The organism is Oricola indica (assembly GCF_965227485.1).
Classification (GTDB): domain Bacteria; phylum Pseudomonadota; class Alphaproteobacteria; order Rhizobiales; family Rhizobiaceae; genus Oricola; species Oricola indica.
Map to the genome: position 1 here is coordinate 3,055,454 of NZ_OZ245747.1, position 221,906 is coordinate 3,277,359.

The following is a 221,906-nucleotide window of genomic DNA, read 5'->3' on the forward strand; positions in this document are numbered from 1 at the left end:
CGCCCGACGACGACAGGATACGGAAATCCGCATATCCGCGATTGAAGTAGAAGCGGCGAAGCTGCTCTTCATCCGCGGCCAGACGCTGGTCGTCGTAGATGTCGGAGCGGGTCAGCCAGGAAAGCGGATTGCTTTTCTTGGTCGAAATCACGCCCTGCAGACGACGGTCGCTGAACGCGTTGTTGCCGATGATATTGATCTGCGTGATCTTCGTGCGGCCGCCCTCGTCGATCTGGAAGACGACATTGACGCGGTTGTCGCCGAGATCGACGACTTCCGGATATACGCTCACATCGTTACGGCCGATTGCGCCATAGGCGCCACGAATCGCTTCCACGTCCGCGTCGAGTGTCGCCTGATCGAAGGTCCCGCGCGGCGCAAGCCTGACGACGCCGCGCAGACGATCGTCCTTCTGCTTGCGGTTGCCGCGGAAGACCACCTGATTGACGATGGAGAGTTCAGAGACGACGACGACCAGTGTGCCGCCGGAGACCGAAACATCCACATCGGAAAACAGTCCGGTTGCGAAGAGCTTCTTCACGGCGTCATCGATATCGGCCGCAGAGTAGTTCGCGCCGGCCCGGAAGCCGATAAGGTCCGCTACGGTGCCGTTTGCGACGCGCTGATTTCCGCGAACGGAGATCGCGCGGGCTACAGCCGCTTCGGCAGCAGAGACCGAACCAAGTGTGAGTGCAATTCCGCCGCCAACTGCGGGCGTCAGCGCCAGAGCAATCGCCGAAACGGCGCTTAACATCCGTGGTGCTGTCTTCATTGGGTTCTTTCCCCTCTTCCCGCGTCCGTCCCCAGATCGGGTAGCACAAACATAAATCATTGAATTCACCGTATTACAGGCTTTGATTTCACACGCAAGGGTTTGCGTTAAAATGCGTTTACGAACCTGACCTGCGTGGCAAAATCGTCACGCGAGATCTTCTGCGATGGTAAACAATTCGCATAAAATCCGAACTAGCTTCCTCCCAACAGCGACGAAACATCATTCCAGGTCGCAAACACCATCAGTCCCAGTATCAAACCGAAACCGATTCGGTAACCGTACTCCTGCGTCCGTTCTGGCACTGGACGTCCCCGCAGCGCCTCGAAAAAGTAGAATACGAGATGTCCGCCGTCCAGAACAGGCACCGGCAATAAATTCAACAATCCGATCGAAATGGAAAGGATTGCCGCCAGATTGAACAGAGCGACGAATCCGAGCGTCGCGACCTGTCCGGACATCTGTGCGACACGAATTGGCCCGCCGATCTGGTCCGGCTTTTCGCGTCCGGAGAATATGCCCGCGATATAGCCACCCGTGCGCTGGATCACGAAGGCGGTCTCCTTGACCGCCATGACGAACGATTCGCCGACGCCATAGCGCTCGACACGGTGTCCGCCGGTCTGCCGATCGTTGAGGACACCGATGATGCCCTGCTCCATCTTGTTACCGAACCGGTCCTCGATCTCGAGGCGTTCCGGCGTGACTTCGAAGGTCAGCAACTCGCCGTCGCGCTCCATGACCATTTCGATGGGTTCGCCCCAGCGCACAGCGACATAGCGCTGGACATCGGAGAATTGCTTCACCGCAATACCGTCCACGCTGACGAATCTGTCGCCCGGCATGATGCCGACCTGTTCGGCAACGCTGTCGGGCCGAACTTCCGAAACCACCGGGTCCGCGACGCCGCGGCCATAGACGGAGAATATCGTGGTAAAGATGACGACCGCGAAGACGAAGTTTGCGAAAGGTCCGGCAAACACGGTCGCGGCGCGGCGGCCGACCGACTTGTTCTGGAATGCCTGCGCTTCTTCTTCCGGCGTCAGCGAGTCGTCATGCCCTTCCGGGACGGATGCCGCATTCATGTCGCCGACGAATTTCACGTAGCCGCCAAGCGGTATCCAGGAAAGGCGCCACCGCGTTCCGCGCCGGTCGTTGAATCCGACCAGTTCCGGACCGAAACCGACCGAGAAGACCTTGGCTCCGATGCCGCACCAGAGGCCAACGAGATAATGGCCCAGTTCGTGGACGAAAACGACGATCAGAAGAACGAAGAGAAACGGAACGAGAGTTCCGAGGATGAAGCCGTTTGTCGAAAACAAGCCCGTCACAAATTCCAGCATCACCAAACCCTGTCCAAACCCTGCATCGATTACACATTCAAATCCGGCGGGAGCATGGCGCGAATGCGCGGTCAGCCACCGAAAAACGCCGATGACGGACGCTCGAAGCCCCCGCCGGCGAGAGACATCGCCCACAGGACGATTGCCGCGAAGACGAGACCATCGACACGATCCATGAAACCGCCATGACCGGGGATATTCCGGCTGGAGTCCTTCACGCTGGCGCGCCGCTTGATCCATGATTCGAAGAAATCACCGATCTGCGACACCACGGACAGGACGACCGCGAGGATCACGGCCAGCCCCGGAGACCCGACCCCGGCAACCGCAAGCACCACGATGCCCGCGAAAATCGCTGAGATCACGCCGCCAATTCCGCCCGACCACGTCTTCTTGGGGGAGACGACGGGCAAGATTTTCGGGCCACCAATCGCGCGCCCGGCAAAATACGCGCCGATATCGGTTGCCCAGACAACCGCATAAAGGAAAAGGATCGCGATGAGGCCCGAAGCGGCATCGCCCGATTCGCGCAGCATGATCAGGGCGACGAGCGTCAGGCCGGAGTAGAGAAAGCCGGCAACGGACCATTTTTCTCCTGAGAAGCCCATTGCGGCCAGCACGAATGCCGCCGTCGCGACCGCCCATGCGAGTGCCATCCCGCTATTTGGAAGAAACAGCGCCCCGACGAACAGCAATCCCAGCAGAACGACGCCAAGCAATCGAATGCGGTCGTCGCAGCCCGGGCATGCCATATCGAGCCATTCGGCCCAAACGATCACGGCGATCATTGTGGCGACGGCCGCAAAAAGCCAGCCGCCTGCCAAGGTCGCCGTCAAAACGACAGCGGCGAGGACAAGGGCGGAGACGATCCGCGCCTTCAGTTCGCTCATAGCGCGACGTCCTTCGCGCCGTGCACTCCGCCATAACGGCGGGTCCGCGACGAATACTCGTCGATCGCCTGCACCAGCCAGGACTTGTCGAAATCGGGCCACATGCAGGGCAGGAAGACGAATTCCGAATAGGCGGCCTGCCAGAGCATGAAATTCGACAGCCGCATTTCGCCGCTCGTGCGGATGAGGAGATCCGGGTCGGGCTGCGCGCCGGTATCGAGCGCGGCTCCGATATCGGCTTCGCTGATCGAAGCGGGATCGAGCCCCTGCTCGACGACCTGCGCAGCCAGTTTCACGAAGGCACGGCGGATCTCGTCGCGTCCGCCATAATTGAAAGCGATGTTCAGATTGAGTTTCGAATTGTCCCGGGAGCGGATTTCCGCGGTCTCGACCAGGCCAAGGATATCGGCGGAAAGGCCCTGGCGATCTCCGATGACGCGGATGCGTACGCCGTTGGCGCACAATTCGGCGAGGTCGCGGGTGATGAAAAGCTTCATCAACCCGAGCAGGTCGCGAACTTCCTGCGCCGGCCGCGCCCAGTTCTCGGAGGAAAAAGCATAGAGCGTGACGTGTTGAATGCCGAGCTCGGCGGCGGCGCGTACCGTTTTGCGAACCGCATCCACGCCGGCCTTGTGCCCGAAGCCGCGTGGCATGCCACGCGCGGCCGCCCACCGTCCATTACCATCCATGATGATACCGACATGGCTGGGTACGGGGCAGTTCCGGTCTTCGTTGTCACCGGTCAAGGCGATGGGTTTCACTCCACTTCATTAGCCGCAAGAACGGCTCATACATGCATGATTTCTTTTTCTTTATCCGCCAGAAGCGTGTCGATTTCCGCAATCGTCTGGTCGGTCTGCTTCTGGACCTCGTCGGACTTCTGACGGTTCTCGTCCTGGCTGATCTCGCCGTCTTTTTCCAGACGCTTCAACGTTTCCATGCCGTCGCGGCGTACATGCCGGGCGGCGATGCGTGCGTTCTCGGCATATTGATGGGCAATCTTCACCAGTTCGCGCCGACGTTCCTCGTTCAATTCGGGAAGCGGCACGCGCACCGTGGTGCCATCCGTCATCGGATTGAGACCGAGCGTCGACTCGCGGATCGCCTTTTCAACGGCGCTGACCATCGATTTGTCCCACACGGAAACGGACAGCATGCGCGGTTCCGGCACGGTCACGTTCGCCACCTGGTTGATCGGCATCTGGGATCCGTAGGCCTCGATCGTGATCGGATCGAGGAGCGACGCGGAAGCTCGTCCGGTCCGCAATCCTCCCAAATCGCCCTTGAATGCCGTTATGGCGCCTTCCATGCGGCGTTTCAGATCGGCGAAATCGAAGTTCTGGCTCATTTTTCTTGTCCTTTTCCTGCCCTAAGACGCCTGTTTCTCGTTGACCAGCGTCGAGCGGCCCCCTCCCCGCAATATCTGCGAGAAACCGCCGCCTTCATGAATCGAGAACACGACAATGGGAATGTGATTTTCGCGGGTCAAGGCGATCGCGGCGACGTCCATGACGGACAGTCCGCGGGCGAGCACCTCGTCATGCGTGATCGTTGCGAATCGTTCGGCATCGGGAACCTTCTTGGGATCCGCGGAGTAAATTCCGTCGACCTGGGTACCCTTGAACAGGGCATCGGCGCCGATCTCGGCGGCGCGCAACGCCGCGGCCGAGTCCGTCGTGAAATAGGGATTTCCCGTACCGCCCGCAAAGATCACCACACGCCCCTGCTCGATGTAGTTCATCGCTTTTCGCTGCGAGAATCCCTCGCATAATTGCGGCATTGCGATGGCGGACAGCACGACGGCGTCGACGTTCTTCTTGACCAGCGACGTGCGCAGCGCCAGCGAATTGATGACGGTCGCCAGCATGCCCATGTGGTCGCCGGTCACCCGGTCGCCGCCCCTGGAGGCAACGGCCACGCCGCGGAAGATGTTGCCGCCGCCGATGACCACCGCGACCTGCACGCCCATATCGACCGCATCCTTGATGTCGCCGGCAATTCTGTCGGCGACCTCGACGTCGATTCCGAAACCCTGATTGCCCATCAGGGCCTCGCCCGAGACCTTGAGAAGTACGCGTTTGAAAATGGGAGAAGCAGACATGAAACTACTTTGAAGGAACCGCTTGAATGGTGACCTCCCGATACATGAAGGGCACCGCGTTGTCACGCAGTGCCCTTTTCGCTTTTGCGCTATCCAGAGGATTGCGCAAGCATGTCGGATCAGCCCTTGGCAGCAGCCGCCACTTCGGCGGCAAAATCCGATTCTTCCTTCTCGACGCCTTCACCCAGCGCGAAGCGGACGTAGCCGGTCACCTTGGCAGGCGCACCGATTTCCTTTTCGGCCTCGGCGAGCGCCTTTTCGACCGTCAGGTCGGGATTGATCACGAAGGCCTGCTTCATGAGGCAGACTTCCTCGTAGAACTTGCGCAGCCGGCCCTCGACCATCTTCTCGATGATGTTGTCCGGCTTGCCGGAGGCGCGCGCCTGATCGGCGAAAATCGCACGCTCGCGATCGACCGCAGCCTGATCGAGATCGGCGACGTCGAGCGCCATCGGGTTTGTCGCGGCCACATGCATGGCGATCTGGCGGGCGATGGCGCGCGCAGCGTCCTTGTCGCCATCGGTTTCCACCGCGACGAGCACACCGAGCTTGCCGAGTCCGTCGGAAACGGCGTTGTGAACATAGGTCGCCACGGTGCCGTCGAGACGGGCCGAACGACGCAGGTTCATGTTTTCGCCGATCGTCGCGATCGCGTCCTTGATGGTGTCGGCATTCGACTTGGAACCGCCCGGATAATCGGCGGCTGCGACCGCATCGACGGAACCGTCGGTGCCGAGAGCGGACGATGCGACATTGCGGACGAGATCCTGGAAGGCCTCGTTGCGGGCAACGAAGTCTGTTTCCGAGTTGACCTCGACAACGACCGCGCCGTTGTCGTCGGAAGCGACGCCGACCAGGCCTTCAGCCGCGGTGCGGCCGGACTTCTTGTCCGCCTTGGCGATGCCCTTCTTGCGCAGCCAGTCAACGGCGGCATCAATGTCGCCATTGGCTTCGGTCAGGGCTGTCTTGCAGTCCATCATGCCCGCGCCGGTCATGTCGCGGAGTTGTTTTACGAGAGATGCTGAGATGCTCATCGGTTCGCCTCTTTGTGTCGAACGATATCGGGCGACGCCCGAAATGAGGCGCATGCCGGATTTATCCAGCCATGCGCCGATTCATGTAACGGTTTGATGACCGCGCCCGTGAAACCGGGCGCGGCGCCAGCCATCAGGCCTGAGCTTCGGTCTGCTCGGCCGGTGCGGCCTGCGGTTCCGCAGCTTCGGTGGCTTCCGCCGGTGCTTCGACGATGGCTTGCTCGACCGGAGCTTCGGCAGAAGCACCAACGTCGACGCCGGACGCGCCCTGCTGGCGCGCAATGCCGTCGATTGCCGCGCGGGCGATCAGGTCGCAGTAAAGCGCAATCGCGCGGGCCGCGTCGTCATTGCCCGGGATAGGGTAGTCGATCGGGTCGGGATCGCAGTTCGAATCGACGATCGCGACGACCGGGATACCGAGACGCTTGGCTTCCTGGATCGCGATCGCTTCCTTGTTGGTGTCGATCACGAACATCAGATCCGGCGTGCCGCCCATGTCCTTGATGCCGCCGAGCGCGCGATCCAGTTTGTCGCGTTCACGCTCGAGGTTCAGGCGCTCCTTCTTGGTGAAGCCCTGTGCGTCGGACGACAGGATTTCCTCGACCTTGCGCAGGCGCTGGATCGAGTTCGAGATCGTCTTCCAGTTGGTCATCATGCCGCCGAGCCAGCGGGCATTGACGTAATACTGCGCGCTGCGGCTTGCCGCGTCGGCAACGATTTCCGAAGCCTGGCGCTTGGTGCCGACGAAAAGCACGCGGCCGCCACCGGCAACGGTGTCGGAGACAACCTTCAAAGCCTGGTGCAGGAGCGGCACCGACTGCGACAGATCGAGAATGTGAATATTGTTACGGGCACCGAAGATGTATCGGGCCATTTTCGGGTTCCAGCGGTGAGTCTGGTGACCGAAGTGAACACCAGCTTCAAGCAGCTGGCGCATGCTGTAATCAGGCAACGCCATCGTTTTTCCTTTCCGGTTTAACCTCCACGAAGCGTAAAAGCGGTTTCCCGCCACCGGTGGTCAGGCCGGATTTCTCCCGGCACAAACCGAACTTCGTGTGTGGAATGCGCCGCGCGATAGCCTATTGGCGCGGCAATTGCAAGCGCGGCGCCTCAGAGCGCCGCACAGATCGGCCGATCAGGCGGGGCTCAATCGCACTCCTGGCGCGGGAGCATTTCCAGCCTGTTGAGCTTCCCGGAGAGCGCGAAGTCCCCGTAATCCATGACAAGATCGCGCGTTACGCCATTTTCATAGAGCTTGAAGGCGATCTGGTATTCGGGAAGCGACTCACCCGAATGATCTTCCGACGATGCGTCGAAATAGGAAATCGACACATTTCGGTAGGGATCGTCCTTGAGCGCTTCGGCAGCTTCGGCGTCACCTTCCTGCTCCGTCTTCTCCTGGCCGATAATGACCGTTGTGGTCATCACGCGGTCGGCGTCTTCGGAGCCGTCGAAAATATCCGCTTCGTAGATCGTCTCGCCCTTTTGCGCCCGGTCGATCAGATCGAGGATGTGCTGGCTCGGAAACATCGCAGGCCCGAGGACGATTTCCTCGTTTTGCGGCTTTCTCAGCGTCACGATGATACTGCCGTCCTCATGGATGGCGGTGCCGGACAATTCCCGGTCGAGTTTCTCGTTGACGAACGACTTGGTCAGGAAGCGAAACATCTCGCCCTTGCCGTCCTCGTAAGTGGAGGTCTGCTGGTCAGTCAGGCGATTGCCGCTTGCCGACCGGATTCGCGTAACGAACCGGAAATTCGACGTGTAACCATCGCATGCCGATCCCTGGAACTCGTAGACGATCCTGCCATTCATCCCGCTGATGCCGGACCGGTCCGACGCGTCCATCAGGGCGACGTCATAGACGGCGCGATGCGGTGCCAGAGACTGCGCCGATGCGGGCGTCGAAGCGGCTGAAACCAAGGGGAGAAGAAGTGTTGCGAGCGCAACGGATCTGGCATTACCAAACGGCATCATGAAGTCCTGTCATTTTCGACGACTATAGGTTTTCTCGTGGCGGAAGCGAGGCAAAAATTGCAAGACATCGTAAACGCCGCACCGAGTCGAAAAGGGAGACCAGAATGCCGGAGACTATCGCCGACCGACTGACCGCACTGGGAATTTCGCTGCCGGAAGCCGCCGCACCCGCTGCAAACTACCTGCCCGCTGTGACCGCCGGAAACATTCTCTACACCTCCGGCCAGCTTCCTCTTCGCGACGGCGCATTGATCGCGACGGGCCTGCTCGGCCGCGACCTCGACGTCGAGGCGGGCCAGGAAGCCGCCAGGGCCTGTGCGATCAACATTCTGGCCCAGGCGAAGTCGCTTCTCGGAGACCTCGAGCGGATCGAGCATATCGTGAAGATTTCCGTATTCGTCGCCTCCACCCCGGATTTCACCCAGCAGCATCTGGTCGCCAACGGTGCATCGGACTTGCTCGTCGAGATACTTGGCGATGCCGGACGCCACGCCCGCTCCGCGGTCGGCATGGCCTCCCTGCCGCTCAATGCCCCGGTGGAGATCGAGGCGATCATCCGGTATTCGGATGCTTCTGCATGAGTTCGACGGAGTTCCTGACGCGCCGCCCCATCGCGCATCGCGGACTGCATGACGAACGCGCCAGACGGATGGAAAACTCGCCGTCGGCTTTCGAGGCGGCCTGCCTGCGCGACTTCGCCATCGAACTCGACGTGCAATTATCCGCCGACAACATGGCCATCGTTTTCCATGACGAGACGCTGGATCGATTGACCGATCAGACCGGACCGCTTGCCGGAAGGACGGCGGCGGAACTCGGCAGGGTCAAACTGGGCGATACGAGCGACCTCATCCCGACGCTGGCCGAGACATTTGCGCTGATCGATGGCCGTGTTCCGGTCGTGGTCGAGATGAAGGATAACGGGCCGCGCAACATTGCTCTCGCCGGCGCGGTCGCCGCGGATCTGGCAGGTTATGCCGGCCCGGCCGCGGTCATGTCGTTTGCTCACGATCTCCTCTCGGCCTTCCGGGATACCGACTCAGCGGTGCCGCTCGGCTTGACTGCGGAAGGGATCGGTACGCCTGCCTTTGTGGAGCACGAGAAGGCTCTCGCCCAGAGCATCTCCTTCGTGTCCTATCACGTGAAAGCGCTACCGAATCCGTTCGTGGCGCGCGTGCGTGAAGAGCTTGGCCTTCCCGTGATCACATGGACGGTCAGGACGCCGGAGGACGTCGCGGCCACGCGCGACTATGCCGACCAGATGACGTTCGAAGGTTTTGACCCGGATATCTAGCGCCTCTCTTGTTTGCAGTGCGGTATGCGATAAATCTTGGGTATGACCCAATCCAGCGACGCCCCCGGAACCGATCACGAAGACGATTCCTTTGTCATTCGTGTTCGCGACCGTTTTGCCGAGATCAGCGAAGCCGACTGGTCGCGTCTATCCGGCACGGCTCCCGGCGAAGGGGTGGCACCGTATAATCCCTTCATTTCGCACGCCTTTCTCGGCGCATTGGAGGACTCGGGAAGCGCGACGGCGCAGACCGGCTGGCTCGGCCAGCATCTGGCGCTGGAAGATGCGGACGGGACCCTTATCGCCGCCCTGCCCTGTTATCTGAAGTCTCACAGCCAGGGCGAGTATGTGTTCGACCACGCCTGGGCCGACGCCTATCGCCGTGCCGGCGGCGAGTACTATCCGAAGCTCCAGAGTTCCGTTCCCTTCACGCCCGCGACCGGGCCGCGTTTGCTCGTCTCGGACGCGATCGATGCATCCTCAGCGCGGCAGGCCCTCGCGCAAGGATTGATGGCGCTGACCAACAGGCTCGGCGTCTCCTCCGCGCACGTCACCTTCGCCACGCAAACGGACATTCAGGCGCTCGAAACCGCGGGTTATCTTCATCGCACGGACCAGCAGTTCCATTTTCACAATGCCGGATATGGCGATTTCGACGCCTTCCTGGAAACGCTCTCGTCGCGCAAGCGCAAGAACATCCGCAAGGAACGCGCGACCGCGTTGGAGAATGGAATCACGGTCGAATGGCTGACGGGAGGCGATATCACCGAGAGCGCCATGGATGCGTTCTTCGCGTTTTATTCGGATACCGGCAGCCGCAAGTGGGGACGGCCCTATCTCAACCGAACCTTCTATTCGCTGATCGCCGAACGCATGCCCGACGACATCCTGCTCGTCATGGCGAAGCGAAACGGGCGCTACGTGGCCGGGGCGATCAATTTTATCGGCGGCAATACGCTGTTCGGCCGCCACTGGGGGTGCATCGAGCACCACGCCTGCCTGCATTTCGAGATCTGCTACTATCAGGCCATCGAATACGCCATCGCGAACAAGCTGGAATTCGTCGAGGCGGGCGCGCAGGGCGAACACAAGCTCGCGCGCGGCTACATGCCGGTGATAACGCATTCGGCGCATTACCTGCCGCATGAGGGCTTTCGCAACGCGGTCGCCGACTACCTGGAACACGAACGCGAGGATGTCGCGCAGTTCTCGCGCGTGCTGTCGGAACACAGCCCTTTCAAAAAAGAGAACTGAGACCGCCCGACTGCATTGAAGGCGGACACTCTCCGGTCTAGGAAAACCGCATCGAAGGGGAAACGCCATGACTGCCGAGTACGATCCGGACAACATCTTCGCCAAGATCCTGCGCGGGGAAATCCCGAGCCACAAGGTCTACGAGGACGATCACTGCATTGCGATCATGGATGTCATGCCGGAATCAGACGGCCATGCGCTGGTGATTCCAAAGGCGCCGTCGCGCAACCTGATCGACGCCGATCCCGACGAACTGGCCAAGGTCATCGCCGTGGTCCAGAAGGTCGCAAAAGCCGTCATCCCGGCCTTCAACGCCGATGGCGCGGTGATCCGGCAATTCAACGAAGCGGCCAGCGGGCAGACCGTGTTCCACCTGCATTTCCATGTCATTCCGTGCGTCGAAGGCGTCAGGCTTCGCAAGCATGTCGACAAGATGGAAGATCAGGACATCCTCGCCGCCAATGCGAAGAAACTGATCGGCGCGCTGGAAGCGCTCTAGAGCATTTCAGGTTGCAGCAGAATCAAGAAGCGCTGCCTCTCGACTTCGTCTCGAACGCGCATCTTGATGCAGATGTTTCGATCTAAACCTGAATTGCACTAGAAGCCGAGCAGCATACCCGTAACGAGGATCGCGAGCCCGACGCCTATCCCCACCGCCATCTTCTGGCCGGCAAGCAGAAACGCGGCAAAACCGACGATTGCGGCACCGAGGCGAAGCGGCAAGGCGGTATCGGCCAACGCACCCGACGGAAAGATCACGAGGCGGGCGATAACGGCGGCGACCAGCGCGGTCGCGATCGACCGCACCAGCATGAACGCCGCCGAGGTCTCGTCGAGCTTCCGACCGAGAAGCACGCCGGCATAGCGCCAGATGTTTGTCGCGAGCCATCCCGCGATCAGGATGAAGAGATAGGGCCACCACCAGGCGTCGATCGCGGTGAAACTCATGTCGCGCTCCCCTGCGTGTCGCCGGGAAATTTCCGGTCATACAGGAATGCGGCCACGCCGCCGAACAGTCCGGCGAGCAGCAGATCGAATTCCGGCGCGACGAGATGGAACAGCGGCCCGAGAACCAGGCCTGCAATCATGGCGATCTTGACGAGGCGATGCCGCGCGGTCGCCCAGAGCGAGGTCAGGAAATAGATCGGCGTCAGGAAGAACAGCGCGCCGAGGACCGTGACGGGAATGCCGGTCGCGAACACATAGACCAGGACGACGATTGCGATGTTCAGCGATGTCAGCGTGACGGCAAACCCGGCGAAATAGGTGGTGCGGAATTGCCTCGGCGCACGATGGATCCGCTCCGACGCCATCACCCATGACGTCACCGCGATGAAATGCGACAGAAAGAGCAGCGTTATGGTGCGGGTCTTTTCGGAGCGGATTTCCGCGATCAGCGTCGTGACCATCGGCATCAGCCGGACAGACGACAATGCGACGGATACGAACACCGCAGCGAGTGTCGTTCCGCCCGTGATACCCGCGATAAGCACCACCTGCGCCGGCAACGCCCAGATCGTCGCCGTCATGAAAGCCGCATGGGCGAGTTCGATACCGCTCTCGCGCGCGAAGCCGGCAAAGCCGACAAAGGCGCTCATCAGGATGAAGGCCGGCAGCGAGATTATGTTGCGCATTCCGCGTGCGTACCAGAGCAAATGGGTGCCCTGGCTTGCCGCAGGCTCGGGGGGCTTCTGCATGATGCCGCGCTAGCACGCCGATGGCGGGTTGGCGAGATAGTACGGACGAAAAAACGGGCGGATCGCTCCGCCCGTCATGGCTCTTTCGCTACCGGTAGCGTGTCCCTATTTGCGCGGCACTTTCGGCACGGATGGTTTCGACTTCGGCGCGGCGTCCGCTCCGCTGTCTTCGGTCGGCGCCTTCGCGGCCTTGGCCGTTGCCGCCTTTTTCGCGGCCGGCTTGCGGGTCTGCTTCTTCGGCTTCGGCCGCGGTTCGTCCGCGATCGACTCGAGCTTCAGCTTGGCCTCGCCCATCTCGTCCTTTTCGACCGTCACCTTCACGGTGCCGCCCTTCTTCAGCTTGCCGAACAGGACTTCCTCCGCCAGGGGCTTCTTGATGTGCTCCTGGATGACGCGGCCGAGCGGGCGTGCGCCCATTTTCTCGTCATAGCCGCGTTCGGCGAGCCAGCCGATCGCTTCCTTCGAGAGGTCGAAGATGACGCCGCGGTCGGAAAGCTGGGCTTCCAGCTGCATGACGAATTTCTCAACCACGCGATGGATGACCGGCACCGGAAGCGGCCCGAAGGGCACGATCGCGTCCATCCGGTTGCGGAACTCCGGCGAGAACAGGCGGTTGATCGCCTCGACGTCGTCGCCCTCGCGCTTCACACTGCCGAAGCCGATGGCGTTCTTCGCCATCTCCGACGCGCCCGCATTGGTCGTCATGATGATGATCGTGTTGCGGAAATCGACCTGCTTGCCGTTGTTGTCGGTCAGCTTCCCGTGATCCATCACCTGCAACAGGATGTTGAACAGGTCCGGATGCGCCTTTTCGATCTCGTCGAGCAGCAACACGCAATGCGGATGCTGGTCCACGCCGTCGGTCAGCAGGCCGCCCTGGTCGAAACCGACATAGCCGGGCGGCGCGCCGATGAGACGCGAGACCGTGTGGCGCTCCATGTATTCCGACATGTCGAAACGCAGCAGTTCGACGCCGAGCGACATCGCCAGTTGCCGGGCGACCTCGGTCTTGCCGACGCCGGTCGGGCCGGAGAACAGGTAGGAGCCGATCGGCTTCTCCGGTTCGCGCAGGCCCGCGCGCGCCAGTTTGATGGCGGACGCCAGCGATTCGATGGCCAGATCCTGGCCGTAAACGACCCGCTTGAGTTCCTTTTCGAGGTTGGAGAGAACTTCCTCGTCGTCCTTCGAAACGGTCTTCGGCGGAATGCGCGCCATGGTCGCGATCGTCGCCTCGATCTCCTTCACGCCGATGGACTTGCGGCGCTTGTTCTCCGGAAGAAGCATCTGGCTCGCACCGGTTTCATCGACGACGTCGATGGCCTTGTCCGGCAGCTTGCGGTCGTTGATGTAGCGTGCCGACAGTTCCACGGCCGATTTGATCGCATCGTCCGTGTACTTGATTTTGTGGAAGTCCTCGAAATAGGGCTTCAGCCCCTTCATGATCTCGATGGCATCCTCAAGCGACGGCTCGTTGACGTCGATCTTCTGGAACCGGCGAACCAGCGCGCGGTCCTTTTCGAAGAACTGGCGGTATTCCTTGTAGGTGGTCGAACCGATGCATCGGATCGCGCCGGAGGAAAGCGCCGGTTTCAACAGGTTGGACGCGTCCATCGCGCCGCCCGACGTTGCGCCCGCGCCGATGACCGTATGGATCTCGTCGATGAACAGGACCGCATGCGGCGTCTCTTCCAGTTCCTTGACGACCTGCTTCAGCCGCTCCTCGAAATCCCCGCGATAGCGCGTGCCGGCGAGCAGCGCGCCCATGTCGAGCGAGAAGATCGTCGATTCCGCCAATACTTCCGGCACGTCGCCATCGACGATGCGCTTGGCGAGACCTTCCGCGATCGCCGTCTTTCCGACGCCGGGGTCGCCGACATAGAGCGGGTTGTTCTTGGACCGGCGGCACAGGATCTGGATCGTGCGGTTGACCTCGGCGGTCCGGCCGATCAGCGGATCGATCTTGCCGTTCTGCGCCTTTTCGTTGAGGTTCACGCAATAGGCGCTCAATGCGTCTTGCTGCTTCTTCTTGCCATCCTCGCCTTCGGTCGCCGCGCCATCCGTACTGGCCTGGTCCTCGGCGCCATCCGGAGGCCGGGTCACCGACGCGCCCGGACGCTTTGCGATGCCGTGCGCGATATAGTTGACCGCATCGTAGCGGGTCATGTCCTGCTCCTGCAGGAAATAGGCGGCATGGCTTTCGCGCTCGGCGAAAATCGCGACGAGCACGTTGGCCCCGGTTACCTCTTCGCGACCCGACGACTGGACATGGATCACGGCGCGCTGGATGACGCGCTGGAAACCCGCCGTCGGCTTGGCGTCCTCGTCATATCCGGTGACGAGGTTTTCCAGTTCGTGGTCGACATAGTCGAGGACGGTCTTGCGCAGCGCTTCGGTATCGACCGAACATGCATCCATCACGGACTTGGCGTCCTGATCGTCGATCAGCGCAAGCAGAAGATGTTCGAGCGTCGCGTATTCATGCTCGCGCTCATTGGCGTAGGTCAGCGCCTGGTGAAGCGACTTTTCGAGGCTGGCGGTGAATGTCGGCATTACTTCTTCTCCATCACGCATTGCAACGGATGCTGGTTCTGCCGGGCAAAATCCATCACCTGCGTCACTTTGGTTTCGGCCACCTCGTATGTGTACACCCCACACTCACCAACACCGTGATTGTGGACATGCAACATGATCCGCGTGGCTTGTTCGCGGTTTTTCTGGAAGAACCTCTCCAGCACGTGAACGACGAATTCCATCGGCGTGTAATCGTCGTTCAGCAGGAGTACGCGGTATAAACTCGGTTTCTTGACCTTCGGCTTGGTGCGCGTGATGACGGCGGTTCCCCGCCCGACGCCCTCGCCGTCCTTGCCCTTGTCGGCCTGCATTCTCTGCGGCGTATTTCTCATTCTAGCCCTGCGGTTTCACAGCTCCGGGACCGGCTGCCCGGACTCGATACTTAGGGATTCATGTGACGATTTTAAGCCCCCTCCGGAGCCGCGCAAGCCGACAAATAGCAACACACAAAACAAACAGGCCCACGTGATCGCTCACGCGGGCCCTGCATTCGCCATTTTGGCGAAGTGAATGCATCGCTTACTTGGAAGCCGAAGCCATCGCCGTTTCGAACGGCTTGTAAGCTTCCTTGGCGAGATCGGCGTAGAGGTCGCCCATCTTGGTCGCCTCGGCGACGAAGGACTCATAGGACGACTTCATGTAGTCGGTCTGCACTTCCATCGCCTTTTCGAGCGACTTGGCGCCGGCCAGTTTCTCGAACACGGCAACGCCGTCCTCGTAGGACTTCTTGGAGTAGTCGGCGGCTTCGGTTGCGATGGCCTGCATGCCCTTGGTCATGGCAGCGTAGCCCTTCAGGGAGTTGTCCATCATTTCCTTGCCAACCTTGCTGGCGTCTTCAAACGAATTCATCATGGCGAACCTCAATTGGATTGCGATTGGATTTCGGATCAGTTTCGGGCCTCATCCGGGCTTGCCAACAAGATAGTGTGCACTGCACAATTTTTCAACGGGCAAGTTTGCAGCGCACAAATTTTATTTTGGGACATTTGAAAAAAACTCGACGGACGGCAGTAACTTTCTAGTCACCATAAACGACTTGGTAACGCTGTTCCGGCTACGGTTGCATGAGTTCCGGCTCGTTAGCAGGGCCGCCCCATGTAGCGTAACCACGGGTGTCTCAAGTGTTTTTCAGTAAGTCGCTGTCCCTCCAGAACATGGCGCAAGCGATATCTGCGCTGTTCGTGGCCACTTTCCTCGTCGTGGCGTTCGGCGCCAATGCGCAGGCGAACCCCAAATACGCCTCCTTCGTCATCGACGCGAACACCGGCAAGACACTTCATTCGCGTTACGCCGATTCGCCGCGCTATCCGGCATCCCTGACGAAGATGATGACGCTCTACATGGTTTTCGAAGCCATGGAACAGGGCAAGATCAACAAGAACACGCGCGTCACCTTTTCGCGTCACGCCGCCTCGATGCAGCCGACGAAGCTCGGCGTTCCGGCAGGCAAAAGCGTCTCCGTGGAAGATGTGATCCTCTCCCTGGTGACGAAGTCCGCCAACGATGCCGCCGCCGCCATTGCCGAGCATCTTGGTGGAACCGAAAGCCATTTCGCGGAAATGATGACGGCCAAGGCGCGCGCGCTCGGGATGTCCAAGACGACGTTCCGCAACGCATCGGGTCTTCCCAATTCCCGCCAGGTCACGACGGCGCGCGACATGGCGACGCTCGGCATCGCGTTGCAGGAGCACTTCCCCCGGCAGTTCAAATATTTCTCCGTCCAGAGCTTCAAGTTCGGCCGCACCACCATGCGCAACCATAACCGGCTCCTTGGCCGCGTCAGCGGTGTCGACGGCATCAAGACCGGCTACACCCGCGCTTCCGGCTTCAATCTCGTTACCTCGGTGCACAAGAACGGGCGCAGCATCGTCGCCGTGGTGATGGGCGGACGGACCGGCGCGTCGCGCAATGCGCATATGCAGGAATTGCTGGCAGCCAATGTGAACAAGGGCTCCAAGCGCAAGCGCGGCATGCTCGTCGCCCGCAGCGGCGGCACGAATTTCGGAAATGCGGCCGTCACCGTCGCACAGCTCGACGCCGACGATATTCCGCTTCCCGTGAACCCGCTTCGCCCAAGCGATATCGGCACTCCTGTCGCCGCATCCACGGTGACCGCCTATGCCGCCGAGCCCGCCGCGCCGCGCCCTGCTCCGGCCGCCGCGCCGCTCGACACGATCAAGACCGCAACCACGGCGCCGCGCAGCGGCTGGGTGATCCAGATTGCTTCACTTCCCAGCCAGGGCGAAGCCGTCGATTACCTGCGGACTGCACAGGAACGTGCCGGTTCGGTTCTCGAAGGCCTCTCGCCTTTCGTGGAGGAATTCGAGAAGAGCGGCATTCTGTATCACCGCGCCCGCTTCTCCGGCTTCAGCTCGAAGTCGGCTGCCTGGTCCGCATGCAGCGCTCTCAAGAAGTACAAGTATTCCTGCCTCGCCTTCGACAATTCGTAAGGCGCGGCCGGGCCGTCTGAAACCGTTTGAATGTGTATCGAGTATCGAAGGGTTCAATCAGTATGATCACGCAAAAGAACGTCGCGCGCTTCGTTAACCCGCTGCGCCAGAAAAGCATTGCCTCCGAGGTCGGGGTGAACGCGCTGCATCAGGCTTCGATGCGCCTTTCGGACCTCAACAGCGGACGCGCCCGGTTCAAGGCCAAGGATCTTGTAGGCCTCCTCATGTGTCATGGGGCCCGAGCCATGCGGGCTTCCATGCCCCGCACCAACATCCGGATCAGCGTCGTCACGCCAGCCCGGCATTCGGCGGTCAAGATACGCCTCCAGTAATTCGGCGCTTTCGCGGTCGTCCCTGAGGTCGGCCGCGAGATCCATCAGGTCCGCGTCGCTCATCTCGTAGAGCCTGCGGCCCTCGAAACGGCCAACGAGAACCAGTCCGTCCATATCGCCGCTGTCGTGGTCCAGCTCCATTTCGAGCCAGGCCGATCGTACCGTCGATTTTTGTCCCCCGGTCCTCTGCTGACCGATGCGGCGCCGCTGCCGGCCGTACCAGGCGACAGCCATCATCACCAAAGGCGCACCGACGCTGATGCGCCCTGCGACACTCAGGATGCCCCCGAGTATGGCCAGCGCCGCCGGCCCGGCGAGGTGCAGGGTACGCGCCACCTGAGCCGGCGATGCCGATGCGAAGAAGTACAGGCCGAGGATCGTGAAGGCGGCAATGCCGACCAAAAGAATCAGTATGGTCATCTCTTGCCTCCATCGCTCGACATCTGTGCGAGCAACAACCTGTCCTCCCGCGACCCTCGACTTTCGAGCGCCTTGAGACCGCCGGTCGCATAGACCGCGATTGCCGACAGGAGTTTCGACAGAACGGATGCGGCGGAGCGGTCGAATCGGAACCAGCCGCCGCGCGTCACCCGGGCGATTTCCCGAAAGGCGTATTCCGCGGACGGATCATGACCTTCCTGAAAGATGAACACCGGAATGCCATGCAGGCCGAGTTCGCCGGCAGCCTGAACGAGGTCATCGACATTTTCTTCCATCGCATCGCCAATATAGACGAGCGCGTTGATCCGGTTGCGGGATTGTTCCTTCGCCGTATGCTTCAGTACTTTCAGGATCTGCGTGTGCCCGCCGCGGCATTCGATCCGCGACATCATCGAGGCGAGCGTCTTGCCGTCCTCGGCCCATTTCGAGGCGCGGCACTCGCCGAGCCCGCGGAAATAGACAAGCTGCATCAGAAGGCTACCGACATCCGAAACGCTCTCGAACATCTCCGCCTGGATCGAGCAGGCGAGATCCCATGTCGGCTGACGGCTCATCGTTGCGTCGAGCGCAAGGACGATCCGTCCGTTTCCCGTTGCGGATGTTCCGGCGGTCTTCGCCGCCTTGAGGAATGCGGCGATGTCGCCTCGCGATGATTTCGCTTCGGCGATTTTACTGCTTCGCGTTTTCGATACCGACTTGGCCATGGGCGAAATGTGGCACTTTCCCGTCGGGTTGCAAGGCAAATGAGATACGTGCGCGATCAGATCAGGCCGAGATCGGCGAGTTCGTTGCGCATGTCCGCCGGCAAGGTTTCCATGCCTTCGTCGTCGCCGTTGATATCGGCCGGCACGTCCTCTGCCTTGTAGTAACGCCATCCCTGGAACGGTCGCTTGGGTTGGGGGCGGGTCAGCACGACCTCGGGATCGAGGACGATCCGGCACCGCGATATCCCCTCGCCATCGACGAAAGGCCGGATATCGGTGATGCGCTGGCGGCACTGAACGCGCCCCTTGATCACCCAGTACAGCGACCCCTCGCCGATGATTTCGTCGCCGCGCTTGGGCACCATGCGAGTTGTATGGATGCTTTCGGCCGGCTCGCCCGCCGCGCGTTTTTCGGCGAGGCGAAAATCGATCCAGGCGCGCAGATCGTCAACGCTGTCTGCTCCGACACAAAGCTTGATCAGGTTCAGGGCCATGGCGCATGGTTTATTGCGCGCGCGCCGCCGGTCAAGCTTGGCAGTGATACGTCCACAGGCCAGCAGCCCGCCGGGAGCAAGTCGTTCAGCACTCCACCACGTTGACGGCGAGGCCGCCCTGGCTCGTTTCCTTGTATTTCTCGTTCATGTCGAGGCCGGTCTGCCGCATGGTCTCGACACAGGCATCGAGCGGGACGAAATGCGTGCCATCGCCCTTCAGGGCCAGCGACGCCGCCGTGACGGCTTTCACCGCGGCAAGGGCATTGCGCTCGATGCACGGCACCTGGACGAGCCCCGCAACCGGATCGCAAGTCATCCCAAGATGATGTTCGAGCGCGATCTCGGCAGCGTTTTCCACTTGTTCTGGCGTACCGCCGAGGACTTCGGCGAGCCCCGCCGCCGCCATCGCGGCCGCACTGCCAACCTCACCCTGGCACCCGACCTCCGCTCCGGAGATCGATGCGTTGTGCTTGATCAGCCCGCCTATCGCGGCCGAGGTGAGCAGGAAATTGCGGACGTCATCCGGGCTGGTCAGTTCATGGAACTTGACCATGTACTTCAGAACCGCCGGCACCACGCCCGCCGCACCGTTGGTCGGCGCGGTGACGACGCGGCCGCCGGACGCATTCTCCTCGTTCACCGCCATGGCGAAAGCGCCGAGCCAGTCATTGGCGAGCATCGGATTCGGCCGGTTGGACAGCCAGTCGGCCTCGAGTTTCTCGTGAATCTGGCGCGCGCGCCGCTTGACCTTCAAGCCTCCGGGCAGGATGCCCTCGCCGCGCAAACCGCGCTCGATACAGCCGTCCATCGCGCCCCAGACGGCATCGAGCTCTGCGTCGAGCTCGGCGCGGCTGCGCCCGGTTTCCTCGTTGGCGCGTTTCATCGCCGAAATGGACAATCCGCTCTTCTTCGCCATCTTCAGCATCTCGTCGGCAGACGCGAAGGGATAGGGCACGTCGCCTTTGCGCGGCTTGCCGGCTTCCGCCTTGACGCGCGCGAGTTCGTCTTCGCTGACGATGAAGCCGCCGCCGATCGAGTAGTAGACCCGGCGCAGCAGCATGGTGCCGTCGGCGTCACGGGCGGAAAACGCCATGCCGTTGGCGTGCCCCGGCAGTGGTTCCTTCCTGTCGAAGACGAGATCCTCGTTCGGATCGAAGCGGTAAGTCGGATGCCCCGGCGGCGACACCGACTTCCCGGCCTTCACCATCTCCAGGATGTCGTCCATCGCATCGGGGTCGATCGCGTCTGGCTGATAGCCTGCAAGACCGAGGATCACCGCGCGGTCGGTGGCATGGCCGACACCGGTAAAGGCGAGCGAGCCATGCAGCGACACCGAAAGCCCGGCGACTTCCGCGCCAGCCGGCCGCGGCCATTCGCCAAGCCGTATCTCGTCGAGAAAACGCACGGCGGCCGACATCGGCCCCATCGTGTGCGAGGAGGAAGGCCCGATACCGATTTTGTAGAGTTCGAAGACCGAAAGGAACATCTGCGATTCTGCTGTTGACGGCAGGAAGCTAGCAGACTGTGACGGCGGCGCGAACCGGGTTCCGACGCGCCTTGGCCGCGTTACGACACAGCCAAGGCGCTTTTTCGAATCCGTGTTCGGATCAAGCCGGTTGCCGCGGGAAGGAAGCGGCTACCTCGGCGACATCATTCATCCCGATCAGGTACACGATGACCATGAAGCAGGCGAAACCAGCAACTGCCCAGGCCGTGGTGCCCCAGCAGGACTTCTGGACGTTTTCATCCATCACTGTTGTCCCCATTTTTGTTCGGCGCGGCGTGCCCGCGCTCTCTCTTGGAGGCGGCCGTCTACACCCGTCCCACCGTCTTCGCAATCGCAAAAAACCAAGGATCAGCCATGCGTCATCCGGAAGGCGAAAGGGGCGATCTCGAATTCCGTCGAGATTTCAATTCGCTGATCGAGCGTGCTAACGCGCTTCCACTTTCGTCTGATATCCTCCCGAAAGCGGGTGATTTCGCCCGGACCGTGTGGGATTCAACGCGGGAAGAAATCGCTGATTCGCCCCGTTGCCGCGTAGACCGCGAGGCCGATCCACTCGCGGATGGCGAGGTTAGTTTCGACAAGCGCCTCGGTCGGGTCGTCACGGCCGACCGCAAAACTTTCCGTGCCGGCCGTCTTGTAGTCGACCGGCCATGGCACCGGTTCGATACCCTGCACGCGGAATGCGCCGACGGAGCGCGGCATGTGAAATGCGCTCGTGACCAACAGCCAGTCGCCCTCACCATATCGCTCCATGACGGCTTTCGACAGCACCGCGTTCTCGTGGGTGTTGAGGGACTTGTCCTCGAGGACAACGCGCTCCGCCGCGATACCGAACGAAGCAAAAAATCGTGACGCGATCGATGCGTCGCCTTCCGTCTGGCCGATCAACGATGCCTCACCGCCAGAAACGATCACCGGTTTATCCGGGTAGAGCCGCGCGAGACGCAGGGCCTCGACCATCCGGTCTCCGGAAGCGCCGAGTTCGAACCCGCCGCGGATGCGCGTCACGTAACCGTCGAAAGCGCCGCCGAGAACCACGATTCCCGCGATCTCGTCCGAAGCGGGCGGAGTATCCGGCCGTGCAAACCGGTTCTCCAGTGGCTGCAGGAGCAAACGTCCGGCATTGGTTTGCGTCGCGACAAGGGCGAAGCAGAGGCCGAGAAAGGCGAGCCACGCGGCGATGCGGATCCGCTTGAACAAAAGAAGGAGGAGAATGCCCGCGAAGATCAGACAGATCAGTCCGACCGGCTGGATCAGGAGCCACAGGGTCTTCGACAGGTAATAGAACATAGTCACATCTTCGATTGGCCGAGCCGGTCTCCGCCATACACGCCTTTCGTGCACCATGCACCGCTTTGCAGCGCGGATTTCTCATGCGATATCTGGTGGCATGACGAACGGTATTGCCCCGATCCGAAAATGACCGATACAGGCACCCGCCCTTCCCGTCGGATCGAATGGATCGACCTCGCGCGCGGCGTCGCGCTCGTTGCGATGGCGATCTACCACTTCAGCTGGGATCTCGAATTTTTCGGCTATCTAGACCCCGGCACGGCTGGCACCGGGCCGCTCAAGTGGTTCGCGCGCAGCATCGCCTCGAGCTTCCTGATCCTTGTCGGCGTGAGTCTCGTCCTCGCGCATGGCAAGGGCATTCGCTGGCGGGGATACGGCAAGAGGCTGGCGATGGTGGCCGCCGCGGCGCTTGCGATTACCGTCGCGACGAGGATCGCGACACCCGGCGCCTATGTTTTCTTCGGCATCCTGCACCAGATCGCGGTCGCGAGCGTTCTGGGCCTGCTGTTCCTGCGCTTGCCGGCAATCGCACTCTTTCTGATCGCCGCTGCATGGATATCCGTTCCGTTCTGGGGGAAGACCGAGTTGTTCTCGCATCCCCTGCTTCTCTGGATCGGTCTTTCGCCTTTCCCGCCGCGATCGAACGACTTCGTGCCGGTCTTTCCGTGGTTTGGCGCCGTGTTGACGGGCATGGCGATCGGGCGCCTGCTGATCGGCACGGGAGCGACAACATATCTTGCCGACCATCCCCCGCATGAAAACATCGTCACGAGAGCCCTTCGGTTCATCGGCAGGCACAGCCTCGTCACCTATCTCGTCCACCAGCCGGTGCTGATCGCCTGCGTCTATCTGTTTTCCCTCGTCAGCCCGCCTGCGGAGGTCGAACCCGAGGCGGCATTCATCCGCTCCTGCACGCAGACCTGTGTCGAACAGTATTCCGAACAGACCTGCCGGGCGTTTTGCGAATGCGCGGTCGCCGGCCTGAAGGAAGAAGGCTTGTTCGAACGCGTGTTTACGGGTGAAATCAACCAGACGACGGACCCGCGTGTCGCCGACGTCTCGGACCGTTGCTCGCTGGAGGCAAACACCGATGGCAACTGACAACAAAGCCTTTTACGAACGGCCGAACACGATTCCCTGGCCGCCGATCATCTATGCGATTGCCCTGGTGGCCGGGTGGCTGTTCGGGCGGGCGCTTCCCCTGCCCTGGTTCGGAGGCAATGCGGGCGAGATGCTGTTTGCGGGCGGCGTATTCATGATACTGGCCGCATTGGCGATCGACTTCGCGGCTATGCGCACGATGTATCGCGCGCGCACCACGATCCTGCCCAATCGCAAGTCGGATCACCTGATGACGAAGGGAATCTTCGCGGTGACGCGCAATCCGATCTATGTAGCCAACACGATGCTGGTGATCGGCGCGGGCCTCATATCAGGCATTGGCTGGTATTTTCCGCTGGCCTTTGTCGCGGCTTACGCGACCCAGAAACTGGCGATCGAGCGCGAGGAAAAACACCTGGAGAGCCATTTCGGCAAGGCGTACCGGGATTACAAAAAACGCGTCAAACGCTGGTTTTGACGGTCGTCAGGACGCGACCCGCAATTCGGCAAGGCGCCCGAGACAGGCCTCTTCGACCTGTTCGAGTTCGGCCAGCGTGTCCTCGATATCCTTGCGCTTCTGGCGCAGTTCCTCACGCTTTTCGGCCGCCTTGTTGATGATCGTGCGCAACTGGCCGACTTCGCCCGGCGGTGCCTTGTACATCTGGATGATCTCGCGGATCTCGGCGATGGAGAATCCGAGCCGCTTGCCGCGCAGGATCTGCTTGACGAGCAGACGGTCGGCCGGCCTGAACAGCCTCGTCCGTCCGCGGCGCACCGGGTGGATCAGCCCCTCGTCCTCGTAGAAGCGAAGGGTCCGTGTCGAAATGCCGAACTCGCGAGTAAGTTCGGTTATGGTGTAATAGTCCCTCATCCACCGAATCCTTCGGGATCAATGACTTAGCCAGCGCCATCATTGATGCGCCCTTACGTAAAAGTCAAATATCTGCCCGTTCCGCGAGGCACTGCCCGGGCGCTCAAATCCCGAACCACCAGGCGGCCAGCCCCAAAAAGGCAAAGAAACCAACGATGTCCGTCACCGTCGTCACGAACACGCTCGACGCGATCGCCGGGTCCGCACCGAACCGGTTCAACAGCAGTGGAATGAGAATGCCGGCCAGCGCCGCGCAGACCATGTTGACCACCATCGCCACCGCAATCACCCCGCCGAGCGACAGGCTCGAGAACCATACCGCCGAGACCAACCCGATCAGGGCTGCGAAGACCACGCCATTGATGAAACCGACGGTCAGCTCGCGCCGGATGATGCGAGACGCGTTGTAAATGTCGATGTCGCGCGTCGCGAGCGCGCGCACGGCAACAGTCATGGTCTGCGTTCCGGCATTGCCACCCATTGAGGCGACGATCGGCATCAGGACGGCGAGCGCCACCATTTCCGAAATCGTCGCGTCGAAAAGGCCGATCACCGCCGAAGCGAGGACGGCGGTGCCGAGATTGATCAACAGCCACAGAAAGCGCGACTTCGTCGTCTCGATCACGGTGTCGGACAGTTCCTCGTCACCGACACCGCCGAGGCGTTTCAAATCCTCTTCGGCTTCTTCCTGGATCACGTCGACGACGTCGTCGATCGTCAGGATACCGACGAGACGCTCGTTCTCGTCAACGACGGCCGCGGAGAGAAGGTCGTATTGCTCGAAGATCTGCGCCGCTTCCTCCTGGTCCATCTCGGCCGGGATCGCGTGACGCGTCTCATGCATGATCTCCTCGACCTTGTTCGGTCGCGGCGTGCGCAGGATCCGGTCCAGATCGATCGCTCCGACGAGATGAAAGGTCGGATCGATGACGAATATCTGCGCGAAGGAATGCGGAAGGTCTTCGCTGTCGCGCAGATAGTCGATTGTCTGCCCGACGGACCAGTACGGCGGCACCGCGACGAACTCCGTCTGCATGCGCCGGCCTGCGCTGTCTTCCGGATAATCGAGCGAGCGACGAAGCCTTATGCGCTCCGTGAACGGCAGCTGGGCGAGGATTTCGGCCTGATCCTCCTCCTCCAGATCCTCCAGGATGTAGACCGCATCATCGGAATCAAGGGTTTGCAGAGCGACGGCGATCTGCTCGTTGGGCAGCGCGTCGATGACATCGAGGCGCACCGCCTCGTCGACCTCGGTAAGTGCGGAGAAATCGAAGCGATCACCGAGCAGGGTCGCGAAGCGGCGACGGGAATCGCTTTCCAGCGTCTCGATCAGGTCACCGAGTTCGGATTCGTGCAGCCCGGAAACGTCGTCGGCGAGCGCCTCGACATCGGATGCCTGCACATGCGCATCGATGCGATCGAGGAAATCCGCGCGGATCGAGCCGTCTTCGCTGTAGATGTCAGCGGAGTAGGACTCGCCGGCCTGCTCGTTCTGTGACGTGTGGGTCTCGGTCACCGATGTGCTCCATCGTGCGGGTGCGCATGACCACAACTAAACGGCTGTTATGAAAATACAATTGCCGCAGGGGCAAACGGAAGGAATTTTCCGGCGATTGCCGGACGGCGGCAGGGTGTCAGAGTTTTTCCGGCACGTTGTCGATGCCGCATGTGCCGCCAGGCCCGCAGCGCGCGACCCGCTTCAAGGTCAGCCAGCCCCCGGCCAACAGGCCGTGGCGGGCGATCGCTTCGTATCCGTATTCGGAACAGGTCGGCATGTGGCGGCAATTGTTGCCGATGAAGCCGGACAGCGTCAGCTGGTAAAGCCTGATCAGCGACGTCCCGAGGACGCGGCCCGGCGTCTTGCGCCACGGGCCTTGCCAGTTGCGGCTCCGGCGCTTTCGCGGCGCGACGTGATCTGTTTCGTGGGCGCACATGATGTCAGGCCGCGCTCGCCCGTTTCTGTTCGATCTGGTCGAGGGCGTCCACGACAGCATCGAAGACCAGCAGTGTTGATGCGTGGCGAGCCTTGTAGTCCTTCACCGGCATCAGATATTGCAGGTCTGTGAACCGTCCGGTCGGGGCGGGCCCATCCTGCTTGAGCATGGCGATCATCTGCTCGCGAGCGTCCCGCAATTCCTTCGCGCTCGCACCGATGATGCAACGCGCCATGATCGAGGATGACGCCTGTCCGAGCGCGCAGGCTTTCACCTCCTGCCCATAATCCGACACGACGTCGCCATCCATCTTGAGATCGATCGTCACCGTGGACCCGCACAGCTTCGAGTGCGCCTTTGCCGATGCATCCGGATCGGTCAGCCGCTCGGTGTGTCCGATATTCCCGGCATAATCCAGTATCTTGGCGTTGTAGATATCGTCGATCACGATCCGCTCCGGGGTTTTTCTCCGCGGTGGCGCCATGACCGCCGCGGGGGCTGTTTTCGCGCCTCATGAAGCATATATATTTTACAAGGCCGCGTGAACAAGGCATACGCCGCGTGCCGTTGACCAAGCGACGGCAAATCCGAATGATCGGAAGTCAGTGGTCCGTTCAACTCGTTCCGGCGTAATTAGACCGGAGCTACGGGAGACACATTTCATGGATGCGATCGTGAACGCCGTTCCGAAAGGCACCGAAGAAGAACAGCGGGACGAAACCCGCCGGCGCCCGACGCAGGAGGAAGCCGAAGCGGCGGTCCGCACGCTGCTGCTCTGGACCGGCGACGATCCCGATCGCGAGGGCCTGCGCGAAACACCTCGCCGGGTCGTCAATGCCTATCGCGAGATGTTCGCAGGCTACAAGATGGACCCGAATGAGGTTCTCGGCCGGACGTTCGAGGAGGTCGCGGGTTACGACGACATGGTCCTCGTCAAGGACATTTCGTTCCACTCGCATTGCGAGCATCACATGGTTCCGATCATCGGCAAGGCGCATGTCGCCTACCTGCCCGACGGTCGGGTTCTCGGCCTTTCTAAGATCGCCCGCGTCGTGGAAATCTTCGCGCAAAGATTGCAGACCCAGGAAGCCATGACGGCCCAGATCGCATCCGCGATCAACGATGCGCTGGCACCACGCGGCCTGGCGATCATGATCGAGGCGGAGCATATGTGCATGGCCATGCGCGGCATCCGCAAGCAGGGTTCGACGACCCTCACGACAACGTTTACTGGCACCTTCCGCGACGATCCGCAGGAGCAGGTCCGGTTCATTTCGATGGTTCGCGGCGGCGATCGCGCTTGATCGCGGGGTCATCGCAACGTAGAGGCGTTGCATGACCCAGGATCGAGACAACATCTTTGCGCCGCCCGGCTCCAAGGCCGAGCTTGAATCGGGCGAACGCCTTTCTCCCCGCTTTTCCTCCGACGGTTTGATCACGGCCGTCACGGTGGATGCCGCCGACGGCACCGTGCTGATGGTCGCGCATATGAATGCCGAGGCGTTGCAACTGACGCTCGAAACGGGAATCGCCCATTATTGGTCGCGCTCGCGCCAATCCATCTGGAAGAAGGGCGAGACATCCGGCAACATGCAGACCGTCAGGCAAATCCGGATCGATTGCGATCAGGATTGCGTGTTGCTGAAGGTCGAGACCGCCGGCGATGGCGCGAATTGCCACACCGGCCGGAAAAGCTGCTTCTATCGGACCGTCGAGATGTCGGACGGTGGCAAACCACGGCTTGTCCTGGATGAATCGGACGCGCCCCGATTCGACCCCGGGACTGTCTATGGCAGCAAATAGATACCCCTTTATTCTTCACCGATTTGACACCAATTCGCCGCACAATCCCGGCATCGTTGCTCGAAATATCGAAGTCACGTCATGCAGCTAGCGAACTTTTCCAGGCGCAAGAACGGTGAGGACACCCCAGTCCCGGAAGCTGATCCGCCGAAACCCGAGCGGAAGCAGCACGGTATCGCGCTTGCGCTGGGCGGTGGAGCCGCCCGCGGCTGGGCGCATATCGGCGTTCTTCATGCCCTGGACGAGGTCGGCATCAAGATCGACATGATCGCCGGCACGTCGATCGGCGCGCTGGTCGGCGGCTGCTATCTCGCCGGAAAACTCGACGAACTCGAAAAATTCGCGCGTTCGCTCTCGCGCCGCCGCATGCTTGGCCTTCTCGACATCCAGTTCGCCGGCAGTGGATTGTTCGGCGGAATGCGCCTCAACCGCGAAATGGAGTCGCATATGCGCGACATCCAGATCGAGGATCTGCCGAAGCCTTTCGTCGCGGTCGCAACCGAAATCGCTACCGGCCACGAGATATGGCTGACCCATGGCGACCTGATCGTCGCGATGCGCGCTTCCTATTCCCTGCCCGGCATTTTCGAGCCGGTCGAATGCAACGGGAAGGTCCTTGTCGACGGCGCGCTGGTCAATCCGGTGCCGGTCTCGGTCTGCCGCGCGCATGAGCAGCCGCGCGTGGTGGCGGTCAATCTGAACTATGACATCTTCGGCAGGTCCGGCGTCGTCAAACACGGCGTTCCGCGCGCCGAGATGAATGTGCGCGCGACGGAGGATACACCGAGGACATCGCACAAGAAATTACCCGCTCAAACTGTCCGGCTTGGAATATCGGGCGTGATGGTGGAATCCTACAACATCATCCAGGACCGGATATCGCGAGCCCGTCTTGCCGGAGACCCTCCGGACTACGCGCTGCATCCTAGGCTTTCGGAGATTGGAATGGCCGACTTCCATCGTGCCTCGGAAGCCATCGACCAAGGCTACGAGGCAACGATATCGCGGCTGCACGACCTGAGGCGGCTGGCCGAAATGGCCTGATCAGGCCGAGGCGATATAGGAACGGATATCGTCGGCCTCGCGCTGGATATCCTCGATCCGGCGCTTGACGATGTCGCCGATGGATATCACGCCGATCAGCTTGCCGGAACGTTCAACGGGCATGTGCCTGAAGCGGCCTTCCGTCATCAGTTCCATCAATTCGGGGACCGTCGAATCCTCGGTGCATGTCTGCACGCTCGCGGTCATCAGTTCGCTCACCGGCTGTTCCAGCGCGGAAACGCCGTTGCTGCGAATGGCGCGTACGATATCGCGCTCCGAAAGAATGCCCAGGATCGCCATCTCCTCCGATGCGACTACCAGCGCGCCCACATTGTACTTGGCAAGCGCATTGACCGCATCCATGCCGGTGGACGCCAGCGGCAGCGTGAAGACCTCGGACCCTTTTTCGGCAAGTATGTTCCTGACCATCATCGCGAACACTCCTTCTCATCCCGCAAACAGAATGCGATGACGTTGCGGTTTTTGCAAGGAAGAGTCCCGTCGGGTCAGCTTCGCCGGTCGAAGAGCGGAACGAGCAGGAATCCGGCCACAAGCCCGCCGATATGCGCTTGCCAGGCGATTCCGGCGCCATCCTGCGCGCCGAACGGATCGACGCCGACGAATATGTTCACGACGACCCAGATCAGCAGGAACGGCAGAACGCCGGGGGTGCGGAGTGTCTGTCGGATGGTCAGCAACGGGCCATCGGATCCGCGGCGCGGCTCGCGCCTGTTGGCCCGCAAACCGAACCGTGCGGCGGCGCCCATGAAACCGGACACCGCGCCCGAAGCGCCGATGACCGGAATGGCCTCGTTGAAATAGATCACGAGATGCGTCGCCGCAGCAGCCGCGGCGGTCACCACCCAGAACAGTATGCTGCGCCGCCAGCCGATCCTGTAGGCCAGCGGCGATCCGAAAATCGAAAGCCAGACAACGTTGACGCCCAGATGCACCCAGTCGCCGTGCAGGAACGCATAGGTCACGGGCGAAATCAGCGTCGGCAGATCGAAAGTCAGGACTTCAGGCGAATAGCGCAGCGGGAAAAACGCCGTCTTCACCAGAAGCCAGGTGTTCTCGTCATCCGACAACACCATCGTGCGTATGAAATGCACCGCGATGCAGACGGCCGCCAACAGCACGATAGAGCCGTGCAGGTTGAATGCCGGCACCGATCCCCCGGTCCGGTCCGTCGCTTTCGCGCTGCTGGTTTCGTTTGGGGTGGCGTCGGTCTGGGCCGGATCGTTCATGAGCTGCTTTCGCGTTCGTCAGCCCTGATATCGCGTAAAAAGAAAGCCATTCAAGCCCTTGGCTTGAATGGCCCGGTGGAGTCCCCTACCCCAATCCGAAAAGTGTGTGCTGTGGAACCGGCGGCTCCGATACGATCATGTTCGCAAAACGCGCACGCCGCCGCAATCGAAAGACTTCATTAACCCTAACAGCGACCCCGAATCCCGGTTGGTCCGGAAATTGCGCCTTTCCCACCGGGACAATGGATGCGGGCTCGCCTGTGCCACAATGGCACATCGGCGGCCTTCGAATACGGGGACGGTCGGCAATGCGACACAGGGATACGATCGAACTGTACAATTATTGGAACGAAGTGCGGGACGGTCAGCCTGCCCCGCACCGTTCCGCGATCGCGCCGGCCGGCCTCGGAAGGCTCCTGCCTTCCGTGATGCTGCTGCAGACGGATGAGAGCGGCGTTCCGGTTTTCCGGCTCGCCGGTTCGCGTCTCTGCACGTTGCGATGCGCGGAACTGAAGGACACGCCCTTCGCACAGCTCTTCGCGCCGGACGATGCAAAGCAGATCGAAAAGGGCCTGAATACGGTCCTGCGGAACGGGTCTCTTGTCGTGTTCGATGTGCAGGCGCTGCGTTCGGCGGGCGCCGGCGTGGCGATGGAGATCGCGCTTCTTCCGATCGACCATGAACGGACTCGCATTCTCGGCATCGCGAGTCTCTTCACCCAGCCCGAATGGCTCGGCATCGTCCCGGCGCGATTCGAGTTGCGCGGAGTCCGCTACATGGATCCCCTCGCCGGCCTTTCGCTGCTGCGAAATCGCCCCGCTGTTCCGGTTCCGCGCCGCCGCGTCAGCGACGTCAAGGAGTCCGCGCACAATCTTCAAGTCATTGCCGGTAAAGGTGAAATCGGGCCAAGGCGAGCGCTTCGGGCGTTTCGTGTGGTCGATGGTGGAAAGAAGTAATGGCGCGGGGGGAAACAGTTTAACGCAAGCGCTCAAATCCGCGCTCCAATAACCTGCCGTTAACCAGAAGAACCGTATTCTCTGGTCGTCCTCGCTATCGAACTGGACCAATCGAAGAATGCTCGGCGCACAGCAACCCGCATCCGACCAAGACCGCCGCCAATACCAACGCGTAAAGGTGATGCTGCATGGCCGTTTGATGCTGTCCGACCGGACGGAGCATCGTTGCCAGGTCGTGGACATGTCTCCCGGCAGCGCTTTCTTCGCGACCGACGCGACCGCAAAGACCGGCGAGCGCGTCATTGCCTATATCGATCATATCGGACGGCTCGAGGGAACTGTTGCGCGCGTTCGCGACGACGGTTTCGCACTGGAACTCAATACGACGCCGCGCAAGAAAGCCAAGCTCGCCGCACAGCTGACATGGCTTGCCAACAAGCACGAACTGGACCTCCCGGAGGATCGCCGTCACGAGCGTATCCTGCCACGCAATCCGTCCGGTATTCTCTCCCTCGAAGACGGCCGGCAGTATCGCTGCCGCATTATCGATCTTTCCGTTTCGGGCGCCGCCGTTGAAATCAATGTCCGCCCGGCGCTTGGTACGCAGGTCACGCTCGGCAACATGCGTGGCCAGGTCGTGCGCCATTTCGAGGACGGTATCGCCATAGAGTTCGCCGTCATCCAGCGCCGCGAAACCCTCCAGCAGTATCTCAGCTAAATTCCGTCTCCTTCGATTTTCGACATGACGCACCCGTTTCCGGCTGCGTTTCAGCGGCAGGCGCCAAGATCGGTCGCTATCGGGAAAATTGAATTTAATTTGAGATAAATGCCGCTCAAGTTTAAATCTCCTTTATTCGGTTTTCTATTCAATTATAGCATTTCCTTTCATCAAATCGCCCCGTTGTTCTTGGCGATAACTAAAATAGTTCCTGCCATTGTGCCTTCCATTGGGGAGACGATGGTATGCACAAATTCTGGAACAGCGGGGTTGGACTGGGTGGCGCGGTCACTTCCCTCGTTATCATCACCGGCATATCGGTAGCGACTGCTGCACCGATGAAGACCGGCCGCATCACGAGCCAACCAATCGGCCATTACGAGTTCTGCCTACAGGTACCGGGCGAATGTCGGGCGACCGGCAACGTGGCGCCGGATCGGCTTACGAAGGCCGCCTGGTCAACGATGATCAAGATCAATTCGCGTATCAACACGACGATCGCTCCGCGCACCGACTACGAGATGTGGGGCAAGGAAGAGATTTGGTCCTATCCGGTCAAGTATGGCGACTGCGAGGATTACGTCCTGCTCAAGCGGCATGAACTGATCCGCGCCGGCTTTCACCCGTCGAACCTGCTGATCACGGTAGTGCTTCAGCCAAACGGAGACGGCCACGCGGTGCTGACCGTTCGCACGGATCGCGGCGATTTCATCCTCGACAATCTGGTTACGAAGGTCCTCGACTGGCGTGACACGCGATACCAGTACCTGAAACGCCAATCCACGGCGAACGCGGGCAAGTGGGTCGATATCATCGATACGCGCCGCAACGTCGCGCAGAACTTCTAGTCAGGAACGAATTCAGAGGTCCCCGGTCGGGTCCCCAAACCATCCCATCCCCAACGACCGGGTCAGGAGCCGGCCATCCTTGATGGTCGGCTCTTTTTTATATGTCTTCAGAAGCCTGCCGGCTCAGACCGGACGCGAATCGCCTGGCGTTTTCGACATAGTGATCCGCGGAGTCACGCAGCCGCGCCACGGCATCATCGTCGAGGGTGCGAACGGCCCGGGCGGGCGAACCGATAATCAGACTGTTGTCCGGAAACTCCTTGCCCTCGGTAACCAGTGCGCCTGCGCCGACGAGGCTGTTCTTGCCGATCCGCGCGCCGTTGAGCACGATCGCGCCAATACCGATCAGGCTGTTTTCACCGATCGTGCAACCGTGCAGCATCGCGCGATGGCCAATCGTGCACCCTTCCCCGATATCGAGCGGGAAGCCCATGTCGGTATGCATGACGGTGTGCTCCTGGACATTGGACCGCGCACCGACCGTAATCCGCTCATTGTCGCCGCGCAGGACACATCCGAACCAGACGCTTGAATCCTCGCCCAGTGTGACCTTGCCGATGACCGCCGCGTCTTCGGCGATAAATGCCGCGCCGTTTCCCTGTTGATCGGGAACCGTACCGTCGAGATCGTAAGTTGCCATCACGTGTCCTGTCGTACCGTTTCGAAACATCCTGGAGGCGCCACCCGGGCGCCAGACGCATCGGATTACAAGAACACTCGCGCGCTTTCCACCGCCACGACGCCCAGCGCGCCGGTCCACAGCAGGATCAGACACGTCAGAAAAGTGATATTCAGCGTTGTGTGCAGCGTGCTCGGACGTTCCGCAGATCCGAGCGCACGCACCAGCAGGACAGGCCCGGCGCCGCAAAACACGGCAAACGAGGTCGCCATTCCGTTACGTGCCAGCGTGTCCCTGTCGAAACCGGGCATGAAGCCGCCAAAGCCCCGCGCGAGATAAAAGAACGCCAGCGACACTGCCGCCCCCGTGACGAACACCATGAACGCAACCATCGACACCACCCCGGTTTACCAGATGTTTACCATAACGATGTCGAGTGATGCATGATCGATGCCAGAAAAGTTGTGCCAATTCGGGCCACACGGGAAGTGCGATGTCAGCGATAACGGTAAGCGACGATGAACAATACGATATCCGCAAGGGCCTGCCGGTCCTCGCCTTTCGCCTGTTTGTCGCCTTCGGCATTCTGGCGCTTCTTTCCGTCGCCATCCTGATCGCGGGCAAGCTTTACGGCCGGTCCCTCGTTCATGCCGGCCACACGCTCTCGACCCAGCGTTTCGAGGTCGTCATCGGCAACGACGCGATCTCGGTTCCCGCCAATATGATTCGCATCCGGGACCAGCGCCGAGCCGGGCTGGCAAAACGACTCGATCTTTACATTCACTGGCCGACGATGTCGGGCTTCAATGACGGGCTTGCCAGGGCGTTCAACGACATCGATCCGGAAACCAACTCGATCGTGTTCGTTTCGCTGACCCCGCGCATAACAAGCACGGACATGGCCGGCCGGTTCGATACGGTCTACCGGAATGTCATGGACGGGCCGGTGACGGATTTGGGCAACGGCCTGAAACGCGCATTGCTGGCGCGCGAGCACGGCTATATCGAAGAGTTTATCGTCTTTTCCGAAGCCGACCCGGAAACGGGCCGCCGATTCGTCGCGCGTTGCCAGAAGGCGGACGCGACCGCGCAAACGATCGTCGCGCCCTGCGATACCGATATCCAGATTGGTGAAACGCTCAATGCGGAATTGCGTTTTCCGATGCGGCTGCTCGACGACTGGAGCAGGATGAATGCCGCGCTTCCGGAATTCCTGGCTGGCCTGCTGAAGGCCGCCCGCAGCTAGAAATCAGTCTTCAAGATCGAAATCGAGAATCGACATGGAGAGGTCGTAGGAAACCTCGCCCTCGTCTTCGATACGCGTCACGATCCCGAGAAACTCGTCCCCCACATAAAGCTCCGCAGAATCGGCGATGCGCGGACGCGGCTTCACTGCAAGCTGTTCGTTTCCGAGGGTCTTGCGGAAAAAACGCGTGAGTTTCGTAAGTTCTTCGGATGTCACGTGTGAGCTCCTGGCTGGTTGTCGCGCTGCGAGGCGCTGGCGGCAACGCAAAACACGAATTGGGGTGCAGGCGCAAGTCTCGCGCCCGCTCATTCACCGACCATAGTTGCGATGCGCGATCGTTAGTCTGACTCGAGGAGCTGATCCATCGCGCGGGACGGTTCGCTGCAACCCGCATCGCCGACGACCCGCGCCGGAACGCCGGCAACGGTCTTGCATGGCGGGACATCCTTCAAGACGACCGACCCAGCGGCAACCTTGCTGTTGTTGCCAACCTTGATATTGCCGAGGATCTTCGATCCCGCGCCGATCAGGACGCCGTCGCCGATCTTGGGATGCCTGTCGCTGCCCTCCTTGCCGGTGCCGCCCAGCGTCACCGAGTGGAGAATCGAGACATTGTCCCCGATGGCTGCCGTTTCGCCGACGACAAGCCCTGTCGCGTGGTCGAGGAAGATCCCCTTCCCGACCCGCGCAACCGGATTGATGTCGGTCTGGAAAACCGCCGAGGAGCGGCTTTGAAGGTAGAGCGCGAAATCGAGGCGGCCCTGCTTGTAGAGCCAATGCGCCAGCCGGTGCGTCTGGAGTGCGTGGAAGCCCTTGAAATAAAGCAGCGGCTCCAGGAAACGCGTGCATGCCGGATCGCGGTCATAGACAGCCTGCATGTCGACGCGAAGAACCTCGCTCCAGGACGGGTCGTACGCCAGCATGTCGCGGAAGGACTGGCGCAGGAGATCGGCGCTGATGTCGGCATGATCCAGCCGCTCGGAGATACGGTGAATCACCGCTTCCTCCAGGGATGGCTGGTTGAGCACCGTCGACAGCATGAACGCGCCAAGCGCCCGGTCGTTGGCGATGGCGGCCTCGGCGTCCTGGCGCACGGCGAACCAAATCGGATCGACAGCCTGAAGCTGCGCCGGAGAGGTCGATTTTCTTTGCTGCGGCATGAGGGCCTCCGTCAGCTTTCCTTTGAGGGTGGAAGATAGCGTATCGGCTACGTGAGTTAAACGAATTCGGTTCAACTCTTCGTCAATGAAACTGAAGCGCGGTTAATGGGCACCGAAAAAGTCCAGGGTCGCCTGCTTGTAGACGCGGTCTCCGACAGCCAGCATATGATCGCGTCCCGGAATATCGACAACCGTCGCATCAGGCAGCAAATCGGCGAGTTCGCTCGCGGAGCCCGCAATATCATCCTTCGTTCCGACCGCGATCAGCGCCGGCGTGGTGATCTCGCGGACCTGTTCCGGCGTCAGTTTCTTTCGTGAACTCTCGATACAGGCCGCGAGCGCGATACGGTCGCTTCCGGTCTGGTCTGCAAAGGTGCGGAAGGCGCGCCCGCGTTCCTGGGTCACCTCGTCTATCGACGGCGCGAGCAAGGCTTCGGCGATGCCCTCCCATCCACCAACCCCGTGGACCATGCCAATTCCGAGGCCGCCGAATACGACCGAACGGACCCTTTCAGGCGCGGCAAGCGACATGAACGCACCGATGCGCGCGCCCATGGAATATCCCATCACATGAGCCTTGCCGATTTCGAGGTGATCGAGAAGCGCGATGGCGTCCGCCGCCATCTTTTCCGGGACATAGGCCTCTGTCTCATGCGGCTTGTCGCTTTCGCCGTGGCCACGATTGTCGATCGCAATGACCCTGTAACCGGCCCCGCCGAGCGTTTTCACCCAGCCCGGACCGATCCAGTTCACGGTCTTGTTCGACGCGAATCCATGGATAAGGAGCACAGGATCGCCGGACGGTTCGCCTTCATCGAAATAAGCGAAGTCCAATTGGTCATGGCGAAAGCGAGGCATGTCAGTTTCCGGTTTTCAGTTGAAATGGCGGGTATTTTGCAGAGGGACTGGCTACCAATTCCATCTTCGAGACGCTAGTGTGCACTGCGACAACGGCAATACAGATAGTCACGGATTACAGGACTTACCATGGCAGGTCACGCAACGCCCCATTTCCAGAACGACGCCGGACACGCCAAGATCGAAATCGGCGTCAAGGAGTTCATGTGCGTCGGCGCCAAGCCGCCTTTCGACCATCCGCATGTCTTTCTCGACATGGGCGATGAAAGCGAGAAGGTTTGCCCCTATTGCTCGACGCTTTATATCCACAACCCGTCGCTCGGCGCCGAGGAGACAGTTCCTGCCGGTTGCGCCTACGAGACACGAGACGCCGCCTGATCATTATCACCCGGCAGAAGCCAGCTTTCCCAATTGACTGAAGAAAGCCATATCCTGATCGCCGGGGCCGGCATTGCCGGCCTCACGGCTGCGTTGACCCTTGCGCGGCATGGACTCGAAGTAACAATCGCCGAGGCGTTCGACCGGCCTTCGGAAGTGGGTGCCGGCCTCCAGGTCGCGCCGAATGCCACCCGCATTCTCCGAACTCTCGGCGTTCTTGATGCCCTTGAGGCAAAGGCGATCGCTCCGGCTTCGATTCGTCTCGGCGATGCATCGAGCGGGCGGGTCCTGCTGGACATGCCAATCACTAAGTCGTGGTTGGCGCGTATGGGGGCGCCCTATCTCACCGCGCATCGCGCGCTACTGCATGGTGTGCTTTACGACGCGGCCCGAGCGCATCCGTCGGTGACCCTGTTGACCGGCCATTCCGTCAAGGATGTGCGCGAAGGCGGAGAACGTGTCACGACCACGTTTTCGACGGCTGACGGCGAGACCGTCATCGAATCGCGGATCCTGATCGGCGCCGACGGCATCTGGTCGAAGGTTCGTGACAGCCTGATTGGTGCGGGCCGTCCCAAGCCGACCGGGCGCATCGCCTGGCGTGCGATTGGCCCTGGCAGATCCGGCAAGGCCCAGGTCACGGCATGGATGGCGCCAGACAGCCATATCGTCACCTATCCGGTGCGCAACGAAGACACACTCAACTTCGTCGCCATCACCAAAGGCCGTTCGGAACCGGGCCAATGGGCGCAGGAAGCCGACCAGGAGAGTTTTGACCGGCTCATGAAGAGCGCGCGCGAAATCGAAGGCTTCGACGCGATCGAAAAAGCCAAGTGGACGGTCTGGCCTCTCAATTCGGTCGATCCGGATCGGGTCTGGCATGGCGGACGCGTGCTGCTCATCGGCGATGCGGCGCATGGCCTCGAGCCCTTCGCGGCGCAGGGCGCTGCGATGGCGATCGAGGACGGTTACACCGCGGGCCGCTGCATCGCGCAGGACGCCAACAATCCGCGCGCGGCGTTGCCGCGCTACACGGCCCTGAGGCGTGAGCGCGTGCGCGAGGTCGCAAAGCGTACCGCGTTCAACCGCTGGGTCTATCACCAGAGCGGTCCCGGTCGCCTCGCCCGGAATCTGTATTTTTCCATGCGGCCGGCGGCATCCTTCATCACCGATCTCGAATGGCTGTACGGCTACCGCATTCCGGAATGAAAAAGGCCGGCTTGACGCCGGCCTCTTCACAGAACATCCAAAATCCGCCTAGTGCAGGATCTGGCTGAGGAACAGCTTGGTCCGCTCGTGCTGCGGGTTGTCGAAGAACTCGTCCGGGCTGTTCTGCTCGACGATCTGGCCCTGATCCATGAAGATCACGCGGTTGGCGACCTGGCGCGCGAAGCCCATTTCGTGCGTAACGCAGAGCATGGTCATGCCTTCCTCGGCGAGGCCGACCATCGTGTCGAGCACTTCCTTGATCATCTCCGGGTCGAGCGCGGACGTCGGCTCGTCGAACAGCATGATGCGCGGGTTCATGCAGAGCGAACGGGCGATGGCCACGCGCTGCTGCTGACCGCCGGAAAGCTGGCCGGGATACTTGTTCGCCTGTTCGGGAATTTTGACGCGCTCGAGGAAGTGCATGGCGCGCTCATCGGCTTCCTTCTTCGGCATCTTGCGCACCCAGATCGGCGCCAGGGTGCAGTTTTCCAGAATCGTCAGATGCGGGAACAGGTTGAAGTGCTGGAACACCATGCCGACCTCGCGGCGCACCTCGTCGATCTTCTTGAGATCGTTGGTCAGTTCGTTGCCATCGACGATAATCTGGCCCTTCTGGTGCTCTTCCAGCCGGTTGATGCAGCGGATCATCGTCGACTTGCCGGAGCCCGACGGGCCGGCGATGACGATGCGTTCGCCACGCATGACCTTGAGGTTGATATCGCGCAGGACGTGGAAATCACCGTACCACTTGTGCATATCGATGATCTCGACCGCAACATCGGTTTCCGAGACCGTCATCTTGGAGCGGTCGGCTGCCCGGATTTCCTCTGCAGTTGCGTTTTCGGCTGTCATGGCGTGAGTTCCTTACCGTTTGTGGCCCGTGTCGAGCTTTCGTTCCATGAACATGGAGTATCGGGACATGCTGAAACAGAAGATCCAGTACATGATCGCCGCGAAGGCGTACCCCGTCATCGCCTGGACCGGCGAGGCCCATGTCGGGTCGGAGTAGGATGACTGGATCTGTCCGAGGAAGTCGAAGAGGCCGATGATCAGAACGAGCGTCGTGTCCTTGAACAGGCCGATGAAAGTGTTGACGATCCCCGGAATGACGAGCTTGAGCGCCTGCGGCAGGATGATCATGCGCATCATCTGGCCCCAGTTCAGGCCCAGCGCCATCGCGCCCTCATATTGCCCCTTGGGCAATGCCTGCAGGCCGCCACGCACGACCTCCGCCATATAGGCCGAGGAGAACAGCGCCACGCCGATCAAGGCACGCAGCAGCTTGTCGAAGCTGACGCCCTCGGGAAGGAACAGCGGCAGCATGACCGAGGACATGAACAGAACCGTGATCAGCGGCACGCCGCGCCAGAACTCGATGAAGACGATGGAAAAGAAGCGCACGATCGGAAGCGCGGAACGCCGCCCGAGCGCCAGCGCGATGCCGACCGGCAACGAGGCGGCGATACCGGTCACCGCGATGACCAGCGTCACAAGCAAGCCGCCCCACATTTCCGTCTCGACATGCATGAGGCCGAAGTCGAAGCCCAGGATGAAGAGCAGCACGAACAGCCCGATGAACAGCGCCGCGACATTTTTCAGGCCGGGCAGCGGGTCCGAATCCGAGAGCTTGGCGAACGCATAGGTCACGACAAGTGCGAGAACCGCGAGAACGGCAAGCGGGATATAGAGCCCGTCGACAGCGATATCGCCACCGGTCAGAAGGATAAGGGCCGCAATCGGAAACACGATCGAAAGGAAGATGATGTTTTCGCGCTTGTAAGGCACCGAAGGGATCAGCAGGCCGGCGAGTCCGCCGAAGAAGAGAACGCCGACGATGTTGACGCGCCATTGCTCGACATTGGGATAGCGCCCGTAAATGAACTGGTTGGCATAATCGCCGACATAGGCCCAGCAGGCGCCGAACCATCCATTTGGCTGGATGCCGCCCTGCGCCTCGGTGGCGCAGACGGCGCGGTCTGTCCCGGTCCAGACCGCACTTCCAATCAGGAAGCTCAGGATTGGCGGGACGATAACCCAGAGAAGGTACAGGCAGAAAAGCGTCAGGATCGTGTAGGGTATCGACGAAAAGAGGCTTTCGCGAAACCATGCGACCACGCCTCTGGAGCTCCCGGGCGCTTCCTGCTCCGGAAGCATTTCCCGGCGTACATAGGCGATGTCGGCGGCGGAGTGAATTTCGGCCATCGTCTTATCTCTCCACCAGCGCGACGCGATTGTTGTACCAGTTCATGAAGAGCGAGGTCACAAGCGAGATGGTCAGATAGGTGAGCATCGTCAGCGAGATGATCTCGACCGCCTGGCCGGTCTGATTCAGGGCGGTTCCGGCAAAGACGGATGTCAGTTCCGGATAGGCAATCGCCACCGCCAGGGACGAGTTCTTCGTCAGGTTCAGATACTGGCTTGTCAGCGGCGGGATGATGATGCGCAACGCCTGGGGAATGATGACCAGCCGCAGCGTTGGTCCGTTCCGAAGGCCAAGAGCACTGGCCGCCTCGGTTTGCCCGCGGTTGACCGCCAGGATTCCGGCGCGGACGATCTCCGCGATGAAGGACGCCGTGTAGGTCGAAAGCGCGACCAGCATGGCGATGTACTCCGGAATGATCGTCATGCCGCCGCTCGGACGGAAACCGCCCATTTCCGGAATGTCCCAGGTCAACGGCGCGCCAAGCGCGAGGAATGTCGCGAGGGGCAGCAGGACGATTACGCCAAGCCCAAAGAGGAAAGACGGGAATATCTGACCCGTTGCCATTTGCCGCTTATGCGCCCAGCGACCCACGGCCCATGCAATGACGCAGGCTGCGATGAATGCGTAGACGATGAAGATCCCGCCCTCGCCCCAAACCGGCTTCGGTGCGAAATAGCCGCGATTGTTAAGCAAGCCCAGCGGCCCGAAATCGAAACCCTGGCGCGGTTGCGGCAAGAGCCGCAGGACGCCGAAATACCAGATGAAGATCTGCAGCAACAGCGGGATGTTGCGGAGGGTCTCCACATAGACAGTCGCAAGCCGACTGACGAGCCAGTTCTTGGACAGACGCGCCACGCCGACGATGAAGCCGATGATCGTGGCGAAGATGATGCCGACAAAGGCGACTGCGAGGGTATTCAGCAGCCCGACGATGTAGACGCGACCGTAGGTCGAGGATGCCTGGCTGTACTCGATCAGCGACTGGCTGATCGCGAAGCCCGCATTCGTACCCAGGAAACCCCAACCCGATGCGATGCCCGCGGCACGCAGGTTGGCGTTCATGTTCGCCCATCCGGTATAGGCCAGATAGGCAACCAGAATTGCCAGTATGATCTGGAAGACCCAGCCCCTGATTTCCGGATTGTTGAGAAGAGCGACCTTCGGCGCGCTCTCGCCGGAGCCATTCCCTGTTGCGTCGGTAACAGCCATTTCGCTTATTCACCCGCTATGGTGACGGACATGTCATGGCAGCCAACGAGAAGTCGGTCCGCTTTCCGCGCCATCTGAAATGGCATGTCCCCACCGTAAAGAAAATCACCCGGCCGCTTGGCGGCCGGGTGAGGCTGATTTCGTTTAGCGGATCGGCGGGCCGTACATCAGGCCACCCTTGGTCCAGAGCGCGTTCACGCCACGCGCAATGCCAAGCGGCGTATCGGGGCCGACGTTACGGTCAAAGATTTCGCCGTAATTGCCGACAGCCTTGATCACCTTGGCCGCCCAGTCATTGTCGAGGCCGATGGCAGCACCGAACTCGCCCTCGGAACCGAGGAGGCGCTTCACCGACGGATTGTCGCCAGCCATCATCTCGTCGACATTGTCCATGGTGATGCCGAGTTCCTCGGCGTTCACGGTCGCGATGTGGACCCACTTGACGATGTTGAACCACTGGTCGTCACCCTGACGAACCACCGGACCAAGCGGCTCCTTGGAGATGATTTCCGGCAGGACCTTGTGCTCGCCCGGATCGGTGAGCTTGAGGCGCTGCGCGTAAAGGCCCGACGCATCCGTCGTGTAGACGTCGCAACGGCCCGCGTCGTAAGCGGCCACGACCTCATCGGCCTTTTCAAAGGCAACGAGTTCGTAGTCCATGTTGTTGGCACGGAAGTAGTCCGCGACGTTCAGCTCGGTCGTCGTGCCGGTGTTGGTGCAGATCGACGCGCCGGACAGTTCCAGAGCGGAGTTGATCTCCATCGAAGTCCGGATCATGAAGCCCTGGCCGTCATAGTAGTTGACGCCAGCGAAGTTCAGGCCGAGCTGCGTGTCGCGGCTCATGGTCCAGGTGGTGTTGCGGGAAAGAACGTCGATTTCACCGGACTGCAGCGCGGTGAAACGCTCCTTGGCCGAAAGCGGGGTGAACTTCACGGCATCGCCGTCGCCAAAGATCGCTGCGGCAATACCGCGACAAAGGTCAACGTCGAGGCCACTCCAGTTGCCGTCCGCATCGGGATTGGAGAATCCGGGCAGGCCCTGGCTCACGCCGCACTGCACGAATCCTTTCGCCTTCACGTCGTCCAGCGTCGCCGCAGATGCAGCAGCACCCGTAACTACAAGGGCCGCCGCGCCAAGCGCACTGGTCAGCATCAGTTTTTTCATTGAGTTCAACCTCTCGTTGCTCACGTTACATAAGTTGGGCACGAGCACCGGTTTTCGCCGAGATGAATATAACCCCAGCGTGGCGACGATTTCACAAGAAACCGTCACCGATGCCTCCCTCCACACGGCAAGACAAAGGCAATTTTCCAGCACCGTCAAGGAAAAATAAAGATTTTGTGTCGCCGCGTTAGCTGGAACCACAGCGCTTTGGAGCGCGCTGAAAAGCGTCAGGCTTTCAATACGGGGAACAGGCTGTCGTCGCCGAATTGGAAAACGGCGCGTCTGCGTGCCAGCCATCGCGCCAAGACGAGCGTCAGTATTGCGGCAAAGGAAAAGCCGGCAATGACATCGGATGGATAATGAGCGCCGGCCGGTATGCGCGCGCATGCGAGCAGGAACAGCAGCCCGAACGCCGGCCACCGCGCGCGCGGATGCCAAAGCATCAAGATCATCGCAAGCGATCCCGCCGTCGCCGCATGGCCGGACGGAAACCCTTGGTAAACATGGTCGAACTCGAACGGCGCGAGTGCGTAGACACCCACTTCGTCAGCGATCCTCGGACGAGCGCGCCCGACGAATTGCTTGATGACATTCACGAGGATACCGGGTCCTGCCACGGAAACGAGGATAAATGCCGCCTGGCCATAGGCGGTCATGAGCGAGCGCCGTGTCGCGTGGCGGATATCACGCCAGTTCAGCATGCCGATGATCGCGACCACGATGACAGCGGAGACAATATAGACGCCGGATTTCGCGACATCGGTGATCCCGCGCAGGAATGCGAGAACGAAATTGTGCGGCGGGCCAGCAAACGGGACGAAATAGGGATCGAAGATGGCAGCGACGACCATGGCATAGATGGCCGCGAACGCGATCCAGGTCAGGCGCGGTGTCCAGACAGGAGGCATGTCCCGCGAAACCGGGCGCGAAAGCCGGGCACGCACGCGACGGCTCGTCGCCACGCCGCGGCCGAACACGGAAAGCAACGACCGCGCGGTTTCCCTTGCGGCAGTATTGTTTTTCGATTTCGGCGCTTGCTGCAAACCCATGGATGAATTTTCTGGATGATCTTCAGTCGCGAGTAACGCCTTCCTTGTTTTCGCGCAAGAAATGCGTATCGCATCAGGCCAAACAAATACGGAGAACAGTCAGAATGAGCGACGGGAACAGCAAGAGCCAGGGGATCAACACAAAGCTTGCGCATGCGGGCTACGCGCCGCGCGACTTCCACGGCTTCGTCAATCCTCCGGTCGTCCACGCTTCGACCGTCCTCTTTCCCGACGCGCAGACCATGCGGACACGCAACCTGCGCTACACCTATGGCACACGCGGCACGCCGACTTCGGAAGCGCTCTGCATCGCGATCGACAGCCTGGAAGGCAGCGCCGGCACGATCGCCGTTCCGTCGGGCCTGGCCGCCGTCACGGTTCCGCTGCTCGCCTTCCTGTCTGCGGGCGATCACATTCTGCTCGTCGATACGATCTATTTCCCGACGCGCCGTTTCGCCGACACGATGTTGAAGCGGCTCGGTGTCGAGGTTGAATATTACGAGCCGGAAATCGGCGCCGACATCGCGAAGCTCGTCAAGCCGAACACACGCGTCATCTTCACCGAATCGCCGGGATCGAACACCTATGAAATTCAGGACATCCCGGCGATTACCGCTGTCGCGCGTGAACACGGCATTATCACCATGCTCGACAACACCTGGGCGACGCCGCTCTTCTTCAAGCCGCTCGATCACGGGGTCGATATCTCGATCCATGCGGCCACGAAATATCCCGGCGGCCACTCGGATATCCTGCTCGGCACGGTGTCGGCGAACGAGAAATGCTGGGAGCAGCTATACAATACCTATCTCACACTTGGCACATGCGCCGGTCCGGACGACGTCTATCAGGGGCTGAGAGGCCTGCGCACCATGGGCCTGCGACTGAAACACCACGAGGCTTCGGCGCTGGAGATCGCGCGCTGGCTGGAAGGGCGTCCGGGCGTGGTGAAGGTTCTTCATCCTGGCCTCGAGAGCCATCCGGGTCATGCGATCTTCAAGCGCAATTTCAGCGGTTCGAGCGGCACGTTCTCCTTCGTTCTGGAAGGCGGCGAGGCGCAAGCCGATGCATTCCTTGATGCGCTGCGCATCTTCGGGCTCGGCTACTCCTGGGGCGGTTATGACAGCCTTGCTGTCAATGCCAGCCTCGCGGACAGAACGGTCGCGTCGCGCGATTACGGCGGCGCGATCATGCGTTTGCATATCGGCGTTGAAGATGTCGCCGATTTGATGAGCGACATCGAGGGAGCGTTGGCGGCGGCATTGGCCGCCTGACGCCGGTCGACCCGGCTCCCGTCTTCACGATCATGATCCATTCATGACTGCCGGGATCAACGAATATCCAAAGCAATTTCGGGGCTCGCGGTTTCGGCTGCGGATGCAACCTCGGGCGCGCGCATGCGTTTCTTGAACAGAAACAACAAAAGGAGTCCGTCATGAGCACGCAGGATTACGCCATCGCAGAACAGGACAACGGCTGGATCTACGTCATCGAAGGCCGTTCCTCGGCCGTTTTCGCTTCGCGTGAAGAAGCCGAAGAGGCCGCTCAGTCCGCCGTGAAGAACAGGGCGGAACGCGACGATGAACTCGAGCAAGGGCTGGAGGAAACGTTTCCGGCCAGCGATCCGGTCTCGGTCACCCACCCAAACAGCAATTGACGGAAACCGGGTCACGTTTTGCAGCGGAGCGCCAGGTTAATTGACCGTTACGGCGCCCGATAAACTCTGCGGGAAGGTGTTAAGCCTCCCGCAGCTTCCCTAAGGTTAGTTGGTATCGATTCGACTCATCCGAAAGGGAACCTGATGCCAGCCGCCAAAACCAAGAAGACCGTCGCGCTTTTCGCCACAACCGCCCTCGCATTTTCCGCGGTTGGCGGCGTGCATTTCGACAAGGGCGGCGTCGATTTCGTCGCGAAGGCCGAGGCCAAGAGCAGCAATGCGGGCGGCAACGGAAATGGTGGCGGAAATAGCGGCAGCAACGGCAACTCCGGCGGTAACAGCGGCAAGAGCAGCAATGCTGGCGGAAACGGCAAAAGCGCGTCCGCGTCGGGTAAGACCAAGGGCAACGCAGCGTCATCGAACGGCAGCGGTTCCGGGAACGGAAAGGGCCTCGGCAATCTTTTCAGCAACATCTTCGGAAAGAACAAGGTCGACACCAACAAAACCGCTGCCATTCCGTCCAACTCCGGCAAGAAATCGGTTGCGGCAACGAAAAAGAAGGCCGTCGTCGCAAAGGCGAAGAAGCCCCAGACCCGGAAGATCACCAATCTTGCAGAACTTCCCGTCCCGGCGGCTCGCCCGAACCTCGCCAAGGAGAAGAATTTCAACGCGAAGCTCGCCGGCCTCAACTCGCTGAAGCGCAATTATCACGCATATCTGAACGCCGCCGATCCGCGCATGACGGGCATCCGGACCTATGTCCTTGCCTATGTGGATTACGAGAACGCGGTCGACGATCTCGCATTGGCCGAACAGCGCCTGACGGCCGCCGAAACAGCCTTGGCCACGCTGCTGACCGACACCTTCTCGTCCATCACGCCCTATGAAACAACGGCCGGCACGGCGTTCACCTATGACGGTATCAGCCTTGACGGCCTGGCGACCCGGCGCAGCGAACTCCAGACGGTGCTGGACGGGCTTTCGGACCCGGCGAGCCAGGAAACGCTTGATCTCCAGGCGGAGATCGCCGCGATCGATTCGCTGATCGGAAGCGCGGACGCCACGGTCGCGCCGAGCGCCGAGGTTGTCGAACTGGAAGCCGCTCTCGGCGACGTCACGACCCTGAATACGCAGATCGCGGGTCTCGAAGGCCAGATCACGGATGAGGAGCTGATCGCCGCCCTCCTCGCCGCCGCCAACGACAACCGTGTCGCCGAATATGGCGAAGACGCCTATGTCGACGAGGAACTTCTCGCCTGGGCCAAGACGCTACTGGGTGTCGATGTCATCGGCGAGGACGGCACCGTCGAGGAGGATGTGATCGGCAAGATCGACGAGATACGCGATTATCTCGCCGCGCAGGCGCAAGCCGTGGATCCGGCAACCGACGAACCGATCATCGTCCCCGACGAAAGCTGATTTCCCCAAGGGCGGTGTTCAGCGCCGCCCTGCCCTCTTTAAACAGATATGAACTGGCGACCCCGGCAGGATTCGAACCTGCGACCATCGGCTTAGAAGGCCGGTGCTCTATCCAGCTGAGCTACGGGGCCGTTGTTGCGCTGATGATTTGCCACCATGCACATCGCCGTCAAGCGCGCGGCCAGCCGATGCAAATCGGTTATGTCGAGAGCTTCAACGGACGGATGCGGGACAGTTCCTGAATGAAAGCCTGTTCTTCGGCATCGATCTTGCGCGCAGCGCCATCGCTGAATGGAGAGAGGGTTTCAACACCGCGAGGCCACGCTCCTCCCTCGGTTACCAGACTCCGGCCGAGGCCCTAATCGCCGCTGGATGAAAATTCAGTGGCAGGTCAAATGAATACAAAGAGCATTTTCATGTATTCTTAATGTACAGAAAGTTCACACCTAGCGCGTCCTTATAGATTGCGCTGTAGCCGAGATGAGTAAGGTGGTCGTGCGTTTCCCGCACGCGCCGTGCTGCAAGACGATTGGGTTTGAGGAGTTCGTCATATTCAACACAGATTTGCAGCGGCAGTGCGTCTTTCTCTGACAATGAGTTCAGCACCTCGACCTCTGCTCCCTCAATATCGAGCTTTAAAAGTGACACTTCATCAATGTCAAATTCATCGAATAAGTCATTGTAAGAAAGGGCCTTAACTTCAATAAATTCGCCCTTCTGGCTGTATTCATTCTGAAAGTCTAAAGCAGAGTGGGAAACGTGGTCTGGGTTCTTGGGCAGAAATAACTTCAAATTGCATCGCTCCGACCAAAGCGCCCTTTCCAGCAAGAGCAACTTACTTGGGTCCGCTTTGGAGAAATCCTTGATGCCGTAAAGCTCCAATGAACCAAGCGTGCCTTGTCGCGCAGATTCGGTTATTAGCGCTATTATTTCTTTGACATGTTTAACCGCGCGCGGTGTTGGATCAACAATGATGACCTTGGCCCCGTACTTCGCAGAAAAAAGGACATCGAAAGATATATCTTCACCAGCCCCGCAGCTTACTATCGTTCCTCCTGTAAGATTTGGCTCGTCTGAAAATGTCCATCCGCCATACTCTGTTCCAAGCGTAAGGAGCGATTTAGAAGTACCCTCGACAGGAATTCTCGGGCGCTTTCCAGAAGTCTCATTGATAAAGTTGCGCACGCTGTGCTTGATAAACCTGAGGGCACGGAAAATTGCGGTAGACCGAAAATTACTCATTTCCCGACCCTATACATAAAATATGGCGACCCCGGCAGGATTCGAACCTGCGACCATCGGCTTAGAAGGCCGGTGCTCTATCCAGCTGAGCTACGGGGCCGTTGTTGCGCTGATCATTTGCCACCATGCGCATCGCCGTCAAGCGCGTGGCGAATCAATGCGTCCAAGGGGCCTTGCGGTCGAATTTGAAATTGTCAGAATAGGCCATGACCCGCCGTTTCGTCTGATTGGGCTCGTCCAGGCGATAGGCAATTCCATGCTTTTCGGCATAGGCGACCGCGTCATCGCGGCTCGAAAATTTCAGCCTTATCTGGGCCAGCGGATCGGCCGACGACGTGTAGCCCATCAGGGGATCGATGGTGCGCGCGGTTTCGCGGTCGAATTCGAGGATCCAAAGTCCGGTCTTGGCCTTGCCTGACTGCATGGCCGTTTTCGACGGGCTGTAAATACGGGCTGACACGGGCACCCTCCTTGTCACCTGACCTCACCATCCGAAACCGCTGGTCGGAGCGGCAGGATTCGAACCTGCGACCCTCTGGTCCCAAACCAGATGCGCTACCAGGCTGCGCTACGCTCCGACACACCGCGTTTCGGCGGAAGCCGTCGCATACAACGGCCAACCGACGACGGCAACCATTACTGTCGTTCACCAGCCGAAATTGTCGGATGCACGAACAGATCTCCCGGTTTCAGGCCGTACCGCGCGCTCAACCCGGCATTGATTTCAAGAACGTAGCGCACTGCTTCCTTCGACGGAACGCCCTCGACGGAAAACGGCGTCGTGTCCGCCGCGATCGAACTCAATTCGCCGTCCGGCAGGATAAACAGCATGTCCAGAGGACGCGGCGTGTTCTGCATCCAAAAGGCCACGGGGCGTGTCTTTTCGAAGACAAACAGCATGGCGCGGTCATCGGGGAAAACATCGCGGAACATCAGTCCGCGCGACCGTTCCGTCGGGCTGTCGGCCACCTCGATATCGAAAGTGGCAATCACCTTGCCGTCGCGCTCCACCGTCAGCGGAGTTTCGTCGACAGGCAGCAGCATCGGCGAACCGGTCGCCGCACCCTGCGCGCGAACAATTGCCGCCGGCGCTGCAACAAGCATTGCGCCCAGCATCAGGGCGCGAAGAATGAAGTGAAATCGTTTCATGATACCCGGTCCGTTCAACCGGCGCTATTCATCAATGCGGAGATGGCAATTGTGTGCCGAGATCAGGATAAATCTCCGCCGCCATGAGCCCCTTGTCGCCATTGCCGAACCGGACGATGACCACCTGTCCGGCGCGCAATTCTGTAAGACCGAAGCGGCGCAGGGTTTCCATGTGGACGAAGATGTCCTCGGTGCCCTCGCCGCGCGTGACGAAGCCAAACCCCTTGGTGCGGTTGAACCACTTCACGATCACGCGCTCGAGCCCGCTCGTCGGCGTCACGTGCACATGGGTCTTCTGTTCGGACTCGCCCGGATGCACGGCGGTGGAATTGTCCATCGACACGACATGGAAGGCCTGCAGGCCCCGGTCGCCGACGCGCGCCTCGCAGACGATGCGCGCACCTTCGAGAGCAGTCTGATACCCGTCGCGGCGCAGGCAGGTCACATGCAGCATAACATCTCCCAGACCTTCCTGATCCGGGACGATGAAGCCGAAACCCTTGGCGACGTCGAACCACTTGATGGCGCCGGAAATCTCGAAAACGTCCGGGCTTTCGGATTGTGCGGCGACACGTCCGAGGCTAGCTGCCGATGATCCTTTTTCCCCCATGAGTAGCGCTTTTGTCCCGATAACCGACACTGATTCTCTTTTTGGAGGATAGCATCGGCAGGTCCGATCACCACAAGGCAGAAACTTGGTTTTTCACACATCGTTACGTTTTTTCGGTTCCGTCCGCGCGAACCGGGCACTTCCTCCCCTTGCGCCGAGCGATACGGACACTACAAAACCGGACGGAAAACGGAGACAAACACAATGCGCTATCTGCACACCATGGTTCGCGTGCGCGACATCGACGATTCGCTGGACTTCTATTGCAACAAGCTCGGCCTTGTCGAAGTGCGCCGCATCGAAAACGAGGGCGGACGGTTCACGCTGATCTTTCTCGCCGCGCCCGACGACAGGCAGGCTGCAGAAACCTCGGGGGCCCCGATGGTGGAGTTGACCTACAATTGGGACCCGGAAGACTACGAGGGCGGGCGCAATTTCGGCCACCTCGCCTATGCCGTCGACAACATTTACGAGACTTGCGAGAAACTCGCCAAGGGCGGCGTCACCATCAATCGTCCGCCGCGCGATGGCCACATGGCCTTCGTCCGCTCGCCCGACGGCATCTCGATCGAGCTGCTGCAGAAGGGCGATGCGCTGGAGAAGGCAGAGCCCTGGGCATCGATGGAAAACACCGGATCCTGGTAGGTTTCGACCGGATTTTCGCGACAAATCACGTTTTGGCCCGATTTGCCGTCTAGCGGCAGATGGCGGGCTAAGGCGTGCATTTGTAGAATCATGCAGTATTCGGGTAACCTTCCATTTACCGCGATGGTGGCTTACAAGCTACATCGCACGCGTTTTGGGGACACAAGGCGGGACATTGACCGGCAACACAGCTTACAGCCTTACCGGCAGGCGCCTTCGTTGGCTGGCCATTCTGGTTGCGGCCACGATCCTCAGCGGGTGCATGGCATCGGCGCTCGACCCGTCGGCGATCAGCACATCCCAGGCCGGCCAGGGATTCTCCTTCACCGACGAAGCGGCATTTTCGGGCATGGATGCCGAGGGTGCACTGGCGGCTACCCCGCCGGCAGCACTTGGCGATGAAGAGGCCGCGCCGGTTGCGGCTTATGCCGGTGACGAGCCGCTGACGACGGGATCGACGACCGCGGTTCCCGCGACGGCAAGCAACGAATTTCCCGCCGCGCCCGGCGGAAGCGACGACAATCTGGATGCCGCGACGGCGCGGATTTATTCCGCTGCCGGACCGCAGATCGACACGACACCACGGCCACCGGTATCCGGCATAGCCAAGCGCACCGGCGCCCTCCTCTCGCTATTTTCCAATCGCAACGGCAGCGCCCGCAAAGCGGTCGTGCCGCCTGCGCCGGTTTCACAGAACGGCGCCACCGCGGAACTCTGGAGCGCTCCGGACAAGAAAGCCCGCCCGCTCATTGCGAGCGCCAGCGCCGGAGCATTGCCCGGCGTCGACCGTGACCGCGCGCTCGGCCTCAACAATTCTGCGAGCGCATCCGCCGACAAGAACGACAAGCCAATTCGCGTCGCATCGGCCGCCGGCCTGGCGCGTCTCGCTCCGAATGGCTTGCGTGTCCAGCACGACAAGGTGGATATCAGTTGCCTGAAGCCTGCCCTCGTCAGAGTGCTCAAGCAGGTCGAAGGCCATTACGGCCGCAGCGTCGTGGTCACTTCGGGCTTCCGCTCACCGTCACGCAACAAGAAAGCCAGCGGCGCATCGAACTCGTTGCACATGTACTGCTCGGCCGCCGATATCCAGATCGAAGGCGTGAGCAAGACCGAGTTGGCGTCCTATCTTCGCGACATGCCGGGGCGCGGCGGCGTGGGCACCTATTGCCACACGCAATCCGTTCATATCGATATCGGCCCGAAGCGCGACTGGAACTGGCGCTGCGGTCGCCGCAAGTAACCGCAACTCCCTGATTTCCTAAATTTTTCCACACGTCCTCGCTTGGCATGCGGCGCGGGAAAACCGCCATGAGACGCGCAAAATCAGACCTTCATCCGCTTGTGGCAAAAAATCATGAAAAGGCGCGGCAATCGGGCTTGCGGACCGCGAAGAATGTTTCTATAGACCCGTGACCTGATCCGCGCCCATCGTCTAGCGGTCTAGGACGCCGCCCTTTCACGGCGGAAACACGGGTTCGAGTCCCGTTGGGCGTGCCAGTTTTCTCAACAGATTTCTGAATTGGCTTTTTCGCTGTCCGGTCTTTATCCGGCACCGAATAAAGCGCCCCTATTTTTTTGATTCGGATATTTGTCAGCCGCAGCTCGACTCCGGGTTTCCCGGCCAAGGGCACACAACCCGGCCCCGAATCCGCCCTTGAATCCCGAAAAGTCAGTCCCCGAATTCGGGAGTGACAGTTTGCAAAGACCACATCGGCAAAGCATCGCCGAACCGCGAAGCTCACATGGACATTCATGTCGTGAAGAATGAGTGCTCTCAGCGCTTGGCGACGATGCGACGCTGGGCCTGCCAATCAGACAGCAGTGGATTCTGGCCGAGCCACTTGGCGGTCTTTGCCGCCATTCGCCGTTAAGGCTTCCGCGCATGGAGCGAGTGGCGGCTCACGCCAAGCCGCATCGAAACCTCCGCGACTGAATAGCGGCGCTCAGTTGTCTGCGCCACTGCATCGCGGCTCAAGCCGTCACCGAAATTGCCGGGCCCCATCACGGCCTCCTTGCCTCAAAACAAGGGAAGAAGGCGTTTACTTCGACTTAAGCCCCATCAGCGCCGCAATCAGATTACGCAAGGTCTCCGATGTCCCCGCAGCGATCGTAGCACTGCGCGCGTCGCGATAATGGCGCTCCATGGCGTATTCGCGGCTCAGCCCGTAGGCGCCCATCAGTTGCACCCCTTCGGCCGCCACTTTCACATAGGTTTCAGAGGCAAAAAGCTTGGCCTCCGATATCTCGCGCAACGCGTTCGCCCCGGAGCCCGACAACCAGATCGCCCGCAACGTCAACATCCTGGCGGCATCGACCTGCGTTTGCATATCCGCGATACGGTGGGCGATCGCCTGGAATGTGCCGATCGGTCGGCCGAACTGCACCCGTTCTTTCACATAGGCGGTGACGAGATCGACCACGCCTTGCGCTCCGCCGCAACTCGATGCCGCCGAAACCGCGCGTTCGTATTGCAGGCCCGACATCAGGCATTGCCAGCCATGCCCCTCGCCGCCGATCAGATTTTCGGCAGGCACCAGCGCGTCGGTGAAGAAGACCTCGTAGGTACCGCTGCACCGGCGCCCGAGCATGTCGAGCTTGCGCAGCCTGACGCCCGGCGCCTTGCTGTCGATCAGGAAAAGCGAAACTCCCTCCCGGTGCGAAACCGTTCGGTCGGTTTTCAGATAGACGCTGAGCATAGCGTCCTTCAGGCCTGCTCCGGTGACCCAGAGCTTCTGTCCGTTAATGCGGTAGTGGTCGCCCTCGCGAACGGCGTGGGTGGTCATAGCCGTCGCGTCCGATCCCGCGCCGGGCTCGGAAATGCCGATCAGCATCTTCTGCTCCCCGCTCAGAATCTTCGGCAACCAGTGTTGTTTCTGCGCCTCGGTTCCGTTGCGCAGGATGTTCAGGCCACAGAAGATCGCGCTCGAGTACGGCATGCAGAGATCGCTGCTGTGCTTCGAGATTTCCTCGACGAGCAGAGCCACGTCGGAGGCATCGCCGCCAAGCCCGCCATACTCTTCGGGAAAGGGCAACTGGATCAGACCCGCTTCGGCCCATTTACTGTAGAGGTCCTCGGGATAGCTGCGTTCCGCATCCCAATGTCCGATTTCCTCGGCGGACGCATGGCGCTGCATGATCGTGGCCACCGTCTCGACGAGCATCTTCTGTTCGTCGGAAATCGCAAAATCCATTGTATTCTTTCCCTATTCCACGCGAACAAGCGCATCGAGAGCGCGCGTTCCCTCGCCCGCGCCATAGACCAGGAGCGGGTTGATCTCGACTTCGGCCACCCGCGGATATCGCGCGACGAAGTCTCCCAATCCGCAGACGGTTTGCGCGACCGCTTCCAGGTCGCATACGGCACTGCCGCGATAGCCTTGCAGAAGCTGTGCGCCCTTCAACCGGCCTAGCGCTTCAATCACTTGCGCCTTCGTGCTGGTGGCCGGCAACAACTTCAGATCCTTGAATAGTTCCGTGTAAACGCCGCCCAGACCGACGAGAACGACCGGGCCCCATTGCGCGTCGTTACGCGCTCCAACGATGAGTTCCACGCCTTTTTTCGCCATTTTCTCGACGAGAACGCCCTCGACCGGAGCATCGGGTGCGTTGCGCGCCAGATTGTCCATCATGCGTTGCCAGCCAGCGCGCAGCGCCGCCTCGTCGGCAAGTCCGAGAACCACCCCGCCGACATCGCTCTTGTGCGGCAGATGCGCGGAATGCACCTTGATGACGACGGGATAGCCGAGCGCCTCCGCGGCGAGGACAGCCTCGTCGGCGGTCTGCGCTATGCGGAACTCGGGAACGGAAAGGCCGGCGCCACGCAGCAATTCCTTCGACTCCGCCTCGGACAACATGCCCTGCCTGACGCCAAAATCCGGCGCGGGCGACGGCAGTGCGCGCTCATCGCGCTGCGGCTCTGCAGCCAACAGCACCGAAATGGCGCGCACTGCCCGCTCGGGAGAACGGTAGAACGGAATGCCGAGCGTCCTGAGTTCGGCGATGTAATCGCTGCCGATATCGGCATCGTCGCCGACCATCGAAAAGATAATTGGCTTCGATCGCTCGTGGCGGCGCAGGATATCGATGAGCGGGGGCATCTTGCGCTCCGCCATCGCCCGGCTCGTCAGGCTGATCGCAAGCATTGCCACGCCGACCCGCTCGTCGGCGCCGATGGCGTCGAGCGACTGGCGGTAGATGTCGGGATTGGTCATCGCCTGCGCGGTCAGGTCCAGCGGATTGACCGGCTGTATGAAGCCCGGAGCCATGGCGGCCAACCGCTCGGCGACCCCCCCTTCGGGGGACGGCAAGGGAACGCCCTGCTCCTCGCAATAGTCCAGTAGATGCGCACTGAGCGCACCGGACTCGCCGATCACGCTCAGGCCCGCCCCGGACGGAAAACCGAAGCGCTGAACGAACTCGGCGACGTCGATAAGCTGTTCAAGCGTGTCGACGACGGTCACGCCCTTGCCGCGCGCCATCGCGCGCATGACCTCGTTGTCGCCTGCCATCGCGCCGGTATGGGTTTTCGCGGCTTCGCGGGCCGCGACAGACTTGCCCGGGTGAAGAAGAATGATCGGCTTGCCGATTTCGCGCGCCCGGCCGGCGAGTTCGAGAAAACGCCGCGCGTCGCGCAACTGTTCGCCGATCATCGCAATCACGCGGGTGCTTGCGTCATCGAGCAGGAATTCGAGGAAGTCCTCGATCCCGTTGGCGGCCTCGTTTCCGGTCGAAATCGCATAGCTGACGGCCAGGTTGCGGCCGTGAAAGGCGCCGCGCACGACCACGGCCATCGCCCCGCTCTGCGAGACGATACTAATACCAGGCGCCGTAACCGGAATGAGGTCGGTCGCGCTGAAGGTGAGCGGAATGCCATCGACGAAATTCATCATGCCGAGGCAGTTCGGCCCCTCGACCGCCATGTTCGCATCGCGGGCGATACTGCGGATCTCGTCCTGTGCGGCGCGCCCTTCCTCGCCCAGTTCCGCGAAGCCCGCGGAAAAAACGATGACGCCGCCGACCTTGCGCGCCGCGCAATCACGCACAGCCTGCAGCACGGCGGCAGCCGGAATCGCGAGCACGACGCAATCGACGTTCTCGGGCAGCTCGGCCAATGACGGTACCGCCTTCCGTCCTTCGATTTCGGATGCCTTCGGATGAACGACGTGGACCGCACCAGCAAACTTTGCGCGTGCCAGATTGTCGAGAACGCTGTTCGCCAACGCCTTCCGGGTCGCCGACGCGCCAACGACCGCAACGGATCGCGGCCTGAGCAGCCGCTCGATTGGGGCTCGTCTATCCATGAGCTTTCTCCCTGAATCCGACCTCTGAGGGCAAATCACCCGACCGCCAAGCCCCGCTAAACCTGCGGGGCCCGGCCACCCGGATCACGAACGCGAATACGCGCCCAGGCCGGGTTTGTAGGTCTTGTCATCGAGGAACTGCTTGATGCCCTCGGTGCGGCCCTTCTCCGGATCCATAAAGGTCGTCTGGTCGCCCTTGGCCATCAGATATTCGCCCGCTTCCTCCCACGACATCTCCTGGATGTAGCGATAGGACAGCTTGGTGTTGCGCAGCACCAGCGGATTCTTGCCCAAAAGCACCTTGGCCAACTCTCTGGTCCGCTCCGTCAGCTGGTCGGCCGGAACGGCTTCGTTCACAAGCCCGAGTTCCGCAGCCTTGGCGCCTTTGAATGTCTCGCCGGTCATCATGTAGTAGAGCGCCTGACGGTCGTTCACCAGCGTCTGCACCGCTTTCGGCACCACGCCACCCGGGATGATGCCCCAGTTGACCTCGGAGAGACCGAAAACCGCGTCTTCGGACGCGATGGCGAGATCGCAGCAGATCAGCGGCGTGAACGCTCCGCCGAAACACCACCCATTGACCATGGCGATGGTCGGCTTTCCGTACATCATCAGCCGCCGCCACTGCCAGTCGCGGTTCACGCGGTAGGCCCGCTTGCGATGAAGATCCGACATGCCGTCGGTTTCACGGAAGAACCCCTTCAAATCCATGCCAGCGGAGAAAGCTTCGCCCTCGCCGGTCAGGACAAAGACGCCGCAGCGCTCGTCCAGCTCCAGCGCGTCCATGACCTCGTTCATCTCATAGCCGAGTTCCAGGCTCATCGCGTTGCGCTTTTCGGGTCGGTTCAGCCGGACCCACGCGATACCATCCTCGAATTCCACCGTGACGTTCTTGCCGCCCGGAACACCTTCCGCAGTCTTTGCCATGCGTCTCTCCCTATGGGTGATATAATCAGATTTGCTGCTATTTACTCAGTTTAGCTGATAATATGCATAATGCCGCGCCACCCTGCGTGTCAAGCGCGGCTGTGAAATTCGAATGAACGCACGGAATGCGGCGTTTCTTATTGGAATTGAACGATTATTTCCAATGGAACGGCTTCCCTATCCATCCCAATGTGCGATGGGATCAATCTCCATTCCATCTATTTTTACGATGCGCTCCGCCTCCTAATCTCTCGCAACCGTGCGAGCCGATGGTTTGCCTACACATGCAAGGAGACAGGACAGACATGAAAATTGCGCGATTTGACGGAGGCAGGATCGGAATTGTCACCGAGGCCGGGATTACCGACGTGACCGACTTGGCCGGCGTAGAGTCCGGAGAATGGCCGCCAGTTGGACCGCTTCGCATGATTGCGGAATTCGATCGCCTGCGCGGCCCCCTCGAGGCGGCGGTCGCGAGCCGCCCGGCCAAGTCACTGGACGAGGTCAGGCTGGAGACACCGGTCCCCTGGCCCAACAAGCTGATCGCCTATCCGGTCAATTATCACGATCACGCCCGAGAGATGACCTCAACCGGGCTCGCCAATATCCAGGGTTTCTTCCTGAAGGCAAATTCCTCGATCATCGGTCCGGCCGATGCCATCGAAACGCCCAACATCGATGGGCGCGAATTCCACCATGAATGCGAGATCGGTCTGGTCATCGGCAAGGAATGCCGAGGTATTCCGGTCGAGGAAGCGATGGATCACGTCTTCGGCTTCGCCTGCCTGATGGACATCACCGTTCGCGGCAAGGAGGAGCGCGTAATGCGCAAGTCCTACGACACGTTCACGCCGATCGGCCCGTGGATTGTGACCCGCGACGAGATCGCCGATCCGTCCGACATCGAGATGCGGCTGTGGGTGAACGACGAATTGCGCCAGCACGCCAACAGCCGCGACCTGATCGTCGACATGCCAAACATGGTGGCGATCGCCGCTTCCGCCATGACGCTGTATCCCGGCGACATCATCGCCACCGGTACGCCCGCAGGCGTCGGGCCGATCAATCCCGGCGACACGGTGACCATCGATGTGGCCGGTGTCGGTCGGATGTCGCTGCCCGTGATTGCAGGCAGGTACGGCGCGAACGTGGTTTTCGACAAGCCTTACGAATTCAAGCGCGGCGCCTGAGCTCAAACAATACGGAGAGACACGATGAACACGACCGAGAAAATCAACGCCGCCAAGGGACTGGATGACCTCTACCCGGTCTTCGATGAGGCACGATACACCGCCGGCTGGCACAAGAAGCGCCGCTCGCTGTGGAAAGAGCCTGCAACGGAGTTCACGCCACGGCACTGGTCCTATGCCGAAGCCTATGCGGCACTGGAGAAGGCCAGCCAGTGGATCGACACCGAGCTTGCCGAACGCCGCAACCTGCTGATGTTCAATCCGGTGGGCGACAACGACTACGACACGGTTCGCACCCTGGTCAGCGCCTACCAGATGATCAAGCCGAACGAACATGCCCGCGCGCACCGTCATACGCCGAATGCGCTCCGGCTGGTGCTGGATGCCGGCCCCGGCCTCTTTACGGTCGTCAACGGCGTCAAAATTCCGATGATCCCCGGCGACGTGCTGCTGACGCCCGGCGGCTGCTGGCACAGCCATTACAACGAAGGCGCCGATACCGCCTGCTGGATCGACTTCCTCGACGTGCCGCTGGTGCACCGGCTTGAGCCGATGTTCTACGATGAGCATCCCGACGTTTATCAAACGGTCGCAGAAGAGCCCGTGGCCCACCCCTACTGGTTCAAGCGCGCAGATATCGACGCTGCCCTGGACAAGGCGGCCCCGGATGAGAACGGCGTGTGCCGCCAACTGCTCGCTTCGGCCGAACACATGCTGACCATGGATCTGACCTGCATCCGCATGCCGGCGGGCGCACGGATCGGGCCGCAGCGCGACACCGCCAGCCGGATCTTCGCGGTCACCAAGGGGGCCGGCACTTTCAGCAGCGGCGACCAGAGCTTCGCTTTCAAGCGTGGCGACGTCTTCGCGGCGCCCGGCTGGGCACGCCACGAGATTACGGCCGCCGAAGAATGCGACCTTTTCGAAGTCAACGACCGGCCGGCGCTCGACAAGCTCGGCTTCTACATCCGCGAAGCCTGGGAGGGCTGAATGAACAGCAAGACGAAAGTCATCATCGCCGGCGGCGGAATCGGCGGCGCGGCTGCCGCTCTTTCGCTTCTCAATCGGGGATTCGACGTCGAGGTCTATGAACAGGCGCCCGAGCTCGGAGAGGTTGGAGCCGGCGTGCAAATCAGCCCCAACGGCAATCGCGCGCTCGACCATCTCGGCGTCTTCAACGATCTGGCCCGGTTGTCGTCGGATGCCGACGACAAGGTAATCCGGCTGTGGGATGCCGGCACGACCTGGGAAATGTTCGACCTCGGCACCGAGGCGCTACACCGGTATGGCTACCCCTATCTAACCGTCTACCGGCCCGACCTGCTGCAGGTTCTGATCGATGCGGTGCGCCGCAAGAAACCAGACGCGATCCACCTCGACAAAAAATGTGTCGGATTCACCCAGGATGCGGAATCTGTAACGCTGAACTTCGCTGACGGGAGCAGCGCCAGCGGCGACATCCTGATCGGCGCCGACGGCGTTCATTCCGTCATTCGCAACGGCCTTTTCGGCAGCGAGCCGGCGAAATTCTCGGGCATGCTGGCCTGGCGCGGCGTTATCCCGCTCGACCGGTTGCCAGAAGAAATGAGCCGGCCGCGCGCCACTGTCTGGGTCGGCCCGAACGGCCATGTGGTGCACTATCCCCTTCGCGGCGGCAAGCTGATGAACGTCGTCGCCACCGCAGAGCGCGATGACTGGCAGGTCGAATCCTGGACTACGGAAGGATCGAAAGAAGAATTCCGCAACGACTTCGCCGGATGGCATCCGGATGTTCAAAAGCTGATCGAGGCGGCGCCTTCCCAATTCAAATGGGCCTTGATGGTCAGGCCGCCGCTCCAGACCTGGGCCGAAGGCCGCGTGGCCCTGTTGGGCGACGCCTGTCATCCGACCCTGCCGCTGCTCGCCCAGGGCGCAGTCATGGCGGTGGAGGATTCGGTGATCCTCGGCCGGTGCCTGGAAAAATACGCCGATGATCCCGTGAAGGCATTGAGCCAGTACGAGAAGACCCGGAGTCCGATCGCCAACCGCAAGGTACAAGGCGCAAACGACAACATCCGGCGTTTCCACAATGCCGCATTCAAGACAGGCGAAACGGCGAAGCAATTCATCGACAGCGAATGGAGCCGTGAAGCGATCATCGCGCGCTACGACTGGATATTTCGCGACGACGTCACCACGACGGAAATCTGATTCTGCCGGCGGGTACGAGGGATCAGGAGGGTTTCGAAACCAGAAACCTTCCCTTCCAGTATCCGCCGTCCATCAGCGCATGCAGCTGTTCAAGCACAAGATTCCTTACCACCCTCACCGCCCGGTTGGCATCGTGATGCCTTGCCTCTCCAAGCGCCAGCGTCCAGGTCAGCCGCGGCGTGGTTTCGAACACTTCGAGCGTCCCGTCCGCCAGTTCCTCATACACTCCGGCATAGCTGAAAAGCGTGCACCCCAGCCCGGCCGCGACCATCGCCTTCGTGGCACGGATGCCGTCCACCTCGAACGCCAGATCGAGCTTCAGCCGCCGCTCGATCGCCTTGCGCTCGATCAGGCTGCGAATGCTGTGACTCTTGGTCGGCAGGATGAGCGGGATTTTCGGCAGGTCAGAAAACCTTACTGGCGAACCTTCCTTCAGAATAGGAAACGCCTCGCGCATTCTTTGGGAAGCGATGAGGTAGATCGGTTCCCGTACAAGCGGCGTGACGCGAATGTCGGAGCGCTCTTCCGGCTCGTAGAGCAAGGCGATATCGACCTCGCCCGATACCACCCATTTGTGGATCGCTCCGCTGAATCCCTCCCACATGCGCAACCTTACCTGCGGGTAGCGTTCGCTCAACGCCTTGGCGATCAGCGGAGCGAGGACCTGAGCGGTCGTCGGCGGCAATGCCAGCGTCACCTCGCCGCGAGGTTCGTCAGAGTGCTCGAACATCTCCGTTCTGACCGCATCAATCTCGGCAAAGATGCGCGACGAACGTTCCTGCAGCAGCACCCCGTGCTCGGTCAGCCGCACGCCGCGTCCGTCGCGACGAACCAGTTCCGTGCCGAGATCGGATTCCAGCCGCGCCACGCGGCGGCTCAATGCCGATTGCGCGACCCTGTGTTCGGTCGAAGCTCGGGAAAACCCGCCCGCTTCGGCCACCCAGACAAATGCTCTGAGGTCTTCGATGTTCATGGTCGGCGCCCGTTTCCCGGTCGTTGATCGGATTTGCAGACAAAGGAAAGAAGGAAGAGTTTCATGTCAAATGACTACCCGGCACCCGGCCTGTTCATTGCCGGCGAATGGATTCGTTCCGGTCGGCCAGAAGCGCTCCCGGTTCTCAATCCGGCGACCGAGGAGCAGATCGGGTTGCTGCCCGTCGCGACGACCGACGATCTTTCGCGCGCCGTTGCCTCGACCCGACGCGGTTTTGAGGCGTGGTCGCGCGTTTCGGGCTTCGACAGGGGGCAAGTCCTGAGAAAAGCGGCCGCGCTGATGCGCGAGCGCGCGGAATCGATCGCGCGCGCCATGACGCTGGAGCATGGCAAGCCGCTGACGGAAGCCCGGCAGGAAGCCAATGCCGCAGCCGACATCATCGAATGGTTCGCCGAGGAAGCCCGCCGCACCTATGGACGACAAATTCCCGCGCGTCTCCCCGGCGTTATGCAGGTCGTGTTCAAGCAGCCGATCGGCCCGGTCGCGGCTTTCTCGCCATGGAACTTCCCGATCAACCAGGCGACCCGCAAGATCGCCGCGGCTGTCGCCGCCGGCTGTTCGATCATACTGAAGGGACCGGAAGAAACACCGGCAAGCTGCTGCGGGCTTGTCGCCGCCTTCATCGACGCCGGATTGCCGCCGGATGTCGTCAACCTCGTGTTCGGCCACCCCGCCGAGATCTCGGAATACCTGATCGCCCACCCGGTAATCCGCAAGATTTCGTTCACCGGCTCCACCGCCGTGGGGCGCCGGTTGTCGGAAATCGCAGGCCGCCACCTGAAACGCACGACAATGGAACTCGGCGGCCACGCCCCGGTGCTTATCTTCGCCGATGCCGATCTCGAACGCGCCGTGCAGGTTCTCGTCGCGGCGAAGTACCGCAATGCGGGGCAGATCTGCATTTCCCCGACCCGCTTCCTCGTTGCGGCAGAGGTGATGGAGGAATTCACCGCACGCTTCGTCGCAGGGGTGAAGGCGCTGAAGGTCGGGGACGGGCTGGACGAGGGAACGCAAGTCGGACCGCTTGCCCATGACCGCCGCGTAACGGCGCTCGAAGCGCTGATTGCGGATGCTGCGCAGAAGGGTGCGCGTGTCGAGTGCGGCGGCAACCGGCTCGGCAATCGCGGTTTTTTCTTCGCGCCGACCGTCCTGAGCGGCGTAACGCCCGCCATGCGGATCATGAACGAGGAGCCTTTCGGTCCGGTCGCTCTGCTCGCGTCCTTCAACACGGAGGAAGAGGCGCTGGCGGAGGCGAACCGTCTGGATGTCGGCCTCGGCGCCTATGCCTTCACGCGATCGTCGCGCAACGCCTCGCGGGCGATCAACGGCATCGAGAGCGGCATGGTATCGGTCAACCACCAGGGCCTCGTCTTTCCCGAACTGCCATTCGGTGGGATTGGCGATTCCGGGGACGGCAAGGAAGGCGGCACCGAGGCGATGGAGCCCTACCTGATCACGCGGTTCTCTACGCATCTGACGGAATGACCCGAATCCGCGCGCCGGACCTCAAGGTCCCGGCCGCTCCATCAAGGACTTCGCCACGCGGCGGAAGGCTTCCAAGTCTTCCGCCGGAGCGTCCCGGAACAGCTGTCGCTCATAGGCGTCGATGAGCGTGTCGCAACGCGCCAGCCGCTCCCGCCCTTTCTCGCTGAGGACCGCGACCAGCGCCTTCTTGTTCTCCCAGCCCGCGGCGCGCTCTATCAGACCCGCCGCTTCCAGGTCGCGCACGGTCTTGTGCATCGATTGCGGCTTGACCCGGTAGCGGCGCGCGAGCTGCGCCGACGACAGCCCGTCACTGCCTCTGATGAGGCTGAGGACCGTGTACTGGACCGAGGTGATCTCCTCCTTCGCCAACTCGGCATCCATCTGTTCGCGGACCAGATAGTAGAGACGGGCGATCAGATACACCGTGCGCGATTTTTCCGTCATGTTTTCCCGATATCCTGCCATTCGATCTGCTCTAGCATTCGCCATCCGGCGCAAGCCGGCCCGCATCGCCAGCCTTCCCTCGCCAATCTAATCCTAAGATAGATAATTTCGCAAAAACTATGCCGTTTTGCGATAGGCACTATCTCCGGCGCATCTGTTTTTCCGGAGAGAACGTTAAGGTAACAGTTTCATGTCGATCGGGAGGGCGCCAGGGTTTTCATACCCGCGAGAGGTTTGCGCCGCCGGGTCTCCGACCTTTAGCAAGATTACAGAACCCAGGGAGGAATATGAGAATGTCCATTTCAAAACTGCGCGCCATCGCGCTCGGAGCTGTCGCCGCGCTGGCGGCAACGGTGGCGTTCGCCGAGGACTATCCGTCGCACCCGATCACTCTCGTCGTGCCGTTCCAGGCCGGCGGACCGACGGATGCGGCAGGGCGCCTGATCGGCGATGCGATCTCGAGCCGGATCGGCCAGCCGGTCGTGGTGCAGAACGTCGCCGGGGCGGGCTCGACCATCGGCGCGGCGCGCGTCGCAGAGGCGGAGCCGGACGGCTACACGCTGCTTATGGCGACCTCCACCGCGATGGTCGTCGCGCCGCATATCTACAACAATCTCGGCTTCGACGGATATCGCTCCTTCGACCCGATTGGTCTCGTCACCCAGGCGCCATTCGTCCTGCTGGTGAGTTCCGACTCCGACTACGAGACGCTTGGCGATCTGATGGACTATGGCCGGGCCAATCCGGACGCGTTGAACTATGCCACGCCCGGCGTCGGCACCGTCCAGCATCTGGCCATGGAAATGCTCATTGCCAAGGCCGACGTGAAAGCGGTGCACATCCCCTTCAAGGGCACCTCCGCCGCACGTACCGCCTTTCTTGGCGGAGAAGTCGACTACATGATCGAGACACCGAACGCCGCTGTGCCGCTGATCGACTCCGGAAAGGCGCGCGCGCTGGCCGTGCTCAGCGCCGACCGGGTCGACAGCCTGGGAGACTTGCCGACGGCCAAGGAACAGGGTCTCGATGTCGAGGCACGGTCATGGTTCGCGGTCATGGCGCCGAAGGGCACGCCCGAAGACCGGATCGATACGCTGCGCGGTCTGCTCGACGAGGCTCTTGCCGATGACGAAGTCGATGCAAAGATGAAAGCTTCCGGTTTCGTGCCGTCGCCGACGCCGACTGCCGAATTCGAATCGATGCTCGAAACCGAGTACAACAACTTCAAAACAGTTGTGGAATCGGCCGGCATCACGCTGCAATAACGTCATAGCGCCCACCGCGTGGACAAACGGGGCCATGGTCAGACCATAGCCCCGTCTTCTATCCGCTTCGCATGCCGACACCGCCGCGTTGCAGATCCGCGGTGGAGGGATGGTAATTGAAAGGCGTCGGGATGAAACGCATACTTGAAACAGACGTGCTCGGCGGAATAGTCCTGATCGCGGTCGCCGTCCTTGCAGCCATTGCTCTTCAGGATCTTCCGATCGGGACGGCAAGGCGGATGGGGCCCGCTTTCTTTCCACTGGCGATGTGCGTCATCGTCGGACTTTTCGGCATCGGTCAACTCGCCATGGCGCTGACCCGCCGGGGCAACGCGGTCTCGTTCTCTGCGCGCAAGGCCGGAACGATCCTCGCCGGACTCGCCGTCTTTGCCTTGTTGATCGGCAGGCTCGGCCTCGTCCCGGCCATGGTGGCCCTGGTTCTGACCGTTTCCTTCGCAGACAAGACGACCAAACCATCGCAGATGCTGCTGTTGTCAATGGCGCTCAGTGCGGTCTCAATCGCGCTCTTTCGGTACGGCCTCGGTCTGCAGCTTTCTCTTTTCAAATGGGACCTGTGATGGACCTGCTGCAAAATTTTGCACTCGGCCTCAGCGTTGCGCTGGACCCGGTCAATCTCCTGTACTGTCTGATCGGCGTATTCGCCGGCATGTTCGTCGGCGTGATTCCGGGTATCGGTCCGATGACCGCAATCTCGGTGCTGTTTCCCCTCACCTTCTACCTGCCGCCAACGACTGCGATGATCATGCTGGCGGGGATTTGGTACGGCACGACCTATGGCGGCAGTGTCGCCTCTATCCTTCTGAACATACCGGGCACGGCCTCCAACGCCGTCACCTGCCTCGACGGCCATCCGATGGCGAAATCCGGCAGGGCTAGCGTGGCGCTGCTGTTCACCGCCGTATCGTCCTTTGTCGGCGGGACGCTGGGCACGTTGCTGTTGATGTTCTTCGCGCCCTTCATCGCCGATGTGGCGCTCAGTTTTGGCTCAGCAGAGTATTTCGCGCTGATGCTTCTCGGGATCGTCGCCGCCTCGACGATTTCGGAAGGTTCGGCCAGCAAGGGACTGGCCGCAGTGGCGCTCGGCATCCTCATCGGCTGCGTCGGGCTCGATATCTACACGGGCGCGCCAAGGCTTACCTTCGGCCGGCTCGAACTCGCCGAGGGTGTCGGCCTGATCCCCTTCGCCATGGGCGTGTTCGGCGTCGCCGAAGTCATCGCCAGCATCGGCAATGTCCGCGAAGCGCGCCTTAACAGCAGTACGGTGGGCTTCCGACACATGAAACCGACACGGGACGAGATGCGGCGCTCCTGGAAGCCGATGCTCCGCGGCTCCGGTATCGGCGCGTTTTTCGGCACCTTGCCGGGGACCGGTCCGATCGTGGCCGCCTTCATGGCCTACGCGATCGAAAAGCGTGTCTCCAAGACGCCAGAGCGGTTCGGCAAGGGAGCCGTCGAAGGACTGGCCGCTCCGGAGGCCTCGAACAACTCAGCCGATATGACTGCATTCATTCCGACCCTTGCCCTGGGCATTCCGGGCAGCCCGACCATGGCGCTGATGCTGGGCGCGCTGATCATCCACGGCATCACGCCCGGCCCCAGCCTGATGACGGACGAGCCCGAAGTCGTTTGGGCGCTCGTGCTGAGTTTCTGGGTCGGCAATCTGATCCTGCTGGTGATGAACATTCCGTTGATTGGGCTTTGGGTGCGCATGCTGACCATCCCGTACCGCTGGCTTTTTCCGACCATTCTGGCATTCATCTGCCTGGGAACCTATGCGGTGAACACAAGCAGCTTCGACGTCTGGCTCGTGCTCGTTTTCGGGCTTATCGGCTACGGAATGCGCCAGCTGGGATTCCCCATTGCGCCGATGCTGCTCGGTTTCGTGCTGGGCCCGATGATGGAAGAACAGTTCAGACGCGCCATGCTGCTTTCGCGTGGCGACCTCATGGTCTTCGCAGAGCGCCCGATCAGCGCCACCGTGCTGGCGATAACGGCGGCAATCCTCGCCTGGAGTGTCTGGAGCGCCCTGAAACGTTCGAAGCCGCTGGCAGATGAGCAACCTGAGTAGTGGCGCGCTCATTCGGATAAATCTCGCGACCTCGAAACAGCCGAACATTCTTGCCGCCGCGGCCAGCCCCTCGGCGTGCAAACGCAGACAACCGTACCTTTGGACAAGACTGAAGAGTGATTGCAAAGTCCGGCTTGACCGGGGAGTCTGCGCCTATTCGGGCAGTTCGTCCGCCCATTCGAGCACGTAGTCGAGCAAAGCGGCATGGGTGTCGACGATCACCTCCGCACCGGCATGGAGCAGCGTTTCCGCTGCCCTGTCGCGCATTGCCTCGAAATGCGAGCCACCGGTGAACCCCGCGACCCGCATTCCGGCTGCCAATGCACCGCGCGTGCCGTGTGGCGCGTCTTCGACCACAAGGCAATCCGACGCCGCAACACCGATCTGCTCGGCCGTGTAAATGAAAATATCGGGCGCGGGCTTGCCGCGCGCCACCAGTTCAGCGCTGAAAGCGCGACCGTCGAAGCGTTCCGTCAGTCCCGTGCATTCCAGCCCGACATTGAGCCTTTCGACCGCACCACCCGTCGCGATCGCGTAGGGTATGCCCGCCTCGTCCAGTCCCGAGAGCGTGTCGGCCGCGCCGGGAACGAGTTGCAGTTCCTTGCGGTACCGGCCGTATAATCGCTCGTGCCAATCGGCCCGGAAGCTGTCGGGACAAGGTCGTCCCGTCCGCTCCGTTATGAACGCCATATGGTCGGCGACGGAACTGCCGAGAAACCGCGCCCTTGTCTCGGCAAGGTCGATCTCGACGCCGTAGGCGCGGATGCAGTTCCGCAATTCCTCGAGCGCGATATTCTCGCTGTCGATCAGAACGCCATCGAAATCGAAGATAACGAGGCGCTTCCTGGTGTCGGTCATCATGCTACCGTCGCCTGCTGACGCTCGGACTTGGCTCATTCGGCCGGTTCCTATTCGCCGTAAGGCAGCCAGATATTCTTGACCTGCGTGGCCCGGCGCAAATACTCGCGCCCCTGCCCGATCTTCGCATCGCGCCAGTCGCGCGCGATGCCCTTGTCGGTCCAGGTCGCCTTCAGGTTTCCGATCGACGCCTTTTCGACCATTTCGCTTCCGTCCGCCGTACCGCAATACCATACCGCATCGACGCCATCATGCTTGGCGAGCGTGCCGGCAAGGGCGTCTCGTTCGCCGGTGACGATGTTGAACACGCCGCCCGGCACGTCCGACGTGTCGATCACTTGGTAGAGATTGGTCGCGAGCAGCGGATGGCGCTGCGACGGCACCACAACAACGCGGTTGCCCATCGCGAGAGCCGGCAGGGTCAGGGACACGAGCGACAGCAACGGCATCTCGTCCGGACAGGCGATCCCCATCACGCCCCAGGGTTCGTTCATCGCGATCGTCACATGCCGCGACTGCGTTGCGTGAACCGCCCCGTCATATTTGTCGGCATAGGCCGCGTACCAGAAGATGCGCCGAATGGACCGTTCCGTCTCGTCGGCCGCCGCCTTGGCGGAGACGCCTGTCGAGAGGCTCAGAAGGTTCGAGAATTCGGCTCTCCGCGCATCCAGGTTCTCGCCGAGATAGTAGAGGATCTGCGCCCGGTTGTGGCCCGTGGCCGCACCCCAGCCCGCTGCCTTGGAGGCGGCTTCGACGGCGTTTCGGATATCCTTGCGATTGCCGAGCCCGGCCTGACCGATCACGGCGCCGTTCTTTCCGGTCACGGCATAGGAATATCCGCTGTCGGGACGCGCCTGCTTGCCGCCCACATAGAGTTTTGGCGTCCGGTCGATCCCGTCGATGGCGACCACCTGTGCGTCCGCCTCAGTATGGCCCGACGGCTCGAACGGCTCGTCGACGCGTTTCTTTCCGCCCGCTTCCCAGTCGGCCTTGAGATATTCGTAGAGCCCTTCCCGGCCGCCCTCGCGGCCGAAGCCGCTTTCGCGATAACCGCCGAATCCGGCAGCCGCGTCGAAAACGTTCGTCTCGTTGATCCAGACGATGCCCGCCTTGATCCGCGAGGCGACGTCAACGGCGAGATTGATGTTCTCCGTCCAGACAGACGCCGCGAGGCCGTACCGCGTATTGTTGGCGATCTCGACCGCCTCGTCCGGAGTCCGGAACGTCATCGTCACGGCCACCGGGCCGAAAATTTCCTCCTGGCTGACAGTCGAGGCCGGTTCGCTGCCGGTGAAGAAACCGGGCCGGCAGAAGCTGCCCTTTTCCGGGATAGCGCCCTCATATTGCCAGAGCGTCGCGCCCTCGGTCTCGCCGGTCTCCACCAGCGCACGAATCCGGTCGCTCTGCTCGTGCGAGACGACCGCGCCGACATCCATCGTCTTGTCCAGCGGATCGCCAACGCGCAACGTGTTCATGCGCGTCTTGAGCTTGTCGAAGAAGAGTTCGGCAACGCCCTCCTGAACCAGGACGCGGGAGCCCGCGCAGCAGACTTCGCCCTGGTTGAACCAGATCGCATCCACCACACCCTCGACCGCGGCGTCCAGATCGGAGTCCGCGAACACGATGAACGGCGACTTGCCGCCCAGTTCAAGCGAGAGCTTCTTGCCGCTGCCCGCCGTCTGCTCCCGGATGATGCGCCCGACATCGGTGGATCCGGTGAAGGCGATCTTCGCGATTCCGGGATGCTTGCAGATCGCGGATCCCGTCGCGCCATCGCCCTGCACGATGTTCACGACGCCGTCCGGCAAGCCGATCTCGCGGCAGATTTCCGCGAATGCGATTGCGGTCAGCGGGGTCTGCTCCGCCGGTTTCAGAACGACCGTGTTCCCGGCGGCCAGCGCCGGCGCGATCTTCCATGCGAGCATGAGGAGCGGGAAGTTCCACGGGATGATCTGCCCGCACACGCCGACCGGCTCGTATCCCTCGTAATCGGTCTCCAGCAATTCGGCCCAACCGGCATGGTGATAGAAGTGCCGCGCGACCAGCGGGATGTCGATATCGCGCGTCTCGCGGATGGTCTTGCCGTTGTCCATCGTTTCCAGCACGGCGAGGAATCGGCTGTGCTTCTGGATATGGCGCGCGATAGCGTAGAGATAGCGGGCGCGGGCATGGCCGCCGAGGCCGGACCACGCGGGAAACGCCGCCGTCGCGGCCTTGACCGCCGCATCGACATCGGATGCGCTTCCAAGCGCAACGCGGGCCAGTTGCTCGTCCGAAGCGGGATTGGTCACCGCGAAGGTCGCATCCTTCTTCGCGGTGGTGAACTTGCCGCCGATAAAGTGGCCAAAACCCGTTTTCGGCATTGCCGCCAGCCACTTGGCCGCCTCGTCGCGGGACTCGGGTGCGGGACCGTAATCCATGGATTTCAAAATGTCCTTGATCTGCTGAGTCATGTTCTAACCTCAGGCCATCGCGTGGCGGTTCAGGCTCGAATAGCGGCCTGTCAGATAATGTTCGAGCTGGCGTTCGATATCGGCGAGAAGAGAGCTCGCGCCGATCCTGAACAGGTCCGGCTGCATCCAGCGGACGCCGAGTTCCTCCTTCATCAGGATCAGCCAAAGCATGGCGTCCTTCGCGGTCTTGAGCCCGCCGGCGGGCTTGAAGCCGACCGTCTGGCCGGACAGCCGGCCATAGTCGCGCAAGGCCCGAAGCATAATGAGGCTGACGGGCAGCGTGGCGTTCACGCTTTCCTTTCCGGTCGAGGTCTTGATGAAGTCCGCGCCGGCCTGCATCGCGATCATCGAGGCCTTGTAAACGTTGCGCAGCGTCTGAAGATCGCCAGTGGCGAGAATGGCCTTGAGATGCGCCCGGCCGCAGGCTTCCCGCATGGCGGAAACCTCGTCATACATCGCCTGCCAGTCGCCGGTCAGAATGTGTTCGCGCGTAATGACGATGTCGATCTCGTCGGCGCCATGTTCGACCGCATAGCGGATCTCCGCGAGTTTCTGGGGCAATGGCGTCAGGCCTGCGGGGAAACCCGTCGCGACGGATGCGACCGGAACGCCCGATCCGCGCAGCGCCTTGACCGCATGGCCGACCATGGTCGGATAGACGCAGACAGCACCCGTCGTGATCCGCTCGTCTTCGAGACCGAGTCCCTTGACGATATCGGCGCGCAGCGGATTGCGCGCCTTGGCGCACAACCTCGCTACCCGTCCGGCCGTGTCGTCGCCGGCCAGCGTCGTCAGGTCGATGCAGGTAATCGCCCTGACCAGCCAGGCGGCCTGGAATTCCTTCTTCACCGTGCGCCGCCCGCCGAGCGACGCCGCACGGCGGTTCGCTGCCGAGGTATTCACGGCGATGGATTCGAACCATTCGGGCGTCAGAGGCGTGCCGGCGTTCATATGCGCGTTGGACTTGGCCAATGCGGCCGCGGAACTGAGGTCTGTCATGATCGACCCTTTCGGATATCGAGGAACCGGTTGAGCAGGATGGCGGCGATGATGATGATCCCGGTGACCGTCATCTGATAGAACGACCCCAGTCCGAGCAGATTGAAGATGTTGCGCAGGACCTGCAGCAGCATCACCGCAAAAAGTGTCCCGACGACGCTGCCGCGTCCGCCGAAAAGGCTCGTTCCGCCAAGAACGACGGCGGCGATCGCATCCAGTTCGAGGCCTTGCGCCGCTGTCGGCTGGCCAATTCTCAGACGCGAGGTGAGAAGTATGCCCGCAAGCGCGGACATCAGCCCCGAAATGCCGAAAACGGCGATGATGATCCGGCGTGTGGGCAGGCCCGCAAGCCGCGCCGCTTCCGGGTTGCCGCCCGTCGCGTAAACATACTCGCCTAGAACGGTGTATCGCAGGACCAGCGTGGCGACGACGCAGAGCAGGATGAAGATCAGGCCCATCGAGGACATGTTGAAACCGGGGAACAGCGGGATCATCGTCGAACTGATCGCGGCAAATCCGGACGGCAGGCCGCTGACGGGAACGCCGTCGGTCAGAAGGTAGGTCAGGCCTCGAAACGACACGAGACCGGCGAGCGTGACGATGAAGCTCGGGACCGCCGCAAGCGCGGTAATCGCCCCCATCGACATGCCGAAGGACGCGCCGACGACGAGGGTCACGAGGACCGACAGGGTCGGATCGACGCCTGCCGCAAGGAGCACGGCGACGAGCATGCCGCAAAACGCGACCACGCTGCCGACGGACAGGTCGATATTGCCGGTCAGGATCACGAACGTCATGCCGACAGCAACAACACCCACGACGGCGGCCTGCTGAAACAGGTTGGAAATGTTCGTGAACGTCAGGAAGTTGTCGGACAGGAGCGATGCGATCACGACGACGAACAGGAATATGACGACGAAGTTGTATTGAATGATCGTGTCGACGATCCGCGCCCCGAGCGAAGGCCCCTGGTGCTTCCCCGTATCGCTGGTTGTGTCAGTCATGATGCTCTCCCAAAATCTGGGCCTTCAGAATTGTGTCCTGGTCCGTAACGGCAGGATCGAAATGACGGATGTTTCGGCCTTCGTGGAAGACCCAGATCCGGTCGCAATGCGCATACAGTTCATCGAGTTCGCTGCTGGCGACGATCACGGCGGCGCCGTCTTCGGCCAGCTTGGAGACGAGGTCGTACAGATCGGCCTTGGCGCCTACATCGAGCCCGCGGCTCGGTTCGTCGAGCAACAGCAGCCGCGAGCCGCGTATCACCCATTTCGCCAGGACGATCTTCTGCTGATTACCGCCGGAAAGCTGCATGGTCTTCTGTTCCGGATGGCCGTATTTCGTCGAGAGCTGCGCGAGCACCGGCACAGTCTGCCGCTTGCGTTCCGCGTGGCGCGCGGCCCACGTCCCTTTCAGCATTGGCAGCGTTGCATTCGTATAAATCGGGGCGTCGAGAATGAGGCCCTCGGTCTTCCGGTTCTCGGGAACGAGACCGACACCGCGTGAAATCGCCTGCGCCGGATTGCGCGGGTGAAAACTTTCGCCGTCAAATTCCACCTGGCCGGTGAATCCGCGCACGCCATAGAGCGAGCGCAGGAAACTGGTGCGCCCGGAGCCATTCAGCCCCGTCAGCCCGGAAATCTCGCCCCAACGGACCTCGTAGCCCGATATGTCGAGCCCCTCGTCTCCCTTCAGATGATCGACCTTCAGCGCCACGCGATCCGACAGAGGCGGTCTTTCATGCCGCTCCAGCAGCGAGCGGTTGCTGCCAACCACCGCTTCGACAAGAGTTTGGTCGTCCGTGCCCTCGACATCGAATGTGTCGATCGTCGCGCCGCCGCGCAGGACCGTCACCCGGTCGCCGATCTCGCGAAGTTCGCCCAGCCTGTGGCTCACATAGATGATCGCGACGCCCTGTGCCGTCAGTTCCCGGATCACTTCGAACACGCGTTCCAGTTCGGCTTCGTTCAACGCCGCCGACGGCTCGTCCATGATGATGACCTTGGCCTGCTTGGTCAGCGAACGGGCAATGGCCGTCAATTGCTGGTTGGCGACCGAGAGCGTTTCCACCCGCCTGTCGGGCGAAAATCCCGCGCCGACACGCCGCAGCGCATCGATCGCTCCCGCACGACGCTTCGCCTTGTCCAGCACACCGAGCCGGGACGGCGCCTGGCCCAGATAGAGGTTCTGTTCGACTGTCAATTGCGGAACCAGATCGAGTTCCTGGTAGATCATCGAGATCCCGTGCTCGGACGCTTCCGAGGGAGATCCGATCTGGACAGTGTTGCCGTCGATCGCGATCGTGCCGCTCGTCGGGCGAACGGCGCCGGCGATAATCTTGAGAAGCGTGGACTTTCCGGCCCCGTTCGCACCGAGAATGCAGTGGACCTCACCGCGCCGCACGTTCAGATCCGCCTTTTCGAGCGCGATCACGTTGGGCGGGAACGTCTTCGCCACACCGCTGACATTCATCACGTCGGTCATGTTTTGTCGCCCTCCGGCGCATTGTCGATCGCGTGGCGGGCCGTCGCCTCGTCGGTAATCAGGACCGATACGTATCCGGCCTTCAGGGCCGCCAACGCGATATCGTGCTTTTCCTCGCCCGAGACGATGCCGACAGCGCGTTCGGTCTGCCGCAACGTTTCCAGCGGCAACCCGACCGTGCGGTCATCGAGCGCCTGGTCCACCGTGTTGCCATCGGCGTCGATAAATCGCCCGAGGACGTCGCCGACCGCGCCGCGTTCCTGCAACCTGTCGATATCGTCCTCGGTCAGATAGCCGGAGCTCAGAAGGACCGACCGGTGCGAAATTCCGCCCATGCCGAAACAGATGATCCCGGCTTTCTCCGCGAGGCTGAGCACACGTTCGACCATGGGATCGGCCTCGAGGGCTTCACGCGTGCTCTTCTTCCCGACGATCGCCGGAACGGGCAGCAACGTCGCGCTTCCACCGGCAGTCTGCGCGAAAGTCTCCGCCACGGCGCTGGTGCGGGTGGAGGTCAAACGAAGCGCGGTCGAGCCGTTGACGAGAATGACATGCAGGCCCGGATTCCACTTTTCCGGCAGACAGCGCGCAACGGCTGACATGGTTCGTCCCCAGGACAAGCCCATCAGGTCCGGTTTCGGATTTATCGACGCGATATATGTCGCGGCCGCTTGCGCGACGGATTCCATGAGAAGCGCCGCATCGGCGATCTCGCCCATCGGCACCACGATGGCGTCGCGCAGATTGTAGATTTCCTGGAGTTTCACTTCCAGCGCCGCACGCCTGTTCGTGCGCGGCGTGATTTCGATGCGTACGATCCCGCCCTGCTTGGCTTCGGACAGGAGGCGCCCCACCTGCCACCGGGTCAGGCCCAGTTCACGCGCGATATCCTGCTGCGTGCGGTCCAGATCGTAATACATCTTGGCGACCTGAACCATCAGGTGTTCGCGCTGTTCGTCCGAAGGCAACCGGACAGACGGGGTGCGTGCGGTATCGCTCATGGCATCGCCTCCGCCTGCTGCCGCTTCGCAAGCGTGTGCAACAGCGGCCTCAGGGCCTCCGTCGCATCCTGATAGAGCGACAGCGTGTCCTGATACCAGCGGCTGCGCTCCTCGACCGGTTGCATCTCCTTGGTCGCGACACCGATCCCTGCCGAGGCTGCTGCGAGATCGGGCCACATGCCAAGCGCTGTCGCCGAACAAACAGCCGCGCCGACCAGCGATAAGTTCTCTTCGGTCGCCACCGCGACCGGCCTTCCAATCGCGTCAACCGTCGCCTGAAGCCAGGCCGCGTTGCGGCAAATCCCGCCCGCCATGACGAAGCGCTCAATCTCGACACCGCGCTGGCCAAGCACCGAGAGGACATTCGCCGTTCCGAGCGCAATCGAGTCGACTGCCGCCGCATAGATGTCGGCACGCGAATGACCGAGGGACAGGCCCATGATCGCACCGCGCAGGTCCGGGTCCCTGTAGGGCGTCCGGTTTCCCATCCAGTAGTCGAGCGCCAGCAGACCGTTCGCCCGCGCAGGCCGCGCCACGACTTCGCCGATCAGTGCCTGATGCTGGCTGGCATCCATCCCGAAGATATCGTTGCTAAGCCATGACAGGATCGAGCCGGACGACACCTGCCCCGCTTCCACCAGCCAGTCGCCGTCGGTCAGGGCATTCGGATACGGCCCCCAGAAACCGCTCACATCGCCCGCACCGGCCAACTGGGTCAGATGCACGGTAGATGTCCCGCCGATGACCAGAACCCCGCCGGGGCGAACGGTATTCGCGCTCAAAATGCCGATATGTGCGTCAATGCCGCCCTGTGCGACGACGGGCGTGTTCTCGATCCCCATCTCGGCAAGCAGCGGGCCCGCCGCCTCCCCGATCACACCGCCGACCGAAACGATCCGTTGTGGCAGCTTGTCGGCGAGGTCTCCGATTCCCAGTTCTTCGTAGATTTCCGGAACGAAAACCTCGTTCAGTGAATCGTAGTTCCATTTGCACGCCGCGTTCATGCGCGACCCGACCCACTGACCGGTCAGATGGAAATTGATGAAATCCAGCGCCTCGCAGATCACGTCCGATTGGGCGTAGATGTCGGGCTGGCGGCGCGCCGTCCACATCGCCTTGGGAACGAGCCATTCGACCGCGTCCTCGCCGCCGCAATAGGCCATGACCGGGTGATCGACCTTGGCGGTGGCGGCTGCTTCTTCCGATGCGCGGCAATCCATCCAGAGGATCGCGGGCCGGACGGGATTACCGTCACGCGTGCAAAAGGCAACTGTCGAGGCGGTTGTCGCGACGCAGATCGCGTCGATGCGCTTCGCTCCGGCAGCGGAAACCGCCTGACGTCCGGCGGCCACCATGGATGTCAGCCATTGCCGGCTATCCTGTTCGGCCCAGCCGGTATGGGGGAAGACCGTGTCGTAATTCGCCTCGGCGGTCGACACCATGGCGCGTGTGTCGGTGCAGTATACGCCGGCACGAACGCCGCCGGTGCCGAAGTCGAAGCTCAATAATTTGGCCATTGAGGCACCTCCCCTGCACTGGCGTTGTTCTTATTGTCGTCGCGGTCGCCGGGTTGCAAGCATGTGCGCCCGTCAGGGGCGGAACATGATCTTGCTGTAATGCAGAGACTTGTCCGTCTTCAACCGCTCGAAGAAACCGGGCAGATCCTCCAGCGGCAATTCATGGCTGATCATGAATTCCCATTCGAGCGCGCCGGATGCGAGCTTGTCGAGCGTAACGGACCATTGCGGTCCGGGGAACGGCGCGCCAAAGGAATTCCAGGCGCCATGCAGCGAAACTTCCTGACGCAGGAAATGCTGGAATGTCGCGTTCTTGAGCTCGACTTCGCCGACCGGGATGCCGATGAACACGGCATGGCCGCCCGGCGCCGCGAGCCGGATCGCCGGGTTGATCGAACTGGGATGGCCGGCCGCCTCGACGATCAGGTTGCACAGCGGCAACTCGGACAGATCGTCGCTGCCGAGCGCGGTATGCGTTGCGCCGGCCTGGCGCGCCATCTCGAGTTTCTCCGGCGAGACATCGATCGCGACAACTTCGCTCGCGCCCATGAGCTTCAGCCACTGTATGGCAAAAAGGCCGATTGGCCCGCATCCGACCACGCCGCCGATATCGCCCGCCGTCACGCCACCGCCTTTCCAGATCGCATGCAACGCGATGGAAGCAGGATCCGTCATGGCGATGGCGCGGGGATCGAGGTCTTGGGAGGCCTTGATCAGGTTCGATACGGGTACGCTGACATATTCGGCGTAGGCGCCATCGCGGCGCGAACCGAAATAGTCGTAGTTCCTGCAACGGGAAAACTGGCCGCGCTGGCACTGGTCGCATTCGTAGCAGGGAAGCATCGGCGGGATCGCGACGAGTTCGTCCTTTTCGAAGCCCGACACATCGGGCGAGAGCGAAACGATGCGACCGCAAAATTCATGCCCGCATATCAGCGGCATCTTGTGAGCGCCCTTGATCAGCATGCGCGGGAAATCGGATCCGCAGACGCCGACGGCCTCGACTTTGACAATCACATGACCGTTCTTGGGCTCGGGATCGGGCACGTTCTCGAGACGGATGTCTCCGGGCGCATAGAGGACAGCAGCACGCATCGCGGGCACACTCCTTGAATTTCGCGGGGTTTCCGCCGCGCAGTCATGCACGCTGGGCGGTTGGGTCGAGGGCGGAACGACTTCGCTCCGCCCTCCCGGTATGGATTACTCGAAATTGATTTCCGGCCGGTATTCGGCAAAGAGGCCGTCACGGGGGAAGTCTTCGACATTGTCCTTGGTCACGGCCTTGGAACCCGCATCGACGAATTCCGGCACGTCCGATCCGGCGATCGCTTCACGCGCCACCTGGATCGTCACATCACCGAGATACTGCGGATCGTTCAGCGCGGTTGCCACGTAGTTGCCACCGGTCGCCATCACTTCCAGAGCTTCGGACAGACCGTCCACGCCGGCGACGAGAACGTCGTCACGGCCGCTTTCCTGGAGAACCTGCAGAGCACCAAGGGCCATGTCGTCATTGTGTGCGTAGACGACCTGGACATCGGGGTTGGCCTGCAGCAGATCCTGCATGGCGACAACGGCGTTCGCGCGGATGTATTCGGCGTAAGGGCCGGCAACGATCTCGTGGCCCGAACCTTCCATGGCAGCATGGAAGCCATCGCGACGGTCCATCATGACCGCGCCACCGGCATCGCCCTGGATTTCGATGATCTTGGCGCCTTCGATGCCGTCTGCGGCAAGGCGTGCCTTGACCGCTTCGCCGACCATCGATCCCATAGCGACGTTGTCACGACCAATATGCGCGACGACGATGCCTTCGCGAACGCTGCGGTCGACGGTGATGACCGGAATGCCGGCTGCATCGGCTGCTTCCAGCGACGGAACCACGGCGTCCGGATTGACCGGGTTGATGATGATTGCATCCACGCCCTGCGTGATCAGGTCCTGGATATCGTTGTTCTGTTTGCTCACGTCACCGTTGGCATCGAGGAAGATGAGCGTATCGCCACCTGCCTCTGCAGCCGCTTCGGCGCCGTTCTTCAACTGCACATAGAACGGGGACTGAAGCGTAACCTGGCTGAAGCCGATTTTCAGGCCATCGGCCATTGCGGACGTCATGCCGGCACCGGCGACGAGCATCGCAGCCGATGCTGCGGTTGCGAACAGTTTCATTGCATTGCGACGAGTCTTCATAAAGATCCTCCCTGGGAGATACGGTCTCCGGTTTCTTCGACTTGCCTCCGACAAATCAACAAATGAGCAATTTTTGCACATCTGCTGATTGATGGAAGCAAGACGAAATCCCCTTGTCAATACAGGTTGGCCGCATTCCGGGAGGCCTAATTCGTAGTTTCATTTAATCGCTATTTTTCATATATTTAATGGCGTTCTTTCAACGCGAACTTTATCGTCGAAAAAATCGAGGCGAAAATTTCCGAGAAAAATTCCCGGACAGGACTGCCGCGCAAATGTGCACTCTCGGGTGAATAATGCGCCGATGAATGAGCGGCAGCACGCCGCCGATTCTCAGGCTAAGCACTCGTGAGAAGGCTTCTCAGCCCGACCGCGCAGACAGCATCCAGTTGATCATGTCGCGCCAGTCGGTCATGCGGATCGGCGTGCCATGGCCGCCGGTTTCGAACCGCACCATGCGCACGGGATAGCCCTGCGTGCCGCGCAACGTGCGGTAGAAGGCTTCGACGCCCTGTACGGGAATGACGGAATCCGAACCGCCATGCGCGATGAAGACCGGCACGCGGTTGCGATAAGCGGCCGAGCCGATAAAGGCGTCGCTGCCAAAGGAACCGAGCAGCGCAATGCCCGCCAGGCGCATCGCGACCTGATCGACATGCGCAAGAGAGTGGCAGACCGCACCGCCCGCCGAACCGCAGGCCAGGACAATCCGTGCGCCCGGCACCTGCCGGAACACCGCTTCCAGCAACAGCCGGATGCGCGCGGCCGCCTTGTCGCCGAGATCACCACCATCCGGGGTGATGTAGATCCCGCTGTTGCGCACCATCAGGTTCTTGATGCGGTTGAAATTTCCACCGAAGGAGAAGTCGTTGACGCCCTGGCTGCGGTCCCCGCCGCGCCCGTGGACATAGACTGTCACGAGGCGCGTGTTGACGGGATTGCCGACGACGAAGAACCTGATCTCGCCGGCCGCCGTCTGCAGTGCCTGCTCGGATTGGTACTTCTTCGGCGCCAGATCCACGTAGCGCCGGTTGACGCGTCGTTCGGGCACCTGGTCGCGCTTGTTGATATCGCGCAATTCGCGGTAGTCGACCGTGATATACGCCCCGCCGTCACGGCTCTCCAATATGCCCGGATAGGCGAAAAGGCGATCCTTGAAGGGCTTCAACTCGAACGCCCCGGCGGGAGCCGCAGCCAATGCGGCGTAGGCAACGAGGCCGAGAGCGACCGACACGAGACGCGCCGTCGGTTTCCTCACGCCAGGTAGAATCATCGTCCGCCTCCATTTCATGGCGCGAACCCTAGAACCGTTCCGCAAAGCGTTTCAATTGCCGGATGCGGCAGTCCGCGCACGCGCCCTCGCCATGTCCTCCGGCGTGTCGAGGTCGAGCGCGCCGTCCGGCCCGGTTTCCACCGACACCATCGTTTCGTTTCCGTCCGCGAGCAGACTACGCACGCCCCGGTCGCCCTTCAGCGCATCGATCGTGTCCGCCATGCGCGCCGGGAGCCAGACGGGATGCGCTGGCCGGCCTTCATGCACTGCCTGCACCACTTTCTCCGCATTGTCCGCAGCCGCGCCAAGCACGGCGTCGATCGCCTCGACGGGCAGAAAAGGCATATCGCCAAGCAGGACAAGGACGCCCGACGCCCCCTCACCCATGGCGCATCTGAACCCCTCCCGGATCGAGCCGGACAGGCCTTCCGCAAAGTCGGCATTGTGGACGAAGCGGCAGTCGAGGCCGGCAAGCGCGTCGCGGACCCTTTCCGCCTCGTGTCCCGTCACGACATAAAGCGGTCGCGGCGCGGTCGCCAACGCCCGTTCGGCACTGCGCCGGATGACCGGCACACCCGGCTCGATCTCCTCCAGCAGCTTGTTGCGTGTGCCCATGCGTCGCGACAGCCCGGCGGCGAGCAGAACGGAAGCGGCGTTTTCGGGACGTCTTCGTTCCACCGTCATTTGTCAGACGCGGGCGCCTGGCGTTCGCGCGGATGCGGCCGGATCGGGATTTCCGTCAGCAGACCGCCAACGCCCATCGCGACGATATCGTCGCCCTTCACCGCGATACCGGCGCACAGCCGCCGCATTACCCAGTCAAACCCGTTTTCCTTGGGGCTGCGCGCGCAGCCCGGCGCGCCGATCACCGGCTTTCCGCCAATCTCGCCCAATACGAGCAGGTTGCCGGGGTCGACCGGCATGCCAACATGCAGGATCGTGCCGCCCGCCTGCTCGATCGCCTTTGGCACCACGTCGCGCGGGTCGGTCACGGCGGACGCGCCGAACACGAGCACGATATCGTTTCCCGCGATCTGCGCTGCGATTTCCTCGGCAAGCGGCCCGACGGCGTGGTCGGTGCGGCTTTCATCCGTCATCACGGCGTGCATGCTTTCCAGGCGCGCATTCGTTATCCGCCACGTCTTGTCCAGCATGGAAGACTTCGTTCCCTTCACACGCGTCTGGATCATCGCGACCTTCAAACCCCGGCGAAACGGATGGACACGGATCGTGTCAGGCGCCGTCACCTCGGCTGCGGCCTTCTCGACCAGAGCGCCATCGACGGCGAAAGGAATGATCTTCACGGTCGCGATCATCTGGCCCTCGCTGACCGGCGAATGGTTCGGCAAGGTGGCCAGCGTGATCGCGGGATCGATGGCATTCAGCGCATCGATGCGCCCGGGCGCGACAACGAGGACACCATCCGCCGCCGCGTGAAAGTTCACCCGTCCGGTCCCGACATCCTCGCGTCGGAACCCCTCCAGCGCGAAGACATCCGCGATATGTCCGGCCGCGGCGTCCTCCGTCATGTCGCCGGCTTCGGGGATCGCCACGGTGATTTCGGCGATGCCGGCTTCACCGATCGCCACAAGGCTTTCCGGCGTCAGGACATGCCCTTTGCGCAGTTTCCTGCGCGGCGCGATCTGGATGGAATGGGCGAGCGTCGCGCCAACCAGATCGTCGGCGTCGTCGAGCGGGCGGGTTCCGAACCACATGGCTCAGGCGGCCGCCTTGCCTGACACGATTTCGCGCTTGCGGAACGCCTCGATCACCTGGGCGAGCACCGCCACCGCGATCTCCGCCGGGCTGGACGCTCCGATATCGAGCCCGATCGGGGCCGCAATGGTGTCGATCGCCGTCTGCGGCACGCCTTCCGCCAGCAGGCGTTCGACCCGCTTGCCATGCGTCTTGCGGCTGCCGAGCGCACCGACATAGAAGCATTTCGCCTCCAGCGCGGCCTTTAGCGGATAGTCGTCGATCTTGGGATCGTGCGTGACGGCGCACAGCGCGCAATAGGGATCGAGCGGGCGCAGCTTCAGCACATCCTCCGGCCAATCGGCGTCGAGGCGCACGCCCTCGAACCGCTCCGGCGTGGCGAAGGCGGTGCGCGGATCGATGATCTCCATGTCGTAGCCGGCAAGCGCCGCCATCGGAGCCATCGCCTGGCTGATATGGACCGCGCCGATCACAACCAGGCGAGGTGGCGGCAAGTGGACATTGATGAAGAAATCGCGCCCATCGACCGTCACGACGCCGGACTTGCCGGTCTGAAACGTCCTCGCGAGTGCATCGCCAAGCTCCCCGGCGACGGGATCGCCTTCCTTGACGACACGATCCCGGCCATCGCCAAGATCCGTCACCAGGGCGATCGCTTCGCGCACGGCGCGGGCGGCATTCAGTTTCTTCAGCGAAAGCGGATCCATGGCGGTCTACCCGATACGCTCGATATAAACGCGAATGCGCCCGCCGCAGGACAGGCCAACACGCCAGGCCGTCTCGTCGGCAACACCGAATTCGAGCATTTTCGGCTCGCCCGTCTCGATCACATCGAGCGCATCGGCGATAACCGCGCCCTCGACGCAGCCGCCCGACACAGAACCCTCGAAATTCGAGTCCGCGTCGATCACCAAATGACTGCCGACCGGGCGCGGCGCGGATCCCCATGTCTCGACCACCGTGGCGACGGCGACAGGGCGCCCCTCGCCCATCCACGCTTCCGCCACTTTCAGCGGATCGTCATGAAACTGTTCGCTCATTTGCTGTCCTCCCGCCCCGTCATGCCGCGCGGTCCAGTTCGCGCAGCCATTGCATGGGCGATTTCATGCGTGGATTGGACGACGTTCCCGCGCCGAGCGCAAGACACAGATCCGAGATCGAGTTCAGCGAATGGACCGGACGGAACTCGTCGACATGGGGCAGCATGGCCCGCACGCCTTTCGCCTTGGCCTGGAACCCCTCGAAACGCAGCAGCGGGTTCAGCCAGATCAGCCGACGGCAGGACTTCTGAAGCCGTTCGGTCTCGTGCCGCAGTCCCTCGGTGTCGTCGCGCTCCAGACCGTCCGTGATCAGCAATACGATCGCGCCCTGCGACAGCACGCGGCGCGACCATTGGCGGTTGAAGGTGGCGAGCGTCACGCCGATACGCGTGCCGCCCGACCAGTCATCCACCGCCCGGGCGCTGTCCTCGATCGCCATGTCGATATCGCGATGGCGCATCTGGCGGGTCACATTGGTCAGCCGCGTCCCGAACAGGAATGTATGCACATGGCGGCGATGTTCCGTGAGAGCATGGAGAAAATGCAGGAACACGCGGGAATACTGGCTCATCGAGCCGGAGATGTCGGCAAGGACGACCAGCGGCGGGTGCACCAGGCGCTGTTCGCGGAATTGCGGGATGACGAGATCGCCCCCGGTTCGCATCGCCTGGCGCATGGTTCGGCGCGGATCGACACGCGTCTTGCGGGTCGATGGCTTGAACCGGCGCGTGCGCACCTCGTCATGCGGCAGCCGCAATTCGGAAATCGCCTTTTTCGCTGCGGCCAGTTCGGCGGCGGACATCTGCGCGAAATCCTTGTCGCGCAGAACCTCACGGCCCGAAAACGTCATTCGGGCATCCACCTCGATCTCCGGCGGCCGTTCCTCGGGCTCGCGCTTCTTGTGGCCCTCGAACATCGCATCGGCCACGCGGGATTCGCCCGCCCGCTTCTTTTCGGCTTCGCGCGTTTCCGGCGCCTTGGGCGAGAACATCTGCAGCATCTTCTCGATCAGTTCGCGCGAGCGCCAGAACAGCCTGAACGCCTCGTCGAAGACGACGCTGTCCTCATGGCGCGTGACGAGAACCGCATGAAGCGTCCAGTAGAAGTCGTTGCGCGAACCGATTCCCGCCGCCAACACCGCCTCGATGGCGTCGGTCACCGCAGCCGGTCCGACCTTCATGCCAGCCTTGCGCAGCGTCCGCGCGAAATAGACGATGTTATCGGCCAGCCGGCCCTCTTCGGCCTGCGTGGGTTTGTCCGGACCGGAGGAAACTTTCGCCATCGTCACGCCGCGTCGAGATCGGCCTTGACGTCATCGAGGATGCGCTTGCCTTCGGAGCCCTGCAGCCGGGCGATATCGTCCTGGTATTTCAGGAGAACGCCGATCGTGTCGGAAATCGTCGCCGGGTCGAGGGCGACACGGTCCAGTTCCGTGAGCGCGGTCGCCCAGTCGATCGTCTCCGCGACGCCCGGCGCCTTGAACAATTCCATCTCGCGCAGCTTCTGGACATAGCCAACCACCTCTTCCGAAAGGCGGCGATTGGCCTGCGGCGCCTTGCGGGCGACGATTTCCAGTTCGCCCTCGGCGGTCGGGTAATCGACCCAGTGATAGAGGCAGCGACGCTTCAACGCGTCGTGGATTTCGCGCGTCCGGTTGGTCGTGATGATGACGGCGGGCCGCTCGGCGGCCTTGATCGTCCCGTATTCCGGTATCGTGACCTGGAAATCCGACAGAACCTCCAGAAGGAAGGCCTCGAAGGCTTCATCGGTACGGTCGAGTTCGTCGATCAGGAAGACCGGCGGCCGGCCGGGTTCGCCGGACAGGGCTTCCAGCACCGGACGGCGGATCAGGTAGTCGTCCGAAAAAATGTCCTTGTGGAGCGTCTCGCGCTTCGTCTCGCCGGACGCCTCGGCTATCCGGATGTCGATCATCTGCGCGGCGTAGTTCCATTCATACACCGCCGAGGAAATATCGAGCCCCTCATAGCACTGCAGCCGGATCAACGGCCGGTCGAGCGCCTTCGACAACACCTTGGCGATTTCCGTCTTGCCGACGCCGGCCTCGCCTTCCAGGAACAATGGGCGGCCCATCTTCAGGCTGAGATACAGCACGGTGGCCAGCGAGCGGTCCGCGACATAGTCCTCGCCATTGAGCAAGGACAGGGTTTCGTCGATCGAGGCGGGCAGTGCAATCGTCATGTCGTGGTCATTCGCTCCGAGGCAACCGGTTCCGCGGAACATAGAGACGGTGGCGTCCGTCGCCAAGGGCTGATCGGTCACGACCCGAAAGCGCCACCTTTGGCCTTGCCCTGAGGCGGCGCGGCGTGCATCAAAGTGACATGTCCAGACGCAGCCGCAATTCGACACTGAATGCTCCCCGCTTCGGCCGTTTTGGCCTTCGCGCGGCGGTTGGTGTTGCCGCCATGGTGGTGCTGTCCGCGCCCGTCGTCGCACAGGAAGGCGGCGCAATCGGCGTTTCCGCGCCGATCAGCGGCTTCTACGCCGTCGTGGGCAAGGAAATCGAGAAAGGCGCGCGGGCGGCTGTGAACCGGTTTCCGGATGCGCGTATCGAACTCCATGACGACGAATGCGAGCCGGAAGGCGGCGTGAAAACCGCCGACGAGATGATCGAATCGCGCGTGCGGATCGCCATCGGCTATCCCTGCATCGAAGCCTTCGATGCCGCCATGCCGAAACTCGCGGATGCCAATATTCCGCTGCTGCTGATCGGCGTGCAGTCCGAGGCGATTACCGTGGACCGGCGCAAGGGCAACTGGCCGGTCCTGCGCCTTGCGCCAAAGGCGTCCGACGAAGCCGACGCCATTGCCGATTATCTCAAGGAAGCGTGGCGCGGCATCAATTTCGCGATCATCGACGACGGCACGCTATACGGCCGCCAGATCGCCGAAGAGGTTCGCTTCCGGCTCGAGGAAGACAATCTGAAGCCTGTCTTTACCGACACCTACCGGCCACAACTGGAAAATCAGGTGGCGCTGGTTCGGCGGCTGCAAAAATCCGGCGCGACGCATGTCTTCGTTGGCGGCGACGCCTTCGACGCGGCCATCATCGGCGCGGATGCCGAAGCCGTCGGCGTTTCGCTGACACTTGCCGGAGGAAGCGCCTTCGTCGCCTCGCCGGACGATGCCGCGCTGGCCGACGGAACCATCCTCGGCGCACTGCCGGCCTGGTCGGGAGCGGAAGAGCTTCCCAAGGCGCTTGCCGACGCCACGGAAGGCGCGACCGTCATCGGCAACAGCTACCTCGTCCCGACCTATGCCGCGATGCAGATCGCGATGGCCGCTCTCGAAGGACTCGATGCCGACGAACCGATCTTCTTCGGCGACTTCCTCGGCCGCACCTTCGAGACGGTGCTGGGCCCCATCCGCTTCGACGGCGACGGCAATGTTTCGCGCAATCTGTTCCGGATCTTCGTGATCGAGGACGGCCGTCCCGTCGCGGTTTCCGGCGATTCCAGCACGGGCTCCATTCAGTGACCGACTGGACGCGCGGCAAACGGAACCTGATTACCGATGTGGCGGGAATTGCCGTCGGGAATGCCGACGATCCGAACCTGAAATCCGGCGTCACGGCCATTCTGTGCGAAAAACCATCGACCGCCGCCGTGCAGATCCTGGGCGGCGCGCCCGGTACGAGGGAAACAGACCTTCTCGAGCCGCACCAAACGGTCGAGACCGTCGATGCGCTCGTGCTTTCCGGCGGTTCGGCCTTCGGACTGGACGCGGCGTCCGGCGTTCAAGCGGCGCTCGTCGAGGCGGGACGCGGATTCGCCGCCGGTCCCCACCGTATCCCCATCGTGCCGGCGGCCATCCTGTTCGATCTCGCAAATGGCGGCAACAAGGACTGGGGACGCTATCCGCCCTATCGCGAATTGGGATACGACGCATTGAAAGCCGCCGATACCGAATTTGCGCTCGGCACTGCGGGCGCCGGCGCTGGCGCGCGCACGGCCGACCTGAAAGGCGGCCTCGGATCGGCGTCCGCGGTGCTGACGGGTTCCGGCGCCACGGTGGGCGCGCTTGCGGCGGCCAATCCGGTCGGTACCACCACGATCGGCGGGACACGGCATTTCTGGGCCGCGCCCTTCGAGATTGGCGACGAGTTCGGCGGTCTGGGCTTGCCGGTGCCGCTACCGGAAGGCGCCACGGAAATCCGCCTCAAGCACAGGGCCGTCAATCCCCGGGCCAACACGACCATCGCCGTCATCGCGACCGACGCGGTGCTGACCAAGGCCGAGTGCAAGCGTCTGGCGATTTCCGCCCATGACGGTTTCGCGCGCGCCATCTGGCCCTGCCACACGCCGATGGATGGCGATCTTGTCTTCGCCGTCGCGACGGGGCACAAATCGCTTCGCCCCGGGGGCGATGATTTCATCGACCTGTGCGCGGCTGCGGCCGCAACGATGTCACGGGCCATAGCGCGCGGTGTTCATGCCGCGACAGCAAGCGAAGGCGATGTCCTTCCGGTCTGGTCGGATCGTTCCTGAGCCCCGGCCTTTACCTTGTCCGCAACCTGATGTCGTCCCCGCTGGACAGCTCCGCCGCGTGGTCCCAGAATAGGAGCAAGGCAATCAAACGGGATGACAGGAGGGCGCAAATGAAGATTTGCAGTGTTCTCGGCAGTTCGGCACTCGTCATCGCGGCTGCCGTATCACGGGTTTGTGCCGGCGACGCATCGACGCTCGATATTCTCGGTTTCAGCGCCGACGGCGCGATTTTCGCATTCGAGGAATACGGACACCAGGACGGCTCCGGCTTTCCCTACGCCAACCGCTTCTACATCGACACGGCGAGCGACAGCTTCGTTTCGCCCTCACCGATCCGCGTTCGTCTGGACGACGAGACCGTCAGCGTCGATGCGGCGCGCCAGCAAGCGATGACGGCGGGACAGGGAATCGTCACCGACGCAGAACTCGCCGGCAATACGGGATACCTGGCGGGCTTCAATGCGATTACCGAGCTTTCCGCCGATCCGCACCGCATGGCGGTCAATCCGCGCCCTGTTTTCCCGGCGATCGATTCGCCGCTCGAATTCAGGATAGAGGAACTGAGCTTCGCGGCGTCCGGCACCTGTGCCGGGCTCAACGACACCACCACCGGGTTCCGCCTGCTCTCCATCGATGCCTCGCCCGGTGGTACGACAGAAATCCTTCACGAAGACAGTTCGGTGCCTTCCAGCCGTGGCTGCCCGATCGGCTACCGGATCGGCGGCGTCCAGACATTCATGCAAAACGGCCAGTCGGCGCTCGCGGTCATGATCAGCGTGATCAGCTACGGTTTCGAAGGACCGGACCACCGGTGGATGGCCGTGACAAGGCGTCCGGCAAACTGACGCCATGGAAACATCTGTCGCCCTTGCGCGCCCTGCGGTGGCGCAATCGAGCATGCTTACGCGCTTGTTGAAGGTCGCGGCCACTGCGTTGGTATGGGCCGTCCTGATGGGCCTTTCGGCGCTTGTCGGCCTGCTCTTTGAGCGCGGTCGCATTCTCGATCCGCAGGTCGTCGAGATCGCTGCCCTCTACGGCGCGGGCGGCCTCATCGGCTATCTCTTCGCGCACTTTCCCATCATGTGGCTTGTCCGGCGCAGTTCGTATCCCTGGAACCTGTTGATCGCAGCCTGTGTGCTGACCCTCTTCACGCTGGGTGCGACCGCTGGCGTGCTGGCGCTCGAATACCGGACCTATTACGCGCAGTGGCACGGCTATCCGCTGTCGATCGTCTGGTTCTACCAGCAATTCTACACCGCGCTTGGCTCGACATATCAGTTCGCGGTCCTCGGCACGCGGCTCTACTGGCCGCTCGGCCCTGTCTCCCTGGTCGCGATGAGTTGGTGGTTAACCCGAAGGGCGAGTTGAGCGCGGCGCGGCGGTCTGGTAACTGGCAGCGCATATTCTCTCATTGTCCGCAAAGGCGCCCCTCATGATTCCCCGCTACTCCCGGCCGGAAATGGTCGCGATCTGGTCGCAGGAGACCAAGTTCCGTATCTGGTTCGAAATAGAGGCGCATGCCTGCGACGCACTCGCGAAGCTGGGCGTGATCCCGGAAAGCGCGGCGAAGACCATCTGGGACAAGGGCGGGGCGGCAACCTTCGACATCGACCGTATCGACGAGATCGAGCGCGAAACCAAGCACGACGTGATCGCCTTCCTGACGCATCTGGCCGAGATCGTCGGGCCGGACGCCCGTTTCGTCCACCAGGGCATGACCTCGTCGGATGTGCTCGACACCTGCTTCAACGTGCAGCTGATGCGGGCGACGGACCTCCTCCTCGCCGACATGGACGCCCTGCTCGCCGCGCTGAAGAAGCGCGCCTTCGAGCACAAGGACACGATTACGATCGGCCGCAGCCACGGCATCCATGCCGAGCCGACCACATTCGGCGTCAAGCTCTCGCAGGCCTATGCGGAATTCTCGCGTTGCCGCGAGCGGCTCGTCCATGCGCGCGCGGAAATCGCAACCTGCGCCATTTCCGGCGCTGTCGGCACCTTCGCCAATCTCGATCCCCAGGTGGAGGAGCATGTCGCCGAGGCGATGGGACTGACCGCCGAACCCGTCTCGACGCAGGTCATCCCGCGTGACCGCCACGCGATGTTCTTCGCGACGCTCGGCGTCATCGCGTCATCGATCGAGCGCCTCTCGGTCGAGATCCGTCATCTGCAGCGCACCGAGGTGCTGGAGGCCGAGGAATATTTCTCGCCGGGCCAGAAAGGCTCGTCGGCCATGCCGCACAAGCGCAACCCCGTGCTGACCGAAAACCTCACCGGCCTCGCCCGCATGGTGCGCGCCTACGCCAATCCGGCGATGGAAAACGTGGCGCTGTGGCATGAGCGCGATATCTCGCATTCTTCGGTCGAACGCATGATCGGCCCGGACGCGACGGTGACGCTCGATTTCGCGCTGGCGCGCCTGACCGGTGTCATCGACAAGCTTGTCGTCTATCCCGACAACATGCTGGCGAACCTCAACAAATTCCGTGGCCTCGTGCATTCGCAACGCATGCTCCTCGCCCTCACCCAGGCCGGCGTGAGCCGCGAGGACGCCTATCGTCTGGTGCAGCGCAATGCCATGAAGGTCTGGGAGCAGGACAAGGATTTCCTGGAGGAGCTCCTCGCCGACGCCGATGTGCGCGCTGCCCTGCCCGAGGAAACGATCCGCGAGAAATTCGATCTCGGCTATCACACCAAGCATGTCGATACGATCTTCAGGCGGGTCTTCGGAACCGCCTGATCGACTGACTTGGCGCGCGCCGGCGCGTTCCGGCCCGGACAGATCAGATGCCCGTTGCGCATATCCTGCTCGCCATTCTGGCAAGCGCCATGTACGGCTTCGCTTTCGTCGCGATCAAGCTGGCGGTCACCGACCTGCCGCCATTGCTGGTGACGGGCTACCGTTATCTCTTCGCCGCAATCCCGCTGATCTTCTTCGTTCCGGTTCCCAAGGTGCCGCTCCGGCTTCTGGTCGCTTACGGCGTGACGCAAGGCGCGGTGATGTTCGGGCTGCTGTTTTCGGCGATCCGGCTGGGCATGCCGCCGGGCCTCGCCTCGCTGGTGGTGCAGATGCAGGTCTTCTTCACCGTGCTGTTTGCCGTCATCGTCTTTTCCGAACGGCCGCGCAGGCATGAAATCACCGGCGCGGCGGTCGCGGTCTCTGGCATCCTGCTGATCGGTTTCGCGAATGCCGAAATCACGCCGCCGGTGCCTTTCCTGATGGTCATCGCCTCGGCCGCGGCATGGGGCCTGGCGAACATCATCGCAAAAGCGGCAAAGCCAACCGCAATGCTGGGCTTCGTGGGCTGGTCGAGCCTCGCCGCACCGATTCCCCTGTTCGCGCTGTCCATGGTCTTCGAAGGCACGATGTTCGGTCTGCCCGATCATGTTCCTTCCGTCACATCGGTGCTGTCGATCGCCTTTCTCGCCTACCCGACCACCGTGTTCGCCTTCGCCGCATGGATCCATCTGCTGCGCAGCCATCCAGCTGCCACCGTGACCCCGTTCGCGCTGCTTATCCCGGTGTTCGGAATGGTCTCCACGGCGATCGTGTTCGGCGAGGCGCTGACGCCCCTGACGGCCGCGGGATCGGCACTGGTCTTCATCGGTCTCGCGGTCAACGTATTCGGGTCGCGCCTGCGGTTTTTCCGCTGACTCGCTTGAAAATGCGCCGAATTCTCCCGGATTGTGACCGGGCGTAATCTCGTTTGATCCGGACTGAAAATCTCTAACGATCTGTATTTTCTTTCATTTTCCGGCCAGACCCGAATGGAACGCGATTCCTTTCGAACCGAAACGCCATGTGAACCAATCGGCTCGGAAATCACCATTTTCGACCGCCAGATTTCTCGCATCCGCAATCGGATGAAAGGAGACCTCAAATGGTGGACTATCGCGACGACTTCGACACACGATCCGGCATGTATCCCTATCAGGAGACCGGAAAAGCCAGTTCGACCGGCCCGATGATCGCCCTGGGCGTCATCGCACTCATGATCGTCGGCATTTTCTTCATGTCTGGGGGAACCGGGAACATCGACACCGAAGTGACTGCCCCCGCCGTCACGGCCCCGGCGATCTCGGATACAGTGCCGGCGGCTCAGTAGCGCCCTGCCAAGAAAACTCTTCATGCGCCGGATTGACAAATGGCGGCGGAATGCCGACCTCCGACGCATGAAGATCAAGGACGCAGAAATCCTCATCATCCCCGGCTACACCAATTCCGGGCCCGATCATTGGCAAAGCCGGTGGCAAAGCGGCATGCCGTCCGCGCGCCGCGTCGAACAGGCCGAGTGGTCGAAACCGGTACGCGAGGACTGGATCGCGCGTGTGCGCGAGGAAATCGATCGTGCGGAAAGGCCGGTCGTTCTCGTGGCGCATTCGCTGGGAGTCGCGGCGGCCGTGCACGCGATCCGGGACGGAGCCGAGAATGTTCGCGGCGGGTTCTTTGTCGCGCCGCCCGACGTCGCCAATCCGGATGTCCGGCCGAAACACCTGATGACCTTTGGCCCCTATCCGCGCGACCCGCTTCCCTTCCCCTCTTTCGTGGTGGCGAGCCGAAACGACCCGTTCTCCAGTTACGAGGAGGCCGACGATATCGCCGATGCGTGGGGCTCGTTCCTTGTCGATGCGGGCGAATCCGGCCACATCAACGCCGAATCGGGCCACGGGCCCTGGCCTGAAGGTCTGATGGTCTTCTCGGAATTCATGAAACGGCTTTAGCGCCGCCGATTTATGCTTCGGCGGCCGCCAGGATCGCTTTCTGCCCGGCATCGAGCATCACCGTATCCAGGCCAAGCGCGATGAAACGATAGCCGAGTTCGACGTAACTTGGCGCGGCAGACGGTGACGCTGCGAAAATCGCCGCATGCTTTCCAGCGTCGCGGGCGATGCGCGCGACATTCGCCACTGCTTCCTGCATGTCTTCCGACGCCGGGTTCACCGCCGCGCCATTCGACCATGCGATCGAGAAATCCGAAGGCCCGACAAAAAGGCCATCAATCCCGTCCAGCGCGGCGATATCGGCGGCGATCGCATAGGCCTCGCGGGTCTCGATCATCGCGAAGGCCAGCGTCTTCGTGTTGGCTGTCGAGAGATAGTCGTTTCCGCCGGCCAACCCGCGCAACTTGAGCGCGCGCGTCGGCCCCCAGGACCGCCCGCCGACGGGTGGATACTTCATCGCATCGCGAAACGCCTTGGCGTCCTCGATGGAATTGATCATCGGTGCGATCACCGCATCCGCGCCCATGTCGAGCGCGCGCGACGCCATGCCGAAATCACCCTGCGCGATACGCACAACCGCCGGTTTTCCGCCGGTAATGACCGGAGACAGCCCCTTCATCACGCTTTCGACGTGGTGCGCGCCATGCTGCATGTCCAGCGTGACGGCGCCGAACGGGCCCTGCGCGAACACTTCGATGAGGCCGAGATCGGGAAGCGACGACCAGACGGTAAATACCGTCTCGCCGGCGGTCAGCCGGTCCGCGAGGGAATAGTCATGGGTCATGTCGGGCGCCGGATCAGTCGCTCTGGACCTGCTTGACCGCCTCGGCGAGCAGTTCTTCCATCGTGCGGCGGATCTGGTGGTCCGACTGATCGACGCTTGCGGCATCGAAATCACCGCGAATCTTGCGGAAGACGTCCTCGTCGCCGGCCTCTTCGAGGTCCGCGATGATCACTTCCTTCGCATAGGCTTCCGCCTCGGCTCCGCTCTTGCCGAGTTTTTCGGCCGCCCAGAGGCCGAGCAGCTTGTTGCGACGCGCCATTGCCTTGAACCGCAGTTCCTGGTCATGGGCGAACTTGTTCTCGTAAGCGTCCTCACGGTCTTTCATCGACATGGCGATCGTCTCCATTGAAAGGTCTTTACGGCGCGATTCCCGTGCCGGTCAGATGGGTGTTGGCACGTCTAAATCAAATGGCCGGCAAAATATCAACTCGATTGCGTCCGCCCATTGGTCGCATGAGGAAAATGACTGGATAGGCGAAGGCTACGTTTGTGCTGACGCGACGTTTGGAGTAAACGGCGCAAATGACATCGCGGTTCGGCCGCGGCAGCCAATTTTCAATGCAGAGCACGGATTTCATGAAACAACGCCGCCGCATCTACGAAGGCAAGGCCAAGATCCTCTACGAAGGCCCCGAGCCCGGCACCCTGGTTCAGTTTTTCAAGGACGACGCGACCGCCTTCAACAAGAAGAAGCACGACGTCATCGAGGGCAAGGGTGTCCTCAACAACCGGATCTCCGAGCATATCTTCACCAATCTGAACCGGATCGGCATTCCGACGCATTTCATCAAGCGCCTGAACATGCGCGAGCAGCTGATCCGCGAAGTCGAGATCATCCCGCTCGAGGTCGTCGTCCGCAACATCGCGGCCGGCTCCATCTCCAAGCGCCTGGGGATCGAGGAAGGCACGGTGCTGCCGCGCTCGGTCATCGAATTCTATTACAAGGCCGACGCTCTCGACGATCCGATGGTCACCGAGGAACACGTCACCGCCTTCGGCTGGGCGAGCCCGCAGGAAATCGACGACATCATGGCGCTGGCCATCCGCGTCAACGATTTCCTGACCGGCCTCTTCCTCGGCATCGGCATCCAGCTCGTCGATTTCAAGATCGAGTGCGGACGGCTCTATGAGGGCGACATGATGCGCATTGTCGTCGCCGACGAGATTTCCCCCGATTCCTGCCGGCTGTGGGACGTCAAGACCAACGAGAAGCTGGACAAGGACCGCTTCCGCCGCGACATCGGCGGGCTTGTCGAGGCCTATCAGGAAGTTGCCCGCCGGCTGGGCATCATGAACGAGACAGAACAGTCGCGCCCCAAGGGCCCAGTTCTGGTGAAATAAGCGACCCGGAAGAAAAAATGATCAAGGCACGCGTCACGGTTACATTGAAGAGCGGCGTCCTCGACCCGCAGGGAAAGGCCATCGAAGGCGCCCTGCACGCACTGGACTTCTCCGAGGTCGCCAAGGTCCGCCAGGGCAAGGTGTTCGACGTCGAACTCGAGACCTCCGACCGCGCAAAGGCCGAAGCCGACCTGAAGGCGATGTGCGAGAAGCTCCTCGCCAACACCGTGATCGAGGACTACGCGGTGGAGATCGTCTGACGATGAAAACCGCCGTCCTCCTCCTGCCCGGTCTCAATCGCGACCGCGACATGATCGCGGCGATCACGAAGATTTCCGGTACGCCGCCGGTTACGGTCTGGCAGACGGATACGGACATTCCCGATGTCGATCTGATCGTCGTTCCGGGCGGCTTTTCCTATGGCGATTACCTGCGCTGCGGCGCGATCGCGGCGCGCATGCCCGTCATGAGCGCTCTCAGGCGCAAGGCCGAGGCCGGCGTGAAGGTTCTCGGCGTCTGCAACGGATTCCAGATTCTGCTGGAGGCGGGCCTGCTGCCGGGCGCGCTGATGCGCAACGCCTCGCTGAAATTCGTCTGCCGTGAAGTGAAGCTCGAAGTAACGAATGCCGAGACCGCCTTCACGTCCGCCTATGCACAGGGCCAGGTCATCCGCTGCCCCGTCGCCCATCATGACGGCAACTATTTCGCCGACGCGGAAACGCTGAAGCGGCTGAACGGCAACGGCCAGATCGTCTTCCGCTATGCCGAAGGCACCAATCCGAACGGCTCCATCGAGGATATCGCGGGCATCGTCAACGAGGCCGGCAATGTGCTCGGCATGATGCCGCATCCCGAAAACCTGATCGAGGCCGCCCATGGCGGCTCCGACGGGCGCGGCCTGTTCGAAAGTGCGCTGGGGATTACCGGGAAGGCTGCCGCCTGATGCCCGGACGCGGCCGGGCCCATGTCGCGCTGGCCGCCAGCTTGGTACTCGCCGGCTGCACCGGCGAACGCGCGGGCGGCGTTCTGAATATCGAGATCACTGCCGACAAGTCGGTCGAGGCGCTTTCCGTGATCAACGAGAATGCGCAGAAATGCTGGTTCCGGTCAGGCGACCGGGCATTCCGCGGTCTCGCGGTCATTCCGGAACTCGACACGAGGATCGGCAACCCGCGACTGCTTGTGGTGGAGAGAGGCAAGTCGACTGGGCTGCCGAAACTCGTGATCGAGGCAAGCGGCGATCCGGTGAAGATCACCACTTTTGGCCCGCTGGCGTCCCAGCCGATTTCGGCGCGGATCAATGACGATGTCATCGCCTGGTCTGGCGGACGAAGCGCCTGCTGACCGCGGGCGCCCGTATTTCTGTTATTTGCGGTACCACCAGGACGGCCTGTCCGCTTCCCACTGAGCCTGGCTGCGCGTGATGCCGATGTCGCGCAACTGATCATCGGTGAGATCGCGCAGGTGTCGGCGAGTGTGCTGTTTCGTGTAACGCGCGCGCATGATCGCTACGAGAACCTTGAACCATTCCTGCAGAGGCACCGCGCCAATGCCGGCATATGTCCTGTAGCCGATGCGTACAGGGCCATTGTGCGGCACGATTGTATCAATTGATACCATTGTACTGACCCTTTCAGTGGGAGGTTGAAACTTTCGTTGGGGTACATTGACTCGAATTGTCTCTCAACCTATAAATTGTCACCATGACAACTTGGCTTCCAGATCTCAAAAGCGGCGACGGTCCGCTCTATGTCCGGCTCGCGGGGCGTATTGAAGACGCAATCGAGACCGGCGATCTTCCCTCCGGCGCGAAGCTGCCGCCGCAACGCAACCTCGCCTTCGACCTCGGCGTCACGGTCGGCACGGTCAGCCGCGCCTATTCCATGGTGCGCGAGCGCGGCCTCGTCTCCGGCGAAGTCGGGCGCGGCACCTATGTGCTCGAACGCCCCGACGATGAAATCCGCCCAGCCACGACAGTGCGGCATGTGCCCGCCGCGCCGACTGGCGACAGGCTCCAACTTCCGGACGCAGCAATCGCGATGACATCGACCGCGGCCGCGGATGTCGGCCAGGGCGGCCTTATCGGCGAGATCATCGGCAAGACGAGTGTCGAGAGCGGCTATGCCGGCATTGATTACATCCGGTCGATACCGCGCTCCTGGCAGGAAGCCGGCAGCCTCTGGCTCGGCCATGGCGGTTGGTCGCCCGATCCCCTGCTCGTCATTCCGACACTGGGCGTGCATGCCGGCATCATGGCCGCGATCGCCGCCATCTCGACCATCGGCGACAGGATCGCCTTCGAGGAATTGTGCTACCCCGCAACCCCGCGCGCCGTCTCCATGTCCGGCCGGCGCGTCGCGCGGCTCAAATCGACGCCCGACGGTATCGACCCGGAAGATTTCGAACATGTCTGCGCGCAACAGCACCCCAAGGCGATTGTGCTGGTAGCAACGCTGAACAATCCGACGCTCGGAACCGTTTCCGAGGAAAATCGCGTGCGCATCGTCGAGATCGCGCGCAGGTACAATGTCTGGATCATCGAGGACAACATCTATGGCGGCATGAAGGACGACGCGCCGACGCCGCTGGCTTCGATGGCGCCGGAGCGGACATTCCACCTCAACGGTCTTTCCAAATCCGTTTCGGCGGGGCTGCGCTCCGGCTGGATCTCGTGCCCGCCCGGCACGCTGACCCGGGTCGTCAATGCGCATCGCCTGCTGACGGGCGGCGCACCCTTCCTGCTCAAGGAGACGGCGGCGCGTCTGGTGCTGTCCGGCGAGGCGGCGAAAATCCGCTCGCGCGTGCGCCAGATCATCGCGCGCCGAACCCGCATGGCGGACGACTTGCTCTCCAACGCCAATCCCGATGTCGAAGTCCGCAGCGATCCGGACTGCCCGTTCATCTGGCTCACCCTGCCCGATCCATGGCTGCCGGGCACGTTCGGCAAGGCGGCGCGGGAAGTGGGTGTCGTGGTCGATGGCGCGGATGAATACAAGATCGGTGCGATCAACTATCCCTGCCCGAATATCCGCATCTCGCTGACCGGCCCGCTCAGCGACGCCAAGATGGAACGCGGGATAACCGCCCTCGCCGACCTTCTGTCCTCGCCGTCGCTGAACTTCGACTCGCTCGAATAGCGGCTCGCATCCCGCAATCCACATCTGTCCGCATCCAAAGCGGCGCGACCGCTTGTCCTGCGTGCGGGCGGAGTGATAGCACGTGCCTCAGGCCCGAACCTCGCGAGACGATCGCCCACATGACCATTCGCAACTCTGTTCCCATCACGCCCGAACTCGTTGAAGCCCACGGCATCACGCCCGACGAATACGACCGTATCGTCGAACTCACGGGACGCGAACCGACCTTTACCGAACTCGGCATCTGGTCGGCCATGTGGAACGAGCACTGTTCCTACAAATCCTCCAAGAAATGGCTGAAGACTCTGCCGACCACGGGGCCGCAGGTCATCCAGGGACCGGGCGAAAATGCCGGCGTTGTAGATATCGGTGACGGAGATTGCGTGGTCTTCAAGATGGAGAGCCACAACCACCCCTCCTATATCGAACCCTACCAGGGCGCGGCCACGGGCGTCGGCGGCATTCTGCGCGACGTGTTCACCATGGGCGCAAGGCCCGTCGCGGCGATGAACGCGCTGCGCTTCGGCGAACCGGATCACCCGAAGACGCGCCATCTCGTTTCCGGCGTCGTTTCCGGCGTTGGCGGGTACGGCAATTCCTTCGGCGTCCCGACCGTCGGCGGCGAAGTGGAATTCGATGCCCGCTACAACGGCAACATCCTCGTCAACGCCTTTGCAGCCGGCATCGCCAAGACAGACGCCATCTTCCTGTCCGAAGCAAAGGGCGTTGGCCTGCCTGTGGTCTATCTCGGCGCGAAGACCGGGCGCGACGGCGTCGGCGGCGCGACGATGGCATCCGCGGAATTCGGCGACGATATCGACCAGAAGCGCCCGACCGTGCAGGTCGGAGACCCGTTCACCGAGAAGTGCCTGCTCGAAGCCTGCCTCGAACTGATGGCCTCCGGCGCCGTCATCGCGATCCAGGACATGGGCGCGGCGGGGCTGACCTGCTCGGCCGTCGAAATGGGCGCGAAGGGCAATCTCGGCATCCAGCTCGACCTCGACAAGGTGCCGGTGCGCGAGGAGCGCATGTCGGCCTACGAGATGATGCTCTCCGAGAGCCAGGAGCGCATGCTGATGGTGCTGCGCCCCGAAAAGGAAGACGACGCCAAGGCGATCTTCCACAAATGGGGCCTCGACTTCGCGATTGTCGGCGAAACGACCGACGATCTGCGCTTCCGGATTCTCCATGAAGGCGAGGAAGTCGCCAACCTGCCGATCAAGGAACTCGGCGACGAGGCTCCTGAATACGACCGGCCGTGGATGAGCCCGGGCCTCTACCAGGAAATCGAGGCGTCGCAATTCGCCGAGCCCGAGGATTATGGCGCGGCGCTGAAGCAGATACTCGGTTCTTCCAACATGTCGTCGCGCCGCTGGGTGTGGGAGCAATACGACACGCTGATCCAGGGAAATTCGCTGCAATTGCCGGGCGGCGACGCCGGCGTCGTCCGCGTCGACGGGCACGAGACCAAGGCGCTTGCATTCTCTTCCGACGTCACGCCGCGCTATTGCGAGGCGGATGCCTATGAAGGCGGCAAGCAGGCCGTCGCCGAATGCTGGCGCAACATCACCGCCACCGGCGCAGAGCCGCTAGCCGCGACCGACAACCTCAATTTTGGCAACCCGGAACGCCCGGAGATCATGGGCCAGTTGGTGCGCGCGATCGAGGGGATCGGCGAAGCCTGTACGGCGCTCGGCTTCCCGATCGTCTCGGGCAATGTCTCGCTCTACAACGAGACCAATGGCGAGGCGATCCTGCCGACGCCGACCATCGCCGGTGTCGGCCTGCTGCCCGATTATTCGGTCATGGCGCGTATCTCCACGATGCAATCCGGCGACACCGTGTTCCTTCTCGGCGGCGACGGCACGCATCTCGGCCAGTCGGTCTTCAACCGTCTCGTCAACGACCGCAATGACGGCCCGCCGCCGCCGGTCGATCTCTATTGCGAAAAACGCAACGGCGACTTCGTGCGCTCTGCCATCCGCAACGGCCAGGTCACGGCCTGCCACGACATTTCGGACGGCGGCATGATCGTCGCGCTTGCGGAAATGTGCATGGCGTCCGGCAAGGGTGTGACGGTCGATGCCGGCGACGCCGGTCCGGCTCATGCGCTGTTGTTCGGCGAGGACCAAGGCCGCTATCTCGTGACCGTGAGCGCCGAACTCGCCCGTTTCTTCGCGCTCAACGCGGAAGGCGCGGGTGTTCCGTTCCGCGAGCTGGGCACGGTCGGCGGCGACATCCTCGCATTGACGGCGCCGGTGCCGGTCTCCATATCTGTCAATGAACTGTCCGCCATCCATGAATCGTGGTTCCCCGATTTCATGGATGCATCACACCGCGCCGAAGCCGCGGAATAGGAGACCGCACTGATGCCTATGAACGCCTCGGACATCGAGAAAATGATCAAGGCCGGAATTCCGGACGCCACAGTGACGATCCGCGATCTCGCGGGCGATGGCGATCACTATGCGGCCGAAGTCGTGTCCGAGAGTTTTCGCGGCAAGTCGCGCGTGCAGCAGCACCAGATGGTCTATCAGGCGCTCGAGGGAAACATGGGCGGTGTTCTCCATGCGCTTGCGCTGCAGACGAGTGCGCCTGAATAGGCTCGGCTGAAGCCGCTGGTTGCCGCAGCGCCGCCCGCCCGCATCGGTAAAGATGCATCCGGGTTGTGAAATAAAGCGCAGCCGCAATATATAGAACAAACCGAAAATCGACCGGATCTCGCATCCGGTGAGACAAAGGATGAGATTATGAGCGGAATCAACGACTTCATCGACCAGGAAGTCAAATCCAACGACGTCGTCCTTTTCATGAAGGGCACGCCGGGCTTCCCGCAATGCGGTTTTTCCGGACAGGTAGTCCAGATCCTCGATTACCTCGGCGTCGACTACAAGGGCATCAACGTGCTCGCGGACGACGATATTCGCCAGGGAATCAAGGATTATTCCAACTGGCCGACCATCCCGCAGCTTTACGTGAAGGGCGAATTCGTCGGCGGTTGCGACATCATCCGCGAAATGTTCCAGGCCGGTGAATTGCAGGGTCACTTCCAGGAAAAAGGCGTCGCCTCCAAGGGTGCGGCCTGACCGGAACCGGTGGGCATGGCGACATGCCTCCCATGCCGCTCCCGGAAGGGGTCGCCCATTCATTTGCGAAACAGGAAAAATCATGTGAGCGGCTCGGATCGCCGTTCACGGCAGCGCTTTGCGGGCTGATCGCGGCCAGAGGCGTACCGCGCGGCCCGGTTCATGACCGGCTCGCCGGCTGGAGCGGCAATCTCGACCATATCGGTGACGCGTTGCCGCTGCGCCTGACCGGGGCACTGCATTCTCTCGTGCTGGAAGGACGTGACCCTGAATTGGCCGCCGTCTACCCACCCGCCGAGTCGGCGAAGGATGCGCTTGCCGAAGCAGTGTTCGGCGCTGTGACACGACACGGCGAATTTTTCGCACGGTTTCTCGACAGCCCGCCGCAAACCAACGAGACCGCCCGTTCGGCCGCCCTGCTACCCGCCTTTCTTTGGCTCACGACGCGTTGCGGGCTGCCGCTCGCGGTCTCGGAGATCGGGTCGAGCGCCGGCCTGAACCAGAACTGGCACCGCTACCGCTACGACTACGGAAGCTGGACATGGGGCGATGAGCATTCGCCGGTCATGTTGCCTTGCGAATGGCGTGGCAAAAAGCCTCCTGCCCCGGTATCGGTTACTGTCGCGGAAAGTGCCGGCTGCGATATCGCACCGATCCCGATCGACCGAGAAGAGCATCGCCTTCGGCTGCGCTCCTATGTCTGGGCAGACCAGCCCGCCCGTCTCGACCGGCTGAACGGCGCGCTTCGAATCGCCAAGGATTTCCCGCCAAAGGTCGAAACAGCGGACGCCGGGCACTTCCTCGCAGGACGGTTGGATACGCCACGGACGGGACATCTCCACGTGATCTTCCACACCATCATGTGGCAGTACATGCCGGCGCCCGAACAGGCCGCGGTGGCGGCGCTCATCGAAGATGCCGGCACACGCGCAACAGCTTCCGCGCCGCTCGCATGGCTTCGCTTCGAGCCCGACGGGAAACCGGACGGCGCCGCACTTTCCGTGACGCTGTGGAACGGCGAGACCGCAGACGGCGAGACATTGCCCCTCGGCCGGGGCGACTATCACGGGCGCTGGATCGACTGGGCGCCTGCCGGCTGACGCTCTGTCCGCTGTCGCTTATTCGGAAACGATCCATCTCGGGAAATAATCGCGCCCGGCGATGGACAGGCGGATGCCATTGGCCTTATTCCACGGGCGAAGGAGCACGACGATGACCTGGACCGTCTACCTATCCGGTGAAATCCACACAGACTGGCGCGCGCAGATCGAAAAGGGCGTGAAGGATGCGGGTCTGCCCGTAACCCTGACCGGCCCGGTCACGCACCACGAGGCATCCGACGACTGCGGCGTCGCCATTCTGGGCGCCGAGCCGAACAAGTTCTGGCACGATCACAAGGGCGCCCAGGTCAACGCGATTCGCACGCGCACGCTGATCGGGAAAGCCGATGTCGTCGTCGTGCGGTTCGGCGAGAAGTACAAGCAGTGGAACGCGGCATTCGACGCTGGCTATGCGAGTGCGTTGGGCAAGCCGCTTATCGTCATGCATAAGGACGAACACGCCCATGCGCTCAAGGAAGTCGACGCCGCCGCGCTCGCGGTGACGAAGATCCCCGAACAGGTCGTCGAGATTCTCCGCTACGTCCTGAACGGCGAACTCGCCGGCTACACCGAACAGGCCGCTGCGGCGGAATAGGCACGACCCCATGCAGGAAAAATCCACCGGGCCCGTTACGGAGCAACTCGCGGACATGCGCGTGCCGCGAGTCGAATTCATCGCCATCGTCGCGGGACTGATGGCGCTCAACGCGTTGGCGATCGACATTCTGCTCCCGGCTTTTCCGAATATCGCCTCGGCCTATTCCATCGACGGCAACAGCGTTCAGTATCTGCTGCTGTCTTACGTGCTGGGTTTCGGCTCGGCGCAGTTGTTCTTCGGCCCGATCTCCGACCGATTTGGGCGGCGTATCCCGCTGTTCATCGGGCTCGCGATCTATATTGCCTGCGCGATTGCCGGGTCATTCGCGCCGACATTCGAACTCGTCCTCGTCTTTCGCTTCGTCCAGGGGCTCGGCGCGGCGGCAACGCGGGTGATCGCGCTAGCCATGGTGCGCGACACGCATTCCGGCCGGACCATGGCTTCCACCATGTCGCTTGTGATGATGGTGTTCATGGTCGTCCCGATCATCGCGCCGTTTGTCGGCCAGGGAATCATCATGATCGGCCCCTGGCAGCACATCTTCTGGTTCATGGCGCTGCTCGCAGTGGCCATGACGGTGTGGACCGCAATGCGCATGCCGGAGACGCTCAATCCGGAAAACCGCAGGGAACTCGCGGTCGGCCCGGTTCTCAGGGGCTTCCAACTCGTCGTCTCCAACCGGATTTCGCTATTCTACACGGTGGGAACGGCCTTCTTCTTCGGGTCGCTGTTCGCATTCCTGAATCTCGCGCAGCCGATTCTCGGGGAAGTCTACGGCCTTCACGCCTATTTCCCGCTGGCGATGGCGGTCGGCGCGACATTCATGTCGGCCGCATCCTTCCTCAATGCGCGGATCGTCCAACGGATCGGCATGCGCCGGCTGTCGCATGGCGCGCTCATCGCCCACCTCGTCCTGTCCACCATCGCATCCCTCTGGTTTTTCACCCACGATGTGCCGCTCTGGCTTTTCATGACCGTCCTGATCGTGATCATGCCGCTGTTCGGCCTCATCGGCGCGAATTTCAATTCCATCGCCATGGAACCGCTTGGGAAAGTCGCGGGAACGGCCTCATCGGTGCTCGGGTTCACGCAGACGGTCGGCGGAGGCCTCGCCGGCGCGGCGATCGGTCAGGCATTCGACGGGACGGCCCTGCCCCTGATCGCGGGCAGCGCCCTGATGTCGTTCATTACGCTCTTGCTGGTGCTCGTCGCGGAAAAGGGAAAGCTTTTCAGCAATCCGGGCGACGCGCCCTCTCACTGATCGTTCGACTGGCCACCGCCGTTGGTCGTCGACAGGGATGCGAAATCGAACAGCGAGCGATCCAGCAGATGGCTCGGACGGACAGTCGTCATGGCCCGGATCATCGTGTCCTTGCGGCCGGGCATGCGCTTCTCGATGTCGGCCAGCATCGCCTTCATGGCGTTGCGCTGGAGGCCGTCCTGCGATCCGCACAGATCGCACGGAATGATCGGGAATCGCATGCCGGCGGCGAATTTCTCGAGGTCCGCTTCGGCGCAGTAGGACAGCGGACGCATCACCATCACGTCGCCTTCATCGTTGAGCAGCTTCGGCGGCATGGCCGCGAGCCGGCCGCCATGGAACAGGTTCATGAAGAAGGTTTCGAGGATATCTTCCCGATGATGCCCCAGGACCAGCGCCGAGCACCCCTCCTCGCGCGCGACCCGGTAGAGATGGCCGCGGCGCAGACGGGAGCATAGCGAGCAATAGGTCCGGTTTTCCGGGATCTTGTCCGTGACGACCGAATAGGTGTCCTGATACTCGATGCGATGTTCGATCCCGTATTTCGTCAGCCAGTCGGGCAGGATGTGTTTCGGGAAACTCGGCTGGCCCTGATCGAGATTGCAGGCCAGCAGGTCGACCGGCAGAAGCCCGCGCCATTTCAGGTCGAGCAGCAGCGCGAGAAGTCCGAAGGAATCCTTGCCGCCAGAGAGACCGACGAGCCAGCGGTCGCCCGGCTTCACCATCGCGAAATCGTCCATCGCCTGGCGCATGTTGCGCAGCAGGCGTTTTCGGAGTTTGCGGAATTCGACAGACCCCGGCGTATCCGCAAAGAGCGGATGCACCGGCGCGGACGGATCGTCGGAGGTCGGTTGCATCGGCGCTGCGACCGGTGTCTGCAGGTTCATTTCATGTGCTCCCGGGAAGCCTTCGAAGTGTCTGGATTCGTGCGCATGGCGCTATCGCCGTCAACCCTCGGGCGGCCGAATAAAGAGGGTGACGGTGTAATCGCTTTTCCGTGACGCCCCCTTGGGCGGCGGAACGGTCAGAACCCGCTTGATCTCATCCCTGTCCTCGAAATCCGGCCTGTCCGCACAGCTCTCACTCAGGCACAGGATCATGTATCCGTGCTCGGCGATATCGTCTCGCGTGATCCAGTCACCCCGCACGAGTGCGTTTTCGTTGAACGCCATGGGCGTGAATCGCGAATAGAACGTTGCGCCGAAGGCGAGAATCCGGTCGCCATTCGTATACATCAGCGGCGCGCCGGTGATGTCGAACCAGACGTCGTCCGCTTCGTGAATGATATCCGCCACCGGCAAGTCCGAATTCGCCCGTCCCTGCGAGAGCACTATACCGCGAATGAAAGGCGACAGCGCCAGCAGGCACGCAATGAACCCGATGATGAACACCGGCGCCGTCCTCGGATGCCGATCGACAAGCGGCGCGGGCAACTGCAATACGATGAGGATCGGCGCGAAAATGAAGAACGGGACCGACCAGTTGCTGGTGAGCGGCGCCCAGACAATGAGCCCGAGCAGCATGGTAAGCGGAATTGGCAGCAACCCGACCGAAAGCAGTGCGCGCCCGCGTGCGGTTTCGGTCAGCGCCATGAACTGGTGCATGGCGAACAGCGGTTGTCCATCGCGCCAACGCCGGTGAAGCGCGGCCACGCCGAAACCCGGAAGGGCGTACAGCACCTGCGCAAAAAAGAACTCGACCTGGCTCCCAAGGATATTCGACGCGGTACGCGCGCCCTGCTTGGCGACGGCGAATTCGAATGAGGTGAAATCGTTTCTATACAGCCAGACAAGATGCGGCATGAGCACGACGGCGAAGACAGCAGCCGCAGCGACTGGCAAGGCACTCCGCCACAGGCGACGCGCGGAGGGATCGGCAAGCGAATGCACAAGGATCGCGAGCAGCAAGACCGCCGAAAGATACTTCGAAAGCATGGCGAGGGCTGTCCAGAGCCCCAACTGCAATGCGTCGGCGATCCGTCCTTTTTCGAGGATCCGCAGATAGGCAAGAAATGACAGCGCCCAGAACGGCAACATCGCCGAATTGGCGTTGTAAGTCAGGGACATGAAGCCAAGGAGAGGAAGCGCGAGCGCCACTGCCAGGGCGACGACAATCTGTCGCGAATTCAGGAACCGCTTGGCGATGTGCAGCATCACGAGATAGCTGACGGCGATATTCGCCGCGGCGAGGAAGCGATACGCAAGATCGGTGCGCGGGAATATCTTGAACCATGCGGCCGTGATCCAGCCGAAGAGTGGCGGATGGTTTACGTTTCCGAGTTGCCAGCGAATGCCCCATGCGTGGTTCTCGACCATGTCCGCGAACTGGTCGAGATTGTATTGCGACCACTGGCCGTAAGCAGTCCAGAACAGGAAAATCGCGAACAGAAGCGCGTAAGCCAGCAGCGGGACGCGCGCATGGGACGGCTTCAATTCTGATGTCATTTCCCCACCCTTCCGATTCCACGTATCAGACACGCGCTATCGATCAAATGAAACGCGCAGTCGCGCATCTGGCGAAGCTGCCCCACCCAAAGCAAAAACGGGACAGCGAATGCCGTCCCGTTCGAATGATGTCCGCGATGGCCGTCGGGCTTATCGCGAGTAGAACTCGACCACGAGGTTCGGTTCCATCTGCACCGGATACGGCACGTCGCCGAGCGCGGGAACGCGCGCGAAGGTCGCGACCATCTTGTTGTGGTCGGCGTCGATATAGTCCGGCACGTCGCGTTCGGCGAGCTGGGTCGCTTCGAGAACGAGTGCCATCTGCTTCGACTTCTCGCGGATTTCGATCACGTCACCCACGCGGCAGCGGAAGGACGGGATGTTCGTGCGCGTGCCGTTGACCAAGACATGGCCGTGATTGACGAACTGGCGCGCGGCGAAGATCGTCGGAACGAATTTCGCACGGTAGACGATGGCGTCGAGGCGGCTTTCCAGCAGGCCGATCAGAAGCTCCGGCGTATCGCCCTTGCGACGCGATGCTTCCTCATAGACCTTGCGGAACTGCTTCTCGGAGATGTCGCCGTAGTAGCCCTTGAGCTTCTGCTTGGCGCGCAGCTGAACGCCGAAATCGGACAGCTTGCCCTTGCGGCGCTGGCCGTGCTGGCCGGGGCCGTATTCACGGCGGTTGACCGGGGACTTCGGACGGCCCCAGATGTTTTCGCCCATGCGGCGGTCGATTTTGTACTTGGACGATTCGCGCTTGCTCATCGCATTTCCTTTCAAACGGTTGTGTCCGGAACCAACGTCCCGGACCGAAGGAAACGCACCCTCCTCTGCCGGCCTTTTTCGCCGACTGACAGGACAGCCCACGCACGCATTGCGATACTGTCCACGGGATACGTCAAATAAAATGCAGGGCCGAAAGCCCTGCACTGCCGGGTCTTTATAAAGCAATCGGCGGATAGTCAAGCATTGCGGTTTTTTCGGACCCAGGCGCTGTCGACAGACCTTGCCCGCGCATGCAAATTTCCGGCGACGAATCCCGCCAAGAGGAACATCGCATGGTCGGCAGCTACGATCCCTACGAGCCCCTGAACACACCGATCGCGATCGGCCCCGACATATGGATCGTGAACGGGCCGGTTTTGCAATGGGGATACGGCATTCCGGTCAAATGGCCCTTCCCCACCCGCATGACGATCATCCTCCTGCCCGATGGCGGATTGTGGCTGCATTCACCGACGCACCCCGACGAAAGCCTGCTGGCCGCGGTCGAGGCCCTGGGGCCGGTCAGGCATCTCGTCTCGCCCAACCTGATCCATCACGTATCGATCGGCGCCTGGGCGGAGCGGTTTCCGGACGCGAAGGTCTGGGCCTCTCCAAACGTGCGCAAACGCTCGGAGGTGGCCTTCACCGACGATCTCTCCGATTTGCCGCCGGACGACTGGGCCCCGGTGATCGATCAGCGCATCGCGCGCGGCAGCAAAATTCTCGAAGAAGTCGTCTTCTTCCACAAGGCGTCCCGGGTGCTGATCCTGACCGACCTGATCGAAAACTTCGAGGACGAGCGCCTGCACGGATGGCTCGCACGGTTCATGTACAAGTTGATCGGCGTGATGGCGCCGAACGGGCGCGCGCCGCGCGATATGCGCGCCACCTTCGCCGGGCATCATGACAGACTGCGCCCGGTCATCGAGTGGATGATCGACTGTCATCCGGACAAGGTTGTCATCGCGCACGGCAAGTGGTTCGAGCAGGACGGCGAGGCGGAGATCCGCCGCGCCTTTTCGTGGGTGCACGGCATCGGCTGATGCCGCGCGACCGTCACTTTCCCTCCAGTGCCGCTTCGATGATTGCCGTCACCGCTTCGCTTCCCATCAGCAGGTCACCGCGATCCGGATTGATCGAACATCCCGCTTCGATCAGCAATTCGACCGTGCGCTCGTAATCGCCGGCCGCCGCTTCCGGACAGTTTGTCGAGCCGTGGATCGCCGTGCCAAGTGCGTTCGCTCCATGGACGTTGCGATGTTCCAGATCCTGCGGAAATTGCAGCAGGAAAGCGACATGATCCGCCAACCCGAACCATGCGGCCCCGTGAAGCGCCGTGATGCTCTCTTGCTGGTCGCGATAGTCTGGATCGAAGCCGGCAGCCACCAGCGCCTTCAGACGTTCGAGACCGCCGGCCATGCGCGCGACTTCGATATGAAGCGCCTGTTCCTCCGGATGCAGCGACGCGATCAGCTCGCCCGATCGGGGCATGAAAGCATCCGCCGCCCCCGCATCCCCATCGACAGCCGCTGCCAGGAACCGCTCGTTCTCGGCAAGCGGCGACGCCGCTCCCCTCGCCTCAAGTGCCTGTGCGGCGTCCCGGTTGCCGTAAATCCGGGCGAGCGCATAGGCGGTATGACCAAGATATAGCGCGGACGGGTCGGCGCCGGCATCCAGCAGGAGATCGACGAAACGGCCATCCCTGCCACGCCTGATGGCGTGATGGAGCGAATTGCCCCGTTCGCTTCGATGCGCGACCATCCACTGGGTCGGGCATTCGTTCGGGTCCGCGCCATAGTCGAGCATCATCCGCGCGCCTTCCAGATTGTCGAAATCGAGCATGCGAAAAAAGGCGTTTGTGCCGTTCAGCGTCGCGCCATGCTCCATCATGAGGCGAATACCGTCGAGATGGCCGAGTTCGCACGCATGATAGAAGGACTCGTTATCGTCCGGGTTCGCTCCCCGCTCCAGCAGATGTCGCGCCAGCTTCACATGTCCGGAATGGCCGAGCGCTCCATAGAGCGCGGAGAGCTTGAATCCCTCGGGTTCGCGCGGATCGGCCGGCATGGTGTCGTCGATGTCCGCGCCGCTTTCGATCAGAAGATCGGCGACGGCGATCGCGTCATCAGCGCTTTCCGGCCACATCCGCCAGTAACGCGAAAATGTCAGGAACAGGATAGGCGAACGGCTTCCGAACCGTCGCGTCGCCGCATCGGGGTCTCTTTCGAGTATGGCCGCCACGGCCTGCCGGTCATAGAGCGCCGCCTTCAGGCCGAGATGCCCGCCGGTAAGCGACGGATCGCTTTCGAGCAACCGTTCGGCCTGCGGTTTCCAGCCCTCGAAAAGCGCCTGCGCCAGCCGCCGCTGGCGGCCTTCCCGGTTGAGCGCCCGGGTCTCGATGTCGAATTTCAGCGCCGGCCAGCTTCCATATCCCGCCTCGCGGGCGATTGCGTGGAGGCAGTCCGCATGACGCGCCGTCTCGGGCGCGCGCCCGGTCGCCGCGGCGATGCGCGCCAGCGCCTGCCCATCGCCGTTGCGTACTGCGCGCTTCAGGGCCTTGGCCGCCTTGCGGTAGCTCGCCAGGCGCGCGGGTTCATTGGATATTTCGGATGATCGTGTCATCGGTCTTTCCCTCGCATCTCCCGTGGTCCACTGATCGGGAAAAGGAAAGCCGAATGGCTGTCAGTCATGTCAGGCGGGCGGCAATGAAGCCTCTCCGTGGACCGGGCGGCGCCCCGCGGCACCACCAGCAAGACTAAGCGAAGGCACGCAAAAATCAAGCTGCGGCGGCTCTAGGCTATCGTGAGGCCGAAGCCCTGCATCAGCCGGCCAAGTTCCGGCGTGGAGTTGCCGGAGGTGAACACCGCCAGATCGGGGCCTTCCGGCCGTCCGGGTTGCGTGTCCATCGTATCGGCAAGCGACTGGGCGCGCCGCGCGATCGCCTCGGATGTATCGATCCAGTCGACCGGCCAGGGCGCCATCTTTCTGAACCGGTTCACCAGGAACGGATAATGGGTGCATGCGAGCACCACGATGTCGGTGCGCCGGCCATCCTCTTCGCGGAAACAGGGTGCAATTTCGCGCCTTACCGCCTCTTCGTCCACCATCTCGCCACGCACATAGGTTTCCGCCATCGCGGCGAGATTGTCGCTTCCAACCAATCGGACATGGCATTTCTGCGCATATTGGCGAATCAGTTCACGCGTATATTGCCGCTTGACCGTACCCGGCGTCGCCAGAACCGAAACCATGCCGGAGCGCGTACGCTCGGCGGCAGGCTTGATCGCCGGCACGGTGCCGACAAAGGTTTCACCGGGAAAGACCGCGCGCAGATGGTCGATGGCGAGCGTAGAGGCGGTGTTGCAGGCAATCACCGAGAGCGCGGGAGAATAATCGTCGAGCAGCCGCGCGAACAGCGCCGTCATATGCTCGCGCAAGGCGTCCTCCTCCCACGCACCATAGGGAAAGGCGGCGTCGTCGGCGACATAGATATACCGCCAATCCGGCATCAGCACGCGCGCCTCGCGAAGAACCGACAATCCGCCGATGCCGCTGTCGAAGAACAGGGCCGTGCGCTGCCGCTGGTCAGTCATCGGAGCGCTCCGGCGCGGGCTTGCGCTTTGAGCGCTTTCCGCCGGTCGAGGCGCGACGCGGATCGTCGCCGGGAGAGCCCGAGCCGCGCGGCGCGGAGGGCGAGAACCTGTCGAGGCTGGAGATGATACCCCTCAGCAGCCGGATTTCCTCGGATGAAAAGCCGGCCCGCGTCAGCACCGCGCGGTAGTTCTCCACCTGCACGGGTTTGCGCTCCGGCGGCCTGAAATAGCCGCGGCTCTCCAGCGCCTGCTCCATCTGGTCGAACAGGCCGAAGAGTTCCTGCTTGGGCGCGATGGCGAATTCCGGTCCGGCGAAAGGAAGGTCTTCGGCGTCCTTCATGCCGGATTTCATCCATTCATAGCTCATCAGCAGCACCGCCTGCGCCAGGTTGAGCGAGGCGAAGGCAGGATTGACGGGAAACGTGACGATATCGTCGGCAAGCCCGACTTCCGCGTTGTCGAGGCCAAAGCGTTCGCGTCCGAACAGGATTGCCGTCCGGGTGCCGACGCCGAAATGCGCGCGCAGGTTTTCCGCCGCCTGCATCGGACCGAGCACGGTCTTGAAGCCTTCGCGCTGGCGCGCGGTCGTCGCAACGACATAGGAACAGTCGGTCAGCGCATCGGCCACGCTGTCGAACAGGCGCGCGCCTTCAAGCACGTGGATCGCGCCGCTCGCCGCTGCTTCGGCCTTCGGATTGGGCCAGCCGTCGCGCGGGCTGACGATGCGCAATTCCGCAAGGCCGAAATTGGCCATCGCGCGCGCGACCATGCCGATATTCTCGCCGAGCTGCGGCTCGACCAGCACGATCGCCGGTCCCTCCGCGATCATCCCGCGTTTTCTGTCCGTTCCCGCCATGATGTCCGTTCGCTGATCCGGAAAACACGCACCTGCCACAACCGGCCCGACATGGAAATATCCCCGGTGCAGAAACTGCGCGTCGGTTGCTTGTCCAGTGCGTCGTTTTCGACGATGGCACCGTTTGCACGCGACAAACGGCTTTGCTATAGCCACGCCACTCTCCACAGCCGCGTTTGCGGCGCACAATCAACCGAGGAAACCCATGGCAAAGATCAAGGTCGACAATCCGGTCGTTGAGCTCGACGGCGACGAGATGACCCGCATCATCTGGCAGTTCATCAAGGACAAGCTGATCCACCCCTATCTCGATATCGACCTCAAATATTACGATCTTGGCATCGAGAAGCGCGACGAGACCGACGACCAGATCACTGTCGATGCGGCCAACGCCATCAAGGAGTACGGCGTCGGCGTGAAATGCGCGACGATCACGCCGGACGAGGCGCGCGTCGAGGAATTCGGCCTGAAGCGCATGTATCGCTCGCCCAACGGCACGATCCGCAACATCCTTGGTGGTGTGATCTTCCGCGAGCCGATCATCTGCAAGAACGTCCCGCGGCTCGTGCCGGGCTGGACGCAGCCGATCATCGTGGGCCGCCATGCTTTCGGCGACCAGTACCGCGCCACCGACTTCCATTTCCCAGGCAAGGGCAAGCTGACGATGAAATTCGTCGGCGAAGACGGCACCGAAATCGAACGCGAGGTCTTCGACGCGCCGTCCGCCGGCGTCGCCATGGGCATGTACAACCTCGACGACTCCATCACCGATTTCGCGCGTGCCTCCCTCAATTACGGCCTGCAACGCAAGGTGCCGGTCTATCTGTCGACCAAGAACACAATCCTCAAGGTCTATGACGGGCGCTTCAAGGACATCTTCCAGCAGATCTACGAGTCCGAGTTCAAGGCCAAGTTCGAGGAAGCCAAGATCTGGTACGAACACCGCCTGATCGACGACATGGTGGCAGCGGCCCTGAAATGGTCCGGCGGCTATGTTTGGGCCTGCAAGAACTACGATGGCGACGTCCAGTCCGACACGGTCGCTCAGGGCTTCGGTTCGCTCGGCCTGATGACTTCGGTCCTGATGACGCCGGACGGCAAGACCGTCGAGGCCGAAGCCGCTCACGGCACGGTCACGCGCCACTTCCGCCAGCACGAGGCCGGCCAGGAAACCTCGACGAACTCGATCGCCTCGATCTTCGCCTGGACGCGCGGTCTCGCCCACCGCGCCAAGCTCGACGACAATGCCGAGCTGGCACGGTTCGCCACGACGCTCGAAAAGGTCTGCGTCGATACGGTCGAATCCGGCCACATGACCAAGGATCTCGCCCTGCTCATCGGTCCGGATCAGCCCTGGCTCTCCACGACCGGGTTCCTCGACAAGATCGACGAGAACCTGCAGAAGGCCATGGCCTGACCTTTGAAACCTGACGCCGGAGGGGCGGTTTGAACCAAACGATCCGCACCCTCTGGCGAAACAACAGGCTTCTGGTGATCGCCTTCGCGATCGCCCTCTCCCTGACGATCCTCTTCGGCGTCCGAACGACTGCGTTCTTCATCTACTGGTCCGCCCATCAGGACGTGCCGGTGGCCGGATGGATGCCGGCCGGTTATGTCGCGAAATCCTACCGCGTCGAGATCGAAACCGTGCGCGAGGCTCTCGGCCTCGATCCGCAGGACCGCGACCGCCGGCCGATCGCGCGGATCGCCGCCGATCGCGGCGTGCCGGTCGACGAGCTGATCGGCCGCGTCAACGCGGCGCTGCGCGAGGCCCGCGCCGACGAGGCGACAGACGGGCAATGACCGAGACGATCCTTTCGGTCTTTTCCGTCTACGGGGCTCCGGCCCTGTTCGCGATCGTCGCCGCGGGCCAGTTCGGGATACCCCTGCCGACATCCATCCTGCTGCTGACGGCCGGCGCCCTGCAGGCGGATGGCGACCTGTCCTTCTGGCAGCTTTTCGCATGGGGGCTGGCCGGCGCGGTCGTCGGCGACCATGTCGGTTACCTGATCGGGCGTTTCGCGGCCTCCGCCATACGAGACCGCATCGGCCGTTGGCCGGCGGCGCAGAAGCAATTGCTCAAGGCGGAAGCCTTCACGCGCAAATGGGGCGACGGCTCGATCTTCCTGAGCCGCTGGCTGTTCAGCCCGCTCGGGCCCTATGTCAACTTGACGAGCGGCCTGTCCTCGCACCCCGTGCACCGGTTCTCAATGGCCGATATCGCCGGAGAAATCGTTTGGATCGGCGGCTATCTTTCGCTCGGCGCGGTCTTTGCCCAGTCGATCGCCGAGCTGGCGGACATCGTCGCCAACGCGGCATGGATGATCGGCGCGGGTGTCATCACGCTGATCCTCGGCTGGCAGTTGCTGGTTCGGCTACGCAGGATAAAAGCGAAAACCGAATAGACGCTTCTACCCGGCGAGCGCTTCGCGAACCGCATCGACCGCAGCCTTGGCGTTCGCGCCATCCGGTCCGCCGGCCTGCGCCATGTCCGGGCGGCCGCCGCCGCCCTTCCCGCCAAGCGCCACAGACGCGACCCTGACGAGATCGACGGCGTTGAACTTGTCCGTCAGGTCGCCCGTGACGGCAACCACGACGCTGCCCTTGCCGTCCTCCGAGGACGCCGCGAACACGACGACACCGCTGCCGAGCGACTGTTTGGCCTCGTCGGCCATCGGCTTCAGGTCCTTCGGCGAAACGCCTTTGACGACACGGCCGACAAATTTCGTTCCGGCGACCTCTTCGGGGCCTTCACCGGCTCCGCCCGCCGGACCGGCAAGCGCCAGCGCCTTTTTGGCTTCGGTCAGTTCGCGCTCAAGCTTGCGGCGTTCCTCGACCAGCGCTTCGATGCGCGGCAGGATATCGTCCGGATTGGTCTTGAGCACCGCCGCGACCGCACGCACGCGCTCGTCCTGTTCGGCCAGATAATCGCGCGCCGCATCGCCCGTCAGCGCCTCGATACGGCGCACGCCCGATGCCACGGCGGTTTCGGCGATGACATGGGTCAGGCCGATCTCGCCGGTGTTGCGGACATGGGTGCCGCCGCACAGTTCGATGGAGTAGGTCTTGCCCTTCTTCTCCCCGCGCTCCGCGGTGCCCATCGAGACGACGCGGACCTCGTCGGCATATTTCTCGCCGAACAGCGCCATGGCGCCCGTCTCGCGCGCATCTTCCAGCGCCATCAGCCGCGTGCGCACCGGCGCATTCTGAAGGATGATCTCGTTGGCGATATCGGCAACCTCCTCCAGTTCGTCCGCCGTCATCGGCTTGGGATGGGAGAAGTCGAAGCGCAGGCGGTCGGCCGCCACAAGCGAGCCCTTCTGCGCCACATGGGTGCCGAGCACCTCGCGCAGCGCCTCATGAATGAGGTGCGTGGCCGAGTGGTTGGACCGCAGACGCGTGCGCCGATCGTGATCGATTTCCAGCTCGACCTCGTCTCCAGGTTTCAGCGTGCCTTCCGTCACCGTTCCGAAATGCACGAAAAGACCGTCGGCCTTCTTCTGCGTTTCCGTCACAGTCACTGTCACGCCGTCGGTCCGGATCGTGCCGCGGTCACCCTGCTGGCCGCCGGATTCGCCGTAGAACGGGGTCTGGTTGACGATGATCGCGACCTCGTCGCCGGTATTCGCCTCGGCGAGTTCCTCACCGTCGCGCACCAGCGCATAGACGACGCCTTCCGCCTTCTCCGCCTCGTAGCCGAGGAATTCCGTCGCGCCATATTTCTCGCGCAGCGAAAACCATACGGATTCCGTCGCCTGGTCACCGGAGCCGTGCCAGTTGGCGCGCGCCTCGGCGCGCTGCCTTTCCATGGCGGCGTTGAACGTCTCCATGTCGACCGAGACGCCGCGCTGACGCAGAGCATCCTGTGTCAGGTCGAGCGGGAACCCATAAGTATCGTAGAGCTTGAAAGCGGTCTCGCCGTCGAGCGCGTCGCCTTCGGCCAATCCGGCGCTGGCTTCGTTGAGCAGGGACAGGCCACGATCGAGCGTGCGACGGAAGCGGGTTTCCTCTAGCAGGAGCGTTTCCTCGACGAGCGGTTGCGCACGCACCAGTTCCGGATAAGCCTGGCCCATCTCATGGACCAGCGCCGGCACCAACCGGTGCATCAGCGGCTCCTTGACGCCCAGCAGTTCGGCGTGGCGCATGGCGCGGCGCATGATGCGGCGCAGCACATAGCCGCGTCCCTCATTGGAGGGCAACACGCCGTCCGCGATCAGGAAGCTGGATGCGCGCAGATGGTCGGCGATCACGCGGTGGCTCGCGCGGTTTGCACCTTCTGCCGCCGTTTTTGTCAGTTCCTCCGACGTCGCGATCAGATGGCGGAACAGATCGATATCGTAATTGTCGTGTTCGCCCTGCAGCACCGCAGCGATGCGCTCGAGACCCATGCCGGTGTCGATGGACGGACGCGGCAGGTCGACGCGCTCATCGACGGTCATCTGCTCGTATTGCATGAAGACGAGGTTCCAGATCTCGATGAACCGGTCGCCATCCTCATCCGGGCTTCCGGGCGGGCCGCCCGGGATGCCCTCGCCGTGATCGTAGAAGATCTCCGAGCACGGCCCGCACGGACCTGTGTCGCCCATGGCCCAGAAATTGTCATGGGTCGGAATGCGGATGATCTTTTCGTCCGGCAGGCCGGCGATCTTCTTCCAGAGCGAGAACGCGTCGTCATCCGTGTGGTAGACCGTGACGAGCAGCTTGTCGGCGGGAATGCCGTATTCCTTGGTGATCAGGTTCCAGGCAAGCTCGATCGCGCGTTCCTTGAAATAGTCACCGAAAGAGAAATTGCCCAGCATCTCGAAGAAGGTGTGGTGACGCGCGGTGTAGCCGACATTGTCGAGGTCGTTGTGCTTGCCGCCGGCGCGCACGCATTTCTGCGACGTTACGGCGCGCGAATAGGGCCGCTTTTCCAGACCGGTGAAGACGTTCTTGAACTGCACCATCCCGGCATTGACGAACATCAGCGTCGGGTCGTTGTGCGGAACCAGCGGGCTCGACGCGACGACCTCATGTTCGTTCTGCGCGAAATAGTCGAGAAATGTCTTTCGAATGTCGTTGACGCTGCTCATGAAATCCTGCCTGCAAGGAGCGCGGGAAAGCTCCGGAAAGGCCATTGCCTTACTCAATCGGACCCGGCTCTGTCCAGCATATCGGTCAGGCGGCCGGATCAATCAAGCGAAAGGCCCGGAGCGCCAGAAGCACACCGGGCCTTGCCCATGTCTTTCGGTCGCGGGCCGGAGCTATCCCGGCCGCCGCGTTACCCTTCGGCGACGGTGTCGTCCTCCCCGGGACCGCCTTCGAGAAACTTCTCGGCGATCAGGCCGGCATTCTGACGCAACGCGAGTTCGATCTCGTCGGCGATCATCGGGTTCTCACGCAGGAACTGCTTGGAGTTCTCGCGCCCCTGCCCGAGCCGCTGGCTGTCATAGGAGAACCATGCGCCCGACTTCTCGACGATACCCGCCTTCACGCCGAGATCGATCAGTTCGCCGGTCTTCGAAACGCCCTCGCCATACATGATGTCGAATTCGACCTGCTTGAAGGGCGGCGCCATCTTGTTCTTCACGACCTTGACGCGGGTCTGGTTACCGACCACCTCGTCGCGATCCTTGACCGCGCCGATCCGGCGGATGTCGAGGCGGACCGAGGCATAGAATTTGAGCGCATTGCCGCCGGTCGTCGTCTCAGGCGAGCCGAACATCACGCCGATCTTCATGCGGATCTGGTTGATGAAGATCACCATCGTGTTGGAGCGCGAGATCGACGCGGTGAGCTTGCGCAGCGCCTGGCTCATCAGCCTTGCCTGAAGGCCCGGCAGCGAATCGCCCATCTCGCCCTCGATCTCGGCGCGCGGCGTCAGTGCCGCGACCGAGTCGATCACCAGCACGTCACAGGCGCCGGAGCGCACCAGCGTGTCGGCGATCTCGAGCGCCTGCTCGCCGGTGTCCGGCTGCGAGATCAACAGATCTTCCAGCGCGACGCCAAGCTTGCGCGCATAGACCGGGTCGAGTGCGTGCTCGGCATCGACGAAGGCGCAGATGCCGCCACTCTTCTGCGCTTCGGCGACGACCTGAAGCGCCAGCGTCGTCTTGCCCGAGCTTTCCGGACCGTAGATCTCGATGATGCGTCCCTTGGGAAGCCCGCCGATCCCCAGCGCGATATCGAGGCCGAGCGAGCCGGTCGAAACCGTTTCGATCTCGACGACCTGTTCATTGGCGCCCAGCCGCATGATGGACCCCTTGCCGAAGGTCCTCTCGATCTGCGAGAGCGCCGCATCCAATGCTTTCGACTTGTCCACCTGTTTGTCCTCAACCAGACGCAAACTGTTCTGAGCCATGTTTCTCACCCTTGGGTTATCGCCGCAACCGCGCAGACTGTAAAATCTCAAGTTTGTTTGTACGTGATTTGTTCCGTTTTTGCAAATCGTATATCTTATTGATATAATTAGATAAACGGATTTTGTTTTGTTTACGTTCCCCCTGCACCCGTTCCAGATGCCGGTCGTAGACGCGTCCAATGCGGGCGGCGTGCGATTGACGCTGACCTGATTCTTCATTCATTGACCAGTGTTTTCGGAGACGGACGAGCTGTGAACGGCGAAGACGATCGCAAAGGATGGGCGCTTCTCGGCGTCGGCGGCGCGCATATGGACCGAATCGGCCATGTGAGCGGCGTCTTTCATGCCGGCGCGTCCAATCCCGGCCGCCTCGTCACCTCGGTCGGCGGCGGGGCGCTGAACGCGCTTCGCAACGCCGTGCTGCGCGGCACGGGGCCGGCAGCACTGATCTCGGCGCGCGGCGGCGACCACGATGGTGCGATTCTCGCCGAGACGATCGAAAACGCCGGGATCGCCGACCTGTCGGCCGTCTTCCTCGATCGCCGCACCGCGAGCTACACCGCGATCCTTTCCGGCGACGGCGAGCAGATCGCCGGACTGGCCGACATGGCGATCTATGAAACCGCCCTTCCCCGGCAATTGCGCCGCAAGGCATTGCGCGAAGCACTCTCGAACGCATGTGCAAACCTCGTCGATGCCAATCTTCCCGAAACCGCGCTGCGGGCGGTGGCGGAGCGCGCGGCCGGTCCGATTTTCGCAATCGCGATCTCGCCCGCAAAAGCCCCCCGGCTCACCGCGATTGCGTCACGCATCCACACGGTCTTCATGAACAGGCGCGAGGCAAAGGCCCTCACCGGCCGCGATGACGCGAGGCAGTGTCTCGACGGTCTCGCAGCGCTCGGTTTTTCCCGCGCGGTGATCACCGACGGGTCGCACGCGGTGCTCGTGCTGGATGGCGAAGCCTGCCAGGCTGTCATTCCGCCCTCCGCCGCGAAGGTCGCCGACGTGACCGGCGCTGGAGATGCATTGGCCGGCGCCACGCTGGCGGCGCTTTCGAAAGACAACAATACCGGCCTTGCGGATGCCGTCCGGTCCGGCGTGGCCGCGGCGCAACTGACCCTTCGCGTCGAAGGTCCGATCGCACCGACTCTCACGGGCGCGGAATTCGACGCCATCCGCGCGGCCACCACTGTCCGCGAACTCGAAACACTGGAAAAGGAAGCAAACGCGTGATCCCCATCATCCCGTCGCAAGAGGTCGCACAGGCGCTCGAAACCGGGCAGCCGGTCGTCGCGCTGGAATCGACCATCATCACGCATGGCATGCCCTATCCGGACAATCTCGCCATGGCCCGTTCGGTCGAAACGCTGATCCGCGACAACGGCGCGGTCCCGGCGACGATCGCGGTGATCGGCGGCGTGCTCCATGTCGGGCTCACCGAAGAGCAGGCCGAGGCGCTCGCCCGGGCGAAGGATCCGCTGAAACTATCGCGCGCCGACCTCGCCTTCGCCATGGCGCGCGGGCTGACCGGCGGAACCACCGTCGCCGCCACGATGATGGCCGCGCACACGGCGGGCATCGCGGTCTTCGCCACCGGCGGCATTGGCGGCGTCCACCGCGGCGCGGAGACGAGTTTCGACATCTCTGCCGATCTCGACGAACTGGCGCGCACGCCGGTCACGGTCGTCTGCGCGGGCGCGAAAGCCATTCTCGATTTGCCGAAAACGCTCGAGGTGCTGGAAACGCGCGGCGTGCCCGTCATCGCCTATGGCCAGGACGCATTTCCGGCCTTCTGGTCCCGCGATTCCGGCCTCACCGCCACGCTTCGGCTCGACGATGCGGGAGCGATCGCCGATTTCATGGCCATGCGCGCGCGGCTTTCGGGTTTCGGCCATGGCGGCGTGCTCGTCGCCAATCCGGTTCCCGAATCCGACGAGATCACGCTGCCGGAGATGGCGACATTCATCGAGCGCGCCATTTCCGAGGCGGCGGATGCGGGCATCGGCGGCAAGGCAGTCACGCCCTGGCTTCTCGCGCGCATCCTCGAAATCACCGAGGGACGCAGCCTGAAGACCAATATCGCGCTGGTTGAAAACAATGCGCGCCTTGCCGCGAAAATCGCGGTCGCGCATGGGCAGAAGTCCGGAAAAACGTGACCTGTCACACCTTGTGACCGATCGCACACACGTATTTTGCGGGATCGCCTACCTTCTTCCCAACGCCGCAACACAGCGGCACCGCAAAGGGAAGAAGATCATGAAAACCATCTCGGTCAAGAACACCGTCGCCTCTGTCGCAACCGCCGCAACGCTTCTGGTCAGCGGCATCGTGCCGGTCACCAACGCCAACGCCCAGCCGCCGAAGAACCTCGTGTTCAACCCGCAGGGCCCGGGCATCTGCGCAACGAAACCGTGGCTCTGCAAGCCGGGCAATTTCAAGGCTCCCCCGGCGAAGCCGAACCCGCCGGCTCCCGGTCCCAAGGGCATGAACGCCGGAACGGCCGCTGCCATCGGCATCGTGGGCGGCCTCATCGCCGGTGCGGCGCTCGCCAACGCCAACAAGAAGAACCAGGCGACCGGAAGCGCCAACGCGCACTACAACTGGTGCTTCGCGAAGTACAAGACCTACCGGATGGAGGACAACTCCTTCATGTCCAACTCCGGCTACCGCAAGCCCTGCATCTCGCCTTACTACTAAGGCAATCCGCTCCGGGGAGACGACGGTCAATGCCCCGCCCGACGTCTCCCGTTCCCGCCCCGGAAGCCTCACAGGCTTCCGGGGTTCGGCTTGACTCGCGGGGCAAACATGCAACCATATGCCGGCCTCCGTTTCGCAACTTCCTTCCGGACACTGCTATGGTTTCCCTGAAGTCGTTTTCGCTGTTTGAGACACTCACCGACGAGCAGGACCAGCGCTTCTCCGCGATGGTGCGTTCGGGTGACTACGGCGCCAACGAGCTGGTGCTCGATTTCGACGATTCCAGCCATAGCGTTTTCCTCATCCAGGCGGGCCGCGTCAGGGTCATCCTGCGGATCGCCACCGGGCGCGAGGTCATCCTCGGCGAATTCGCCGATGGAGAGTTTTTCGGAGAACTGGCCGCGATCGACGGCACTACGCGTTCGGCCAACGTCACCGCGTTGACGCGCACCCGCGTGATCACCGTGCCGCAATCGGTTTTCCTGGCGATCCTGCGCGATTCGCCGGACGTCGCCCTGCAATTGATGCGCTCGATGTCGATCTTGATCCGGTCGCTCAACACACGCCTTGCCGAACATGCTTTCCTGCCGGCCAAGTATCGGCTTTATTCCGAACTGATAAGGCTGTCCCGGCCGCGCAAGGGGCACGACGGACAGCGGATCGTCTCGCCGCCGCCAATCCAGCTCGAACTGGCCGAGCGAATCGGCTGCCGGCGCGAAGTCGTCAGCCGCGAGATCGCGAAGATGGAGCGCGAGAATATCGTCGAGCGTTCGCGCGGCGGCCTGATCCTGGCCGACATGAACGAACTTAATCGCCGCCTTTCCGAAGGATGGAACGCCGGCAGCGACTGACCGTCACCCCACGGCAACCAGAATGGCCCCGCCGGCGATGAGCGCGACACCGCTCCAGCCCGTCAGGGAGAGCCGTTCGCCCAGGAACAGGGCTCCGATGATCGCGACGAAGACGACGCTGAGCTTGTCGACGGGCGCGACCTGTCCCGCCTGCCCCAGTTGCAGCGCCCGGAAATAACACAGCCAAGACGCGCCTGTCGCGAGCCCGGACAGGACGAGAAACGTGACCGTCTTCGCCGACAGCGTGGACAGGCTCTGATACTCCCCGGTGAACCACAGCAAAGGCGCAAGCGCGGCCACCACGACCAGCGTACGAAACAGGGTCGCGAAGTTGGAGTTGACGCCGCTGATGCCGACCTTGGCGAAAATAGCGGTCAGTGCCGCAAAGGCAGCCGCGAGAAGCGCCCAGAATTGCCATGAATTCGCGAAATCCCGCATCGCCCGCATCCTCGATCGTTGGCTGACATCCCATCAAAGACCCAACGCAACCGTGAAACAAGGCAGAACGCAAAAACGGCGCGGCAGAGAGTGCCGCGCCGTTTTGATGGAGTTGGGAGTATCTTGCGATCACACGCCGCCGGCGGCGGTGGTGCGCAGTTCCGCTTTCGCGGTCAGCGGGCCGACATCGCGCAGGCGCGCCTCGGCGAGAAGGCCACCTGCGGCGTCCACGCGCCAGTCGATGACGACCTTGCGGTCGGATCCCAGTTCCGGGACCTCGATGCACTCCGCGACGGCCATCGGATATTTGTCGACGAAGCGCACACGCAGGTCCCTGTCTGCTTCGCAGCTTTCGACGGAGGCATAGTGAACCGGCTGGTCGGCCTGGCGGCAGACCATCATCGAGTGGTCGCAACCAAGTATCAGCATTACAGCAACGATCGGTTCCATTGTTTTGCTCCTTGTCAGGATTTGAAACGAACCTACCCGCAGGTCGGTTCCATCGCTGTGCGTTGCGTCACAGGCGATTCATCCCTGATTTCCAAAGAATTTTCCGGGATCGCCACCCAGCGAAAACCACGAAACCGTTTCGTTTCGGCACTTGAGAACCTTCAGAGTTTCGCTATAATGTTACCATGGTAACACATGAGAAAATTGAACGGACACAGACCGGTGTCCGCATCGCGTCGCCGCTTCTGAAAGTCCTGAAGGGTCTCGCGGAATACAAGGAAATGAGCCTCGGAGACCTACTGGAAGGGATCGTGCTGCATGCCTTCGAGGGCAAGCAGCCTTTCTCGGAGGAGACGCTGGCCGCGATCGAAAAGCTGCGGGATGTCTATGACTGCCGGATGACCGCAGCCGATGCGCACAAACTGTCGGAGGAAGACCGGTGAGAAAGGCTTTCAGCCATGAATTCGTCGTCGAACGCGCGGTCGGCGACGCCTTCCCCCTGTTCACCCCCAAGGGTGAAGAAGAATGGGTTCCGGGCTGGAAGCCGGATTATTTCGCACCGGACAGCGGCGAGACCCGGAAAGACATGCTATTTGCAACCGGCAAGGGCGATGAGCGGACATGGTGGACCTGCCTCGAATGGGAGCCGGAAAGCCATCACGTGCGCTATTTTCGGCTGACGCCCGGCAATCGGGCGGCCTTCGTCGAGGTGCGCTGCCGAGCGCGCGGCCCCGGTTCGACCGACGTGATCGTCAGCTACGACATGCAGGCGCTGGGACCGGCGGGCGAGCGCTATATCGACCAGATGGACGACGCGGCCTTCGCCGGGATGATCGGCGAATGGCCGGACCTGATCGAGAAATCGGACCCGGCGACCGCCTGATCCTACTCGACATCCTCGACTTCGATATCGCCGCCATGAACCCGGTGCGCGAGCGCTGCTTCCATGAACTCGTCGAGGTCGCCGTCGAGCACGTCCGAGGGCGCCGTCGATTCCACGCCGGTGCGCAGATCCTTCACGAGTTGGTAGGGCTGGAGGACGTATGAGCGAATCTGGTGGCCCCAGCCGATCTCGGTCTTGGTGGCCTCGGTCGCATTGGCCTCGGCCTCGCGCCGCTTCAGCTCTTCCTCGTACAGGCGCGCGCGCAGCATGTCCCAGGCCCTCGCCCGGTTCTTGTGCTGCGAGCGTTCGGCCTGACACTGCACGACGATGCCGCTCGGAATGTGCGTGATACGCACGGCCGAGTCGGTCGTGTTGACGTGCTGGCCGCCTGCGCCCGAGGCACGATAGGTGTCGATACGGCAATCGCTTTCGGCGACTTCGATATCGATCGAGTCGTCGATCACGGGATAGACCCATGCCGAGGCGAAGGAGGTGTGACGGCGTGCGTTGGAATCGTAGGGCGAGATGCGGACCAGCCGGTGGACGCCCGATTCCGTCTTCATCCAGCCATAGGCGTTGTGGCCTTTGACCTGGATGGTCGCCGACTTGATGCCCGCTTCCTCGCCAGCCTGAACTTCGACGACCTCGACCTTGAAGCCGCGGCGCTCGGCCCAGCGCGTGTACATGCGCAACAGCATCGACGCCCAGTCCTGACTCTCCGTACCGCCGGCACCGGAATGGATTTCCATGAAGGTGTCGTTCGAATCGGCCTCGCCGGACAGCAGCGCCTCGACCGATCGCTTGTCGATCGCGCCCTGCAGGTCACGGATTGCCTGTTCGGCTTCCCCGATGGTCTCCTGGTCGTCTTCCTCCTCGCCCATGGCGATGAGTTCGACACTGTCTTCAAGTATCTGGTCGAAATCGCGAATGGCGCTGATCATGTCCTCGAGGCGCTGGCGCTCCTGCATGAGCTTTTGCGCTTCGGCGGCGTCGTTCCAAAGGTCGGGATCCTCGGCGCGTGCGTTCAGATATTCCAGGCGTTTGACGGACTCGTCCCAGTCAAAGATGCCTCCTCAGCAGGCTTATGGCCTGCTTGATGTCGTCGACGAGCGTCGCGGTTTCGGCGCGCATGTCCTGTTCCCCGGATTCGTGAAAATGTCGTTCAGGCGCCGGGTTTTAGGCACCCGGCGCCGCCATGTAAAGGGCGTGGCTAGAAGAGACCGCCCTGCCCGCTCTGGATCGCTTCCTGGGCGCGCGGCGAAATCTTGCGCTGCTCCTCGATCTGGACCGCGACCGTCTCGATGCCGATGACCTGATAGGAGTCGGCCGGTCCGGTGCCGGGCTTGAAGGCTTCGAGGATCGTGTCGGGACCGCCCTGCGCGCGCATGCCGGTCTTGCGGTCGATTTCAACGATATTCATGCCCTCGGGCAGGCGGAAATCGGCGATCGGCACGTCCTTCAGCGCGGCGGTCAGATATTCCTTGACCACCGGTGCGGCCAAGCCGCCACCCGTCGAGCCGCGTCCCATCGGTTCCGGCTGGTCGAAACCGATATAGACTCCGGTCACGAGGTTCGGCGTGAAGCCGATGAACCAGGCGTCCTTTTCCTCGTTTGTCGTTCCCGTCTTGCCGGCGAGCGGGCGCCCGAGTTCGCGCATCAGCGTGGCCGTACCGCGCTGGACGACGCCTTCCATCATCGAAGTGATCTGGTAGGCGGTCATCGGGTCGAGAACCTGGTCGCGGTTGTCGATCAGCTGCGGCTCTTCCTGGCCGCTCCAGCGCTCGGCATTGCAGCCGACGCATTCGCGCTGGTCGTGCTTGTAGATGGTGCGCCCGTAGCGGTCCTGCACGCGGTCGATGAAGGACGGCTCGATCGAGCGGCCGCCATTGGCGATGACCGAATAGGCAGATACCATGCGCAGCACGGTCGTTTCGCCGGAGCCCAGCGCCATGGCAAGAAGCGGCGGCATGTCGTCATAGATGCCGAATCGCTCGGCATATTCCGCGACGAGCTGCATGCCCATGTCCTTGGCGAGACGGACCGTCATCAGGTTTCGCGAGCGCTCGATGCCAAGGCGCAGCGTGGACGGGCCGGCAAAGCCGCCGCCATAGTTCTTCGGCTGCCAGACCTCGCCACCGGAGACGAGTTGGATCGGCGCGTCCAGCACCACGGATGCAGGCGTGTAGCCATTGTCCAGCGCAGCGGCGTAAACGAAGGGCTTGAACGAGGAACCGGGCTGGCGATAGGCCTGCGTGGCGCGGTTGAACTGCGACTGAGAATAGGAAAACCCGCCGATCATCGCCAGCACGCGGCCGGTATTCGGGTCCATGGACACCAGAGCGCCCGAAACCTCGGGGACCTGCTGCAGTTCGTAGCCGTCTTCCTTGTTCTCGATATAGATGACATCGCCAACGGAGAGCACGCCACTGATGCTCTTGACCTTGGACGTGCGGCCGTCGGCACGCCGGGTCTTCGCCCATTCGATGCCCGCGGCGGCGAGCTTCACCGTCTCGCGGTTCGAAGACATGTCGCCGGAAATTTCGCGTTCGGGACGCAATCCCACCTCGGCTCCGTCATCACCGACCGAAAGGACAACGCCGAGCTTCCATTCCGGCACGTCGCTGAGCCGGTCGACCTCGGCGAGCGGAACGCCCCAATCGCCCGAAACATCGATCGTGGTGACCGGACCGCGATAGCCACGTCCGCGATCATACTTGATCAATCCGTGCTGAAGCGCGGTGCGCGCCATTTTCTGAAGCTTCGGATCGAGCGTGGTCCGCACCGACAACCCGCCTTCGTAAAGAGCGTCCTGTCCGTAGCGGTCGATGACCTGACGGCGCACTTCCTCGGTGAAATACTCGGCGGCGAAGACATAATCGCCCGAACGGCGGAAATTCACGCCGAGTGGCTGCTTCTTGGCCGCTTCGGCTTCCTCGCTGGCGACGTAGCCGTTCTCCGTCATCCGGTCGATGATCCAGTTGCGGCGCTCGGTGGCCGCTTCGGTATCGTCGAAGGGATGGTAGTTGGACGGCGCCTTGGGCAGCGCGGCCAGATAGGCGGCTTCCTGAAGGTTCAGCTCGTTCACCGACTTGCCGAAATAGGTCAGCGCCGCGCCGGCGATACCGTAGGCGCCGGACCCGAAGAAGATCTCGTTGAGATAGAGTTCGAGGATGCGATCCTTGGAGTAAGCCTGCTCGATACGGAACGAGAGCACCGCCTCGCGGATCTTGCGGTCCACGGTGCGGTCATTCGTCAGCAGGAAGTTCTTGGCGACCTGCTGGGTGATCGTCGAAGCGCCGACGAGCCGGCGTCCGTTGCGCAGGTTTTCCAGGTTGGTCACGACCGCACGCGCCAGCGCCAGCATGTCCACGCCGTGGTGATGGTAAAAGTTCTTGTCCTCGGCCGACAGGAACGCCGCCTTGACGCGGTCGGGCACGGCCTGGATCGGAATATAGAGCCGGCGCTGGCGGGCGAACTCGCCCATCAGCTGGCCGTCACTGGAATGGACGCGGGTCGTCACCGGGGGCTCGTAACTGGCGAGCACCTCGTAATCCGGCAGGTCCTTGGTCAGGTCGCCGACATAGACGACGATCGCGGCGGCCACCAGCAGGAACCCAATTGTTCCGATTCCGAAGAAATATCCAAGCAGACGAAGCATTTGTTCTCTTTCAGTCGCATTCCACGCGCGCTGGAGCCGCGATCAGGAGCGTATCGCGCAAACTACTAGAGTCGCGCAACGCTTGAAACATGCCTTTCATCCCAAATTGGACCGCACCATGACATTGATGCAAAAAACCGTGCCCAATTGGCAACGGTCCGGGGCAATCGAGGTCATCTGTCGGCCGCCACGTTCGTCTCGATGTCGCGCGACGAGAGGCTGGCGAATTTCGAGATGGCGTTGGCGAGCCTGTCGGCAAGCCCGTTTTGCCATTCCGTCTGGTTGAGCAGGGCCTCGTCGTCCTTGTTGGACAGGTAGCCGAGTTCGATGAGCACCGACGGCACGTCCGGAGCCTTGAGAACGCGGAATCCGGCGTAGCGGTGCGGGTTCTTGATTAGCCGCGCGAAGCCCTTCATGTCCGAAATCGCAAGACGGGCGAATTGCACGGAAAATCCGAGCGTCTCGCGCCGGGCCAGATCGACGAGAATGTCTGAGACGGCGGTGTCCTCGCTCGGCAGTTCCACGCCGGCGACCGAATCGGCCAGGTTTTCGTTGGCGGCGACGCTTGCCGCCACCTGGTCGGACGCCTTTTCCGAAATCGTGTAGATGGTTGCGCCGCGCACCCCGTGCTGGCGCAGCGAATCCGCGTGTATGGAGATGAACAGGTCGGCCTGATGCTGCCGCGCGAAGCCGGTCCGGTCGGCCAGCGCGACAAAGACATCCGAATCGCGGGTCATGAACACCTGCGCGCCCTTGAAACGCGAAAGCCGGTCGCGCAGCGTCCGCGAGAAGGCGAGCGTGACATCCTTCTCCTGCGTGCCGCGCACCCCTATTGCGCCGTTGTCGATGCCGCCGTGACCCGGATCGATGACGATCGTGAACGGCTTGTCATCGGTATGCACCGCGCCGATGCGATCCTGCTTCTGGGCCGTGTTGACCACCGCGCTGGTGGTGATCGAGCGATCGAGGGCACGGGCGAATTCGTCCTCTCCGGCCACTTCGAGATCGATCACCAAATTATGGCGTCCGGTTTGCTGGTCCTCGCGCGAACGGAGGGCCGCCACGCTGAAAGGCCTGCTCGTGCGGAATATCAGCCGCGAGTGGTTCCCGCCCATGTCGCCATAGCGCATGCCCGACACGAGGCCCGATTTGTTGACCGACTTTTCGTCGAATCCGTAGCCGATCTTGTTGAAATCGAGGACCAGGCGCCATGGCCGGTCGAGAAGCTGGTGGGATACGTCGACGGGTTTGTCGAACTCGATGACGATGCGCGTCACCGCATCGTCGCCCACGATGCGCATGTCGAGCGCGACCGGCGCCCTGTTGGAGGCGGAGGCCTGGGCGGCGCACAGCATGACCGCCGCAAGGATGAGAACCCCTGCCCGACCGATCAAGGCTCGCGGAAATTTCCGGTCAATCACGCCAAACACCCCGTTTGCGCGGCGGCACCGCATTCTCCAGGCTACATCGCCACACCGGTCTGGATATGCCATCATGGTTAACCGGATCTTTACCCGGCACGCAGAAGTCAAGCATTGTCAGGCCCCAGCATCTTGGCATGCGGAATTAAAACGCTTGCAGCCGGTTTAGCAAAATTCTAAATTGCAAGTGCAGTGGAGCGTCAATCCGCACCCTGTCAGTTTCGAAGGTTTCGCCTGCCAGTTCGGTTGTAGACTGGCGGCATTTTCCAACGGGCCCTCAAAAAGCGGGCCCGGCTCTCGAGAAGAGCAAATCAACCGGCTTCCTTTCGGGAGCCCCAATGCAGTCGTTTTTGTTGGCCCTTTTCATGGCGTTTATTTCGACCAAGGCAGACGTTGAGACACGGCAGACACGAGAAAAACCCTTTCTCGCCGTGGCGTCGCGCGTGCCGGCAAAACATACAATGAGCAGCACAATCCCGCCGGCAAGACGTCCGGCGGCGCGCCACCGGTCGCAACCTCCGGGCGATTGCGCGGCTGCCGGAACAAGAATCAATGTCAAACAAAATGCTGATCGATGCCTCCCATCGGGAGGAAACCCGAGTTGTTGTAGTCAAAGGTAACCGCCTAGAAGACTTCGATTTCGAATCCGAACACAAGAAACAGATCCGCGGCAATATCTACCTTGCCAAGGTCACGCGGGTCGAACCGTCTCTCCAGGCGGCGTTCGTGGACTATGGCGGCAATCGCCACGGCTTTCTCGCCTTCAGCGAAATTCATCCCGACTACTACCAGATCCCGCTTGCCGATCGTCAGGCGCTCCTCGCCGAGGAAGCGATGCTTGCCGAGCAGGAAGACGACGAGCAGGAAGCCAGCGACAATCGCCGCTCCCGCCGCCGTCGCGGCGGACGCAAGACCAAAAACGGCAAGCGCGAGACGTCCGGCCGCAACAGGCGCGGACCGTCGGTCCCGGACGCCGAACCCGTCGCGATGGATGCGATCCTGGCCGACTGGGAAGCCCGTCAGGCCGCCGAAGCCGAGGACGCCGACAGCGACGACACCGAAGCCGGCGATTCCGGCAATGAGGACAACGGCCCGGATACCATCGCCGCGCGCGCCGAAGACGACGGAAACGTGATTTCCGAAGCGCCGGAAACGGATGCGTCGGACGACTCCGATGATGACGACAACGACGACGATTCCTCCGATGACGACGGCGACGATGACGACAACCGCCGTTCGCGCGGACGCCGCCGTCGCGGCCGGTCGAGCGGACGTGGACGCCGCGGCAACAACAGCGACCGCGACGATTCGGACGATGACGACGACGACAGCGAAGATGACGAGATCGACACTGTCGGCAGCGACGATGCGATGGAAGAGGCCCGCCCGCGCCAGCGCGCGCTGCGCCGCCAGTACAAGATCCAGGAGGTCATCAAGCGCCGCCAGATCATCCTCGTGCAGGTCGTCAAGGAAGAGCGCGGCAACAAGGGCGCTGCGCTGACCACTTACATGTCGCTGGCCGGCCGCTATTCGGTGCTGATGCCGAACACGGCGCGCGGTGGTGGCATTTCGCGCAAGATCACCAATGCGTCCGACCGCAAGCGGTTGAAGGACGTCGTCAAGGAACTGCAGGTTCCGCAGGGCATGGGCGTGATCCTGCGCACTGCTGGCGCGAACCGCACCAAGCCGGAGATCAAGCGCGACTACGAATATCTGATGCGCATGTGGGACAGCGTGCGCGAACTGACGCTCGCCTCGACCGCGCCGACGCTGGTCTATGAGGAAGGCAGCCTGATCAAGCGCTCCATCCGCGACCTCTACAACAAGGACATCAGCGAGATCCTTGTCGCCGGCGAGGAAGGTTATCGCGAGGCCAAGGACTTCATGCGCATGCTGATGCCGAGCCACGCCAAGATGGTTCAGCCGTGGCGCGAGTCGCAGCCGATCTTTGCCAAGACGGGCATCGAGGCGCAGCTCGACGGGCTGATCCAGCCAAGCGTCCGTTTGAAATCCGGCGGCTACATCATCATCAACCAGACCGAGGCGCTCGTCGCCATCGACGTCAACTCCGGCAAGTCGACGCGCGAGCATTCCATCGAAGATACCGCGCTGCAGACCAATCTGGAGGCGGCCGAAGAGGTCGCACGTCAGTTGCGTCTGCGCGACCTTGCCGGCCTGATCGTGATCGACTTCATCGACATGGAGGAGAACCGGAACAACCGGGCGGTCGAGAAAAAACTGAAGGATTGCCTGAAGAACGACCGCGCCCGCATCCAGGTCGGCCGTATCTCGCATTTCGGCCTCATGGAGATGAGCCGGCAGCGCATGCGCGCCAGCGTGCTCGAAAGCACCATGCAGCCCTGCCCGCATTGCGGCGGCGCCGGTCATATCCGCTCGCAGCAGTCGGTGGCGCTGCATGTCATCCGGTCGCTGGAAGACTATCTGATGCGCAACGGCAAGCACCACATCACGGTGCGCACCGATGCCGACACGGCTCTCTACATCCTCAACCACAAGCGCGACACGCTGACCGAGATGGAAGGCCGCTTCGGTCTGCATATCGAGATCGTCACCGATCCGTTCATCGGCACCGAGATCTTCGCCTTCGACAAGGGCGAGATTTCCGACCTGCCGCGCGTCCAGCCGATCAGGCCCGATTACGGCGATGAAGACGAGGACGACGATATCCCGGTCATCGAGGAAGAGACCGAGGACAATGCGGAAACCAACGACGGCGTAGACGGCGGCGAGGACGAGGATGACGGCCGCAACCGCAAACGGCGTCGTCGGCGTCGTCGCGGCGGCAAGAACCGGGATGGCAACGATACGTCGGATTCCGAGGCACAGTCGGACAATTCCGGCGACGACAGCGATGACGGCGACGATAACGGCGAATCCCGAAACGCTCGCGGCAACAAGAAGCGCAGACGGTCGCGCGGACGTCGCGGTGGCCGGGACCGGCGGAACTTCCGCCTGCCCGACGCCGAACCGGTCGGACCGCTGGCCGAGATGATCGCGGCGGAAGCCGCGGAGCAGGAAGCCGAGAACCGCCGCAAGGCGGAGGAAGCCGCAAAGGCAGCCGAGGAACAGGCCGCGGCGGAACAGGCGAAGGCGGCCGAGGCCGTCGAGACTGCGGAAGCCGAAACCCCTCAGGCGGAACCGGTCGCGACCGAAGCTGCAAACGAGAACACGGATACGGCCGACGAGCCCGCCGTGGCGGACTCTGCTGTTGCCAACGACAACGCAGAGACCGAGACGGAGGAGCAGGACGAGAGCGAGAAACCGGCGCGCCGGCGCGCGACCGCGGAAACGCTCGATCTGAACGCGGAGCCCGTCGTGACATCCGAGGGAAGCGCGGCGGAAGAAAAGCCCAAGCGCACCGGTTGGTGGTCCCGCAAGGGCTTCTTCTAAGACGATTTGAAAGGCGGGCTTGTCCCGCCTTTCTTCTTTCCGGGGACTATCGCCCATGACCGTCTGGATCGTTCTCTTGCGCGGGATCAATGTCGGCGGCAAGCACATCGTCCCTATGAAAAGATTGCGCGAACTGCTTGAAGAATCGGGCTTTTCAGGCGCTCAGACCTATATTCAAAGCGGCAATTGCGTGTTCGGCTCGGATGAGACCGACGCCGGCAACGTGGCGCAGGCGGTCGCTGGTGCCATCGAAGGCGAATTCGGTTTCAGGCCGTCGGTTTTCGCCCTCACCCTCGAGCATCTCGAAGCGGCGATCGATGCCAATCCCTTTCCCGCCAATGCGGGCAAGACGCTCCACCTGATATTTCTGGACAGCACGCCGGCGGACGCCGATCTCGACGAATTGCGCGCGATCGCACCCGACAACGAGGCGGCGGAGATCAGGGGCAACATTCTCTACGTCTACACGCCGGACGGCTTCGGCCGCTCGGTGATCGCGCAGAAGCTCGACCGCTTTATCAAAGTGGACAAGACGGCGCGTAACCTGAACACCGTCCACAAGCTCGCCGAGATGGCGCGAGCGGTGAATTAGCTCGTCAGCCACCCGTCCATGCGGTCGAGCGCGCGGGCGATGGTCTCCGTCGATCCCGCATAGGAAAACCGCATGAATCGCGGGCCGTTTACCGGGTCGAAATCGAGGCCGGGTGCGGCGGCGACATGGATTTCCTCGAGCATCCGCTTCGCGAAATCCATGGAATCATTGGTGTGTGCGCTGACATCGCACCAGGCGTAGAACGCGCCATCCGGCGGCGCGGCGAATGATATGCCCATCGCCGGCAACCGTTCCATCAGCAATGCACGGTTCGCGCGGTAGCCGTCCTTGATCGCCTCCAGTTCGTCCGTGCAGCCGAATGCGGCCGGCGCGGCGAGCTGCGACAGGTCCGGCGCGGAGATATAGAGGCTCTGCGCAAGCCGCTCGACCGGACGGACGAGATCTTCCGGCAGCACCATCCAGCCGATGCGCCAGCCGGTCATGCAGTAGTATTTGGAAAAGGAATTGATGACGATCGCGTCGTCGGTATGCGACAGCGCAGTGCGGTCGTCGCCGGTGTAGCGCAGGCCGTGATAGATCTCATCGGAGATGAAAGCGATGTTCTCGTCGCGGCAGAAGTCCATCAGGGCGGCGAGATGGTGGCGGTCGGTCACGGCCCCCGTGGGGTTGGCTGGGCTGGCGATCAGAAGCGTGTCGATGCGCTTCTCGCGATGCGCGGCCTGCAGCGCATCGACGCTCAGCATGTGATCCTCGGCGATGTCGGTCTCGATCTCGACGGCCTCGAGCGACAACGCCTTGATGATGTTGCGATAGGCCGGATAACCGGGCGCGGTGATCGCGACCCGGCCTCCCGGATCGGTGACCGCCAGGAACGCGAGCGAGAATCCGGCCGACGACCCCGTCGTTACCGCGATCCGCCCGACCGGCACCTCCACGCCATAGCGTTCGGCATAATGCGCGGCGATGGCACGACGGGTCTCCATGCGGCCCAGCCCGTCGGTGTAACCGAGCTTGGCCTCGCGCAGCGCCTTTTCGGCAGCTTCGAGAACGCCTTTCGGCGCGGAATGGGAGGGCTGGCCCACGGCCAGCGACAAAATGTCGTGCCCGACATCCGCCAGTGCGTTGGCATCGCGCAAAACATCCATGGCGTAGAACGGCTCGACCGCTCCCCGCGCCGACAAGATCGTCATTCCAACACGCTCCCGGGTCACGGCCCGCCATCACGATACGGTGTGCGGGCCTTGTTTTCGCTATGATTGGCGGGCAAATCGCGCTAGCCCACCTGACCGTGAGCGCTCTAAAAGCACAGACGACGGAGTTTTGCCAATTGGCGCGCAAACTGGCGATGTGGATAGCGACGGCGACGCTTGTGATTGCCGCGGTTCTGCCGGCTTCGGCGCAATCGCGCACGCCGATCGTCCGTGACGCGGAAATCGAGAAATTGCTGGTCGATTATGCGCGCCCGCTGCTCAAGGCGGCCGGTCTGCGCTCCGACCGCACGGATGTCGTGCTCGTCAACTCCCCCTCCTTCAACGCGTTCGTTTCCGGCACCAAGATCTTCGTCAACACCGGCACCATCGCGCTCGCGGAGACGCCGAACGAGGTGATCGGCGTTCTCGCGCACGAAATCGCGCATCTGGCGGGCGGCCACCAGGACCGGCTGCGCCAGCAGCTCGACCGCGCGCAGACGATCGCCACGGTGACAACCATTCTCGGCGTGTCAGCGGCGGTCGCGGCGGGACGCAGCGGAAACAGCGCCGGCGTCGGCGCAGGCAGCGGCATCATGATGGGCGGACAGGAAGCGGCGCGGCGCGGGCTCCTGACCTATCAGCGCAGCGAGGAACTCACGGCGGACCGCGCGGCGGTCGACTATCTGAACAAGACCCGGCAGTCGGCGAAGGGCATGCTGACCACGTTCGCGCGGCTCGACCGCGGCATCTCCCTGATCAACGATCGTATCAACCCCTACAAGATCAGCCACCCCCTGCCCCGCGAGCGTATAACGGCGCTGGAAACCGCCGCGCGCAAGAGCCCCTATTTCGACAAGACCGATCCGGCGAGCCTCGTCGAACGCCATGAAATGGCGCGTGCGAAGATACTTGCCTATTCCAACGGCCCTTCGGCGGCGGAAGGCTTTGCGCGCAAGACGAAGAGCAGCAAGGCGGCGCAGTATGCGCGCACGATCACGAAGTTCCTGCACGGCTCCCCGCGCGCCGCGCTGCCGATGATCGACAAGCTGATCGCGCGCGACCCGTCGAACCCTTATCTGTATGAGATAAAAGGCGAAATCCATCTCAAGGCGGGCAATGCGCGCGGTGCGGCGGACGCCTTCGACAAAGCCGCGCGGCTCGAAAAGGGAGGCTCCAGCCTGATCCAGAGCGCGCTCGGCCACGCACTGGTGTTGCAGGGCGACCCGCAAAGCCTGCGTCGCGCGGTCGGCGAACTCGAAGTCGCGCTCTCGCTCGATCCGGTCAACGCCGAGGGATATCGCTTTCTTGCCATGGCCTATGGCCGGCTCGGCGATGTCGGCAGCGCCGATCTCGCGACAGCCGAACAGAATTTTCATTCCGGCCGCTATAAGGAAGCCAAGGTCTTCGCGGCGCGCGCCAAGCGCCGCTTTCCGCCGAACACGCCGCAATGGCTGCGCGCCGACGACATACAACGCTTTGAAATTCCGAGAAATCGCCGCTAAGCCGGCGCGAACTGCCTGAGAGGATACATCATGCCCGCCCTGGATTGGAAACTTGTACTTCCCGTAGCCGTCGCCTTTGCGGGCGGCCTCGGCTTCGCCACCTATTTCGCATCGCAGCCTGCCGAGCAGGTCATGCCGGTCGAAGTCGTGGAGGAAACCGCCGCCGAGCCTGCGCCCGCTCCGGCCCTCGACAAGGTCGCGATCAACGCCGCGATCCGCGAGTTCCTGCTGGAAAACCCGGAAATCATGCTGGAAGTGCAGGACGCCCTTCAGGAAAAGCAGATGGTCGCGCAGCGCGAACAGCAGGGCGAGGCCATCGCGGCTCAGAAGACGAACATCTTCGACAACATGTCTGATCCGGTTCTCGGCAATCCCGACGGCGACATCGCCGTTGTCGAGTTCTTCGATTACAATTGCGGTTACTGCAAGCGCGCCATGTCGGACATGATCGCGATGATGGAAAACGACCCCGAACTGAAATTCGTCCTCAAGGAATTCCCCATCCTCGGCCCGGATTCGGAGGCGTCGCATCGCGTCGCGCTCGCCTTCTCCGATATCATGCCCGAAAAATACCCGGAGTTTCACCTGCGGCTGCTCGGCTTCGACGGCCGCGCGAGCGAGGAATCGGCCATGATGATCGCCACCGATCTCGGCGCGGACGAGGCCGAACTGCGCGCACGCATGGAAGACCCGAGCATCTCGGAACGCATCCGCGCCACATACGCGCTCGCCAACGAACTCGGCATCACCGGCACGCCGGCCTATGTGATCGGCGACGAGGTCGTCTCCGGCGCGCTCGGCGAGCAAGTCCTGATGACCAAGGTGGCCAATGTCCGCGAATGCGGCTCGACGGTCTGCTGAGGCGGCAAACGCGCAAAAAAAGCTGTTTTGAGAAGAAAAATGTGCGGAAACAGGGGCTTCGCGGGCAATTTCCCGCCTTTCCCCTTGTCGGCGGGCGTCACAGCCTCTACCGAAGCGCGACGGCTTTCCGCATGAACAGCAAGGGACGGCACGACCCGCGATGACCGATCGCATCCTCATCCTCAACGGACCGAATCTCAACCTGCTCGGCACGCGCGAGCCGGCGACCTATGGTTCGGAGACCCTGAGCGATGTGGAAGCCGCCTGCGAGCGCCTTGGCGCCGAACTCGGCTTCGAGGTTTCGACATTCCAGTCGAACCACGAAGGTGCGCTCGTCGACAAGATCCAGGAAGCCGGCAGGGAAGCTACGGGCGTCGTGTTCAATCCCGGCGCCTATTCACACACTTCGATCGCGCTGCGCGACGCCATTTCGGGCTCGGGCGCACTCGTTGTCGAGGTGCATATTTCCAACATTCACGCACGTGAGCGTTTCCGCCATCATTCCCACATCACGCCAGTGGCGAAGGGAATGATTTGCGGGCTGGGGACGGAGGGCTATTTGCTTGCGATACGCGCCCTCGCCGTTCATATGAAACGTTGACGGACATGAGACAGGTATTTTTCGAGGCACAACATGGGTGAACATAAGCCGGCGATAGACACGGGGCTCGTGAAGGATCTGGCAGCCATTCTGACGGAGACCGACCTCACCGAGATCGAAATCGAACAGGGCGAGTTGCGCATCCGCGTCTCGCGCGAAGTGTCGGCACCGTCCTACATCCAGGCCGCTGCGCCGGCTCCTGCGGCACCCGCGGCCCCGGCCGCGCCGCAAGCCGCGGCTCCCCAGCCGGACGCGCCGGCAGCGGCGCCCGCCAAAACCGGCAACGACGTGCCTTCCCCGATGGTCGGCACGGCCTATCTCTCGCCGGCCCCCGGCTCGGACCCGTTCATCAAGGTCGGCCAGACCGTCAAGGAAGGCCAGACGCTGCTGATCATCGAGGCGATGAAGACGATGAACCAGATCCCGTCGCCCCAATCGGGCACGATCACCGAGATTCTCGTCACCGATTCGGAGCCCGTGGAATACGGCCAGCCGCTCGTCGTCATCGCGTAACGCGGAGCGGAAAGTCCCATGTTCAACAAGGTCCTCATCGCCAATCGCGGAGAAATCGCGCTCCGGGTCCTGCGCGCCTGCAAGGAACTCGGCATCGCGACCGTCGCGGTCCATTCGACGGCCGACGAATCGGCGATGCATGTGAAGCTCGCCGATGAGAGCGTCTGCATCGGACCGCCGCCGTCGCGCGACAGCTATCTCAACATCCACCAGATCGTCGCGGCCTGCGAGATCACCGGCGCGGATGCCGTGCATCCGGGCTACGGTTTCCTGTCCGAGAACGCGAAATTCGCGGAGATCCTCGAAGCCCACGAAATCACCTTCATCGGCCCGACCGCCCAGCATATCTCGATAATGGGAGACAAGATCGAGGCGAAGCGCACGGCCGCAAGGCTGGGCATCCCGGTCGTCCCCGGTTCGGAAGGCGGCGTCAGCGACGAGCGCGAAGCGAAGCGCATCGCCGCCGATATCGGCTATCCGGTCATCATCAAGGCGACGGCCGGCGGCGGCGGACGCGGCATGAAAGTCGCGCGCACGGAGGACGACCTCGTGGTCGCGCTCCAGACCGCGCGTTCGGAAGCCGGTGCAGCCTTCGGCAATGACGAGGTCTATATCGAGAAGTTCCTCGGCAAGCCGCGCCACATCGAGGTGCAGGTCGTCGGCGACGGCAAGGGCGCGGGCGTCCATCTCGGCGAACGCGACTGTTCGCTGCAGCGCCGCCACCAGAAGGTCTGGGAAGAAGCCAATTCACCGGCTCTCAACGCCAAGCAGCGCAAGGAGATCGGCGAGATCTGCGCCAATGCGGTCGCCGAAATGGGCTATCGCGGCGCGGGCACGGTCGAATTCCTCTACGAGAATGGCGAGTTCTACTTCATCGAGATGAACACCCGCCTTCAGGTCGAACATCCGGTTACCGAAGCGATTACCGGCATCGACCTCGTGCATGAGCAGTTGCGCGTGGCAGCCGGCGCGGGCCTGTCGGTGCGCCAGAGCGAGATCACCTTCGAGGGGCACGCCATCGAGTGCCGCATCAATGCCGAGGATGCGCGGACCTTCATGCCCTCGCCCGGCACGATCACCCATTACCACACGCCCGGCGGGCTTGGCGTGCGCGTCGATTCCGGCGTCTATGCCGGCTACCGCATCCCGCCCTATTACGACAGCCTGATCGGCAAGCTGATCGTGCATGGCCGCAACCGCGTCGAATGCATGATGCGTCTGCGCCGCTGTCTCGACGAGTTCGTGGTCGATGGCATCAAGTCGACGCTGCCGCTGTTCCAGGACCTCGTGCAGAACATCGACATCGCCAATGGCGATTACGATATTCACTGGCTGGAAAAATACCTTGCGGCATCGTCCGCCCCGTGACACCGGGCGGCGTCCGCGCGCGGGAGCGCCGGCGCAATGACACGTAGCGACGATGGTGGAAAGCGCGGCCTGACACCGCAGATCCTGCTGCGGGCCTATGCGGCCGGCATCTTCCCGATGGCGGACGATGCGGATGATCCGGAAATCTTCTGGGTCCAACCGGAAATGCGCGGCGTCCTGCCGCTCGATGCCTTCCACATCCCGAAAAGCCTCGCCAAGAAGGTGCGACAGGCGCCCTTCGACATCCGTATCAACACGGCTTTCCGGCAGGTCATCGGTGCCTGCGCGGAGACGACGACCGACCGCGAACGCACATGGATCAACCGGACGATCCGGGACCTGTACTGCCAATTGAACGGGATGGGGCACGCACATTCGGTCGAGGCATGGGACGACGACCAGCTCGTCGGCGGGCTCTACGGGGTCACGCTTGGCCGCGCCTTCTTCGGCGAGAGCATGTTCTCGCGAAAGACCGACGCGTCCAAGATTTGCCTCGTCCATCTTGTCGAACGGCTAAGGGAGCGTGGTTTTGTGCTGCTGGACACGCAGTTCACGACGGAACACCTGAAGCGCTTCGGCGCAATCGACGTGCCGCATGACGAATATGAGGACATGCTGGCCGACGCGCTTGCGGGCGAAGCCGAATTCGACTGAGGATCAGTTGGCGCCGGCGCTGGTTTCCGGCGGCGGGACGTCGGAGTTGGCCTTGCAGCTTTTCAGCCAGACGTCATAGACCGCGTGTTCGACGGCGTTGAGACCGGGGCTGTCGGCATACATCCAGCCGGTAAAGATGCGGCGGATCTTGCGGTCCAGCGTGATCTCGTCGACCTCGACGAAGGAATCCGATCCGGGCGCCTCGTTGTCCGAGCGCGAATAGCAGACGCGCGGCGTCACCTGCAGCGCGCCGAACTGCACCGTTTCGTCGATATAGACGTCGAAGGTAATGATGCGGCCGGTGATCTTGTCGATGCCGGAAAACTCCGCGACCGGGTTCTGCGCGCGTTCCGCGTTTGCGGGAACAGACGCCAGCATTGCCGCCAGCACCGCCGCTCCTGCAGAAATTCTGAAAAATGCGCGCATCATGATCCCGATTTCGTCCCGGTTCCGTCTCTCGATGGAATCACTAGACCCAACTTGTGGCAGAAGCGCGGAAAAAATTCGACCCGGGCGGCGAAATTTCCGTCAGTCGCCGGGCGTCCAGGCGTCGTAGTCGCCGGTCACCACAGGGCGGCTTTCCGGGTTGTACATGGAGCCGTGCGGACGATAGGCGCCGGCGGTCCCCGTCATGTTCTGGCGATGTGGCTTCTGCCATTCGCGCGGCGTGTACTCTTCCTTGGAAGGGGGCGTCTCGGTCCGGTGGTGCATCCAGCCATGCCATCCGGCCGGAATCGAGGAGGCTTCCGAGTAGCCGTTATAGATCACCCAGCGGCGCGTGCGCCCCTCGGCGTCCTTGCCGCCCTGATAGTAGATATTGCCGAATTCGTCCTCGCCGACACGCTCGCCCTTACGCCATGTATAGAACTGCGTGCTGAGCGTCTGGCCGTTCCACCAGGTGAAGAAGCGGGTGAGGAATTTCATCATCGTGATCTGTTCCGGCGCGTGTTCTCGCTCCCCCGTTTATGGCGCTGCAACAAGGCGAATGCAAGGGCAGATGGCCCCACTCGACATCACCCGATCCGGTTTCCGGCAACGATCTTCCCGAGTGCCTCGGTCAGGAGGCCAATCTCTCCGGAAGTAAGGTGCGCGGCAAAGCTGTCATCGATAGCTTGCGCGTATACCGGCCACATCGCTTTCCGAATCCTGCTCCCTTCATCGGTAATGGCGACACGATGGCCACGGCCGTCGTCCCGTGCCGATTTGCGGACCGTATAGCCGGCATTCTCCAGTCGCGAGAGCAGCCGCGACAGACCGTATTGCGGAAGAAGCAGCTCTTTTTCTAGTTCAAACGGGCGGATACCGTCTTCCCCCGAGCGCTCGATCTCGAGAAGCGCGTCGTACCAGGAAAGCGATGGAAGGTCGGCCGATTTCAACGCGCGCTCGACCTCGGTCATGACCACGTCCTGCGCCCGCACCAGCCGCGCCCAGGCCCTCATCACTCTATCGTCGGGAATCCGGTTCATCCCCAACCCAATCACATTCATGCACTTGCATCAAGGTTGATTTTAATGCATATGCATTCATATACATGCAGATGCATTCTTAAGGAGAGTCCTGTGAAAACCAAACCTACTTTGATAAGCCACCACCTCTGCCCCTATGTTCAGCGTGCGGTCATCGTGCTTACGGAAAAGGGCGTCGATCACGAGCGAGTTTACATAGACTTGGCCGACAAGCGGGCCTGGTTCACCCAGATCTCGCCACTGGGACGCGTCCCGGTTTTGACCGTTGGCAGAGATGTCCTGTTCGAGAGTCAGGTCATCGCGGAGTACCTGGAAGAGGTTACGGAGGGATCACTCCACCCGGCCGACGCATTGGCCAAGGCGCGCCATCGTTCATGGATCGAATTCGGCTCCGAAACGCTCAAGGCAATCGGCACTTTCTACCGGGCCAACGCTGCGGAGTTCGAAACGGCGCGGGCGGCGCTTGCAGACAGGTTCAACCGGATTGGAGGAGAAATCTCCGGACCGTATTTCTCCGGCGCCGAATTCCGGATGATAGACGGAGTATGGGGAACAATTTTCCGATACCTCGATGTTTTCGACACGATCGAAGACTTTCGCCTGCACGAGCCGAATGGCCCGGTTGCCGAATGGCGCAGCGCCGTAATGGCAAGGCCTTCGGTTATGAATGCAGCACCGGGCGACTACTCCCGGCGGCTACGCCAGTTCCTGTTGGCGAGAAACAGCCACATATCGACACTGATACGAGACCGAGCGACCGGCAAACGAACGGCTGTCACTCGAGTTTCATCTTGAACCCGGCATGGGACTTCACGAAGCCGAGCCGTTCGTAGAAGCGGTGCGCGTCGGTGCGCACGCTGTTCGACATCAGGTCGATAAGCGCCACGCCCCGCGCCCGGCCGAATTCGATGCAATGCCGCATCAGCCGCTCGCCGAGGCGACGGCCGCGCATGTCGCTGCGAATCTGCACGGCCTCGATCGTCATCTTGGTCGAGCCGCGCCCAGAAAGAGACGTGATGAAGGTGACCTGGGCCGTGCCGACGACCTCGCCACCGTATTCGATCACGAACAACCGGTTGTCCGCGCTGTTCTCGATTGTCCGGAATGCGGCGAGATAAGAAGGCAGGGCCGAGGGATCGGCCGTGTCGCCATGCCCGCCCTTGTCATCGGCGGCAAAGATCGCCGCAAGTGCCGCGACGTCCGCCTCCACGGCGTCCCTTATGACAGCGTTTCCAACCGGCATGTCCATCGCCGCCCTACCCTATGCTCATCGCCAGCGTGCGGCTGATTTCCTTTTGCGAACGGCCGGACTGGCTGCGCCACGTGTTGAACGCCTCCTGCACGGCGGCCATGGCCGATTTCGAGGTCGGCTCCTTGTCGATCACGCCCTCGGCGATCAGCCGGGCCACCACGTCGCGCGACAGTACGTAGCTGTCCTTGCCCATGAAGCGCAGGAAATACTGCCCGGTATTGCCGCCGAGGCGCGAACCGCGTTTCTTCAGGAAAGCCAGCAGACCGGCATAGTCCCCGTCCGGCCAGTCGGCGATGAATTTGCCGACCGATCCATGTTCCTTCGCCAGTTCCGCGAAGAAAACCGCGTTTTCCTGCACGGAGCGGATCTTGCCGCCATGGCGGACGATTCGGGTGTCGGACGCGAGACGGGCGATATCCTCGTCGTTCAGCATGGCGCAGCGGCCGAGATCGAAACCCTCGAACGCCGCTTCGAAACCGGGCCACATCGCCTCGACGACCTTCCAGTTGAAGCCGGCGTTGAAGATGCATTTCGTCGATTGGGCGAGCCAGCGATCATCCGGAATGGCGGCAAGATCGGCTTGGGCGGATGGCGGTTCCAACAGTGCATTCAAGGCGTCCGCACCACCCTTGCGATCCGCCGCGATCGCGAAGATTTCGTCAAAGGAGCGCATCGGTCCCGGTCACCTCGATCGTCACCTTGCCGGCATCGAACGCGACATGGCCGCGCAATTGCTGCGACCATTCGAACGGCCGGTCGTAGGTCCAGGCGACCTCCTCGCCGTTCAGCGTGAAATAGGAAGCGTCGCCCTTCAGCGGGCAATGGGTGGATTTTCCGGCGACCGGTTCCAGCCGTCCGGTGATGTCGGCCTCCGGTATGTAGATCACCGGGTCGTAGACGTCCCTGCCGTTTTCCAGCACCCACAGCGCGTTGCGCGATTCGGCGAGCAGCGTCGAACCGCGACCGACGCGGACGGCGGCGCGCACCGGCTTGATCCGCATGAAATGGGCGTCATTGTCGGGATTGTGGATCGTTGCGCGGGACATGGATCAGACCTCGGTGAGCGTGGCGGGCGAAAAGAGGACGCCGAACTGTTCGCACCAGATGACGACGGAGCCATAGGCGTCGATATCGGTGCCATCGGGCACGAGATAGGTCTGGTCACCCTTGTTGCCCTTGAGCGGACCGAGCGAGACCCACTCGCTCTGCTTGACGTCGTCGGAGGACTGCGGGTCCGGCGTCTTGACCAGCCAGACCTCGAGATCGGGGCCGTTGGTGACGGTGAATTCGGTCAGGCGCACCAGCGCGGTTCCGGCGGCGCTGCGCATGATCTGCGCCCTGCCCTCGCCCTTGTGCGCGAGATCGGCATCGCGAAAGCGGCCTTCCTTGAGGGCTGTCGCCATGAACTCGGCCGGCAGCGCCTCGTTGACCTCGCGGTCGATCCAGAGCGGAGACGCCAGATACCAGAAGGCGTTGCCCGCGACGAAACCGACGATGAAAACGGGAATGGCGATTTTCAGGAAACGGATCATCTTGCTTCTCCCCCTGGACCAGCGCGACAAACGTATGCCCGTTTGGCGCAGCGTGCTAGTCTGCGGCGGTCACGTTCGGGAGAGCTTCATGATCAGGCCCATTCACATCCTCGTCATCGCGGCGCTGGCCGCATTTCCCGCCGCCGCGCAGGACGGACCCAAGGGCATCGCCTTCGTACAGGCCCCGGAACAGGGAAGCGGCGTGTGCATGGGCGCGACGCCGGAGGAAGGCTTTGCCTGCGCGGTCGCGCAATGCATGGAGACGGGCGCGCGCGACGAGGACTGCATCCGCACCAACTGGTGCCAACCCGCCGGCTGGAGCGTCGATATCTTCGTCCAGCACCAGGAAGGCCTGCACTGGCACGAGGTGATCTGCGGGTTGCCAAGCGAGCAGATCGCCCAAAACGCCGCCGACGCCACCTGCGACCCGGAGGCACGGGACTACGTGATCGAGTGTTCGGTGGTGCAGATATACGACCCGGAGGGAAACGAAACGCGGTAACGCGGGGGTTCATGCGTGTCCCGTACACCATCAGGGACACATGACCGTTTTCAGCAAATTCTCGCCGGTCAATCAATCGACTGCCGGCGTTTGCGAAGCGGACGCTTCGGCCCTCCGTGGCACTTCGTCTCGACAATGATATCGGCAGCTTCGCGCCCCCACGTCGGTCATTAAAAGCTGATCTTGAACAACTGCAGAGCGGGCGTTCGCTCGATAGAGCGGTTCGGTGCGCTTCCTTAGATCTTTAGCTTGTATCCGATATGGGTCGGTTCAAAACCCAGACGGTCATAGAAGCGATGGGCGTCTGGCCGGGCCTTGTCCGTGGTGAGCTGAACCAAGGAGCACCCACGTGCCCTGCATTCGCTGATCGCCCAGGCAAACATCGCTTGACCAAGCTTCCCACCCCGATGATCGGTCGCGATCCTCACCGCTTCGATCTGTCCACGCCAGGCTCCTTGCCTGGCAAGGCCGGGCAAGAAGCTGAGCTGCAATGTTCCGACGACCGTCCCGTTGCGCTCGGCAACGACCAGCAACTGGTTCGGGTCGCTTTCGATTGCGGCAAAGGCCGCGTGGTAGGCCCTCGGGAGCGGATCCCGCAGATCCTCGCGCGATTCACCCAGCGGATCGTCTGCCAGCATCTCGACGATCTCGAACAGATCGGTTTCGCACGCCGGGCGAAAGGTAAGCGGTGCATCGATCATGGTCTTGTCCTTCGAACGCGCGGCAGGCCGAGGGCGACCGACCCTGCCGGACTCCAGTCATACCTGTCCGGCGACCGTGACGGTCGCGCCAAGGTAGCCGATCGCGGCGGCCAGCGCGGCGACCCAGCGCAGATGGTTCCAGCGGGTCCAATCGCGCGTGTAGGTGGCCCAATAGGAACGTGCGTCGGGGCTCCGATGTTCCATGCGGTCGAGGTGTTGGTTCATCGGAACGTTCTTGCGGGCGGTGACCACCACCACGCCAACAATGTAGAATCCGGCGGCAGCGGCGAGCCAGAGCGCCACGTCAGGTCCTGCAAGGTACATCCCGACGACCGCGAGCACGATCGATACAACGGCCAACCCGAGGAGGAGCGTGACGAACAGCGACCGATGGACCTCACGGTTGATCATCTGCATCGCTTCGATTCCGGCTACGGGCTCGGCTCGTCCAAGCGCGCGCATCACGAAATCGGAGAAGGTGAGAAACACACCCGCGACGAGGCCCGCGGCAAGCGTTGCGGCGACAAGGCCGATTTCGAAGAGTTGATGAAGCATTGGTCTGTCTCCTTGTGGAGCGTTCCGTTGGAAATGGCGACGGCGCGGTGAAAATGGCAGCGCCGCCGCGGCAGGCTCAGCGCGCGGGCTGCGCTGCGGAGAGGCGAGACGCAGCCGGCCAAGCGCGCCGACGGAAGGCCGCCAGGCACAGCACCGCGATGACCAGTTCGGCGATAAGCGCGCCGATGACGCTGCCGGACGGCATCCCGTCCACCACGAGCCCGACCAGCCGCCCGGCCGGAAAGGCGATGAAGACCGTCAGGGCTGCCGCCATGCCAACAGGCAAGACCGCATGCCGCCAGATGCCGAGCAGCATCAGAATGCCCAAACCGGCGAGCCCGGCGCCGGGGGCGCGCAATTCGCTCAGCAGGTTGGCGTCCTCGCCGAGCGTGATGCCGTAGCTGGCGTAGAAGGCGTGCGGCGCGAACAGTATCGCAGCGCCTATGGTGAGTGCGGTGAGGCCGGAGAGGCCAAGCGCGATCTTCTCGAACAGGGTAGGTCTCATGTCATGTTCCTTTCGATGACTGGTGTCAGGCGGCGCTTGTCCAGGCGCCGATTCGGGCGGCGTCCCGGGCGAAATCGGCAAAGTCGCGGGGGCTGCGGCCAAGCGCGCGCATCACACCGTCCGTGTTGTGGGCGTTGCGCCCGTCCAGCGTTTCGCGCGCAATGGCGGTGAAGACGTCAGCGACGAAGGTGCCGCCAGCCTCGGCGATGTTGGCGTGAAACGCCTCAAAGCTGATCGGGATATGCCGAATCTCGCGCTTGGTGGCCTGCGAGAGCTCGGCCGCCATCTCCGCGAAGGTCATCAGCCGCGGGCCAGTCACCTCGTAGAGCTCGCCCTTGTGGCCCTCTTCGGTCAGCGCCGCGACGGTGACATCGGCAATGTCGTCGATGTCGAGAATGGGCTCAGCGACATCTCCGCCGGGCATCGGAAGGACGCCGGCCAGGACCGGATCGCGCAGGTAACCCTCAGAGAAATTCTGCGCGAACCAGGCGGCCCGGACGATCGTGAAGTCGATGCCGGAATTGCGCACCACGTCTTCCCCCAGCCGCGCGTGGTGTTCGCCGCGGCCGGAGAGCAGCACGAGGTGCTCGACGTCCACGTCGCGGGCCGTCTCGCAGAGGGACTCGAGCTTTTCCACGGCTCCGGGGAAGGCGAGATCGGGAAAGTAGGTGACATAGGCCGCACGGGCCCCGCGCAGGGCCGGCGCCCAGGTCTCCGGCGCCTCCCAGTCGAAGGGCGTTGCAGAGCTGCGCGAGCCGCGGCGCACCGGAATGTCCAGAGCCTCGAGGCGGCTGGCGACGCGGTGACCGGTCTTGCCGGTCGCGCCAATGACGAGGATCGATTGGTCTTTCATGGGGTATCTCCCTGGCTTTAATATCGGTAGCCAAGGCATAAGCGCGGGGATGCCGCGCGGTATTGACCGGCGATGCCAGCCTTTTGACCGCCGTCGCCAATGCGTCCGTCAGCGGTGGGAGATATCCTTGCGGTAGGTCGCGGGCGTCGTGCCGACCCAGCGCTTGAACGCGCGAGTAAAGGCGCTCTGCTCGGAGAAACCGGTCAGAAACGCGATTTCGGCCAGTGAATGGCTCTCGTCGCGCAACAGCCCCTCGGCGAGATCGCGGCGTGTTTCCTCGGTGAGGCTCTGAAAGTTCATTCCGTGCTCGGAGAGGCGCCTGTGAAAGGACCGCGCACTGAGTCCGAGGCCGCGGGCGATTTCGGCCATCTTCGGCGCCCCCTCGCTGAGGGCCTGGGCGATTGCGGCTTTCGCCTGCGTGACAAGCGCAGCCTCCCGGGTGATCTCGGACAGTTCCGCGTCGAGATGCGTGGTGAGGTATTGCGAGATTCCCTCGTCCCCGAGAATGTTGGGCCGGGCCAGCGTCTCGTCGGCATAGAGGATCGCGTCGAGTTCGGCGCCGAAGCGCACCGGGCAGCCGAACCATGCCTCGTGCGCGGCGATCGAGCGCGGGGCGGGATGCCGGACCAGCACTTCCACGGGTGCGAGCGGCACCGGGCAGACCTGCCTTGCGATGGAGACCGCGCTCGCAAGGGTCGCTTCGTTCGACAGCCGCATCCCGAGGCGCCGTTCTCCCGCCCGATGCAGGATGAAGAGCGTGCCCCCGGTGGCCGGCCGCAGCTCGTATTCGACGACGCTGGTCCACAGTCGCGCGTAGCGTTCCACCCTCGCATAGGACGCTCCGAGCGTCGGCGCCGCCTTGAAGGCCAAACCGAGCGCGCCGTATTCGTCAATCCGCATGGAGGCGCCCGAGCGCACCGGCAGTTCGGTCACGTCGATCTCATCGGCGAGTCTTTCGAGCATTTCGTAGTAGCGCTCGGCCGGAACCATCTGCCCGGCATCCCAGGGGCCGTCGGGGGCGATCCCGACACTGGCCAGCATCGCCGCAGCATCGACCCCGCCGCCCGCCGCGGCGACCACCTTGCGCGCGAAGAGCGACGTCACATATCCCATGCCTCGCAGTCTACGGCACGCATGGTGAGCAGCCAAGCTCGCGGTGGATCTGGGCGCGAAGCGAACTGGATGTCCTCTTTGCGCTAAACCTTGCATCCAACCTGCACGTGCAGTGAAGGTTTGCTTTCCGCCCGACCTGCATGTGCCCAAGGGGGCGGCAAGTTGCCAAATATGGGTCCGCTCTCGGGCTGGCATCGGTCGTTGCTTGCGAAGGTACGAACGTCAGCTCCGTCCGCAACGCGGCCGTTCATCGTAGAATCGCCGAATAGTCCCTCAAGGACGGAAGGGGCGGTGCACCTCTCGTGCGGAATGTCCGCTGTACTTACTTCGAACACCGAAAGCCGACAGTCCGCTTTCGGCCCCCTTCGAGACTCTTACCCTTTCTCTCCAGATGAAAGCACTTCGAAGAATGTCAGCTCAGGTCACCCCGACCCCAATCCCCAATGCGGATAGTCTAGACTTGGCTATGAAGTTGAAACAGAAGCCAGAACCCCATTAACAAGCCCGGTAGCAATGTCACGGACATCGCCACGCCGCGTGTTTTTCTGTCGTAGAGCATGTAGTGCAGGACACGCCCTGCCAGAAACGTGACCACTGCCAGCAAGAGCCATGACGACCCGAGGCCAGCGGTCTCGGACGCGCCGAGGACAAGCGCAAAAAGCGGTGCGTTCTCCATCAGATTGCCGTGAATTCGGATGCGTTTGAAAAGGGTCGGGTCGCCGCCGTCGGCACGCAGGATATTCGTCTTGCCGCGATAGAGGCCGATCCAACCGGTGAGCGGCATAAGACAGATCGCGAGAACGCTGATGAAGGTGAATGTGACCGGGAGCAGTGTGGGAGCCATGGGGGGAGTTCCTTGCCTTGCGCGATGACAACACGATTGGCACGTTTCTAAATATGATAAAGAACATATTTTAGCACGTGGTACCGTGCTGTCGGACACCGGAGGGAAAGATGCCGTACAGTGCTGACCATAAAAAGAAAACGCGCGCGAAGATTGTCGAGACAGCTCGCGTGTTGTTCAACCGGCACGGCTTCAACGGTGTTTCGATAGACATGGTGATGCAGGCGGCCGGGCTGACGCGCGGCGGGTTCTACAACCACTTCAAGAACAAGGAAGACCTGTTCAGCGAAGCCGTGATGAGCTTCTTGATGGGGCGTGGCGCAGTATGGCGCAAAGACGCCGGCGTGGATGTGACCAACCTGAAACCCGAGATGGCGTTTCAGATGATCGACGCCTATCTGTCGCCCGAGCACCTGAACGATCTGGACGGCCAGTGCCCGATGATTGCTTTGCCGTCCGATATTGCCCGGGGTGGCGCAGACGCGCAGAAATCCCTGCAGGTCCTGCTCGAGGCGATGGTCTCTCTGTTTCAGGCGAATATGTCCGCGGAGAAGGACGAGACAAAGCAATGGGCGCAATCGATCAGCGCCCTTTGCGTTGGAGGAATGGTGCTTTCGCGGGCGCTTCCGGACTCCGACTTGGCCAGGCAGATCCGTTTGGCTGCGGGCCAGTCCGCGAAAGAGATATTGAGGCACGCTTCACTTCACGCCGATCAGAGCGGACAGGCCGGCAACGCGCAGTCTTGTTGATCTCGGGCTCAAAGCCGTCGTCCGCCGTACCCCGGGCCGCTTCGGCCCATTCTTCGATCAGTCGCCTACCAGATCACCTTTTCCATGATCACGGCCGGGATGCCGGAGCCCTTGACGCCGCAATCGGGCGTTGTGTCGACCCGCTTGAAGCCCTCGCGTTCGTAAAAGGCGATGGCGCGGTCGTTGGCCTCCTCGACTTCGAGGCGGATCTTGCGGACGTCCGGGAAGCAGGCTTCCATCTCGATCAGCAGTTTCTTGCCGACGCCCTGCCCCTGCGCGGACGGCCGCACATAGAGCTGGTGCAGCATGGAGGTTTCGGAGTCGATCTGGCTGACGAAGGCCATGCCTGTGATCTCCGCGCCGTCGTCGCAGACGATGAACTCGGAGCGCGGCTTCGACAGCCGCTGCTTGAGCGCCGGCACGGAATGCCAGGCCTCGGTCAGTTCGGCGACCTTCTCCTTGCCGTAGATGTTGTCATAGGTGGCGTGCCATGTCTCGGACAACATGGCGCTGATGGTCTCTAGATCATCCTGCGATGCCGTCCGTAGCCACATTCTGACAGTCTCCCCCTGACTTAGTCCTCGATGCCGAGCTTGGATTTCACCAGCGCCTGAACGGCCTGCGGATTGGCCTTGCCGCCGGTGGCTTTCATGACCTGCCCGACGAACCAGCCGGCGAGCGTCGGCTTCGCCTTTGCCTGTTCCACCTTGTCGGGATTGGCCGCGATGATCTTGTCGACCTCGGCTTCGATGGCGCCGGTGTCGGTGACCTGCTTCATGCCGCGATCCTCGACGATCTTCGCCGGGTCGCCGCCTTCGTTCCAGACGATCTCGAAAAGGTCCTTGGCGATCTTGCCGGAGATGTCGCCGCTCTTGATGAGGTCGATCACGCCGCCGAGTTGCGCGGGCGTCACCGGCGTCTCGTCGATCGACAGGCCGGCCTTGTTCAGCGCACCGAGCAGATCGTTGATCACCCAGTTCGCCGCCGCCTTGGCATCGCGTCCGTCCGCTACCTTTTCGAAATAGTCCGCGATTGCCTTCTCCGAGACCAGAATGGAAGCATCATAAGCGGAGAGTCCCAGCGAGACAAATCGCGATTTCTTCTCATCCGGAAGCTCCGGCAGATCGCTCGCCAGTTCGGCGACGAAAGCGTCGTCGAATTCAAGCGGCAACAGGTCCGGATCGGGGAAATAGCGGTAGTCGTGCGCGTCCTCCTTGGAGCGCATGGCGCGCGTCTCGCCCTTGGTGGCATCGAAGAGACGGGTTTCCTGGTCGATCGAGCCGCCATCCTCGAGAATGGCGATCTGGCGGCGCGCCTCGTATTCGATCGCCTGGCCGATGAAGCGGATCGAGTTGACATTCTTGATCTCGCAGCGCGTGCCGAACTCGCCGCCCGGCTTGCGGACGGAGACGTTGACGTCGGCGCGCATCGAGCCCTCGTCCATATTGCCGTCACACGTCCCGAGATAGCGCACGATCGAGCGCAGTTTGGTCATATAGGCCTTGGCCTCGTCGGAGGAGCGCAAGTCCGGCTTGGAGACGATCTCCATCAGCGCCACGCCCGAGCGGTTCAGGTCGATATAGGACATGGTCGGATGCTGGTCGTGCATCGACTTGCCGGCATCCTGTTCGAGATGCAGCCGCTCGATACCGATCTCGACATCCTCGAAATTGCCTTGCTTGTCCGGACCGACCGAAATGATGATCTTGCCCTCGCCGACGATCGGATCCTTGAACTGGGAGATCTGGTAGCCCTGCGGCAGGTCGGGGAAGAAGTAGTTCTTGCGATCGAAGATCGAGCGATTGTTGATCTTCGCCTTCAGGCCGAGGCCGGTGCGCACCGCCTGCCTGACGCATTCCTCGTTGATCACCGGCAGCATGCCGGGCATCGCCGCGTCGATCAGCGAGACATTGTTGTTCGGCTCCGCGCCGAACTCTGTCGAGGCACCCGAAAACAGCTTCGAATTGGAGATCACCTGGGCATGGACTTCCATGCCGATAATGATCTCCCAATCGCCGGTCGCGCCGGGAATGAAGCGTTTCGGTTCGGGTGTACGGGTATCGACGAGGGTCATGTGGTGCTTTTCGGTTCGGAATGTTTCCGTTTCGATAGTGCAACGCAATAATGGCTGCAAGCCGCTTTTGCTTGGCGGAGTATCCACCAGGCCCCTTCGGCCAGCCCGTCCGGTCCGCGATTACTCGGCTTCTATGGAGAGCCCCTTCTCGCCGAGTTCTATCTTGATGCCATCGGGTTTCTGCTGTTCCTGATAGTAGAGATAGCCGATAACGGCGACCGCGACCACAAGTGCGGCGACGACGATATAAAGGATATTTCGGTTCATTCCGGCGGTTTCCTGATGGGTTGCGACTCAGATGGCGAGACTATCGGAAATCCGCTCCGGCGTGGAGACGGAACAAGAGCGTCTGCGTCCGGCCATTTGATCAGGATCAATGTCGATGCGGACAAAGGGCGGGAAACTGCCTCCACAAATGATCACTGGAGGGGGAATTCCAATGCTTTCCATGCGCCACTTCTTTGCAGCCCCGGGACGCGGCTCGCTGTTCCATGTCATGGTCGACAAGCTGCGCATGTGCGGCGCGCTGGAATCGCGCCCGAACAGCGACGCTGTGATGAAGCGGGCCCAGGCGCGTTGCGCCGATTGCGGCCGCGAGGATACCTGCCAGTCCTGGATGGCCGAAAACGATCAACCGGACGAAACACCCTATTTCTGCAAGAATCACGACCTCTTCGAGCGTCTCAAGCACGAGATCGAGGCCGAGGAGGCCCTGCAGACCGCGTAACCGGCTCCCGGTTCCGGCACTCCAGCTTGTTCCTCCCTCGCCGGAACCACAAAAGAACCCCCGGAGTACAATCCGGGGGTTTTTTCATGCATATTTTCGGGCTTTAGCCGCTGCCTAGTCGATCGTGACTTCGCTGCGTTCGGCGGCCGTCACTCTGGCGGTCGCTTCCTTCGTCTCGCCATTGCTGTCACCCATTGTCGCGACAACCAGATAGTCGCCCGGATTGAGGGTGATCTGGTATTCCTCGCCATAGGTGCCGTCGATCTGGTCGCGATTGCCCTGAAGGTCGGCTTTCGCCTCGAAGACATCGATCCGGTAGGCGCCCGGCGCGGTGGCATACAGGACACCGGCGTCGAGGTTGACGGTGATGTCCGTCATCTCGCCACGCGTCACGGTGACAGGCGCTTCGGCGATCGCCTTGTCGAGGCGGGCGCGCACGACATAGTCGCCGGGAGGCAGCTTGAACTCATTGCCCGGTCCGTAGCCGCCATCGATGTCCTTGCGCTTGCCGTCCAGCGACTTCTTGCCCGACAACACGTCGACCCGCAGACTGCCAGACTCAACCACCGGGCCACCCTCGGAATATTCGGCATTGATCGTAAGGATACCGATTCCCATCACAACCTCGCGCTCCACGATCTCTCCCGCAGCCAGCGTGAAGCTTTCTTCGGCATTGCTTTCGCCGAGCCGGGTCGTCAGCCGGATTTCGCCTGCGGGAACCACCTTGGTGCCCTCGCCGTAACCGCCATCCCGGACATCGCCGATCTCGAGATCGAAACGAGCCGCGTTATCCACGTCCGCGCCATCGTCGGGCAGCACGCGGACGGTGACGACACCGGCGTCGAGAACGAGGTCCCGGTCGATCGCCTCGCCTTCCGTCACCTCGACCACCGTCTCGGAGACGACCATGTCCTTCCGGTAGCGCAGCAGGTAGCGGCCCGGTTCGAGCGTCGTGGTGAAGACCGTGTCATATCCGCCCTTCACGGATTTCTCGGCGGGATTGCCGCCCTCCATCGGGAAGTAATCCCAGCGTCCGTTGAGGTCGTAATCGCTGCCGCCTTCCGCGAGAACCGCCGTGAATGTGACATTGTCTTCGATAGCTGCCGGTTCAGGCGCCGGTTCCGGCTCCGGTGCCGCCGCGACGGTCTGGGTCAGCGCTTCGGACAGCTCGTCGGCGTCCTTGGCCTGCAGATAGAGCCCGCCGGTGTTCTCGGCGAGGCAGGAGACCTGCTTGCCCTCTTCCTCCGACAGGCCGAAGCCGACGACATGGACGGTGAAATCGACACCGGCCTTTTCGAGTTCGCTCGCCACCGCGCAGGGATCGGCCTCGCAGGTCTCGATCCCGTCCGTGACGAGGATGACGGTCGCCTTGTCCTCGGTGTATCGGAGCGACTGGGCGGCTTGCAGAACCGCGTCGCTGAGCGGTGTCTTGCCCTTCGGATTGAGCCCGTTGACCGCCTCGGCGATACGCTCGCGCGTGCCGGCGGCGGGCGGAACGATTTCCTCGATATCGGAGCATACGCCCTTTTCGCGGTGGCCATAGGCAATCAGGCCGAGTTCCATGTCACCTGGAATGTCGGGCAGAACGCCAGCGAGCGTTTCGCGGGCGATCTCTATCTTGGTCTTGCCGGCGATCTGGCCCCACATGGAGCCGGATGCGTCCATCACAATGATGGCTCGATCCGCGGCCAGGGCCGGCCCCGCGGCCACCATCGTCAGAAATATGAACAATCGGATCATTATGCGCATTACCCCTTCTCCTTGCTTGCGATTGCGTTGGGAGCCCGAGCTGTAGCCGGGTGGTGGCGCGTGACATGTGCGAAAGCGCACAGCGATGCGCATGGATACAAAACGCAAGGCAGGGTTGGGCATTCTGTTAATGGCTGCATGCTATGGTTGCGCGTGGAGCTGGCGACCGGCGGTCCGATCCAGGACGCGCATGGTCGAGAAGAAGGAACGCGCCATGTCCGTCAAACTGATCGCCGCCGCAATCGTTTTTGCCGGCGTCGTCGGAGCCGGAGCGAGCTACCTTCAACACAACCCAAACGCCCTCTCCTCAGCCGGATCCGGGATCATGGCGCTGCACGGCGCGGCCTTTGGCGAATCGCCCGACAGCACGTCCCGCAGTGCGAATGACGGATACCGCATATGCATGCGCGACTTCTCGCGCGTGATGACGCGCAAAACCCCGTTGAAGCGCCAGGAAGCCTGCCGGTGCTTCGGCGATGCCTATGGCACTTGGACTACGGCTTCGCAGGAAATCGCCGTCCCGCTGATCTATCTGCGGCTGTTCGAAAGCTCCGTGCGTGACAGCATCCGCCTCACGAGCCAGACCGCCTATCCTCGCAACGGAAGTCCATCCGGATACGAATCGAGTGTTCGCCGCGCGCAAGGGCGAGACATCGCCGGACAGCTCGAACGAAATGCCATGAAGTTCTCCAGGGACGGCACCGCGAACCCCCTCACGAGCAGTCCGTTTCAATCGATCCTTATGCAGTTCCGCCTGCGCCTTCTTTTCCAGCGCTGCGACATCGCGGCATTGTAGGAAGCGGCCTTACCCCGCGAGAGCATCCCGGATCGCGGCCCATTCCTCGGCTATCGTGCCCCGGTTCCGCGCGCGGCCCGCGCTGCGATACCAGTAGCCGGCATTCCCGTCATCGCCCTCGATGCGGTGGCACAGCGCGTGAATCCAGTCGAAATCCGCCTCGCCTTCATGCGCCTGGCAAATCTCGTGGGCGCGCTCCCATTCCGGCCCGGTCCGCAAATCGCCGGCTTTCAAGCTGTCGAGGGCTTCGAGCAGCAGTTCGTTGGCTGTGGACATGGAAATCTCCATTCAATGCTGACCATTCGCACATTTGGCGGTGCCAATGTGCGCGAAATCCGTACTTTTCGAAATGCTCGACCGAAACCGCAAGGTTTTCTTCACGCGATTTTGGCAAGGTTTACTGCCGGAAAGGAAGTATCTTGCGCTTTTCACTTGTCCTCTTCTCGACAGTCCTCGCTGCCGGCGCACTTGGCGGAGCCGCTTCGCATCTTAGCGCGACCGGACAACTGGGCAGCGTCGAAGTGCTGGTCGCCGATGCGAAAAGCTCGTTGCGTGACGCGATGCGCAAGATGGACAGTTCCTACTACCAGCGCGGGAAAGCATACGCGACCTGCACCGAGGCGTATGGCAGCCGGATGGCCGGCATCAGGACCAACGCGGAAATCACGCTGTCCTGCGAATGCTTCGACAAGGCGATCGTGAATCTCCGCGGTCACGACCGCGACACCGCCCTGATGGCGCTCGGCCCCGGCAGCGACACGACCGAAGCCTCCTCGGGCATCGGCTTCACGGTGACCGCTGAGGCGGGACGCGTGCTACGCCGTTGCGAGATCAAACCCTGGCGCGGAAGCGCCGCCCTGCGCGGAGCGCAGTAAGGCGCGAAACGCAGCCTACCACCACTTCTCCGGCGCGAACTTTCCGGCGGCCTGTTCGAGGACATGGCCGGTACGGAACAGCGTTTCCTCGTCGAAGGGCTTGCCAATCAGCTGGAGGCCCAGCGGCAGGCCCTGGTGGTCGAGACCGGCCGGAACGGCGATGCCCGGAAGGCCGGCCATGTTCACCGTCACCGTGAAGATATCGTTCAGATACATCTTGACCGGATCGGCCGCCATCTCCTGATCCGCGATGCCGAAGGCCGCCGAGGGCGTGGCGGGGGTCAGGATCGCATCGACGCCTTTGTCGAAAACCGTCTCGAAGTCCCGCTTGATCAGCGTGCGCACTTTCTGCGCCTTCAGGTAATAGGCGTCGTAATAGCCTGCGGACAGCACGTAGGTGCCGATCATGATGCGGCGCTTCACCTCGGCGCCGAAGCCTTCGGCGCGGGTCTTTTCGTACATGTCGATGATGTCATCGCCCGGAACGCGCAGCCCGTAGCGCACGCCGTCGTAGCGCGCGAGGTTGGACGAGGCTTCCGCCGGCGCGACGATGTAATAGGCCGGCAGGGCGTATTTGGTATGCGGCAGGGAGATATCGACGATCTCCGCGCCGGCGTCCTTCAGCCATTCGATGCCCTGCTGCCACAGCGCTTCGATCTCTTCGGGCATCCCGTCCATTCGGTATTCGGCGGGAATGCCGATCTTCATGCCCTTCACCGACTGGCCGATCGCTGCCTCGTAATCCGGCACCGGCAGGTCGACGGAGGTCGTGTCCCTGTCGTCGGTCGATGCCATCGATTTCAGCATGATCGCAGCATCGCGCACGTCGCGGGCGATCGGGCCCGCCTGGTCCAGCGACGAGGCGAAGGCGACGATGCCCCAGCGCGAGCAGCGCCCATAGGTCGGCTTGATGCCGACCGTGCCGGTGAACGCCGCCGGCTGGCGGATCGAGCCGCCCGTGTCGGAGGCCGTCGCGCCGGCGCACAGATGCGCGGCGACGGCCGAGGCCGAGCCACCCGACGATCCGCCGGGCACGAGGTCCCTGTTGGAGCCTTTCGCGCGCCACGGGTTCTTGACCGGGCCGTAATAAGACGTCTCGTTGGACGAGCCCATCGCGAATTCGTCCATGTTCAGCTTGCCGAGCATGACCGCGCCGTCGGCGAACAGATTGGCGGTGACAGTCGATTCGTAGCGCGGCTCGAAACCGTCCAGCACATGGCTGCAGGCCTGTGTATGGACGCCTTCGGTGGCGAACAGGTCCTTGATGCCGAGCGGTATGCCCTCCAGCGCGCCGCCTTCGCCCCTGGCGAGCTTCTCGTCGGACGCCTTCGCCATGGCGCGCGCCTTCTCCGGCGTCACCTTCACATAAGCGTTCAGCGCGCCGTTGGCGCCGTCGATGGCGGCCAGATAGGCGTCGGTCAGTTCGGCGGAGGTGACCTCCTTGCCGCGCAGTTTCTCGCGCGCTTCGGCAATGGTGAGGCTGGTCAGATCGGTCATGCGGTCAGCTTCTTTTCGTAAAAGACGTTGTATTGCGTATCGGGATAGTCGGCGAAGACGCCGCAGCGCGAAAACCCGCACCGTTCATAGACGGTCCAGGTGTCCGCGAAAGGCGGCGTGCCACCGGTTTCGAGCTTCAAGTCGGCCAGTCCACGCTCGCGTGCCTCGGCCTCGATGGCGTCTAGGAGCTTCCGGCCGATGCCGGAGCCGCGCACGGCGGGATCCGTATACATGCGCTTGACCTCGCCGAAGGTCCCGTCATGCACCTTCAGCGCGCCCATGCCGACGGCCTTGCCGCTCTCGTCACGGGCGACGAACAGCACGGTCTGCGGACCATCCATCTGCTCGACGGTCATCTGGAACTGGAACTCGCGCGGCGACAGCGGGATGAGATAGTCGTTGAGAGCGGCGACCAGGCCGCGCACGTCATCCTGCAAAGGCGTCTCGCGAGTGATTGCGATCGCCATGAGCGCCTACTCCACCACCTTGGGCACGAGGAAGAAATTGTCTTCTGTCGCCGGCGCATTGGCAACGATGTCGCCTGCCTTCTCGCCGTCGGTCACAGCGTCGGTGCGCTTCTTCATCTCCATCGGCGTCACCGAAGTCATCGGCTCGACACCCGAGACATCGACTTCGTTCAGCTGCTCGACGAAGCCGAGGATTGTGTTGAGTTCACCCTCCATCTTCGCCGCGTCCTCTTCGGTAACGGCGATGCGGGCGAGTTTGGCGACGCGCTTGACGGTGGCAAGGTCGACGGACATGGAATTCTCCGGGAGATCATTCGCTTTCGCCCGCTATAGCCTTGCCTTTTGCGCGGCGCAACACGCGCCGCGCCCGTCCCTGTCAGCGCGATGGTCTTATAGAAGGCCTAGCTGCCGAATTTGACCTTCAGGCCGAATTCGATGCTGTGTGCGCCAAAATCGCTGAGGCCGACGGCGTCACCACCGTCGTCGGTGTAACTGGTCGAACCGACATGCTGGTAGCGATAACGCGCACCCACCGAGACATTGTCGCTGATCGCATAGTCGATACCGGCGAAGACCTGTCCGGCGAGCGCCCAGTCACTGTCGTCGAGACCGGACATGAAATCGACATTGAGCGAGACGAGCGCACCACCGATACCGGCGCCGACATAGGGCCGCCACTTGCCGTAATCCTCGCCGACGATCGCATTGCCCATCAGGGTCAGGAGCGTGCCGTAGCCGGGCGCCGGCTGCGTCGCATCGACGGGCGGACCGACATCGATCGAGTTGACGTTCGCGCGCGCGAAGGACGTTTCGAATTCCACCGCGAAATTGCGGGTGAGGTCGTACCCGATCGCGCCGCCAATGCGGTAGCCATTATCGACATTGATACCGCCGAGCACTGTGTCCGGACCGACCTCGAACGTGGCGGTCGGTTCCTGCGGCAGGTACCAGCCGCCGTGAAGGCTCGCATAGAGCCCATAGGACGGATAGCCGATTTCATCCGCTGCGGCCGCAAGGCCGGCCGAAGAAAACAACAGGCCGACTGTGGCTGCTGTACAGGTGAGATACTTTTTCATTGGGCGTTTCCCTTCGCGCTGCTCCGCACGTGAAGCGGAGAATCAAAAAACCCATCCCGCCTCAAACCTACGCGCTTTGCGAACACCCGTATATTTCCCAAATGTTACAGTCGGTGAGGATCACCCGCGCCAACGGTTCGCCGCGCCCCTGTCAGACGTCGAACGGCTTACCGACTTCCGGCACCAGAACCGTATCGGCATCGCCTTCCATCGCTTCCGTGAAGGTTGCCGCATCCTTGTCGATGATCGGGAATGTGCCGTAGTGGCACGGGATCACTTTCGCGAAGGAGAAGTAACGCCGGCACGCCAGCGCCGCCACTGCCCCGCCCATGGTGAATCGATCGCCGATCGGCACGATGCCGATCTCGGGCTTGTGCAACTCGTTGATCAGCGCCATGTCGCCGAAAATGTCGGTGTCGCCCATGTGGTAGAGCGTCGGTTGGTCGGGAAAATGCAGCACCAGGCCGCCGGGATTGCCGAGATAGACGTTTCCGCCGCCACCTGTCTGGCTCGACGAAGAGTGGTCGGCGCGCACGAATGTCGTGGTGAAGCCGCCGCAATCGACGGTGCCGCCGAAATTGCCCGGATTGATCCGGCTATCGTCAACGCCTTGGCCGACGAGATACATGCAGACCTCGAAATTGGCGACGAGTTGCGCACCGGATTTCTTGAGAATGTCGGCCGCGTCGCCGATGTGGTCGTCATGGCCGTGCGTCAGCAGCACATGGGTCACGCCGTCGGCGACCTCTTCCCAACCGCCCGACCAGGACGGATTGCCGGACAGGAACGGATCTATGAGGATCTGCGCGTCGCCTGTTTCGACGCGAAATGCCGAATGGCCGTACCAGGTGAGTTTCATTGCCATATCTCCTCGCATTGATTTTCGCTTCCCTGTAGAAGCCTCGACCAAGGATTACACGGGCAAACCCGGTCGGCCATGCCAGAAATCGCAATTGAGGACATTCCCGCGTCGCTGAAGCCCGGACAGGTTGTCGCGGGTCTCGATCTGGGCACGAAGACGATCGGTATCGCGATCAGCGATCGCGGCCTGTCGCTGGCGACTCCCCGCCCGGTGATCCGGCGCACGAAGTTCACCGCCGACGCGACAGCGCTGCTGGCCTTGCTCGAAAAGAACAATGCGGGCGCGATCGTGCTCGGCCTGCCGCTTAACATGGACGGCAGCGAAGGCCCGCGCGCCCAGGCGACCCGCGCCTTTGCCCGCAACCTGGCACGACTGACGGACATGCCCGTCGCCTATTGGGACGAAAGACTGTCGACGGTCGCGGCGGAACGTTCGTTGATCGAGCAGGACGTCTCGCGCGGCAAGCGCGCCGACCGGATCGATTCGGCCGCGGCCGCCTTCATCCTGCAGGGCGCACTCGACAGGCTTTATTCGGCGGGAAGCTGAACCGTCGCGGCTTCGTCGGGCGCTTCGCCCGTCTCCGGCTCCTGACCGGCCTTGCGGCTTGCCCACCAGTCCCGAATCGCGCGGCGCTTGCGATACACGACGATGCCGAAGATCAGCACCGTATCGAAAATGCAGGCCTTGAAGAACAACCACGGGATCGTGGCGGGATCGATGTGGAGAAGCGTTCCGTAAATCCTGAAGACCAGATCGTGCAGCTCGCGGCTGAACATCGTCAGGCCGAAATTCACGTCGTAGTAGGACAGGCCGAACCAGCCCCAGAACAGCGACAACGGCACCAGCCAGAGCCAGAAGAGATAACGCATCAGCGCGGCTCCCGGTCGTTCGCCGGCGGGCCGACAAGCGCGAGGCCGGCATGGCCCGGTGTAAATTGCCGGATGGCGGCGACCTGCTTCGGCTCGGCGGCCTCCTCGCCGGACACCGAGCGCAACACCTCGGCAGCGATCTCCACGCCGCCGGCCGCCAGCATCGACGCGAGTGTCGCGATCTGAATGGCGAACAGCATCGTCAGAGCCTGTGGCGCTTCGGCGAATATCGACATGATCGTCAGCGCGGCCGTTACGGTCAGGACACCGGCGAAAGCTCCGACCAGTGAGACCGTGCGTTCGCGGCGCTCCTCCTCCGCGGCGGAGACCGCGATCATCAGCGCCCAAAGCACGGCGGTCAGCGTAACGACCACCACGCCGGTCAGAAGCGCCCTTGCGAACCCAAAAGACAAGGAGAATGCCGGTGAAACGGTCAGCAAAAGCTGCATTTCGGCCAGCAGGCCATGCTCCGCGCCACCGACGCCGCGCACCGTCACGCTTGCCAGAAACGCAATCCAGCTCAAGAGAATACTGCCAACAAGGATTCGCCGCATACCGCCACCGTTCGATCGCCCCGACTATCGGATGCGCGCCTTCGACCCGCAATGTAAACCCTTTGTTAAGGTTAACGGCTTTCCACAGCCCTTGCCCGCGACCGCCGGGATGGGGCAAGAGAGGGTTTCCACCGTCCGGACTCCCCCCGAATGATCCCCGTTTTCACCGCCATTCTACCGATTTTCCTGCTGATTCTGTTCGGACAGGCGCTGCGGCGACTGACCCTGTTCACGCCCGACTTCTGGCGCGGACTGGACATGATGGGCTTCTACGTCCTCTACCCGACGCTCCTTTTCGTCACGATCCTGCGCGCAGATTTCTCGACGCTCAGCCTCGATTCGATCGCCATCGCGCTGGGCGTGGCAAGCTCGTCGATCGCGATCGGCACGCTCGCCCTCTGGCCTCTGCTTCGCGACCGGATGTCCATGAGCGGCGCATCCTTTTCCAGCGTCTTCCAGTCGGTGATGCGCTGGAACGGCTTTCTGGCCTTCGCGGTGGCGGAGAAGATGTTCCCCGCCGAAGGCGCGGCCATGGTCGCGCTGGTCATGGCGGTGATGATCATCCCCATCAATGTCGGATCGGTGGCTGTCATCGCCTGGTTCACGAATCGTGATGCGAACCTTCTCGGGGTCCTGCGCAGGATTGCGGTCAATCCGCTCATTCTCGCCGCGGGCGCTGCGATCGTCATGCGCGCCCTGCCCTTCTCTTTGCCGGAAACGGCGCTCGAGATGCTCGATCTTCTCGCCCGGGCGGCGCTCGGCATGGGACTGCTCGCCATCGGCGCCGGCCTGCATCCGCGCGACGCGCTGCGGCCGAACGCGACCGTCTGGCTGGCGATCACGCTGAAGCTCCTGCTCTATCCGGCCATCGTGATCGCGGTTGCCTTCGCGCTCGGCCTCGACGAGACGCAGATCTCATATCTCGCGCTGTGCGCAGCCGTCCCGACGGCGATGAACGGCTACGTGATTGCCCGGCAGATGGGCGGCGACGCCCAACTCTATGCAGCCATCGTCACCGTTCAGACAGCGGTCTCGTTCGTCACGATCCCGCTCGTCCTCGCGGTTACAGCTCAATTGTCCGGCGGATAGAGCGCTTCAAGCAGGTTGGCGGCATCGAAACGGCTGTCGAGCATGCCGTAGCTTGACCGCCATTGGCCTGCCAGTCGTGTTTCGCAGAACGCATCCGCCAGCCGTCCCGCGCCGATGCGGTAGAGTTCGGCGGCGGCAGCGGCCAGCGCAAGCTGCTCGACCACGATACGGATCGATCCCTCGTCTGTGCGCGCCAGATCGAGCGCGGCATTGAGAACGTCGAGCGTGCCGGCCGCGCGGCGGCCGAGATGTCGGGCCATGTCGTCGAGAATCGCGTCATAGACTTCCGGCGTCTGGCGCAATACGCGCAACAGATCGAGCGCCATCACATTGCCGGATCCCTCCCAGATCGAGTTGACCGGGGCCTCGCGATAGTGACGCGCGAGCGGGAAATCCTCCGTGTAGCCATTGCCGCCCATGCACTCCATCGCCTCGCCGATCATCGCCGGCGCGACCTTGCAGACCCAGTATTTCACGACAGGTGTCATGGCGCGGGCATAGGCCGCCTCGAACGCGTCGGTGCGCGCATGGTCGAACGCATGGGCAAGCCGCATCGACAACGCGGTGGCGGCGGCCGTATCGATCGCCATGTCGGCGAGAACGCGGACCATCAGCGGCTTGTCCGAGAGAACGTCTCCGGCCACGTGGCGATGGCGCGCGTGATGAACGGCCTCGGAAAGCGAGGCCCGCATGAGTCCGGCGGACGCCACGGCACAATCGAGCCTCGTCAGCGTCACCATTTCGAGGATCGTGCGAACGCCCTCGCCCTCCTCGCCAACGAGATTCGCAAGAGCGGCCTCGAATTCCACCTCGGACGAGGCGTTGGAGCGGTTTCCGAGCTTGTCCTTGAGGCGCATGAATCGGATCGCGTTCGCCTCGCCGTTCGGGAGAATGCGCGGCAGCAGGAAACAGCTCAGGCCGCTCGGCGCCTGCGCGAGGACGAGGAAGCCGTCGCTCGCCGGCGCCGACATGAACCATTTGTGCCCGGTCAGCCGGTAAAGCCCCTTGCCCTCCGGGATCGCCTCGGTCGTATTGGCGCGAACATCGGTGCCGCCCTGTTTCTCGGTCATGCCCATGCCGATGGTCAGTCCGGCCTTCTGGGCGGGTGGCTTGTTCGACGAATCGTATTTGCGCGACGCGATTCCCGGCGCCCATCCGCGTGCGAGGTCCGGCGTCGCCATCAGCGCCGCGACGGACGCGCTGGACATGGTGATCGGACACAGATGCCCCGTTTCCAGTCCCGAGACCATGTAGAAGGAGACCGCGCGGGCAACGTGTCCGGGCGGCGCGCCCTGGGCCTTCGCCTCCCAGACCGAACCTGTCAGGCCCCAGCCCGCCGAACGGCGCATCAGCGCGTGGTAGGACGGGTGAAACTCGACCCGGTCGATGCGGTGGCCGTAGCGGTCATGCGTCTTCAGCCGCGGCGTTTCGGTGTTCGCCAGCCGGGCGAGATCCTGCGCTTCGGCGGAGCGCACATAGGCCCCGATCTGCTGCCATTCGCGCAATTGCGCCTCCGGATGTCCGGAAGCGGTCTGCAACAGCAGCGGATCGTCGCGAAACGCGTTGCCGGCGAGCGGCGGGGTCTGGTTGATGACGGAATGTGTCGCGGTCACGGAATAGTCCTGGTTCGGCTGTGCGTCGATCCATCGTAACAGGAAAGACATGATGTGCTGAGTCAAGCGACCTTGTATCGCAGACGGGTTTCCGAAATGCGATGCCAGGCCAATGGCGAAGAGGTCAGGTTTTCGAACCGGATACGGTCTCGACCGCGACCGGCTCGCCCGCCGCGATCTTGCCCGCATTGCGCTCGAAGAAATTCAGTGCGGAGAGAACCGGCATCGGCTCGGAATAGTGGAAGCCCTGGGCAAGCGCGCAGCCCCGCTCTGCGAGCCACGACGCGTCCTCCGTCGAAGCGACACCTTCCGCGGTGGTTTCGAGCCCAAGGCTCAGCCCCAGTTGTATGACCGAATTGACGATCTTCTCGTTGCGGCCGCCGAGGCTGCACCCCGCGATGAAGCTGGAATCGATCTTCAGCTTGTCGATATCGAGCTGGCTCAGCAGCGAAAGGCTCGAATACCCCTTGCCGAAATCATCGAGCGCAACGGAAATCCCATTCGCGCGCAGCTCGTTGATGATCGACTTCGCCCGCTCGGCGTCTTCGATGAAGACGGTTTCGGTGATCTCGACTTCAAGCGAACCGCTGCGCATGCCGGTTTGCTCGAGGATCTCGACGATCCGCTCGACGAGCCGCGGCTCGCGGAACTGCAGCGGCGAGATATTGAATGAATAGCTGAGCGGCGGCACCCAGCCCGCTACGGCTTCGCAGGCTTGCCGAAGGACGCTGTCCGAAAGCTTGACGATCTGGCCCGAATCCTCGGCGAGCGGAATGAACTCGTCCGGCAGCAGGACGCCCCGTGTCGGGTGGTTCCAGCGCGACAGGATTTCAAATCCCTTCATCGCGCCTGACTTGAGATCGAAGACCGGCTGGAGGTAGGGCACGATCTGGCCTTCGGCGATCGCGCCGGCCAGTTCGCGCTCCAGTTCGTAACGCTTGCGGTGCTTTTCACCGAGGGAGGGTTCGAAATAGGCGAAGCTGTCGCGGCCCGCCGATTTCGCCGCATACATCGCGATATCGGCACGCGTATGAAGCTGGTGCACTTCGTTGCCGTCGGTCGGATAAATCGCGATCCCGATGCTGGTCGTGACAGAAAACGACCGGCTGTCGATCTCCATCGGTTCGCCGATCCGACCGGTAATCCGCCGCGCGATACGCTCGACCCGGTGCGGATCGTCGTCGATTTCGAGGAAAACCGCGAACTCGTCTCCACCCATACGGCTCGCCAGCGCGCCGGCCGGCAACTCCGCCGTGATTCGGTCGGCGACGATCTGCAGGACATGATCTCCGGCAGCATGGCCGTAAATGTCGTTGATCGGCTTGAAGCGGTCGAGATCGATAGCGAACATCGCGACCTTCCCGCCGGATTTCACCGCCTCGGCGACCATCGCCTTGGCCCTTTCACCGAAAAAGCGGCGATTCGGGAGGCCGGTCAGCGCATCATGGCGCGCCAGCGCGTTCGCTTCCGCCTCCAGCCGCTTGCGCCGGCTGATTTGCGCGCGCAACTGGCCCGAGCGAACGATCAGCGCGGCGATCAGTCCGAAGATCGATGCGAGTGCAAGCGGGATGACTTCATCGAGTTCCCAGTCCTCGTGCTGTCGCGTGAATTCATGCAGAGCTTCGAACGCGTCGAGATCGTAGAACACCGCGCCCAGCACGACGGTGGCGAGCAGGATTGCGAGATAGGGCCACCAATAGGCCCGTGTATCGGCGTCGTTCATTCGATTTCCGCGCATGGATCGTGAACGGCCCAGAATGCGGGAAACGGATTAAGCCAAGCCTAATGAATACCGTCGCATGCGGCGAAAGTGGCCCGACATTGTGGACTATCGGCACAGGCCGGAAATGGCGGCTTGCGGGCGGGGCGGAATGCCCCTAGAGCAGGGGCAAATGAGCGCAGAACCCGCCTTTCCGATCTTTCCCCATCGCCATCTGCTTGGCATTGCGGGCCTTTCCTATCCCGATATCGAAACCCTGCTCGACCGCGCCGACACGGATGTCGATGTCTCGCGCCAGCGCGAGAAGAAGAAATCCGTCCTGCGCGGGCGCACGCAGATCAACCTGTTCTTCGAGGCATCGACGCGGACCCAGGCCTCGTTCGAACTGGCCGGCAAGCGGCTCGGCGCGGACGTGATGAACATGTCGGTCGCCTCATCTTCCGTGAAGAAGGGCGAGACGCTGATCGACACGGCGATGACGCTCAACGCGATGCGGCCCGATATCTTGATCATCCGCCACGCGGCGGCCGGCGCGGCGGCGCTTCTGGCGCGCAAGGTCGGCTGTTCGGTGATCAATGCCGGCGACGGCGCGCATGAGCATCCGACCCAGGCCCTGCTCGACGCGCTGACGATCCGTCGCGCCAAGGGAAGCATCGGCGGGCTGACCGTGGCGATCTGCGGCGACATCCTGCATTCGCGCGTGGCGCGCTCCAACATCATTCTCCTGAACACGATGGGCGCGCGCGTGCGCGTCGTCGGCCCGTCGACGCTGATGCCGGCGGCGATCGAGCAGATGGGCGCCGAGGTCTTCACGTCGATGAAGGACGGGTTGAAGGATGCCGACGTCGTCATGATGCTCAGGCTGCAGCGCGAACGCATGGCGCAGGCGCTCGTGCCATCGGTGCGCGAGTATTTCCGCCATTACGGCCTCGACGCCGCCAAGCTGGCGCTGGCGAAGCCCGATGCGCTGGTGATGCATCCCGGCCCGATGAACCGTGGCGTGGAAATCGCCTCCGAAATCGCCGACGGCCCGCAAAGCGTCATCGAGGAACAGGTCGAGATGGGCGTCGCCGTGCGCATGGCGATCATCGAGGCACTGCTCGACGCGCGCAAGAACGAGGCCGACTGATGCAGAGCCCCTATTCAGGCACCGCCGTCTACCGCAATGCGCGCATCGTCGACCCGTCGCGCGGCGTGGACGAGATCGGCACACTCTTCGTCGTCGATGGCAAGATCGCCGCGGCGGGCGCCCGCGCGCTCAACCAGGGTGCGCCCGAAGGCGCCGATGTGCGCGACTGCACCGGGCTGACCATCATCCCCGGCCTCGTCGACACCCGCGTCTTCATCGGCGAACCGGGCGGCGAACACCGCGAGACCATCGCCTCGGCGAGTGCTGCTGCGGCGGCGGGCGGCGTGACGTCGCTGGTCATGATGCCGGATACCGATCCGGTGATCGACGACGTGGCGCTGGTGGAGTTCGTCCTGCGCACAGCGCGCGAGACCCCCAAGACGCGGATATTTCCGGCTGCGGCGATCACCAAGGGCCTCAAGGGCTCCGAGATGACCGAGATCGGCATCCTGCTCGATGCCGGCGCGGTGATGTTCACCGACGGCCGCCAGACCATCGCCAACGCCGCCGTGATGCGCAATGCCATGCGCTACGCGAGGGATTTCGGCGCGGTGATCGCGCATGAGACGCAGGACGCCAACCTGTCCGCTGGCGGCGTGATGAACGAGGGCCTGTTTGCCAGCTGGCTCGGCTTTTCCGGCATCCCGCGCGAGGCCGAACTCCTGCCGCTCGAACGCGATCTGCGCCTAGCGGCCCTGACCGGCGCGAATTACCACGCGGCGAAGATATCCACCGCCATGTCGGCCGACGTGATCCGCACGGCCCGCGACAGGGGCTTGGCCGTCTCCGCCGGCGTTTCCATCAACCACCTGTCGCTCAACGAGACCGATATCGGCGAGTACCGCACCTTCTTCAAGCTGTCGCCGCCGCTGCGCCACGAGGACGACCGGCGGGCGATGGTCGAAGCGCTGAAGGATGGCACGATCGATGTCATCGTCTCCTCGCACGACCCCCAGGACGTCGATACCAAGCGCCTGCCCTTCTCGGAATCGGCAGACGGCGCTGTCGGGGTCGAGACGATGCTGTCGGCCGGGCTGCGGCTCGTCCACAATGGCGACGTCTCCCTGTCGCGCCTGATCGAGGCGATGTCGACCGCGCCTGCGAAACTGATCGGCATCGAAGCCGGTACGCTGGCGCCCGGCGCAGCGGCCGATTTCGCGATTGTCGATCTCGACATGCCCTGGGTTCTCGACGCCGAAAGTCTGCATTCCCGATCCAAGAACACCGCCTTCGACGGCGCCCGCTTCTCGGGCCGCGTGACCGAGACGGTGGTTGCGGGAAACCGCGTTTACAGCGCATAAAGCACCATCGACACGGGTTTCGGGAGGGACGCATCGTGGATCTGGCCGCCGCATCGCCGGTCGCACTGACGCTCGCATTCGTCATCGGCTACCTGTCCGGTTCAGTGCCGTTCGGCCTGATCCTGACGCAAATGGCCGGACTGGGCGACATCCGCTCCATCGGCTCCGGCAATATCGGCGCGACCAATGTCCTGAGAACCGGCAACAAGGGCCTTGCGGCGCTGACGCTGCTGCTCGATGCGCTCAAGGGCATGGTCCCGGTCCTGATGGCCAGGCACTTCCTGGGACCGGAGGCCGCGATTCTCGCCGGTCTCGGCGCGTTTCTCGGCCATCTCTATCCGGTCTGGCTGAACTTCAGGGGCGGCAAGGGCGTCGCGACCTTCGCGGGCATTTCGCTCGGCTTTTCCTGGCATGTCCTGCTCCCCTTCGCCGTGACATGGATCGCGATGGCGGTAATCTTTCGCTATTCCTCGCTTGCGGCGCTAACCGCCAGCGTCGTGACCACCATCGCGGTGTTCTTCGTTGGCCTCACCTCCATCGGCTTCCTCTATGTGGCGTTGACGGCGCTGGTCTTCTGGAAACACCGCCAGAACATCTCCCGCCTGCTCGCTGGCGAGGAGAGCAAGATCGGCAGCAAGGGCTGAGCTGATGGCCGGGGCGGACACACAGGCAGGCAAGCCGGTCCGCTTCGTCCTTTCCGACCGGCAGCGCACCGCCTGGCTGCGTCTCTACCGCTCGTCGCATGTCGGCCCCGCCACCTTCCGCGACCTGATCGCCCATTGCGGCTCGGCCGAACTGGCGCTCGAAATGCTGCCCGACCTCTCCCGGCGCGGCGGCAATCTGAAATCCGTGCGCATCCTCGGGCATGGTGAAGCCGAAGCGGAACTGGAGGCCGTCGAGCGGCACGGCGCGCGCATCGTCGGTTTCGGAGAGCCCGACTATCCGCCGATGCTGCGCCTGACCGAAAACGCGCCGCCTCTTGTGACGATCAAGGGCGACGCGGACGTGTTCCGGCGCAACGGCGTCGGCATGGTCGGCGCGCGCAACGCCTCGTTGAGCGGCATCCGCATGACACAGTCTCTCGGGCGCGATCTGGGTGCTGCCGGATATGCCGTGATTTCGGGTCTGGCGCGTGGCATCGACCGCGCCGCGCATGAGGCGGCGCTGGAGACCGGGACTGTCGCGGTTCTGGCGGGTGGCATCGACCAACCCTATCCGCCCGAAAACGAAGCTCTTCTCGCGTCCATCGAGTCAGGTGCCGGCGCATCGATCACGGACATGCCCTTTGGCTGGGAGCCCCGCGCCCGCGATTTCCCGCGCCGCAATCGCATCATCGCGGCCCTGTCGCTGGGTCTCGTCGTCGTCGAGGCGGCGATGCGCTCGGGATCGCTCATCACCGCACGGCTCGCCAACGAACTCGGACGCCTCGTCTTCGCCGTTCCGGGCTCACCGCTCGATCCGCGCGCCCAGGGAACCAACATGCTGATGAAAAACGGCGCCATCGTCACGACCGCCGCCGAGGATGTGATTTCGGGCCTTGCTCCGCTCGATGGCGGCATGGTCCCGCCGCCACCGGTTCAGCACAGCCTTTTCGAGCCGGAACACACAATGTCACTGCCTCCGGGCGATGATCAGCGCGAGGCGATCCTGGAGCTTCTCGGCCCCTCGCCGGTCGAGATCGACGAGATCATCGCGCATACGGGCATCGCACCGTCGAAGGTCTTCCTCGCCGTGCTCGAACTCGACCTCGCCGGCCGGATCGAGCGCCATTCAGGCAACCGCGTCTCGATCGCTCCCGCCGCGTCCTGAACGGTTTTCCTTGCCGGTGATCTCATTCGCCTCGAGGCTCGCCATCTCGATGAGAAAGGTCAGCATGGGATAGCGCTCGGCATCCGTCATCCGCCGCAATTCGCCGAGCATGGCGCCGACATATTCAAGACGTTCCCGGTCTTCCCGGCGGATATCTCCCACCCTGTTCTCCCCTTTGCGAATCCCGGCCGCACCATCCAAATGCGCCCGGGCAAACGGGCGTTTCGGAAGCGTTGTGTCACAATAGCATTGCCATTTTTGATTGCAATGCATGCTCACACAACCTTTTAGTGTAATTCCCGTGCGAGATGTCAATTCGGCGCCTGCCCTCTTGACCAAAGCGCGCCGGACAGCCATGTCCGGGGCCATTGCCGACACTTGATCGGCCGCATTTTACTTATGGTAAGCTCCCGATCGTCATGGATGTTGTCGTCGTAGAATCGCCCGCCAAGGCCAAAACTATCAACAAATATCTGGGGTCCGGATACACGGTTCTGGCTTCCTTCGGCCATGTCCGGGATCTGCCCGCCAAGGACGGATCGGTGCGGCCCGACGAGGATTTCGCGATGTCGTGGAGCGTCGATACGGCGTCGAACAAGCGGCTGAACGATATCGCCACGGCAATGAAATCGGCGGACACGCTGATCCTCGCAACCGACCCCGATCGCGAGGGCGAGGCAATTTCGTGGCACGTGCTGGAAGTGCTCAACAAGAAGAAGGCGATCAAGGACAAGCCGGTTCGCCGCGTCGTCTTCAACGCGATCACCAAGAAGGCCGTCACCGAGGCGATGGCCAATCCGCGCGACATCGACACACCGCTGGTCGACGCCTATCTGGCGCGCCGCGCGCTCGACTATCTCGTCGGCTTCACCCTTTCGCCGGTCCTCTGGCGCAAGCTTCCCGGCGCGCGTTCCGCCGGCCGCGTTCAGTCGGTCGCGCTTCGCCTCGTCTGCGACCGCGAAGGCGAGATCGAGCGTTTCAAGCCGGAGGAATACTGGCAGATCGCCGCGCATCTGAAGACGGAAGGCGGCCAGGACTTCGTCGCAAGGCTGACCGGTTTCGACGGCAAGCGCATCACCAAGATGGACATCGCCGATGGCGACCATGCCGGCACCATCAAGGCGATGCTGGAATCGGCCGCGTTCACGGTCGACTCGCTGGAAGCCAAGCCGCAGAAGCGCAACCCCGCCCCGCCCTTCACCACGTCGACGCTGCAGCAGGCGGCCTCCGCCAAGCTCGGTTTCGCGCCGGCCCGCACCATGCAGGTGGCGCAGCGCCTTTACGAGGGCATCGATGTCGGCGGCGAGACCGTCGGCCTGATCACCTATATGCGTACCGACGGCGTGCAGATGGCGCCCGAGGCGATCACCGCTTCGCGCGACGCGATCGGCAAGGAGTTCGGCGCCAAATACGTGCCGGACCAGCCGCGCCACTATTCCACCAAGGCCAAGAACGCGCAGGAAGCCCACGAGGCGATCCGCCCGACCGACTTCATGCGCACGCCGGCCTCGGTGCGCGGATCGCTCGATGGCGACCAGTTGAAGCTCTACGACCTGATCTGGAAGCGCGGCATCGCCAGCCAGATGGCTTCGGCCGAACTGGAGCGCACCACCGTCGAAATCGTCGCCGAGGACGGCGGCAAGCGCGCGACGCTCCGCGCCACCGGCTCGGTCGTGAAGTTCGACGGCTTCATCGCCGCCTACACCGAACACCGCGACGACATGAAGACGGACTCGGATGACGAGGACGATTCAAACCGCCTGCCGGAAATGCGCACCGGCGAAAAGCCGTCACGCGACAAGATCGAGGCGACACAGCATTTCACCGAACCGCCGCCGCGCTATTCCGAAGCGTCCCTCATCAAGAAGATGGAAGAACTCGGCATCGGCCGCCCGTCGACCTATTCGGCGACGCTGACGACGCTGCGCGACCGCGAATACGTCAAGCTGGACGGCAAGAAACTCATCCCCGAAGCCAAGGGTCGCCTCGTCACGGCATTCCTGCAGGATTTCTTCGAGCGTTACGTCGAATACGACTTCACGGCCTCGCTGGAGGAGAAGCTCGACGAGATTTCGGCGGGCCGGCTGAACTGGAAAGACGTTCTGCGCGACTTCTGGAAAGAATTCTCCGCTCATGTGGAGGAAACCAAGGAATTGCGCATCACCGACGTGCTCGACGCACTCAACGAGCAACTCGAGCCGCTTGTCTTCCCCGCGCGCGAAGACGGCTCGGATCCGCGCATCTGCCCGAAATGCGGCACGGGCAACCTGTCGCTGAAGCTCGGCAAATACGGCTCCTTCGTCGGTTGCTCCAACTATCCGGAATGCAACTTCACCCGCCAGCTCGGCGAGGAAGGCCCGACGGGAGACGAAGCCGCTCTCGCCGATGGGCCGAAGGTGCTCGGCACCGATCCCTATACCGGCGACGAGATCACGTTGCGGTCCGGCCGCTTCGGTCCCTATGTCCAGCGCGGCGACGGCAAGGAAGCCAAGCGCACCAGCGTGCCGAAGGGCTGGAAGGTCGAGGACATCGACCACGAGAAGGCGCTCGCGCTGGTCAACCTGCCCCGCGATGTCGGCCAGCACCCGGAATCGGGCAAGATGATCTCGGCCGGGCTCGGCCGTTACGGGCCGTTCGTGCTGCATGACGGTACCTACGCCAATCTGGAATCGATCGAGGATGTGTTCTCCATCGGCCTCAACCGCGCGGTCACCGTCCTGGCGGAGAAAGTCGCCAAGGGTCCGGGCCGTGGCCGTTCCGCCCCGGCGGCGCTCAAGGAACTAGGCGAATTTCCCGAAATCGGCGGCCCGATAACCGTCCGCGACGGCCGCTACGGCCCCTATGTCAATCATGGCAAGATCAACGCGACGCTTCCCAAGAACACCGAGCCGCTGTCGGTGACGCTTGAGGACGCCGTCAAGCTGCTGACCGAGAAGGCCGAGAAATCCGGCAAGAAGCTCGGCGGCGGCAAGGCGAAGAAGCCTGCGGCCAAGAAGGCGGCGACGAAGAAGGCATCTACCAAGAAGACCGCCGCGAAGAAAAAGGCTCCGGCAAAGGCGAAAGCCGCCGCATCCGGCGAAAATGGCTAGGCGCAAGGGCGATCCCAAGCCACAGCCGAAAGAGCGCAACGCGCATCTTCCCACGCGTGACGATGTCGTGTCCTTCATCCGGGACAATCCGGACAGGGCGACGAAACGCGACGTGGCCAAGGCCTTCAACCTCAAGGGCGACGACAGGGTCGCCCTGAAGCATCTCTTCAGGGAACTGGAGGAAGAAGGCGTCTTCCAGCGCCGCGGCAAGCGGCTCGTCACCGCGGGCACGCTGCCGCAGGTCATGGTTCTCACCGTCACCGGACGCGACCGCGACGGCGGGCTTCTGGCGCGGCCGCTCGAATGGGATAAGGCCGAACAGGGCTCCCCGCCCCTGATCGCCATCCGCGCGTCGCGCAACGCCAAACAGCGCCAGCCCGCAGCCGGCGTCGGCGACCGGGTTCTTGCCCGCATCTCCCCGCCACAGGGCGAGGACGGCGTCTACACCGCACGCGTCATCAAGAAACTGGAAAAGCGCGGCGCGGCGATCCTCGGCGTTGTCCGCCGCACGGACGATGGCGACTACCGGCTCGAACCCGTCGATCGGAAACAATCCGAACTGCTCATCGACAAGGAGCAACTCGGCGGCGCGAGCCCCGGCGATCTTGTCGAGGTCGAGGTGACGCGCGCTGGCCGCTACGGGCTGCAGCGCGCCACCGTGACGCAACGCGTCGGCTCGTTCGCCTCCGAGAAGGCGGTTTCGATGATCGCCATCCACGCCAACGCCATACCGCATGTCTTTCCGGAGGCCGTCCTGGCGGAAGCCGAAGCGGCGAAGCCCGTGAAGGCCGGCGGTAAGCGCGAGGACTGGCGCAAGCTGCCGCTGGTCACCATCGACCCGCCCGACGCCAAGGACCATGACGACGCGGTGCATGCCGAGCCGGATCCGGATGTCGCCAATCCGGGCGGACACATCCTCACCGTCGCCATCGCCGACGTCGCCTCCTACGTACGTCCCGGATCGGCGATGGACCGCGAGGCGCTGCAGCGCGGCAATTCGGTCTATTTTCCCGATCGTGTCGTACCGATGCTGCCCGAGCGCATCTCCAACGATCTGTGCTCGCTGCGCGAAGGCGAAGACCGCCCCGCCCTCGCCGTGCGGATGGTCTTCGGCGCGGATGGCCGCAAGCGCGGCCATACGTTCCACCGCATCATCATGCGTTCGGCGGCGAAGCTCTCCTACGACCAGGCGCAGGCCGCGATCGACGGTGCGCCGGACGAAAAGTCCGGCCCGCTGCTCGAACCTGTGCTGAAACCCCTGTGGAACGCCTATCATTGCCTCCTCAAAGGACGCCATGCGCGCGGTCCGCTCGAACTCGATCTGCCGGAACGCAAGATCGTCCTCAACAAGGACGGCCTCGTCGACCGGATCGTCGTGCCGTCCCGCCTCGATGCCCACAAGCTGATCGAGGAATGCATGATCCAGGCCAATGTCGCGGCGGCGGAGACGCTGGAAGGCAAGCAGCAGTTGCTGGTCTACCGCGTCCACGACCAGCCCTCCATGGCCAAGGAGGAAGCGCTTCGCGAATTCCTCAAGACAATCGAGATTCCGCTGGCGCGCGGCGCACAGCTTCGCCCGTCGGCGTTCAACCTCATTCTCGACCGCGTGAAGGACACCGATCACGCCGCCCTGGTCAACGAGGTCATCCTGCGCAGCCAGGCGCAGGCGGAATACGCGCCGGAGAATTACGGCCATTTCGGCCTCAATCTTCTGCGCTATGCGCATTTCACCTCGCCGATCCGCCGCTATGCCGACCTGATCGTCCACCGCGCGCTGATCCGCGCGCTCGATCTCGGCGACAGCAAGGACGGCTTGCCGGACGTCACGCTCGACCAGTTGCGCGAGATTGCCGGGGTGATTTCCGCGGCAGAACGTCGCGCGGTCAACGCCGAACGCGATACTGTCGACCGGCTGATCGCGCTCCATCTGGCCGACAATATCGGACAGGAGTTCGAGGGCCGCGTGGCGGGCATGGCCTCGTCCGGCATCTTCGTTTCGCTGCCGGCCTATGGCGCGGATGGCTTTGTTCCCGCTTCGACTCTCGGCGACGACTACTTCCATCACGACGAAGCCGCGCACGCCATGGTCGGCGAGCGGACGGGTCTTGGCTACCGGCTCGGAGACCCGGTGACGATCAAGATCGCGGAGGTGCTGCCGCTGGCCGGCTCCATGCGCTTCGAAATGGTCAGCGAGCCGCGCAAGCTTGGCTTGTCCGGCAAATCGTTTCATAAGGCGCGCAAAGGTGCGCGAACCGCGAAACGCGGCAAACCGGCGCGCGGCAAGGGTCGGCAGGGAGCAGGACGCAAGCGATGACCGATACGATGATTTTCCAGGGCAGCGACGAGGCGACACACCCGAAACGCCCGGTGGTTCCGGCGATGAAGCGCGGTTTTGCCGGGCGCTGCCCGCATTGCGGCGAAGGCAAGCTTTTTGCGTCTTTCGTCAAGCCGGTCGAGACATGCTCGTTCTGCCACGAGGATTTGAGCCACCAGCGCGCCGACGATTTTCCGGCCTATCTGAACATCTTCATCGTCGGCCATGTCGGCGTCGGCGGCTTTACGCTGGCCGAGGCTCTGACCGATTGGTCCGGCTGGGTGCATCTGGCGATCTGGGTTCCGATCATGATCATCATGTCTGTCGTTCTCATGCAACCGCTGAAAGGCGCGGTGATCGGCTTCCAGTGGGCCAATTACATGCATGGCTTCGGTGGCGAGGACGACATGCCGGAGACCCATCCCGAGCAGGACGACTGACCGGCGCACGATGAAACGCACGGAGGAATTGAAGCCCTATGGCCCTGCGCCTCACGTGCGTCCGCGCGATGCCGCGACATTGATCCTGCTGCGGAAGTCCGGCGGCTCCACCGATATCCTGATGGGCCGGCGCAGCGACAAACTCGCCTTCATGCCCGGCATGTTCGTCTTTCCGGGCGGACGAACCGAACGCGCCGATCTGACCGCGCCACGAACGGGCTCGCTGCATGAATCAGATGCGCGTCGCCTCGTCTCCGGCATGGGCGCGCGCGGCAGCTTGCGCCGCGCCGAGGCGCTCGCCATGGCCGCGATTCGCGAGACCCAGGAAGAGACCGGACTTCTGATCGGCCGGAACGGTCAGGCGCGGGGCAATGCCGGGCATGCGTCCTGGCGGCCATTCGCGCAAAGCGGCGTCCTGCCCGATCTCGCCGCGATCCGCTTCCTTGCGCGCGCCATCACGCCACCCGGCCGCGTGCGTCGCTTCGATACGCGGTTCTTCGTGGCGGACGCGGACCACGTCACCAATCCGTCCGAACTGATCGCCAATCCGGCGGAAGAACTGGAGGAAGTGCGCTGGATCGCCCTCGCAGACATGGCGAATGTCCTCATGGCGGATATCACGCGGACGATCCTCGGCATTCTCGAAGACCGTTTGCGCGCCGATCCCGAGCTGTCGCGCGACATGCCGGTTCCCTTCATACGCGCCGAACATCGCCGCTTCGTGCAGACGCTTGAATGACGGCTTGACTTTTGGCCGGCAATCCGTAGTTTCCGCGCAAATTCGCCGACGGTCTTCTGTGGCCCGTTTCCGGCACGTTCTCTTGAAATGACAGGTACAGGACCATGGCAAAGGCCACGACGATCAAAATCAAATTGCTGTCCACCGCGGACACCGGCTTCTTCTACGTCACGAAGAAGAACAGCCGTACCTTCACCGAGAAGATGGTGAAGACCAAATACGACCCGATTGCCAAGAAGCATGTCGAGTTCAAGGAAGCCAAGATCAAGTAAGGCTTCGCGCATCCGCGCATTTTGAACCGCCGTTCGAAAGACCGGCGGTTTTTTGTTGTCTGAAGATTGCTAAGCCGCCCTGGAGACCACCTGGTTGCGGCCATTGGTTTTGGCTTCATAGAGCGCTTCATCGGCCCGCTTCAACAGCGCCTTGGCGTTCTCGGCCTCGGACTGGATCAGGCTGGTCACCCCGACGCTGACGGTCACGTCGATGGAATGCGCGCCGTTCTCGATCGAGAACCCCTCCGATTCGATTTGCGCGCGCAGGCGCTCCGCCACTTCGGCAGCGACATGCGGCGCGGTGTCCGGCATGACGATGACGAATTCCTCGCCGCCATAGCGGCATGCGAGGTCCATGCCCCGCACATTGATCCGCAGCCGCCGCGCGAACTCGCGTAGCACGTCGTCGCCGGCATCGTGGCCATGCGTGTCGTTGACGTCCTTGAAGCGGTCGATGTCGGTGATCAGCAGCGACAGTTCCTTGCCGCGGTTGAGCGCGCGCGCCACCAGCGTTTCCAGATGCGTGTCGAGATAGCGCCGGTTGTGCAGCCCAGTCAGCCCGTCCGTGACAGCCAGTTCGATCGACGCGGCGACATTGTCGCGCAAGCCGTCATGATAGCGCTTGCGCTTCACCTGCGTGCGCAGGCGCGCGGTCAGTTCGTTGGAGTCCACCGGCCGCACGATGTAGTCGTTGACGCCCAGTTCCAGCGCGCGCTTGATCAAATCGTCGTCGTCGGCTTCGGCGACCAGGATGATCGGCACGAAGCGCGTCCTGTCGAGCGACCGTATTTGCGAGCAGATTCGCAGGGCGTCGAAATCGGAGAATTTCGCGGCCACGAACACCGTGTCGAAATCACCTTCGGCCGCCGTGAAGACAGCCGCGTTGGGGTCCGGCGCATGAACGATCTCGAACGCGCCGCGCAATGGTTTGACGAATTTCTCGGCGGAGGTCTCCCGCTCGTCGACGACGAGAATCTTCGGCTTTTTGCCGCCCTCGCCATTCGTATTGTCGAGCAGGTTTTCCAGACCGATATCGCGCGCCGTCACTGCGCGCAGACGCAATTCGTCGGTCAGCATCTTCAGTCGCAACAAGCTCCGCACACGCGCGAGAAGCTGCATCTCGTTGACCGGCTTGGTCAGGAAATCGTCCGCGCCGGCCTCCAGCCCGCGCAGCCGGTCGGCCATCTCATCAAGCGCGGTGACGATGACGACCGGGATATGGCACGTGGCGGCGTTGGCCTTCAGGCGCTCGCAGACCTCGAAGCCGTCGATGCCCGGCATCATGATGTCGAGCAGCACGAGATCGACCGAGGTCTCGGAACAGATCGCCAGCGCGTCATGGCCGTCGCGCGCGGTGATGACATTGAAATACTCGGCGGTCAGCCGCGTCTCGAGCAGATCGCGGTTCGCCTCGATGTCATCGACTACCAGTATGCGCGCTGTCATGGGACGCGATCCTGTTTCAGGGTTTCAAGCGTCGCCAAGATACGACTTAATGGTTTCAATAAATTTAGGAACCGAAATCGGTTTTGATATGTAGCCTTCACACCCGCCCTGCCGGATCCGCTCCTCGTCGCCCTTCATGGCGAAGGCGGTGACGGCGATCACCGGGATCGCGTGCAGGTCGTCGTCTTCCTTGAGCCAGCGGGTCACATCGAGGCCCGACACCTCGGGCAACTGGATGTCCATCAGGATCAGGTCCGGGCGATGCGCGCGCGCCAGATCGAGCGCTTCAAGCCCGTTGCGCGTGCGCACGGTTTCGTAGCCGCTGGCTTCGATGAGGTCGCGGAAGAGCTTCATGTTGAGCTCGTTGTCCTCGACGATCATGACCGTCTTTGTCATATCAATCCCCAGTCGACCCCGCCGGAGCCCGTTCCCGCTCGAATACGGTGTCGTTTTTGCCTTCTTCCACAGCTATAACCCGATTCCCTTGAGAAAAAGCGAACGGAAGCGAAACATGAGCGAGGACAACGGAGACACGACCTCGGAAGCAGTGGCGGTCAGCGCCCTTTCATGGATCGCCGCCGACGAAAAAATGCTCGACCGGTTCCTTGCCCTGACCGGCATCGAAGCCGGGCAGGTTCGCCAGGCGGCGTCCGAACCAGGCTTCCTCGCCGGCGTGCTCGACTTCCTTCTGGCGCATGAGCCCAGCCTGATGGCGTTCTGCAACGAGACGGAGACCGACCCGGAAATCGTCCAGCGGGCGCGCGAGACCCTTCTCGGCAATCCCGGCGAGGAATGGTTCTCGATATGACGCCCGCCGAATGCGAACGCATCGCGGCGCTCGCCCGGTCCGACCGTCCGCTGATCGTCTGCGACATCGACGAGGTCGTCCTGGAATTCGTCGCGCCCTTCATGGCGTTTCTTGAAAGCCACGGCCACGAATTGCGCACGACGTCCTTTCGCCTGAAGGGAAACATCTACATTAAAGAAACGGGACAGCCTGTTGAAAACGAAGCGGTATCTTCCTTTCTTGAAGGCTTCTTCGATGTCCACGACGCGTGGCAGAAACCGGTCGACGAGGCGCTCGAAACCCTGACGGAGATCGAGCGGACGCATGACGCCGACATCGTGTTCCTGACGGCGATGCCGCCGCGCCATCACGCGCGCCGCCGTGCCCTTCTTGATCTGCACGGCTTCTCTCATCCGATGATCGCCACCGAGGATGCCAAGGGCGATGCGGTTGCCGCTCTGACCGGCGATCGTCCCGACAGGCCGGTCGCCTTCATCGACGATCTGCCGTCGAACCATCTCAGCGTGCTTTCGGCCGTGCCCGGTGCGCTCGGGCTGCATCTCATGGCCTACAAGGCCCTCGCGCCGCACCTGCCGCCCATGCCCGAGGGCGTGACGAATGTGGATGACTGGCCGGCGGCGGCGAAGGCGATCGCCGATTATCTCGCCGCGCGCGGTCACTGAATTATCCTACAGCGCAAGCCGCATCAGCGGTCGCCCCTCCTTGCGCAACGCGACCTGCTCGAAACCCGCCTGTTCGAAGACTCGGGTCGATCCGACGAACAAACCGACCGATTTCGCATGCTTCGCCGCGTCGATGGGGCAGGCTTCCAGCACTCGTGCGCCGTTCTCGCGAGCATGGTTGATCCCGGCGGCGACCATTGCGTGCGAAAACCCCTGCCCGCGCATCGCAGAGCGCGTGAAGAAACAGGAGATCACCCAGGCCGCGCCATCCTCCGCCGGCGCATCGGGCAGAGGCGCCGAGACCCGTCTGTCATTGTTGAATTGCGGAACGTCTCCGCGCGGTCCGATCTGCATCCAGGACACGGCGACACCGTCACGATAACCGATCAGGCCGGGCGGCGGGCCGTTAACGATTCGCGCCCGCATGTGCTCTTTGTTATCGACGGCGGAATTCGCCTTGCGCTGCTTCGGCGCGAGCCGGAAATAGGTGCACCAGCAGCCGTAACAGGCCCCCTGCTTGCCGAACAGATCCTCGAAATCGGCCCAGCGATCCGGCGTCAGTGCGGCGATCTCCAACTTTGCCATGACGGCCCCCCGGCTTGATGATAGTTTCTCATTGCGTTATCGCGCCCATTTTGTTCATGGTATGTTCACATCGATGAGCACCTCTGTCAATTCGACCGGTGGCGGTTTTTGCCGCGATTGTCTCGCGCCTCTCCGGGGCGGCGGGCGGCGCTGTGTTTCCTGCGGCAGCCCGCGCATCGTACGCCATGAGGAACTGCACGCCCTGTCCATCGCGCATATCGACTGCGACGCCTTCTATGCGTCCGTCGAAAAGCGCGACAATCCGGAGCTGCTGGACAAGCCGGTCATCGTCGGCGGCGGGCGGCGCGGCGTGGTCTCGACCTGCTGCTACATCGCGCGCATCCGGGGCGTTCGGTCGGCGATGCCGATGTTCAAGGCGCTCGACGCCTGCCCGGACGCCGTCGTCGTCAAGCCCGACATGGAGAAATACGCCCGCGTCGGAAAACAGGTGCGCGAGATGATGCGCGAACTCACGCCGCTGGTGGAGCCGATCTCCATCGACGAGGCGTTTCTCGACCTGACCGGCACCGAGCGGCTGCACAAGGACAGTCCCGCCCGTGTTCTGGCGAAGTTCGCGCGCCGCGTGGAACAGGAGGTCGGCATCACGGTTTCGGTCGGTCTTTCCTACTGCAAGTTTCTCGCGAAGGTCGCCTCCGATCTCGAAAAGCCCCGCGGCTTTTCGGTCATCGGACAGGCCGAGGCGCTCGATTTCCTCCGCGACAAGAAGGTGACGCTGATCTGGGGCGTCGGAAAGGCGTTTGCCGCGACGCTCGAAAAGGACGGCATCCGCACCATCGGCCAGTTGCAGACGATGGACGAGACCGTCCTGATGAAGCGCTACGGCGTCATGGGCCGCCGTCTCTTCCACCTGTCTCGCGGGCAGGACGACCGGACGGTGCATGTCGAGCACGAGACGAAGAGCATCTCGGCTGAAACCACCTTCAACGAGGATTATGCGTCCGCCTCCGATCTGCTGCCCGTGCTGCGCGCGCTGTCGGAGAAAGTGTCGGAGCGGCTGAAGGCGGCCGATCTCGCCGGACGCACCGTGACTTTGAAGCTCAAGGACAGGGAATTCAGGACCCGCACGCGCAACCGGCAATTGCCGGACCGCACGCGCCTCGCCGACCGCATCTTCCGCGTTGCCGCGCCACTCTTGGAAAAGGAACTCGACGGCACGAAATTCCGGCTTCTCGGCATCGGCGTCGCCGATCTCGCGCATGACGCGATGGCCGATCCGTCCGACCTCGTCGACACGGATGCCACGCGCCGCGCGAAGGCCGAAGCCGCGATGGACAAGGTGCGCGCCAGATACGGCTCGAAGGCCGTCGAGACCGGCTACACCTTCGGCACCGGCAATCGCGGAAAACCCCAGCGCGATCAGGATGGCTGAAACAACCTGCCCGGCCCCGCGACCTCGCCGTCCAGCCCGGCCAGGCGCAGCATGTGCCAGGCGAGCGCCTGGTTGGAGGTGATCACCGGCCTGTTCAGCCGGCGTTCGGCCTCCTCGATTACCGAGAAGGTCCGCAAATTGGTGCAGGAGGCAAACACCGCGTCCACGTCTCCGCCGCCAACACTGCACATTGCGTCGAGCACGGATGCAGGCGCGATGCGCGCCACCGCGCGGTCGCTTTCCTGCTCGAACGACCCGAACGCGCCAATCTCCAGCCCATGCGAAACCAGCAGCGCCTGCATCGCTTCCGAAACCGCCGGCATATAAGGCGTCAGAAAGCCGATCCGGCGCACGCCGAGATGCTCGCAGGCGGCGAGCAGCCCGCTGACCGGGTTCGTCACCCGGGAACGCGGCTGCGCCGATTGCACGGCCTTCTCGACCGCGTCGATACCGATCATTGTCGTCCCCGAGGTGCAGGCATAGCCGATCACGTCGAGCGATCCTTCCGAGGGAAACAGCGACGCGGACCTGGGCAGGTTTTCATGCATCTCGTGCAGCGTTTCCGGTGTCACCGCGTCGGCGAAAGGGATGCGCGAATGGTGCAGCCCGATCCCGTCGCCGCTAAACAGCGGAGCGAACTCGTTTTCCAGCGTCTCGTCCGATTGCAGGACGATCACGCCGAAGCCGGCGCGCGCCGAGTTCCCGTCATCCAGTTCGTAATCCAGCTTCATGGGTGTCAGCCTCCGATAACCGGCAGATCGGGTGTCGCGCGTTGCGAAAGCAACTGCGGCGGACCATCGCGAATGACGATGTTTTCCTCCGTGACCATGATCCGGCCTTTCCCCAGGCCCATGCCCGGCTCCAGCGTTAATACCATGCCGGGCTCCAGCACCGTGTTGTCGAATGCGACGAGCGATGGCGGTTCGGTCAATTGAATCCCGAGGCCATGGCCGTAACGCCCGACATCGCCACCGCCCTCGCCGATCACGCCCGCCATGGCTTCGAACAAGTCGCGGCAGGTCCGTCCGGGTCGCGCGATGGCCAGGGCCGCTTCGGTGGCGCGATGGAGTGTCTCATGCGCACGCCGGCTCCGGTCCGAAGCCTTGCCGATGGCGAAATTCCGGTCGAAATCGCAGAAATAGCCGCCCAGTGTCGCGCCGGTGTCGAGCATCAGGATGTCGCCGTTCTCGAGGGGTTGGTCGGATGGCGGCGAGATGACGTCGGCATAACCGCCCTGCCCGGCGCCGCCGACGAGATAGGGAACGTCCTCGGCCCCTTCCGTGAGAAGCTTTATCTTGAAGGCACGGAATGCATCGGCAAGCGTCTGGCCCTGACGGAACAGCGACGGCGCGGCGGCGAATGCTCTCGATGCGATGTCGCATATATCGGCAATCGCGGCGATCTCGGCCTCCGATTTCACCATGCGCTGCCGCCGGACAATGGCGGTCGCATCGACAAACTGGCTGCCATACAGCGTCTCGCGCAATGTCTGGAATGCGCTCAACGGCATGCGCAACGCCGTTTCGCGCCCCATCGGCATGCCGATGCGCGCATAGGGGCGCAGCGCGTCGGCGATCAGCGATATCCCGTCATCATCCGGGTGCGGCGAAGACCATGTCCGCACCTCGCCGACGAAACAACCGCGCATCAGCGCCTCGCCGATCTCGGGGATCACCGCCACCGGCCGGCCCGCGGACGGGACGACGAGGAACCAGGGCCGCGTCGGGCTTTGCCAGAAAAGCGTGCGAAAGCCGGTGAAGTAGCGGATTTCCGCCTCGGTGTTGAAAAACAGCGCGTCGAGCCCCGCCACGCGCATGGACGCCTGCATTCTGTCGAGACGCGCCTCGAATTCCGATACGGGGAAATCAGCCACGGCCCAGACGCTCCAATCCGCGAAACACGATGCGGAGCTTATCCGCGATTCGCCACGGAAGGAAACGCGGGACCGGCCCGTGATGCGCTTTTGCCACAGGCCGCGCCAAGTCGAGACCGAGAGCTTCGACATGCTGGCGGTTTGCGCGCGAACACCTATATTGAGGTTGCGCGACCGGATGCGGACCGGCCGCCATTTCAGACTGTCCGCTACCGAGAGAAAGGTCGTTGATGATTGTGCTGGCACCCCGGAAAGCCGGGCGGAGGCACGGATAAGCATCCGGACCGGTCGATGCGACGCCTGTCGCGCGGCCCGATAATGTCCGCCTGTCCCGCCATCGGCTGAACTTCCGATCGCTCGCAAGCCCCCCGGGTCGCGGCGCGATTGGCGTATTTATCCGGCTGCGCCCGAAACCGGGACTGCAGCCGCTACCGGTGCTGGATCAATGACCATCAATCTTTCCGAACTGGCCGATTTCGGCTGGAAATCCTTTTTCACTTCGCAACTCGAAACATCCGACTTCGACACATTTCAACCCGTGCGCGTCACGGCAGTGCATCGCAATGCGCTGGAAATCACCGGCCTGCATGCCGAAACCACCATCCCGCCCTTCTTCGCAGAGGACGAGGAAGACCGCGCGACCGTCGGCGACTGGCTGCTGATCGAGCCGGACACATTGCGCATCGACCGCATCCTGGACAGGAAAAGCCTGTTCAAGCGCCGCGCGGCCGGTACGGGACGGCACATGCAGCTGATCGCGGCAAATATCGACACGCTGTTCATCGTCACGTCCTGCAACCAGGATTTCAACGTCGCCCGGCTGGAACGCTATCTGGCGCTGGCGCAGGATGCGGGCGTGACGCCGGTGATCGTGCTCACAAAGGCCGACCTGACCGACACGCCGGAGGACTTCGAACGCGATGCCGCGCGCCTCATGCCGGCTCTGTGCGTCGAGACCGTCGATGCGCGCGACCCGGCAAGCGCAGACCGCCTGACCGCATGGTGCGGACGCGGCGAAACGATCGCGCTCGTCGGTTCGTCCGGCGTCGGCAAGTCCACCCTGGTCAACACGCTGATCGGCGCGCAGTCCATCGTCACAGCAGGCATCCGCGAGGATGACGCCAAGGGCCGCCACACGACCACAGGACGGATGCTGCACCGCCTGCCCTCGGGCGGGTGGCTGCTCGACACGCCGGGCATGCGCGAATTGCAGCTGACCGACGTTCATGCCGGTATCGACGACGTGTTCTCCGATGTCGCGAAGCTGGCGCAACAATGCCGCTTCCGCGATTGCGGCCATGACGGGGAACCGGGCTGCGCGGTCGAAAAGGCCGTGGCCGAAGGTGCGCTCGATCCGGACCGCGTACGGCGCTGGAAGAAGCTGCTTGCCGAGGACGCCCACAATTCTGCGAGCCTCTCGGAACGTCGCGCGCGCGACAAGCAATTCGGCAAGCTGGTGAAGCGCATGATGAAGGACAAGAAGATGAAGCGCGGCGACTGACGTCGCCGCGCGGTCGGGCGTCTTTTCTTGCGGGTAGTATTGCAGTCTTGCCGGTGCGCATCGACAGCGGCGGGCGCATGGTTATGATGCGGCCGAACTTGTGACATGGGATTCTCATAATGGCCGAAGACCGATCGCCGCGCCTCGCCGTCCTGATCGACGCCGACAACACCTCGGCCAAGATCGCCGATGGCCTTTTCGAGGAGATCGCCAAGATCGGCGAGGCCAGCGTGCGGCGCATCTATGGCGACTTCTCCAGCAACCGCATGAAGGGCTGGAACGAGATCCTCGCCAGCCACGCCATCGTGCCGCAGCAGCAATTCGCCTATACGTCGGGCAAGAACGCGTCCGACATCACCCTGGTGATCGACGCGATGGACCTGCTGCATTCCGCCCGGTTCGACGGCTTCTGCCTCGTCTCCTCCGACAGCGACTTCACCCGCCTCGCCTCGCGCATTCGCGAACAGGGGGTCGATGTCTACGGTTTTGGCGAGAAGAAGACGCCGGAAAGCTTCCGGCAGGCGTGCCGGCGCTTCATCTACACCGAGAACCTGTTGCCCGACACCGGCGCAACAAAGGAAGTGAGCGCCAAGCGCGAAGCTTTTTCGAAGGCCATTCCGCTGATCGAGAAGGCGATGGAACAGATCGAAACCGAGGAGGATGCCTGGGTGACGCTCGGCGCGGTCGGCACCCAGCTTTCCAACCTCTCCTCCGATTTCGATCCGCGCACCTTCGGCTCGCGCAAGCTCTCCGATCTTGTCCGCAAGACAGGCGCGTTCGAGGTGGAGCATCGCGAAGGCGGGTCGATCCGCATTCGCAAGAAGCAAGCCGCGAAGGGTGCGAAGAAGGGCTGACCCACGCATGCGCGTCCTCGTTCTTGGCGCCTACGGCCTGATCGGCGCGGGCGTCGCCTCCCGCCTGATCGCGGCGGGCCACGAGGTCACGGGCCTCGGCCGCAACGGCGAGACCGCGCGGCGCGTCCTGCCCGGCATCGACTGGATCATCCGCGACATGGCGGCGATGCTGTCGCCGGAGGATTGGCTTGCGGTCATCGCCGGCCATGACGCGGTGGTCAATTGCGCCGGCGCGTTGCAGGACGGCCCGCGCGACCACCTTCACGCGATCCATGCGGACGCGGTCGCGGCGCTCGCGATGGCCTGCGCCAGGAGCGGTGTCAGGCTGGTGCAGATTTCGGCGGCCGGTGTCTCGCCCGACGCTTCCACCGCCTTTTTCCGCACGAAGGCGGAAGGTGACGCGGCGATCCGCGCCGCGGGCGGCGACCACACGATCCTGCGTCCCGGCCTCGTCATCGCGCCCACAGCCTATGGCGGCACGGCTCTGCTGCGCATGCTCGCGGCCTTCCCGCTCATCCAGCCCATCGCCCATCCCGACACACCAGTGCGCACAGTGTCGCTCGCCGATCTGACGGACGCGGTGACGATGGCGGTCGAGGGCGAACTGGGGTCTGGCCAGACGTTCGACCTTGTCGAAGACCACGCGCACACGCTCGAAACGGTCATCGCCGGCATTCGCCGCTGGCTCGGATTCGACCCCGCCAGAACGACGATCGTCATGCCGGACATGCTGACGGCTCTGGTCAGTCAGGGCGCAGACGCGCTCGGCCGCCTTGGCTGGCGCTCACCGCTGCGCAGCACGGCCATGGACGTCATGCGGGACGGCGTCGGCGGCGATCCCGCTCCCTGGCGCGCCCACACCGGCAAACCCGTCGCGACATTCGAGCAGACACTGGCTTCAATGCCCGCCCGGTCCGAGGACAGGCTCGCGGCGCGCATGGCGCTTGCAATGCCCTTCGCCGTCGCGGCGCTGGTTTTCCTGTGGGCGGTGTCCGGCATCGTCGGCTTCATTCGCCTGGAAGCGGCAGCGGGCGTTCTTGCCGCCGTCGGCTGGCCGCTATGGCTCGCGAAGAGTTCGGTCCTTTTCTGGTCCGCGATCGATGTCGGGCTGGCCGTCATGATCCTCGTGCGGCGAATCGCGGCGCTCGCCTGCCTCGCCATGGCCGGTGTCAGCACGTTCTACCTCGCTGCCGCCACCGTCTTCACGCCATGGCTATGGGGCGATCCGCTCGGCTCGCTGGTCAAGATCGTGCCGTCGATCATGCTCGCCCTTGTCACCCGCTCCATGTTGAGGGAGCGCTGATGGAACTGGAATACGCCCTCGTCCTGCGCTGGCTGCATGTAATCGGCGCCTGCGTGCTTCTCGGCACCGGCGCTGGCATTGCATTCTTCATGGTGATGGCCGAACGCACCGGCAAGCCGGCCCTGATCACGCATGTCGCGGCCACCGTTGTCATCGCCGACACGCTGTTCACGGCGACGGCGGTCATCGTCCAGCCTGTCACCGGATACCTGCTGGCCCGCGAGGTCGGCTGGCCGCTGACGGAGGGCTGGGTCGCCCTGTCGCTGACCCTCTATCTCGTCATTGGCCTGTTCTGGCTGCCCGTCGTGTGGATCCAGGTCCAGTTGCGCAACATCGCGCGTCAGGCCGACGCCCAAGGCGCCGCCCTGCCCGAACGCTTCCACCGGCTCTACCGCATCTGGTTCGCCTGCGGCTTTCCGGCCTTCGCTGCGGTGCTGGCCATCGTCTGGCTGATGCTCGCGCGGCCTGCCATCGGTTTCTAGACCAGCTCCACGTCCACCACGCCGGGGATCGCCTTCACAGCACCCGCGATCGGCGGCGAAACCAGGTAGTTGTCGCCGATCGAGACCTCGACCTCGCCGCCGCCCTCGCCCTTGATGACGATCAGCGAGACCGGGCTGTCGCCCGTGGGTTTCAGATGCGCGGCGATGCTCTTGAGCGGCTTCTGGTCGCGCACGAAGATTCGCAGCGTGTGGTTTTGGCGATGCGTCTCGTCGTCGAGGCGCCGCACCTTGTTGGCGCGCAGGCTGATGCCTTCCTCGCGATTGTCGGCGCCGACCTCGATCACCACCGAGGAGCCGGGTTCCATCACGTCTTCATAGGCCTGCAGCGTCTCGGAGAACATCACCACTTCGAACTGTCCCGTCGCGTCCGAGAGCACGAAGATGCCCATCTTGTTGCCCATGCGCGTCCGGCGCACCTGTTTCGATGCAACGGTCCCGGCAAGTCGCCCGGCCTTTGCGCCGCGTTTCACGGCCAGCGCGAAATCGGCATATTGCTGCACGCGCATCCGCTCCAATACCGGCGCGTAGTCATCGAGCGGATGGGCGGAGAAATAGAAGCCGAGCGCCTGGAACTCGCGCATCAGCTTGTCGGCGGTCGGCCAGGGCTCCGTGTGCGGCAGGTACAGGCGCTCAGGCTCCACTGCGGCGAGCGTTCCGAAGATGTCGCCCTGCCCGCTTTCCGCCTGCTCGACGGCCCGCTGAGAGAGACCGACGATGCGATCCAGCCCTGCGACAAGCGCCGCCCTGTCATGGCCGAAACAGTCGAGCGCGCCCGCTGCAATCAGCCCTTCCAGCGTGCGCCGGTTGACGATGCGGGTATCGATGCGATTGGCGAAATCCTCAAGGCTCGCGAACGGCTTGTCGCCGCGCCGTTCGACGATGTGGTCCACCGCCGCGTCGCCGACGCCCTTGATGGCGGCAAGCGCATAGTAGATCGTCTTTTCGCCGACCTCGAAGGCCCGGTAGGACGTCTGCACGGACGGCGGCTGCACTTCGATGCCGAGCCGTATGGCGTCGCGGCGGAAATCGTTCAGCTTGTCGGCATTTGCCATGTCATAGGTCATCGACGCGGCGAGGAACTCGACCGGGTAATGCGCCTTCAGATAGGCGGTCTGATAGGAGACGATGGCATAGGCGGCGGCGTGCGACTTGTTGAAGCCGTAGTCGGCGAACTTGGCCAGCAGGTCGAAGATGAAGTCGGCCTGGTTCTTGGAGACCCCCCGCTCGACCGCGCCCTCGACGAAGATGCCGCGCTGCTTTTCCATCTCGGCGCGGATCTTCTTGCCCATGGCGCGGCGCAGAAGGTCCGCCTGTCCGAGCGTGTAGCCCGCCAGTTCCTGGGCGATCTGCATCACCTGTTCCTGGTAGACGATGACGCCCTGCGTCTCCTTGACGAGATGGTCGATCTTCGGATGGATCGACGCGATTTCCTCCTCGCCATGCTTGCGCGCATTGTATGTCGGGATGTTCTCCATCGGACCCGGCCGGTAGAGCGCCACCAGCGCGATGATGTCCTCGATACGGTCCGGCTTCATGCCGAGCAGCGCCTTGCGCATGCCCGCCGATTCAACCTGGAACACGCCAACGACCTCGCCACGCGACATCATCTCGTAGGTCGGACGGTCGTCGAACGGCAAGTTGGACAGATCGATCTTGATCCCTTTGCGGGCGATCAGGTCGACGGCGGTCTTCAGCACGGTCAGCGTCTTCAGACCGAGGAAGTCGAACTTGACGAGGCCGGCGTCCTCGACCTTCTTCATGTTGAACTGCGTGACCGGCATGTCCGAACGCGGATCGGAATACATCGGCACCAATTGCCAAAGCGGCCGGTCGCCGATGACGATGCCGGCGGCGTGGGTCGAGGCGTGCCGGTAAAGGCCTTCGAGCTTCAGGGCCATGTCGAGCAGTCGTCCGACGATGGGCTCCTTTTCCTTTTCCTCCTCGAATTTCGGTTCTTCCTCGATCGCCTTGCCGAGCGGCGTGGGATTGGCCGGATTGTTCGGGACGAGCTTGCACAGCCGGTCGACCTGTCCATAGGGCATTTCCAGCACGCGGCCGACGTCGCGCAGCACGGCGCGCGCCTGCAGCGTTCCGAAGGTGATGATCTGGCCGACCTGCTCGCGTCCGTATTTCTCCTGGACGTAGCGGATCACCTCCTCGCGCCGGTCCTGGCAGAAGTCGATGTCGAAGTCCGGCATCGAGACGCGATCCGGGTTGAGGAAGCGCTCGAAAAGCAGCGAGAAACGCAGCGGATCGACATCGGTGATCGTCAGCGCCCATGCGACGAGCGAACCCGCGCCGGATCCGCGACCCGGACCGACCGGAATATCGTGCGCCTTCGCCCATTTGATGAAGTCGGAGACGATCAGGAAGTAGCCCGGGAACTGCATCGTCTCGATGATGTTGAGTTCGTATTCCAGCCGCTCGTCATATTCGCTGCGCTCGTATCCCTCGCTCATGCCCTGCTCGCGTATCCGCTTCTCGAGGCCCTCCCGCGCCTGGCGACGCAGTTCATCGGCTTCGGCGGCGACCGCTTCCTGGTGGCTGACGCCCTCGGAGGCCGCGAAGCGCGGCAGGATCGGCTTGCGGTTTTGCGGGTAATAGGAACAGCGCCGCGCGATCTCGACGGTGTTCTCGACCGCCTCGGGCAGATCGGCAAAGAGCGCGATCATCTCGGCTTCCGGCTTCAGCCAGTGATCGGGTGTCAATTGCCGGCGGTCGTCGATCGACAGAAGAGAGCCCTCCGCGATGGCGATCAGGGCGTCATGCGCCTCGAAATCGTCGGGCTTGAGAAAGAACGCCTCGTTGGTCGCGACAAGCGGCACGAGATGCCTGTAGGCCAGGTCGACGCTTCCCTGTTCGATCGCGCGGTCATATCCCTTGTGACGCTGCAACTCGATATACAGGCGGTCTCCGTAGATGTCCTTGAGGGCCAGTAGACGTTGCTCGGCGATCGGCTGATGCCCGTCGGCAATCATGCGCCCGATCGGACCGAGCGGGCCGCCGCTCAGGCAGATCACGCCCTCGGCGCGGTCCTTCAGCCAGTCGAAGCGCAACTGCGCGCGCGCACCCTCCTCCGTGTCGAGATAGGATTTGGAGACGAGCTCAACGAGGTTCGAATAACCGGCTTCCGTTGCGGCGATCAGCACCACGTTCTCGGTCTGGCGAATAGGGGACGTGCGGCCGCTGCCAGAGCGCGGCGTGGCGAGATCGCCGTCGAAGACGAGATCGAGCTGGCAGCCGATGATTGGCTGAATCCCGTCGCCCGACGCCTTCTGCGCGAATTCCAGCGCACCGAACAGGTTGCCGCTGTCGGCAATGCCGATGGCCGGCATGCGGTTCGTCTCGGCAAAGCCGATGATCTTCTTCAGCGGCAATGCGCCTTCGAGAAGCGAATAGGCCGAGTGGACGCGCAGATGGATAAAGCCGGGCGCGGCCGAAGCCGCCTGCTCGTCATGCTTGTCCGACTGTTGTCCGGCCATGGTCCGTTCCGCTCTCTGGTGATTTGATCGCGGCTCCGGCGAGTCGCGTTTCACCAACTATGGGAGGCCGGAACGGCGCGGTCCAGCCTTGCCGGAAACCATTCCCGGCATGGCTGTGGAAAGCATGAAGTCAGAGCGCGTTCACGCAGATCGAAAAGGTCGCGATGAAGGCAGCGATGGAAACGAAAGAGGCGATGTCACGGACGATGGAAGTCATGGTTTTGTCTCCTTGTTTTGTGTCTGTCTTCTTTATGTTTGTGTTTTGTTCTCTTTTCAAGGGAAAAGAGTCCTATCGCCACGAACGGGGAATCCTCGGTTAACGAGCAGTTAAAGGCGGATCAGCCGGTAAAGGGAACAATCTGCCCGTCGGCAAGCGTGACCACGCGGTCCATGCGTTCGGCAAGCGCGTGATTATGCGTCGCGACCAGCGCCGACAGGCCCGACTGGCGTGCGAGCGCGGCCAGCGCCTCGAAGACATAGCCCGAGGTTTCGGGATCGAGATTGCCGGTCGGTTCGTCGGCCAGCAGGACGAGCGGCGCATTGGCAACCGCGCGCGCTATGGCGACGCGCTGCTGTTCGCCGCCGGAGAGTTCGGCCGGGCGGTGTTCCGCGCGCGGTCCGATGCGAAGATAGTCGAGCAACTGGCGCGCCCGCGTCTCCGCCTCGCTCTTCGCCAGCCCCCGGATCATCTGCGGGATCATGACATTCTCCAGCGCCGAGAATTCCGGCAGGAGATGGTGGAACTGGTAGACGAAGCCGATATCGTTGCGGCGCCGTGCCGTGCGCTCCGCGTCGCTGAGTGTCCCGCAGCCGGTGTCTGCGATGTAGACCTCGCCCTCGTCCGGGCGCTCCAGAAGGCCCGCGAGATGCAGAAGCGTCGACTTGCCGGCGCCCGACGGCGCGACCATCGCCACCATCTCTCCAGCCCGCAACTCGAAGTCGGCGCCCTTGAGAATTTCGAGCAGATGGTCGCCTTCCTTGTAGGCGCGATGCACGCCCGTCAGGCGCAGTACGGTGCTGTCGCCGGCCATCACTCGTACCTCAACGCTTCGACGGGATCGAGCTTGGCGGCGCGCCATGCCGGCAGGATCGCGGCGAGGAAGGAAAGGCTGAGCGAGAGAACCACCACGGCCAGCGTCTCGTAGGGATTCATCTTCGCCGGTATCTCGCTGAGAAAGCGGATCGTCGGGTCCCAGACATCCGCGCCGGCCATCCAGTTCATTAGCCGCTGGATGCCCTTGATGTTCCAGCACACCAGCAGCCCGAGCACGAAGCCGGTCGCCGTGCCGACGAAACCGACGCCGATACCGGCCATAATGAAGATGCGCATGATAGAGGCCTGCGTCGCCCCCATGGTGCGCAGGATCGCAACGCCCCGCGCCTTTTCCTTCACCATCATGATCAGGCTCGCGATGATGTTCAGCGAGGCGACCAGAACCACGATCGACAGGATCAGGAACATCGCGTTGCGCTCGATGATCAGCGCCGAGAAGAAGGCCTGGTTGCGCTGCCGCCAGTCGGACATCAGGATCGGCCGCTCGGCCGCCGCCTCGATCAGCGGCCGGTAGGAATCCACGGCGTCGGGGTCATCGACGAACAGTTCGATGACCTGCGCCTCGCCCTCGACATTGAAATAGAGCTGGGCTTCCTCGAGCGGCATGAAGATGATCGAGCTGTCATATTCCGACATGCCCATCTCGAAGATCGCGCGCACGGGATAGGATTTCACGCGCGGCGTCGTGCCGAAGGGCGTCACATCGCCTTCCGGCGAGATGACCTTGATCAGGTCGCCTGTCACGAGGCCGAGATTGAGCGCCATGCGCGTGCCGATCGCGACACCGTCGCCTGTCAGGTAGGATTCGATCGATCCTTCCTTGATGTTTCCGGCGATGGAATCGAGCTTGACGAAATCCGCACCGCGCACGCCGCGCACGAGAACGCCCGCCCCCGCGCCGACATTGCCGGTCGCCAGCGCCTGGCCCTCGACGATGGGCATCGCCATCTTCACGCCGGGCACACCCGACACGCGATCCGACACTGCCTCGTAATCGTCCAGCGGCCGTTCGATGGCCGAGATCACGAGATGTCCGTTCAGTCCGAGAATGCGGTCAAGCAATTCCCCGCGGAAACCATTCATCACCGCCATGACGATGATCAGCGCCGCCACGCCCAGCGTCACGCCGATCAGCGAGATCAGGGTCACGATGGAAACGGCCGCTTCCTTGCGGCGCGGCTTCAGGTAGCGCCACGCCACCAGCCTTTCGAAGGCGGAAAACGGGCGCGCATTGCCGTTGCGCTGCGCGGACGGGGTTGTTTCGGTGGGGCTTTCGGCCACTGCGGTCACGCGGTCAGCCTCTGCCTGTGAGCATGTTGACGGCTGCTTCGGGCGTCACTTCCTGGCGCTCGCCGGTCTTGCGGTTCTTGACCTCGACAACGCCGTTGCCGACGCCGCGCGGGCCAACGACCACCTGCCAGGGCAGCCCGATCAGGTCCATCGCCGCGAATTTGGCTCCGGCCCGGTCGTCCGTGTCATCGAGAAGCGGGTCGACCCCGGCTTTGGTCAGCGCCGCATAGACCTGATCGGACACGCCGTCGCAGCCGGCATCGCCGGGCTTCATGTTGACGATGGCCGCACCGAAGGGCGCGACACTTTCCGGCCAGATGATTCCATTGTCGTCATGGGAGGCCTCGATGATGGCGCCGATAAGGCGCGTCGGGCCGATGCCGTAGGAGCCCATCGAGACATTGTGCTGCTTGCCATCCGGGCCGGTCACGGCCGCGCCCATCGGTTCGGAATATTTCGTGCCGAAATGGAAGATATGGCCAACCTCGATGCCCCGCGCGGACAGGCGCTCGGCTTCCGGCGTCTTCGCCCATTCGGCCTCGTCATGCATCTCGTCGGTCGCCGCATAGGGCGTCGTCCACTTCTCGACGATGGACGCCATCTGCGCGTCGTCGTGGAAATCGACATTGGCGCCGGGCACGTCCAGCTCCAGATAATCGCGGTGGCAGAAAACCTCCGACTCACCGGTCTCGGCGAGCACGATGAACTCGTGGCTGAGGTCGCCGCCAATCGGTCCGGTGTCTGCGCGCATCGGGATCGATTTCAGGCCGCAGCGGTCGAAGGTGCGCAGATAGGCGACGAACATGCGGTTATACGCCGCGCGCGCGCCCTCGAAATCGAGATCGAAAGAATAAGCGTCCTTCATCAGGAACTCGCGCCCGCGCATGACGCCGAAGCGCGGCCGCACCTCGTCACGGAACTTCCACTGAATGTGGTAGAGATTGAGCGGAAGGTCCTTGTAGGAGCGCACATAGGACCGAAAAATATCGGTGACCATTTCCTCGTTGGTCGGGCCGAACAACATCGCGCGATCATGCCGGTCGCGTATGCGCAGCATTTCCTGACCGTAATCATTATACCGTCCGCTCTCAATCCACAGATCGGCAGGTTGGACGGTCGGCATCAGGATCTCGATAGCGCCGGCCCGGTTCTGCTCCTCGCGGATGATGTTGCAGACCTTGTCCAGCACCTTCTTGCCGAGTGGCAGCATAGAATAGATGCCGGCAGCCTGCTGGCGGATCATGCCGGCGCGCAGCATAAGGCGATGGGAAACGATCTCGGCTTCCTTGGGATTTTCCTTCAAAAGCGGCAGGAAATAACGCGACAGACGCATGGGCTGATTCCAGAATCGAAGTGTTGGGGTAAGGCAAGAATCGGGCGCAATTCCGGCATTACGGCCGCCTTCATAAGCGCTTCGCCCGCAAATTGAAACGGTTGTGGCGCGCCGTTTTGACGCCGGATGAAACTCCATGGGCAATACGACGCATAACCAATGCAATTTTTTCGGTGACAAGGGGCGAAAGCATTGCTACGTAAGACGCTGGCTCGAACCGGGCATACCCGGCCGAGCTAACGAACGTGGTCAAAGTCTTGGGAGGAATGGATTTTCCGCGCTCGCATGTCGAGCTGCGACACTGCCACGGCAGCGGATGAAAATCGGGCCCGTTCTGAGTGGCAGGGTGCAAACCCTGCCACTTAATTTTTTTCAGCCTTGGCTTTTCTTCAGATCAACGGAATTCGGGCACGATCCGCGGCAGGTCGTCGACGCTGTATCCCATCACCGCCGTGACGTAATAAAACAGCCCGAAGATCACGAGCGAGATGACCGTGGTCATCGCCATCTTCTTGCCGAGCGCCGGTTTCGCCGGCGCGCCATGTTCCGTGCCGAGCGTGATGTCGTTCTCCTCCACCTGGCTGCGCACGCCGATCGGCAGCATCATGAAGAGCACGATCCACCAGATGATGAAGTAGATTGCGAGGGCGGAAATCACGTTCACGGTCGGCGCCTATACCTGTTCGAGTTCGATCAGCGTGCCGTCGAAGTCCTTGGGGTGGAGGAACAGCACCGGCTTGCCATGCGCGCCGGTCTTCGGCTCGCCGTCTCCCAGCACCCGCACGCCGTCGCTCTTGAGCGCATCGCGCGCGGCGAGGATGTCGTCGACCTCGTAGCACATGTGGTGAATGCCGCCCGACGGGTTCTTTGCCAGGAAGGCGGCGATCGGCGAATTCTCGCCGAGCGGCTCCAGCAATTCGGTCTTGGTGTTGGCCAGTTCGACGAAGACCACCGTCACGCCGTGTTCGGGCAATGCCTGCGGCTCCGATACCGTCGCGCCGAGAACGGTGCTGTACTTGTTGGCCGCCGCGGCCAGATCGGGCACGGCGATGGCGACGTGGTTCAAACGTCCAAGCATGACAGTCTCCAATAATCCGGTCCGGGGCTGATACCCCGATCAGGCGCTGGATACGAGTACGCTGACCAGCGGCTTCTTGCCCCAGGCATTGCGCGCCGCGGAACGGACCGCGCCATGCACCGCGCGTTCGACCAGTTCGAGGTCGCGCCGGCGGGCCCGGGGAATGCTCTCGAAAGCTTCGACGGCGGCGTCGAACATCAGGTCTTCGATATCCTCGCCCCGCGCGTCCACCTGCGGCACCCCGATCGCGACGAGGTCGGGATCGGCGGCCAGTTCACGCTGCTTGTTCAACACGATTGAGACCGCGACATGGCCGGCAAAGGACAATCTGCGCCGGTCGCCGACACCGAGGTCGTCGCCGCTGCCGATCAAGAGCCCGTCCTTGTAGATCTCGCCATGCGGAATGTCGGCGATGATTTCCGGATCGCCGGGCGCGAGCCGGACAAGGTCGCCATTGCGCGCGGGCACGACGTCGCGGATGCCGCATTCGCTCATCAGCTTCGCATGCGCCGACAAATGCGCCGCCTCGCCATGCACCGGCACGCCGATGGCGGGCCGCGTCCACTTGTACATCGACCGCAATTCGTTGCGGCGCGGATGGCCGGACACATGCACCAGCGCGTCACGGTCCTCGATGATCTCGATCCCCATGTCGATCAGCCGGTTCTGCGTCTCGATCACCGCCTTCTCGTTGCCGGGAATCATGCGCGAGGAATAAACCACGGTATCGCCAGACGTCAGCGCCACGTCGCGCATCTCGTCGCGCGAGAGCTTCGCCAGCGCGGCGCGCGGCTCGCCCTGCGACCCGGTCAGGATGATGACCACCTTTGAGCGGGGAATATGGGTAAAGTCCTCTTCGGCAAGGAATGGCGGCAGGCCATCCATGTAACCGAGGTCGCTCGCCACATCGACGACGCGTTTGATCGAGCGCCCGAGCAGCAGCACCTGGCGGCCGCAATCGCGCGCCGCTTCCGCAATGGAGCGAATGCGCCCGACATTGGAGGAAAAGGTGGTGACCGCCACCCTGCCCTCGGCCGCCTCGATGACCTTGCGCAGACCCTCCGACACTTCCTTCTCGGAAGGCGAGACGCCTTCGCGCATGGCGTTGGTGGAATCGCAGATCAGCGCCAGCACGCCCTTGTCGCCGAGTTTCTCGAACGCGTTGCGGTCGGTCTTCGGCCCCATCGCCGGGTCTTCGTCGTCCTTCCAGTCGCCGGTATGGAGCACGGTGCCAAGCGGCGTCGTGATCGCCAGCGAGACCGGTTCGGGAATGGAATGCGTCACCGTCACGGTTCCGATCTTGAACGGTCCGGCGGTCAGCGTGTCGCCCGGTTCGAAGACGGTCACGCCGATCTTCGGCGCGCCCGGCTCGGATTGCGCCTTGGCTTCGAGCAGTCCCGCGGTGAAGGCCGTGGCGTGCACAGGCACGGTGCCTTCGGGCGAAATGCGCGGATAGAGCGCCAGCAGCGCGCCGTAGTGGTCCTCGTGCGCGTGGGTGATGACGATCGCGCACACCCGGTCGCGCTCGGCTTCCAGGAAGCGCGTATCCGGCAGCACGAGATCGACCCCCGGCAGATGCGGCCCCGGAAACGTCACGCCGCAATCGACGACGATCCACTCGCGCTTTTTCGCGGGCCCGAATCCGTACATCGCCAGATTCATGCCGATTTCACCAACGCCGCCGAGCGGCACAAACACAAATTCGTCCATATTCATTCTTGTTGTTCTCGTGCGGACGCAGTGCCGCCACCAATATTCGAAGTGTCGAAGAAAAGATCGCCGGCCGAAATTGGCCGGAGGGTCCCGTTCCCGGTGCGCAGAAGCAGTATTCCGTGCGGGTCTATGCCTTCAAATAGGCCTTCCACCCGCTCATTTGCAAGATTGACGGTAATCGCCTCGCCGATTCCCTGCGCATCGGCCAACCATCTCTCGCGGATCGCGCCAATGCCATGGCCGTGATCCCAGAGTACGAGCGCGTCGTCAAAGGCCCGCGCGAGGTGCAGGAACAGCGTTTCCGGCGTCGCCGCGATCCCTTCACGGTTCAGCGCCGTAGCGCTGTAGAGCCCCGGGTCCGGATATGTCACGATGTTGATGCCGCACCCGAACACGACCGCCATCGATCCGCCGCGCAGGTTCTGGCTTTCCAGCAGCATGCCGCAGCATTTCGCGTCGTTGAGCAGGATGTCGTTCGGCCACTTGATCTTCAGCCGCGCTCCCTCCGGCAGCCCGCAGGCCGCGATCGCGTCACGCACCGCCACCGCGACGACGAGCGGCAGCGATGACAGCGCCGCAGGCGGCGCAGGATCGATCATCAGGGCGGAGGCATAGAGATTGCCGGGGGGCGACGTCCAGCCGCGTCCGCGACGGCCCCGCCCCGACAGCTGCTCTCCAGCGGTGATCCAGAGATGTCCCGGATCGCCGTCATGGGCCAGCGTCATGGCTTCCGAATTGGTGGAGCCGACGGACATCAGGTCGAGACGTCGCCAGCCGGCGAGCCCCTCGATCGGCGACCCCGTCACGCGGCGAACCGGACCGGCGCGATCAGAACAGCGCCCGCGCGGCGGTCTCGGCAGTGGCCGCGATCGGTCCGCCGATCAGCACGTAACCGAGCACGAACAGGCCGGACGCGCCCATCACGAGCCGTAGTTCGCCGGCCGCCGGCACGAAGCCGCCGACGGATTCGTCGAACCACATCAGCTTGATGATGCGCAGATAGTAGAACGCGCCGACGACGGAGGCGAGCACGCCGATGATGGCGAGCGGGTACAGACCGGCCTCGACGGCGGCGAGGAAGACGTACCATTTCGCCCAGAAGCCCGCGAGCGGCGGAATGCCGGCCAGCGAGAACATGAGTATGGTCAGCACGGTCGCCATGACCGGGTTGGTCGAGGACAGGCCGGCCAGATCGTCGATATTCTCGACATTGCCGTCGTCCTTGCGGCGCATGGCGAGGATGACGGCGAAGGTGCCGAGCGTCATCGCCAGGTAGATCGTCATGTAGATGATGACGCCCTTGACCCCGACCAGCGTTCCCGCCGACAGGCCGACCAGCGCATAGCCCATATGGCCGATAGACGAATAGGCCATCAGGCGCTTGATGTTGCGCTGACCGATCGCGGCGAACGCGCCGAGGATCATGGAGGCGATCGAAATGAAGACGATGATTTGCTGCCAGTCGGCGGTCACCGGGCCGAAGCCGTCGATCACGACGCGCACGAACATCGCCATCGCCGCCATTTTCGGCGCGGAGGCGAAGAAGGCCGTCACAGGCGTCGGCGCGCCCTCATAGACGTCCGGCGTCCACATGTGGAACGGCACGGCGGAGATCTTGAAGGCGAGACCGGTGATCAGGAAGACGAGGCCGAACAGCACGCCGACGGACCGGTCCGCGCCGGTCAGCGCCGCCGCGATCTCGGTGAACTCGACATGGCCGGTGAAGCCGTAGATCAGCGAAATACCGTAGAGCATCATGCCAGACGACAAGGCGCCGAGAACGAAATATTTCAGGCCCGCCTCGGTGGATCGAACGCTGTCGCGGTTGATGGCGGCGACGACGTAGAGCGCCAGCGACTGCAGTTCGAGGCCCATATAGAGCGTCAGCAGGCTGTTGGCGGAGACCATCAGCATCATGCCGAGCGTCGACAGCATGATCAGGATGGGGAACTCGAAGCGGTCGAACTTTTCGGCCCGCGCGAAGCCGACCGACATGGCGAGCGCCACGATGGAGCCGATCAGCGTCAGCGTCTTCATGAAGGCGGCATAACCGTCCTGCACATAGGCGCCGCCAAAGGCCTCGCCCCGGCCGCCCATCAGCAACATCCATCCGAGGACGCCGATCAGCACCGCGACGGCAAGGCCGGTGACGGTCGAGTTGGCGCGGTCGGCCGGCGCGAACACGCCGATCATGAGCAGCACCATCGCACCGCCCGCCAGGATCAGTTCCGGCAGTGCGAGCGTCAGGCTCTGGGACAACAATTCGGCAGACATGGACCTGTAGCTCCCCGCTTAATGGACCGACATCGCGACATCCGCGGCGGCACGTGCCGCCTCAAGCGCTGCGGAATAGTCGGACAGGAGCGCGTCGACGGACGCGGCGGTGACATCGAAGACCGGCATCGGATAGACGCCGAAGAAAATTGTGAGTGCGATCAGCGGATAGAGGATCGCCTTTTCGCGCGTCGAGAGGTCGAGCATCGCCTTGAGGCTCTCCTTCTCGAGCACGCCGAAGATCACGCGGCGATAGAGCCAGAGCGCATAGGCCGCCGACAGGATGACGCCCAGCGTGGCGATGGCCGCGAACCATGTGTTGGCCCGGAACATGCCCATCAGCGTCAGGAACTCGCCGACAAAGCCCGATGTGCCCGGAAGACCGACATTCGCCATCGTGAAGATCATGAAGGCGACGGCGTATTTCGGCATGATGTTGACCAGGCCGCCATAGGCCGAGATCTCGCGGGTGTGCATGCGGTCGTAGACGACGCCGACGCACAGGAACAGCGCGCCCGAGACGAGACCGTGCGACAGCATCTGGAAGATCGCGCCGTCGAGACCCTGATGGTTGGCCGCGAAGATACCCATCGTCACATAGCCCATATGGGCGACCGACGAATAGGCGATCAGCTTCTTGATGTCTTCCTGCATCAGCGCGACCAGCGACGTGTAGACGATCGCAATCACCGAGAGCGTGAAGACGAACCACGACAGGTCGGCCGAGGCGATCGGGAACATCGACAGCGAGAAGCGGATCAGGCCGTAGCCGCCGAGCTTCAACAGGATGCCCGCCAGGATGACGGAGCCGGCGGTCGGCGCCTCGACGTGGGCGTCGGGCAACCAGGTGTGCACCGGCCACATCGGCATCTTCACCGCGAAGGAGGCGAAGAAGGCGACCCACAGCCATGTCTGCATCGAAGCCGGGAAATCATGCTCCAGCAGTTCCGGGATCGAGGTGGTTCCCGCGTCCCAGTACATCGCCATGATGGCGATCAGCATCAGCACCGAGCCGAGCAGCGTGTAGAGGAAGAACTTGAACGAGGCGTAGACGCGCCGCTTTCCGCCCCACACGCCGATGATGATGTACATCGGGATCAGGCCGCCTTCGAAGAAGACGTAGAACAGCACGATGTCGAGCGCGCAGAACACGCCGACCATAAGCGTTTCCAGGATCAGGAACGCGATCATGTAGGCCTTGACGCGCTTCTGCACAGCTTCCCAGCTCGCCAGGATGCAAAGCGGCATCAGGAAGGTCGTCAGGATCACGAACAGCATCGAAATGCCGTCGACGCCCATGTGATAGGAGATCCCGCTGTCGAGCCAGTCGACCTTCTCGACGAACTGGAAGTCCGCCGTGGACGTGTCAAACCCGATCCAGATCAGGAGCGAGATGGCGAAGGTGAAGGCCGTCGTCAGCAGCGCGACCATGCGGATATTGCGCCGCGCGATCTCGCTGTCGTCATTGATGAACAGGATGATCAGCACGCCGACGAGCGGCAGAAACGTAACCAGTGAGAGGATCGGCATTCCGGCCATCAGACGCTGCCCCCGAGCATCATCCACGTAACGAGCGCGGCGACACCGATCAGCATCGCGAACGCATAATGATAGAGGTATCCGGTCTGCAGCTTCACGACACGACCGGTCACCTGGCGAACGCGCGAAGCGACGCCGTCAGGCCCGAAGCCGTCGATCAGCCAGCCGTCGCCCCACTTCCACAGGAAGGTGCCGAGGCGCATCGCCGGCTTGACGAACAGGAAGTCGTAGAGCTCGTCGAAATACCACTTGTTGAGGAGGAACTTGTAGAGCCCCTCATGCTGCTCGGCGAGCGCCTTCGGCGTCTGTGGCGAGCGGATATACATGTACCAGGCGGTAACCAGGCCAAGCAGCATCACGATGAACGGGCTGAACTTCACCGCCCAGGGCACATTGTGGAATTCCGCAAGGATATGGTTGTCCGGTCCGGCGAACAGCGCGCCGCGCCAGAACTCGTTGTACCAGCCCTCGACATGCTCCGCGGCTTCGGCGGCATGGCCGATGAAGAAGTCGTGGAAGATGAGGCCGGCCAGAAGCGCGCCGGCGGCGAGCACGTAGAGCGGGATCAGCATGACCGGCGGCGACTCGTGGACGTGATGCATCACGTCGGCGGAGGCGCGCGGCTTGCCGTGGAAGGTCATGAAGATCAGCCGCCAGGAATAGAAGCTGGTGAACAGCGCCGCGATCACGAGCATGCCGAAGGCGAAGCCCGAGGCCGCGTTGTGGCCGACATAGGCGCTTTCGATGATCGCGTCCTTGGAGAAGAAGCCGGCGGTGCCGAACAGCGTGCCCGGAATGCCGACGCCGGTCAGCGCCAGCGTGCCGATGATCATCATCCAATAGGTCATCGGGATGTGCTTGCGCAGGCCGCCCATGCGGCGCATGTCCTGCTCGTCGGACACGGCATGGATGACCGAGCCCGCGCCGAGGAACAGCAGCGCCTTGAAGAAGGCGTGCGTGAACAGGTGGAAGATCCCTGCCCCGTAGGCGCCGACGCCCAGCGCGACGAACATGTAGCCGAGCTGCGAACAGGTCGAATAGGCGATCACGCGCTTGATGTCGTTCTGCACGAGGCCGACCGTGGCCGCGAAGAATGCGGTGATCGCGCCGATGGTCGTCACCACGGTCAGCGCGGTCGGGCTGAGTTCGAACAGCGGCGACATGCGCGCCACCATGAACACGCCCGCGGTCACCATGGTCGCGGCGTGGATGAGCGCGGAAACCGGCGTCGGGCCTTCCATCGCGTCAGGCAGCCAGGTGTGCAGCAGAAACTGCGCCGACTTGCCCATCGCGCCCATGAAGAGCAGCAGGCAGATCACGGTGAGCGCATGCGCCTTGTCGAGCTCGTAGCCGAGGAAGGTCAGGACGGTCTCGCTGTCCATCGCGCCATGCGCCTCGGCGGCCGCTTCGACGGCTGCGCCATGTCCCGCGCCTTCCGGCAGGAAGGATGCGGCATTGGCGAAAATGACGCCGAGATTGACCGAGCCGAACAGGACGAAGACGCCGAAGATGCCGAGCGCGAAGCCGAAGTCGCCGACCCGGTTGACGATGAAGGCCTTCATCGCCGCGGCGCCGGCCGAGGGTTTCTTGTACCAGAAGCCGATCAGCAGGTAGGACGCCAGGCCGACGCCTTCCCAGCCGAAGAACATCTGCACGAGGTTGTCCGAGGTCACCAGCATCAGCATGGCAAAGGTGAACAGCGACAGATAGGCGAAGAAGCGCGGCCGGTGCGGATCGTGGTGCATGTAGCCGATGGAGTAGACATGCACGAGCGAGGACACGGTGTTGACCACGACCAGCATCACCACGGTCAGCGTGTCGATGCGGAACGCCCAGTTGATGTCCAGGCCGCCGGTCTGGATCCAGCGCAACACCTGGATGGTGAAGGCCGGTTCGTCGGAAAGGCCGACCGAGAAGAACGCGATCCATGACAGGAGCGCGACGAAGATCATGATCCCCGAGGTCACGTATTCGCTGGCCTTGGCGCCGATGGACGTCCCGGCGAGGCCTGCGATCAGCGCACCGATCAGGGGCAGAAAGACAATGGCGTGATACATGGTGCCGTCAGCCCTTCATCATGTTCACGTCTTCCACCGCGATAGAGCCGCGGTTGCGATAGAAGACGACGAGAATTGCAAGTCCGATGGCCGCCTCGGCGGCCGCGACCGTCAGGACGAACAGCGCGAAGACCTGGCCGACCAGATCCTGCAGATGCGCCGAGAACGCCACGAAGTTCAGGTTGACCGACAGCAGGATCAGCTCGACCGACATCAGGATGACGATGACGTTCTTGCGGTTCAGGAAGATGCCGAACACGCCGATCACGAACAGCAGCGCGCTGACGGTCAGGTAGTGGGAGATGGTGATGGTCATCGGTATCAGAGCCCCTTGCCTGTCTCGACATCGACCACCTCGATCGCCTCGGATGGCTTGCGGCCGACCTGCGCGACGATGCTCTGGCGCTTCACATGCGGCCGCGACGGGCGCAGCGTCAGCACGATCGCGCCGATCATCGCCACCAGCAGGACGAGGCCGGCGATCTGGAAGAAGAAGATGTAGTCGGTATAGAGAATGTCGCCGAGCGCCGCCGTGTTGTGGCGGACCGCCGGGTCCGGCGTCGGCAGTGCGGTCGTCGCCGGCTGGCCGAGGTCGAAGGCCGAGCCCGCCAGCACGAGCACCAGTTCGGCGGCGAGGATAACGCCCACGATGGCGCCGATCGGCGCATATTCGAGAGCGCCGCGCTTCATCGAGGCGAAGTCGACGTCGAGCATCATCACGACGAACAGGAACAGCACCGCGACCGCGCCGACATAGACCACCAGCAGGATCATCGACAGGAATTCAGCGCCGGTCAGCAGGAACAGCGCCGCCGCGTTGAAGAAGGTCAGGATCAGATACAGCACCGAGTGCACGGGATTGCGCGCGGCAATCACCATGAAGGCGCTCGCGATGGCTATGAAGGCGAACAGGTAGAAAAACGCCGCCCCTAATCCAGTAATCATGATCGCTTCCCCGATCTCCCTTTCCATCCCGGACGTCGTTGCGTCCGTTCCGGCATGCCGCCGCCTCGTCGAAGCGGCGTTATGAAGTTTCCAGTCCTAGCGGTACGACGCGTCCATCGAGATGTTGCGCGCGATTTCGCGTTCCCACCGGTCGCCGTTCGCCAGAAGTTTGTCCTTGTCGTAGTAGAGTTCTTCACGGCTCTCCGTGGCGAACTCGAAATTCGGCCCCTCGACAATGGCGTCGACCGGGCAGGCTTCCTGGCAGAAGCCGCAATAGATGCACTTCACCATGTCGATGTCGTAGCGCACCGTGCGGCGGGTGCCGTCGTTGCGGCGCGGTCCGGCCTCGATGGTGATGGCCTGCGCAGGGCAGATCGCCTCGCACAGCTTGCAGGCGATGCAGCGTTCCTCACCATTCGGATAACGGCGCAGCGCGTGTTCGCCACGAAAGCGCGGGCTCACCGGCCCCTTCTCGTGCGGATAGTTCAGCGTGAATTTCGGCTCGAAGAAGCGGCGCATCGACAAGAAGAACGCGCTTATGAATTCAAGCAGAAGAAGCGACTTGGCGGCTTGTGCGAGTGTGCTCATCGTCCCATGCCTCCCTGTCTCAGGCCCAGCCTGTCAGTTTCAGAAACGCCGCGGTGGCGACGACCATGAACAGCGAGATCGGCAGGAACACTTTCCAGCCGAGACGCATGAGCTGGTCGTAGCGGTAACGCGGCACGAATGCCTTCACCATGGCGAACATGAAGAAGACGAGGCTCAGTTTCAGCACGAACCAGAAGACGCCCGGCAGCCAAGTGAACGGCGCGAAATCGAAGGGCGGCAGCCATCCGCCGAGGAACAGGACCGTCGTCAGCGCGCACATCAGCAGGATCGCGATATACTCGCCCAGCATGAACATCATGTAGAGGGTCGAGGAGTACTCGATCATGTGACCGGCGACGAGTTCCGATTCTGCCTCGACAAGGTCGAAGGGCGGGCGGTTCGTCTCGGCCAGCGCCGAGATGAAGAAGATCACGAACATCGGCAGCAGGCCGAGCCAGTGCCAGTCGAGGAAGGTGTTCGGCAGGCCGAAATAGGTGCCGATGCCGTCGCGCTGCGCCAGCACGATGTCCGAAAGGTTCAGCGACCCGACGCAGAGCAGCACCGTGACGATCACGAAGCCGATGGACACCTCGTAGGAGACCATCTGCGCGGCGGAACGCAGCGCGCCGAGGAACGGATATTTCGAGTTCGACGCCCAGCCGGCCATGATCACGCCATAGACCTCGAGCGAAGAGATCGCGAAGACGTAGAGAATGCCGACATTGACCGAGGCGATCGCCCATCCCTCGCTGAGCGGGATAACGGCCCAGGCGGCCAGTGCGAGCGTCGCCGAAACGAACGGCGCGAGCAGGAAGATGCCCTTGTTGGCGCTGTCGGGAACGACCGGCTCCTTGAGGACGAACTTCAAGAGGTCCGCAAAGGACTGCAACAGCCCCCACGGGCCGACGACGTTCGGGCCGCGCCGCGACTGGACGGCGGCCCAGACCTTGCGGTCGGCGTAGAGAATGAAGGCCGTGAACACCAGCAGCGAGATCAGCAGGGCAAGCGTCTGCAGCAGAATGATCAGCCCGGGAATGACGTAGGTTTCAAACATGAATGCCGTCCGTTTCCTGCTTTCTTTCCCGGGTCACTCTGCGGCCTGCGCAAAGCCGTTTCGCGCGAGGCTGGAACATTCCGCCATGACGGCGGATGCGCGCGCGATTGGGTTGGTCAAATAGAAGTCTTTGACCGGCGATGCAAATGCTGACTTGCCGGTTTCGCCGCCTTTTTTCGCAAGCGCAGCAATATCATCCGAATTGCCGGGCTCGATCGTGTCGATGCGGGCGAAATGCGGATACGCCTCGTATAGCCCGGCACGCAACTGCGCCAGCGAATCGAAGGGCAGTTTGTGGCCGAGCACATCCGAGAGCGCCCTCAGAATCGCCCAGTCCTCCTTGGCGTCGCCCGGTGCGAATCCGGCGCGGGTCGTCGCCTGCACGCGGCCCTCGGTGTTGACGTAGGTCGCCGATTTCTCGGTGTAGGCGGAGGCCGGCAGGATGACGTCGGCATGGTGCGCGCCGACATCGCCATGCGTGCCGATATAGACCGTGAACGCGCCGTCCTTGCGCTGGCGCAGGTCCATCTCGTCCGCGCCAAGCAGGAACAGCACGTCCGAACCGGCCACCATGGAGGCCGCGTCGAGACCGCCCTCGCCCGGCACGAAGCCGAGATCGAGGCCGCCCACACGCGCCGCCGCCGTATGCAGCACCGCGAAACCGTTCCAGTCGCCGCTCAGTGCGCCCGTCGCTTCGGCCAGCTTGGCGGCAAGGCTCAGCACCGCGGCGCCGCCCTCGCCCGAAAGCGCGCCCTGGCCGACGATCACCATCGGACGTTCGGCGTCCTGCAGGGTCTTGAAGAAGGAATGCGAGCCGCCCGCGATGTCGGCCAGCGTCTCGGTTCCAGCGCCCAGCATCTCGTAATCGTAGCGCAGGTCGCCCATCTCGCCGATCACGCCGATCTTCATGTCGGATGCGCGCCATGCCTTGCGGATGCGCGCATTGAGCACCGGTGCCTCGAAGCGCGGATTGGCGCCGACGATCAGGATCGCGTCTGCGTTTTCGATCCCCTCGATGGTCGGATTGAAGAGATAGGATGCGCGGCCGAGCGACGGATCGAGCGCAGCGCCGTCCTGGCGGCAATCGATATTCGTCGAGCCGAGCGCGCCGAGCAGTTCCTTCAGCGCATACATTTCCTCGACGCCCGCGAGATCGCCGGCAATGGCGCCGATGTCGCCACCTGCCTTGCCGTCGAGCGCGGTCTTGATCGCGCCGAAAGCCTCGCCCCATGAGGCCGGCTTGAGCTTGCCGTCCGTGCCCCTCACATAGGGTTTGTCGAGGCGCTGCGTGCGCAGACCGTCCCAGATGAAGCGTGTCTTGTCGGAGATCCACTCCTCGTTTACCGCCTCGTTGACACGCGGCATGATGCGCATCACTTCGCGGCCGCGCGTGTCCACGCGGATGGCCGAGCCGACGGCGTCCATCACGTCGATCGATTCGGTCTTGGACAGTTCCCAAGGACGGGCATGGAATTCATACGGCTTCGAGGTCAGCGCGCCGACCGGGCACAGGTCGATCACATTGCCCTGCAGTTCGGAGGTCATCGCCTGTTCGAGATAGGTGGTGATCTCGGCATCCTCGCCGCGGCCGATCAGGCCGAGTTCGGAAATGCCGGCGACTTCGGTGGTGAACCGGACGCAGCGCGTGCAGTGGATGCAGCGCGTCATGATCGTCTTGACCAGCGGGCCGATATATTTGTCCTCGACCGCGCGCTTGTTCTCCTGATAGCGCGACGCATCGACACCGAAGGCCATCGCCTGGTCCTGCAGGTCGCACTCGCCGCCCTGGTCGCAGATCGGGCAATCGAGCGGGTGGTTGATGAGCAGGAACTCCATCACCCCTTCGCGCGCCTTCTTGACCATCGGCGTGTTGGTGAAGACTTCCGGCGGCTGGCCTTCCGGTCCCGGGCGCAGATCGCGCACGCCCATGGCGCAGGACGCGGCCGGCTTGGGCGGCCCGCCCTTCACCTCGACCAGGCACATGCGGCAATTGCCGGCAATCGACAGACGTTCGTGGAAACAGAAACGCGGCACCTCGGCGCCGGCCTCCTCGCACGCCTGCAACAGCGTGTAGTGGTCCGGAACCTCGACCTCTTTGCCGTCAACCTTGATCACTGCCATGATGCGAATTCCAACCTTAGATCCTTCAAGCGCAACGCTGCGTCTGCCAAAGCTTGACATGCGGCAGATGCGCCCAACCAAATGCTTCCTCGCTATCGCCGTGGAGATCGAGATGATCGAGCTTCGCCCGCGCCTCTTCAAGCGTCGGGACATGCCCTTCCTCGACCCACCACATAGCGAAATGGTGCGACTTCATCGCCTCGAACCACTCCGCCTTGCGGCGATAAACCTGTTTATGCACCGTGTTCCAGACGAAGTGTTCCAGATGCTCCGGTGTCTCCCAAACGCTCATATTGACGATCAGCGTAGGGTCTTCGAATGCCCGGATCGCGAGAGCGCTTCCGGCCTCGTCCTGCAAGCGCCAGACGAACCCCGGCGACCGCTCGGCGATCGCGTTCACCTGGTCGAGACGATTCACGAAGCCGGCGATCCTCGGATCGTCCAGGGCGTAGGCCGGCTTTGCGATGTTGATCTCGGCAAGGTGCATGGCGATACGGTCAGCCCTTCTTCGCGAGGTCTGCGGCCTGCGCGATCCAGCCGTCACGCTCGATCCGGCCCTTGAACTGCAGGTAATCGTCCACCCAGGCGACTTCGTAGGGCGTCAGCGCCGCGATTTGGCCGTAGGTCCAGATGCCGAGGCTGTTGAGCACGCCTTCCAGCTTCGGTCCGACGCCGGAAATCGCCTTGAGATCGTCCGGCACGTCCGGCTTCGCCATGGCTTTCGGCTTGACGAAATCCTCGGGCATGACCGGCGCGATCGTACCGGAGGCAACCGGCGTTTCCTCGACCGGCTCGGTCTTTGCGAGCGCAACCGGCTCCGGCGTCGCGGCCACCACCGGCTTGGCGGGTGCGGATTTCGCGGGTGCAGGCTTGGCAGCCGCGGCCTTGGCCGTTTTGGGCTTCGCGGCAGGCGCCTCGGCCTTAACCGTTTCCTTCACGGCCTCCGGCTTTGCCGGCGCGGGTTTGGCCGGCGCGGCTTTTTTCGGTGCGGGTTTCTTTTCCGCTACGGGCTTCTTGGCCTCGACCGGCTTCTTCGTAGCCGGTTTCGCCGCGACCGTGTCGGGCTCCTTCGTCTCGTCGAAACTGCCGCTCGCGGGATCGAAGTTCAACGGATTGGCCATGCCGAAGATTTCGCTGCGGCCGCCGGACGTGTCGTTGGCCAGCAGGTTCGCGGCCTGCATCGCGCCCGCCATCGATCCGGCGAAGATGCCGAACATCTGGCCCGCCAGGCCCATGCCGATCGCCGAAGCCGCCGCCATCGCGCCCATGGGATGCGCGGCAAGGTTCGCCACGCCCGCCAATTGCGGCGCGGACGCACCCGCCATCCATTCGATGGCGTCTTTCTGCATTTCCGTCATCTCGCCGGCAAATGCGGCGATGGGCGTTTCGGTCTTCATCGTTTCTTCCGGTAGCGTGGACTTCGACATCGAACCCTCCTTGGGCATCATGTGTCTGTTCGGTTCCCCTACCCCTGGCATTTCCTCTTTGCGGCGGCTGGTTCCGCCTTGCTTGTTGTCGTCTCTACTCCGCGGCCTCCAGGACCGGCTTCGTCTGGTGCGCATTATGCGAGAATTCGTCGATCCGGCGCTCGATTTCCGGACGGAAATGCCGGACGAGCCCCTGGATGGGCCATGCGGCGGCGTCGCCGAGCGCGCAGATCGTGTGGCCCTCGACCTGCTTGGTCACGTCGAGCAGCATATCGATCTCGCGCTTGTGCGCGTTGCCGGTCACCATGCGCTCCATGACGCGCCACATCCAGCCCGTGCCTTCGCGGCACGGCGTGCACTGGCCGCAGCTCTCGTGCTTGTAGAAATAGGCAAGCCGGGCGATCGCCTTCACGACATCGGTCGACTTGTCCATGACGATCACGGCGGCCGTGCCGAGACCCGATTTCAGACCGCGCAGCGAATCGAAGTCCATCGGGCAGTCGATGATTTCCTCGGCCGGTACCATCGGCACCGAAGAGCCGCCCGGAATGACGGCGAGCAGATTGTCCCAGCCGCCGCGAATGCCGCCGCAATGGGTATCGATCAGCTCGCGGAACGGCACCGACATCGCTTCCTCGAAGGTGCACGGATTGTTGACGTGGCCGGAGACGCAGAACAGCTTGGTTCCGGTGTTGTTTTCCTTGCCGAAACCGGCAAACCACGCGCCGCCGCGCCGCAGGATCGTCGGCGCGACCGCGATGGATTCCACGTTATTGACCGTGGTCGGGCAGCCATAGAGGCCGACATTCGCAGGGAAAGGAGGCTTCAGGCGCGGCTGGCCCTTCTTGCCCTCGAGGCTTTCCAGCAGCGCGGTTTCCTCGCCGCAGATATAGGCGCCGGCGCCGTGATGGACATAGACGTCCATGTCCCAGCCGCACTTGTTGTTCTTGCCCAGGAGACCGGCGTCGTAGCATTCGTCGATCGCTTGCTGCAGCGCCTCGCGCTCGCGGATATACTCGCCGCGAACATAGATATAGGCGACATGCGCGCCCATCGCGAAACTGGCGATCACGCAGCCCTCGATCAGCGTGTGCGGATCGTGGCGCATGATGTCGCGGTCCTTGCAGGTCCCCGGCTCGGATTCGTCGGCATTGACGACCAGATAATGCGGCCGGCCGTCGCTTTCCTTCGGCATGAAGGACCACTTCAGACCGGTCGGGAAGCCGGCGCCGCCGCGCCCGCGCAGGCCGGATGCCTTCATCTCGGAGATGATCCAGTCCTTGCCCTTCTCGATCAGGCCCTTGGTGCCGTCCCAGTGCCCACGCGCCATCGCGCCCTTGAGCGACTTGTCGCGCAGCCCGTAGATATTGGTGAAAATGCGATCCTTGTCAGCGAGCATCGTTCATTCCCCTTACCGCGGCTTCTTGCCGAAAACGCGGACATATTCATCGACGCCCTTGGAGAGCGCCTTAGCCTGCTTCACCCAGTCATCCCGGTCGATTCGGCCCTTGAACTTCAGATAACCGTCGACCCATTCGCGCTCGGCCTTTTTCCAGCCCGCGACCTGTTCGAAGGTGTAGATGCCGAGCGAGTTGAGCGTATTCTCGATCTTCGGCCCGACGCCGGAAATCAGCTTCAGGTCGTCGGGATTGGCGGGCTTGTCGATCGCCGCCGGCCGGTTCTTGTCGTCGAGTGACGTCTCGCCAGCCGCCTCAGCCGGCTTTTCGCCCGGTTTCACCCGGCCGGACGCCGTCGACGCGACGTTCATGGTCGCATTGCCGTTGCCCACGGATTTCTCGACAGGCTTCTTCTTCGGTTTCACGCCGCTCGCCGTGCTCGCGACCTTCATCGTCGGCCCCGACTCCTCGGTCTTGGCATCGACTTCGGCCTTGGAAGCCTTGGTGCGGCCGGGCCCCTCCGCCTCGTCGGGATCGGCGAGCGTGTCGTCGCCTTCCGGAGCCGCGGTCTCGGGCTTGGCCGCCTTGGTCATCTCCTGCGGCCCGTTGCCGTTGCCGCGCGGTGCCGAGGCCGCCTTCTTCGATTCATCGTCGAGCAGCGTGACCGGACCGCCGACAGGCGCCGAATAGATGCGGTCGATCTGCGGACCGGGCGTGATCGTGTCGCCCTTGCCCGCCTCGAACGCGTCGATAATCTCTTCGAGCCGCTCCGGCGTCAGGTCCTCGTAGGTGTCCTTGCCAATCATCACCATCGGCGCGTTGACGCATGCGCCCTGGCACTCGACTTCCTCCCACGACAGCTTGCCGCCGTCGCTGAGCGCGAACTGGTCGTGATGGATGCGGTTCTGGCAGACCTTCTTCAGGTCTTCCGCGCCGCGCAGCATGCACGGCGTCGTGCCGCAAACCTGCACATGCGCCTTGGTGCCGACGGGCTGCAGCATGAACTGCGTATAGAAGGTCGCGACCTCGAGGACGCGAATACGCGGCATTTCCAGCGTTTCGGCGATATGCTCGATGGCAGCCTTCGTGACCCAGCCTTCCTGCTCCTGCGCGAGCATGAGCAGCGGAATCACGGCCGATTGCTGACGGCCTTCGGGGTACTTTGCGACCCACTTGTCCACCTCGGCGGTCATCTCCGCGCTGAACGCGAAATCCGCCGGCTGGACGTTTCCTTCTGCGAGACGACGAACAGACATTAGCGGTCCACCTCACCAAACACGATATCGAGGGAGCCGAGTACGGCGGAGACGTCGGCCAGCATGTGGCCGCGGCAAAGGAAATCCATTGCCTGAAGATGCGCGAAACCGGGCGCGCGCAGCTTCACCTTGTAGGGCTTGTTGGAGCCGTCGGCGACCAGGTAGACGCCGAACTCGCCCTTGGGCGCCTCGACGGCCGCATAAACCTCGCCCGCCGGCACGTGATAGCCCTCGGTGTAAAGCTTGAAGTGATGGATCAGCGCTTCCATGGAGCGTTTCATCTCGCCGCGCTTCGGCGGAACGATCTTGCCGTCGACATTCGAGACAGGCCCGGTCGCCTCTGAACCGAGCAGGCGATCGACGCACTGGCGCATGATGTGAGCGGCCTGGCGCATCTCTTCCATGCGGATCAGGTAGCGGTCGAAGCAGTCGCCGTTCTTGCCGACGGGAATCTTGAAATCCATCTCGTCGTAGCACTCGTAGGGCTGCGCCTTGCGCAGGTCCCATTTCGCGCCCGAGCCGCGCACCATGACGCCCGAGAAACCCCAGGCCCAGGCGTCTTCCAGCTTGACGACGCCGATATCGACGTTGCGCTGCTTGAAGATGCGGTTGGCAGTCAGCAGCCCGTCGAGATCGTCGACGACCTTGAGGAACGGATCGATCCAGTTGCCGATGTCTTCAACCAGCTTCTGCGGAATGTCCTGGTGGACGCCGCCCGGCCGGAAATAGGCCGCGTGCATGCGCGCGCCGCAGGCCCGCTCGTAGAACACCATCAGCTTCTCGCGTTCCTCGAAGCCCCAGAGCGGCGGCGTCAGCGCGCCGACATCGAGTGCCTGAGTCGTGATGTTGAGGAGGTGCGAGAGAATGCGGCCGATCTCGGAGAACAGGACGCGGATCACCTGGCCGCGCTTCGGCACCTCGATCTCCAGCATCCGCTCGACGGCCAGCGCGAAGGCGTGCTCCTGGTTCATCGGCGCGACATAGTCGAGCCGGTCGAGATAAGGCACGGCCTGCAGATAGGTCTTGTGCTCCATCAGCTTCTCGGTGCCGCGATGCAGCAGGCCGATATGCGGATCGACGCGCTCGCAGACCTCGCCGTCCAGTTCCAGCACAAGGCGCAGAACGCCGTGTGCGGCCGGATGCTGCGGCCCGAAATTGATGGTGAAATTGCGGACGTTATGCTCGGTCATTGTTTCGCCTTTTCATCGCCCGGCAGCACATAGTCCGTGCCTTCCCATGGCGAGAGGAAATCGAAATCGCGGAATTCCTGGCGCAGCTTCACCGGCTCGTAGACGACGCGCTTCTGCTCGTCGTCGTATCGCACCTGCACGAAGCCTGACAGCGGGAAGTCCTTGCGCAGCGGATGGCCTTCGAAACCGTAATCGGTCAGCAGACGACGCAGGTCCGGATGGCCGGAAAACAGCACGCCATACATGTCGTAGGTCTCCCGCTCGAACCAGTTCGCGCCGGGATAGACGCCGACGGCGCTGGGAACGGCCGTGTCCTCGTCGGTCTCCAGCTTGACGCGCAGCCGCTGGTTCAGCGTCGGCGACATCAGGTGATAGACGACGTCGAACCGGCGTTCGCGGCCCGGATAGTCGACGGCGGTGACATCGATGAACGAGACGAATTTCAGCTGCACATCGTCGCGTAGCGCCGTCAGCAATTCGATCAGGCTGCCGATTCCGGTCGTGATCGTCAGTTCGCCAAAGGCGATGCTCGTCTCGTAGTCGATCCCCTCCAGCGCATCCGCGAGCGTACCGGCAAGGTCATTGAGCGTTTCGGTCGTGGCCATGTTTCATGCGGCTCCGTTAGCGGCGATCAGCGTTCGATCGTGCCGGTTCGGCGGATCTTCTTTTGCAGCAGGAGCACGCCATAGAGCAGCGCCTCCGCGGTCGGCGGGCAGCCGGGAACGTAGATGTCCACCGGAACGACCCGGTCGCATCCGCGCACCACCGAATAGGAATAATGATAGTAGCCGCCGCCATTGGCGCAGGAGCCCATCGAGATGACATAACGCGGCTCGGGCATCTGGTCGTAGACCTTGCGCAAGGCGGGCGCCATCTTGTTGGTCAGCGTGCCGGCGACGATCATCACGTCGGACTGGCGCGGAGAGCCGCGCGGCGCGAAGCCGAAGCGCTCGCAGTCGTAGCGCGGCATCGACATCTGCATCATTTCGACGGCGCAGCAGGCCAGGCCGAACGTCATCCACATCAGCGAGCCGGTGCGCGCCCAGTTGATCAGTTCGTCCGTCGAGGTGACGAGAAAACCCTTGTCGGCGAGTTCGTTGTTCATCTCGCCGAAGAACGGATCGTCGGCGCCCACGGGCTTGCCCGTCTTGGGGTCCAGCACGCCTTTCGGCTGCGGCGCGACGAGCGTGTTGTCGCTCAATCCCATTCCAGCGCTCCCTTCTTCCACTCGTAGATAAAGCCGATGGTCAAAACGCCAAGGAAAACCATCATCGACCAGAAGCCGAACATCCCCAGTTCGCCGAACGAAACCGCCCAGGGGAACAGGAACGCCACTTCGAGATCGAAGATGATGAAGAGAATCGCGACGAGGTAGAACCGTACGTCGAATTTCATGCGCGCATCGTCGAAGGCATTGAATCCGCACTCATAAGCCGAGAGCTTCTCGGGATCGGGATTCTTGTAGGCGACGACGAAGGGAGCGATCATCAGGGCGGCGCCGATGCCGGCGCACACCAGGAGAAAGATGATGATCGGCAAATAGGATGCGATGACTGCGTCCATGGTCTGGCTTCACCATTTCATTGCGCGGCGGGACGGTCTCCATGGCTCAATGGGAAGACCCGTCGTAAGAGGCCCCTCGCCGCTCTTGCGATGCCCACGGGTTAGACCTTGGAGCCGTTCTACGCAAGTGCAACATAAGCCGAAATCAGCGTGAAAAGTCACTCCTGCGACCGTTCGCCCGCTCCGGAGCCCGGAACTCAAGTCACGGGATTTACCTGACTTTTTTTGTCATATTAAATTCGAAACGAAATAGCACTACGGGGTTCCGGCAGTGCGCTGCGAACAGTGGAGAAAAGGTGAGGATTGCGTTTTTACCTCCCCCAGGGAGGGCTGCGCCATTTTCCAGCTAATGTGGAAAATGGCGCGAGTGACGGGGCTCGAACCCGCGACCTCCGGCGTGACAGGCCGGCACTCTAACCAACTGAGCTACACCCGCGTTTTCCGTCCGGGCCGTGGCCCGAAGCGTGAGCGGTCAATTAAGCGGTTCCCCATACCCTGTCAAGCGAACCGCAAGCGCCTCGTGCAGGTTTTTTTACCACCCCGAATCTGCGGCGCGCGAAACGCCAACCAACGCTTGCATCGGCGCGCATTCCCGCTTAGATACCCGCCACGGTTTCCGGGCGGTTAGCTCAGTTGGTAGAGCGCTTCGTTTACACCGAAGATGTCGGGAGTTCGAGCCTCTCACCGCCCACCATTTCAAGTCTCTGAGTTACCAACAGTTCTGGGACGACCACATCAGCCATAAGACCATTGATCCGACTGCTGGCTCCAGTAGGAACATGCTTATGGCTACATTTCAGAAACACAGAGGCAAACACCAGGTCAGGATTCGCCGCAAAGGCCACGCCTCTATCTCCAAATCCTTCCACCGCCTATCCGACGCAAAGGAGTGGGCGACGATGATGGAACGACAGGCCGACAGGGCAGAACTAGGCCCCGACAGGAAGGTGCTAAAGGACATCAAACTGGCTGATGTCGTCCGTCGCTATCGGGATGAAGCCCTTCCCAGCGACAAAGTTGGCAAGGTCGAGACGATCATGATGAACGCCTTCCTGCGGCACCCCATATGTAAGAAGACTCTGGAAGATTATGACCGTGAATTTTTGTCAATCTGAACATAAAAGTTGTGCATCCCAAAGCCCGCGTTATCGCTAAATTCTTCTTCTGCGCGCTTCAACTGAGCTATTAGTGGTTTGTAATCTTTAACTTTATCGATAGCCCAAAGACAGCCGGCCAACAGCAAACCGGCAGCGCCCATCGCGCTTTGCAGTTGTGTCACATGACCAAGCGCCCCTCCGGCAATTGTTGTTAGTTCACCAGCCGCGAGCACTCCGGTTTTTGCAATTTCACATCTGACGCTGAAATCGATGTTAGTCCTCTCTGTCTCAATGTCCGAGAATGTCTTTCGGTACCGCGATACTCTCTCTCGTACGGCTTTCTCAAACTCGTCGGCAGAGGTCAGCTCCCGTGCCAAATAGGCAGCGGAAGACAATAAATCATCACGCATTTCAGCCTGACGCCCCCATGCCCTCGAGCGCAACTTAAGGATATCGTCAATGCTCATTTCAGCCAGCACGGCTTCGTTTATGTATTCATCGTGCGCAATTCTGAGCACCTGAGATCGCAGTGATAGAGCGTCCTCATCTTCGCTGATCGTATCAATTGCGCGTACAGCGCGCTCGGCGATACACCCTGATATGGCGTTGTAGGACGGACCACTGAAATACGGAATCATCTGCTTGGCCGCGCAGAAGCCGATCGATTTCATTACAGTCGCAATTCTCGCACGCGCAATGATGGAATATCCTTCTCTCAGATGCTCCCGCTTTAGCGCGTCTTCCAATAGAGGCAGCGCCGGATCATCATTGATTCCTCCATCAGCCTGCCCCTTAAGGCTACCAAGAGTGGAGATCGTTTCATCATCAGCCGAAGCAAGAAAATCATCGTGCGCGATAGCAGAGGCAAGCGCATCGTTGTCTCTTCCTATCGACCTGTATGCCCAGAGCAAAAACCGCGGGTCGAGCGGATAGCCACCCATCTGGACTGCACCGATTGTAATATTTTTTTCGGCAGATTGATCGTAGCTGGAAACGACATCAATAAGCCCCTCCCTCCGCGCTATGTCGACCTCATCCATCAGTTGATCAAATTGATTGTCGTATCCTTCAACTTTGGCAATTGGCCGAACTGCGCCGAACGGAAAACCCATTATCGGCGGCATTCCCATAGCGACCAGGAAAGCTTGAGGCGGAAACAGATCACGATCATTAGGATCGGCAAGCGCTACGCGGTCATACGTAAGCAGGGCGCGCTTGATATCTAATGAGCTACATGGCTGCTCGCTCGGTGCAATATACGTGCTATAGATCATGGCGCTTCTCACCTAGATAGAAATCAAATCAAACAAACATGCACTTACCATTCAAATAGAGATTCATATGCGCATAATCGGTATTAGGAGAACAGATGACACTGCAAGAATTTAAGGACTTACTCAACACTATCGAACCCGGAAGTGGCGCGGGGGTTCCCTGTACGATATTTGCCGATCTATTCCCGCCGGGTGTTGATGATGACAAGGCGAAGGGCGCTGCATACAAGGTTGCTCAGGCTTATGGTTTGAAGATTGAAAACCGCCCGGATGCGAACTCGGTGTGGTTTTACCGCGAGAGAAAGGTCGACTAAGTAAGCCTCGTCTTGGGCACCAGCATTTTTACGCGAGATTCTGAGGGTTTAATTCTTCCCCTAGAGGCCGCACCGGCACCCCCCTGCCTACCCCGGTACGCCCTAAGTGGCTGACGACGGCAGAACGCATTGCTTTGGGACGGTTCCGACTATAAGCGGGTCCAATTTGGCTCCACTCTGGCTCTAACGAGGGACGAGAAGCACGCCCATCTACTCTGTCGTCCGGGGCGATGATCCTCCGGCTGCCTTCGGCCAGCGAACCAACTATGATACGACAAGCACTTGTTATCACTGCGTATTTTAGCCCATGTGGGCGGTAGGGCGAAGCCCGTCAAGTGACGCAGTCACGCTAGGCTCAGTTGGTAGAGCGTTTCGTTTACACCGAAGATGTCGGGAGTTCGAGCCTCTCACCGCCCACCATTTCCCTCGCAATCATGACTATCCAGGCTCTGGGGAAAGATTCGGCATCATGGTCTGTGCGCGATCGCATATGACGCAACCATGTCACATGCGATACTGAACCGACTTCTCCACAATCTGTTCTCTGGACACGTTCGGCGAGCATGATAATGACTCGTGACGCTTCGTAACAAACCGACATCGCCGATGGAGCCCGTCCTGTCCCCGCTTCCTCGCCTCCGCCGCCTTCTTGTTTCCCTTTTATCGCTGATTCTCGCCGTCTCCGTCCTGTCGGCCTGTTCCACGACGGACGCGCTGGAGATTGCGCAGCCGCAGGCAGAGCCTTCGAAATACGCCGCCATCGTCGTCGACGCCCGGTCCGGCAAGGTTCTCTACTCGGAAGCAGCCGACCAGATCCGCTACCCGGCGTCTCTAGCAAAGATGATGACGCTCTACCTCCTGTTCGAGGCCCTGCAGAGCCGCCGGCTGTCGCTGAACTCCCAGATACCCGTTTCCGCCAATGCGGCGCGCCAGCCGGCGTCGAAGCTCTATCTGAAGGAAGGCACGACCATCGATGTCGATACCGCCATCCGCGCGCTGGTGGTCAAGTCCGCCAACGACGTCGCGACGGCGGTCGCCGAGCACCTCGCCGGCAGCGAGGCGCAATTCGCGCGCCGGATGACCGCGCGGGCGCGCACGCTCGGGATGGGACGCACCGTGTTCACCAACGCCTCCGGCCTGCCCGACCCGGCCATGCGCACGACAGCACGCGACATGTCGAAGCTCAGCCTCGCGCTGCGGCGAGACTTCCGGCAATACTATTCCTATTTCAAGCTGGTCAGCTTCGAGTACCGCGGCAAGACGATCCGCGGCCACAACAAGATCCTCGGCATGGTCTCCGGGGCCGACGGCATCAAGACCGGCTATATCAGGGCGTCCGGCTACAATCTCGCGGCGTCGGTGCGCCGCAACGGCCGGTCCATCGTCGCCGTCGTCATGGGTGGAAAGTCCGGTTCGGCACGCGACGCCCACATGGCGCAATTGCTGACCGCCACCTTCAACCGCTCGATCCGCTAAAGCGCCCCAAAGCGAAAATCCAGGCATAGAAAAACCGCGGCCACCCTTTCGGATGGCCGCGGCGAATAATGCGAGCTCGGCGGATCAGCCGTTGAGCGCGTCTTTCAGGCCCTTGCCGGCGGAGAACTTCGCCACGCGTTTGGCCGGAATATCAACCGGTGCACCCGTGAGCGGGTTACGGCCGGTCGTCGCGGCGCGCTGGTTCACGCCAAAATTGCCGAAGCCCAGGATGCGGACGTCGCCGCCGGATTTCAGCGTATCAGTGATGGTTTCGAACAGCGCGTCGACGGCCGAAGCGGCGTCGCCCTTCCCAAGACCCGTCTTTTCCGCAACTGTCGCGGCAAGCTCGTTTTTATTCATTGTCACAATCCTTCTCGATCTATGCGGCCGGGTGTGCCGTCTGCGGGAACTGCCCGACCGGTAACAGGCGGACCATATAGGGATTCGCCGCCCGGCCGAAGGGGAATGGCCCGGAAACGCCCGGAAATCAAAGAAAAAACGCCGCATTTCTGCGGCGTTTACAAGTTTTTGGGAGTGAAACGCCTCAGTGAGCGACGTTTGAGAGGTTGTCATCGTCGATCGGGGCGACTTTGCCCTTCATCGATTCGACCTCCTCGTTCCACTCGATCGGCTCCAGCTTGGCCGTCAGGGCGTGTTCGAGAACCTGCCCAATCCGTCCGACCGGTATGATTTCGAGCTCGCTTTTCACGTTTTCCGGAATGTCGGCGAGATCCTTCACATTGTCTTCCGGGATCAACACCGTCTTGATGCCGCCGCGCAGCGCCGCGAGCATCTTTTCCTTCAGACCGCCGATCGGCAGCACGCGGCCGCGCAGCGTGATCTCGCCGGTCATGGCGACGTCCTTGCGAACCGGAATGCCGGTCAGCACGGACACGATCGCCGTGGCCATCGCGATACCCGCCGACGGTCCGTCCTTCGGCGTCGCGCCTTCCGGCACGTGGACGTGGATGTCCTTCCTTTCGAAGATCGGCGGCTCGATGCCGAAATCGATGGCGCGCGAGCGGACATAGGAGGCCGCCGCCGAAATCGATTCCTTCATCACGTCACGCAGGTTGCCGGTGACGGTCATCTTGCCCTTGCCGGGCATCATCACGCCCTCGATCGTCAGCAATTCGCCACCGACCTCGGTCCAGGCCAGTCCGGTGACGACGCCAACCTGGTCGTCCGCGTCGATCTCGCCGTAGCGGTAGCGCGGAACGCCCAGATAGTCGTCCAGGTTCTCCGGCGTGACCTCGATGACCTCCTTGTCGGTGCGCAGGATATCCGTCACGGCCTTTCGCGCGAGCGTCATCAGCTCGCGTTCGAGGTTACGCACGCCCGCCTCGCGGGTGTAGGTGCGGATGACCTGGCGCAGCGCGTCGTCGGTGATCGAGAACTCGCCCTCCTGGAGAGCATGGTCGCGGATCGCCTTGGGCAGCAGGTGCCGGCGTGCGATCTCGACCTTCTCGTCCTCGGTGTAGCCCGCGATGCGGATGATCTCCATGCGGTCCATCAGCGGCGCCGGAATGTTCAGCGTGTTCGCCGTGGTGATGAACATCACGTTCGACAGGTCGTACTCCACCTCCAGATAGTGGTCCATGAAGGTCGAGTTCTGCTCCGGGTCGAGAACCTCGAGCAGCGCCGATGACGGGTCGCCGCGGAAATCCTGGCCCATCTTGTCGATCTCGTCGAGAAGGAAGAGCGGGTTGGATTTCTTCGCCTTCTTCATCGACTGGATGACCTTGCCGGGCATCGAGCCGATATAGGTGCGGCGGTGACCGCGGATTTCGGCCTCGTCACGCACGCCACCGAGTGCCATGCGGACGAATTCGCGGCCGGTCGCCCTGGCGATCGACTTGCCAAGCGAGGTCTTGCCGACGCCGGGCGGGCCGACGAGGCACAGGATCGGTCCCTTCAGCTTGTTCTGGCGCTTCTGCACGGCGAGATACTCGACGATGCGGTCCTTGACCTTCTCCAGGCCATAGTGATCCGTGTCGAGCACGTCCTGCGCGACGTCGAGGTCGTATCTGACCTTCGACTTCTTGCGCCACGGGATCGACAGCATCCAGTCCAGATAGTTGCGCACGACGGTGGCTTCGGCCGACATCGGGCTCATCTGCTTGAGCTTCTTGAACTCGGCGTCGACCTTCTCGCGCGCTTCCTTGGAGAACTTGGTCTTGGTGATGCGATCTTCCAGCTCGGCGAGTTCGCCGTTGCCGTCCTCGCCGTCGCCCAGTTCCTTCTGAATCGCCTTCATCTGCTCGTTGAGATAGTACTCGCGCTGGGTCTTCTCCATCTGCCGCTTGACGCGGCTGCGGATGCGCTTTTCCACCTGCAGGACGGAGATTTCGGATTCCATGTGGCCGAGCGCCTTTTCCAGGCGCGACTTGACGCTCACGGTCTCCAAGATGTCCTGCTTCTCGCCGATCTTGATCGACAGGTGCGAGGCAACCGTATCGGCGAGCTTGGAGGGCTCCTCGATCTGGGTCACCGCCGTCACGATGTCGGGCGAAATCTTCTTGTTGAGCTTCACGTAGCTCTCGAATTCCGAGACGACGGACCGCGACAGGGCGGACAGTTCGACCTCGTCTTCCTCGGGTTCGTCAAGCGCGGTCGCTTCCGCCTCCAGGTAGGAGGTGCGGTCGGAGAAGCCGCTGATTTCCATGCGCGACACGCCCTCGACCAGCACCTTCACCGTGTTGTCGGGAAGCTTGAGGAGCTGCAGGACGTTGGCGACGGTGCCGTGGGCGTAGATCGCATCCGGCGTCGGGTCGTCGTCCCCGGCATCCTTCTGCGTCGCCAGCAGGATCTGGCGATCGTTCTCCATGACATCTTCGAGCGCGCGGATCGATTTCTCGCGTCCGACGAAGAGCGGCACGATCATGTGCGGGAAAACAACAATGTCACGCAGCGGCAGGACGGCATAGAGCCCGTCTTGACCACCCGTCGCCGTTTTCGTTTCGGCTTCAGCCATTTACTGTTCCTTTCATGCCTTGTCGGCTTTCGGACATTCCGGTCCCGTGCCCATTGGCCCCGGTCGCGGAACACTCCTTGTAATTGGTCCTGCGTCCTGTCGTTTTCAACGGGCTTGAACAGGTGGAATCATACCCAAGTCTCGCGCCAAAGGCGGATGTCCGCAATGGCGCCGACCGGACTTCAAAAGAAAAAGGCCGGTCGCCCGGCCTTTTCACTAACGTTCACCGTGTGCGTTCGCCTCACGCGGAGGCGTTTTCCTTGTCCTCGGCGCGGTCCGCGTAGATGTAGAGCGGACGGGCGCTGCCTGACACCACTTCTTCCGAAATGACGACCTCGCGCACCCCTTCGAGGGCCGGAAGCTCGAACATCGTGTCGAGCAGGATCGATTCCATGATGGAGCGCAGGCCACGCGCGCCGGTCTTGCGTTCGATCGCCTTGCGGGTGATCGCGCGCAGCGCGTCCTCGTGGAAGATCAGGCTGACCTCCTCCATCTCGAACAGGCGCTGATACTGCTTGACGAGCGCGTTCTTCGGCTCGGTCAGGATCTGCACCAATGCGTCCTCGTCGAGGTCCTCGAGCGTCGCCAGCACCGGCAGGCGGCCGACGAATTCGGGGATCAGGCCGAAGCGCAGCAGGTCTTCCGGCTCGACGCGGCGGAACAGTTCGCCCGCCTTGCGCTCGTCCGCGGATTCCACGGAAGCCGCGAAGCCGATCGAGGTCTTGCGGCCGCGGTCGGAGATGATCTTGTCGAGACCGGCGAAAGCGCCGCCGCAGATGAACAGGATGTTGGCCGTGTCCACCTGCAGGAATTCCTGCTGCGGATGCTTGCGGCCGCCCTGCGGCGGAACCGAAGCGACCGTGCCTTCCATGATCTTCAAAAGCGCCTGCTGGACGCCCTCGCCCGACACGTCGCGGGTGATCGAAGGATTGTCCGACTTGCGCGAGATCTTGTCGATCTCGTCGATATAGACGATGCCGCGCTGGGCGCGCTCGACATTGTAGTCGGAGGCCTGCAGCAGCTTCAGGATGATATTCTCCACGTCCTCGCCGACATAGCCCGCTTCGGTCAGCGTGGTGGCATCGGCCATGGTGAAGGGGACGTCGATGATGCGCGCCAGCGTCTGCGCGAGCAGCGTCTTGCCGCAACCGGTCGGGCCGATCAGCAGGATGTTCGACTTCGCCAGTTCGACGTCGTCGTTCTTCTCCGCGTGGGCGAGCCGCTTGTAGTGGTTGTGCACGGCGACCGACAGGATACGCTTGGCGTGGCTCTGGCCGATGACATAATCGTCGAGGACACCGAGGATTTCCTGCGGCGACGGCACGCCCTCCTGGCTCTTGACCATGGAGGACTTGTTCTCTTCGCGGATGATGTCCATGCAAAGCTCGACGCACTCATCGCAGATGAATACCGTCGGCCCAGCGATCAGCTTGCGGACCTCGTGTTGGCTCTTTCCGCAGAAAGAGCAGTAGAGCGTGTTCTTGGAGTCTCCTCCGCCGCCACCGCCACTGTTGCCAACCTTGCTCATGCCCATTCCTTTCAGAGGATCACGATTCGGAACCTGAACGTGCGTTCCCGCAATCCCGACTTCATTTCTGCGACGCGACCGACCGGCCAAACACGCCTTGCGTCACAAAGGATTCAAATCACATTCGTACACATATACGCTTCATGCGCAACGATTCGACAATTTCCTTTACGGTTCCCTTAAGACCGCGACACTGATTTCAACCTAATCGCCTCCCGACCGCGCGAAAAGCGTAGATTTGACGTAACGTCGCGTTCCTCGCGCCCCGTCGCACAAATGCAACATGGGCGCGACGGGCCTTATTTCTCTTCGGTATCGATCGCGTCGCGCG

234 protein-coding genes and 6 tRNA genes (2 of these 240 running past the window's edge) are annotated in these 221,906 nt (G+C 62.5%); 95 read left to right on the top strand and 145 right to left on the bottom strand.

What is annotated here, in order from left to right; all coding sequences use genetic code 11:
- The 9 genes from bamA to ACQK2M_RS15320 form a co-directional block, all read right to left on the bottom strand.
- Positions 1-772: the beginning of an outer membrane protein assembly factor BamA gene (gene bamA, locus ACQK2M_RS15280; protein WP_425418493.1), read on the bottom strand. The gene continues 1,565 nt to the left of window position 1, outside the view; 772 of the gene's 2,337 nt are visible here — the first part of the coding sequence; the start codon lies at positions 770-772; its stop codon lies off the left edge, out of view.
- A 194-nt stretch (positions 773-966) separates the two neighbouring features.
- On the bottom strand, positions 967-2,115 hold the full coding sequence (gene rseP, locus ACQK2M_RS15285) for an RIP metalloprotease RseP (RefSeq protein WP_425420056.1): 1,149 nt from the start codon (positions 2,113-2,115) through the stop codon (positions 967-969).
- Between the two features lie 71 nt (positions 2,116-2,186).
- Positions 2,187-3,005 carry a phosphatidate cytidylyltransferase gene (locus ACQK2M_RS15290; protein ID WP_425418494.1) on the bottom strand — a complete coding sequence of 273 codons (819 nt, stop codon included), beginning with the start codon at positions 3,003-3,005 and terminating at the stop codon, positions 2,187-2,189.
- A complete protein-coding gene (locus tag ACQK2M_RS15295) occupies positions 3,002-3,766 on the bottom strand; it encodes an isoprenyl transferase (RefSeq protein ID WP_425418495.1) in 765 nt (254 codons plus the stop codon). The genes ACQK2M_RS15290 and ACQK2M_RS15295 overlap by 4 nt, the downstream gene beginning before the upstream one ends.
- 26 nt (positions 3,767-3,792) lie before the next feature.
- Complete coding sequence (frr, locus tag ACQK2M_RS15300; protein ID WP_425418496.1) at positions 3,793-4,353, bottom strand: ribosome recycling factor; 561 nt, start codon at positions 4,351-4,353, stop codon at positions 3,793-3,795.
- A gap of 21 nt (positions 4,354-4,374) precedes the next feature.
- The gene (gene pyrH, locus ACQK2M_RS15305; protein WP_223479322.1) at positions 4,375-5,106 is read right to left on the bottom strand and encodes a UMP kinase; all 732 of its coding nucleotides are present in this window, start codon (positions 5,104-5,106) and stop codon (positions 4,375-4,377) included.
- Between the two features lie 119 nt (positions 5,107-5,225).
- Positions 5,226-6,140 carry a translation elongation factor Ts gene (gene tsf / locus ACQK2M_RS15310; protein ID WP_425418498.1) on the bottom strand — a complete coding sequence of 305 codons (915 nt, stop codon included), beginning with the start codon at positions 6,138-6,140 and terminating at the stop codon, positions 5,226-5,228.
- Between the two features lie 133 nt (positions 6,141-6,273).
- Entirely contained in the window at positions 6,274-7,098 is an 825-nt protein-coding gene (gene rpsB / locus ACQK2M_RS15315) for a 30S ribosomal protein S2 (RefSeq protein WP_223479320.1), read from the bottom strand.
- Between the two features lie 188 nt (positions 7,099-7,286).
- Positions 7,287-8,114 carry a cell envelope integrity EipB family protein gene (locus ACQK2M_RS15320; protein ID WP_425418499.1) on the bottom strand — a complete coding sequence of 276 codons (828 nt, stop codon included), beginning with the start codon at positions 8,112-8,114 and terminating at the stop codon, positions 7,287-7,289.
- 107 nt (positions 8,115-8,221) lie between these two features.
- Between ACQK2M_RS15320 and ACQK2M_RS15325 the strand changes: the two genes are divergently transcribed.
- The 4 genes from ACQK2M_RS15325 (at position 8,222) to ACQK2M_RS15340 (ending at position 11,164) form a co-directional block, all read left to right on the top strand.
- Positions 8,222-8,698, top strand: coding sequence for a RidA family protein (locus ACQK2M_RS15325; RefSeq protein WP_425418500.1), 477 nt, complete (start codon positions 8,222-8,224; stop codon positions 8,696-8,698).
- Positions 8,695-9,411 carry a glycerophosphodiester phosphodiesterase family protein gene (locus ACQK2M_RS15330; RefSeq protein ID WP_425418501.1) on the top strand — a complete coding sequence of 239 codons (717 nt, stop codon included), beginning with the start codon at positions 8,695-8,697 and terminating at the stop codon, positions 9,409-9,411. The genes ACQK2M_RS15325 and ACQK2M_RS15330 overlap by 4 nt, the downstream gene beginning before the upstream one ends.
- A 42-nt stretch (positions 9,412-9,453) precedes the next feature.
- Positions 9,454-10,665 carry a GNAT family N-acetyltransferase gene (locus tag ACQK2M_RS15335; RefSeq protein WP_425418502.1) on the top strand — a complete coding sequence of 404 codons (1,212 nt, stop codon included), beginning with the start codon at positions 9,454-9,456 and terminating at the stop codon, positions 10,663-10,665.
- Positions 10,666-10,732: 67 nt separating this feature from the next.
- Entirely contained in the window at positions 10,733-11,164 is a 432-nt protein-coding gene (locus tag ACQK2M_RS15340) for an HIT family protein (RefSeq protein WP_425418503.1), read from the top strand.
- Between the two features lie 98 nt (positions 11,165-11,262).
- Here the strand turns inward: ACQK2M_RS15340 and ACQK2M_RS15345 are convergent, their stop codons facing one another.
- From ACQK2M_RS15345 to ACQK2M_RS15365, 5 genes are all read right to left on the bottom strand, one after another.
- Positions 11,263-11,613 (bottom strand): AzlD domain-containing protein, encoded by a 351-nt coding sequence (locus tag ACQK2M_RS15345; protein WP_425418504.1) that lies wholly within the window; start codon positions 11,611-11,613, stop codon positions 11,263-11,265.
- Positions 11,610-12,362: an AzlC family ABC transporter permease gene (locus ACQK2M_RS15350; protein ID WP_425418505.1), complete on the bottom strand. Its 753-nt coding sequence runs from the start codon at positions 12,360-12,362 to the stop codon at positions 11,610-11,612. Before ACQK2M_RS15350 ends, ACQK2M_RS15345 begins: the two co-directional genes overlap by 4 nt.
- 105 nt (positions 12,363-12,467) lie before the next feature.
- Entirely contained in the window at positions 12,468-14,912 is a 2,445-nt protein-coding gene (clpA, locus tag ACQK2M_RS15355) for an ATP-dependent Clp protease ATP-binding subunit ClpA (protein WP_425418506.1), read from the bottom strand.
- Positions 14,912-15,265, bottom strand: a complete 354-nt coding sequence (clpS, locus tag ACQK2M_RS15360; protein ID WP_223479311.1) for an ATP-dependent Clp protease adapter ClpS — start codon at positions 15,263-15,265, stop codon at positions 14,912-14,914. Before clpS ends, clpA begins: the two co-directional genes overlap by 1 nt.
- Positions 15,266-15,452: 187 nt before the next feature.
- Positions 15,453-15,782 (bottom strand): phasin family protein, encoded by a 330-nt coding sequence (locus tag ACQK2M_RS15365; protein ID WP_425420057.1) that lies wholly within the window; start codon positions 15,780-15,782, stop codon positions 15,453-15,455.
- 305 nt (positions 15,783-16,087) lie between these two features.
- Here ACQK2M_RS15365 and ACQK2M_RS15370 point away from each other — a divergent pair, with 305 nt between their 5' ends.
- Positions 16,088-17,383, top strand: a complete 1,296-nt coding sequence (locus ACQK2M_RS15370; protein ID WP_425420058.1) for a serine hydrolase — start codon at positions 16,088-16,090, stop codon at positions 17,381-17,383.
- A gap of 53 nt (positions 17,384-17,436) precedes the next feature.
- Here ACQK2M_RS15370 and ACQK2M_RS15375 read toward each other — a convergent pair whose 3' ends face one another.
- The 6 genes from ACQK2M_RS15375 to ACQK2M_RS15400 all read right to left on the bottom strand — a co-directional run bounded on the left by ACQK2M_RS15375 (position 17,437) and on the right by ACQK2M_RS15400 (position 22,151).
- Positions 17,437-18,135 (bottom strand): DnaJ domain-containing protein, encoded by a 699-nt coding sequence (locus ACQK2M_RS15375; RefSeq protein ID WP_425418507.1) that lies wholly within the window; start codon positions 18,133-18,135, stop codon positions 17,437-17,439.
- Positions 18,132-18,860, bottom strand: a complete 729-nt coding sequence (locus ACQK2M_RS15380) for a VWA domain-containing protein (protein WP_425418508.1) — start codon at positions 18,858-18,860, stop codon at positions 18,132-18,134. Before ACQK2M_RS15380 ends, ACQK2M_RS15375 begins: the two co-directional genes overlap by 4 nt.
- 56 nt (positions 18,861-18,916) lie before the next feature.
- A complete protein-coding gene (locus ACQK2M_RS15385; protein ID WP_425418509.1) occupies positions 18,917-19,354 on the bottom strand; it encodes a DUF1489 family protein in 438 nt (145 codons plus the stop codon).
- 85 nt (positions 19,355-19,439) lie between these two features.
- Complete coding sequence (locus ACQK2M_RS15390) at positions 19,440-20,840, bottom strand: L-serine ammonia-lyase (protein ID WP_425418510.1); 1,401 nt, start codon at positions 20,838-20,840, stop codon at positions 19,440-19,442.
- Positions 20,841-20,961: 121 nt separating this feature from the next.
- Complete coding sequence (locus ACQK2M_RS15395; protein ID WP_223479305.1) at positions 20,962-21,105, bottom strand: hypothetical protein; 144 nt, start codon at positions 21,103-21,105, stop codon at positions 20,962-20,964.
- Between the two features lie 248 nt (positions 21,106-21,353).
- Positions 21,354-22,151, bottom strand: coding sequence for a YdcF family protein (locus tag ACQK2M_RS15400; RefSeq protein ID WP_425418511.1), 798 nt, complete (start codon positions 22,149-22,151; stop codon positions 21,354-21,356).
- Between the two features lie 129 nt (positions 22,152-22,280).
- On the opposite strand from ACQK2M_RS15400, the gene ACQK2M_RS15405 reads away from it, so the two are divergent.
- A complete protein-coding gene (locus tag ACQK2M_RS15405) occupies positions 22,281-23,255 on the top strand; it encodes a heparan-alpha-glucosaminide N-acetyltransferase (RefSeq protein ID WP_425418512.1) in 975 nt (324 codons plus the stop codon).
- A complete protein-coding gene (locus tag ACQK2M_RS15410; protein WP_425418513.1) occupies positions 23,245-23,733 on the top strand; it encodes a methyltransferase family protein in 489 nt (162 codons plus the stop codon). The genes ACQK2M_RS15405 and ACQK2M_RS15410 overlap by 11 nt, the downstream gene beginning before the upstream one ends.
- Before the next feature lie 6 nt (positions 23,734-23,739).
- Here the strand turns inward: ACQK2M_RS15410 and ACQK2M_RS15415 are convergent, their stop codons facing one another.
- From ACQK2M_RS15415 to ACQK2M_RS15430, 4 genes are all read right to left on the bottom strand, one after another.
- Entirely contained in the window at positions 23,740-24,126 is a 387-nt protein-coding gene (locus ACQK2M_RS15415) for a MerR family transcriptional regulator (protein WP_223479301.1), read from the bottom strand.
- Between the two features lie 103 nt (positions 24,127-24,229).
- Positions 24,230-25,642: a magnesium transporter gene (mgtE, locus tag ACQK2M_RS15420; protein WP_425418514.1), complete on the bottom strand. Its 1,413-nt coding sequence runs from the start codon at positions 25,640-25,642 to the stop codon at positions 24,230-24,232.
- A 118-nt stretch (positions 25,643-25,760) separates the two neighbouring features.
- Positions 25,761-26,060 (bottom strand): membrane protein insertion efficiency factor YidD, encoded by a 300-nt coding sequence (yidD, locus tag ACQK2M_RS15425; RefSeq protein ID WP_425418515.1) that lies wholly within the window; start codon positions 26,058-26,060, stop codon positions 25,761-25,763.
- Between the two features lie 4 nt (positions 26,061-26,064).
- Positions 26,065-26,508, bottom strand: a complete 444-nt coding sequence (locus ACQK2M_RS15430; protein ID WP_425418516.1) for an iron-sulfur cluster assembly scaffold protein — start codon at positions 26,506-26,508, stop codon at positions 26,065-26,067.
- A 214-nt stretch (positions 26,509-26,722) separates the two neighbouring features.
- Between ACQK2M_RS15430 and folE the strand changes: the two genes are divergently transcribed.
- The 3 genes from folE (at position 26,723) to ACQK2M_RS15445 (ending at position 28,907) form a co-directional block, all read left to right on the top strand.
- Positions 26,723-27,364: a GTP cyclohydrolase I FolE gene (folE, locus tag ACQK2M_RS15435; RefSeq protein ID WP_425418517.1), complete on the top strand. Its 642-nt coding sequence runs from the start codon at positions 26,723-26,725 to the stop codon at positions 27,362-27,364.
- Between the two features lie 31 nt (positions 27,365-27,395).
- Positions 27,396-27,863 carry a phosphoribosyl-AMP cyclohydrolase gene (gene hisI / locus ACQK2M_RS15440; protein WP_425418518.1) on the top strand — a complete coding sequence of 156 codons (468 nt, stop codon included), beginning with the start codon at positions 27,396-27,398 and terminating at the stop codon, positions 27,861-27,863.
- An 81-nt stretch (positions 27,864-27,944) separates the two neighbouring features.
- Positions 27,945-28,907 carry a patatin-like phospholipase family protein gene (locus ACQK2M_RS15445; protein WP_425418519.1) on the top strand — a complete coding sequence of 321 codons (963 nt, stop codon included), beginning with the start codon at positions 27,945-27,947 and terminating at the stop codon, positions 28,905-28,907.
- Here ACQK2M_RS15445 and ACQK2M_RS15450 read toward each other — a convergent pair whose 3' ends face one another.
- Both ACQK2M_RS15450 and ACQK2M_RS15455 read right to left on the bottom strand, forming a co-directional pair.
- Positions 28,908-29,339, bottom strand: coding sequence for a CBS domain-containing protein (locus ACQK2M_RS15450; RefSeq protein ID WP_223479294.1), 432 nt, complete (start codon positions 29,337-29,339; stop codon positions 28,908-28,910).
- A 74-nt stretch (positions 29,340-29,413) separates the two neighbouring features.
- Positions 29,414-30,154, bottom strand: a complete 741-nt coding sequence (locus ACQK2M_RS15455; protein WP_425418521.1) for a rhomboid family intramembrane serine protease — start codon at positions 30,152-30,154, stop codon at positions 29,414-29,416.
- Between the two features lie 308 nt (positions 30,155-30,462).
- On the opposite strand from ACQK2M_RS15455, the gene ACQK2M_RS15460 reads away from it, so the two are divergent.
- From ACQK2M_RS15460 to ACQK2M_RS15470, 3 genes are all read left to right on the top strand, one after another.
- Positions 30,463-31,110, top strand: coding sequence for a PAS domain-containing protein (locus ACQK2M_RS15460; protein ID WP_425418522.1), 648 nt, complete (start codon positions 30,463-30,465; stop codon positions 31,108-31,110).
- 118 nt (positions 31,111-31,228) lie between these two features.
- Positions 31,229-31,828: a PilZ domain-containing protein gene (locus ACQK2M_RS15465; RefSeq protein ID WP_425418523.1), complete on the top strand. Its 600-nt coding sequence runs from the start codon at positions 31,229-31,231 to the stop codon at positions 31,826-31,828.
- A 245-nt stretch (positions 31,829-32,073) separates the two neighbouring features.
- Positions 32,074-32,676, top strand: coding sequence for a transglutaminase-like cysteine peptidase (locus ACQK2M_RS15470; RefSeq protein ID WP_425418524.1), 603 nt, complete (start codon positions 32,074-32,076; stop codon positions 32,674-32,676).
- Positions 32,677-32,773: 97 nt separating this feature from the next.
- Here the strand turns inward: ACQK2M_RS15470 and ACQK2M_RS15475 are convergent, their stop codons facing one another.
- Both ACQK2M_RS15475 and ACQK2M_RS15480 read right to left on the bottom strand, forming a co-directional pair.
- Entirely contained in the window at positions 32,774-33,316 is a 543-nt protein-coding gene (locus ACQK2M_RS15475) for a gamma carbonic anhydrase family protein (protein WP_425418525.1), read from the bottom strand.
- Between the two features lie 65 nt (positions 33,317-33,381).
- Positions 33,382-33,687: a hypothetical protein gene (locus ACQK2M_RS15480; RefSeq protein ID WP_425418526.1), complete on the bottom strand. Its 306-nt coding sequence runs from the start codon at positions 33,685-33,687 to the stop codon at positions 33,382-33,384.
- Between the two features lie 101 nt (positions 33,688-33,788).
- Here ACQK2M_RS15480 and ACQK2M_RS15485 point away from each other — a divergent pair, with 101 nt between their 5' ends.
- Positions 33,789-34,541, top strand: a complete 753-nt coding sequence (locus ACQK2M_RS15485; RefSeq protein WP_425418527.1) for a hypothetical protein — start codon at positions 33,789-33,791, stop codon at positions 34,539-34,541.
- 3 nt (positions 34,542-34,544) lie between these two features.
- Here the strand turns inward: ACQK2M_RS15485 and ACQK2M_RS15490 are convergent, their stop codons facing one another.
- The 3 genes from ACQK2M_RS15490 to ACQK2M_RS15500 all read right to left on the bottom strand — a co-directional run bounded on the left by ACQK2M_RS15490 (position 34,545) and on the right by ACQK2M_RS15500 (position 36,559).
- Positions 34,545-34,757: a DUF3126 family protein gene (locus tag ACQK2M_RS15490; protein WP_223479286.1), complete on the bottom strand. Its 213-nt coding sequence runs from the start codon at positions 34,755-34,757 to the stop codon at positions 34,545-34,547.
- Between the two features lie 122 nt (positions 34,758-34,879).
- Positions 34,880-35,701, bottom strand: a complete 822-nt coding sequence (cysE, locus tag ACQK2M_RS15495; protein ID WP_425418528.1) for a serine O-acetyltransferase — start codon at positions 35,699-35,701, stop codon at positions 34,880-34,882.
- 102 nt (positions 35,702-35,803) lie between these two features.
- A complete protein-coding gene (locus tag ACQK2M_RS15500; RefSeq protein WP_425418529.1) occupies positions 35,804-36,559 on the bottom strand; it encodes an alpha/beta fold hydrolase in 756 nt (251 codons plus the stop codon).
- Between the two features lie 129 nt (positions 36,560-36,688).
- On the opposite strand from ACQK2M_RS15500, the gene ACQK2M_RS15505 reads away from it, so the two are divergent.
- Positions 36,689-36,937, top strand: coding sequence for a zinc-finger domain-containing protein (locus tag ACQK2M_RS15505; RefSeq protein ID WP_223479283.1), 249 nt, complete (start codon positions 36,689-36,691; stop codon positions 36,935-36,937).
- 33 nt (positions 36,938-36,970) lie between these two features.
- The gene (locus ACQK2M_RS15510) at positions 36,971-38,146 is read left to right on the top strand and encodes an FAD-dependent monooxygenase (protein WP_425418530.1); all 1,176 of its coding nucleotides are present in this window, start codon (positions 36,971-36,973) and stop codon (positions 38,144-38,146) included.
- 48 nt (positions 38,147-38,194) lie between these two features.
- Here the strand turns inward: ACQK2M_RS15510 and ACQK2M_RS15515 are convergent, their stop codons facing one another.
- The 5 genes from ACQK2M_RS15515 to ACQK2M_RS15535 form a co-directional block, all read right to left on the bottom strand.
- Positions 38,195-38,998 carry an amino acid ABC transporter ATP-binding protein gene (locus ACQK2M_RS15515; RefSeq protein WP_274385068.1) on the bottom strand — a complete coding sequence of 268 codons (804 nt, stop codon included), beginning with the start codon at positions 38,996-38,998 and terminating at the stop codon, positions 38,195-38,197.
- 12 nt (positions 38,999-39,010) lie between these two features.
- The gene (locus ACQK2M_RS15520; protein ID WP_425418531.1) at positions 39,011-40,348 is read right to left on the bottom strand and encodes an amino acid ABC transporter permease; all 1,338 of its coding nucleotides are present in this window, start codon (positions 40,346-40,348) and stop codon (positions 39,011-39,013) included.
- Between the two features lie 4 nt (positions 40,349-40,352).
- Positions 40,353-41,558, bottom strand: a complete 1,206-nt coding sequence (locus tag ACQK2M_RS15525; protein ID WP_425418532.1) for an amino acid ABC transporter permease — start codon at positions 41,556-41,558, stop codon at positions 40,353-40,355.
- A gap of 144 nt (positions 41,559-41,702) precedes the next feature.
- Complete coding sequence (locus ACQK2M_RS15530; protein ID WP_223479279.1) at positions 41,703-42,722, bottom strand: amino acid ABC transporter substrate-binding protein; 1,020 nt, start codon at positions 42,720-42,722, stop codon at positions 41,703-41,705.
- A gap of 227 nt (positions 42,723-42,949) precedes the next feature.
- Positions 42,950-43,771, bottom strand: coding sequence for a phosphatase PAP2 family protein (locus ACQK2M_RS15535; RefSeq protein WP_223479278.1), 822 nt, complete (start codon positions 43,769-43,771; stop codon positions 42,950-42,952).
- A gap of 104 nt (positions 43,772-43,875) precedes the next feature.
- Here ACQK2M_RS15535 and ACQK2M_RS15540 point away from each other — a divergent pair, with 104 nt between their 5' ends.
- The 3 genes from ACQK2M_RS15540 (at position 43,876) to ACQK2M_RS15550 (ending at position 46,847) form a co-directional block, all read left to right on the top strand.
- Entirely contained in the window at positions 43,876-45,045 is a 1,170-nt protein-coding gene (locus ACQK2M_RS15540; RefSeq protein WP_425418533.1) for a cystathionine beta-lyase, read from the top strand.
- Positions 45,046-45,206: 161 nt separating this feature from the next.
- Positions 45,207-45,428 carry a hypothetical protein gene (locus tag ACQK2M_RS15545; RefSeq protein WP_223479276.1) on the top strand — a complete coding sequence of 74 codons (222 nt, stop codon included), beginning with the start codon at positions 45,207-45,209 and terminating at the stop codon, positions 45,426-45,428.
- Positions 45,429-45,572: 144 nt separating this feature from the next.
- The gene (locus tag ACQK2M_RS15550) at positions 45,573-46,847 is read left to right on the top strand and encodes a hypothetical protein (RefSeq protein WP_425418534.1); all 1,275 of its coding nucleotides are present in this window, start codon (positions 45,573-45,575) and stop codon (positions 46,845-46,847) included.
- Positions 46,848-46,901: 54 nt separating this feature from the next.
- Here ACQK2M_RS15550 and ACQK2M_RS15555 read toward each other — a convergent pair.
- Positions 46,902-46,978, bottom strand: a tRNA-Arg gene (locus ACQK2M_RS15555).
- Between ACQK2M_RS15555 and ACQK2M_RS15560 the strand changes: the two genes are divergently transcribed.
- Positions 46,951-47,223: an integrase core domain-containing protein gene (locus tag ACQK2M_RS15560; protein WP_425418535.1), complete on the top strand. Its 273-nt coding sequence runs from the start codon at positions 46,951-46,953 to the stop codon at positions 47,221-47,223. The genes ACQK2M_RS15555 and ACQK2M_RS15560 overlap by 28 nt on opposite strands.
- A gap of 38 nt (positions 47,224-47,261) precedes the next feature.
- Here ACQK2M_RS15560 and ACQK2M_RS15565 read toward each other — a convergent pair whose 3' ends face one another.
- From ACQK2M_RS15565 to ACQK2M_RS15590, 6 genes are all read right to left on the bottom strand, one after another.
- Positions 47,262-48,089 (bottom strand): FkbM family methyltransferase, encoded by an 828-nt coding sequence (locus ACQK2M_RS15565; protein WP_425418536.1) that lies wholly within the window; start codon positions 48,087-48,089, stop codon positions 47,262-47,264.
- Positions 48,090-48,112: 23 nt separating this feature from the next.
- Positions 48,113-48,189: transfer RNA gene (locus ACQK2M_RS15570), tRNA-Arg, on the bottom strand.
- Between the two features lie 54 nt (positions 48,190-48,243).
- Complete coding sequence (locus ACQK2M_RS15575) at positions 48,244-48,549, bottom strand: ETC complex I subunit (RefSeq protein WP_223479273.1); 306 nt, start codon at positions 48,547-48,549, stop codon at positions 48,244-48,246.
- Positions 48,550-48,590: 41 nt separating this feature from the next.
- A tRNA-Pro gene (locus tag ACQK2M_RS15580) sits at positions 48,591-48,667 on the bottom strand.
- Between the two features lie 58 nt (positions 48,668-48,725).
- Positions 48,726-49,238, bottom strand: a complete 513-nt coding sequence (locus ACQK2M_RS15585; RefSeq protein ID WP_425418537.1) for a DUF192 domain-containing protein — start codon at positions 49,236-49,238, stop codon at positions 48,726-48,728.
- 31 nt (positions 49,239-49,269) lie between these two features.
- Positions 49,270-49,848 (bottom strand): cold-shock protein, encoded by a 579-nt coding sequence (locus ACQK2M_RS15590; protein ID WP_425418538.1) that lies wholly within the window; start codon positions 49,846-49,848, stop codon positions 49,270-49,272.
- A gap of 204 nt (positions 49,849-50,052) precedes the next feature.
- Between ACQK2M_RS15590 and ACQK2M_RS15595 the strand changes: the two genes are divergently transcribed.
- From ACQK2M_RS15595 to ACQK2M_RS15605, 3 genes are all read left to right on the top strand, one after another.
- Positions 50,053-50,493 (top strand): VOC family protein, encoded by a 441-nt coding sequence (locus tag ACQK2M_RS15595; protein WP_425418539.1) that lies wholly within the window; start codon positions 50,053-50,055, stop codon positions 50,491-50,493.
- A 175-nt stretch (positions 50,494-50,668) separates the two neighbouring features.
- The gene (locus ACQK2M_RS15600) at positions 50,669-51,733 is read left to right on the top strand and encodes a D-Ala-D-Ala carboxypeptidase family metallohydrolase (RefSeq protein ID WP_425418540.1); all 1,065 of its coding nucleotides are present in this window, start codon (positions 50,669-50,671) and stop codon (positions 51,731-51,733) included.
- A gap of 181 nt (positions 51,734-51,914) precedes the next feature.
- Positions 51,915-51,990 (top strand) — tRNA-Glu (locus ACQK2M_RS15605).
- Positions 51,991-52,532: 542 nt separating this feature from the next.
- On the opposite strand, the gene ACQK2M_RS15610 is transcribed toward ACQK2M_RS15605, so the two are convergent.
- From ACQK2M_RS15610 to ACQK2M_RS15620, 3 genes are all read right to left on the bottom strand, one after another.
- Positions 52,533-53,684, bottom strand: a complete 1,152-nt coding sequence (locus ACQK2M_RS15610; RefSeq protein WP_425418541.1) for an acyl-CoA dehydrogenase family protein — start codon at positions 53,682-53,684, stop codon at positions 52,533-52,535.
- 12 nt (positions 53,685-53,696) lie between these two features.
- The gene (locus tag ACQK2M_RS15615) at positions 53,697-55,793 is read right to left on the bottom strand and encodes an acetate--CoA ligase family protein (protein ID WP_425418542.1); all 2,097 of its coding nucleotides are present in this window, start codon (positions 55,791-55,793) and stop codon (positions 53,697-53,699) included.
- A gap of 84 nt (positions 55,794-55,877) precedes the next feature.
- Positions 55,878-56,720, bottom strand: a complete 843-nt coding sequence (locus ACQK2M_RS15620; RefSeq protein WP_425418543.1) for a p-hydroxycinnamoyl CoA hydratase/lyase — start codon at positions 56,718-56,720, stop codon at positions 55,878-55,880.
- Between the two features lie 305 nt (positions 56,721-57,025).
- Between ACQK2M_RS15620 and ACQK2M_RS15625 the strand changes: the two genes are divergently transcribed.
- Genes ACQK2M_RS15625 through ACQK2M_RS15635 form a run of 3 tightly spaced genes read left to right on the top strand, consistent with a single transcriptional unit; the run spans position 57,026 to position 60,100 of the window.
- Positions 57,026-57,910 carry a fumarylacetoacetate hydrolase family protein gene (locus ACQK2M_RS15625; RefSeq protein WP_425418544.1) on the top strand — a complete coding sequence of 295 codons (885 nt, stop codon included), beginning with the start codon at positions 57,026-57,028 and terminating at the stop codon, positions 57,908-57,910.
- Positions 57,911-57,934: 24 nt separating this feature from the next.
- Entirely contained in the window at positions 57,935-58,900 is a 966-nt protein-coding gene (locus ACQK2M_RS15630; protein ID WP_425418545.1) for a cupin domain-containing protein, read from the top strand.
- Positions 58,901-60,100, top strand: a complete 1,200-nt coding sequence (locus ACQK2M_RS15635) for an FAD-dependent monooxygenase (protein WP_425418546.1) — start codon at positions 58,901-58,903, stop codon at positions 60,098-60,100.
- A 22-nt stretch (positions 60,101-60,122) separates the two neighbouring features.
- Here ACQK2M_RS15635 and ACQK2M_RS15640 read toward each other — a convergent pair whose 3' ends face one another.
- The gene (locus ACQK2M_RS15640; RefSeq protein WP_425418547.1) at positions 60,123-61,073 is read right to left on the bottom strand and encodes a LysR family transcriptional regulator; all 951 of its coding nucleotides are present in this window, start codon (positions 61,071-61,073) and stop codon (positions 60,123-60,125) included.
- A 63-nt stretch (positions 61,074-61,136) separates the two neighbouring features.
- Between ACQK2M_RS15640 and ACQK2M_RS15645 the strand changes: the two genes are divergently transcribed.
- Complete coding sequence (locus ACQK2M_RS15645; RefSeq protein WP_425418548.1) at positions 61,137-62,579, top strand: NAD-dependent succinate-semialdehyde dehydrogenase; 1,443 nt, start codon at positions 61,137-61,139, stop codon at positions 62,577-62,579.
- Between the two features lie 21 nt (positions 62,580-62,600).
- Here ACQK2M_RS15645 and ACQK2M_RS15650 read toward each other — a convergent pair whose 3' ends face one another.
- The gene (locus tag ACQK2M_RS15650; protein WP_223478699.1) at positions 62,601-63,023 is read right to left on the bottom strand and encodes a MarR family winged helix-turn-helix transcriptional regulator; all 423 of its coding nucleotides are present in this window, start codon (positions 63,021-63,023) and stop codon (positions 62,601-62,603) included.
- A 293-nt stretch (positions 63,024-63,316) separates the two neighbouring features.
- Here ACQK2M_RS15650 and ACQK2M_RS15655 point away from each other — a divergent pair, with 293 nt between their 5' ends.
- The 3 genes from ACQK2M_RS15655 (at position 63,317) to ACQK2M_RS15665 (ending at position 66,377) form a co-directional block, all read left to right on the top strand.
- The gene (locus tag ACQK2M_RS15655) at positions 63,317-64,288 is read left to right on the top strand and encodes a Bug family tripartite tricarboxylate transporter substrate binding protein (RefSeq protein ID WP_425418549.1); all 972 of its coding nucleotides are present in this window, start codon (positions 63,317-63,319) and stop codon (positions 64,286-64,288) included.
- 131 nt (positions 64,289-64,419) lie between these two features.
- Positions 64,420-64,866 (top strand): tripartite tricarboxylate transporter TctB family protein, encoded by a 447-nt coding sequence (locus tag ACQK2M_RS15660; RefSeq protein WP_425418550.1) that lies wholly within the window; start codon positions 64,420-64,422, stop codon positions 64,864-64,866.
- Positions 64,866-66,377: a tripartite tricarboxylate transporter permease gene (locus ACQK2M_RS15665; protein WP_223478696.1), complete on the top strand. Its 1,512-nt coding sequence runs from the start codon at positions 64,866-64,868 to the stop codon at positions 66,375-66,377. Before ACQK2M_RS15660 ends, ACQK2M_RS15665 begins: the two co-directional genes overlap by 1 nt.
- Before the next feature lie 153 nt (positions 66,378-66,530).
- Here the strand turns inward: ACQK2M_RS15665 and ACQK2M_RS15670 are convergent, their stop codons facing one another.
- The 16 genes from ACQK2M_RS15670 to ACQK2M_RS15745 all read right to left on the bottom strand — a co-directional run bounded on the left by ACQK2M_RS15670 (position 66,531) and on the right by ACQK2M_RS15745 (position 84,107).
- A complete protein-coding gene (locus ACQK2M_RS15670) occupies positions 66,531-67,274 on the bottom strand; it encodes an HAD family hydrolase (RefSeq protein ID WP_425418551.1) in 744 nt (247 codons plus the stop codon).
- An 11-nt stretch (positions 67,275-67,285) separates the two neighbouring features.
- Positions 67,286-69,688: an aldehyde dehydrogenase family protein gene (locus ACQK2M_RS15675; protein WP_425418552.1), complete on the bottom strand. Its 2,403-nt coding sequence runs from the start codon at positions 69,686-69,688 to the stop codon at positions 67,286-67,288.
- A gap of 9 nt (positions 69,689-69,697) precedes the next feature.
- The gene (deoC, locus tag ACQK2M_RS15680; RefSeq protein WP_425418553.1) at positions 69,698-70,687 is read right to left on the bottom strand and encodes a deoxyribose-phosphate aldolase; all 990 of its coding nucleotides are present in this window, start codon (positions 70,685-70,687) and stop codon (positions 69,698-69,700) included.
- Entirely contained in the window at positions 70,684-71,691 is a 1,008-nt protein-coding gene (locus ACQK2M_RS15685; protein WP_425418554.1) for an ABC transporter permease, read from the bottom strand. Before ACQK2M_RS15685 ends, deoC begins: the two co-directional genes overlap by 4 nt.
- A complete protein-coding gene (locus ACQK2M_RS15690) occupies positions 71,684-73,171 on the bottom strand; it encodes a sugar ABC transporter ATP-binding protein (RefSeq protein WP_425418555.1) in 1,488 nt (495 codons plus the stop codon). The genes ACQK2M_RS15685 and ACQK2M_RS15690 overlap by 8 nt, the downstream gene beginning before the upstream one ends.
- Positions 73,168-74,172, bottom strand: a complete 1,005-nt coding sequence (locus tag ACQK2M_RS15695; protein ID WP_425418556.1) for a sugar-binding transcriptional regulator — start codon at positions 74,170-74,172, stop codon at positions 73,168-73,170. Before ACQK2M_RS15695 ends, ACQK2M_RS15690 begins: the two co-directional genes overlap by 4 nt.
- Complete coding sequence (locus ACQK2M_RS15700) at positions 74,169-75,689, bottom strand: FGGY-family carbohydrate kinase (RefSeq protein WP_425418557.1); 1,521 nt, start codon at positions 75,687-75,689, stop codon at positions 74,169-74,171. The genes ACQK2M_RS15695 and ACQK2M_RS15700 overlap by 4 nt, the downstream gene beginning before the upstream one ends.
- Positions 75,690-75,761: 72 nt before the next feature.
- Positions 75,762-76,784 (bottom strand): galactitol-1-phosphate 5-dehydrogenase, encoded by a 1,023-nt coding sequence (locus tag ACQK2M_RS15705; protein WP_425418558.1) that lies wholly within the window; start codon positions 76,782-76,784, stop codon positions 75,762-75,764.
- A 105-nt stretch (positions 76,785-76,889) separates the two neighbouring features.
- Positions 76,890-77,879 (bottom strand): substrate-binding domain-containing protein, encoded by a 990-nt coding sequence (locus tag ACQK2M_RS15710; protein WP_425418559.1) that lies wholly within the window; start codon positions 77,877-77,879, stop codon positions 76,890-76,892.
- Between the two features lie 361 nt (positions 77,880-78,240).
- Positions 78,241-79,152 carry an alpha/beta hydrolase gene (locus tag ACQK2M_RS15715; protein ID WP_425418560.1) on the bottom strand — a complete coding sequence of 304 codons (912 nt, stop codon included), beginning with the start codon at positions 79,150-79,152 and terminating at the stop codon, positions 78,241-78,243.
- A gap of 51 nt (positions 79,153-79,203) precedes the next feature.
- Complete coding sequence (locus ACQK2M_RS15720) at positions 79,204-79,830, bottom strand: nucleotidyltransferase family protein (protein WP_425418561.1); 627 nt, start codon at positions 79,828-79,830, stop codon at positions 79,204-79,206.
- Between the two features lie 2 nt (positions 79,831-79,832).
- Entirely contained in the window at positions 79,833-80,867 is a 1,035-nt protein-coding gene (locus tag ACQK2M_RS15725; RefSeq protein ID WP_425418562.1) for a molybdopterin-binding protein, read from the bottom strand.
- 3 nt (positions 80,868-80,870) lie between these two features.
- Positions 80,871-81,575: an XdhC family protein gene (locus tag ACQK2M_RS15730; RefSeq protein ID WP_425418563.1), complete on the bottom strand. Its 705-nt coding sequence runs from the start codon at positions 81,573-81,575 to the stop codon at positions 80,871-80,873.
- Positions 81,576-81,581: 6 nt separating this feature from the next.
- The gene (locus tag ACQK2M_RS15735) at positions 81,582-81,908 is read right to left on the bottom strand and encodes an XdhC family protein (RefSeq protein ID WP_425418564.1); all 327 of its coding nucleotides are present in this window, start codon (positions 81,906-81,908) and stop codon (positions 81,582-81,584) included.
- A 19-nt stretch (positions 81,909-81,927) separates the two neighbouring features.
- Positions 81,928-83,190, bottom strand: a complete 1,263-nt coding sequence (locus ACQK2M_RS15740; protein ID WP_425418565.1) for a vWA domain-containing protein — start codon at positions 83,188-83,190, stop codon at positions 81,928-81,930.
- A 2-nt stretch (positions 83,191-83,192) separates the two neighbouring features.
- Positions 83,193-84,107 (bottom strand): AAA family ATPase, encoded by a 915-nt coding sequence (locus ACQK2M_RS15745; protein WP_425418566.1) that lies wholly within the window; start codon positions 84,105-84,107, stop codon positions 83,193-83,195.
- A gap of 140 nt (positions 84,108-84,247) precedes the next feature.
- On the opposite strand from ACQK2M_RS15745, the gene ACQK2M_RS15750 reads away from it, so the two are divergent.
- The 8 genes from ACQK2M_RS15750 to ACQK2M_RS15785 all read left to right on the top strand — a co-directional run bounded on the left by ACQK2M_RS15750 (position 84,248) and on the right by ACQK2M_RS15785 (position 91,134).
- Positions 84,248-85,402, top strand: coding sequence for a branched-chain amino acid ABC transporter substrate-binding protein (locus ACQK2M_RS15750; protein WP_425418567.1), 1,155 nt, complete (start codon positions 84,248-84,250; stop codon positions 85,400-85,402).
- Positions 85,399-86,412, top strand: coding sequence for a P1 family peptidase (locus ACQK2M_RS15755; RefSeq protein WP_425418568.1), 1,014 nt, complete (start codon positions 85,399-85,401; stop codon positions 86,410-86,412). Before ACQK2M_RS15750 ends, ACQK2M_RS15755 begins: the two co-directional genes overlap by 4 nt.
- Positions 86,413-86,522: 110 nt before the next feature.
- A complete protein-coding gene (locus ACQK2M_RS15760) occupies positions 86,523-87,257 on the top strand; it encodes a DUF2259 domain-containing protein (protein ID WP_425418569.1) in 735 nt (244 codons plus the stop codon).
- A 4-nt stretch (positions 87,258-87,261) separates the two neighbouring features.
- On the top strand, positions 87,262-87,780 hold the full coding sequence (locus ACQK2M_RS15765) for a hypothetical protein (protein ID WP_425418570.1): 519 nt from the start codon (positions 87,262-87,264) through the stop codon (positions 87,778-87,780).
- Between the two features lie 64 nt (positions 87,781-87,844).
- Positions 87,845-89,152, top strand: coding sequence for an adenylosuccinate lyase (gene purB, locus ACQK2M_RS15770; protein ID WP_425418571.1), 1,308 nt, complete (start codon positions 87,845-87,847; stop codon positions 89,150-89,152).
- 47 nt (positions 89,153-89,199) lie between these two features.
- The gene (locus ACQK2M_RS15775; RefSeq protein WP_425418572.1) at positions 89,200-90,066 is read left to right on the top strand and encodes an EamA family transporter; all 867 of its coding nucleotides are present in this window, start codon (positions 89,200-89,202) and stop codon (positions 90,064-90,066) included.
- A gap of 227 nt (positions 90,067-90,293) precedes the next feature.
- Positions 90,294-90,518 (top strand): hypothetical protein, encoded by a 225-nt coding sequence (locus ACQK2M_RS15780; RefSeq protein ID WP_425418573.1) that lies wholly within the window; start codon positions 90,294-90,296, stop codon positions 90,516-90,518.
- Positions 90,519-90,585: 67 nt separating this feature from the next.
- Complete coding sequence (locus ACQK2M_RS15785; protein ID WP_223478760.1) at positions 90,586-91,134, top strand: RBBP9/YdeN family alpha/beta hydrolase; 549 nt, start codon at positions 90,586-90,588, stop codon at positions 91,132-91,134.
- Positions 91,135-91,144: 10 nt separating this feature from the next.
- Here the strand turns inward: ACQK2M_RS15785 and ACQK2M_RS15790 are convergent, their stop codons facing one another.
- The 3 genes from ACQK2M_RS15790 to ACQK2M_RS15800 form a co-directional block, all read right to left on the bottom strand.
- A complete protein-coding gene (locus tag ACQK2M_RS15790; protein ID WP_425418574.1) occupies positions 91,145-91,918 on the bottom strand; it encodes an HpcH/HpaI aldolase family protein in 774 nt (257 codons plus the stop codon).
- A 13-nt stretch (positions 91,919-91,931) separates the two neighbouring features.
- Positions 91,932-92,249 (bottom strand): DUF1476 domain-containing protein, encoded by a 318-nt coding sequence (locus tag ACQK2M_RS15795; protein WP_223478671.1) that lies wholly within the window; start codon positions 92,247-92,249, stop codon positions 91,932-91,934.
- Positions 92,250-92,322: 73 nt separating this feature from the next.
- Positions 92,323-92,496: a hypothetical protein gene (locus ACQK2M_RS15800; RefSeq protein WP_425418575.1), complete on the bottom strand. Its 174-nt coding sequence runs from the start codon at positions 92,494-92,496 to the stop codon at positions 92,323-92,325.
- Here ACQK2M_RS15800 and purC point away from each other — a divergent pair.
- The 4 genes from purC to ACQK2M_RS15820 are packed head-to-tail and all read left to right on the top strand — an operon-like array spanning position 92,495 to position 94,603.
- Positions 92,495-93,259 (top strand): phosphoribosylaminoimidazolesuccinocarboxamide synthase, encoded by a 765-nt coding sequence (gene purC, locus ACQK2M_RS15805; protein ID WP_223478669.1) that lies wholly within the window; start codon positions 92,495-92,497, stop codon positions 93,257-93,259. The genes ACQK2M_RS15800 and purC overlap by 2 nt on opposite strands.
- Before the next feature lie 17 nt (positions 93,260-93,276).
- Positions 93,277-93,519 (top strand): phosphoribosylformylglycinamidine synthase subunit PurS, encoded by a 243-nt coding sequence (gene purS / locus ACQK2M_RS15810; RefSeq protein WP_425418576.1) that lies wholly within the window; start codon positions 93,277-93,279, stop codon positions 93,517-93,519.
- A 2-nt stretch (positions 93,520-93,521) separates the two neighbouring features.
- Positions 93,522-94,202 carry a phosphoribosylformylglycinamidine synthase subunit PurQ gene (gene purQ, locus ACQK2M_RS15815; protein WP_425418577.1) on the top strand — a complete coding sequence of 227 codons (681 nt, stop codon included), beginning with the start codon at positions 93,522-93,524 and terminating at the stop codon, positions 94,200-94,202.
- The gene (locus tag ACQK2M_RS15820) at positions 94,202-94,603 is read left to right on the top strand and encodes a hypothetical protein (RefSeq protein ID WP_425418578.1); all 402 of its coding nucleotides are present in this window, start codon (positions 94,202-94,204) and stop codon (positions 94,601-94,603) included. The genes purQ and ACQK2M_RS15820 overlap by 1 nt, the downstream gene beginning before the upstream one ends.
- Before the next feature lie 21 nt (positions 94,604-94,624).
- Here the strand turns inward: ACQK2M_RS15820 and ACQK2M_RS15825 are convergent, their stop codons facing one another.
- Positions 94,625-94,879 (bottom strand): DUF1127 domain-containing protein, encoded by a 255-nt coding sequence (locus ACQK2M_RS15825; protein WP_425418579.1) that lies wholly within the window; start codon positions 94,877-94,879, stop codon positions 94,625-94,627.
- Between the two features lie 83 nt (positions 94,880-94,962).
- On the opposite strand from ACQK2M_RS15825, the gene ACQK2M_RS15830 reads away from it, so the two are divergent.
- The 7 genes from ACQK2M_RS15830 (at position 94,963) to ACQK2M_RS15860 (ending at position 102,441) form a co-directional block, all read left to right on the top strand.
- Entirely contained in the window at positions 94,963-96,396 is a 1,434-nt protein-coding gene (locus ACQK2M_RS15830; RefSeq protein ID WP_425418580.1) for a PLP-dependent aminotransferase family protein, read from the top strand.
- A gap of 119 nt (positions 96,397-96,515) precedes the next feature.
- Positions 96,516-98,753, top strand: a complete 2,238-nt coding sequence (purL, locus tag ACQK2M_RS15835; RefSeq protein WP_425418581.1) for a phosphoribosylformylglycinamidine synthase subunit PurL — start codon at positions 96,516-96,518, stop codon at positions 98,751-98,753.
- Positions 98,754-98,765: 12 nt separating this feature from the next.
- The gene (locus tag ACQK2M_RS15840) at positions 98,766-98,999 is read left to right on the top strand and encodes a BolA/IbaG family iron-sulfur metabolism protein (protein ID WP_223478662.1); all 234 of its coding nucleotides are present in this window, start codon (positions 98,766-98,768) and stop codon (positions 98,997-98,999) included.
- Positions 99,000-99,146: 147 nt separating this feature from the next.
- Positions 99,147-99,482 carry a Grx4 family monothiol glutaredoxin gene (gene grxD, locus ACQK2M_RS15845; protein ID WP_223478661.1) on the top strand — a complete coding sequence of 112 codons (336 nt, stop codon included), beginning with the start codon at positions 99,147-99,149 and terminating at the stop codon, positions 99,480-99,482.
- A gap of 23 nt (positions 99,483-99,505) precedes the next feature.
- Positions 99,506-100,582: a DUF2332 domain-containing protein gene (locus ACQK2M_RS15850; RefSeq protein ID WP_425418582.1), complete on the top strand. Its 1,077-nt coding sequence runs from the start codon at positions 99,506-99,508 to the stop codon at positions 100,580-100,582.
- 112 nt (positions 100,583-100,694) lie between these two features.
- Positions 100,695-101,177: a YtoQ family protein gene (locus ACQK2M_RS15855; protein ID WP_425418583.1), complete on the top strand. Its 483-nt coding sequence runs from the start codon at positions 100,695-100,697 to the stop codon at positions 101,175-101,177.
- Between the two features lie 10 nt (positions 101,178-101,187).
- Positions 101,188-102,441 carry a multidrug effflux MFS transporter gene (locus tag ACQK2M_RS15860; RefSeq protein ID WP_425418584.1) on the top strand — a complete coding sequence of 418 codons (1,254 nt, stop codon included), beginning with the start codon at positions 101,188-101,190 and terminating at the stop codon, positions 102,439-102,441.
- Here the strand turns inward: ACQK2M_RS15860 and ttcA are convergent.
- From ttcA to rpsD, 3 genes are all read right to left on the bottom strand, one after another.
- The gene (gene ttcA, locus ACQK2M_RS15865; protein WP_425420059.1) at positions 102,435-103,298 is read right to left on the bottom strand and encodes a tRNA 2-thiocytidine(32) synthetase TtcA; all 864 of its coding nucleotides are present in this window, start codon (positions 103,296-103,298) and stop codon (positions 102,435-102,437) included. The genes ACQK2M_RS15860 and ttcA overlap by 7 nt on opposite strands.
- A 90-nt stretch (positions 103,299-103,388) precedes the next feature.
- On the bottom strand, positions 103,389-104,885 hold the full coding sequence (locus tag ACQK2M_RS15870) for a glycosyltransferase family 39 protein (protein ID WP_425418585.1): 1,497 nt from the start codon (positions 104,883-104,885) through the stop codon (positions 103,389-103,391).
- 150 nt (positions 104,886-105,035) lie between these two features.
- The gene (rpsD, locus tag ACQK2M_RS15875; protein WP_223478655.1) at positions 105,036-105,653 is read right to left on the bottom strand and encodes a 30S ribosomal protein S4; all 618 of its coding nucleotides are present in this window, start codon (positions 105,651-105,653) and stop codon (positions 105,036-105,038) included.
- 293 nt (positions 105,654-105,946) lie between these two features.
- On the opposite strand from rpsD, the gene ACQK2M_RS15880 reads away from it, so the two are divergent.
- The gene (locus ACQK2M_RS15880; protein ID WP_425418586.1) at positions 105,947-106,696 is read left to right on the top strand and encodes a DUF4336 domain-containing protein; all 750 of its coding nucleotides are present in this window, start codon (positions 105,947-105,949) and stop codon (positions 106,694-106,696) included.
- Positions 106,697-106,709: 13 nt separating this feature from the next.
- On the opposite strand, the gene ACQK2M_RS15885 is transcribed toward ACQK2M_RS15880, so the two are convergent.
- The 3 genes from ACQK2M_RS15885 to ACQK2M_RS15895 form a co-directional block, all read right to left on the bottom strand.
- A complete protein-coding gene (locus ACQK2M_RS15885) occupies positions 106,710-108,275 on the bottom strand; it encodes an ankyrin repeat domain-containing protein (protein ID WP_425418587.1) in 1,566 nt (521 codons plus the stop codon).
- A 170-nt stretch (positions 108,276-108,445) separates the two neighbouring features.
- On the bottom strand, positions 108,446-109,246 hold the full coding sequence (gene murI / locus ACQK2M_RS15890; protein ID WP_425418588.1) for a glutamate racemase: 801 nt from the start codon (positions 109,244-109,246) through the stop codon (positions 108,446-108,448).
- Positions 109,239-110,102 (bottom strand): RNA methyltransferase, encoded by an 864-nt coding sequence (locus ACQK2M_RS15895; protein ID WP_425418589.1) that lies wholly within the window; start codon positions 110,100-110,102, stop codon positions 109,239-109,241. Before ACQK2M_RS15895 ends, murI begins: the two co-directional genes overlap by 8 nt.
- A 205-nt stretch (positions 110,103-110,307) precedes the next feature.
- On the opposite strand from ACQK2M_RS15895, the gene ACQK2M_RS15900 reads away from it, so the two are divergent.
- The 3 genes from ACQK2M_RS15900 to ACQK2M_RS15910 are packed head-to-tail and all read left to right on the top strand — an operon-like array spanning position 110,308 to position 112,507.
- The gene (locus ACQK2M_RS15900; protein WP_425418590.1) at positions 110,308-111,519 is read left to right on the top strand and encodes an NADP-dependent isocitrate dehydrogenase; all 1,212 of its coding nucleotides are present in this window, start codon (positions 110,308-110,310) and stop codon (positions 111,517-111,519) included.
- A 29-nt stretch (positions 111,520-111,548) separates the two neighbouring features.
- Positions 111,549-111,905 carry a hypothetical protein gene (locus ACQK2M_RS15905; RefSeq protein ID WP_425418591.1) on the top strand — a complete coding sequence of 119 codons (357 nt, stop codon included), beginning with the start codon at positions 111,549-111,551 and terminating at the stop codon, positions 111,903-111,905.
- A complete protein-coding gene (locus tag ACQK2M_RS15910) occupies positions 111,902-112,507 on the top strand; it encodes a DedA family protein (RefSeq protein WP_425418592.1) in 606 nt (201 codons plus the stop codon). Before ACQK2M_RS15905 ends, ACQK2M_RS15910 begins: the two co-directional genes overlap by 4 nt.
- Positions 112,508-112,513: 6 nt before the next feature.
- On the opposite strand, the gene alaS is transcribed toward ACQK2M_RS15910, so the two are convergent.
- Together alaS and recA are read right to left on the bottom strand one after the other, a co-directional pair.
- On the bottom strand, positions 112,514-115,174 hold the full coding sequence (gene alaS, locus ACQK2M_RS15915; RefSeq protein WP_425418593.1) for an alanine--tRNA ligase: 2,661 nt from the start codon (positions 115,172-115,174) through the stop codon (positions 112,514-112,516).
- Between the two features lie 188 nt (positions 115,175-115,362).
- Complete coding sequence (gene recA / locus ACQK2M_RS15920; protein ID WP_425418594.1) at positions 115,363-116,442, bottom strand: recombinase RecA; 1,080 nt, start codon at positions 116,440-116,442, stop codon at positions 115,363-115,365.
- 252 nt (positions 116,443-116,694) lie between these two features.
- Between recA and ACQK2M_RS15925 the strand changes: the two genes are divergently transcribed.
- From ACQK2M_RS15925 to ACQK2M_RS15940, 4 genes are all read left to right on the top strand, one after another.
- Positions 116,695-117,675, top strand: a complete 981-nt coding sequence (locus ACQK2M_RS15925; RefSeq protein WP_425418595.1) for a carbohydrate kinase family protein — start codon at positions 116,695-116,697, stop codon at positions 117,673-117,675.
- Positions 117,672-118,598 (top strand): pseudouridine-5'-phosphate glycosidase, encoded by a 927-nt coding sequence (locus ACQK2M_RS15930; RefSeq protein ID WP_425418596.1) that lies wholly within the window; start codon positions 117,672-117,674, stop codon positions 118,596-118,598. The genes ACQK2M_RS15925 and ACQK2M_RS15930 overlap by 4 nt, the downstream gene beginning before the upstream one ends.
- A 100-nt stretch (positions 118,599-118,698) precedes the next feature.
- A complete protein-coding gene (locus tag ACQK2M_RS15935) occupies positions 118,699-119,139 on the top strand; it encodes a BA14K family protein (protein ID WP_425418597.1) in 441 nt (146 codons plus the stop codon).
- Positions 119,140-119,297: 158 nt separating this feature from the next.
- Positions 119,298-119,990 (top strand): Crp/Fnr family transcriptional regulator, encoded by a 693-nt coding sequence (locus tag ACQK2M_RS15940; RefSeq protein ID WP_425418598.1) that lies wholly within the window; start codon positions 119,298-119,300, stop codon positions 119,988-119,990.
- A gap of 3 nt (positions 119,991-119,993) precedes the next feature.
- On the opposite strand, the gene ACQK2M_RS15945 is transcribed toward ACQK2M_RS15940, so the two are convergent.
- Positions 119,994-120,428, bottom strand: coding sequence for an EamA family transporter (locus ACQK2M_RS15945; protein ID WP_223478641.1), 435 nt, complete (start codon positions 120,426-120,428; stop codon positions 119,994-119,996).
- A 129-nt stretch (positions 120,429-120,557) separates the two neighbouring features.
- Complete coding sequence (locus ACQK2M_RS15950; RefSeq protein ID WP_425418599.1) at positions 120,558-120,878, bottom strand: hypothetical protein; 321 nt, start codon at positions 120,876-120,878, stop codon at positions 120,558-120,560.
- Positions 120,879-121,063: 185 nt separating this feature from the next.
- Between ACQK2M_RS15950 and ACQK2M_RS15955 the strand changes: the two genes are divergently transcribed.
- Together ACQK2M_RS15955 and ACQK2M_RS15960 are read left to right on the top strand one after the other, a co-directional pair.
- Entirely contained in the window at positions 121,064-121,321 is a 258-nt protein-coding gene (locus ACQK2M_RS15955) for a hypothetical protein (RefSeq protein WP_425418600.1), read from the top strand.
- A complete protein-coding gene (locus ACQK2M_RS15960; protein WP_425418601.1) occupies positions 121,318-121,761 on the top strand; it encodes a hypothetical protein in 444 nt (147 codons plus the stop codon). The genes ACQK2M_RS15955 and ACQK2M_RS15960 overlap by 4 nt, the downstream gene beginning before the upstream one ends.
- A 2-nt stretch (positions 121,762-121,763) precedes the next feature.
- Here the strand turns inward: ACQK2M_RS15960 and prfB are convergent.
- The 3 genes from prfB to ACQK2M_RS15975 form a co-directional block, all read right to left on the bottom strand.
- A protein-coding gene (prfB, locus tag ACQK2M_RS15965) for a peptide chain release factor 2 (RefSeq protein ID WP_223478637.1) occupies positions 121,764-122,892 on the bottom strand; the annotation gives its coding sequence in 2 pieces (ribosomal slippage) (positions 121,764-122,822 and positions 122,824-122,892; 1,128 coding nt in all).
- Positions 122,893-122,971: 79 nt separating this feature from the next.
- Positions 122,972-125,419, bottom strand: a complete 2,448-nt coding sequence (locus ACQK2M_RS15970; protein ID WP_425418602.1) for a penicillin-binding protein 1A — start codon at positions 125,417-125,419, stop codon at positions 122,972-122,974.
- A gap of 173 nt (positions 125,420-125,592) precedes the next feature.
- The gene (locus tag ACQK2M_RS15975) at positions 125,593-126,813 is read right to left on the bottom strand and encodes an N-acetylmuramoyl-L-alanine amidase (protein WP_223478635.1); all 1,221 of its coding nucleotides are present in this window, start codon (positions 126,811-126,813) and stop codon (positions 125,593-125,595) included.
- A gap of 579 nt (positions 126,814-127,392) precedes the next feature.
- Between ACQK2M_RS15975 and ACQK2M_RS15980 the strand changes: the two genes are divergently transcribed.
- Positions 127,393-130,251 (top strand): Rne/Rng family ribonuclease, encoded by a 2,859-nt coding sequence (locus ACQK2M_RS15980; RefSeq protein WP_425418604.1) that lies wholly within the window; start codon positions 127,393-127,395, stop codon positions 130,249-130,251.
- Between the two features lie 55 nt (positions 130,252-130,306).
- Positions 130,307-130,843 (top strand): DUF1697 domain-containing protein, encoded by a 537-nt coding sequence (locus ACQK2M_RS15985; protein ID WP_425418605.1) that lies wholly within the window; start codon positions 130,307-130,309, stop codon positions 130,841-130,843.
- Here the strand turns inward: ACQK2M_RS15985 and ACQK2M_RS15990 are convergent.
- On the bottom strand, positions 130,840-131,994 hold the full coding sequence (locus tag ACQK2M_RS15990) for a pyridoxal phosphate-dependent aminotransferase (protein ID WP_425418606.1): 1,155 nt from the start codon (positions 131,992-131,994) through the stop codon (positions 130,840-130,842). The genes ACQK2M_RS15985 and ACQK2M_RS15990 overlap by 4 nt on opposite strands.
- A gap of 62 nt (positions 131,995-132,056) precedes the next feature.
- Between ACQK2M_RS15990 and ACQK2M_RS15995 the strand changes: the two genes are divergently transcribed.
- The 6 genes from ACQK2M_RS15995 to aat all read left to right on the top strand — a co-directional run bounded on the left by ACQK2M_RS15995 (position 132,057) and on the right by aat (position 137,493).
- Positions 132,057-133,496 (top strand): M48 family metalloprotease, encoded by a 1,440-nt coding sequence (locus ACQK2M_RS15995; protein ID WP_425418607.1) that lies wholly within the window; start codon positions 132,057-132,059, stop codon positions 133,494-133,496.
- 132 nt (positions 133,497-133,628) lie between these two features.
- A complete protein-coding gene (locus tag ACQK2M_RS16000; RefSeq protein WP_425420060.1) occupies positions 133,629-134,357 on the top strand; it encodes a DsbA family protein in 729 nt (242 codons plus the stop codon).
- Positions 134,358-134,517: 160 nt separating this feature from the next.
- Entirely contained in the window at positions 134,518-134,958 is a 441-nt protein-coding gene (gene aroQ / locus ACQK2M_RS16005) for a type II 3-dehydroquinate dehydratase (RefSeq protein ID WP_425418608.1), read from the top strand.
- Positions 134,959-134,991: 33 nt separating this feature from the next.
- Positions 134,992-135,471 (top strand): acetyl-CoA carboxylase biotin carboxyl carrier protein, encoded by a 480-nt coding sequence (accB, locus tag ACQK2M_RS16010; protein ID WP_425418609.1) that lies wholly within the window; start codon positions 134,992-134,994, stop codon positions 135,469-135,471.
- An 18-nt stretch (positions 135,472-135,489) separates the two neighbouring features.
- On the top strand, positions 135,490-136,839 hold the full coding sequence (gene accC, locus ACQK2M_RS16015) for an acetyl-CoA carboxylase biotin carboxylase subunit (RefSeq protein WP_223478627.1): 1,350 nt from the start codon (positions 135,490-135,492) through the stop codon (positions 136,837-136,839).
- 36 nt (positions 136,840-136,875) lie between these two features.
- Positions 136,876-137,493: a leucyl/phenylalanyl-tRNA--protein transferase gene (gene aat / locus ACQK2M_RS16020; RefSeq protein WP_425418610.1), complete on the top strand. Its 618-nt coding sequence runs from the start codon at positions 136,876-136,878 to the stop codon at positions 137,491-137,493.
- 3 nt (positions 137,494-137,496) lie between these two features.
- Here aat and ACQK2M_RS16025 read toward each other — a convergent pair whose 3' ends face one another.
- The 3 genes from ACQK2M_RS16025 to ACQK2M_RS16035 all read right to left on the bottom strand — a co-directional run bounded on the left by ACQK2M_RS16025 (position 137,497) and on the right by ACQK2M_RS16035 (position 138,890).
- On the bottom strand, positions 137,497-137,919 hold the full coding sequence (locus ACQK2M_RS16025) for a DUF2155 domain-containing protein (RefSeq protein ID WP_425420061.1): 423 nt from the start codon (positions 137,917-137,919) through the stop codon (positions 137,497-137,499).
- 102 nt (positions 137,920-138,021) lie between these two features.
- Positions 138,022-138,420 carry an NADH:ubiquinone oxidoreductase subunit NDUFA12 gene (locus ACQK2M_RS16030; protein WP_425418611.1) on the bottom strand — a complete coding sequence of 133 codons (399 nt, stop codon included), beginning with the start codon at positions 138,418-138,420 and terminating at the stop codon, positions 138,022-138,024.
- A gap of 86 nt (positions 138,421-138,506) precedes the next feature.
- Positions 138,507-138,890: a MarR family winged helix-turn-helix transcriptional regulator gene (locus ACQK2M_RS16035; protein WP_425418612.1), complete on the bottom strand. Its 384-nt coding sequence runs from the start codon at positions 138,888-138,890 to the stop codon at positions 138,507-138,509.
- 120 nt (positions 138,891-139,010) lie between these two features.
- On the opposite strand from ACQK2M_RS16035, the gene ACQK2M_RS16040 reads away from it, so the two are divergent.
- Positions 139,011-139,754 carry a glutathione S-transferase family protein gene (locus ACQK2M_RS16040; RefSeq protein WP_425420062.1) on the top strand — a complete coding sequence of 248 codons (744 nt, stop codon included), beginning with the start codon at positions 139,011-139,013 and terminating at the stop codon, positions 139,752-139,754.
- Here ACQK2M_RS16040 and ACQK2M_RS16045 read toward each other — a convergent pair.
- The 4 genes from ACQK2M_RS16045 to ACQK2M_RS16060 are packed head-to-tail and all read right to left on the bottom strand — an operon-like array spanning position 139,735 to position 141,743.
- Positions 139,735-140,208, bottom strand: a complete 474-nt coding sequence (locus ACQK2M_RS16045; RefSeq protein ID WP_425418613.1) for a GNAT family N-acetyltransferase — start codon at positions 140,206-140,208, stop codon at positions 139,735-139,737. The two genes, ACQK2M_RS16040 and ACQK2M_RS16045, sit on opposite strands and share 20 nt — an antisense overlap.
- Before the next feature lie 7 nt (positions 140,209-140,215).
- Positions 140,216-140,884 carry a DNA-3-methyladenine glycosylase I gene (locus ACQK2M_RS16050; protein WP_425418614.1) on the bottom strand — a complete coding sequence of 223 codons (669 nt, stop codon included), beginning with the start codon at positions 140,882-140,884 and terminating at the stop codon, positions 140,216-140,218.
- Positions 140,871-141,257, bottom strand: coding sequence for a DUF427 domain-containing protein (locus tag ACQK2M_RS16055; protein ID WP_425418615.1), 387 nt, complete (start codon positions 141,255-141,257; stop codon positions 140,871-140,873). The genes ACQK2M_RS16050 and ACQK2M_RS16055 overlap by 14 nt, the downstream gene beginning before the upstream one ends.
- Before the next feature lie 3 nt (positions 141,258-141,260).
- Entirely contained in the window at positions 141,261-141,743 is a 483-nt protein-coding gene (locus ACQK2M_RS16060; protein WP_425418616.1) for a DM13 domain-containing protein, read from the bottom strand.
- Positions 141,744-141,831: 88 nt separating this feature from the next.
- Between ACQK2M_RS16060 and ACQK2M_RS16065 the strand changes: the two genes are divergently transcribed.
- On the top strand, positions 141,832-142,245 hold the full coding sequence (locus tag ACQK2M_RS16065) for a hypothetical protein (protein ID WP_223478619.1): 414 nt from the start codon (positions 141,832-141,834) through the stop codon (positions 142,243-142,245).
- A gap of 236 nt (positions 142,246-142,481) precedes the next feature.
- Here the strand turns inward: ACQK2M_RS16065 and ACQK2M_RS16070 are convergent, their stop codons facing one another.
- From ACQK2M_RS16070 to ACQK2M_RS16095, 6 genes are all read right to left on the bottom strand, one after another.
- Complete coding sequence (locus tag ACQK2M_RS16070) at positions 142,482-142,946, bottom strand: N-acetyltransferase family protein (protein ID WP_425418617.1); 465 nt, start codon at positions 142,944-142,946, stop codon at positions 142,482-142,484.
- Between the two features lie 57 nt (positions 142,947-143,003).
- Positions 143,004-143,501 (bottom strand): DUF1772 domain-containing protein, encoded by a 498-nt coding sequence (locus tag ACQK2M_RS16075; protein ID WP_425418618.1) that lies wholly within the window; start codon positions 143,499-143,501, stop codon positions 143,004-143,006.
- A gap of 76 nt (positions 143,502-143,577) precedes the next feature.
- Positions 143,578-144,006, bottom strand: a complete 429-nt coding sequence (locus ACQK2M_RS16080) for a DUF4345 domain-containing protein (protein WP_425418619.1) — start codon at positions 144,004-144,006, stop codon at positions 143,578-143,580.
- 25 nt (positions 144,007-144,031) lie between these two features.
- Positions 144,032-144,859: an NmrA family transcriptional regulator gene (locus ACQK2M_RS16085; protein ID WP_425418620.1), complete on the bottom strand. Its 828-nt coding sequence runs from the start codon at positions 144,857-144,859 to the stop codon at positions 144,032-144,034.
- 108 nt (positions 144,860-144,967) lie between these two features.
- Positions 144,968-145,972, bottom strand: coding sequence for an AraC family transcriptional regulator (locus tag ACQK2M_RS16090; protein ID WP_425418621.1), 1,005 nt, complete (start codon positions 145,970-145,972; stop codon positions 144,968-144,970).
- A 454-nt stretch (positions 145,973-146,426) separates the two neighbouring features.
- Positions 146,427-146,816, bottom strand: coding sequence for an MAPEG family protein (locus ACQK2M_RS16095; RefSeq protein ID WP_425418622.1), 390 nt, complete (start codon positions 146,814-146,816; stop codon positions 146,427-146,429).
- Between the two features lie 110 nt (positions 146,817-146,926).
- Here ACQK2M_RS16095 and ACQK2M_RS16100 point away from each other — a divergent pair, with 110 nt between their 5' ends.
- Positions 146,927-147,565, top strand: a complete 639-nt coding sequence (locus ACQK2M_RS16100; RefSeq protein ID WP_425418623.1) for a TetR/AcrR family transcriptional regulator — start codon at positions 146,927-146,929, stop codon at positions 147,563-147,565.
- Between the two features lie 65 nt (positions 147,566-147,630).
- Here ACQK2M_RS16100 and ACQK2M_RS16105 read toward each other — a convergent pair whose 3' ends face one another.
- The 3 genes from ACQK2M_RS16105 to ACQK2M_RS16115 all read right to left on the bottom strand — a co-directional run bounded on the left by ACQK2M_RS16105 (position 147,631) and on the right by ACQK2M_RS16115 (position 149,906).
- Positions 147,631-148,119, bottom strand: coding sequence for an N-acetyltransferase family protein (locus ACQK2M_RS16105; protein WP_425418624.1), 489 nt, complete (start codon positions 148,117-148,119; stop codon positions 147,631-147,633).
- A gap of 20 nt (positions 148,120-148,139) precedes the next feature.
- Complete coding sequence (gene gatB, locus ACQK2M_RS16110) at positions 148,140-149,639, bottom strand: Asp-tRNA(Asn)/Glu-tRNA(Gln) amidotransferase subunit GatB (protein ID WP_425418625.1); 1,500 nt, start codon at positions 149,637-149,639, stop codon at positions 148,140-148,142.
- Between the two features lie 120 nt (positions 149,640-149,759).
- Positions 149,760-149,906 carry a hypothetical protein gene (locus tag ACQK2M_RS16115; protein ID WP_425418626.1) on the bottom strand — a complete coding sequence of 49 codons (147 nt, stop codon included), beginning with the start codon at positions 149,904-149,906 and terminating at the stop codon, positions 149,760-149,762.
- Positions 149,907-150,078: 172 nt separating this feature from the next.
- Between ACQK2M_RS16115 and ACQK2M_RS16120 the strand changes: the two genes are divergently transcribed.
- On the top strand, positions 150,079-150,366 hold the full coding sequence (locus ACQK2M_RS16120) for a DUF6455 family protein (RefSeq protein WP_425418627.1): 288 nt from the start codon (positions 150,079-150,081) through the stop codon (positions 150,364-150,366).
- Between the two features lie 114 nt (positions 150,367-150,480).
- On the opposite strand, the gene ACQK2M_RS16125 is transcribed toward ACQK2M_RS16120, so the two are convergent.
- The gene (locus ACQK2M_RS16125) at positions 150,481-152,115 is read right to left on the bottom strand and encodes a vWA domain-containing protein (RefSeq protein WP_425418628.1); all 1,635 of its coding nucleotides are present in this window, start codon (positions 152,113-152,115) and stop codon (positions 150,481-150,483) included.
- Positions 152,116-152,329: 214 nt separating this feature from the next.
- Here ACQK2M_RS16125 and ACQK2M_RS16130 point away from each other — a divergent pair, with 214 nt between their 5' ends.
- Entirely contained in the window at positions 152,330-152,911 is a 582-nt protein-coding gene (locus ACQK2M_RS16130; RefSeq protein WP_425418629.1) for a hypothetical protein, read from the top strand.
- A gap of 9 nt (positions 152,912-152,920) precedes the next feature.
- On the opposite strand, the gene ACQK2M_RS16135 is transcribed toward ACQK2M_RS16130, so the two are convergent.
- The gene (locus tag ACQK2M_RS16135; RefSeq protein ID WP_425418630.1) at positions 152,921-153,187 is read right to left on the bottom strand and encodes a hypothetical protein; all 267 of its coding nucleotides are present in this window, start codon (positions 153,185-153,187) and stop codon (positions 152,921-152,923) included.
- 143 nt (positions 153,188-153,330) lie between these two features.
- Between ACQK2M_RS16135 and ACQK2M_RS16140 the strand changes: the two genes are divergently transcribed.
- Entirely contained in the window at positions 153,331-153,786 is a 456-nt protein-coding gene (locus ACQK2M_RS16140) for a hypothetical protein (protein ID WP_425418631.1), read from the top strand.
- 15 nt (positions 153,787-153,801) lie between these two features.
- Here ACQK2M_RS16140 and gatA read toward each other — a convergent pair whose 3' ends face one another.
- The 5 genes from gatA to ACQK2M_RS16165 form a co-directional block, all read right to left on the bottom strand.
- The gene (gene gatA / locus ACQK2M_RS16145) at positions 153,802-155,283 is read right to left on the bottom strand and encodes an Asp-tRNA(Asn)/Glu-tRNA(Gln) amidotransferase subunit GatA (protein ID WP_425418632.1); all 1,482 of its coding nucleotides are present in this window, start codon (positions 155,281-155,283) and stop codon (positions 153,802-153,804) included.
- Positions 155,280-155,750, bottom strand: coding sequence for a GNAT family N-acetyltransferase (locus ACQK2M_RS16150; protein WP_425418633.1), 471 nt, complete (start codon positions 155,748-155,750; stop codon positions 155,280-155,282). The genes gatA and ACQK2M_RS16150 overlap by 4 nt, the downstream gene beginning before the upstream one ends.
- 6 nt (positions 155,751-155,756) lie before the next feature.
- A complete protein-coding gene (gatC, locus tag ACQK2M_RS16155) occupies positions 155,757-156,044 on the bottom strand; it encodes an Asp-tRNA(Asn)/Glu-tRNA(Gln) amidotransferase subunit GatC (protein ID WP_425418634.1) in 288 nt (95 codons plus the stop codon).
- A gap of 107 nt (positions 156,045-156,151) precedes the next feature.
- Positions 156,152-156,826, bottom strand: a complete 675-nt coding sequence (locus ACQK2M_RS16160) for an outer membrane protein (protein ID WP_425418635.1) — start codon at positions 156,824-156,826, stop codon at positions 156,152-156,154.
- Between the two features lie 151 nt (positions 156,827-156,977).
- The gene (locus ACQK2M_RS16165) at positions 156,978-157,685 is read right to left on the bottom strand and encodes a metal-dependent hydrolase (RefSeq protein WP_425418636.1); all 708 of its coding nucleotides are present in this window, start codon (positions 157,683-157,685) and stop codon (positions 156,978-156,980) included.
- A 78-nt stretch (positions 157,686-157,763) separates the two neighbouring features.
- On the opposite strand from ACQK2M_RS16165, the gene ruvX reads away from it, so the two are divergent.
- On the top strand, positions 157,764-158,234 hold the full coding sequence (gene ruvX / locus ACQK2M_RS16170) for a Holliday junction resolvase RuvX (RefSeq protein ID WP_425418637.1): 471 nt from the start codon (positions 157,764-157,766) through the stop codon (positions 158,232-158,234).
- Here the strand turns inward: ruvX and ACQK2M_RS16175 are convergent.
- Together ACQK2M_RS16175 and ACQK2M_RS16180 are read right to left on the bottom strand one after the other, a co-directional pair.
- A complete protein-coding gene (locus tag ACQK2M_RS16175) occupies positions 158,216-158,557 on the bottom strand; it encodes a DUF6105 family protein (RefSeq protein WP_425418638.1) in 342 nt (113 codons plus the stop codon). The two genes, ruvX and ACQK2M_RS16175, sit on opposite strands and share 19 nt — an antisense overlap.
- Entirely contained in the window at positions 158,557-159,081 is a 525-nt protein-coding gene (locus tag ACQK2M_RS16180) for a hypothetical protein (RefSeq protein WP_425418639.1), read from the bottom strand. Before ACQK2M_RS16180 ends, ACQK2M_RS16175 begins: the two co-directional genes overlap by 1 nt.
- A 180-nt stretch (positions 159,082-159,261) precedes the next feature.
- Here ACQK2M_RS16180 and ACQK2M_RS16185 point away from each other — a divergent pair, with 180 nt between their 5' ends.
- Complete coding sequence (locus ACQK2M_RS16185; RefSeq protein WP_223478598.1) at positions 159,262-160,200, top strand: AEC family transporter; 939 nt, start codon at positions 159,262-159,264, stop codon at positions 160,198-160,200.
- Here the strand turns inward: ACQK2M_RS16185 and ACQK2M_RS16190 are convergent.
- Both ACQK2M_RS16190 and ACQK2M_RS16195 read right to left on the bottom strand, forming a co-directional pair.
- Positions 160,182-161,813: an acyl-CoA dehydrogenase family protein gene (locus ACQK2M_RS16190; protein ID WP_425418640.1), complete on the bottom strand. Its 1,632-nt coding sequence runs from the start codon at positions 161,811-161,813 to the stop codon at positions 160,182-160,184. The genes ACQK2M_RS16185 and ACQK2M_RS16190 overlap by 19 nt on opposite strands.
- 124 nt (positions 161,814-161,937) lie before the next feature.
- Positions 161,938-163,536: a putative bifunctional diguanylate cyclase/phosphodiesterase gene (locus tag ACQK2M_RS16195; protein WP_425418641.1), complete on the bottom strand. Its 1,599-nt coding sequence runs from the start codon at positions 163,534-163,536 to the stop codon at positions 161,938-161,940.
- A 169-nt stretch (positions 163,537-163,705) separates the two neighbouring features.
- On the opposite strand from ACQK2M_RS16195, the gene ACQK2M_RS16200 reads away from it, so the two are divergent.
- The 4 genes from ACQK2M_RS16200 to dprA are packed head-to-tail and all read left to right on the top strand — an operon-like array spanning position 163,706 to position 167,772.
- Entirely contained in the window at positions 163,706-164,662 is a 957-nt protein-coding gene (locus ACQK2M_RS16200; RefSeq protein ID WP_223478595.1) for an aspartate carbamoyltransferase catalytic subunit, read from the top strand.
- Entirely contained in the window at positions 164,662-165,963 is a 1,302-nt protein-coding gene (locus ACQK2M_RS16205) for a dihydroorotase (RefSeq protein WP_425418642.1), read from the top strand. The genes ACQK2M_RS16200 and ACQK2M_RS16205 overlap by 1 nt, the downstream gene beginning before the upstream one ends.
- Before the next feature lie 41 nt (positions 165,964-166,004).
- Entirely contained in the window at positions 166,005-166,607 is a 603-nt protein-coding gene (gene plsY, locus ACQK2M_RS16210) for a glycerol-3-phosphate 1-O-acyltransferase PlsY (RefSeq protein WP_425420063.1), read from the top strand.
- A 4-nt stretch (positions 166,608-166,611) separates the two neighbouring features.
- On the top strand, positions 166,612-167,772 hold the full coding sequence (gene dprA / locus ACQK2M_RS16215; RefSeq protein ID WP_425418643.1) for a DNA-processing protein DprA: 1,161 nt from the start codon (positions 166,612-166,614) through the stop codon (positions 167,770-167,772).
- Here dprA and ACQK2M_RS16220 read toward each other — a convergent pair.
- Positions 167,734-167,934 carry a hypothetical protein gene (locus ACQK2M_RS16220; protein ID WP_223478591.1) on the bottom strand — a complete coding sequence of 67 codons (201 nt, stop codon included), beginning with the start codon at positions 167,932-167,934 and terminating at the stop codon, positions 167,734-167,736. The two genes, dprA and ACQK2M_RS16220, sit on opposite strands and share 39 nt — an antisense overlap.
- 257 nt (positions 167,935-168,191) lie before the next feature.
- Between ACQK2M_RS16220 and topA the strand changes: the two genes are divergently transcribed.
- The 5 genes from topA (at position 168,192) to rpmG (ending at position 174,626) form a co-directional block, all read left to right on the top strand.
- Positions 168,192-170,861, top strand: a complete 2,670-nt coding sequence (gene topA, locus ACQK2M_RS16225; protein ID WP_425418644.1) for a type I DNA topoisomerase — start codon at positions 168,192-168,194, stop codon at positions 170,859-170,861.
- The gene (gene rnr, locus ACQK2M_RS16230) at positions 170,854-173,175 is read left to right on the top strand and encodes a ribonuclease R (RefSeq protein ID WP_425418645.1); all 2,322 of its coding nucleotides are present in this window, start codon (positions 170,854-170,856) and stop codon (positions 173,173-173,175) included. The genes topA and rnr overlap by 8 nt, the downstream gene beginning before the upstream one ends.
- Positions 173,172-173,615, top strand: coding sequence for a DUF983 domain-containing protein (locus ACQK2M_RS16235; protein ID WP_425418646.1), 444 nt, complete (start codon positions 173,172-173,174; stop codon positions 173,613-173,615). Before rnr ends, ACQK2M_RS16235 begins: the two co-directional genes overlap by 4 nt.
- A 10-nt stretch (positions 173,616-173,625) precedes the next feature.
- Entirely contained in the window at positions 173,626-174,354 is a 729-nt protein-coding gene (locus tag ACQK2M_RS16240; RefSeq protein ID WP_425418648.1) for an NUDIX hydrolase, read from the top strand.
- 104 nt (positions 174,355-174,458) lie between these two features.
- The gene (gene rpmG, locus ACQK2M_RS16245; RefSeq protein WP_133283963.1) at positions 174,459-174,626 is read left to right on the top strand and encodes a 50S ribosomal protein L33; all 168 of its coding nucleotides are present in this window, start codon (positions 174,459-174,461) and stop codon (positions 174,624-174,626) included.
- Positions 174,627-174,695: 69 nt separating this feature from the next.
- On the opposite strand, the gene ACQK2M_RS16250 is transcribed toward rpmG, so the two are convergent.
- Positions 174,696-176,072, bottom strand: a complete 1,377-nt coding sequence (locus ACQK2M_RS16250; protein ID WP_425418649.1) for a PleD family two-component system response regulator — start codon at positions 176,070-176,072, stop codon at positions 174,696-174,698.
- A gap of 24 nt (positions 176,073-176,096) precedes the next feature.
- A complete protein-coding gene (locus ACQK2M_RS16255) occupies positions 176,097-176,453 on the bottom strand; it encodes a response regulator (protein ID WP_274384997.1) in 357 nt (118 codons plus the stop codon).
- 130 nt (positions 176,454-176,583) lie between these two features.
- On the opposite strand from ACQK2M_RS16255, the gene ACQK2M_RS16260 reads away from it, so the two are divergent.
- Both ACQK2M_RS16260 and ACQK2M_RS16265 read left to right on the top strand, forming a co-directional pair.
- Complete coding sequence (locus ACQK2M_RS16260) at positions 176,584-176,880, top strand: DUF3572 domain-containing protein (RefSeq protein WP_425418650.1); 297 nt, start codon at positions 176,584-176,586, stop codon at positions 176,878-176,880.
- Positions 176,877-177,542: a hypothetical protein gene (locus tag ACQK2M_RS16265; protein WP_425418651.1), complete on the top strand. Its 666-nt coding sequence runs from the start codon at positions 176,877-176,879 to the stop codon at positions 177,540-177,542. The genes ACQK2M_RS16260 and ACQK2M_RS16265 overlap by 4 nt, the downstream gene beginning before the upstream one ends.
- 6 nt (positions 177,543-177,548) lie before the next feature.
- Here ACQK2M_RS16265 and ACQK2M_RS16270 read toward each other — a convergent pair whose 3' ends face one another.
- Positions 177,549-178,127 carry a GNAT family N-acetyltransferase gene (locus tag ACQK2M_RS16270; RefSeq protein ID WP_425418652.1) on the bottom strand — a complete coding sequence of 193 codons (579 nt, stop codon included), beginning with the start codon at positions 178,125-178,127 and terminating at the stop codon, positions 177,549-177,551.
- Positions 178,128-178,188: 61 nt separating this feature from the next.
- Between ACQK2M_RS16270 and ACQK2M_RS16275 the strand changes: the two genes are divergently transcribed.
- The gene (locus ACQK2M_RS16275) at positions 178,189-179,517 is read left to right on the top strand and encodes a DNA polymerase IV (RefSeq protein ID WP_425418653.1); all 1,329 of its coding nucleotides are present in this window, start codon (positions 178,189-178,191) and stop codon (positions 179,515-179,517) included.
- Here ACQK2M_RS16275 and ACQK2M_RS16280 read toward each other — a convergent pair.
- Positions 179,505-180,248 carry a maleate cis-trans isomerase family protein gene (locus tag ACQK2M_RS16280; protein WP_425418654.1) on the bottom strand — a complete coding sequence of 248 codons (744 nt, stop codon included), beginning with the start codon at positions 180,246-180,248 and terminating at the stop codon, positions 179,505-179,507. The genes ACQK2M_RS16275 and ACQK2M_RS16280 overlap by 13 nt on opposite strands.
- 5 nt (positions 180,249-180,253) lie before the next feature.
- Positions 180,254-181,390 (bottom strand): M24 family metallopeptidase, encoded by a 1,137-nt coding sequence (locus ACQK2M_RS16285; RefSeq protein ID WP_425418655.1) that lies wholly within the window; start codon positions 181,388-181,390, stop codon positions 180,254-180,256.
- Positions 181,391-181,835: 445 nt separating this feature from the next.
- Here ACQK2M_RS16285 and rsgA point away from each other — a divergent pair, with 445 nt between their 5' ends.
- The 4 genes from rsgA (at position 181,836) to ACQK2M_RS16305 (ending at position 185,530) form a co-directional block, all read left to right on the top strand.
- A complete protein-coding gene (rsgA, locus tag ACQK2M_RS16290; RefSeq protein ID WP_425418656.1) occupies positions 181,836-182,891 on the top strand; it encodes a ribosome small subunit-dependent GTPase A in 1,056 nt (351 codons plus the stop codon).
- Between the two features lie 116 nt (positions 182,892-183,007).
- On the top strand, positions 183,008-183,745 hold the full coding sequence (locus ACQK2M_RS16295) for an NYN domain-containing protein (RefSeq protein WP_223478759.1): 738 nt from the start codon (positions 183,008-183,010) through the stop codon (positions 183,743-183,745).
- Positions 183,746-183,752: 7 nt separating this feature from the next.
- Complete coding sequence (locus tag ACQK2M_RS16300; protein ID WP_425418657.1) at positions 183,753-185,048, top strand: SDR family oxidoreductase; 1,296 nt, start codon at positions 183,753-183,755, stop codon at positions 185,046-185,048.
- Positions 185,048-185,530, top strand: coding sequence for a DUF2269 family protein (locus ACQK2M_RS16305; RefSeq protein WP_425418658.1), 483 nt, complete (start codon positions 185,048-185,050; stop codon positions 185,528-185,530). The genes ACQK2M_RS16300 and ACQK2M_RS16305 overlap by 1 nt, the downstream gene beginning before the upstream one ends.
- Here the strand turns inward: ACQK2M_RS16305 and dnaE are convergent.
- The 25 genes from dnaE to ACQK2M_RS16430 all read right to left on the bottom strand — a co-directional run bounded on the left by dnaE (position 185,527) and on the right by ACQK2M_RS16430 (position 213,348).
- Positions 185,527-189,033 carry a DNA polymerase III subunit alpha gene (dnaE, locus tag ACQK2M_RS16310; protein ID WP_425418659.1) on the bottom strand — a complete coding sequence of 1,169 codons (3,507 nt, stop codon included), beginning with the start codon at positions 189,031-189,033 and terminating at the stop codon, positions 185,527-185,529. The two genes, ACQK2M_RS16305 and dnaE, sit on opposite strands and share 4 nt — an antisense overlap.
- A 338-nt stretch (positions 189,034-189,371) precedes the next feature.
- Complete coding sequence (locus ACQK2M_RS16315) at positions 189,372-190,064, bottom strand: ABC transporter ATP-binding protein (protein ID WP_425418660.1); 693 nt, start codon at positions 190,062-190,064, stop codon at positions 189,372-189,374.
- On the bottom strand, positions 190,064-191,377 hold the full coding sequence (locus ACQK2M_RS16320) for a lipoprotein-releasing ABC transporter permease subunit (RefSeq protein ID WP_425418661.1): 1,314 nt from the start codon (positions 191,375-191,377) through the stop codon (positions 190,064-190,066). The genes ACQK2M_RS16315 and ACQK2M_RS16320 overlap by 1 nt, the downstream gene beginning before the upstream one ends.
- 4 nt (positions 191,378-191,381) lie before the next feature.
- Entirely contained in the window at positions 191,382-192,710 is a 1,329-nt protein-coding gene (gene proS / locus ACQK2M_RS16325) for a proline--tRNA ligase (RefSeq protein WP_425418662.1), read from the bottom strand.
- A 394-nt stretch (positions 192,711-193,104) separates the two neighbouring features.
- The gene (locus ACQK2M_RS16330; protein WP_223478572.1) at positions 193,105-193,374 is read right to left on the bottom strand and encodes a DUF1467 family protein; all 270 of its coding nucleotides are present in this window, start codon (positions 193,372-193,374) and stop codon (positions 193,105-193,107) included.
- A gap of 9 nt (positions 193,375-193,383) precedes the next feature.
- Positions 193,384-193,788, bottom strand: a complete 405-nt coding sequence (mce, locus tag ACQK2M_RS16335) for a methylmalonyl-CoA epimerase (RefSeq protein WP_223478571.1) — start codon at positions 193,786-193,788, stop codon at positions 193,384-193,386.
- A 39-nt stretch (positions 193,789-193,827) separates the two neighbouring features.
- Entirely contained in the window at positions 193,828-195,504 is a 1,677-nt protein-coding gene (locus tag ACQK2M_RS16340; protein ID WP_425418663.1) for a ribonuclease J, read from the bottom strand.
- On the bottom strand, positions 195,501-196,307 hold the full coding sequence (locus ACQK2M_RS16345; RefSeq protein WP_425418664.1) for a biotin--[acetyl-CoA-carboxylase] ligase: 807 nt from the start codon (positions 196,305-196,307) through the stop codon (positions 195,501-195,503). The genes ACQK2M_RS16340 and ACQK2M_RS16345 overlap by 4 nt, the downstream gene beginning before the upstream one ends.
- 22 nt (positions 196,308-196,329) lie before the next feature.
- Positions 196,330-197,775, bottom strand: a complete 1,446-nt coding sequence (gene nuoN, locus ACQK2M_RS16350) for an NADH-quinone oxidoreductase subunit NuoN (protein WP_425418665.1) — start codon at positions 197,773-197,775, stop codon at positions 196,330-196,332.
- Between the two features lie 18 nt (positions 197,776-197,793).
- On the bottom strand, positions 197,794-199,314 hold the full coding sequence (locus ACQK2M_RS16355) for an NADH-quinone oxidoreductase subunit M (protein ID WP_223478567.1): 1,521 nt from the start codon (positions 199,312-199,314) through the stop codon (positions 197,794-197,796).
- Entirely contained in the window at positions 199,314-201,371 is a 2,058-nt protein-coding gene (gene nuoL, locus ACQK2M_RS16360; protein ID WP_425418666.1) for an NADH-quinone oxidoreductase subunit L, read from the bottom strand. Before nuoL ends, ACQK2M_RS16355 begins: the two co-directional genes overlap by 1 nt.
- Positions 201,372-201,378: 7 nt before the next feature.
- Entirely contained in the window at positions 201,379-201,687 is a 309-nt protein-coding gene (gene nuoK, locus ACQK2M_RS16365; RefSeq protein ID WP_223478565.1) for an NADH-quinone oxidoreductase subunit NuoK, read from the bottom strand.
- A gap of 5 nt (positions 201,688-201,692) precedes the next feature.
- Positions 201,693-202,316 (bottom strand): NADH-quinone oxidoreductase subunit J, encoded by a 624-nt coding sequence (locus tag ACQK2M_RS16370; RefSeq protein WP_223478564.1) that lies wholly within the window; start codon positions 202,314-202,316, stop codon positions 201,693-201,695.
- A 96-nt stretch (positions 202,317-202,412) separates the two neighbouring features.
- The gene (gene nuoI, locus ACQK2M_RS16375) at positions 202,413-202,904 is read right to left on the bottom strand and encodes an NADH-quinone oxidoreductase subunit NuoI (protein ID WP_425418667.1); all 492 of its coding nucleotides are present in this window, start codon (positions 202,902-202,904) and stop codon (positions 202,413-202,415) included.
- A gap of 19 nt (positions 202,905-202,923) precedes the next feature.
- Positions 202,924-203,958: an NADH-quinone oxidoreductase subunit NuoH gene (nuoH, locus tag ACQK2M_RS16380; RefSeq protein ID WP_425418668.1), complete on the bottom strand. Its 1,035-nt coding sequence runs from the start codon at positions 203,956-203,958 to the stop codon at positions 202,924-202,926.
- A 33-nt stretch (positions 203,959-203,991) separates the two neighbouring features.
- On the bottom strand, positions 203,992-206,079 hold the full coding sequence (nuoG, locus tag ACQK2M_RS16385; protein ID WP_425418669.1) for an NADH-quinone oxidoreductase subunit NuoG: 2,088 nt from the start codon (positions 206,077-206,079) through the stop codon (positions 203,992-203,994).
- Between the two features lie 25 nt (positions 206,080-206,104).
- Positions 206,105-206,623, bottom strand: coding sequence for a DUF3291 domain-containing protein (locus tag ACQK2M_RS16390; protein ID WP_425418670.1), 519 nt, complete (start codon positions 206,621-206,623; stop codon positions 206,105-206,107).
- On the bottom strand, positions 206,577-207,506 hold the full coding sequence (locus tag ACQK2M_RS16395) for a hypothetical protein (protein ID WP_425418671.1): 930 nt from the start codon (positions 207,504-207,506) through the stop codon (positions 206,577-206,579). Before ACQK2M_RS16395 ends, ACQK2M_RS16390 begins: the two co-directional genes overlap by 47 nt.
- Positions 207,507-207,600: 94 nt before the next feature.
- Entirely contained in the window at positions 207,601-208,905 is a 1,305-nt protein-coding gene (gene nuoF / locus ACQK2M_RS16400; RefSeq protein WP_223478558.1) for an NADH-quinone oxidoreductase subunit NuoF, read from the bottom strand.
- A 12-nt stretch (positions 208,906-208,917) separates the two neighbouring features.
- Positions 208,918-210,159 carry an NADH-quinone oxidoreductase subunit E gene (locus ACQK2M_RS16405; RefSeq protein WP_425418673.1) on the bottom strand — a complete coding sequence of 414 codons (1,242 nt, stop codon included), beginning with the start codon at positions 210,157-210,159 and terminating at the stop codon, positions 208,918-208,920.
- Positions 210,159-211,349, bottom strand: a complete 1,191-nt coding sequence (locus tag ACQK2M_RS16410) for an NADH-quinone oxidoreductase subunit D (protein WP_223478556.1) — start codon at positions 211,347-211,349, stop codon at positions 210,159-210,161. The genes ACQK2M_RS16405 and ACQK2M_RS16410 overlap by 1 nt, the downstream gene beginning before the upstream one ends.
- Positions 211,346-211,954, bottom strand: a complete 609-nt coding sequence (locus ACQK2M_RS16415) for an NADH-quinone oxidoreductase subunit C (RefSeq protein WP_425418674.1) — start codon at positions 211,952-211,954, stop codon at positions 211,346-211,348. The genes ACQK2M_RS16410 and ACQK2M_RS16415 overlap by 4 nt, the downstream gene beginning before the upstream one ends.
- A gap of 26 nt (positions 211,955-211,980) precedes the next feature.
- Positions 211,981-212,556 carry a NuoB/complex I 20 kDa subunit family protein gene (locus ACQK2M_RS16420; RefSeq protein ID WP_223478554.1) on the bottom strand — a complete coding sequence of 192 codons (576 nt, stop codon included), beginning with the start codon at positions 212,554-212,556 and terminating at the stop codon, positions 211,981-211,983.
- On the bottom strand, positions 212,547-212,912 hold the full coding sequence (locus tag ACQK2M_RS16425; protein ID WP_223478553.1) for an NADH-quinone oxidoreductase subunit A: 366 nt from the start codon (positions 212,910-212,912) through the stop codon (positions 212,547-212,549). Before ACQK2M_RS16425 ends, ACQK2M_RS16420 begins: the two co-directional genes overlap by 10 nt.
- Before the next feature lie 359 nt (positions 212,913-213,271).
- Positions 213,272-213,348 (bottom strand) — tRNA-Asp (locus ACQK2M_RS16430).
- Positions 213,349-213,530: 182 nt separating this feature from the next.
- Here ACQK2M_RS16430 and ACQK2M_RS16435 point away from each other — a divergent pair.
- Positions 213,531-213,606, top strand: a tRNA-Val gene (locus tag ACQK2M_RS16435).
- Between the two features lie 91 nt (positions 213,607-213,697).
- Positions 213,698-214,027 carry a hypothetical protein gene (locus ACQK2M_RS16440; RefSeq protein WP_425418675.1) on the top strand — a complete coding sequence of 110 codons (330 nt, stop codon included), beginning with the start codon at positions 213,698-213,700 and terminating at the stop codon, positions 214,025-214,027.
- Here the strand turns inward: ACQK2M_RS16440 and ACQK2M_RS16445 are convergent.
- Positions 214,000-215,283 (bottom strand): hypothetical protein, encoded by a 1,284-nt coding sequence (locus tag ACQK2M_RS16445; RefSeq protein WP_425418676.1) that lies wholly within the window; start codon positions 215,281-215,283, stop codon positions 214,000-214,002. The genes ACQK2M_RS16440 and ACQK2M_RS16445 overlap by 28 nt on opposite strands.
- Positions 215,284-215,378: 95 nt before the next feature.
- Here ACQK2M_RS16445 and ACQK2M_RS16450 point away from each other — a divergent pair, with 95 nt between their 5' ends.
- Entirely contained in the window at positions 215,379-215,597 is a 219-nt protein-coding gene (locus ACQK2M_RS16450) for a hypothetical protein (protein ID WP_425418677.1), read from the top strand.
- A 576-nt stretch (positions 215,598-216,173) separates the two neighbouring features.
- Complete coding sequence (locus ACQK2M_RS16455) at positions 216,174-217,073, top strand: D-alanyl-D-alanine carboxypeptidase family protein (protein ID WP_425418678.1); 900 nt, start codon at positions 216,174-216,176, stop codon at positions 217,071-217,073.
- Between the two features lie 84 nt (positions 217,074-217,157).
- On the opposite strand, the gene ACQK2M_RS16460 is transcribed toward ACQK2M_RS16455, so the two are convergent.
- The 4 genes from ACQK2M_RS16460 to ACQK2M_RS16475 form a co-directional block, all read right to left on the bottom strand.
- Entirely contained in the window at positions 217,158-217,433 is a 276-nt protein-coding gene (locus ACQK2M_RS16460) for an HU family DNA-binding protein (RefSeq protein ID WP_223476756.1), read from the bottom strand.
- A gap of 184 nt (positions 217,434-217,617) precedes the next feature.
- A complete protein-coding gene (gene lon / locus ACQK2M_RS16465; protein ID WP_425418679.1) occupies positions 217,618-220,047 on the bottom strand; it encodes an endopeptidase La in 2,430 nt (809 codons plus the stop codon).
- Between the two features lie 241 nt (positions 220,048-220,288).
- Positions 220,289-221,575 (bottom strand): ATP-dependent Clp protease ATP-binding subunit ClpX, encoded by a 1,287-nt coding sequence (clpX, locus tag ACQK2M_RS16470; protein WP_223476758.1) that lies wholly within the window; start codon positions 221,573-221,575, stop codon positions 220,289-220,291.
- A gap of 299 nt (positions 221,576-221,874) precedes the next feature.
- Positions 221,875-221,906, bottom strand: partial view of an ATP-dependent Clp protease proteolytic subunit gene (locus ACQK2M_RS16475; protein WP_223476759.1) — the 3' portion only. 598 nt of this gene lie beyond the right edge of the window; the window shows 32 of its 630 coding nt (coding positions 599-630); its start codon lies off the right edge, out of view; the stop codon is at positions 221,875-221,877.

Bases quoted from the DNA above. Each gene is read 5' to 3' on its own strand.
- rseP (WP_425420056.1), bottom strand. From the start codon at position 2,115: ATGCTGGAATTTGTGACGGGCTTGTTTTCGACAAACGGCTTCATCCTC.
- ACQK2M_RS15290 (WP_425418494.1), bottom strand. From the start codon at position 3,005: ATGAGCGAACTGAAGGCGCGGATCGTCTCCGCCCTTGTCCTCGCCGCT.
- frr (WP_425418496.1), bottom strand. From the start codon at position 4,353: ATGAGCCAGAACTTCGATTTCGCCGATCTGAAACGCCGCATGGAAGGC.
- pyrH (WP_223479322.1), bottom strand. From the start codon at position 5,106: ATGTCTGCTTCTCCCATTTTCAAACGCGTACTTCTCAAGGTCTCGGGC.
- tsf (WP_425418498.1), bottom strand. From the start codon at position 6,140: ATGAGCATCTCAGCATCTCTCGTAAAACAACTCCGCGACATGACCGGC.
- rpsB (WP_223479320.1), bottom strand. From the start codon at position 7,098: ATGGCGTTGCCTGATTACAGCATGCGCCAGCTGCTTGAAGCTGGTGTT.
- ACQK2M_RS15320 (WP_425418499.1), bottom strand. From the start codon at position 8,114: ATGCCGTTTGGTAATGCCAGATCCGTTGCGCTCGCAACACTTCTTCTC.
- ACQK2M_RS15325 (WP_425418500.1), top strand. From the start codon at position 8,222: ATGCCGGAGACTATCGCCGACCGACTGACCGCACTGGGAATTTCGCTG.
- ACQK2M_RS15330 (WP_425418501.1), top strand. From the start codon at position 8,695: ATGAGTTCGACGGAGTTCCTGACGCGCCGCCCCATCGCGCATCGCGGA.
- ACQK2M_RS15335 (WP_425418502.1), top strand. From the start codon at position 9,454: ATGACCCAATCCAGCGACGCCCCCGGAACCGATCACGAAGACGATTCC.
- ACQK2M_RS15340 (WP_425418503.1), top strand. From the start codon at position 10,733: ATGACTGCCGAGTACGATCCGGACAACATCTTCGCCAAGATCCTGCGC.
- ACQK2M_RS15345 (WP_425418504.1), bottom strand. From the start codon at position 11,613: ATGAGTTTCACCGCGATCGACGCCTGGTGGTGGCCCTATCTCTTCATC.
- ACQK2M_RS15350 (WP_425418505.1), bottom strand. From the start codon at position 12,362: ATGCAGAAGCCCCCCGAGCCTGCGGCAAGCCAGGGCACCCATTTGCTC.
- clpA (WP_425418506.1), bottom strand. From the start codon at position 14,912: ATGCCGACATTCACCGCCAGCCTCGAAAAGTCGCTTCACCAGGCGCTG.
- clpS (WP_223479311.1), bottom strand. From the start codon at position 15,265: ATGAGAAATACGCCGCAGAGAATGCAGGCCGACAAGGGCAAGGACGGC.
- ACQK2M_RS15365 (WP_425420057.1), bottom strand. From the start codon at position 15,782: ATGAATTCGTTTGAAGACGCCAGCAAGGTTGGCAAGGAAATGATGGAC.
- ACQK2M_RS15370 (WP_425420058.1), top strand. From the start codon at position 16,088: ATGGCGCAAGCGATATCTGCGCTGTTCGTGGCCACTTTCCTCGTCGTG.
- ACQK2M_RS15375 (WP_425418507.1), bottom strand. From the start codon at position 18,135: ATGACCATACTGATTCTTTTGGTCGGCATTGCCGCCTTCACGATCCTC.
- ACQK2M_RS15380 (WP_425418508.1), bottom strand. From the start codon at position 18,860: ATGGCCAAGTCGGTATCGAAAACGCGAAGCAGTAAAATCGCCGAAGCG.
- ACQK2M_RS15385 (WP_425418509.1), bottom strand. From the start codon at position 19,354: ATGGCCCTGAACCTGATCAAGCTTTGTGTCGGAGCAGACAGCGTTGAC.
- ACQK2M_RS15390 (WP_425418510.1), bottom strand. From the start codon at position 20,840: ATGTTCCTTTCGGTCTTCGAACTCTACAAAATCGGTATCGGGCCTTCC.
- ACQK2M_RS15395 (WP_223479305.1), bottom strand. From the start codon at position 21,105: ATGGATGAAAACGTCCAGAAGTCCTGCTGGGGCACCACGGCCTGGGCA.
- ACQK2M_RS15400 (WP_425418511.1), bottom strand. From the start codon at position 22,151: ATGTTCTATTACCTGTCGAAGACCCTGTGGCTCCTGATCCAGCCGGTC.
- ACQK2M_RS15405 (WP_425418512.1), top strand. From the start codon at position 22,281: ATGACCGATACAGGCACCCGCCCTTCCCGTCGGATCGAATGGATCGAC.
- ACQK2M_RS15410 (WP_425418513.1), top strand. From the start codon at position 23,245: ATGGCAACTGACAACAAAGCCTTTTACGAACGGCCGAACACGATTCCC.
- ACQK2M_RS15415 (WP_223479301.1), bottom strand. From the start codon at position 24,126: ATGAGGGACTATTACACCATAACCGAACTTACTCGCGAGTTCGGCATT.
- yidD (WP_425418515.1), bottom strand. From the start codon at position 26,060: ATGTGCGCCCACGAAACAGATCACGTCGCGCCGCGAAAGCGCCGGAGC.
- folE (WP_425418517.1), top strand. From the start codon at position 26,723: ATGGATGCGATCGTGAACGCCGTTCCGAAAGGCACCGAAGAAGAACAG.
- hisI (WP_425418518.1), top strand. From the start codon at position 27,396: ATGACCCAGGATCGAGACAACATCTTTGCGCCGCCCGGCTCCAAGGCC.
- ACQK2M_RS15445 (WP_425418519.1), top strand. From the start codon at position 27,945: ATGCAGCTAGCGAACTTTTCCAGGCGCAAGAACGGTGAGGACACCCCA.
- ACQK2M_RS15450 (WP_223479294.1), bottom strand. From the start codon at position 29,339: ATGATGGTCAGGAACATACTTGCCGAAAAAGGGTCCGAGGTCTTCACG.
- ACQK2M_RS15455 (WP_425418521.1), bottom strand. From the start codon at position 30,154: ATGAACGATCCGGCCCAGACCGACGCCACCCCAAACGAAACCAGCAGC.
- ACQK2M_RS15460 (WP_425418522.1), top strand. From the start codon at position 30,463: ATGCGACACAGGGATACGATCGAACTGTACAATTATTGGAACGAAGTG.
- ACQK2M_RS15465 (WP_425418523.1), top strand. From the start codon at position 31,229: ATGCTCGGCGCACAGCAACCCGCATCCGACCAAGACCGCCGCCAATAC.
- ACQK2M_RS15470 (WP_425418524.1), top strand. From the start codon at position 32,074: ATGCACAAATTCTGGAACAGCGGGGTTGGACTGGGTGGCGCGGTCACT.
- ACQK2M_RS15475 (WP_425418525.1), bottom strand. From the start codon at position 33,316: ATGGCAACTTACGATCTCGACGGTACGGTTCCCGATCAACAGGGAAAC.
- ACQK2M_RS15480 (WP_425418526.1), bottom strand. From the start codon at position 33,687: ATGGTTGCGTTCATGGTGTTCGTCACGGGGGCGGCAGTGTCGCTGGCG.
- ACQK2M_RS15485 (WP_425418527.1), top strand. From the start codon at position 33,789: ATGTCAGCGATAACGGTAAGCGACGATGAACAATACGATATCCGCAAG.
- cysE (WP_425418528.1), bottom strand. From the start codon at position 35,701: ATGCCGCAGCAAAGAAAATCGACCTCTCCGGCGCAGCTTCAGGCTGTC.
- ACQK2M_RS15500 (WP_425418529.1), bottom strand. From the start codon at position 36,559: ATGCCTCGCTTTCGCCATGACCAATTGGACTTCGCTTATTTCGATGAA.
- ACQK2M_RS15505 (WP_223479283.1), top strand. From the start codon at position 36,689: ATGGCAGGTCACGCAACGCCCCATTTCCAGAACGACGCCGGACACGCC.
- ACQK2M_RS15515 (WP_274385068.1), bottom strand. From the start codon at position 38,998: ATGACAGCCGAAAACGCAACTGCAGAGGAAATCCGGGCAGCCGACCGC.
- ACQK2M_RS15520 (WP_425418531.1), bottom strand. From the start codon at position 40,348: ATGGCCGAAATTCACTCCGCCGCCGACATCGCCTATGTACGCCGGGAA.
- ACQK2M_RS15525 (WP_425418532.1), bottom strand. From the start codon at position 41,558: ATGGCTGTTACCGACGCAACAGGGAATGGCTCCGGCGAGAGCGCGCCG.
- ACQK2M_RS15530 (WP_223479279.1), bottom strand. From the start codon at position 42,722: ATGAAAAAACTGATGCTGACCAGTGCGCTTGGCGCGGCGGCCCTTGTA.
- ACQK2M_RS15535 (WP_223479278.1), bottom strand. From the start codon at position 43,771: ATGGGTTTGCAGCAAGCGCCGAAATCGAAAAACAATACTGCCGCAAGG.
- ACQK2M_RS15540 (WP_425418533.1), top strand. From the start codon at position 43,876: ATGAGCGACGGGAACAGCAAGAGCCAGGGGATCAACACAAAGCTTGCG.
- ACQK2M_RS15545 (WP_223479276.1), top strand. From the start codon at position 45,207: ATGAGCACGCAGGATTACGCCATCGCAGAACAGGACAACGGCTGGATC.
- ACQK2M_RS15550 (WP_425418534.1), top strand. From the start codon at position 45,573: ATGCCAGCCGCCAAAACCAAGAAGACCGTCGCGCTTTTCGCCACAACC.
- ACQK2M_RS15565 (WP_425418536.1), bottom strand. From the start codon at position 48,089: ATGAGTAATTTTCGGTCTACCGCAATTTTCCGTGCCCTCAGGTTTATC.
- ACQK2M_RS15585 (WP_425418537.1), bottom strand. From the start codon at position 49,238: ATGAAACGATTTCACTTCATTCTTCGCGCCCTGATGCTGGGCGCAATG.
- ACQK2M_RS15590 (WP_425418538.1), bottom strand. From the start codon at position 49,848: ATGGGGGAAAAAGGATCATCGGCAGCTAGCCTCGGACGTGTCGCCGCA.
- ACQK2M_RS15595 (WP_425418539.1), top strand. From the start codon at position 50,053: ATGCGCTATCTGCACACCATGGTTCGCGTGCGCGACATCGACGATTCG.
- ACQK2M_RS15610 (WP_425418541.1), bottom strand. From the start codon at position 53,684: ATGGATTTTGCGATTTCCGACGAACAGAAGATGCTCGTCGAGACGGTG.
- ACQK2M_RS15615 (WP_425418542.1), bottom strand. From the start codon at position 55,793: ATGGATAGACGAGCCCCAATCGAGCGGCTGCTCAGGCCGCGATCCGTT.
- ACQK2M_RS15620 (WP_425418543.1), bottom strand. From the start codon at position 56,720: ATGGCAAAGACTGCGGAAGGTGTTCCGGGCGGCAAGAACGTCACGGTG.
- ACQK2M_RS15625 (WP_425418544.1), top strand. From the start codon at position 57,026: ATGAAAATTGCGCGATTTGACGGAGGCAGGATCGGAATTGTCACCGAG.
- ACQK2M_RS15630 (WP_425418545.1), top strand. From the start codon at position 57,935: ATGAACACGACCGAGAAAATCAACGCCGCCAAGGGACTGGATGACCTC.
- ACQK2M_RS15635 (WP_425418546.1), top strand. From the start codon at position 58,901: ATGAACAGCAAGACGAAAGTCATCATCGCCGGCGGCGGAATCGGCGGC.
- ACQK2M_RS15640 (WP_425418547.1), bottom strand. From the start codon at position 61,073: ATGAACATCGAAGACCTCAGAGCATTTGTCTGGGTGGCCGAAGCGGGC.
- ACQK2M_RS15645 (WP_425418548.1), top strand. From the start codon at position 61,137: ATGTCAAATGACTACCCGGCACCCGGCCTGTTCATTGCCGGCGAATGG.
- ACQK2M_RS15650 (WP_223478699.1), bottom strand. From the start codon at position 63,023: ATGACGGAAAAATCGCGCACGGTGTATCTGATCGCCCGTCTCTACTAT.
- ACQK2M_RS15655 (WP_425418549.1), top strand. From the start codon at position 63,317: ATGTCCATTTCAAAACTGCGCGCCATCGCGCTCGGAGCTGTCGCCGCG.
- ACQK2M_RS15660 (WP_425418550.1), top strand. From the start codon at position 64,420: ATGAAACGCATACTTGAAACAGACGTGCTCGGCGGAATAGTCCTGATC.
- ACQK2M_RS15665 (WP_223478696.1), top strand. From the start codon at position 64,866: ATGGACCTGCTGCAAAATTTTGCACTCGGCCTCAGCGTTGCGCTGGAC.
- ACQK2M_RS15670 (WP_425418551.1), bottom strand. From the start codon at position 67,274: ATGAGCCAAGTCCGAGCGTCAGCAGGCGACGGTAGCATGATGACCGAC.
- ACQK2M_RS15675 (WP_425418552.1), bottom strand. From the start codon at position 69,688: ATGACTCAGCAGATCAAGGACATTTTGAAATCCATGGATTACGGTCCC.
- deoC (WP_425418553.1), bottom strand. From the start codon at position 70,687: ATGACAGACCTCAGTTCCGCGGCCGCATTGGCCAAGTCCAACGCGCAT.
- ACQK2M_RS15685 (WP_425418554.1), bottom strand. From the start codon at position 71,691: ATGACTGACACAACCAGCGATACGGGGAAGCACCAGGGGCCTTCGCTC.
- ACQK2M_RS15690 (WP_425418555.1), bottom strand. From the start codon at position 73,171: ATGACCGACGTGATGAATGTCAGCGGTGTGGCGAAGACGTTCCCGCCC.
- ACQK2M_RS15695 (WP_425418556.1), bottom strand. From the start codon at position 74,172: ATGAGCGATACCGCACGCACCCCGTCTGTCCGGTTGCCTTCGGACGAA.
- ACQK2M_RS15700 (WP_425418557.1), bottom strand. From the start codon at position 75,689: ATGGCCAAATTATTGAGCTTCGACTTCGGCACCGGCGGCGTTCGTGCC.
- ACQK2M_RS15705 (WP_425418558.1), bottom strand. From the start codon at position 76,784: ATGCGTGCTGCTGTCCTCTATGCGCCCGGAGACATCCGTCTCGAGAAC.
- ACQK2M_RS15710 (WP_425418559.1), bottom strand. From the start codon at position 77,879: ATGAAGACTCGTCGCAATGCAATGAAACTGTTCGCAACCGCAGCATCG.
- ACQK2M_RS15715 (WP_425418560.1), bottom strand. From the start codon at position 79,152: ATGATTCTACCTGGCGTGAGGAAACCGACGGCGCGTCTCGTGTCGGTC.
- ACQK2M_RS15725 (WP_425418562.1), bottom strand. From the start codon at position 80,867: ATGTGGTTCGGAACCCGCCCGCTCGACGACGCCGACGATCTGGTTGGC.
- ACQK2M_RS15730 (WP_425418563.1), bottom strand. From the start codon at position 81,575: ATGGATCCGCTTTCGCTGAAGAAACTGAATGCCGCCCGCGCCGTGCGC.
- ACQK2M_RS15735 (WP_425418564.1), bottom strand. From the start codon at position 81,908: ATGAGCGAACAGTTTCATGACGATCCGCTGAAAGTGGCGGAAGCGTGG.
- ACQK2M_RS15740 (WP_425418565.1), bottom strand. From the start codon at position 83,190: ATGGCGAAAGTTTCCTCCGGTCCGGACAAACCCACGCAGGCCGAAGAG.
- ACQK2M_RS15745 (WP_425418566.1), bottom strand. From the start codon at position 84,107: ATGACGATTGCACTGCCCGCCTCGATCGACGAAACCCTGTCCTTGCTC.
- ACQK2M_RS15750 (WP_425418567.1), top strand. From the start codon at position 84,248: ATGTCCAGACGCAGCCGCAATTCGACACTGAATGCTCCCCGCTTCGGC.
- ACQK2M_RS15760 (WP_425418569.1), top strand. From the start codon at position 86,523: ATGAAGATTTGCAGTGTTCTCGGCAGTTCGGCACTCGTCATCGCGGCT.
- ACQK2M_RS15765 (WP_425418570.1), top strand. From the start codon at position 87,262: ATGGAAACATCTGTCGCCCTTGCGCGCCCTGCGGTGGCGCAATCGAGC.
- purB (WP_425418571.1), top strand. From the start codon at position 87,845: ATGATTCCCCGCTACTCCCGGCCGGAAATGGTCGCGATCTGGTCGCAG.
- ACQK2M_RS15775 (WP_425418572.1), top strand. From the start codon at position 89,200: ATGCCCGTTGCGCATATCCTGCTCGCCATTCTGGCAAGCGCCATGTAC.
- ACQK2M_RS15780 (WP_425418573.1), top strand. From the start codon at position 90,294: ATGGTGGACTATCGCGACGACTTCGACACACGATCCGGCATGTATCCC.
- ACQK2M_RS15785 (WP_223478760.1), top strand. From the start codon at position 90,586: ATGAAGATCAAGGACGCAGAAATCCTCATCATCCCCGGCTACACCAAT.
- ACQK2M_RS15790 (WP_425418574.1), bottom strand. From the start codon at position 91,918: ATGACCCATGACTATTCCCTCGCGGACCGGCTGACCGCCGGCGAGACG.
- ACQK2M_RS15795 (WP_223478671.1), bottom strand. From the start codon at position 92,249: ATGTCGATGAAAGACCGTGAGGACGCTTACGAGAACAAGTTCGCCCAT.
- purC (WP_223478669.1), top strand. From the start codon at position 92,495: ATGAAACAACGCCGCCGCATCTACGAAGGCAAGGCCAAGATCCTCTAC.
- ACQK2M_RS15800 (WP_425418575.1), bottom strand. From the start codon at position 92,496: ATGAAATCCGTGCTCTGCATTGAAAATTGGCTGCCGCGGCCGAACCGC.
- purS (WP_425418576.1), top strand. From the start codon at position 93,277: ATGATCAAGGCACGCGTCACGGTTACATTGAAGAGCGGCGTCCTCGAC.
- purQ (WP_425418577.1), top strand. From the start codon at position 93,522: ATGAAAACCGCCGTCCTCCTCCTGCCCGGTCTCAATCGCGACCGCGAC.
- ACQK2M_RS15820 (WP_425418578.1), top strand. From the start codon at position 94,202: ATGCCCGGACGCGGCCGGGCCCATGTCGCGCTGGCCGCCAGCTTGGTA.
- ACQK2M_RS15825 (WP_425418579.1), bottom strand. From the start codon at position 94,879: ATGGTATCAATTGATACAATCGTGCCGCACAATGGCCCTGTACGCATC.
- ACQK2M_RS15830 (WP_425418580.1), top strand. From the start codon at position 94,963: ATGACAACTTGGCTTCCAGATCTCAAAAGCGGCGACGGTCCGCTCTAT.
- purL (WP_425418581.1), top strand. From the start codon at position 96,516: ATGACCATTCGCAACTCTGTTCCCATCACGCCCGAACTCGTTGAAGCC.
- ACQK2M_RS15840 (WP_223478662.1), top strand. From the start codon at position 98,766: ATGCCTATGAACGCCTCGGACATCGAGAAAATGATCAAGGCCGGAATT.
- grxD (WP_223478661.1), top strand. From the start codon at position 99,147: ATGAGCGGAATCAACGACTTCATCGACCAGGAAGTCAAATCCAACGAC.
- ACQK2M_RS15850 (WP_425418582.1), top strand. From the start codon at position 99,506: ATGCCTCCCATGCCGCTCCCGGAAGGGGTCGCCCATTCATTTGCGAAA.
- ACQK2M_RS15855 (WP_425418583.1), top strand. From the start codon at position 100,695: ATGACCTGGACCGTCTACCTATCCGGTGAAATCCACACAGACTGGCGC.
- ACQK2M_RS15860 (WP_425418584.1), top strand. From the start codon at position 101,188: ATGCAGGAAAAATCCACCGGGCCCGTTACGGAGCAACTCGCGGACATG.
- ttcA (WP_425420059.1), bottom strand. From the start codon at position 103,298: ATGCAACCGACCTCCGACGATCCGTCCGCGCCGGTGCATCCGCTCTTT.
- ACQK2M_RS15870 (WP_425418585.1), bottom strand. From the start codon at position 104,885: ATGACATCAGAATTGAAGCCGTCCCATGCGCGCGTCCCGCTGCTGGCT.
- rpsD (WP_223478655.1), bottom strand. From the start codon at position 105,653: ATGAGCAAGCGCGAATCGTCCAAGTACAAAATCGACCGCCGCATGGGC.
- ACQK2M_RS15880 (WP_425418586.1), top strand. From the start codon at position 105,947: ATGGTCGGCAGCTACGATCCCTACGAGCCCCTGAACACACCGATCGCG.
- ACQK2M_RS15885 (WP_425418587.1), bottom strand. From the start codon at position 108,275: ATGACACGATCATCCGAAATATCCAATGAACCCGCGCGCCTGGCGAGC.
- murI (WP_425418588.1), bottom strand. From the start codon at position 109,246: ATGACTGACCAGCGGCAGCGCACGGCCCTGTTCTTCGACAGCGGCATC.
- ACQK2M_RS15895 (WP_425418589.1), bottom strand. From the start codon at position 110,102: ATGGCGGGAACGGACAGAAAACGCGGGATGATCGCGGAGGGACCGGCG.
- ACQK2M_RS15900 (WP_425418590.1), top strand. From the start codon at position 110,308: ATGGCAAAGATCAAGGTCGACAATCCGGTCGTTGAGCTCGACGGCGAC.
- ACQK2M_RS15910 (WP_425418592.1), top strand. From the start codon at position 111,902: ATGACCGAGACGATCCTTTCGGTCTTTTCCGTCTACGGGGCTCCGGCC.
- alaS (WP_425418593.1), bottom strand. From the start codon at position 115,174: ATGAGCAGCGTCAACGACATTCGAAAGACATTTCTCGACTATTTCGCG.
- recA (WP_425418594.1), bottom strand. From the start codon at position 116,442: ATGGCTCAGAACAGTTTGCGTCTGGTTGAGGACAAACAGGTGGACAAG.
- ACQK2M_RS15935 (WP_425418597.1), top strand. From the start codon at position 118,699: ATGAAAACCATCTCGGTCAAGAACACCGTCGCCTCTGTCGCAACCGCC.
- ACQK2M_RS15940 (WP_425418598.1), top strand. From the start codon at position 119,298: ATGGTTTCCCTGAAGTCGTTTTCGCTGTTTGAGACACTCACCGACGAG.
- ACQK2M_RS15945 (WP_223478641.1), bottom strand. From the start codon at position 120,428: ATGCGGGATTTCGCGAATTCATGGCAATTCTGGGCGCTTCTCGCGGCT.
- ACQK2M_RS15950 (WP_425418599.1), bottom strand. From the start codon at position 120,878: ATGGAACCGATCGTTGCTGTAATGCTGATACTTGGTTGCGACCACTCG.
- ACQK2M_RS15955 (WP_425418600.1), top strand. From the start codon at position 121,064: ATGGTAACACATGAGAAAATTGAACGGACACAGACCGGTGTCCGCATC.
- ACQK2M_RS15970 (WP_425418602.1), bottom strand. From the start codon at position 125,419: ATGCTTCGTCTGCTTGGATATTTCTTCGGAATCGGAACAATTGGGTTC.
- ACQK2M_RS15980 (WP_425418604.1), top strand. From the start codon at position 127,393: ATGTCAAACAAAATGCTGATCGATGCCTCCCATCGGGAGGAAACCCGA.
- ACQK2M_RS15985 (WP_425418605.1), top strand. From the start codon at position 130,307: ATGACCGTCTGGATCGTTCTCTTGCGCGGGATCAATGTCGGCGGCAAG.
- ACQK2M_RS15990 (WP_425418606.1), bottom strand. From the start codon at position 131,994: ATGACGATCTTGTCGGCGCGGGGAGCGGTCGAGCCGTTCTACGCCATG.
- ACQK2M_RS15995 (WP_425418607.1), top strand. From the start codon at position 132,057: ATGATTGGCGGGCAAATCGCGCTAGCCCACCTGACCGTGAGCGCTCTA.
- ACQK2M_RS16000 (WP_425420060.1), top strand. From the start codon at position 133,629: ATGCCGGTCGAAGTCGTGGAGGAAACCGCCGCCGAGCCTGCGCCCGCT.
- aroQ (WP_425418608.1), top strand. From the start codon at position 134,518: ATGACCGATCGCATCCTCATCCTCAACGGACCGAATCTCAACCTGCTC.
- accB (WP_425418609.1), top strand. From the start codon at position 134,992: ATGGGTGAACATAAGCCGGCGATAGACACGGGGCTCGTGAAGGATCTG.
- accC (WP_223478627.1), top strand. From the start codon at position 135,490: ATGTTCAACAAGGTCCTCATCGCCAATCGCGGAGAAATCGCGCTCCGG.
- aat (WP_425418610.1), top strand. From the start codon at position 136,876: ATGACACGTAGCGACGATGGTGGAAAGCGCGGCCTGACACCGCAGATC.
- ACQK2M_RS16025 (WP_425420061.1), bottom strand. From the start codon at position 137,919: ATGCGCGCATTTTTCAGAATTTCTGCAGGAGCGGCGGTGCTGGCGGCA.
- ACQK2M_RS16030 (WP_425418611.1), bottom strand. From the start codon at position 138,420: ATGATGAAATTCCTCACCCGCTTCTTCACCTGGTGGAACGGCCAGACG.
- ACQK2M_RS16035 (WP_425418612.1), bottom strand. From the start codon at position 138,890: ATGACCGAGGTCGAGCGCGCGTTGAAATCGGCCGACCTTCCATCGCTT.
- ACQK2M_RS16040 (WP_425420062.1), top strand. From the start codon at position 139,011: ATGCATTCATATACATGCAGATGCATTCTTAAGGAGAGTCCTGTGAAA.
- ACQK2M_RS16045 (WP_425418613.1), bottom strand. From the start codon at position 140,208: ATGGACATGCCGGTTGGAAACGCTGTCATAAGGGACGCCGTGGAGGCG.
- ACQK2M_RS16050 (WP_425418614.1), bottom strand. From the start codon at position 140,884: ATGCGCTCCTTTGACGAAATCTTCGCGATCGCGGCGGATCGCAAGGGT.
- ACQK2M_RS16055 (WP_425418615.1), bottom strand. From the start codon at position 141,257: ATGTCCCGCGCAACGATCCACAATCCCGACAATGACGCCCATTTCATG.
- ACQK2M_RS16060 (WP_425418616.1), bottom strand. From the start codon at position 141,743: ATGATCCGTTTCCTGAAAATCGCCATTCCCGTTTTCATCGTCGGTTTC.
- ACQK2M_RS16065 (WP_223478619.1), top strand. From the start codon at position 141,832: ATGATCAGGCCCATTCACATCCTCGTCATCGCGGCGCTGGCCGCATTT.
- ACQK2M_RS16070 (WP_425418617.1), bottom strand. From the start codon at position 142,946: ATGATCGATGCACCGCTTACCTTTCGCCCGGCGTGCGAAACCGATCTG.
- ACQK2M_RS16075 (WP_425418618.1), bottom strand. From the start codon at position 143,501: ATGCTTCATCAACTCTTCGAAATCGGCCTTGTCGCCGCAACGCTTGCC.
- ACQK2M_RS16080 (WP_425418619.1), bottom strand. From the start codon at position 144,006: ATGAGACCTACCCTGTTCGAGAAGATCGCGCTTGGCCTCTCCGGCCTC.
- ACQK2M_RS16085 (WP_425418620.1), bottom strand. From the start codon at position 144,859: ATGAAAGACCAATCGATCCTCGTCATTGGCGCGACCGGCAAGACCGGT.
- ACQK2M_RS16090 (WP_425418621.1), bottom strand. From the start codon at position 145,972: ATGGGATATGTGACGTCGCTCTTCGCGCGCAAGGTGGTCGCCGCGGCG.
- ACQK2M_RS16095 (WP_425418622.1), bottom strand. From the start codon at position 146,816: ATGGCTCCCACACTGCTCCCGGTCACATTCACCTTCATCAGCGTTCTC.
- ACQK2M_RS16100 (WP_425418623.1), top strand. From the start codon at position 146,927: ATGCCGTACAGTGCTGACCATAAAAAGAAAACGCGCGCGAAGATTGTC.
- ACQK2M_RS16105 (WP_425418624.1), bottom strand. From the start codon at position 148,119: ATGTGGCTACGGACGGCATCGCAGGATGATCTAGAGACCATCAGCGCC.
- gatB (WP_425418625.1), bottom strand. From the start codon at position 149,639: ATGACCCTCGTCGATACCCGTACACCCGAACCGAAACGCTTCATTCCC.
- ACQK2M_RS16115 (WP_425418626.1), bottom strand. From the start codon at position 149,906: ATGAACCGAAATATCCTTTATATCGTCGTCGCCGCACTTGTGGTCGCG.
- ACQK2M_RS16120 (WP_425418627.1), top strand. From the start codon at position 150,079: ATGCTTTCCATGCGCCACTTCTTTGCAGCCCCGGGACGCGGCTCGCTG.
- ACQK2M_RS16125 (WP_425418628.1), bottom strand. From the start codon at position 152,115: ATGCGCATAATGATCCGATTGTTCATATTTCTGACGATGGTGGCCGCG.
- ACQK2M_RS16130 (WP_425418629.1), top strand. From the start codon at position 152,330: ATGTCCGTCAAACTGATCGCCGCCGCAATCGTTTTTGCCGGCGTCGTC.
- ACQK2M_RS16135 (WP_425418630.1), bottom strand. From the start codon at position 153,187: ATGTCCACAGCCAACGAACTGCTGCTCGAAGCCCTCGACAGCTTGAAA.
- gatA (WP_425418632.1), bottom strand. From the start codon at position 155,283: ATGACCGATCTGACCAGCCTCACCATTGCCGAAGCGCGCGAGAAACTG.
- ACQK2M_RS16150 (WP_425418633.1), bottom strand. From the start codon at position 155,750: ATGGCGATCGCAATCACTCGCGAGACGCCTTTGCAGGATGACGTGCGC.
- gatC (WP_425418634.1), bottom strand. From the start codon at position 156,044: ATGTCCGTCGACCTTGCCACCGTCAAGCGCGTCGCCAAACTCGCCCGC.
- ACQK2M_RS16160 (WP_425418635.1), bottom strand. From the start codon at position 156,826: ATGAAAAAGTATCTCACCTGTACAGCAGCCACAGTCGGCCTGTTGTTT.
- ACQK2M_RS16165 (WP_425418636.1), bottom strand. From the start codon at position 157,685: ATGAAACTCACCTGGTACGGCCATTCGGCATTTCGCGTCGAAACAGGC.
- ruvX (WP_425418637.1), top strand. From the start codon at position 157,764: ATGCCAGAAATCGCAATTGAGGACATTCCCGCGTCGCTGAAGCCCGGA.
- ACQK2M_RS16175 (WP_425418638.1), bottom strand. From the start codon at position 158,557: ATGCGTTATCTCTTCTGGCTCTGGCTGGTGCCGTTGTCGCTGTTCTGG.
- ACQK2M_RS16185 (WP_223478598.1), top strand. From the start codon at position 159,262: ATGATCCCCGTTTTCACCGCCATTCTACCGATTTTCCTGCTGATTCTG.
- ACQK2M_RS16195 (WP_425418641.1), bottom strand. From the start codon at position 163,536: ATGAACGACGCCGATACACGGGCCTATTGGTGGCCCTATCTCGCAATC.
- ACQK2M_RS16200 (WP_223478595.1), top strand. From the start codon at position 163,706: ATGAGCGCAGAACCCGCCTTTCCGATCTTTCCCCATCGCCATCTGCTT.
- ACQK2M_RS16205 (WP_425418642.1), top strand. From the start codon at position 164,662: ATGCAGAGCCCCTATTCAGGCACCGCCGTCTACCGCAATGCGCGCATC.
- dprA (WP_425418643.1), top strand. From the start codon at position 166,612: ATGGCCGGGGCGGACACACAGGCAGGCAAGCCGGTCCGCTTCGTCCTT.
- topA (WP_425418644.1), top strand. From the start codon at position 168,192: ATGGATGTTGTCGTCGTAGAATCGCCCGCCAAGGCCAAAACTATCAAC.
- rnr (WP_425418645.1), top strand. From the start codon at position 170,854: ATGGCTAGGCGCAAGGGCGATCCCAAGCCACAGCCGAAAGAGCGCAAC.
- ACQK2M_RS16235 (WP_425418646.1), top strand. From the start codon at position 173,172: ATGACCGATACGATGATTTTCCAGGGCAGCGACGAGGCGACACACCCG.
- ACQK2M_RS16240 (WP_425418648.1), top strand. From the start codon at position 173,626: ATGAAACGCACGGAGGAATTGAAGCCCTATGGCCCTGCGCCTCACGTG.
- rpmG (WP_133283963.1), top strand. From the start codon at position 174,459: ATGGCAAAGGCCACGACGATCAAAATCAAATTGCTGTCCACCGCGGAC.
- ACQK2M_RS16250 (WP_425418649.1), bottom strand. From the start codon at position 176,072: ATGACAGCGCGCATACTGGTAGTCGATGACATCGAGGCGAACCGCGAT.
- ACQK2M_RS16255 (WP_274384997.1), bottom strand. From the start codon at position 176,453: ATGATCGTCGAGGACAACGAGCTCAACATGAAGCTCTTCCGCGACCTC.
- ACQK2M_RS16260 (WP_425418650.1), top strand. From the start codon at position 176,584: ATGAGCGAGGACAACGGAGACACGACCTCGGAAGCAGTGGCGGTCAGC.
- ACQK2M_RS16265 (WP_425418651.1), top strand. From the start codon at position 176,877: ATGACGCCCGCCGAATGCGAACGCATCGCGGCGCTCGCCCGGTCCGAC.
- ACQK2M_RS16270 (WP_425418652.1), bottom strand. From the start codon at position 178,127: ATGGCAAAGTTGGAGATCGCCGCACTGACGCCGGATCGCTGGGCCGAT.
- ACQK2M_RS16275 (WP_425418653.1), top strand. From the start codon at position 178,189: ATGTTCACATCGATGAGCACCTCTGTCAATTCGACCGGTGGCGGTTTT.
- ACQK2M_RS16280 (WP_425418654.1), bottom strand. From the start codon at position 180,248: ATGAAGCTGGATTACGAACTGGATGACGGGAACTCGGCGCGCGCCGGC.
- rsgA (WP_425418656.1), top strand. From the start codon at position 181,836: ATGACCATCAATCTTTCCGAACTGGCCGATTTCGGCTGGAAATCCTTT.
- ACQK2M_RS16300 (WP_425418657.1), top strand. From the start codon at position 183,753: ATGCGCGTCCTCGTTCTTGGCGCCTACGGCCTGATCGGCGCGGGCGTC.
- ACQK2M_RS16305 (WP_425418658.1), top strand. From the start codon at position 185,048: ATGGAACTGGAATACGCCCTCGTCCTGCGCTGGCTGCATGTAATCGGC.
- dnaE (WP_425418659.1), bottom strand. From the start codon at position 189,033: ATGGCCGGACAACAGTCGGACAAGCATGACGAGCAGGCGGCTTCGGCC.
- ACQK2M_RS16315 (WP_425418660.1), bottom strand. From the start codon at position 190,064: ATGGCCGGCGACAGCACCGTACTGCGCCTGACGGGCGTGCATCGCGCC.
- proS (WP_425418662.1), bottom strand. From the start codon at position 192,710: ATGCGTCTGTCGCGTTATTTCCTGCCGCTTTTGAAGGAAAATCCCAAG.
- mce (WP_223478571.1), bottom strand. From the start codon at position 193,788: ATGCTTGGACGTTTGAACCACGTCGCCATCGCCGTGCCCGATCTGGCC.
- ACQK2M_RS16340 (WP_425418663.1), bottom strand. From the start codon at position 195,504: ATGAATATGGACGAATTTGTGTTTGTGCCGCTCGGCGGCGTTGGTGAA.
- nuoN (WP_425418665.1), bottom strand. From the start codon at position 197,775: ATGTCTGCCGAATTGTTGTCCCAGAGCCTGACGCTCGCACTGCCGGAA.
- ACQK2M_RS16355 (WP_223478567.1), bottom strand. From the start codon at position 199,314: ATGGCCGGAATGCCGATCCTCTCACTGGTTACGTTTCTGCCGCTCGTC.
- nuoL (WP_425418666.1), bottom strand. From the start codon at position 201,371: ATGTATCACGCCATTGTCTTTCTGCCCCTGATCGGTGCGCTGATCGCA.
- nuoK (WP_223478565.1), bottom strand. From the start codon at position 201,687: ATGACCATCACCATCTCCCACTACCTGACCGTCAGCGCGCTGCTGTTC.
- ACQK2M_RS16370 (WP_223478564.1), bottom strand. From the start codon at position 202,316: ATGATTACTGGATTAGGGGCGGCGTTTTTCTACCTGTTCGCCTTCATA.
- nuoI (WP_425418667.1), bottom strand. From the start codon at position 202,904: ATGAGCACACTCGCACAAGCCGCCAAGTCGCTTCTTCTGCTTGAATTC.
- nuoH (WP_425418668.1), bottom strand. From the start codon at position 203,958: ATGTTTGAAACCTACGTCATTCCCGGGCTGATCATTCTGCTGCAGACG.
- nuoG (WP_425418669.1), bottom strand. From the start codon at position 206,079: ATGGCAGTGATCAAGGTTGACGGCAAAGAGGTCGAGGTTCCGGACCAC.
- ACQK2M_RS16395 (WP_425418671.1), bottom strand. From the start codon at position 207,506: ATGTCGAAGTCCACGCTACCGGAAGAAACGATGAAGACCGAAACGCCC.
- nuoF (WP_223478558.1), bottom strand. From the start codon at position 208,905: ATGCTCGCTGACAAGGATCGCATTTTCACCAATATCTACGGGCTGCGC.
- ACQK2M_RS16405 (WP_425418673.1), bottom strand. From the start codon at position 210,159: ATGTCTGTTCGTCGTCTCGCAGAAGGAAACGTCCAGCCGGCGGATTTC.
- ACQK2M_RS16410 (WP_223478556.1), bottom strand. From the start codon at position 211,349: ATGACCGAGCATAACGTCCGCAATTTCACCATCAATTTCGGGCCGCAG.
- ACQK2M_RS16415 (WP_425418674.1), bottom strand. From the start codon at position 211,954: ATGGCCACGACCGAAACGCTCAATGACCTTGCCGGTACGCTCGCGGAT.
- ACQK2M_RS16420 (WP_223478554.1), bottom strand. From the start codon at position 212,556: ATGGGATTGAGCGACAACACGCTCGTCGCGCCGCAGCCGAAAGGCGTG.
- ACQK2M_RS16425 (WP_223478553.1), bottom strand. From the start codon at position 212,912: ATGGACGCAGTCATCGCATCCTATTTGCCGATCATCATCTTTCTCCTG.
- ACQK2M_RS16440 (WP_425418675.1), top strand. From the start codon at position 213,698: ATGGCTACATTTCAGAAACACAGAGGCAAACACCAGGTCAGGATTCGC.
- ACQK2M_RS16445 (WP_425418676.1), bottom strand. From the start codon at position 215,283: ATGATCTATAGCACGTATATTGCACCGAGCGAGCAGCCATGTAGCTCA.
- ACQK2M_RS16450 (WP_425418677.1), top strand. From the start codon at position 215,379: ATGACACTGCAAGAATTTAAGGACTTACTCAACACTATCGAACCCGGA.
- ACQK2M_RS16460 (WP_223476756.1), bottom strand. From the start codon at position 217,433: ATGAATAAAAACGAGCTTGCCGCGACAGTTGCGGAAAAGACGGGTCTT.
- lon (WP_425418679.1), bottom strand. From the start codon at position 220,047: ATGGCTGAAGCCGAAACGAAAACGGCGACGGGTGGTCAAGACGGGCTC.
- clpX (WP_223476758.1), bottom strand. From the start codon at position 221,575: ATGAGCAAGGTTGGCAACAGTGGCGGTGGCGGCGGAGGAGACTCCAAG.